This is a genomic window from Pseudomonas mediterranea CFBP 5447 (assembly GCF_000774145.1).
In the GTDB taxonomy this organism is placed as follows: domain Bacteria; phylum Pseudomonadota; class Gammaproteobacteria; order Pseudomonadales; family Pseudomonadaceae; genus Aquipseudomonas; species Aquipseudomonas mediterranea.
Map to the genome: position 1 here is coordinate 284,766 of NZ_KN322986.1, position 227,008 is coordinate 511,773.

At 61.1% G+C, this 227,008-nt stretch carries 209 protein-coding genes, 1 other RNA gene and 6 pseudogenes (2 of these 216 only partly in view); 95 read left to right on the plus strand and 121 right to left on the minus strand.

Going from position 1 to position 227,008, the window contains the following annotated elements:
* Positions 1-1,603 carry the 3' portion of a dihydroxy-acid dehydratase gene (ilvD, locus tag N005_RS18150; protein WP_047702476.1) on the plus strand. Its footprint begins 233 nt before the window's first position, so only the last 1,603 of its 1,836 coding nucleotides appear in the window; its start codon lies off the left edge, out of view; its stop codon occupies positions 1,601-1,603.
* A gap of 105 nt (positions 1,604-1,708) precedes the next feature.
* On the opposite strand, the gene N005_RS18155 is transcribed toward ilvD, so the two are convergent.
* Positions 1,709-2,764 carry an HAD family hydrolase gene (locus N005_RS18155; protein ID WP_047702477.1) on the minus strand — a complete coding sequence of 352 codons (1,056 nt, stop codon included), beginning with the start codon at positions 2,762-2,764 and terminating at the stop codon, positions 1,709-1,711.
* 242 nt (positions 2,765-3,006) lie between these two features.
* Between N005_RS18155 and N005_RS18160 the strand changes: the two genes are divergently transcribed.
* Positions 3,007-4,398 carry an L-cystine transporter gene (locus tag N005_RS18160; protein ID WP_047702478.1) on the plus strand — a complete coding sequence of 464 codons (1,392 nt, stop codon included), beginning with the start codon at positions 3,007-3,009 and terminating at the stop codon, positions 4,396-4,398.
* 99 nt (positions 4,399-4,497) lie between these two features.
* Here N005_RS18160 and N005_RS18165 read toward each other — a convergent pair whose 3' ends face one another.
* Entirely contained in the window at positions 4,498-5,010 is a 513-nt protein-coding gene (locus N005_RS18165) for a dihydrofolate reductase (RefSeq protein WP_047702479.1), read from the minus strand.
* A 95-nt stretch (positions 5,011-5,105) separates the two neighbouring features.
* Between N005_RS18165 and N005_RS18170 the strand changes: the two genes are divergently transcribed.
* Positions 5,106-6,473 (plus strand): DUF2868 domain-containing protein, encoded by a 1,368-nt coding sequence (locus N005_RS18170; protein ID WP_047702796.1) that lies wholly within the window; start codon positions 5,106-5,108, stop codon positions 6,471-6,473.
* Positions 6,466-7,839, plus strand: a complete 1,374-nt coding sequence (locus tag N005_RS18175) for a GTPase/DUF3482 domain-containing protein (RefSeq protein ID WP_047702480.1) — start codon at positions 6,466-6,468, stop codon at positions 7,837-7,839. Before N005_RS18170 ends, N005_RS18175 begins: the two co-directional genes overlap by 8 nt.
* Before the next feature lie 160 nt (positions 7,840-7,999).
* Here the strand turns inward: N005_RS18175 and N005_RS18180 are convergent, their stop codons facing one another.
* Both N005_RS18180 and N005_RS18185 read right to left on the minus strand, forming a co-directional pair.
* Positions 8,000-8,491 carry a 2-thiouracil desulfurase family protein gene (locus N005_RS18180; RefSeq protein WP_047702481.1) on the minus strand — a complete coding sequence of 164 codons (492 nt, stop codon included), beginning with the start codon at positions 8,489-8,491 and terminating at the stop codon, positions 8,000-8,002.
* Between the two features lie 2 nt (positions 8,492-8,493).
* On the minus strand, positions 8,494-9,126 hold the full coding sequence (locus N005_RS18185; RefSeq protein WP_047702482.1) for a 2OG-Fe(II) oxygenase: 633 nt from the start codon (positions 9,124-9,126) through the stop codon (positions 8,494-8,496).
* 140 nt (positions 9,127-9,266) lie between these two features.
* Between N005_RS18185 and N005_RS18190 the strand changes: the two genes are divergently transcribed.
* The gene (locus tag N005_RS18190) at positions 9,267-10,010 is read left to right on the plus strand and encodes a DUF2059 domain-containing protein (RefSeq protein WP_047702483.1); all 744 of its coding nucleotides are present in this window, start codon (positions 9,267-9,269) and stop codon (positions 10,008-10,010) included.
* A gap of 130 nt (positions 10,011-10,140) precedes the next feature.
* Here the strand turns inward: N005_RS18190 and bipL are convergent, their stop codons facing one another.
* On the minus strand, positions 10,141-11,088 hold the full coding sequence (gene bipL, locus N005_RS18195; RefSeq protein WP_047702484.1) for a phospholipase BipL: 948 nt from the start codon (positions 11,086-11,088) through the stop codon (positions 10,141-10,143).
* 107 nt (positions 11,089-11,195) lie between these two features.
* Here bipL and N005_RS18200 point away from each other — a divergent pair, with 107 nt between their 5' ends.
* The 3 genes from N005_RS18200 (at position 11,196) to N005_RS18210 (ending at position 14,643) form a co-directional block, all read left to right on the plus strand.
* Positions 11,196-11,780 (plus strand): DUF6436 domain-containing protein, encoded by a 585-nt coding sequence (locus N005_RS18200; protein ID WP_047702485.1) that lies wholly within the window; start codon positions 11,196-11,198, stop codon positions 11,778-11,780.
* A gap of 9 nt (positions 11,781-11,789) precedes the next feature.
* Complete coding sequence (locus N005_RS18205; protein WP_047702486.1) at positions 11,790-14,198, plus strand: penicillin acylase family protein; 2,409 nt, start codon at positions 11,790-11,792, stop codon at positions 14,196-14,198.
* A 103-nt stretch (positions 14,199-14,301) separates the two neighbouring features.
* The gene (locus tag N005_RS18210) at positions 14,302-14,643 is read left to right on the plus strand and encodes a carboxymuconolactone decarboxylase family protein (RefSeq protein ID WP_024780471.1); all 342 of its coding nucleotides are present in this window, start codon (positions 14,302-14,304) and stop codon (positions 14,641-14,643) included.
* 157 nt (positions 14,644-14,800) lie between these two features.
* Here the strand turns inward: N005_RS18210 and N005_RS18215 are convergent, their stop codons facing one another.
* Positions 14,801-15,766: a GlxA family transcriptional regulator gene (locus N005_RS18215; protein ID WP_047702487.1), complete on the minus strand. Its 966-nt coding sequence runs from the start codon at positions 15,764-15,766 to the stop codon at positions 14,801-14,803.
* A gap of 192 nt (positions 15,767-15,958) precedes the next feature.
* Here N005_RS18215 and N005_RS18220 point away from each other — a divergent pair, with 192 nt between their 5' ends.
* Positions 15,959-16,597, plus strand: coding sequence for an HD domain-containing protein (locus N005_RS18220; protein ID WP_047702797.1), 639 nt, complete (start codon positions 15,959-15,961; stop codon positions 16,595-16,597).
* A 213-nt stretch (positions 16,598-16,810) separates the two neighbouring features.
* Here N005_RS18220 and N005_RS18225 read toward each other — a convergent pair whose 3' ends face one another.
* The 7 genes from N005_RS18225 to N005_RS18255 all read right to left on the minus strand — a co-directional run bounded on the left by N005_RS18225 (position 16,811) and on the right by N005_RS18255 (position 25,158).
* Entirely contained in the window at positions 16,811-17,698 is an 888-nt protein-coding gene (locus N005_RS18225; RefSeq protein ID WP_047702488.1) for an ABC transporter permease subunit, read from the minus strand.
* Complete coding sequence (locus N005_RS18230; RefSeq protein WP_047702489.1) at positions 17,695-18,615, minus strand: ABC transporter permease subunit; 921 nt, start codon at positions 18,613-18,615, stop codon at positions 17,695-17,697. Before N005_RS18230 ends, N005_RS18225 begins: the two co-directional genes overlap by 4 nt.
* A complete protein-coding gene (locus N005_RS18235; RefSeq protein WP_047702490.1) occupies positions 18,612-19,754 on the minus strand; it encodes an ABC transporter ATP-binding protein in 1,143 nt (380 codons plus the stop codon). The genes N005_RS18230 and N005_RS18235 overlap by 4 nt, the downstream gene beginning before the upstream one ends.
* 60 nt (positions 19,755-19,814) lie before the next feature.
* Positions 19,815-20,912, minus strand: coding sequence for a polyamine ABC transporter substrate-binding protein (locus N005_RS18240; RefSeq protein WP_047702491.1), 1,098 nt, complete (start codon positions 20,910-20,912; stop codon positions 19,815-19,817).
* Positions 20,913-21,096: 184 nt separating this feature from the next.
* A complete protein-coding gene (locus N005_RS18245) occupies positions 21,097-22,194 on the minus strand; it encodes a polyamine ABC transporter substrate-binding protein (RefSeq protein ID WP_047702492.1) in 1,098 nt (365 codons plus the stop codon).
* A 181-nt stretch (positions 22,195-22,375) separates the two neighbouring features.
* Positions 22,376-23,740 carry an aspartate aminotransferase family protein gene (locus N005_RS18250; protein ID WP_047702493.1) on the minus strand — a complete coding sequence of 455 codons (1,365 nt, stop codon included), beginning with the start codon at positions 23,738-23,740 and terminating at the stop codon, positions 22,376-22,378.
* A gap of 59 nt (positions 23,741-23,799) precedes the next feature.
* A complete protein-coding gene (locus N005_RS18255) occupies positions 23,800-25,158 on the minus strand; it encodes a glutamine synthetase family protein (protein WP_024780478.1) in 1,359 nt (452 codons plus the stop codon).
* 616 nt (positions 25,159-25,774) lie between these two features.
* Between N005_RS18255 and N005_RS18260 the strand changes: the two genes are divergently transcribed.
* Positions 25,775-27,151 carry a glutamine synthetase family protein gene (locus N005_RS18260; RefSeq protein ID WP_024780479.1) on the plus strand — a complete coding sequence of 459 codons (1,377 nt, stop codon included), beginning with the start codon at positions 25,775-25,777 and terminating at the stop codon, positions 27,149-27,151.
* 229 nt (positions 27,152-27,380) lie between these two features.
* Entirely contained in the window at positions 27,381-28,016 is a 636-nt protein-coding gene (locus N005_RS18265) for a TetR/AcrR family transcriptional regulator (protein WP_047702494.1), read from the plus strand.
* Positions 28,017-28,079: 63 nt separating this feature from the next.
* Here the strand turns inward: N005_RS18265 and N005_RS18270 are convergent, their stop codons facing one another.
* From N005_RS18270 to N005_RS18300, 7 genes are all read right to left on the minus strand, one after another.
* A complete protein-coding gene (locus N005_RS18270) occupies positions 28,080-28,295 on the minus strand; it encodes a TOBE domain-containing protein (RefSeq protein ID WP_024780485.1) in 216 nt (71 codons plus the stop codon).
* 105 nt (positions 28,296-28,400) lie between these two features.
* Complete coding sequence (gene ssuB / locus N005_RS18275; RefSeq protein ID WP_047702495.1) at positions 28,401-29,207, minus strand: aliphatic sulfonates ABC transporter ATP-binding protein; 807 nt, start codon at positions 29,205-29,207, stop codon at positions 28,401-28,403.
* Positions 29,204-29,986 (minus strand): aliphatic sulfonate ABC transporter permease SsuC, encoded by a 783-nt coding sequence (gene ssuC, locus N005_RS18280; protein WP_047702496.1) that lies wholly within the window; start codon positions 29,984-29,986, stop codon positions 29,204-29,206. The genes ssuB and ssuC overlap by 4 nt, the downstream gene beginning before the upstream one ends.
* 7 nt (positions 29,987-29,993) lie before the next feature.
* Complete coding sequence (gene ssuD, locus N005_RS18285; protein WP_047702497.1) at positions 29,994-31,142, minus strand: FMNH2-dependent alkanesulfonate monooxygenase; 1,149 nt, start codon at positions 31,140-31,142, stop codon at positions 29,994-29,996.
* A 25-nt stretch (positions 31,143-31,167) separates the two neighbouring features.
* A complete protein-coding gene (locus tag N005_RS18290) occupies positions 31,168-32,133 on the minus strand; it encodes a sulfonate ABC transporter substrate-binding protein (RefSeq protein ID WP_047702498.1) in 966 nt (321 codons plus the stop codon).
* A 90-nt stretch (positions 32,134-32,223) separates the two neighbouring features.
* On the minus strand, positions 32,224-32,817 hold the full coding sequence (gene ssuE, locus N005_RS18295; RefSeq protein WP_047702499.1) for an NADPH-dependent FMN reductase: 594 nt from the start codon (positions 32,815-32,817) through the stop codon (positions 32,224-32,226).
* A gap of 296 nt (positions 32,818-33,113) precedes the next feature.
* Positions 33,114-33,752, minus strand: coding sequence for a peroxiredoxin (locus N005_RS18300; protein WP_047702500.1), 639 nt, complete (start codon positions 33,750-33,752; stop codon positions 33,114-33,116).
* 267 nt (positions 33,753-34,019) lie between these two features.
* Between N005_RS18300 and hepT the strand changes: the two genes are divergently transcribed.
* Positions 34,020-34,283, plus strand: a complete 264-nt coding sequence (hepT, locus tag N005_RS18305; RefSeq protein ID WP_081993286.1) for a type VII toxin-antitoxin system HepT family RNase toxin — start codon at positions 34,020-34,022, stop codon at positions 34,281-34,283.
* A gap of 63 nt (positions 34,284-34,346) precedes the next feature.
* On the opposite strand, the gene N005_RS18310 is transcribed toward hepT, so the two are convergent.
* The 3 genes from N005_RS18310 to argE all read right to left on the minus strand — a co-directional run bounded on the left by N005_RS18310 (position 34,347) and on the right by argE (position 38,747).
* The gene (locus N005_RS18310) at positions 34,347-35,669 is read right to left on the minus strand and encodes an OprD family porin (protein ID WP_047702502.1); all 1,323 of its coding nucleotides are present in this window, start codon (positions 35,667-35,669) and stop codon (positions 34,347-34,349) included.
* Between the two features lie 486 nt (positions 35,670-36,155).
* Positions 36,156-37,454 (minus strand): amino-acid N-acetyltransferase, encoded by a 1,299-nt coding sequence (gene argA, locus N005_RS18315; protein ID WP_041024457.1) that lies wholly within the window; start codon positions 37,452-37,454, stop codon positions 36,156-36,158.
* A gap of 132 nt (positions 37,455-37,586) precedes the next feature.
* On the minus strand, positions 37,587-38,747 hold the full coding sequence (gene argE / locus N005_RS18320; RefSeq protein ID WP_047702503.1) for an acetylornithine deacetylase: 1,161 nt from the start codon (positions 38,745-38,747) through the stop codon (positions 37,587-37,589).
* A gap of 318 nt (positions 38,748-39,065) precedes the next feature.
* Between argE and N005_RS18325 the strand changes: the two genes are divergently transcribed.
* Positions 39,066-40,433 carry a CYTH domain-containing protein gene (locus tag N005_RS18325; RefSeq protein WP_047702504.1) on the plus strand — a complete coding sequence of 456 codons (1,368 nt, stop codon included), beginning with the start codon at positions 39,066-39,068 and terminating at the stop codon, positions 40,431-40,433.
* An 88-nt stretch (positions 40,434-40,521) separates the two neighbouring features.
* Here the strand turns inward: N005_RS18325 and N005_RS18330 are convergent, their stop codons facing one another.
* Positions 40,522-40,992 carry an Lrp/AsnC family transcriptional regulator gene (locus tag N005_RS18330; protein WP_047702505.1) on the minus strand — a complete coding sequence of 157 codons (471 nt, stop codon included), beginning with the start codon at positions 40,990-40,992 and terminating at the stop codon, positions 40,522-40,524.
* 125 nt (positions 40,993-41,117) lie between these two features.
* Here N005_RS18330 and N005_RS18335 point away from each other — a divergent pair, with 125 nt between their 5' ends.
* From N005_RS18335 to N005_RS18345, 3 genes are all read left to right on the plus strand, one after another.
* Positions 41,118-41,447: a hypothetical protein gene (locus N005_RS18335; protein WP_047702506.1), complete on the plus strand. Its 330-nt coding sequence runs from the start codon at positions 41,118-41,120 to the stop codon at positions 41,445-41,447.
* Positions 41,448-41,591: 144 nt separating this feature from the next.
* Entirely contained in the window at positions 41,592-43,376 is a 1,785-nt protein-coding gene (gene tfpB / locus N005_RS18340) for a type IV pilus assembly ATPase TfpB (protein WP_047702507.1), read from the plus strand.
* Between the two features lie 84 nt (positions 43,377-43,460).
* Entirely contained in the window at positions 43,461-43,781 is a 321-nt protein-coding gene (locus N005_RS18345; RefSeq protein ID WP_173668678.1) for a DUF2388 domain-containing protein, read from the plus strand.
* A gap of 161 nt (positions 43,782-43,942) precedes the next feature.
* Here N005_RS18345 and gcvH read toward each other — a convergent pair whose 3' ends face one another.
* The 8 genes from gcvH to N005_RS18385 all read right to left on the minus strand — a co-directional run bounded on the left by gcvH (position 43,943) and on the right by N005_RS18385 (position 53,191).
* A complete protein-coding gene (gene gcvH / locus N005_RS18350; RefSeq protein WP_047702508.1) occupies positions 43,943-44,329 on the minus strand; it encodes a glycine cleavage system protein GcvH in 387 nt (128 codons plus the stop codon).
* A gap of 52 nt (positions 44,330-44,381) precedes the next feature.
* On the minus strand, positions 44,382-45,464 hold the full coding sequence (gene gcvT, locus N005_RS18355; RefSeq protein WP_047702509.1) for a glycine cleavage system aminomethyltransferase GcvT: 1,083 nt from the start codon (positions 45,462-45,464) through the stop codon (positions 44,382-44,384).
* A gap of 316 nt (positions 45,465-45,780) precedes the next feature.
* The gene (locus N005_RS18360; RefSeq protein ID WP_047702510.1) at positions 45,781-47,397 is read right to left on the minus strand and encodes an ABC transporter permease; all 1,617 of its coding nucleotides are present in this window, start codon (positions 47,395-47,397) and stop codon (positions 45,781-45,783) included.
* Between the two features lie 182 nt (positions 47,398-47,579).
* The gene (locus N005_RS18365; protein WP_047702511.1) at positions 47,580-48,584 is read right to left on the minus strand and encodes an extracellular solute-binding protein; all 1,005 of its coding nucleotides are present in this window, start codon (positions 48,582-48,584) and stop codon (positions 47,580-47,582) included.
* A 223-nt stretch (positions 48,585-48,807) separates the two neighbouring features.
* Positions 48,808-50,025, minus strand: coding sequence for a 2-octaprenyl-3-methyl-6-methoxy-1,4-benzoquinol hydroxylase (locus N005_RS18370; RefSeq protein ID WP_197678639.1), 1,218 nt, complete (start codon positions 50,023-50,025; stop codon positions 48,808-48,810).
* A 67-nt stretch (positions 50,026-50,092) separates the two neighbouring features.
* The gene (ubiH, locus tag N005_RS18375; RefSeq protein ID WP_047702513.1) at positions 50,093-51,280 is read right to left on the minus strand and encodes a 2-octaprenyl-6-methoxyphenyl hydroxylase; all 1,188 of its coding nucleotides are present in this window, start codon (positions 51,278-51,280) and stop codon (positions 50,093-50,095) included.
* Positions 51,277-52,611: a Xaa-Pro aminopeptidase gene (pepP, locus tag N005_RS18380; protein ID WP_047702514.1), complete on the minus strand. Its 1,335-nt coding sequence runs from the start codon at positions 52,609-52,611 to the stop codon at positions 51,277-51,279. The genes ubiH and pepP overlap by 4 nt, the downstream gene beginning before the upstream one ends.
* Positions 52,612-52,636: 25 nt before the next feature.
* The gene (locus N005_RS18385; protein WP_047702515.1) at positions 52,637-53,191 is read right to left on the minus strand and encodes a YecA/YgfB family protein; all 555 of its coding nucleotides are present in this window, start codon (positions 53,189-53,191) and stop codon (positions 52,637-52,639) included.
* Between the two features lie 128 nt (positions 53,192-53,319).
* Between N005_RS18385 and N005_RS18390 the strand changes: the two genes are divergently transcribed.
* The 4 genes from N005_RS18390 (at position 53,320) to N005_RS18400 (ending at position 54,774) form a co-directional block, all read left to right on the plus strand.
* Positions 53,320-53,529, plus strand: coding sequence for a TIGR02449 family protein (locus N005_RS18390; protein WP_003177365.1), 210 nt, complete (start codon positions 53,320-53,322; stop codon positions 53,527-53,529).
* Entirely contained in the window at positions 53,526-53,843 is a 318-nt protein-coding gene (locus N005_RS18395) for a cell division protein ZapA (RefSeq protein ID WP_024780504.1), read from the plus strand. Before N005_RS18390 ends, N005_RS18395 begins: the two co-directional genes overlap by 4 nt.
* A gap of 30 nt (positions 53,844-53,873) precedes the next feature.
* Positions 53,874-54,053: non-coding RNA, 6S RNA (gene ssrS / locus N005_RS28300), on the plus strand.
* 115 nt (positions 54,054-54,168) lie between these two features.
* Positions 54,169-54,774 (plus strand): 5-formyltetrahydrofolate cyclo-ligase, encoded by a 606-nt coding sequence (locus N005_RS18400; protein WP_047702516.1) that lies wholly within the window; start codon positions 54,169-54,171, stop codon positions 54,772-54,774.
* Positions 54,775-54,809: 35 nt separating this feature from the next.
* On the opposite strand, the gene N005_RS29475 is transcribed toward N005_RS18400, so the two are convergent.
* Positions 54,810-54,956 carry a hypothetical protein gene (locus N005_RS29475; protein WP_162843591.1) on the minus strand — a complete coding sequence of 49 codons (147 nt, stop codon included), beginning with the start codon at positions 54,954-54,956 and terminating at the stop codon, positions 54,810-54,812.
* 194 nt (positions 54,957-55,150) lie between these two features.
* Here N005_RS29475 and N005_RS18405 point away from each other — a divergent pair, with 194 nt between their 5' ends.
* Complete coding sequence (locus N005_RS18405) at positions 55,151-55,603, plus strand: EVE domain-containing protein (protein ID WP_047702517.1); 453 nt, start codon at positions 55,151-55,153, stop codon at positions 55,601-55,603.
* A gap of 123 nt (positions 55,604-55,726) precedes the next feature.
* Here the strand turns inward: N005_RS18405 and N005_RS18410 are convergent, their stop codons facing one another.
* Positions 55,727-56,146 carry a flagellar basal body-associated protein FliL gene (locus N005_RS18410; RefSeq protein ID WP_047702798.1) on the minus strand — a complete coding sequence of 140 codons (420 nt, stop codon included), beginning with the start codon at positions 56,144-56,146 and terminating at the stop codon, positions 55,727-55,729.
* Positions 56,147-56,296: 150 nt separating this feature from the next.
* Here N005_RS18410 and N005_RS18415 point away from each other — a divergent pair, with 150 nt between their 5' ends.
* Complete coding sequence (locus tag N005_RS18415; protein ID WP_047702518.1) at positions 56,297-57,274, plus strand: NADPH:quinone oxidoreductase family protein; 978 nt, start codon at positions 56,297-56,299, stop codon at positions 57,272-57,274.
* A 234-nt stretch (positions 57,275-57,508) separates the two neighbouring features.
* Entirely contained in the window at positions 57,509-58,858 is a 1,350-nt protein-coding gene (gene glpT, locus N005_RS18420) for a glycerol-3-phosphate transporter (RefSeq protein ID WP_047702519.1), read from the plus strand.
* On the opposite strand, the gene N005_RS18425 is transcribed toward glpT, so the two are convergent.
* The 6 genes from N005_RS18425 to trxA all read right to left on the minus strand — a co-directional run bounded on the left by N005_RS18425 (position 58,834) and on the right by trxA (position 66,242).
* Entirely contained in the window at positions 58,834-59,502 is a 669-nt protein-coding gene (locus N005_RS18425) for a gamma-glutamylcyclotransferase (RefSeq protein ID WP_047702520.1), read from the minus strand. The genes glpT and N005_RS18425 overlap by 25 nt on opposite strands.
* Positions 59,503-59,804: 302 nt before the next feature.
* The gene (locus N005_RS18430) at positions 59,805-60,773 is read right to left on the minus strand and encodes a CDP-6-deoxy-delta-3,4-glucoseen reductase (RefSeq protein WP_047702521.1); all 969 of its coding nucleotides are present in this window, start codon (positions 60,771-60,773) and stop codon (positions 59,805-59,807) included.
* On the minus strand, positions 60,773-62,239 hold the full coding sequence (gene ubiD / locus N005_RS18435) for a 4-hydroxy-3-polyprenylbenzoate decarboxylase (RefSeq protein ID WP_047702799.1): 1,467 nt from the start codon (positions 62,237-62,239) through the stop codon (positions 60,773-60,775). Before ubiD ends, N005_RS18430 begins: the two co-directional genes overlap by 1 nt.
* Positions 62,240-62,317: 78 nt before the next feature.
* Entirely contained in the window at positions 62,318-64,273 is a 1,956-nt protein-coding gene (locus N005_RS18440) for an acyltransferase family protein (RefSeq protein ID WP_047702522.1), read from the minus strand.
* Between the two features lie 140 nt (positions 64,274-64,413).
* Positions 64,414-65,673, minus strand: a complete 1,260-nt coding sequence (rho, locus tag N005_RS18445) for a transcription termination factor Rho (protein ID WP_003206716.1) — start codon at positions 65,671-65,673, stop codon at positions 64,414-64,416.
* Positions 65,674-65,912: 239 nt separating this feature from the next.
* Positions 65,913-66,242 (minus strand): thioredoxin TrxA, encoded by a 330-nt coding sequence (gene trxA / locus N005_RS18450; RefSeq protein WP_003206727.1) that lies wholly within the window; start codon positions 66,240-66,242, stop codon positions 65,913-65,915.
* A 332-nt stretch (positions 66,243-66,574) separates the two neighbouring features.
* Here trxA and N005_RS18455 point away from each other — a divergent pair, with 332 nt between their 5' ends.
* The 5 genes from N005_RS18455 to ppx all read left to right on the plus strand — a co-directional run bounded on the left by N005_RS18455 (position 66,575) and on the right by ppx (position 71,118).
* Positions 66,575-67,360, plus strand: coding sequence for a transporter substrate-binding domain-containing protein (locus tag N005_RS18455; protein ID WP_047702523.1), 786 nt, complete (start codon positions 66,575-66,577; stop codon positions 67,358-67,360).
* Positions 67,361-67,381: 21 nt separating this feature from the next.
* A complete protein-coding gene (locus N005_RS18460) occupies positions 67,382-68,062 on the plus strand; it encodes an amino acid ABC transporter permease (RefSeq protein WP_047702524.1) in 681 nt (226 codons plus the stop codon).
* On the plus strand, positions 68,059-68,709 hold the full coding sequence (locus N005_RS18465) for an amino acid ABC transporter permease (protein WP_047702525.1): 651 nt from the start codon (positions 68,059-68,061) through the stop codon (positions 68,707-68,709). Before N005_RS18460 ends, N005_RS18465 begins: the two co-directional genes overlap by 4 nt.
* Positions 68,696-69,433, plus strand: a complete 738-nt coding sequence (locus N005_RS18470; protein ID WP_047702526.1) for an amino acid ABC transporter ATP-binding protein — start codon at positions 68,696-68,698, stop codon at positions 69,431-69,433. Before N005_RS18465 ends, N005_RS18470 begins: the two co-directional genes overlap by 14 nt.
* Positions 69,434-69,615: 182 nt before the next feature.
* Positions 69,616-71,118: an exopolyphosphatase gene (ppx, locus tag N005_RS18475; protein ID WP_047702527.1), complete on the plus strand. Its 1,503-nt coding sequence runs from the start codon at positions 69,616-69,618 to the stop codon at positions 71,116-71,118.
* A gap of 201 nt (positions 71,119-71,319) precedes the next feature.
* Here ppx and ppk1 read toward each other — a convergent pair whose 3' ends face one another.
* Both ppk1 and hemB read right to left on the minus strand, forming a co-directional pair.
* On the minus strand, positions 71,320-73,539 hold the full coding sequence (gene ppk1 / locus N005_RS18480) for a polyphosphate kinase 1 (protein WP_047702528.1): 2,220 nt from the start codon (positions 73,537-73,539) through the stop codon (positions 71,320-71,322).
* A 17-nt stretch (positions 73,540-73,556) separates the two neighbouring features.
* Positions 73,557-74,570, minus strand: coding sequence for a porphobilinogen synthase (gene hemB, locus N005_RS18485; protein ID WP_047702529.1), 1,014 nt, complete (start codon positions 74,568-74,570; stop codon positions 73,557-73,559).
* 203 nt (positions 74,571-74,773) lie between these two features.
* On the opposite strand from hemB, the gene N005_RS18490 reads away from it, so the two are divergent.
* Positions 74,774-75,427, plus strand: a complete 654-nt coding sequence (locus tag N005_RS18490) for a DedA family protein (protein WP_047702530.1) — start codon at positions 74,774-74,776, stop codon at positions 75,425-75,427.
* Here N005_RS18490 and N005_RS18495 read toward each other — a convergent pair.
* Positions 75,378-76,613, minus strand: coding sequence for a sterol desaturase family protein (locus tag N005_RS18495; protein ID WP_047702531.1), 1,236 nt, complete (start codon positions 76,611-76,613; stop codon positions 75,378-75,380). The genes N005_RS18490 and N005_RS18495 overlap by 50 nt on opposite strands.
* A gap of 113 nt (positions 76,614-76,726) precedes the next feature.
* On the opposite strand from N005_RS18495, the gene elbB reads away from it, so the two are divergent.
* Complete coding sequence (gene elbB, locus N005_RS18500; protein WP_047702532.1) at positions 76,727-77,395, plus strand: isoprenoid biosynthesis glyoxalase ElbB; 669 nt, start codon at positions 76,727-76,729, stop codon at positions 77,393-77,395.
* Positions 77,396-77,521: 126 nt separating this feature from the next.
* On the opposite strand, the gene N005_RS18505 is transcribed toward elbB, so the two are convergent.
* The gene (locus N005_RS18505; RefSeq protein ID WP_047702533.1) at positions 77,522-77,977 is read right to left on the minus strand and encodes a YaiI/YqxD family protein; all 456 of its coding nucleotides are present in this window, start codon (positions 77,975-77,977) and stop codon (positions 77,522-77,524) included.
* The gene (locus N005_RS18510) at positions 77,977-79,875 is read right to left on the minus strand and encodes an FTR1 family protein (protein WP_047702534.1); all 1,899 of its coding nucleotides are present in this window, start codon (positions 79,873-79,875) and stop codon (positions 77,977-77,979) included. Before N005_RS18510 ends, N005_RS18505 begins: the two co-directional genes overlap by 1 nt.
* A 312-nt stretch (positions 79,876-80,187) precedes the next feature.
* On the opposite strand from N005_RS18510, the gene N005_RS18515 reads away from it, so the two are divergent.
* From N005_RS18515 to N005_RS18530, 4 genes are all read left to right on the plus strand, one after another.
* Positions 80,188-81,585: a COG3014 family protein gene (locus tag N005_RS18515; RefSeq protein WP_047702800.1), complete on the plus strand. Its 1,398-nt coding sequence runs from the start codon at positions 80,188-80,190 to the stop codon at positions 81,583-81,585.
* Positions 81,586-81,603: 18 nt separating this feature from the next.
* Complete coding sequence (locus N005_RS18520) at positions 81,604-81,975, plus strand: YcfL family putative periplasmic lipoprotein (protein ID WP_047702535.1); 372 nt, start codon at positions 81,604-81,606, stop codon at positions 81,973-81,975.
* A 171-nt stretch (positions 81,976-82,146) separates the two neighbouring features.
* The gene (gene lpoB, locus N005_RS18525) at positions 82,147-82,734 is read left to right on the plus strand and encodes a penicillin-binding protein activator LpoB (RefSeq protein WP_047702536.1); all 588 of its coding nucleotides are present in this window, start codon (positions 82,147-82,149) and stop codon (positions 82,732-82,734) included.
* A gap of 3 nt (positions 82,735-82,737) precedes the next feature.
* Entirely contained in the window at positions 82,738-83,481 is a 744-nt protein-coding gene (locus tag N005_RS18530; protein WP_047702537.1) for a hypothetical protein, read from the plus strand.
* Here the strand turns inward: N005_RS18530 and N005_RS18535 are convergent.
* The 7 genes from N005_RS18535 to N005_RS18565 all read right to left on the minus strand — a co-directional run bounded on the left by N005_RS18535 (position 83,478) and on the right by N005_RS18565 (position 92,945).
* Positions 83,478-86,003 (minus strand): T6SS phospholipase effector Tle1-like catalytic domain-containing protein, encoded by a 2,526-nt coding sequence (locus N005_RS18535; RefSeq protein WP_231983256.1) that lies wholly within the window; start codon positions 86,001-86,003, stop codon positions 83,478-83,480. The two genes, N005_RS18530 and N005_RS18535, sit on opposite strands and share 4 nt — an antisense overlap.
* Positions 85,988-86,458 (minus strand): Tli1a family immunity protein, encoded by a 471-nt coding sequence (gene tli1a / locus N005_RS18540; protein ID WP_230167086.1) that lies wholly within the window; start codon positions 86,456-86,458, stop codon positions 85,988-85,990. Before tli1a ends, N005_RS18535 begins: the two co-directional genes overlap by 16 nt.
* A gap of 50 nt (positions 86,459-86,508) precedes the next feature.
* Positions 86,509-87,321, minus strand: coding sequence for a toxin Tle1 chaperone Tla1 (gene tla1, locus N005_RS27815; protein ID WP_052126412.1), 813 nt, complete (start codon positions 87,319-87,321; stop codon positions 86,509-86,511).
* 24 nt (positions 87,322-87,345) lie between these two features.
* Complete coding sequence (gene tssI, locus N005_RS18550; RefSeq protein WP_081993288.1) at positions 87,346-89,442, minus strand: type VI secretion system tip protein TssI/VgrG; 2,097 nt, start codon at positions 89,440-89,442, stop codon at positions 87,346-87,348.
* A gap of 277 nt (positions 89,443-89,719) precedes the next feature.
* The gene (rhtB, locus tag N005_RS18555) at positions 89,720-90,352 is read right to left on the minus strand and encodes a homoserine/homoserine lactone efflux protein (protein WP_047702539.1); all 633 of its coding nucleotides are present in this window, start codon (positions 90,350-90,352) and stop codon (positions 89,720-89,722) included.
* A 101-nt stretch (positions 90,353-90,453) separates the two neighbouring features.
* Complete coding sequence (locus tag N005_RS18560) at positions 90,454-91,035, minus strand: mechanosensitive ion channel family protein (protein WP_047702540.1); 582 nt, start codon at positions 91,033-91,035, stop codon at positions 90,454-90,456.
* Positions 91,035-92,945 carry an ATP-binding cassette domain-containing protein gene (locus N005_RS18565; protein WP_047702541.1) on the minus strand — a complete coding sequence of 637 codons (1,911 nt, stop codon included), beginning with the start codon at positions 92,943-92,945 and terminating at the stop codon, positions 91,035-91,037. Before N005_RS18565 ends, N005_RS18560 begins: the two co-directional genes overlap by 1 nt.
* Positions 92,946-92,995: 50 nt before the next feature.
* On the opposite strand from N005_RS18565, the gene N005_RS18570 reads away from it, so the two are divergent.
* Positions 92,996-93,460, plus strand: a complete 465-nt coding sequence (locus tag N005_RS18570; protein WP_047702542.1) for a TIGR02444 family protein — start codon at positions 92,996-92,998, stop codon at positions 93,458-93,460.
* Here N005_RS18570 and N005_RS18575 read toward each other — a convergent pair.
* Positions 93,457-94,623 (minus strand): AlgP family protein, encoded by a 1,167-nt coding sequence (locus N005_RS18575; RefSeq protein ID WP_047702543.1) that lies wholly within the window; start codon positions 94,621-94,623, stop codon positions 93,457-93,459. The two genes, N005_RS18570 and N005_RS18575, sit on opposite strands and share 4 nt — an antisense overlap.
* 191 nt (positions 94,624-94,814) lie before the next feature.
* On the opposite strand from N005_RS18575, the gene N005_RS18580 reads away from it, so the two are divergent.
* Entirely contained in the window at positions 94,815-95,480 is a 666-nt protein-coding gene (locus N005_RS18580; RefSeq protein ID WP_047702544.1) for an FKBP-type peptidyl-prolyl cis-trans isomerase, read from the plus strand.
* Between the two features lie 57 nt (positions 95,481-95,537).
* On the opposite strand, the gene N005_RS18585 is transcribed toward N005_RS18580, so the two are convergent.
* The 8 genes and pseudogenes from N005_RS18585 to N005_RS30010 all read right to left on the minus strand — a co-directional run.
* Positions 95,538-95,996: an Rsd/AlgQ family anti-sigma factor gene (locus N005_RS18585; RefSeq protein ID WP_041022643.1), complete on the minus strand. Its 459-nt coding sequence runs from the start codon at positions 95,994-95,996 to the stop codon at positions 95,538-95,540.
* 175 nt (positions 95,997-96,171) lie between these two features.
* Positions 96,172-96,702: a disulfide bond formation protein B gene (locus N005_RS18590; RefSeq protein WP_047702545.1), complete on the minus strand. Its 531-nt coding sequence runs from the start codon at positions 96,700-96,702 to the stop codon at positions 96,172-96,174.
* A gap of 241 nt (positions 96,703-96,943) precedes the next feature.
* Positions 96,944-98,191 carry a heme biosynthesis protein HemY gene (locus tag N005_RS18595; RefSeq protein ID WP_047702546.1) on the minus strand — a complete coding sequence of 416 codons (1,248 nt, stop codon included), beginning with the start codon at positions 98,189-98,191 and terminating at the stop codon, positions 96,944-96,946.
* Positions 98,188-99,318, minus strand: a complete 1,131-nt coding sequence (locus N005_RS29715; RefSeq protein ID WP_047702804.1) for a uroporphyrinogen-III C-methyltransferase — start codon at positions 99,316-99,318, stop codon at positions 98,188-98,190. Before N005_RS29715 ends, N005_RS18595 begins: the two co-directional genes overlap by 4 nt.
* Positions 99,319-99,354: 36 nt before the next feature.
* Positions 99,355-100,098, minus strand: a pseudogene (locus N005_RS29720) (uroporphyrinogen-III synthase); the annotation flags it as partial.
* Positions 100,098-101,039, minus strand: coding sequence for a hydroxymethylbilane synthase (gene hemC, locus N005_RS18605; protein ID WP_047702547.1), 942 nt, complete (start codon positions 101,037-101,039; stop codon positions 100,098-100,100). The gene hemC and the pseudogene N005_RS29720, both read right to left, overlap by 1 nt.
* Positions 101,040-101,176: 137 nt before the next feature.
* On the minus strand, positions 101,177-101,923 hold the full coding sequence (locus N005_RS18610; protein ID WP_047702548.1) for a LytR/AlgR family response regulator transcription factor: 747 nt from the start codon (positions 101,921-101,923) through the stop codon (positions 101,177-101,179).
* Positions 101,920-102,069, minus strand: a pseudogene (locus N005_RS30010) (sensor histidine kinase); the annotation flags it as partial. The pseudogene N005_RS30010 and the gene N005_RS18610, both read right to left, overlap by 4 nt.
* Positions 102,070-102,384: 315 nt before the next feature.
* Here N005_RS30010 and argH point away from each other — a divergent pair.
* On the plus strand, positions 102,385-103,779 hold the full coding sequence (gene argH / locus N005_RS18615; RefSeq protein ID WP_047702549.1) for an argininosuccinate lyase: 1,395 nt from the start codon (positions 102,385-102,387) through the stop codon (positions 103,777-103,779).
* 143 nt (positions 103,780-103,922) lie between these two features.
* Here argH and N005_RS18620 read toward each other — a convergent pair whose 3' ends face one another.
* Positions 103,923-104,582 carry a glutathione S-transferase family protein gene (locus N005_RS18620; RefSeq protein ID WP_047702550.1) on the minus strand — a complete coding sequence of 220 codons (660 nt, stop codon included), beginning with the start codon at positions 104,580-104,582 and terminating at the stop codon, positions 103,923-103,925.
* Between the two features lie 124 nt (positions 104,583-104,706).
* Here N005_RS18620 and N005_RS18625 point away from each other — a divergent pair, with 124 nt between their 5' ends.
* The 3 genes from N005_RS18625 (at position 104,707) to N005_RS18635 (ending at position 108,488) form a co-directional block, all read left to right on the plus strand.
* Positions 104,707-104,991, plus strand: coding sequence for a hypothetical protein (locus N005_RS18625; protein ID WP_047702551.1), 285 nt, complete (start codon positions 104,707-104,709; stop codon positions 104,989-104,991).
* A gap of 233 nt (positions 104,992-105,224) precedes the next feature.
* Positions 105,225-105,470 (plus strand): TIGR02647 family protein, encoded by a 246-nt coding sequence (locus N005_RS18630; protein ID WP_024780550.1) that lies wholly within the window; start codon positions 105,225-105,227, stop codon positions 105,468-105,470.
* Positions 105,471-105,644: 174 nt separating this feature from the next.
* The gene (locus N005_RS18635) at positions 105,645-108,488 is read left to right on the plus strand and encodes a class I adenylate cyclase (RefSeq protein WP_047702552.1); all 2,844 of its coding nucleotides are present in this window, start codon (positions 105,645-105,647) and stop codon (positions 108,486-108,488) included.
* 5 nt (positions 108,489-108,493) lie between these two features.
* On the opposite strand, the gene rnk is transcribed toward N005_RS18635, so the two are convergent.
* The 3 genes from rnk to cyaY all read right to left on the minus strand — a co-directional run bounded on the left by rnk (position 108,494) and on the right by cyaY (position 109,721).
* A complete protein-coding gene (gene rnk / locus N005_RS18640) occupies positions 108,494-108,904 on the minus strand; it encodes a nucleoside diphosphate kinase regulator (protein ID WP_047702553.1) in 411 nt (136 codons plus the stop codon).
* A 267-nt stretch (positions 108,905-109,171) separates the two neighbouring features.
* Positions 109,172-109,390, minus strand: a complete 219-nt coding sequence (locus N005_RS18645) for a DUF1289 domain-containing protein (protein WP_047702554.1) — start codon at positions 109,388-109,390, stop codon at positions 109,172-109,174.
* 4 nt (positions 109,391-109,394) lie between these two features.
* A complete protein-coding gene (gene cyaY / locus N005_RS18650; RefSeq protein ID WP_408003358.1) occupies positions 109,395-109,721 on the minus strand; it encodes an iron donor protein CyaY in 327 nt (108 codons plus the stop codon).
* Positions 109,722-109,904: 183 nt separating this feature from the next.
* Between cyaY and lptM the strand changes: the two genes are divergently transcribed.
* The 6 genes from lptM to N005_RS18680 are packed head-to-tail and all read left to right on the plus strand — an operon-like array spanning position 109,905 to position 114,509.
* The gene (gene lptM / locus N005_RS28325) at positions 109,905-110,075 is read left to right on the plus strand and encodes an LPS translocon maturation chaperone LptM (RefSeq protein WP_047226132.1); all 171 of its coding nucleotides are present in this window, start codon (positions 109,905-109,907) and stop codon (positions 110,073-110,075) included.
* Positions 110,076-110,084: 9 nt separating this feature from the next.
* Complete coding sequence (gene lysA, locus N005_RS18660; RefSeq protein WP_047702556.1) at positions 110,085-111,332, plus strand: diaminopimelate decarboxylase; 1,248 nt, start codon at positions 110,085-110,087, stop codon at positions 111,330-111,332.
* Between the two features lie 4 nt (positions 111,333-111,336).
* Positions 111,337-112,167 (plus strand): diaminopimelate epimerase, encoded by an 831-nt coding sequence (gene dapF, locus N005_RS18665; protein ID WP_047702557.1) that lies wholly within the window; start codon positions 111,337-111,339, stop codon positions 112,165-112,167.
* A 13-nt stretch (positions 112,168-112,180) separates the two neighbouring features.
* Positions 112,181-112,906, plus strand: coding sequence for a DUF484 family protein (locus N005_RS18670; protein ID WP_047702558.1), 726 nt, complete (start codon positions 112,181-112,183; stop codon positions 112,904-112,906).
* A gap of 2 nt (positions 112,907-112,908) precedes the next feature.
* Positions 112,909-113,808 (plus strand): tyrosine recombinase XerC, encoded by a 900-nt coding sequence (gene xerC / locus N005_RS18675; protein WP_047702559.1) that lies wholly within the window; start codon positions 112,909-112,911, stop codon positions 113,806-113,808.
* A complete protein-coding gene (locus N005_RS18680; protein ID WP_047702560.1) occupies positions 113,805-114,509 on the plus strand; it encodes an HAD family hydrolase in 705 nt (234 codons plus the stop codon). The genes xerC and N005_RS18680 overlap by 4 nt, the downstream gene beginning before the upstream one ends.
* Before the next feature lie 196 nt (positions 114,510-114,705).
* Here the strand turns inward: N005_RS18680 and sutA are convergent, their stop codons facing one another.
* The 4 genes from sutA to glnK form a co-directional block, all read right to left on the minus strand.
* Positions 114,706-115,029 carry a transcriptional regulator SutA gene (sutA, locus tag N005_RS18685; protein WP_024780560.1) on the minus strand — a complete coding sequence of 108 codons (324 nt, stop codon included), beginning with the start codon at positions 115,027-115,029 and terminating at the stop codon, positions 114,706-114,708.
* 101 nt (positions 115,030-115,130) lie between these two features.
* Positions 115,131-115,556: a secondary thiamine-phosphate synthase enzyme YjbQ gene (locus N005_RS18690; protein ID WP_047702561.1), complete on the minus strand. Its 426-nt coding sequence runs from the start codon at positions 115,554-115,556 to the stop codon at positions 115,131-115,133.
* A gap of 212 nt (positions 115,557-115,768) precedes the next feature.
* Positions 115,769-117,103 (minus strand): ammonium transporter, encoded by a 1,335-nt coding sequence (locus N005_RS18695; RefSeq protein ID WP_047702562.1) that lies wholly within the window; start codon positions 117,101-117,103, stop codon positions 115,769-115,771.
* A 33-nt stretch (positions 117,104-117,136) separates the two neighbouring features.
* Positions 117,137-117,475 carry a P-II family nitrogen regulator gene (gene glnK, locus N005_RS18700; RefSeq protein ID WP_002555808.1) on the minus strand — a complete coding sequence of 113 codons (339 nt, stop codon included), beginning with the start codon at positions 117,473-117,475 and terminating at the stop codon, positions 117,137-117,139.
* A 414-nt stretch (positions 117,476-117,889) separates the two neighbouring features.
* On the opposite strand from glnK, the gene N005_RS18705 reads away from it, so the two are divergent.
* Entirely contained in the window at positions 117,890-118,150 is a 261-nt protein-coding gene (locus tag N005_RS18705; RefSeq protein WP_047702563.1) for an accessory factor UbiK family protein, read from the plus strand.
* A gap of 20 nt (positions 118,151-118,170) precedes the next feature.
* Here N005_RS18705 and N005_RS18710 read toward each other — a convergent pair whose 3' ends face one another.
* Entirely contained in the window at positions 118,171-119,445 is a 1,275-nt protein-coding gene (locus N005_RS18710) for a sensor histidine kinase (RefSeq protein WP_047702564.1), read from the minus strand.
* A gap of 200 nt (positions 119,446-119,645) precedes the next feature.
* Between N005_RS18710 and N005_RS30015 the strand changes: the two are divergent.
* The 4 genes and pseudogenes from N005_RS30015 to N005_RS18720 form a co-directional block, all read left to right on the plus strand.
* A pseudogene (locus tag N005_RS30015) lies at positions 119,646-119,771 on the plus strand (magnesium chelatase domain-containing protein); the annotation flags it as partial.
* 164 nt (positions 119,772-119,935) lie between these two features.
* Positions 119,936-120,109: a hypothetical protein gene (locus N005_RS29335; RefSeq protein ID WP_154673555.1), complete on the plus strand. Its 174-nt coding sequence runs from the start codon at positions 119,936-119,938 to the stop codon at positions 120,107-120,109.
* Positions 120,110-120,146: 37 nt separating this feature from the next.
* The gene (locus N005_RS28335) at positions 120,147-121,904 is read left to right on the plus strand and encodes an anti-phage dCTP deaminase (protein ID WP_081993291.1); all 1,758 of its coding nucleotides are present in this window, start codon (positions 120,147-120,149) and stop codon (positions 121,902-121,904) included.
* A gap of 271 nt (positions 121,905-122,175) precedes the next feature.
* The gene (locus tag N005_RS18720; RefSeq protein WP_047702565.1) at positions 122,176-123,669 is read left to right on the plus strand and encodes a YifB family Mg chelatase-like AAA ATPase; all 1,494 of its coding nucleotides are present in this window, start codon (positions 122,176-122,178) and stop codon (positions 123,667-123,669) included.
* Between the two features lie 6 nt (positions 123,670-123,675).
* On the opposite strand, the gene N005_RS18725 is transcribed toward N005_RS18720, so the two are convergent.
* From N005_RS18725 to N005_RS18735, 4 genes and pseudogenes are all read right to left on the minus strand, one after another.
* Positions 123,676-124,890, minus strand: coding sequence for an aldose 1-epimerase family protein (locus N005_RS18725; protein ID WP_047702566.1), 1,215 nt, complete (start codon positions 124,888-124,890; stop codon positions 123,676-123,678).
* 274 nt (positions 124,891-125,164) lie between these two features.
* Positions 125,165-126,025 carry a methyl-accepting chemotaxis protein gene (locus N005_RS30020; protein ID WP_406822794.1) on the minus strand — a complete coding sequence of 287 codons (861 nt, stop codon included), beginning with the start codon at positions 126,023-126,025 and terminating at the stop codon, positions 125,165-125,167.
* Positions 126,026-126,067: 42 nt separating this feature from the next.
* Positions 126,068-127,195: pseudogene (locus N005_RS30025) on the minus strand (Cache 3/Cache 2 fusion domain-containing protein); the annotation flags it as partial.
* 134 nt (positions 127,196-127,329) lie between these two features.
* A complete protein-coding gene (locus N005_RS18735; RefSeq protein ID WP_047702568.1) occupies positions 127,330-128,250 on the minus strand; it encodes a LysR substrate-binding domain-containing protein in 921 nt (306 codons plus the stop codon).
* Positions 128,251-128,404: 154 nt separating this feature from the next.
* Between N005_RS18735 and N005_RS18740 the strand changes: the two genes are divergently transcribed.
* The gene (locus N005_RS18740) at positions 128,405-129,805 is read left to right on the plus strand and encodes a NorM family multidrug efflux MATE transporter (RefSeq protein ID WP_081993292.1); all 1,401 of its coding nucleotides are present in this window, start codon (positions 128,405-128,407) and stop codon (positions 129,803-129,805) included.
* 125 nt (positions 129,806-129,930) lie between these two features.
* Here N005_RS18740 and N005_RS18745 read toward each other — a convergent pair whose 3' ends face one another.
* Positions 129,931-131,595: a putative bifunctional diguanylate cyclase/phosphodiesterase gene (locus tag N005_RS18745; RefSeq protein ID WP_047702569.1), complete on the minus strand. Its 1,665-nt coding sequence runs from the start codon at positions 131,593-131,595 to the stop codon at positions 129,931-129,933.
* Between the two features lie 252 nt (positions 131,596-131,847).
* Here N005_RS18745 and rep point away from each other — a divergent pair, with 252 nt between their 5' ends.
* Complete coding sequence (gene rep, locus N005_RS18750) at positions 131,848-133,857, plus strand: DNA helicase Rep (protein ID WP_047702570.1); 2,010 nt, start codon at positions 131,848-131,850, stop codon at positions 133,855-133,857.
* Positions 133,858-133,914: 57 nt separating this feature from the next.
* On the plus strand, positions 133,915-134,487 hold the full coding sequence (locus N005_RS18755) for a xanthine phosphoribosyltransferase (protein ID WP_041023330.1): 573 nt from the start codon (positions 133,915-133,917) through the stop codon (positions 134,485-134,487).
* 123 nt (positions 134,488-134,610) lie between these two features.
* Here N005_RS18755 and N005_RS18760 read toward each other — a convergent pair whose 3' ends face one another.
* The 6 genes from N005_RS18760 to dadA all read right to left on the minus strand — a co-directional run bounded on the left by N005_RS18760 (position 134,611) and on the right by dadA (position 140,741).
* Positions 134,611-136,533 (minus strand): acetyl-CoA hydrolase/transferase C-terminal domain-containing protein, encoded by a 1,923-nt coding sequence (locus tag N005_RS18760; protein ID WP_047702571.1) that lies wholly within the window; start codon positions 136,531-136,533, stop codon positions 134,611-134,613.
* A 135-nt stretch (positions 136,534-136,668) separates the two neighbouring features.
* On the minus strand, positions 136,669-137,082 hold the full coding sequence (locus N005_RS18765; RefSeq protein WP_047702807.1) for a c-type cytochrome: 414 nt from the start codon (positions 137,080-137,082) through the stop codon (positions 136,669-136,671).
* A gap of 181 nt (positions 137,083-137,263) precedes the next feature.
* Positions 137,264-137,812: a cupin domain-containing protein gene (locus N005_RS18770; protein ID WP_024780576.1), complete on the minus strand. Its 549-nt coding sequence runs from the start codon at positions 137,810-137,812 to the stop codon at positions 137,264-137,266.
* A 128-nt stretch (positions 137,813-137,940) separates the two neighbouring features.
* A complete protein-coding gene (gene alr, locus N005_RS18775; protein ID WP_047702572.1) occupies positions 137,941-139,014 on the minus strand; it encodes an alanine racemase in 1,074 nt (357 codons plus the stop codon).
* Positions 139,015-139,108: 94 nt separating this feature from the next.
* Entirely contained in the window at positions 139,109-139,462 is a 354-nt protein-coding gene (locus N005_RS18780) for a RidA family protein (protein ID WP_047702573.1), read from the minus strand.
* Entirely contained in the window at positions 139,434-140,741 is a 1,308-nt protein-coding gene (gene dadA / locus N005_RS18785; protein ID WP_047702574.1) for a D-amino acid dehydrogenase, read from the minus strand. The genes N005_RS18780 and dadA overlap by 29 nt, the downstream gene beginning before the upstream one ends.
* Positions 140,742-140,898: 157 nt before the next feature.
* Here dadA and N005_RS18790 point away from each other — a divergent pair, with 157 nt between their 5' ends.
* On the plus strand, positions 140,899-141,387 hold the full coding sequence (locus N005_RS18790; protein ID WP_003206849.1) for an Lrp/AsnC ligand binding domain-containing protein: 489 nt from the start codon (positions 140,899-140,901) through the stop codon (positions 141,385-141,387).
* A 24-nt stretch (positions 141,388-141,411) separates the two neighbouring features.
* Here the strand turns inward: N005_RS18790 and N005_RS18795 are convergent, their stop codons facing one another.
* Positions 141,412-141,765 (minus strand): YkgJ family cysteine cluster protein, encoded by a 354-nt coding sequence (locus N005_RS18795; RefSeq protein ID WP_041023335.1) that lies wholly within the window; start codon positions 141,763-141,765, stop codon positions 141,412-141,414.
* Between the two features lie 146 nt (positions 141,766-141,911).
* On the opposite strand from N005_RS18795, the gene N005_RS18800 reads away from it, so the two are divergent.
* Positions 141,912-143,225, plus strand: a complete 1,314-nt coding sequence (locus N005_RS18800; RefSeq protein WP_047702575.1) for an NAD(P)/FAD-dependent oxidoreductase — start codon at positions 141,912-141,914, stop codon at positions 143,223-143,225.
* 186 nt (positions 143,226-143,411) lie between these two features.
* Here N005_RS18800 and N005_RS18805 read toward each other — a convergent pair whose 3' ends face one another.
* A complete protein-coding gene (locus N005_RS18805; protein ID WP_047702576.1) occupies positions 143,412-143,657 on the minus strand; it encodes a DUF1127 domain-containing protein in 246 nt (81 codons plus the stop codon).
* Between the two features lie 181 nt (positions 143,658-143,838).
* On the opposite strand from N005_RS18805, the gene N005_RS18810 reads away from it, so the two are divergent.
* Both N005_RS18810 and N005_RS18815 read left to right on the plus strand, forming a co-directional pair.
* Entirely contained in the window at positions 143,839-145,272 is a 1,434-nt protein-coding gene (locus N005_RS18810) for an aminotransferase-like domain-containing protein (RefSeq protein WP_047702577.1), read from the plus strand.
* Between the two features lie 61 nt (positions 145,273-145,333).
* Entirely contained in the window at positions 145,334-146,902 is a 1,569-nt protein-coding gene (locus N005_RS18815) for a phospholipase D family protein (protein WP_047702578.1), read from the plus strand.
* A gap of 142 nt (positions 146,903-147,044) precedes the next feature.
* Here the strand turns inward: N005_RS18815 and N005_RS18820 are convergent, their stop codons facing one another.
* Positions 147,045-148,187 carry an MFS transporter gene (locus tag N005_RS18820; RefSeq protein ID WP_047702579.1) on the minus strand — a complete coding sequence of 381 codons (1,143 nt, stop codon included), beginning with the start codon at positions 148,185-148,187 and terminating at the stop codon, positions 147,045-147,047.
* Positions 148,188-148,345: 158 nt separating this feature from the next.
* Entirely contained in the window at positions 148,346-149,839 is a 1,494-nt protein-coding gene (locus N005_RS18825; RefSeq protein ID WP_047702580.1) for an aldehyde dehydrogenase, read from the minus strand.
* Between the two features lie 231 nt (positions 149,840-150,070).
* On the opposite strand from N005_RS18825, the gene N005_RS18830 reads away from it, so the two are divergent.
* Positions 150,071-150,433 carry a cupin domain-containing protein gene (locus tag N005_RS18830; protein ID WP_047702581.1) on the plus strand — a complete coding sequence of 121 codons (363 nt, stop codon included), beginning with the start codon at positions 150,071-150,073 and terminating at the stop codon, positions 150,431-150,433.
* A 133-nt stretch (positions 150,434-150,566) separates the two neighbouring features.
* On the opposite strand, the gene rpmG is transcribed toward N005_RS18830, so the two are convergent.
* Positions 150,567-150,722, minus strand: coding sequence for a 50S ribosomal protein L33 (gene rpmG / locus N005_RS18835; RefSeq protein WP_003177274.1), 156 nt, complete (start codon positions 150,720-150,722; stop codon positions 150,567-150,569).
* 11 nt (positions 150,723-150,733) lie between these two features.
* Complete coding sequence (gene rpmB / locus N005_RS18840) at positions 150,734-150,967, minus strand: 50S ribosomal protein L28 (protein ID WP_007921114.1); 234 nt, start codon at positions 150,965-150,967, stop codon at positions 150,734-150,736.
* Positions 150,968-151,403: 436 nt separating this feature from the next.
* Here rpmB and N005_RS18845 point away from each other — a divergent pair, with 436 nt between their 5' ends.
* Entirely contained in the window at positions 151,404-152,993 is a 1,590-nt protein-coding gene (locus tag N005_RS18845; RefSeq protein ID WP_047702582.1) for an ABC transporter substrate-binding protein, read from the plus strand.
* Between the two features lie 91 nt (positions 152,994-153,084).
* On the opposite strand, the gene radC is transcribed toward N005_RS18845, so the two are convergent.
* Complete coding sequence (gene radC, locus N005_RS18850) at positions 153,085-153,759, minus strand: RadC family protein (RefSeq protein WP_047702583.1); 675 nt, start codon at positions 153,757-153,759, stop codon at positions 153,085-153,087.
* Between the two features lie 145 nt (positions 153,760-153,904).
* On the opposite strand from radC, the gene coaBC reads away from it, so the two are divergent.
* The 4 genes and pseudogenes from coaBC (at position 153,905) to argB (ending at position 158,162) form a co-directional block, all read left to right on the plus strand.
* Positions 153,905-155,113 (plus strand): bifunctional phosphopantothenoylcysteine decarboxylase/phosphopantothenate--cysteine ligase CoaBC, encoded by a 1,209-nt coding sequence (coaBC, locus tag N005_RS18855; protein ID WP_041022862.1) that lies wholly within the window; start codon positions 153,905-153,907, stop codon positions 155,111-155,113.
* A gap of 6 nt (positions 155,114-155,119) precedes the next feature.
* Positions 155,120-155,575 carry a dUTP diphosphatase gene (dut, locus tag N005_RS18860; RefSeq protein WP_047702584.1) on the plus strand — a complete coding sequence of 152 codons (456 nt, stop codon included), beginning with the start codon at positions 155,120-155,122 and terminating at the stop codon, positions 155,573-155,575.
* A gap of 250 nt (positions 155,576-155,825) precedes the next feature.
* Positions 155,826-157,229 (plus strand): annotated as a pseudogene (locus N005_RS18865) (phosphomannomutase/phosphoglucomutase); the annotation flags it as partial.
* Positions 157,230-157,256: 27 nt separating this feature from the next.
* On the plus strand, positions 157,257-158,162 hold the full coding sequence (gene argB / locus N005_RS18870; protein ID WP_041021292.1) for an acetylglutamate kinase: 906 nt from the start codon (positions 157,257-157,259) through the stop codon (positions 158,160-158,162).
* A 187-nt stretch (positions 158,163-158,349) separates the two neighbouring features.
* Here the strand turns inward: argB and pyrE are convergent, their stop codons facing one another.
* Positions 158,350-158,994 carry an orotate phosphoribosyltransferase gene (gene pyrE, locus N005_RS18875; protein ID WP_047702586.1) on the minus strand — a complete coding sequence of 215 codons (645 nt, stop codon included), beginning with the start codon at positions 158,992-158,994 and terminating at the stop codon, positions 158,350-158,352.
* A gap of 83 nt (positions 158,995-159,077) precedes the next feature.
* Here pyrE and N005_RS18880 point away from each other — a divergent pair, with 83 nt between their 5' ends.
* On the plus strand, positions 159,078-159,857 hold the full coding sequence (locus N005_RS18880; protein WP_013694557.1) for an exodeoxyribonuclease III: 780 nt from the start codon (positions 159,078-159,080) through the stop codon (positions 159,855-159,857).
* Between the two features lie 175 nt (positions 159,858-160,032).
* Here the strand turns inward: N005_RS18880 and N005_RS18885 are convergent, their stop codons facing one another.
* Together N005_RS18885 and rph are read right to left on the minus strand one after the other, a co-directional pair.
* Positions 160,033-160,401, minus strand: a complete 369-nt coding sequence (locus N005_RS18885; RefSeq protein WP_047702587.1) for a DUF4870 domain-containing protein — start codon at positions 160,399-160,401, stop codon at positions 160,033-160,035.
* 29 nt (positions 160,402-160,430) lie between these two features.
* On the minus strand, positions 160,431-161,153 hold the full coding sequence (rph, locus tag N005_RS18890) for a ribonuclease PH (RefSeq protein WP_024780256.1): 723 nt from the start codon (positions 161,151-161,153) through the stop codon (positions 160,431-160,433).
* Positions 161,154-161,420: 267 nt separating this feature from the next.
* Between rph and N005_RS18895 the strand changes: the two genes are divergently transcribed.
* The 7 genes from N005_RS18895 (at position 161,421) to N005_RS28345 (ending at position 169,305) form a co-directional block, all read left to right on the plus strand.
* Positions 161,421-162,284, plus strand: a complete 864-nt coding sequence (locus N005_RS18895) for a YicC/YloC family endoribonuclease (RefSeq protein WP_047702588.1) — start codon at positions 161,421-161,423, stop codon at positions 162,282-162,284.
* Positions 162,285-162,296: 12 nt separating this feature from the next.
* A complete protein-coding gene (gmk, locus tag N005_RS18900; protein WP_047702589.1) occupies positions 162,297-162,917 on the plus strand; it encodes a guanylate kinase in 621 nt (206 codons plus the stop codon).
* A gap of 167 nt (positions 162,918-163,084) precedes the next feature.
* A complete protein-coding gene (gene rpoZ, locus N005_RS18905; protein ID WP_003177259.1) occupies positions 163,085-163,348 on the plus strand; it encodes a DNA-directed RNA polymerase subunit omega in 264 nt (87 codons plus the stop codon).
* A 60-nt stretch (positions 163,349-163,408) separates the two neighbouring features.
* On the plus strand, positions 163,409-165,514 hold the full coding sequence (spoT, locus tag N005_RS18910; protein WP_041023882.1) for a bifunctional GTP diphosphokinase/guanosine-3',5'-bis pyrophosphate 3'-pyrophosphohydrolase: 2,106 nt from the start codon (positions 163,409-163,411) through the stop codon (positions 165,512-165,514).
* Between the two features lie 34 nt (positions 165,515-165,548).
* Entirely contained in the window at positions 165,549-165,929 is a 381-nt protein-coding gene (locus tag N005_RS18915) for a RidA family protein (protein ID WP_024780260.1), read from the plus strand.
* A 56-nt stretch (positions 165,930-165,985) separates the two neighbouring features.
* On the plus strand, positions 165,986-166,726 hold the full coding sequence (locus N005_RS18920; RefSeq protein WP_047702590.1) for a hypothetical protein: 741 nt from the start codon (positions 165,986-165,988) through the stop codon (positions 166,724-166,726).
* An 809-nt stretch (positions 166,727-167,535) separates the two neighbouring features.
* Positions 167,536-169,305 carry a retron Ec67 family RNA-directed DNA polymerase/endonuclease gene (locus N005_RS28345; protein ID WP_055128796.1) on the plus strand — a complete coding sequence of 590 codons (1,770 nt, stop codon included), beginning with the start codon at positions 167,536-167,538 and terminating at the stop codon, positions 169,303-169,305.
* 55 nt (positions 169,306-169,360) lie between these two features.
* Here N005_RS28345 and N005_RS18930 read toward each other — a convergent pair whose 3' ends face one another.
* Together N005_RS18930 and N005_RS18935 are read right to left on the minus strand one after the other, a co-directional pair.
* A complete protein-coding gene (locus tag N005_RS18930; protein WP_144402699.1) occupies positions 169,361-170,977 on the minus strand; it encodes an ApeA N-terminal domain 1-containing protein in 1,617 nt (538 codons plus the stop codon).
* A gap of 332 nt (positions 170,978-171,309) precedes the next feature.
* The gene (locus N005_RS18935) at positions 171,310-171,672 is read right to left on the minus strand and encodes a DUF6124 family protein (RefSeq protein ID WP_041024070.1); all 363 of its coding nucleotides are present in this window, start codon (positions 171,670-171,672) and stop codon (positions 171,310-171,312) included.
* A 338-nt stretch (positions 171,673-172,010) separates the two neighbouring features.
* On the opposite strand from N005_RS18935, the pseudogene N005_RS29110 reads away from it, so the two are divergent.
* Positions 172,011-172,463, plus strand: a pseudogene (locus tag N005_RS29110) (protein kinase domain-containing protein); the annotation flags it as partial.
* Positions 172,464-172,614: 151 nt separating this feature from the next.
* Here N005_RS29110 and N005_RS18945 read toward each other — a convergent pair.
* The gene (locus N005_RS18945; RefSeq protein ID WP_047702593.1) at positions 172,615-173,472 is read right to left on the minus strand and encodes an SDR family oxidoreductase; all 858 of its coding nucleotides are present in this window, start codon (positions 173,470-173,472) and stop codon (positions 172,615-172,617) included.
* 186 nt (positions 173,473-173,658) lie between these two features.
* Here N005_RS18945 and exbB point away from each other — a divergent pair, with 186 nt between their 5' ends.
* The 6 genes from exbB to N005_RS18975 all read left to right on the plus strand — a co-directional run bounded on the left by exbB (position 173,659) and on the right by N005_RS18975 (position 180,547).
* A complete protein-coding gene (exbB, locus tag N005_RS18950) occupies positions 173,659-174,630 on the plus strand; it encodes a tonB-system energizer ExbB (RefSeq protein WP_047702594.1) in 972 nt (323 codons plus the stop codon).
* Positions 174,631-174,636: 6 nt separating this feature from the next.
* The gene (gene exbD, locus N005_RS18955; RefSeq protein WP_003206888.1) at positions 174,637-175,065 is read left to right on the plus strand and encodes a TonB system transport protein ExbD; all 429 of its coding nucleotides are present in this window, start codon (positions 174,637-174,639) and stop codon (positions 175,063-175,065) included.
* Positions 175,062-175,820: an energy transducer TonB gene (locus N005_RS18960; RefSeq protein WP_047702595.1), complete on the plus strand. Its 759-nt coding sequence runs from the start codon at positions 175,062-175,064 to the stop codon at positions 175,818-175,820. Before exbD ends, N005_RS18960 begins: the two co-directional genes overlap by 4 nt.
* Positions 175,821-176,064: 244 nt before the next feature.
* Entirely contained in the window at positions 176,065-176,985 is a 921-nt protein-coding gene (locus tag N005_RS18965) for a hydrogen peroxide-inducible genes activator (protein WP_041024076.1), read from the plus strand.
* Positions 176,986-176,994: 9 nt separating this feature from the next.
* Positions 176,995-179,070: an ATP-dependent DNA helicase RecG gene (recG, locus tag N005_RS18970; RefSeq protein ID WP_047702596.1), complete on the plus strand. Its 2,076-nt coding sequence runs from the start codon at positions 176,995-176,997 to the stop codon at positions 179,068-179,070.
* Positions 179,071-179,149: 79 nt separating this feature from the next.
* Entirely contained in the window at positions 179,150-180,547 is a 1,398-nt protein-coding gene (locus tag N005_RS18975) for an aminoacyl-tRNA deacylase and HDOD domain-containing protein (RefSeq protein WP_047702597.1), read from the plus strand.
* A 90-nt stretch (positions 180,548-180,637) separates the two neighbouring features.
* On the opposite strand, the gene N005_RS18980 is transcribed toward N005_RS18975, so the two are convergent.
* From N005_RS18980 to N005_RS18990, 3 genes are all read right to left on the minus strand, one after another.
* Complete coding sequence (locus tag N005_RS18980; protein WP_052126413.1) at positions 180,638-182,002, minus strand: NHL repeat-containing protein; 1,365 nt, start codon at positions 182,000-182,002, stop codon at positions 180,638-180,640.
* 127 nt (positions 182,003-182,129) lie between these two features.
* Complete coding sequence (locus N005_RS18985) at positions 182,130-183,464, minus strand: NHL repeat-containing protein (RefSeq protein WP_047702598.1); 1,335 nt, start codon at positions 183,462-183,464, stop codon at positions 182,130-182,132.
* A 122-nt stretch (positions 183,465-183,586) separates the two neighbouring features.
* Positions 183,587-183,970, minus strand: coding sequence for a helicase (locus tag N005_RS18990; protein WP_047702599.1), 384 nt, complete (start codon positions 183,968-183,970; stop codon positions 183,587-183,589).
* 467 nt (positions 183,971-184,437) lie between these two features.
* On the opposite strand from N005_RS18990, the gene N005_RS18995 reads away from it, so the two are divergent.
* A complete protein-coding gene (locus N005_RS18995) occupies positions 184,438-184,803 on the plus strand; it encodes a DUF6124 family protein (protein WP_047702600.1) in 366 nt (121 codons plus the stop codon).
* Between the two features lie 529 nt (positions 184,804-185,332).
* Here the strand turns inward: N005_RS18995 and thiO are convergent.
* From thiO to N005_RS19030, 7 genes are read right to left on the minus strand one after another with little or no spacing between them, the layout of a single operon-like run.
* Positions 185,333-186,433 carry a glycine oxidase ThiO gene (gene thiO / locus N005_RS19000; RefSeq protein WP_047702601.1) on the minus strand — a complete coding sequence of 367 codons (1,101 nt, stop codon included), beginning with the start codon at positions 186,431-186,433 and terminating at the stop codon, positions 185,333-185,335.
* A gap of 56 nt (positions 186,434-186,489) precedes the next feature.
* Positions 186,490-186,891: a type IV pilin protein gene (locus tag N005_RS19005; RefSeq protein WP_047702602.1), complete on the minus strand. Its 402-nt coding sequence runs from the start codon at positions 186,889-186,891 to the stop codon at positions 186,490-186,492.
* 11 nt (positions 186,892-186,902) lie between these two features.
* Positions 186,903-190,004, minus strand: coding sequence for a pilus assembly protein (locus N005_RS19010; protein WP_047702603.1), 3,102 nt, complete (start codon positions 190,002-190,004; stop codon positions 186,903-186,905).
* Positions 189,991-190,470 (minus strand): pilus assembly PilX family protein, encoded by a 480-nt coding sequence (locus N005_RS19015; protein ID WP_047702604.1) that lies wholly within the window; start codon positions 190,468-190,470, stop codon positions 189,991-189,993. The genes N005_RS19010 and N005_RS19015 overlap by 14 nt, the downstream gene beginning before the upstream one ends.
* A gap of 11 nt (positions 190,471-190,481) precedes the next feature.
* Positions 190,482-191,195, minus strand: coding sequence for a PilW family protein (locus tag N005_RS19020; protein WP_047702605.1), 714 nt, complete (start codon positions 191,193-191,195; stop codon positions 190,482-190,484).
* Positions 191,192-191,650: a type IV pilus modification protein PilV gene (pilV, locus tag N005_RS19025; RefSeq protein ID WP_047702606.1), complete on the minus strand. Its 459-nt coding sequence runs from the start codon at positions 191,648-191,650 to the stop codon at positions 191,192-191,194. The genes N005_RS19020 and pilV overlap by 4 nt, the downstream gene beginning before the upstream one ends.
* The gene (locus N005_RS19030; RefSeq protein ID WP_047702607.1) at positions 191,647-192,120 is read right to left on the minus strand and encodes a GspH/FimT family pseudopilin; all 474 of its coding nucleotides are present in this window, start codon (positions 192,118-192,120) and stop codon (positions 191,647-191,649) included. Before N005_RS19030 ends, pilV begins: the two co-directional genes overlap by 4 nt.
* 215 nt (positions 192,121-192,335) lie before the next feature.
* On the opposite strand from N005_RS19030, the gene N005_RS19035 reads away from it, so the two are divergent.
* Positions 192,336-192,851 (plus strand): GspH/FimT family pseudopilin, encoded by a 516-nt coding sequence (locus tag N005_RS19035; RefSeq protein ID WP_047702608.1) that lies wholly within the window; start codon positions 192,336-192,338, stop codon positions 192,849-192,851.
* On the opposite strand, the gene ispH is transcribed toward N005_RS19035, so the two are convergent.
* From ispH to murJ, 6 genes are all read right to left on the minus strand, one after another.
* Positions 192,828-193,775, minus strand: a complete 948-nt coding sequence (gene ispH, locus N005_RS19040; RefSeq protein WP_047702609.1) for a 4-hydroxy-3-methylbut-2-enyl diphosphate reductase — start codon at positions 193,773-193,775, stop codon at positions 192,828-192,830. The two genes, N005_RS19035 and ispH, sit on opposite strands and share 24 nt — an antisense overlap.
* A gap of 136 nt (positions 193,776-193,911) precedes the next feature.
* Positions 193,912-194,349, minus strand: a complete 438-nt coding sequence (gene fkpB / locus N005_RS19045; RefSeq protein WP_047702610.1) for an FKBP-type peptidyl-prolyl cis-trans isomerase — start codon at positions 194,347-194,349, stop codon at positions 193,912-193,914.
* Positions 194,342-194,854: a signal peptidase II gene (gene lspA, locus N005_RS19050; RefSeq protein ID WP_047702611.1), complete on the minus strand. Its 513-nt coding sequence runs from the start codon at positions 194,852-194,854 to the stop codon at positions 194,342-194,344. The genes fkpB and lspA overlap by 8 nt, the downstream gene beginning before the upstream one ends.
* On the minus strand, positions 194,847-197,678 hold the full coding sequence (gene ileS / locus N005_RS19055; RefSeq protein ID WP_047702612.1) for an isoleucine--tRNA ligase: 2,832 nt from the start codon (positions 197,676-197,678) through the stop codon (positions 194,847-194,849). The genes lspA and ileS overlap by 8 nt, the downstream gene beginning before the upstream one ends.
* 13 nt (positions 197,679-197,691) lie before the next feature.
* Entirely contained in the window at positions 197,692-198,630 is a 939-nt protein-coding gene (gene ribF / locus N005_RS19060) for a bifunctional riboflavin kinase/FAD synthetase (protein WP_047702613.1), read from the minus strand.
* Between the two features lie 129 nt (positions 198,631-198,759).
* The gene (gene murJ / locus N005_RS19065; RefSeq protein ID WP_047702614.1) at positions 198,760-200,298 is read right to left on the minus strand and encodes a murein biosynthesis integral membrane protein MurJ; all 1,539 of its coding nucleotides are present in this window, start codon (positions 200,296-200,298) and stop codon (positions 198,760-198,762) included.
* Positions 200,299-200,552: 254 nt separating this feature from the next.
* Here murJ and rpsT point away from each other — a divergent pair, with 254 nt between their 5' ends.
* Positions 200,553-200,831 (plus strand): 30S ribosomal protein S20, encoded by a 279-nt coding sequence (gene rpsT / locus N005_RS19070; protein WP_020798646.1) that lies wholly within the window; start codon positions 200,553-200,555, stop codon positions 200,829-200,831.
* A 179-nt stretch (positions 200,832-201,010) separates the two neighbouring features.
* Here the strand turns inward: rpsT and N005_RS19075 are convergent, their stop codons facing one another.
* From N005_RS19075 to rplU, 5 genes are all read right to left on the minus strand, one after another.
* On the minus strand, positions 201,011-201,475 hold the full coding sequence (locus N005_RS19075) for a CreA family protein (RefSeq protein ID WP_030140286.1): 465 nt from the start codon (positions 201,473-201,475) through the stop codon (positions 201,011-201,013).
* Between the two features lie 9 nt (positions 201,476-201,484).
* Positions 201,485-202,603, minus strand: a complete 1,119-nt coding sequence (proB, locus tag N005_RS19080) for a glutamate 5-kinase (RefSeq protein ID WP_047702809.1) — start codon at positions 202,601-202,603, stop codon at positions 201,485-201,487.
* A gap of 277 nt (positions 202,604-202,880) precedes the next feature.
* The gene (gene cgtA / locus N005_RS19085) at positions 202,881-204,104 is read right to left on the minus strand and encodes an Obg family GTPase CgtA (RefSeq protein ID WP_047702615.1); all 1,224 of its coding nucleotides are present in this window, start codon (positions 204,102-204,104) and stop codon (positions 202,881-202,883) included.
* 189 nt (positions 204,105-204,293) lie between these two features.
* Positions 204,294-204,551 (minus strand): 50S ribosomal protein L27, encoded by a 258-nt coding sequence (rpmA, locus tag N005_RS19090; protein ID WP_007950960.1) that lies wholly within the window; start codon positions 204,549-204,551, stop codon positions 204,294-204,296.
* A 35-nt stretch (positions 204,552-204,586) separates the two neighbouring features.
* Complete coding sequence (rplU, locus tag N005_RS19095) at positions 204,587-204,901, minus strand: 50S ribosomal protein L21 (RefSeq protein ID WP_007950961.1); 315 nt, start codon at positions 204,899-204,901, stop codon at positions 204,587-204,589.
* A 239-nt stretch (positions 204,902-205,140) separates the two neighbouring features.
* Here rplU and N005_RS19100 point away from each other — a divergent pair, with 239 nt between their 5' ends.
* The 3 genes from N005_RS19100 (at position 205,141) to N005_RS19110 (ending at position 207,108) form a co-directional block, all read left to right on the plus strand.
* On the plus strand, positions 205,141-206,109 hold the full coding sequence (locus tag N005_RS19100; RefSeq protein ID WP_047702616.1) for a polyprenyl synthetase family protein: 969 nt from the start codon (positions 205,141-205,143) through the stop codon (positions 206,107-206,109).
* A 194-nt stretch (positions 206,110-206,303) separates the two neighbouring features.
* A complete protein-coding gene (locus tag N005_RS19105) occupies positions 206,304-206,645 on the plus strand; it encodes a zinc ribbon domain-containing protein YjdM (RefSeq protein WP_047702617.1) in 342 nt (113 codons plus the stop codon).
* Positions 206,646-206,850: 205 nt separating this feature from the next.
* Positions 206,851-207,108, plus strand: a complete 258-nt coding sequence (locus N005_RS19110; protein WP_042731942.1) for a PA4570 family protein — start codon at positions 206,851-206,853, stop codon at positions 207,106-207,108.
* Between the two features lie 117 nt (positions 207,109-207,225).
* Here the strand turns inward: N005_RS19110 and bamJ are convergent, their stop codons facing one another.
* The 4 genes from bamJ to N005_RS19130 all read right to left on the minus strand — a co-directional run bounded on the left by bamJ (position 207,226) and on the right by N005_RS19130 (position 211,742).
* On the minus strand, positions 207,226-207,843 hold the full coding sequence (gene bamJ, locus N005_RS19115) for a BamJ family beta-barrel-assembly machinery protein (RefSeq protein ID WP_047702618.1): 618 nt from the start codon (positions 207,841-207,843) through the stop codon (positions 207,226-207,228).
* A gap of 196 nt (positions 207,844-208,039) precedes the next feature.
* Positions 208,040-208,528, minus strand: a complete 489-nt coding sequence (locus tag N005_RS19120) for a TIGR00645 family protein (RefSeq protein WP_047702619.1) — start codon at positions 208,526-208,528, stop codon at positions 208,040-208,042.
* Positions 208,529-208,651: 123 nt separating this feature from the next.
* Positions 208,652-208,993 carry a PA4575 family protein gene (locus N005_RS19125; RefSeq protein ID WP_047702810.1) on the minus strand — a complete coding sequence of 114 codons (342 nt, stop codon included), beginning with the start codon at positions 208,991-208,993 and terminating at the stop codon, positions 208,652-208,654.
* Between the two features lie 310 nt (positions 208,994-209,303).
* Complete coding sequence (locus tag N005_RS19130) at positions 209,304-211,742, minus strand: Lon protease family protein (protein ID WP_047702620.1); 2,439 nt, start codon at positions 211,740-211,742, stop codon at positions 209,304-209,306.
* Between the two features lie 294 nt (positions 211,743-212,036).
* On the opposite strand from N005_RS19130, the gene N005_RS19135 reads away from it, so the two are divergent.
* From N005_RS19135 to N005_RS19150, 4 genes are all read left to right on the plus strand, one after another.
* Complete coding sequence (locus N005_RS19135; RefSeq protein ID WP_024780764.1) at positions 212,037-212,525, plus strand: DUF3015 domain-containing protein; 489 nt, start codon at positions 212,037-212,039, stop codon at positions 212,523-212,525.
* An 89-nt stretch (positions 212,526-212,614) separates the two neighbouring features.
* Entirely contained in the window at positions 212,615-214,468 is a 1,854-nt protein-coding gene (locus N005_RS19140) for an Lnb N-terminal periplasmic domain-containing protein (protein ID WP_047702621.1), read from the plus strand.
* 274 nt (positions 214,469-214,742) lie between these two features.
* Positions 214,743-215,099 (plus strand): putative periplasmic lipoprotein, encoded by a 357-nt coding sequence (locus tag N005_RS19145; protein WP_047702622.1) that lies wholly within the window; start codon positions 214,743-214,745, stop codon positions 215,097-215,099.
* A 70-nt stretch (positions 215,100-215,169) separates the two neighbouring features.
* Positions 215,170-215,661: a GreA/GreB family elongation factor gene (locus N005_RS19150; RefSeq protein WP_047702623.1), complete on the plus strand. Its 492-nt coding sequence runs from the start codon at positions 215,170-215,172 to the stop codon at positions 215,659-215,661.
* 142 nt (positions 215,662-215,803) lie between these two features.
* Here the strand turns inward: N005_RS19150 and ettA are convergent, their stop codons facing one another.
* The gene (gene ettA / locus N005_RS19155) at positions 215,804-217,468 is read right to left on the minus strand and encodes an energy-dependent translational throttle protein EttA (protein ID WP_047702624.1); all 1,665 of its coding nucleotides are present in this window, start codon (positions 217,466-217,468) and stop codon (positions 215,804-215,806) included.
* Positions 217,469-217,740: 272 nt separating this feature from the next.
* Between ettA and N005_RS19160 the strand changes: the two genes are divergently transcribed.
* The 6 genes from N005_RS19160 to N005_RS19185 all read left to right on the plus strand — a co-directional run bounded on the left by N005_RS19160 (position 217,741) and on the right by N005_RS19185 (position 226,991).
* The gene (locus N005_RS19160; RefSeq protein ID WP_047702811.1) at positions 217,741-221,589 is read left to right on the plus strand and encodes a sensor domain-containing protein; all 3,849 of its coding nucleotides are present in this window, start codon (positions 217,741-217,743) and stop codon (positions 221,587-221,589) included.
* A 211-nt stretch (positions 221,590-221,800) separates the two neighbouring features.
* Positions 221,801-223,054, plus strand: a complete 1,254-nt coding sequence (gene glyA / locus N005_RS19165; protein WP_047702625.1) for a serine hydroxymethyltransferase — start codon at positions 221,801-221,803, stop codon at positions 223,052-223,054.
* Between the two features lie 226 nt (positions 223,055-223,280).
* Positions 223,281-223,805, plus strand: a complete 525-nt coding sequence (locus tag N005_RS19170) for a hypothetical protein (protein WP_047702626.1) — start codon at positions 223,281-223,283, stop codon at positions 223,803-223,805.
* 374 nt (positions 223,806-224,179) lie between these two features.
* Positions 224,180-225,493: a C4-dicarboxylate transporter DctA gene (locus N005_RS19175; RefSeq protein ID WP_047702627.1), complete on the plus strand. Its 1,314-nt coding sequence runs from the start codon at positions 224,180-224,182 to the stop codon at positions 225,491-225,493.
* A 60-nt stretch (positions 225,494-225,553) separates the two neighbouring features.
* Entirely contained in the window at positions 225,554-226,255 is a 702-nt protein-coding gene (locus N005_RS19180) for a FadR/GntR family transcriptional regulator (RefSeq protein WP_047702628.1), read from the plus strand.
* Between the two features lie 22 nt (positions 226,256-226,277).
* A complete protein-coding gene (locus N005_RS19185) occupies positions 226,278-226,991 on the plus strand; it encodes a GntR family transcriptional regulator (protein ID WP_052126414.1) in 714 nt (237 codons plus the stop codon).
* Here N005_RS19185 and yjiA read toward each other — a convergent pair.
* Positions 226,983-227,008: the 3' portion of a GTPase gene (yjiA, locus tag N005_RS19190; protein WP_047702629.1), read on the minus strand. It continues 943 nt past the right edge of the window; the window shows 26 of its 969 coding nt (coding positions 944-969); the start codon falls outside the window, past its right edge; it ends in the stop codon at positions 226,983-226,985. The two genes, N005_RS19185 and yjiA, sit on opposite strands and share 9 nt — an antisense overlap.

A 227,008-nucleotide genomic window follows, 5' to 3' on the forward strand; every position in this document is an offset into this window, starting at 1 on the left:
CGTGGACGACGGCATCGCCATGGGTCACGACGGCATGCTTTATTCGCTGCCGAGCCGGGAGATCATCGCCGACTCCGTCGAATACATGGTCAACGCCCATTGCGCCGACGCCATCGTGTGCATTTCCAACTGCGACAAGATCACCCCCGGCATGCTCATGGCGGCCCTGCGCCTCAACATCCCGGTGATCTTCGTGTCCGGCGGCCCGATGGAAGCCGGCAAGACCAAGCTCGCCAGCCACGGCCTGGACCTAGTGGATGCCATGGTCATCGCTGCCGACTCCAGCGCCTCCGACGAGAAGGTCGCCGAGTACGAACGCAGCGCTTGCCCGACCTGCGGTTCGTGCTCCGGCATGTTCACCGCCAACTCGATGAACTGCCTGACCGAAGCCCTGGGCCTGGCCCTGCCGGGCAACGGTTCGACCCTGGCCACCCACAGCGATCGCGAACAGCTGTTCCTGCAGGCCGGCCGGACCATCGTCGAACTGTGCAAGCGCTACTACGGCGAGAACGACGAGTCGGTGTTGCCGCGCAACATCGCCAACTTCAAGGCGTTCGAAAACGCCATGACCCTGGACATCGCCATGGGCGGTTCCACCAATACCATCCTGCACCTGCTGGCCGCCGCCCAGGAAGCCGAGATCGATTTCGACCTGCGCGACATCGACCGCCTGTCCCGGAACGTGCCACAGCTGTGCAAGGTTGCGCCGAACATCCAGAAGTACCACATGGAAGATGTGCACCGTGCCGGGGGGATCATCAGCATCCTCGGCTCCCTGGCCCGTGGCGGCCTGTTGCACACCGACCTGCCGACCGTGCACAGCAGGACCATGGCCGAAGCCATCGCCAAATGGGACATCACCCAGACCACCGACGAAGCCGTGCACCACTTCTTCAAGGCCGGCCCGGCGGGCATTCCGACGCAAACCGCGTTCAGCCAGTCGACGCGCTGGGAAACCCTGGACGACGACCGTGAAAATGGTTGCATCCGCAGCGTCGAGCACGCCTACTCCAAGGAGGGCGGCCTGGCCGTGCTCTACGGCAACATCGCCCTGGACGGCTGCGTGGTGAAAACCGCCGGCGTCGACGAGTCGATCCACGTGTTCGAAGGCAACGCCAAGATCTTCGAAAGCCAGGACAGCGCCGTGCGCGGGATCCTTGCCGACGAAGTGAAGGCCGGCGATATCGTGATCATCCGCTACGAAGGCCCGAAAGGTGGCCCGGGCATGCAGGAAATGCTCTACCCAACCTCCTACCTCAAGTCCAAGGGCCTGGGCAAAGCCTGCGCCCTGCTGACCGACGGCCGTTTCTCCGGTGGCACCTCGGGCCTGTCCATCGGCCACGCTTCGCCTGAAGCCGCCTCTGGCGGTGCCATCGGCCTGGTGCGCGACGGCGACAAAGTGCTGATCGACATTCCGAACCGCTCGATCAACCTGTTGATCAGCGACGAAGAACTGGCCGCGCGCCGCGTCGAACAGGACAAGAAAGGTTGGAAGCCGGCGGAAGTGCGTCCACGTAAAGTGACCACCGCCCTCAAGGCCTACGCGTTGCTCGCTACCAGCGCCGACAAGGGCGCGGTGCGTAACAAGGCGATGCTGGGTTAGGAGCAGCTATGAGCTGCAAGCTTCAAGCTGCAAGCGAAAGGCACACCTGCTCTCGCTTGTAGCTTGTAGCTTGTAGCTTGTAGCTTGTAGCTTGTAGCTCGCGACTTACTGAATATCCTCAGGCTTGACGATCACCCAATTCTTGTCCGCCGTAACCGGCAGCCCTTCCTTGGCCTGGGCGGCAGCATGCTTGGCCATCATGCCGTTGATCTGGGTCATGTACTTGTCCTTGCGGTTGACCCACAGGTGGATACCGCCCTTGGCCACGTCCACGTCGTGGAACAGCATGTAGCCGTCACTGCTCGGCGTATCGCCGCCCACCAGGACCGGTTTTTTCCACTCATCGATATAGGTCAGGATCGCTGCGTGCTTGCCGGCCATCCAGGTTGCCGGGGTCCACAGGTAAGGCGTGTATTCCAGGTCCAGGTTGGCCTTCTCGTCATACTTGCCGGCGGTGATCTGCTTGCGAGCGGTGGTCAGCTCGCCGGTCTTGCGATCCTTGAGCAGCGTGGTCACGCCGATGACGTTCTGCGGCTTGAGGTTGTAGCCGTACTTCGGATCGGCGGCGACCATGCGCACCAACTCTTCCGACGCCGCGGTCATGACATAGACCTCGATGCCGTTTTCCATCAGCTTGTTGTACAGCTCGGCCTGGCCGGTGAAGACTTTCGGTGGGTTGACGTTGTAGTTCACCACCTTGTCGCCGTCGTAATACGTGGTCGGTACAGGCTTGCCGGACGCCATCAGCTCGTCGACGTAGCCCTTGAGTTCCTTGAGCGTGAAGCCGGAGAACACCTGGGCCACCCATGGGTAGCAGACCATGTCGTCCACTTCGCAGAGGCGGTAGTAGTAACTGAACAGGCTTTCCTTGTGATCGGCCGTGTCCTTGAATGGAATCAGCTTCAGGGAGGGATCCAGGGTTTCCCGGGTGATGAGGCCCTTGTTCTCCATGAACGGCAACAACGACTCTTCCAGGTCGTAGCGGTAACTGGTGTTGTCCATGTCGAACACCGCGAAGTTACCTTTGTTGGCGTTGGCCGCGATCATCGCATCCAGTGCCTTGGCCTGTTCCGCCGGCCAGTGCTTGAGTTCGGTGGCAAGTGCCTGGCCGGCGAGACCAAGGCTCAGGGCGACAGCGAGAAAACGAGGTACGAGCTTCATCGGCATTTCTCCCAGGTTCAAAGAATTCGACGCTAACAAATGCGCGTGACAGTCCTCGCCTGTCCGCGACTGCTTGCATCTCGAAAACGCCAGCGACGTACCTGCAAACGCCAAGTCCTTATTCCATAAACGACATTCAACATGCCTTTTTAGTATTAATTCATTATTTTTCAGGCTGTTAGGCTTTCCTGCTCGCAGTCGCGGCTTCAGGCGACTGGCAAGTCGTAACGGAGCTTTTTTTGATGAATCTGCCGCTGATCCTCAATCTGCTGGTATTCCTCGCCTTGCTGTTCGGCCTGGCGCAAACCCGTCATCGCAACTGGAGCTTGGCGAAAAAAGTCCTGCTGGCGCTGGTGCTGGGCGTGGCATTCGGGATTGCCCTGCACACGGTCCATGGCGCCGGCAGTCCGGTGCTCAAAGCCTCCATCGGCTGGTTCGACCTGGTGGGCAACGGCTATGTGCAGTTGCTGCAAATGATCGTGATCCCGCTGGTCTTCGCCTCGATTCTCAGCGCCGTGGCCCGGCTGCATAACGCCTCGTCCCTGGGCAGGATCAGCTTCCTGACCATCGGCACACTGCTGTTCACCACGGCCATTGCGGCGCTGATCGGTATCGGCTTGACCAACCTGTTCGGCCTCACTGCCGAAGGGCTTGTGGCCGGCACCCAGGAGCTGGCGCGGCTGCAAGTGATCCAGAGCGATTACGCTGGCAAGGTCGCCGACCTGAACATTCCGCAATTGCTGCTCTCGTTCATTCCGCAGAATCCCTTCGCCGACCTGGCCCGGGCCAAGCCGACCTCGATCATCAGCGTTGTGATCTTCGCGGCCTTTCTGGGTGTCGCGGCGCTGCAACTGCTCAAGGATGACGTCGAGAGAGGTCAGAAAGTGATCGATGCCATCGACACCCTGCAAAGCTGGATCACGCGCCTGGTACGCCTGGTGATGAAGCTGACCCCGTATGGTGTATTGGCGTTGATGACCAAGGTGGTGGCCGGCTCCAACCTGCAGGACATCATCAAGCTGGGCAGTTTCGTGGTGGTTTCGTACCTGGGACTGGGCCTGATGTTCGTGGTCCACGGCCTGCTGGTGTCCGCCGCCGGGATCAACCCACTGCGCTTCTTCCGCAAGATCTGGCCGGTGCTGACCTTTGCCTTCACCAGCCGCTCCAGCGCCGCGACCATCCCCCTGAGCATCGAAGCCCAGACCCGGCGCCTTGGCATTCCGCGTTCCATTGCCAGTTTCAGTGCCTCGTTCGGCGCCACCATCGGCCAGAACGGTTGCGCCGGCCTTTACCCCGCCATGCTCGCTGTGATGGTTGCGCCAACGGTGGGCATCAACCCGTTGGATCCGGTGTGGATCGCCACCCTGGTTGCCATCGTGACCTTGAGCTCGGCCGGAGTGGCCGGCGTCGGTGGTGGTGCGACGTTCGCCGCGTTGATCGTGCTGCCGGCCATGGGTTTGCCGGTTTCACTGGTGGCGTTGCTGATTTCCGTCGAGCCGCTGATCGACATGGGGCGGACGGCATTGAACGTCAGCGGCTCGATCACCGCCGGGGCGATTACCAGCCAGGTGATGCAGCAAACCGACAAGGCCTTGCTGGGCGCGGAGGAGCAAGGGGAGTTGGTGCACGCCTGACACCGGCGCCTGGAAGATTGCATCGCGAGCAGGCTCGCTCCCACAGGAATAGCCGACCAACACAGATCCATTGTGGGAGCGAGCCTGCTCGCGATGCTTCTAGCGCTTCTCCCAAATCTCAAAGCTGTACGCCGGCTTATCCCCTTCCGCCGGGTTCGGCTGGTTCGAAACCAGTTCCCACCGGCTCGAATCAAACTCCGGAAACCATGCATCGCCTTCCGGGCTCAGTGCCACGCGGGTCAGGTACAGCCGATCCGCCTGCTCCAGGGCCTGGGCATACAGCTGGGCACCGCCGATCAGCATCAGCTCATCGACCCCCTGCTCCAGCGCCCACGCCTCGGCCCGCTCCACCGCGGCCTCCAGCGAGGAAAAGACTTCAGCGCCTTCGAGCACCAGCCCCGGCTGACGACTGACCACGATGTTCAAACGCCCCGGCAGCGGCCTACCGAGTGAGTCCCAGGTCTTGCGACCCATGATGATCGGCTTGCCCAGGGTGGTGGCCTTGAAATACTTGAAATCCCCCGGCAAGTGCCAGGGCATGCTGTTATCGACGCCGATCACACGGTTTTCACCGAGGGCTGCGATCAGGCTTAAGGGGAGAGTTTTTTTCATGGCGCCGAGGATAGCAGAGGCTCGGCGTACCCTGACAGGCGCCCAGCGGTTATCCTCAACGCTCATTTGCAACGGAAGCGCACGTGACTGTTCCCCTGACTGAACTGCAGAACCTCTGGCTGACCGAGACGGTACGCCTGCGAGAAGAACACGCAGGTCCACTCGAGGACCAGGAAGCCAATCGCCAGGCCCGCGCGGCGGGTGGCGATCTCGCGACCCGCATTCACCATCGCGCCCGTCGGCTGGCCGAGCGCGACGGCCTCGTCGAAGCCCTGCGCCATTGGCTGCAAGGGGCACGCCTGGCGTTGATCGTACTGGCCGTCTTCGCCATCTTCAGCGGTGCCGGCCTGGGGTTTGCCGCGCTCGGCGATGGTCGAACGCCCATCAACGTATTCTGGGCGCTCGGCAGCTTGTTGGGGCTGAACCTGATCCTGCTCATCGGCTGGACCCTGGGCCTGATATTCGCCGGGGAACAAGGCGCGACGCTGGGACGCCTGTGGCTGTGGCTCAGCGAAAAACTCGCCCGCGATGCCAAGGCCGCCCAACTGGCGCCGGCCTTGCTGCTCTTGCTGCAACGACACAAGCTCAATCGCTGGGCCCTCGGCATGCTGGTCAACGGCCTGTGGCTGCTGGCGATGCTCAGTGCGCTGGTCATCGTACTGCTGCTGATGGCGACCCGACGCTATGGCTTTGTCTGGGAAACCACCATTCTCGGCGGCGAAACCTTCGTCACCCTGACCCGCACCCTGGGCGCGTTGCCGGCGCTGTTGGGGTTCAGTGTTCCTACCGTCGAGATGATCCGCGCCAGCGGTGATGGCGCTCTGAGCATCGAAAGCGCCCGTCAGGCCTGGGCTGCATGGCTGGTGGGCGTGGTGCTGGTGTATGGCGTACTGCCGCGCCTGGGCCTGGCGCTGCTGTGCCTGTGGCGTTGGCGGCGCGGCCGCGCCAGCCTGCGCCTGGATTTGAACCTGCCGGGCTACGCGCAACTGCGCGAACACCTGATGCCCAGCAGTGAACGGCTGGGGGTCAACGACGCCGCGCCTGGGCAATTGCATCAGATCGAGCGGCCGGCTGGCACGATGGACAGCGCAGGGGCGCTGCTGGTGGCCATCGAGCTGGACGAACGGCCCTGGCCGCCGAAGCTGCCGGATTCAGTGAAAAGCGCCGGCGTCCTCGACAGCCGCGAGTCACGTCACAAGCTCCTCGAGCAGCTGTCGCGCTTTCCTCCGGCGCGCCTGGCGATTGCCTGCGATCCACGACGCTCACCGGACCGCGGCAGCCTGGCATTGATCGCCGAACTGGCCCGCAGCGCCAGTGCTACCCGCGTCTGGCTGTTGCAGGCGCCCCCCGGCGAGGCCCTGGATGCCGAGCGTCTGGGCGACTGGCACAACGCATTGCAACAGTTGCAGCTGCCGTTCGCCGACTGTGCGCCCTTGAACTGGCTGGAGAGCGGCCATGACTGAGCCCATGAAGCCGCTGAAACTGGCCGTGGTCGGCCACACCAATGTCGGCAAGACTTCGCTGCTGCGCACCCTGACCCGGGACGTCGGCTTTGGCGAAGTGTCCCATCGCCCGAGCACCACCCGGCACGTCGAGGGGGCGCGCCTGTCGGTGGACGGCGAAGCGCTGCTGGAGCTGTACGACACGCCGGGCCTGGAGGACGCCATTGCCTTGCTCGATTACCTCGAACGCCTGGAGCGTCCCGGTGAACGCCTGGACGGTCCGGCGCGCCTGGCCCGTTTCCTGGAGGGCAGCGAGGCGCGACAGCGCTTCGAGCAGGAAGCCAAAGTGCTGCGGCAACTGCTGGCCAGCGATGCCGGGCTCTACGTGATCGATGCCCGGGAGCCGGTACTGGCGAAGTACCGTGATGAACTGGAAGTCCTCGCCAGCTGCGGCAAACCGCTGCTGCCGGTGCTGAATTTCGTCAGCAGTGCCCAGCACCGCGAACCTGACTGGCGCGAGGCCCTGGCCCGCCTCGGGCTGCACGCCCTGGTGCGCTTCGACAGCGTGGCACCGCCCGAGGATGGCGAGCGGCGTCTGTATGAAAGCCTCGCGTTGTTGTTGGAAAACGCGCGCGGCCAGCTGGAACGACTGGTCGCCGATCAACAGGCCCAACGCCTGGCCCGCCAGCAGAGCGCAGCGCGCTTGATCGCCGAGTTGCTGATCGATTGCGCCGCCTGCCGACGCAGCGTGACCAGCGACGCCGAGCTGGAGCGCCAGGCCATCAGCGAGCTGCGCAACGCGGTGCGCCAACGGGAACAGCGCTGCGTCGAGGCCTTGCTCAAGCTCTACGCCTTCCGTCCCCAGGACGCCGCGGCCAGTGATCTACCGCTGCTCGATGGGCGCTGGGGCGATGACCTGTTCAACCCGGCAACCCTCAAGCAACTGGGCGTACGGGTCGGTGGCGGAATCGCGGCCGGGGCGGCAGCCGGGGCGGGTGTGGATTTGCTGGTGGGCGGCCTGACCCTCGGCGCCGCCGCCCTGGTCGGCGCCATTGCCGGCGGCGCGCTGCAAACCGCCCGCGGCTATGGCAACCGGTTGATGGGCAAGCTCAAGGGCCAGCGGGAACTGACGGTGGACGATAGCGTGCTGCGCCTGCTGGCCCTGCGCCAACGGCAACTGCTGCAGGCCCTGAACCAGCGCGGCCATGCGGCACTGGAGAGCATTCGGATCGACACGCCCCAGGACAAGGGCTGGCGCGAGGGCAAACTGCCCGAAGCGTTGAACAAGGCCCGGGCGTATCCGCAGTGGTCATCGCTCAACGCCCATCCAAGGTTGAGCCAGGCCGAGCGGCAGGAGCAGATCGAGCAGTTGGCTGGACAGCTCTGAACGACACAAACCCCTGTGGCGAGGGGATTTATCCCCGCTGGGGTGCGCAGCGCCCCTAAAACCTGACACCGCGGTGTGTCAGATGGGCCGCATCAATCCTTTTGGGGGCGCTTCGCACCCCAGCGGGGATAAATCCCCTCGCCACAGGAAAGCGGTTGTGTCAGGTGGAGATCAAGGCTTTGAGCGCCGCCGCAGCCTCAGCCAACTCCAACTCACTGAACACCCGTACTCCGTGACGCTTGAGCAACGCCGCCGTCACGCCTTCGCCAGGGACTTTCACGCCGCCGAACGTCCCATCATAAGTCAGCAGGTTGCCGCAGGACGGGCTGTTGGCCTTGAGCACGGCGATCCGTATACCGTGCTCACGGACCAGCTCCAGGGCCTGGTACGCACCCGACAGGAACTGCGCACTCACGTCCTCGCCCTCGGTGGTCATTACTGCCGCCTGGCCATCGAGCACCCGTGCGCCCTGCCCGCCGGGGATTTCCGCCGCCGCCCGAGGCGTGGGCAAGCCGCCGGCGACTTCCGGGCACAGCGGCACGACGCGGCCTTCGTCGACCCACTGCTGGAGTTGCTCGAATGGCCCGCTGGCAGCACCGTCATAACGCACACGATGTCCGAGCAGGCAACGACTGACCAGAATCTTTTCCATGCTCAGAACAACTCGTTGCCACGGCGCCGGAACCAGCCGGTCAAGGACAGGCGGTCCCGCGTGGCCGGCAGGACTTCATGGGGGATATTCCCCGACAGGAAGACCACCAGGCAGCCGCCGGTGGGCACCACGTCCTGCTCCCGTCCTTCATCCAGGTACATGCGTAGCTGGCCGCCATGCTCCGGCAACCAGCCGTCATTGAGGTAGAGCACCGCCGACACCATGCGCCGGTCGTCGTCACGGAAGCGGTCGACGTGCTTGAGGTAGAACGCACCGGGCGGGTATAGGGCGAAGTGGCTTTCGAAATCCTCCAGGCCCAGGAAGAGCCCACGGTTCAACGCCTCGCGCAGGCTGTCCATCAGCCCCAGGTAACGGTCACAGGCCTCGGCCTGGCCGGGCTCGATCCACTGGATGCGATCACCTCGTATGCCTTCGCGGATCTCCGAAGACAAGCCGCGCCCGACCGCAGCGGGAGCCAGTTCGCCTTCGGCGGCACGCTGGCGACACTCGGCCGCCAGGGCACGGGTCAGCGCATCCGGCAGGAAGATGTTCTGCTGCGACCAGCCGCGCTCGGCCAGGTCATCGACGATACGTAACAGCAACGGGTGATCAGATGGTATTTGCATGGCGCGCATAGTATGCCTGTACCCGCAAAACCGACAGCGCCACGCAGCGGGTTTGCAGCGTCAGGTGGCACCGTCGTACGAACTTGATACGAATTCTCGACAAGTTCCCGCACCCCACGGAGAATAGTCGGCTGCTGACAGGAGTCCCTATGCGCCGTTTGCTTTTCTCACTGTTGATGTTCTGCGTTTTGCCCGCCTGGGCAGACAGCTACGACCAGTTGTACAAGGTCGCCGGCTGGCCGGAACAGCGGGCGCATTTCAACGATGCCTTGAGCGCCGCGCAACAGCGTTACCAGAACAGCCTGCCGCCGGCGGTTTTCCAGGCCCTGGTGAACAACAGCAATCAGCGCTTCGCCCCCCAGGCCATGGACCAGCGGGCCGAGGCGCAGATGCGCCGCAATCTTCGTGATCCGAACCCGGCCCTGGCATTTTTCCAGTCGCCCCTGGGCCGCAAGGTGGTGGCTGCCGAGTTGCTGGCGACCCGGCGCGATCAATTGGCAAAGAACGCCAAGGGCCTGCCCAAGATGCAGGCCAGCGACAACCGCCTGCTGATCATCGGCCACCTGGCCCAGGCCCTGCCTGCCCGCGAGGCCGGCGCCGAAGTCAGCCTGGCCATCGCCGGCGTGGCGGCCGACAGCCTGAGCTCGATGATCCCCGGCCTGCTGGGCGGCGGCCAGGCCCAGGGCATGTTGAACGGGCAGCGCCAGCGGCTGATGGATCAGATCGGCGCCGACCTCAACAACACGCTGCTTTACGTCTACCGTGACCTGAGCGATACCGAACTGGAGGAGTTTTCCACGTTTGCCGAATCGGCCGAGGGCCAGGCCTATTACCAGGCGGCCCTGGCGGCGATCCGGGCGGGGTTGGCGGTGGGGCAGAACCTCGGGCAGTAGAAACTTCAGCGCCTGCGATTCCGCCATCGCGAGCAGGCTCGCTCCCACACTGGACCTTCGGCGTTCGCAGAATCCAGGTTCACTCGATACCCCTGTGGGAGCGGGCCTGCTCGCGATAGGGCCCTTGGAGTCACCGCCGGATCCGGCTCATCCGCTTGGTCAGAAACCCGAACATCTCCTGCCGCATCGCCAGCACTTCATTGGCCAGGTGATGCCGGCCCTCGGGCAGCATCAACACCTGGGGCCGGTCGAACTTGCCGTGCAGCACTTGCAGATTGTGTTTCCAATCCACCGTCATGTCCGCCTGCCCCTGCACGATCAAGGGCCGGCGCGGGCTGCTCGGGGCGGCTTCGATTCGCTTGATCCATCGCCCCAACGCGCCCACCCAGGCGGTAGGCAGGCGCAGCGGTTGCAGCGGGTCGGCCTGCAGGAATGGCAGGAACTGCGGATCGGTGGAGTTTTCGCTGAAGCGCCGGGCGATGCCGGTCACGAAGGGCTTGAGCAGGTAATAACTCAGCCGCGACCAGCCCCAGGCCCGAGGACGCACCAAGGGCGACAACAGGATGACCTGGCCCTGGGCCGGGCTGCTTGCGCCCTGGTTGAGCACATGATCGACCACGATTGCGCCACCGGTGCTTTGCCCACAGAGGTGCCAGGGCTGCGGCAGGTCCAGCTTCCCGGCCTCGGCCAGCAGCCCCTGCAACGTGGCCTGGTACTCGGCGAAATCGTCGATGCTGGCGCGCTCGCCGCTCGACAGTCCATGGCCCGGCAGGTCGCAGGCGATCACCACGAACTGCTGCTCCAAAGCCCATTCGATCAAGTGCCGGTAGAGTCCCATGTGATCGTAGTAACCGTGGAACACGAACAGTGTTGCCACGGCTTTTTCCGGCCACCAGACCTGACCGACCAACTCATACCCGTCGATTTCGAAACGCCCAAGGCCCTTGCGCAAGGTCCGCTGGGGAAAATCCAAGCCATAGAATCGTTGATAGGCCTGCGCCTGCGCAGACAGCGGTTGCCACTGGGCCAACGGTTGCAGGCTGGCACGCAGGTGATCGGGGTCGAAAGTGGCAGGCATCGATATTTCCAGGCAAATGCACAAGGCGCGAAACAGACTTTGTAGACCTGCGATATTCATCTGTCGCGACAGGCATGGCAAGCTACGCGGCTTCAGAGGATGAATCCATGCGCCCGTCCCACCGCACAACCCTGCTTGCCGGTCTGCTTGCCCTTGGCTGCGCGGCCGTGTTGTGGGTCGCCTATGACTGGTTCCAGGGACGTTTCCTGCGGGCTTTCAGCCAACACACGGCAGTATTTTCCGGCGACCCTCTGCGCCTGCCGCCCGAGCTGGCCGGACCCGGCCCGATCCGCCTGGTGCACTTCTGGGATCCGGCCTGCCCGTGCAACGTCGGCAATCAGCAGCACCTGTCCGAACTGGTCGATAAATATGCATCACAGGGTGTCGAGTTCTATGCGGTACAGAAAGGCGGCACTCAAGGCCAGCTACCGACCACACTGAGCAGCCTAAAGCCGCTTCCGGCGTTGCCCGGCTCGGAGCAGATTCCCGCCAGCCCGGCCGTGGCGATCTGGAATCGCACCGGCGAACTGGCCTACTTCGGCCCCTACAGCGAAGGCCTGACCTGCAATTCGAGCAACAGCTTCATCGAACCGATTCTCGAGGCCTTGAACGTGGGGCGCGCCGTCAATGCAACCCACACGATGGCGGTGGGCTGTTATTGTCCATGGGGCAAGGACGCATCATCCGAATAAGGGAACACCATGAAACGCAGCCTCATCGCACTTCTGTCGTTGGTCGTCACCGCCATCATCGCCACCGGCGGTTACCTCTACAGCAAGCAGCCCACCCGCCAGGGCACGGTGCAGTTGCAGGGGCTGCAAGGCTCGGCGACCGTGCGCTACGACGAGCGCGGCGTACCCCATATCCGCGCCGAGAACGAAGCCGACCTGTACCGCGCGCTCGGTTATGTGCATGCCCAGGATCGGCTGTTCCAGATGGAAGTCATGCGCCGCCTCGCCCGTGGCGAGCTCGCCGAGGTGCTGGGGCCGAAACTGCTCGACACCGATAAGCTGATGCGCAGCCTGCGTATCCGCGAGCGCGCCGCCCGCTACGTGGCGGAACAGGACCCTCAGTCCCCGGCCTGGATCGCGATGCAGGCGTATCTCGATGGTATCAACCGCTACCAGGAAAGCCACGCCCGGCCGGTGGAGTTCGATGTCCTGGGCATTCCCAAGCGCCCGTTCACCGCCGAAGATACGGTGAGCATCACCGGTTACATGGCCTACAGCTTCGCCGCCGCCTTTCGCACCGAACCGCTGCTGACCTATGTGCGCGATCAACTGGGCACCGACTACCTGAATATTTTCGATCTCGACTGGCAGCCCAAGGGCGTGTTGGGCGAGCACCGTAAATCTGCCCTACCCCTGGCCGACGCCGACTGGAAAGGCCTCGACGCCCTGGCTCGCTTGAGCGAACAGGCCCTGGTCGGAAGCGGCCTGCCGCAATTCGAAGGCAGCAATGCCTGGGCCGTCGCCGGCAGCCATACCCGCAGCGGCAAACCTGTGTTGGCGGGCGACCCGCACATCCGCTTTTCCGCTCCCTCGGTGTGGTACGAAGCCCATCTTTCGGCGCCGGGCTTCGAACTCTACGGGCACTACCAGGCATTGTTGCCGTTTGCGACCCTGGGTATGAACACGGATTTCGGCTGGAGCGTCACCATGTTCCAGAACGACGACCTGGACCTGATTGCCGAGAAGGTCAACCCGGACAACCCCGAACAGGTCTGGTATCGCGACCGGTGGGTCGACATAACCCGCAGCGAACAGCAGATCGCGGTAAAAGGCCAGGCGCCGGTGACGCTGGTGCTGCGCCAGTCGCCCCACGGCCCGATCGTCAACGATGTGCTCGGCGCCAATGCCGGCAATACGCCGATTGCCATGTGGTGGGGTTTTCTGGAAAGCCGCAATCCGATCCTCGAGGCCTTCTACCAGCTCAACCGCGCCGACACACTGGCCAAGGCCCGCGGAGCGTCGGCCAAGATCCATGCACCGGGGCTGAATATCGTCTGGGCCAATGCCAAGGGCGATATCGGCTGGTGGGCCGCAGCCCAGTTGCCCAAGCGCCCGGCGGGAGCGAAGCCCGGCTTCCTGCTCGATGGCAGCAGCCCGGAGGCGGAGAAGGAAGGCTTCTACCCTTTCAGCAATAATCCCCAGGAGGAGAACCCGGCCCGCGGCTATATCGTGTCGGCGAATTTCCAGCCGGTTTCACCCGGGGGTATCGAGATTCCGGGGTACTACAACCTCCCCGACCGTGGGCAGCAACTCAATCTCCAGCTCAGCGACAAACAGGCGAAGTGGGACATCGAAACCACCCGCAAGCTGCAACTGGGCACCACCACCGCCTATGGCCCGCGCTTGCTGGCGCCTTTGCTACCGGTGTTGAGGGAAGTGGTCAGCGATCCACAGGAGCGCAAATGGGTGGAACAACTGGCCCAGTGGCAGGGCGATTACCCGCTGGATTCCATCAGCGCCACGCTGTTCAACCAGTTCCTGTTCAATCTGGCGGATGCCGCCCTGCACGATGAACTGGGAGATGGCTTTTTCGACACCGCGCTGTCGACCCGAGTGATCGACGCCGCACTGCCGCGCCTGGCCGCCTCGGCGGACTCGCCCTGGTGGGATGACCGCACCACCCTGGGCAAGGAAACCCGTAGCGACATCGTCAAAACAGCCTGGAGCAAGAGCCTGGCGCACCTGAAGGCCACCTTCGGTGGCGATGCCACGCAATGGCAATGGGGCAATGCCCATACCCTCACGCACGGGCATCCACTGGGCATGCAGAAACCGTTGGACCGGATCTTCAACGTCGGCCCGTTCGCCGCGCCCGGTACCCATGAAGTACCCAACAACCTCTCCGCCAGGATCGGCCCGGCACCCTGGCCGGTCACGTACGGCCCGTCCACCCGGCGCATCATCGATTTCGCCGACCCGACCCACAGCGTCACCATCAACCCGGTCGGCCAGAGCGGCGTGCCGTTCGACAAGTATTACGCCGACCAGGCCGAAGCCTACATCGAGGGCTTGTATCACCAGGCGCACCTGGCCGAGGAAGAAGTGACCGCCAACACCCATGACACCCTGAAGCTGTTGCCGGCCAGGACAACGCCCTGAGTCGGCGGCATTCATTTTTTTCCGCCACCGACAGGCTTGATCGTCATTGTTGGTCAAGACTAAAGGGGTTTCTCTTCATCCACCCCCAAATGGAGTCATTGCGATGTTCAATAACTGGTCCGAACTGCTGCCCACCATCAAGAGCGCCTTTGGTGCCTTGGGCAAGAGCAACCCGAAAATGGTCAAGGCCTACATGGCTCTGGATGAAGCCGCGGCCGAGAACAATGTGCTCGATGCCAAGACCCGGGAACTGATCTCCATCGCCGTGGCGATCACCACCCGCTGTGACGGTTGCATCGGCGTACACACCGACGCTGCCATCAAGGCCGGTGCCACCCGCGAAGAAATCGCCGCGACCCTGGCCACTGCCGTTTCATTGAATGCCGGCGCGGCCTACATCTACTCGCTACGGGCGTTGGAGGCCCATGACACGCTGAAGAAATGACCTAGGCTCTGTACGAAAAGTCTTGAGACGCAGGTCAGGCAAGGCGAAAACAGCCGAGGAACGCCCGGGGTCGCGTCCGACTGTACTGGAGTACATGAGCATTCCGAGGCTGTTTTCAACGCAGCATGAACGAGTATCAAGGCTTTTCGTACAGAGCCTAGGCAATTGCTGCGAAATTGAGCCTGAACTGTTGCGGCGTTACGCCCAGCCTGCGATTGAAGACGTTGCGCATGTGCTGGGCATCGCGAAAGCCACATTGCCAGGCCACGGTCTTGAGCGGGGCCCGGGTGCTTTCCAGCATTATGCGGGCTGCGTCTACCCGGGCCCGCTCGACAAACTCCGCCGGGGTGACCTGGGCTTCCCGAGTGAACACCCGGGAAAAGTTGCGCTGGCTCATGTTCGCGGCATTGGCCAGATCGGCGAGACCCAAGTCACCGTTCAGGTTTGCCAGTACATAGGCCTGGACCCGGGCCACGGCTGATGTCGGCGTGGCATGGGGAACCAGAAAAGGGCTGAACTGCGATTGCCCGCCTGAACGCTGGGTAAATACCACCAGCCGCTTGGCTACGCTCAGAGCCACGTCCGCTCCATGATCCTGCGCCAACAGGAACAACGACAGGTCGATCCCTGCGGTGACCCCGGCCGAGGTATAGAGCGCGCCGTCCTGCACGTACAGGCGATCCGCTTCGACCCGGGTCGAGGGACACAGCTGCGCCAGCGCCCCGGCATCGCCCCAATGGGTGGTGACGGTCCGCCCCTCCAGCAACCCGGCCCTGGCGAGCATGAACGCGCCGTTGCAGATCGAGCCAAAGCGCCGCGCCCGCCCACAGGCCCCGCGCAACCAGGCATCGAACGTCGCGCCGAAATCCATGAACGGCAAATGCGGCCCGCCCGCCACCAACAGCAGGTCATACGCCTGTGTAGCTTCACTGAAGTGACGATGAGCGTTGAGGGACAGACCGTTGGAACAGGCAACTGCTCCCGGCTCGACCCCGATGACCTCAAGCCGATAATGCTCCTCTGGCGCCAGGAACCGATTGGCCTCGCAGAACGCATCCATGGGGCCGCTCACGTCCAGTGACTGGACGCCAGCGAACACCACGACCGCAACCGTTTTTTCCATGGATGCCTGCTTGCCTTCGAGTTGGACGGGATCACAGCCTACGCTAGCCAATCCATCAGCAGGACGCCACTTGGCACGAAACCGAGGCTCATTGGCATGGATCGCAGCCATGGAGAGATTGTTGCGTTGCATCCCCGCAACCAGACTTGTGCCCTCGGCGCCGCCCTGGCGCATCGTCAAGAGGAGAGCAGCATGAACAGCATCGCCGGCATCAAGATCCCCGACAGCGCGCTTGCCCGCGCCACCACCGAATACATCCGCGACGTCGAATCCGATCTGCTGTACCACCATTCCCGCCGGGTGTTTCTGTTCGGAGCCTTGAGCGGCCAGCGTCGGAAACTGGCCTACGACCCGGAGCTGCTGTACGTCGGTGCGATGTTCCATGACATAGGCCTGGTGGAAGACCATCGCAGCGACGATGAGCGCTTTGAAGTGGATGGTGCAAATGCCGCCGCAGCATTTCTCAAACCCCATGGGTTGAGCGATGACGATATCGAACAGGTGTGGCTGTCCATCGCCCTGCATACCACGCCGGGCATACCGAAACACCTGCGCCCCACCGTCGCCTTGGTGACAGCCGGGGTGGAGATGGATGTACTGGGCATGGACTACGCCGCCTTCCCGGCAGCGCAGCGTGAAGCGGTGGTGCATGCCCACCCACGTGGAGAGGCATTCAAGGAGTGCATCATCTGCGCATTCGCCAACGGCTTGCGGCATCGCCCGCAGACGACCTTCGGCAATGTGAAGACCGATGTCCTGGCGGATCAGGAGCCGGGGTTCAAGCCGATGAACTTCGTGGAAATCATCCGCACATCCCCCTGGAACTCATGACCCCTGTGGGAGCCAGCTCGCAATGACGGACTGACAGACCGCTACCGCGAGCAAGCCCGCGCCCACAACGGTTCGGGGTGGATCACGATGCAGCGGGCAACACAAAATCTGTGGGAGCGAGCCTGCTCGCGATGACGGATGGACAATCGACACTTTCGTCGACTGTCACACCGCCTTCGCGAGCAGGCTCGCTCCCACAGGGCCTGCTTGCGCTTAGACTGGCGCAGCCACCGACCGGCGGACTTCCGGCTGCTTCCAGGAGTCGGCCGCGCTTTCTTCAATGGCCTGCTGGATCGCCCGCTTGCGGTTTTCTTCGGCGCGACGGCTGAAGTACCAGACCAGGAAGGTGACCAGCGACACCGCCAGCAGGATCAGGCTCGCCACGGCATTGATCTCCGGCTTCACGCCCAGGCGCACCGCCGAGAACACTTCCATCGGCAAGGTCGTCGACCCCGGGCCCGACACGAAGCTCGCCAATACCAGGTCGTCCAGGGACAACGCGAACGACATCATGCCCCCCGCCGCCAGCGATGGCGCGATCATCGGGATGGTGATCAGGATGAAAACCTTCCACGGCCGCGCACCGAGGTCCATGGCCGCCTCTTCGATGGACAGGTCCAGCTCACGCAAGCGTGACGAAACCACCACTGCTACATAGGCCGCGCAGAACGTGGTGTGGGCAATCCAGATCGTGACGATGCCGCGTTCCTGGGGCCAGCCGATCATCTGTGCCATGGCCACGAACAGCAGCAACAACGACAGACCGGTGATCACTTCCGGCATCACCAGCGGCGCGGTGACCAGGCCGCCAAACAGCGTGCGCCCCTTGAAACGGGTGATGCGGGTCAGCACGAAGGCCGCCAGCGTACCCAGAGCAACCGCGGCGACCGCCGTGTAGCAGGCGATTTCCAGCGAGCGCACCACCGAACCCATCAGTTGGGTGTTGTCCAGCAGGCCGACGTACCACTTGATCGACCAACCGCCCCACACCGTCACCAGTTTCGAGGCGTTGAACGAATAGATCACCAGGATCACCATCGGCGCGTAGATGAACAGCAATCCCAGCACCAGCATCAGGCTTGAAAAACTGAAGCGCTTCATTCCTTGCCCTCCATTTCTTTGGCCTGACTGCGGTTGAACAGGATGATCGGCACGATCAGGATCGCCAGCATCACCACCGCCAGGGCGGACGCCACCGGCCAGTCACGGTTATTGAAGAATTCCTGCCACAGCACTTTACCGATCATCAGGGTTTCCGGGCCACCCAGCAGTTCCGGGATCACGAACTCGCCCACTACTGGAATGAAGACCAGCATGCAACCAGCGATGATGCCGTTCTTGGACAGCGGCACGGTGATTTTCCAGAAGCTGTTGAAGGTGCTCGAACCCAGGTCGGAGGCGGCCTCCAGCAGGCTGGGGTCATGTTTGACCAGGTTGGCGTACAGCGGCAGGATCATGAACGGCAGGTACGAGTAGACCACGCCGATATAGACCGCCAGGTTGGTGTTGAGGATCTGCAGCGGTTCGCTGATCCAGCCCATGCTCATCAGGAAGCCGTTGAGCAGGCCGTTGTTGCTGAGGATGCCCATCCACGCGTAGACGCGGATCAGGATCGCGGTCCAGGTGGGCATCATGATCAGCAGCACCAGCACCGTCTGCGTTTCCTTGCGGGCATTGGCAATGGCGTAGGCCATCGGGTAGCCGATCAGCAGGCACAGGGCGGTGCTGATCAGGGCCATCTTCAGCGAGCCCAGGTAGGCGGCGATGTACAGCTCGTCCTCGCTGAGCATCGTGTAGTTGGCGAGGTTGAGCAGGATTTGCAGTTTCTGGTCGACGTAGCTGTAGATCTCGGTGTACGGCGGAATGGCCACGTCGGCTTCGGCGAAGCTGATCTTCAGGACGATGAAGAACGGCAGCATGAAGAACAGGAACAGCCAGATGAAGGGCACCCCGATGACCAGCTGACGGCCACCGGGCGTTATACGATCCAGTCGGCGTTTGAATTTGCGCATGTTCATGATCGAAGCACCACGCCGCTGTCGTCTTCCCACCAGACGTACACCTGGTCGCCCCAGGTCGGACGCTGGCCACGGCGCTCGGCGTTGGCGACAAACGACTGCACCAGCTTGCCGCTCGGCAATTCGACGTAGAACACCGAATGGCCGCCCAGGTAGGCGATGTCATGGACCTTGCCGCTGGACCAGTTGTGCTCGCAGGTCGGCTGCTCGGCGGTCACCAGCAGTTTTTCCGGGCGAATGGCATAGGTCACCGACTTGTCCTGCACCGAGGTACTGATGCCGTGGCCGACGTATATGTTGCGGTCCAGGTCCTTGCAGGTCAGCACCGCGTGGCCTTCGGCGTCGTCCACCACTTCGGTCTCGAAGATGTTGACGTTGCCGATGAACTCGCAGACCAGGCGGCTGGTCGGGGTCTCGTAGATGTCGATCGGGCTGCCGATCTGGGCGATCCAGCCCAGGTGCATGATCGCGATACGCTCGGCCATGGTCATGGCCTCTTCCTGGTCGTGGGTCACCATGACGCAGGTCACGCCGACCCGCTCGATGATCTCGACAAGCTCAAGCTGCATTTGCGAGCGCAGCTTCTTGTCCAGAGCACCCATCGGCTCGTCGAGCAGCAACAGTTTCGGACGCTTGGCCAGGGAACGGGCCAGGGCCACGCGCTGACGCTGGCCGCCGGAGAGCTGGTGCGGCTTGCGCTTGGCGTACTGGCTCATCTGCACCAGCTTGAGCATCTCGGCCACGCGGGCGTCGATGTCGGCTTTCGGGATCTTGTCCTGTTGCAGGCCGAAGGCGATGTTCTGCGCCACGGTCATGTGCGGGAACAAGGCGTAGGATTGGAACATCATGTTGATCGGCCGCTCATAGGGCGGCATGTCGGTGATGTCCTCGCCGTCGAGGAAAATCCGCCCCTCCGTGGGCCGCTCGAAGCCGGCAAGCATGCGCAGCAAGGTGGATTTGCCCGAACCCGAACCGCCGAGCAAGGCGAAGATCTCGCCTTTCTTGATTTCCAGGGACACATCGTCCACGGCAATCGTCTCGTCGAACTTCTTCGTGACCCGGTCGATTTTGACCAGCACCTGCTTGGGTGTCTGGTCGCCCTCGAGGGCTTTCTTATAGGCGCCGGAGGCAACAGCCATTTACGAAACTCCCACAGAATTTACAGCTCGCCCCATACGGACGAACCTTGGTTAGAGCGGTTATTTACCCGACTTGACCTTGGTCCAGCTGCGGGTCATCAGTCGTTGGATCTTGGGCGGCAACTCAGAGTTGACGTAGAGCTTGTCGACGACTGCTTGCGGTGGGTAAACCGCTTCGTCGGTACGGACTTTCTGATCCATCAGCTCGCCAGCCTTTGGGTTCGGGTTGGCATAACCGACGGTGTCGCTGACCTGGGCGATAACCTCAGGCTTGAGCAGGTAGTTGATGAAAGCATGGGCTTGCTTGATGTTGGTGGCGTCGCGGGGGATCGCCAGCATGTCGAACCAGAGGTTGCCGCCTTCCTTGGGGATCACGTAGGCGATCTCGACGCCCTTGCCGGCCTCGCTGGCACGTGAACGGGCCTGGAAGATGTCGCCGGAGAAACCGGCCGCCACGCAGATCTCGCCGTTGGCCAGATCGGAGATGTACTTGGAGGAATTGAAGTAGGTCACGTAAGGCCGGATCTTGAGGAGCTGGGCCTCGGCCTTCTTGTAGTCCTCGGGGTCTTCGCTGTTGGGGTTCAGGCCCAGGTAATTGAGCATCGCCGGGATCATCTCGTCGCCTGAATCGAGGAACGAGACGCCGCAACTGGAGAGTTTCTTGATATTTTCCGGCTCGAACAACATGGCCCACGAATCGATCTTGTCGACTCCCAGGACCGCCTTGACCTTCTCGACGTTGTAGCCGATACCGTTGGTACCCCACAGGTACGGCACCGCGTACTGGTTGCCCGGATCGTTACGCTCCAGGCGCTTGAGCAGCGCGGGATCGAGATTGGCATAGTTGGGCAACTGGGCCTTGTCGAGCTTCTGGAAAGCCCCGGCCTTGATCTGTTTGCCCAGGAAGTGGTTGGACGGCACGACCACGTCATAACCGGTACGACCGGCCAGCAACTTGCCTTCCAGGGTTTCATTGGAATCGAACACGTCGTAGACCGGCTTGATTCCGGTGGCTTTTTCGAAATCCGACAGGGTGGTCTCGCCGATGTAGTCCGACCAGTTATAAATATGCACGGTGGAAGCAGCCTGGACGCTGACCGCGAGCGTCAGGCCTGCACCAACCAGCAAGGCATTGCGTAACAAAGAAAAGACTGGCACGTGGAGGTCCTCTTAAATAGTCGGGCCCAAGTTGCCCCCGCTGCCTGGCCGCGATGGACCCAGCAACAAAACCGGCGCGCAACTTACCCTCGATAAACCGATCCAGCAAAACTTTTAGTTATTTAATTGCTCCTGTTGCCGCCGCCGCGATGACAGCGACAACAGGAAGATGCCTCAGGCCGGTTTATTTACCGGATTTGATCTTGGTCCAGCTGCGGGTCAGCAGCCGCTGGGTGGCCGGCGGCAAGTCGCTGATCGCGTAGAGCTTGGCCTTCACTTCGTCAGACGGATAGATGTTCGGGTCACCGGAAATTTCCTTGTCCACCAACGCCGTAGCGGCCTTGTTGCCGTTCGGGAAGCGTACGTTGTCGGTGATCTCGGCCATGATTTCCGGCTTCATCAGGAAGTTCATGTACTTGTAGGCAGCCTCGACGTTCTCGGCATCCTTTGGAATGGCGACCATGTCGTAGAACGAGCCGGCGCCTTCTTTCGGAATGGCGTAGGCCACCTTGACCTTGCCGCCCGCTTCGGCGGCACGGGACTTGGACTGCTCGATATCGCCCGAGTAACCCACGGCTACGCAGATGTTGCCGTTGGCCAGGTCGGAGATGTACTTGGACGAATGGAAGTAGCTGATCGAAGGACGGATCTTGAGGAACAGCGCCTCGGCCTCAGCCAGTTGTTTCTTGTCCTGGCTGTCGGTCGGGTAGCCCAGGTAGTGCAACGCCACCGGGATCATTTCGGTCGGCGAATCGAGGAAGCTCACACCGCAGCCCTTGAGCTTGGCGATGTTTTCCGGCTTGAGCAGGGTGTCCCACGAATCGATCTTGTCGACGCCCAGTGCGGCCTTGACCTTCTCTGGGTTGTAGCCGATGCCGATGGTGCCCCACATATAAGGGAAGGCGTGCTGGTTGCCCTTGTCGCTGGCATCGCCCACGGCCTTGAGCAGGTCGGTGTCGAGGTTTTTCCAGTTCGGCAACTTGGACTTGTCCAGCGGTTGGTAGACGCCGGCCTTGATCTGTTTGGCCAGGAAGTTGTTCGACGGCACCACGATGTCGTAGCCCGACTTGCCAGCGAGCAACTTGGCCTCAAGGGTCTCGTTGCTGTCGAACACGTCGTAGACCACTTTGATCCCCGACTCTTTCTCGAACTTGGCGACCGTGTCCGGTGCGATGTAGTCGGACCAGTTGTAGACGTGCAGCACTTTATCGTCCGCCTGAACGGCACTCGCCATCACGCCCATCAGGGACATGGCGAGGAGGGTCTTGCCAGCTATCTTCATACCTATTGCCTTCATGGATGATGCTCCAGTTATTCTTTTTAGCCACAGTTCAGTAGCCGGCTCGCGGGCAACTTGAACGCCGGTAGTCTGGCAAGTTACAGGGCAGGCTTTCAACACAAGCCCAAACCTTTTGTTCAGACTGGGCGAGGCCCTTGAAAGCACCTCGCACAGAGCCTAGCACTTAGCCTTGCAACGCACTGAGGGTCAGGTCCAGGCACTGCCGCGCCTTGGTCACCAGTTCATCCACCTCGGCCTTGCTGATCACCAGCGGCGGCGCAATGATCATGGTGTCGCCCACGGCACGCATGATCAGCCCGTTGTCGAAGCAGAACTGCCGGCAGATCATGCCCACGCCCTTGCCTTCGTAGCGCTGGCGCGTGGCTTTGTCCCGGACCAGTTCGATCGCCCCCAGCAGACCGACACCGCGCACTTCACCCACCAGCGGATGGTCGTTCAGTTCCCTCAGGCGTTTCTGCAAATAGGGTGCCGTTTCGCTGTGGACCCGCTCGATAATCTTTTCTTCACGCAGGATACGGATGTTTTCCAGGGCCACCGCCGCCGCCACCGGGTGGCCGGAGTAGGTGAAGCCGTGGTTGAAGTCGCCGCCTTCGTTGAGCACCTCGACCACGTCGTCACGTACGATCAGGCCGCCCATGGGGATGTAACCGGAGGTCAGGCCCTTGGCGATGGTCATCAGGTGCGGCTTTAAACCGTAGAAGTCGGTACCGAACCACTCACCGGTGCGACCGAAACCGCAGATCACTTCGTCGGCCACGAACAGGATGTCGTACTTGGCGAGGATCTCCTTCATGCGTGGCCAGTAGCTGTCCGGCGGCACGATCACCCCGCCCGCGCCCTGGATCGGTTCGGCGATGAAGGCGCCGACGTTGTCCACGCCGATCTCCAGGATCTTCTCTTCCAGCTGGTTGGCCGCCCACACGCCGAATTCCTCGGAGCTCATGTTGCCGCCTTCGCCATACCAGTAAGGCTGGGCGATGTGGACGATGCCCGGAATCGGCAGGTCGCCCTGTTCATGCATATAAGTCATGCCACCCAGGCTCGCGCCGGCCACGGTGGAGCCGTGATAACCGTTCTTGCGGCTGATGATGACTTTCTTGTTCGGCTGGCCCTTGATCGCCCAGTAGTGGCGGACCATGCGCAGCATGGTGTCGTTGCCCTCGGAGCCGGAACCGGTGAAGAACACATGATTCATGCCTTCAGGGGCGATGTCGGCGATGGCCTTGGACAACTCCAGCGCCGGCGGGTGGGCGGTCTGGAAGAACAGGTTGTAGTACGGCAACTCGCGCATCTGCTGGCTGGCGGCGTCGGCCAGCTCATCGCGGCCGTAGCCAACGGCCACGCACCAGAGGCCGGCCATGCCATCGAGAATCTTGTTGCCTTCACTGTCCCAGAGATAGACGCCCTTGGCGCGGGTGATGATGCGCGGGCCTTTCTCTTTGAGCTGCTTGAAATCGCTGAACGGGGCCAGGTGATGATCGCTGCTCAGGGCCTGCCATTCACGGGTCTGCGGGTTGTTGCGGGTCATGCGAATTCTCCTTTATATCGGTGGGGGCGAGGCTGCCGGAGGCAACCTCGCCCGGCGCCTCAGACGGCGAAGAGCAGGAATTCCCGCTCCCACGAACTGATGACGCGCTTGAAGTTTTCATGCTCGGCCCGCTTGACTGCGACGTAGCCCGTGATGAATTTCTTGCCCAGGTACTTCTCGATGGTGCTGCTGTTTTCCATACGCTCCAGGGCGTCTTCGATGGTCAGCGGCAGCCGCAGATTGCGCCGTTCGTAGCCGCGACCCACCACCGGCGCACTGGGGTTGATGCCTTCGACCATGCCGATGAAGCCGCACAACAGGCTGGCGGCAATCGCCAGGTACGGGTTGGCGTCGGCGCCCGGCAAGCGGTTTTCCACCCGACGGTTCTGCGGCCCGGCATCCGGCACCCGCAGGCCCACGGTACGGTTCTCTTCACCCCATTCCACGTTCACCGGCGCCGACGTGTCCGGCAGGAAGCGGCGGAACGAGTTGACGTTGGGGGCGAACAGCGGCAGCAGCTCGGGAATGAATTTCTGCAGGCCACCGATGTGGTGCAGGAACAGCTCGCTCATGGTCCCGTCTTCATTGGAGAAAACGTTCTTGCCGGTCTCTTTGTCGATGATGCTCTGGTGCAGGTGCATCGCGCTGCCCGGCTCGCCGGTCATGGGCTTGGCCATGAAGGTGGCGGCGACGTTGTGCTTGAGCGCCGCCTCGCGCATGGTGCGCTTGAACACCAGGATCTGGTCGGCCAGGGACAGCGCATCGCCGTGACGGAAATTGATTTCCATCTGCGCCGTGCCGTCTTCGTGGATCAGGGTATCGAGGTCCAGCTCCTGCAATTCGCACCAGTCGTAGACGTCTTCGAACAGCGGGTCGAATTCGTTGGCTGCTTCGATGGAGAACGACTGGCGTCCGGTTTCCGGACGGCCGGAACGGCCTACGGGCGGTTGCAGCGGGAAGTCCGGGTCGTCGCTGCGCTTGGTCAGGTAGAACTCCATTTCCGGCGCGACGATCGGCTGCCAACCCTTGTCGGCATAGAGCTTGAGCACCTTCTTGAGCACGTTGCGCGGCGACAGCTCGATGGGGTTGCCCTGCTTGTCGTAGGAGTCGTGGATCACCTGGGCGGTGGGCTCGATGGCCCAGGGCACGAGGAACACTGCGTTTTCGTCCGGGCGGCACATCATGTCGATGTCGGCAGGGTCGAGCAGTTCGTAATAGATGTCGTCTTCGACATAGTCGCCCGTAACGGTCTGGAGCAGGACGCTCTCGGGCAGGCGCATGCCTTTTTCGGCAATGAACTTGTTGGTCGGCGAGATCTTGCCCCGGGTGATGCCGGTCAGGTCGCCAATCATGCATTCGACTTCTGTGATCTTATGGTTTTTCAACCAATCGGTGAGCTGGTCGAGGTTGTTACTCATAAATGCCTCTAGGCGTGAGTTTCCTGGCTGCTTTCAGTAGCCAGGCGTTGTTTGACGCATCGGCGTCGCGTTGTGTTGCCCTTGCCCGACAATCGGCCGGAAAAAAGTTCTAGAGTTGAAGGAGAGCCGCTAAAGGGAAATTCGTCCAGGGCGTCCAGAATATTGGACGATGATGACGACTGATCCGCCGGGAGCGACATCAGCATGGGCAAGTGCCTGGCGGCCCTCATGGTGGCCGGGGAGCGGGTGTCGCCGCTGATGCTATGAGCATTGCGACGAGCATGCCAACCGATCTGCTGGGACAGTTGGTGAGGCCGTTGGTACGGCAGGCGAGACATGAAGCACCCCGGTATTATTGCTGTTATGGGTTTGAATCGAGCTTAGCCTTGTTCATTTTTTTACACAACACCCCCGTAAAAAATACAACACGGCCCGCTCAAGCTTGCGGGCGGCAAGTCCCTCAAAGGGAAAAAAACGCCCCAAACTGCCTCAAAAAAGCCCCCCAGGTGCTTTTTTAGGGCAAAAAAGGCCCTGCTTGACTTCGGCATGCCGTTCGGGTTGACTGGCTTTCGAAGAGATCAATGATTGATATTTTTAACAACAAAGGTGTTGCATCATGTCGGTACCCCCGCGTGCCGTTCAGCTTAACGAAGCGAACGCGTTCCTTAAGGAACATCCTGAGGTTCTGTACGTTGACCTTCTGATTGCGGATATGAATGGTGTGGTGCGCGGCAAGCGCATCGAACGCACCAGCCTCCACAAGGTTTACGAGAAAGGCATCAACCTGCCGGCCTCCCTGTTTGCCCTGGATATCAATGGTTCGACGGTGGAAAGCACCGGCCTGGGCCTGGACATCGGCGACGCCGATCGGATCTGCTATCCAATCCCTGGCACCCTTTCCAACGAACCCTGGCAGAAGCGCCCTACCGCGCAACTGCTGATGACCATGCACGAACTGGAAGGCGAGCCTTTCTTCGCCGACCCTCGCGAAGTCCTGCGCCAGGTCGTGACCAAGTTCGACGAACTGGGCCTGACCATCTGCGCGGCATTCGAGCTGGAGTTCTACCTGATCGACCAGGAGAACGTGAATGGACGTCCACAACCGCCTCGCTCGCCGATCTCCGGTAAACGCCCACACTCGACTCAGGTCTACCTGATCGACGACCTGGACGAATACGTCGACTGCCTCCAGGACATCCTCGAAGGTGCCAAAGAGCAAGGCATTCCCGCCGACGCCATCGTCAAGGAAAGTGCCCCGGCGCAGTTCGAAGTGAACCTGCACCACGTCGCCGACCCGATCAAGGCTTGCGACTATGCGGTACTGCTCAAGCGCCTGATCAAGAACATCGCCTACGACCATGAAATGGACACCACCTTCATGGCCAAGCCGTATCCGGGCCAGGCAGGCAATGGTCTGCACGTCCACATTTCGATTCTGGACAAGGATGGCAAGAATATCTTTGCCAGCGAGGATCCCGAGCAGAACGCCGCGCTGCGTCACGCGATCGGCGGTGTGCTCGAGACCCTGCCCGCGCAGATGGCGTTCCTCTGCCCGAACGTGAACTCCTACCGTCGTTTCGGCGCACAGTTCTATGTGCCGAACTCGCCGACCTGGGGCCTGGACAACCGTACCGTGGCCCTGCGCGTACCCACCGGCTCCGCCGATGCCGTACGCCTGGAGCACCGCGTGGCCGGCGCCGATGCCAACCCGTACCTGCTGATGGCCGCCGTGCTGGCGGGCGTGCATCATGGCCTGGTCAACAAGATCGAGCCGGGCGCACCGGTGGAGGGCAACAGCTACGAGCAGAACGAGCAGAGCCTGCCGAACAACCTGCGCGATGCCCTGCGCGAGCTGGACGACAGCGAAGTCATGGCCAAGTACATCGATCCGAAGTACATCGATATCTTCGTGGCCTGCAAGGAAAGCGAGCTGGAGGAGTTCGAACACTCCATCTCCGACCTTGAGTACAACTGGTACCTGCATACCGTTTAAGCGGTTGCAGGAAAGAGAAACGCCGCCGCCCCCAGGGCCGCGGCGTTTTTTTATGGCCGTTGTGGCGAGGGGATTTAGCGAAACGTCGCACCGCCCCGCTGGGCTGCGCAGCAGCCCCAAAAAGAAGGGCCGCTTCGCGCCCCAGCGGGGATAAATCCCCTCGCCACAAAAGCATGTGGATCATCGGCTTGCTCTGCGTACAATGCGCGCAACCCTGCAGGAGAGCCCTATGACACGCACCGCCACCCCTCGCAAACCCCGCGCACGCAGCCAGGCCCGGATCGACTCGATCCTCGATGCCGCCCGCACGCTGCTGGCGGCTGAGGGCGTGGCCAGCCTGTCGATCTACAGCGTGGCCGAGCGCGCCGAGATCCCGCCCTCCTCCGTGTATCACTTCTTCGCCAGCGTGCCGGCCCTGCTCGAAGCGCTCACCGCCGATGTCCACGCCGCCTTCCGCGCCTGCCTCCAGGCACCGATCGATCATGACGCGCTGCACCATTGGCACGACCTGTCACGACTGGTGGAACAACGCATGCTGACGATCTACGACCAGGACGCCGCCGCTCGCCAGTTGATCCTGGCCCAGCATGGCCTGACCGAAGTCACCCAGGCCGACCGCCAGCACGATCTCGAGCTGAGCGACCTGATGCAAAAAGTCTTCGCCCGGCATTTCGAACTGCCGACACTGCCCAATGACGTCGACGTCTTCGCCCTCGCCATGGAACTGGGCGACCGGGTCTACGCCCGCTCGGTGCAACAACACGGCCAGATCACACCGCGCTTGGCTGAAGAAGGCATGCGGGTGTTCGATGCGTACCTGGGGTTGTACCTGCCGCCGTATCTGCCCAAGCGCGACGTGGTCTGATCTTCACTCTTTAAGGTGAGCCCCAAAAGGCCAGCGCCATTCGGGGCATCGGGTGCACACCGTTCACAATTTGGCGATAGACACCTCCGTGGATTTGACGAAAGCGATCACTTCGCTGCCGATCGCCAGCTCGAGCTCCTTGACCGAACGGGTGGTGATGACCGAGGTGACGATGCCGGAGGCGGTCTGGACGTCGATTTCCGAGAGTACGTCGCCTTCGACGATTTCCTTGATGATGCCTTTGAACTGGTTACGCACGTTGATGGCTTTGATGGTCATGCTATTTCTCCTGAGGTCGAAATGAGCTGCAAGTAGCGAGCTACAAGCTGCAAGTAAAAGCACGCGCCTCTTCTTGCAGCTTGTAGCTTGCCGCTTGAAGCTGCTTCATTGCGCCCAGCGCAACTGCGTGGGCAAGGGTGAAACGGGTTCGGGTTCCGGCGGTTGGCCGGGCAGGGACAGCACGCGGTTGAGGACTTCGGTCTCCAGGGTCGCCAGGCGATGGGAGCCGCGAATCCGCGGGCGTGGCAGATCGATGGGCAGGTCGAGGCCAATCCGGCCGTCTTCGATCAGGATCACCCGGTCGGCGATGGCTACCGCTTCGCTGACGTCGTGGGTTACCAACAGCACCGTAAAGCCGCGTTGCTGCCACAGGCGTTCGATCAGTTGCTGCATTTCGATGCGGGTCAGGGCGTCGAGCGCTCCCAGGGGTTCGTCGAGCAACAACAGGCGCGGTTGATGAATCAACGCGCGAGCCAGGGCCACCCGTTGTTTCTGCCCCCCGGACAACGCCGCCGGCCACTCATCGGCACGGTCGGCCAGGCCTACCGCATCCAGCGCCTGCACTGCCAGGGCTCGCCAGTTGCCTTTGAGCCCCAGGCCGACGTTGTCGATGATTCTCTTCCAGGGCAACAGACGCGCCTCCTGGAACATCAAGCGGGTGTCCTGTTGCACGGCGCTCAGCGGCGCCGAGCCTGCCAGCAGTTGACCATCCGAAGGTTGATCGAGGCCGGCCAACAAGCGCAGCAGGGTGCTTTTGCCGCAGCCGCTGCGACCGACCACCGCCACGAATTGTCCGGCCGGGATGTGCAGGTCGATGTCGCGCAGCACCTGGCGCGAACCGAAGGTTTTCTGCAGTTGGCGCACCGCCAGGGGAATGCCTCGCAACAGGCGCGGGGGGTGTTGGGCGGTCATGGGGCGTTCCCCTTGTTCACCTGATACGCCGGATGCCAGCGCAGCCAGACCCGCTCAAGTCCACGAGCCGCCAGGTCGGCCAGCTTGCCGAGCACGGCGTACAGCAGAATCGCCAGCACCACCACGTCGGTCTGCAGGAATTCCCGGGCATTCATCGCCAGGTAGCCGATGCCGGAGTTGGCGGAGATGGTTTCCGCAACGATGAGCGTCAGCCACATGAAACCCAGCGCAAACCGCACCCCCACCAGGATCGAAGGCAACGCGCCCGGCAGGATCACCTGGCGAAACAGGCTGAAGCCGGACAAACCGTAGCTGCGGGACATTTCCACCAGCGCCGGATCGACATTGCGGATGCCGTGGTAAGTGTTGAGGTAGATCGGAAACAGCGTGCCAAGCGCCACCAGGAAAATCTTCGCCGACTCGTCGATGCCGAACCACAGGATCACCAGCGGAATCAACGCCAGGTGCGGCACGTTTCGCACCATCTGCACCGAACTGTCCAGCAGGCGCTCGCCCCATTTCGACAGACCGGTGATGAAGCCCAGCAGTAGCCCGATACTCCCACCAAGCAGAAAACCGACCGTTGCCCGCCACCCGCTGATCGCCAGGTGGGTCCAGATTTCACCGCTGCGTACCAGGTTGAATCCGGCCTCGACTACTGCCACCGGGGCAGGCAGGATCCGCGTGGACAACCAGCCCGCCGAAACCGCCAGTTGCCATACCGCCAGCAACAGCAGCGGCAGAGCCCAGGGCGTCAGGTTGTGGATAAGTTTCTTCATGGCCGCCTCAGCTCTGGGATGCGGCTTTGGGGAGAATGTCATTGGCGACCATTTCCCCGAACGGACTGACATAGCCCTGGCCTTTCGGCAGCTCCGGACGCTCAATGTCCAAATGCGGGAACAGCAGCTCCGCCACGCGATACGACTCTTCGAGGTGTGGATAACCGGAGAAAATAAAGGTGTCGATCCCCAGGTCGGCGTATTCCTTGACCCGCGCTGCCACCGTCGGCCCATCGCCCACCAGCGCCGTGCCGGCACCGCCACGCACCAGTCCGACACCCGCCCAGAGGTTGGGGCTGACTTCCAGCTTGTCACGCCGCCCCCCATGCAGCGCAGCCATGCGTTGCTGGCCCACGGAGTCGAAACGCGCCAGGGAAGCCTGGGCGCGGGCGATGGTGTCGTCGTCCAGATGGGAGATCAGCCGGTTGGCGGCTTGCCAGGCTTCGGCATTGGTTTCACGCACAATCACATGCAAACGTATGCCGAAACGCACGGTACGCCCGAGCTTCGCGGCTTTGGCACGCACCTGTTGGATTTTTTCCGCCACGGCGGCGGGCGGCTCACCCCAAGTCAGCACCATTTCCACCTGCTCGGCGGCGAGGTCCTGGGCCGCCTCCGACGAACCGCCGAAATACAGCGGCGGACGCGGTTGCTGGATGGGCGGAAAGAGCAGCTTGGCCCCCTTCACACTGATGTGTTCGCCGTCGTAGTCCACGGTCTCGCCTTCCAGCACACGACGCCAGATGCGGGTGAATTCCACCGAGGCCTGATAACGTGCCTCGTGATCCAGGAACAGGCCATCACCGGCCAGCTCTTCCGGATCACCGCCGGTCACCAGGTTGAACAGCGCCCGGCCGCCGGACAGCCGGTCCAGGGTCGCCGCCTGACGCGCCGCCACCGTCGGGGAAATGATCCCGGGGCGCAGGGCAACGAGGAATTTCAGGCGTTGAGTCACTGGAATCAACGACGCGGCCACCAGCCAGGAGTCCTCGCAGGAACGTCCGGTGGGAATCAACACGCCGCCGAAACCCAGCCGATCCGCCGCCTGGGCAATCTGTTGCAGGTAACCGTGATCAACGGCACGGGCGCCTTCGACGGTGCCCAGGTAATGGCCGTCGCCGTGAGTAGGCAGGAACCAGAAAATATTGAGGCTCATGGAGTGGTCTCCTAAGGAAATCGGATTACTGCGCGTTCGCAACGGCCGCCGGTGGCGTCCAGATCACGTCCCGGATGCTCAGGGGCTTGGGAATCAGCTTGAGTTGGTAGAAGGTGTCGGCAATCTTCTGCTGCGCCGCGACCACTTCCGGCGTGAGGAACAGGGCCCCGAACCCCTGGCGCTTCATCGACGTCAGGGTGATCGGCTCAGGCAGGCCGAGCAGTGGCGACACCTGTCGGGTCACGTCTTCGGGATTGGCCTTGGACCATTCCCCCACCGCGCGAACTTCCTCCACCAGGGCGCTGATGACCTGGGGATTTTTCTGTGCATAGGTTCGGGTAGCGAGGTAGAACTGGTGGTTGTCGACGATACCTTTGCCATCGCGCAGAGTGCGTGCCTGCAATTGTTGTTCGGCGGCAGCCTGGTACGGATCCCAGATCACCCAGGCGTCGACACTGCCCCGCTCGAAGGCAGCACGGGCGTCGGCCTGTGGCAGGAGCACGGTCTGGATATCGGTATATGCGAGGCCGGCATCCTCCAGCGCCCGCACCAGCAGGTAATGGACATTGGAGCCTTTGTTCAACGCGACTTTCTTGCCCTTGAGATCCTGCACCGAATGGATCGGCGAGTCCTTGGGCACCAGGATGGCCTCACTGTCGGGGGCCGGCGGTTCATAAGCGACATAGAGCAGATCGGCCCCGGCCGCCTGGGCGAACACCGGTGGGGTTTCTCCCGTGACACCAAAATCGATGGAGCCGACGTTCAGGCCCTCAAGCAATTGCGGGCCGCCCGGGAACTCGGTCCATTGCACGTCCACGCCTTGGGCGGCGAGGCGTTTTTCCAGCGTGCCCTTGGCCTTGAGCAGGACCAGGGTGCCGTATTTCTGATAACCGATCCGCAAGGTCTCGGCTTGAGCCTGGGTAATGACGCCGAAGGACACAGCCGCAGCAAACAGAGCGACCAGCCCGCGACGCAAAATGACAGAGCGCATGGCGCTTCTCCTTTTTGCTGTGGGGTTTGGCTGCACCTGCTGGGCCGTTGGCGGCTGAGTAAGGTGAGTTGAATCAGGGTGTATCGGGGGTTAAATGCTCCAGCGAGCACTCAACAGGCGTTCGTTCAATAGGCTTGGCTCCAACGGCTTGGGGCGACGGGCCATGGCGCTGTAAAACTGCTCCAGCGCCTCATCCAGCCGTTGCTGCAGTGCCGGCACCAACTGTGCCTGGGCGCTGCCTTCGCCATAGGCGATCTGACTGTCTTCGGCAAAGATTCCCTGGAGCAATTCCTGGGCCTTGAGCGCCGACAGCACCGGCTTGAGGGCGTAATCCACCGCCAGCATATGAGCGATACTGCCGCCAGTCGCCATGGGCAACACCACCTTATGGCTCAAGGCACGCTCGGGCAGCAGATCCAGCACCGTTTTCAGCGCGCCGGAAAAAGATGCCTTGTAGACAGGCGTGGCGATCAGCAGCCCGTCGGCATTCTCGATCTGTTGGAGCAGGTCGATGATCTTCGGGCTGTCGAAGCGGGCATGGAGCAGATCTTCGGCCGGAAAATCGCGCACCCGATAGCTCACCACTTCCACACCGTGCTGTTGCAACCAGCGCTGCGAGCGTTCCAGCAGTACCTTGGAGCGGGAGCGCTGGCTGGGACTGCCACCGAGTGAGACGACCAACATGCCTGCCATTCCTTTAACGTTCTGTGCGATTCGCAGTGGGCGATTTCGCTGGATGGGTCAAACCATAGCAGGGCCTTTATATATCCATAAATCATATTTATTCATTTAGTTATTCAATATAGAAATATGCGTCCAGCTTTCTTCAAGGCATGAAAAAGGCCGTCGAAACGGCCGGAACCTTTGGTGCATGCAGAATCTGTGGGAGCGAGCCTGCTCGCGATAGCGGCGTGTCAGTCAACATGAATATTGCTGATCTACTGCCATCGCGAGCAGGCTCGCTCCCACAAGGTCTTGAATCAGCGATTGGGCTGCGGAGTCAGGCGCAAGTACGGCTTCACGGCGCGATAACCCCTGGGGAAACGCTGCTTGAGCTCTTCCTCATCCTTGAGCGACGGCACGATCACCACTTCATCACCGTCCTGCCAGTTGGCGGGCGTGGCGACCTTGTGGTTGTCGGTCAATTGCAAGGAGTCGATCACCCGCAGGATTTCGTTGAAATTGCGCCCGGTGCTGGCCGGATAGGTAATGGTCAGGCGAATCTTCTTGTTCGGGTCGATCACGAACAGTGAACGCACGGTCAACGTATCGCTGGCATTGGGGTGGATCAGGTCGTACAGGTCCGACACCTTGCGATCGGCGTCAGCCAGGATCGGAAAGTTGACGACGGTATTCTGGGTTTCGTTGATGTCCTCGATCCATTTGTGGTGCGAGTCCACCGGGTCGACCGAGAGGGCGATGGCCTTGACGCCGCGCTTGGCGAATTCATCCTTGAGCTTGGCGGTGAGGCCCAGCTCGGTGGTGCAGACCGGCGTAAAGTCCGCCGGGTGAGAAAACAGCACACCCCAGCTGTTGCCGAGCCACTCGTGGAAACGGATTTTGCCGGCGCTGGATTCCTGTTCGAAGTCGGGGGCGATGTCGCCCAGTCTGAGGCTCATGGTGTGACTCCTGGATGAGATCTTGTGGAGCCTGACTGTGCCTCGGTTCTGGCGGTTTTAAAAAGAATGAATATCGATCTCGCTAGATTTTTTGTGAATATAAAAAACTGTTCACTGGCCTGGACGTACTTAGAGGTCCAGGATTCTCGACGAGGTTTCGAGAAGGCCTCGAGTTGCTGTAAAGAGGAGAAGCTTCGAGGAGGGCTACAGGGGTGGGCCTGACTCGAAACGTAAAGCCCCGCCCGGCGTTATCGGGCGGGGCTTTTTTTGTTTTGTATTCACATTGCGGAAATTATTGCCGCGATTTCAGGACGAACGGCTGTGTTCGAGCTACTTTTTCAAGGTGGCTGGGTGGCGGAAAGCCTGGTGAAGCATCTGAAAAACATGGTGGGTTTCAGAAATATCGCCGTGCATGACTATCAAGCCCTGCAACTGCCGATCATGGTCGCCATCATTACCCGGCACCTGGATGACTTTCTGGAGTTCAGCGCATTCATCCTGCGTAAGGATTCGACAAGGTCCGCCACCTGAACCAAAAAACGCAAAAGCCCCGCCCGGCATGAGCCGGACGGGGCTTTTTTACGGCTCTACGTCTTACATGAAGTTGTAAGTGTAGTTGAAGATCAGACGGGTTTGATCCTGGCTGTCGCCAGCGCCGCTGCTGCGGTAGGTACCCTGACGCAGGGTCGTGCCGAAGCCTTTCAAGGCGCCTTGCTGGATCACGTAATCCACACGCATGTCGCGTTCCCACTCGGAGTAATCGCTACCACCAGCAGTGGCCGATTTGACATCGTCACCACGCAGGTAGGCAACCGAGGCTTTCAGGCCTGGAACGCCCAAGGAAGCGAAGTCGTAGGAGTATTGACCGAAGGTGGTGTTTTCACCGGCACGGACAAACCCGTTGATCATGCTGTCGGTGAACAGGTAGAAGCTCGCGCCACCGGCACCTTCAGGGCGACCGTTGCTGTTAACCACGCTGCCCTGGTTCAGGTAGACGAAGCCGCCGTCATCACCGACTTGTTGGTGACCCAACAGGAAAGCACTGCCACCCAGGGTGTAGGTGAACATGGCGCTCCAGGTCTTGTTATCGACCTCGCCAGCGTGCTTGGCATAGCCACCGTTGTTGTTGAAGCGGTAGCCGGCGTCGCCGTTACGACCATCGGAGCTGCTGTCGAAGTAGCGCAGGTCAGTCTTGAACGATTGGCCTTCGCTGATCGGGAAAACGTGTACCGCACCCAGGAAGTGCTGCTTGTAGTAATCCTGCAGATTGGCGTAGTAGTACTGCAGGGTCAGGTCTTTGGTGACCTTCCAATCAGCACCGCCGTAACGGAACTGATTGCTGTCCTCGGTACCGCCTGCGATCGCCAGCCCGGTGCTGTTGCTCGATGCGCGGCCAGTGGCGTGCTCCAGCTGACCGGCGTTGAAGGTCACATTGTCGATTTCCTTCGAGGTGATGGTGCCACCTTCGAAGGTCTGCGGCAGCAGACGGCTGTCGTTGGCCACCAGGATCGGCAGGTTCGGTGCCAGTGCGCCACCTACGTGAGCCTCGGTCTTGGAGAACAGTGCCTTGACGTTGCCCGACAAACGGCTCCAGTCATGTACCGCCGAACCATCAGTATCGCTTGGCATATAGGAACCGTTGTTACGGCCCCTGCCTCCATCGAGACGAATACCCACCAGCGCCTGAGCATCGATACCGAAACCCACGACACCTTGTGTGAAGCCAGACTTGTAGTCGAACTTGAGGCCGGTACCTGTTTCGCGCAGGTCCTCGCTGCCCGTTTCATGGTTATCGTTATTGAAGTAAAGCGTACGAGAACTGACCGACGCCTTGCTGTCTTCGATAAAACCCGCGGCGCCTGCCTGCTGCGCCAGAACCCCAACGGCCACGGCCAGGGCCAAGGTGGACTTGTTCATGCTTCGCTCCTCTCGTTTTCTAATTCTTGTGTTTCTTTGGTTCCGAATCGAACGTCCGGAATCCGCGGATGCGCGATTAGCGCCAGACCGTGACCGACAAGTCAATCGTAACCATTTATGACTACGACCAAGGTCTAACCCCACGACACCGGGCGGAAGAATAATGGATTATTTATAATTCCAAAAAGAATTGTTTCATAAGTTTTCAGTCGATTTGGACATATAGGTGCCGTCAACGCTTCTTCACGGCAGACCCGGCATATCGGCCAGCCTGCGAATTACTGAATGGGTATTTTTCATGCACTTCTTCAGGGCGAAAGGCTTGGACATCGAGGCGCGTCGTACACGCCTCGATGTCTCTATCTCAATGCGTCCGGAGCAGCATAGACCACAATCGTGAAGGTTTTGAGACAGACACTTCATTGTCTGAAATCAAAAAGAGTGCAACCCATTGCACAGCAATGGGGCGCGCAGGATTAGCGGGGCCTACAGGGCTTTCTCGAAGATCTTCGAGTTACGCTGATAGTTGTACAACGACGCCCGGGCAGCCGGCAGACGTTCAACGCTGCTGGGCTCGAAGCCGCGCTCACGGAACCAGTGGGCGGTACGGGTGGTGAGCACGAACAGGGTCTTGAGCCCTTTGGCGCGGGCACGGGTTTCGATCCGCTCCAACAGTTCGTCCCCCCGGCCACCGTGGCGGTATTCCGGGTTCACCGCCAGGCAGGCCAGCTCCCCGGCGTCCGAATCGGCAATCTGGTAGAGCGCCGCGCAAGCGATGATCATGCCCTCGCGCTCGACCACACTGAACTGCTCGATTTCCCGCTCCAGCACCTCACGGGAGCGACGCACCAGGATGCCCTGCTCTTCCAGCGGGCTGATCAGGTCCAGCAAGCCACCGACGTCTTCGATGGCCGCTTCGCGTACCACTTCGAATTGCTCCTGGGCAACCAGAGTGCCGCTGCCATCCCGGGTGAACAGCTCGGCCAGCAGCGCGCCGTCTTCGGCGTAGCTGACTATGTGACTGCGCGCCACGCCGCCCCGGCAGGCCTGGGCGGCAGCATCCAACAGTTCAGCCTGATAGTCGCTGCCCAGGCGCTGCATATGGGCCGGCACCTGCTGTGGACGCAACTCGCGCACCAGGCGTCCGTCCTCGCCGATCAGGCCCTGCTCGGCACCGAACAGCAGCAGCTTGTCGGCCGCCAGGTCGATGGCGGCCCGGGTGGCGACATCCTCACAGGCGAGGTTGAAGATCTCTCCGGTAGGCGAATAGCCCAGTGGCGACAGCAGGACAATGGAGCGCTCGTCCAGCAGGCGGTTGATACCCTTGCGGTCGACCCGACGCACTTCGCCGGTGTGGTGATAGTCCACGCCTTCCAGCACGCCGATGGGCCGTGCGGTAACCAGGTTGCCGCTGGCGACCCGCAACCGCGAGCCCTGCATCGGCGAGGAAGCCATGTCCATCGACAGTCGGGCCTCGATGGCAATGCGCAACTGGCCAACGGCATCGATCACGCATTCCAGGGTCGCCGCATCGGTGATGCGCATGCCGTGGTGATAATGCGGGGTCAGCCCCCGCGCGGCGAGACGGGTTTCGATCTGCGGGCGCGAACCATGGACCAGCACCAGCCGCACACCGAGACTGTGCAGCAGCACCAGATCATGGACGATGTTACCGAAATTGGGGTGTTCCACCCCGTCGCCGGGCAGCATGACGATGAAGGTGCAGTCGCGGTGAGCATTGATATAGGGCGAAGCGTGACGAAGCCAATTGACGTATTCGGGCATGAACCTGGACCTGTAATAAATAACAGCCGAAAAAAGACGAAACGGAACGCACAGCAGGCTGATGGTTATCGTCGGAACAGGCTTGGCGACACGCGCGCTCTCCTCTTGAACATGGGCCCGGATAGGGGCGATCTAGTAGCCGGCGGTGGCCGGTGTCAGGCAATAGTGTTCGATCAACTGCCGTAACAATTGCACGGTAGGTTGCAGACGTGACATTTCAAGGTGCTCGCCCGGCTGGTGGGCGCAAGCAATATCACCAGGGCCCAGTACCAGGGTTTCGCAACCAAGGCGCTGAAGATAAGGCGCTTCGGTGCCGAACGCCACTGCTTCGGCACGATGGCCGGTGAGTCGCTCGGCCACGCGGACCAGTTCGGCGTCCTCCGGCTGCTCGAACGGCGGCACCTCGGGGAACAGCGGCGCATAGTCGATCCTGACCTTGTGCCGCTCGGCGATGGGATTGAGCTTCTGCTGGATCGCCGCCCGCAACACCTGCGGATCCATGCCCGGCAAGGGACGCAGGTCGAACTCCATGGAGCATTGGCCGCAGATCCGGTTGGGGTTGTCGCCACCGTGGATACAACCGAAGTTCAGGGTCGGCTGCGGCACCGTGAACTGGGGGTTACGGAACTCACGCTGCCATTGCAGGCGCAGGCCGCGCAGTTCGCCCATGGCGTCGTGCATGGCTTCGAGCGCGCTGTGGCCCAGGCTCGGGTCGGAGGAATGGCCGCTGCGCCCGAGAATGTCGATGCGCTCCATCATCACGCCTTTGTGCAGGCGAATCGGCCGCAGGCCGGTGGGCTCACCGATGACGGCAGCGCGCCCCAGAGGCCGTCCGGCATCGGCCAGGGCACGAGCACCGGCCATGGAACTCTCTTCATCGCAGGTGGCGAGGATCAGCAACGGTTGTTTGAACGGCTGGTCCAGCAATGGCTTGAGTGCTTCGATGGCCAGGGCGAAAAAGCCTTTCATGTCGCAACTGCCCAGCCCGACCCAGCGCCCATCGACTTCGGTGAGCTTCAGCGGGTCGGTCTGCCACAGCGCACCGTCGAACGGCACCGTGTCGCTGTGCCCGGCCAGCACCAGGCCGCCGGGGCCGCTGCCGAAGCTCGCCAGCAGGTTGAATTTGCCGGGGCTGACCTGCTGGATATCACAGGAAAACCCGAGGTCGCCAAGCCAGCCCGCCAGCAGTTCGATCACGGTGCTGTTGGACTGGTCCAGCCCAGGCTGCGTGCAACTGACCGAAGGCGCGGCGATCAGGGCAGCGAACTGATCTTTCATGGACGGCAAAGGCATCGCTGGCTCCGGACTCACAAATTGGCATCCATCATAGAACCATCCGGTGCTGGTGTCCTGTGTCACAAATACTGTTCTTTTTTGACGGTGTCCGTTGCCGTCATGCCGCGTTGCCGCTCCTCGCCATAGCGGGCTATGACTCGTCGCGGCGCCTTGCCTGACGACAACAGCCTCTCGTCAAAAAAGGAACGTATTTGCGAAACAGGACACTAGGAATAAACCGTCGCGACGCGTAGGACGAATGACTCCTGTACACTGCACGGCCTTGGCAGCCACACCTTCCCCCGGCTGCGCACCCGATCCCTGGATTTTCCGGCCATGCAGAAAGAAACCGAAATCAAACTCCGCGTCAGCCGCGAGACCCTGGCAGCCTTGCGCGAGCATCCGCTGCTGAAAAAACGCAACAAAGGCGGCTGGGAACGCCGTGAGCTGATGAACCAGTATTTCGATACGCCCGAGCGTGACCTGGCCCGGGCCAAGGTCGCCCTGCGCCTGCGCCGCGACGGTGAAGAGGTGATCCAGACCCTCAAGACTCGCGGCCAGAGCATCGCCGGCCTGTCCGAGCGCAACGAATACGACTGGCACCTGCCCAAAGCCAAGCTCGACCTGAAGAAGCTCGACGGTGAATGCTGGCCCGAGGCCTTGGCCGAACTGGACAAGAAAACCCTCAAGGCCATCTTCACCACCGATTTCGTCCGCGAGCGCGCCGAAATCGCCTGGGGCCGTGGCAAAAGCAAAGTGGTCATCGAAGCCGCGCTGGACCTGGGCCATGTCGTGGTCGGCAAGCAGAAAGAAGAAATCTGCGAGCTGGAGCTGGAACTGCGCGAAGGCGAACCCGCCGCGTTGCTGGAACTGGCCGCCGAGCTGGCCGCGACCCTGCCCTTGATGCCCTGCGATATCAGCAAGGCCGAACGTGGCTACCGCCTGCACGATGCAAGCAGCTACGCCCTGAGCCTGCCCGCCCCGCCATTGACTGCCGAGATGCCGCTGGACGACGCCTTCGCCGCGCTGAGCTGGCATTTGCTGGGCAGCAGCCAGCGCCTGGCCGAGCAATATCGCTTCAATGGCCATTGGCGCCTGCTGTTGGATTGGGTGGAAAACCTCGCCGAACTGCGGGCCTTGCTCAGCAGCCTCGGCCAGGCGGCACCGCGCCAATCGACCCACGACTTGCGCGTTGCCCTGGACGCCCTGCTGGAAGACTGGCGCCCACTGGTCCAGGCCGGCCTGGGCGACGAAGATGTGCGCAAAGCCGCTCCGGAGCAGTTTCTTGAAGAACTGCAGGACCCACGCTGGGGTCTGTTTTCGCTGAACGCTTCGCGCTGGCTGCTGGCCCGCAGCTGGACGACCGAGCGCAACACCCGCGGCAACCGCCAGGGCGCGGCGCAACTCAATAGTTGGCTGCCACGGCTGCTAGGCGAGGAAGCCTCATCCCTGCAGTTGCAACGCTACCAGCAGCAACCGGAAGATCTGGCCGAACAGCTGCCGCGCATCGAGCGCATCCAGGTCTGGCTGCACCATGCCCGTGCGGTGCTGGATATACCGGAGATGGACCGTCTCTACGGCGAGCTGAACAAACTGGCGCAACTGGCCAACGAGCCCATTACCGACGAAGCCCTGGATGCGCGCAAGCATCAGGCGATTGCGGTGTACCAGAATCGGGCCTGGAAGATGCTCTTGCGTCTGTAATGCTGCCATCGCGAGCAATCTCGCTCCCACAGAGATCCATGTGGGAGCGAGCCTGCTCGCGATGGGGCCGGATCAGACACGGCAAAAATCAGCGCACCACAGGCAAACTCGTCGTGGACTTGATCTCCGAAAGCGCCACGATCGAGTTCACTTCCTGTATCCCCGGCACCAGCGACAACTTCTCGAAAAAGAATCGCTCATACGCTTCGATGTCCGCCGTGACGATGCGCAGCAGGAAATCCACCGACCCCATCAGCACATAACATTCCAGGACTTCGGGGAAGCCGCGAATCGCCTCGGTGAATTCGGTGAAGTTCGAACGACCATGGGCGTTGAGTTTGATTTCGGCGAAGATCTGCGTATTGAGTCCGATTTTCTTGCGGTCGAGCAGCGTCACCTGACCGCGAATGATGCCCTCCTCCTTCATCCGCTGGATCCGACGCCAGCACGGCGACTGGGACAGGCCCACCTGTTCGGCGATCTGTGCGCTGGACAATGAAGCGTCCTCTTGAAGCAATGCCAGTATCCTGCGGTCGTAGCCATCCAACTCGCTATGCATAAATAAACCCGTAAATTCTCAAATAAAGAATCGGACGATTCGCTAAACCGTTTGATACGTGCATCTTAGATAAGAAATTCCCGATCGTGCATGTAAACATTTCTCTCCATTCAAGGAGATCGTCCATGCCCCCATTCGAAGCCGTCGTCCCGCGCGCCGATGTCTGGCATACCGCCAACGCCCATTGTCGCGTGCAGTACCGGTTACTGGCCGAAGCCGAAGCCGATCTGCTCTGCCGGGCCCTTAACCTGTTCGCCCTGCAAGGCCTGACGCCGGAGCAGGTCCACGTCGAACGCCACCGTGACCTACTGACGATGGAGATCCTCATCGAAGGGCTGAGCTGGCACCGTGCCCAGGTGCTGGCGGAAAAATTACGCAACCTGATCAGCGTGTGCTCGGTGGATCTGCAACGTGCCGATATTGCGTGGCCTGCGCCGGTCCAGGCGACGGCTTGAGGGGTGCCAGGCAAGAATTCGAAACGCATTGGTCGGGTAGTGGCCCAACGGTTCATAGGGTCGGGACTATTCTTTTGCAGACCGACTCGGGACGCGCAAGCGTCTGTATCGCGGCTTTGCTGCAATTGTCCAATAGGAACCCGAATGTCCACCAAACACGCCACTCAGGACCGCTGGCTGGACCTCAATGATCTGCTGCGCCAACTGGTCACCCAGGGCTTCATCAGCCAGGATTCGGCCGAAACCGCGCTCAATGCCCGGCGACGCCACAGCACCAACAGCCAGTTGCACCCGCTGGAGTTCATCGCCAACCAGCATCTGGACGACCTCAGCCGTCCCGGCAAGCGCCTGGACCTGGAGAGCCTGACGCTGTGGTTGTCCCAGCAGGCGGGCCAACCGTACATGCGCATCGACCCGCTGAAGATCAACGTCGCAGCCGTTACGCCACTCATGTCCTACGCCTTTGCCCAGCGCCACAAGATCCTGGCCGTGGCCGTCGATCGCGATGCCGTCACCGTCGCGAGCGCCCAACCGTACGTCAGCAGCTGGGAGTCGGACCTGACCCATGTGCTCAAGCTGCCGATCAAGCGGGTGGTCGCCAACCCCGTGGACATCCAGCGCCTGAGCGTGGAGTTCTATCGCCTCGCCAAATCGGTCAGTGGCGCCACCACGACCGAACAGCAACCGAGCAACCTCAGCAACTTCGAACAGCTGCTCAACCTGGGCGCCAGCGACCAGGAGCCGGACGCCAACGACGCGCATATCGTCAATATCGTTGATTGGCTGTTCCAGTACGCCTTCCAGCAGCGCGCCAGCGATATTCACATCGAGCCACGTCGCGAGCAGGGTACCGTGCGGTTTCGCATCGACGGGGTGTTGCATACCGTCTATCAGTTCCCGCCCCAGGTGACGATGGCGATCATCAGCCGCCTGAAGAACCTGGGACGGATGAACGTCGCGGAAAAACGCAAACCCCAGGACGGCCGGGTCAAGACCAAGACCCCGGACGGCAACGAAGTGGAGTTGCGCCTGTCGACATTGCCCACGGCATTCGGCGAAAAAATGGTCATGCGGATCTTCGATCCCGAAGTCCTGCTCAAGGATTTCGACCAGTTGGGTTTCTCCGCCGACGACCTGCGTCGCTGGCAGGACATGACGCGCCAGCCCAACGGCATCATCCTGGTGACCGGCCCTACCGGCTCCGGCAAGACCACAACCCTCTACACCACCCTGAAGAAACTGGCGACGCCGGAGGTGAACCTCTGCACCATCGAGGACCCGATCGAGATGGTCGAGTCGTCCTTCAACCAGATGCAGGTACAGCACAACATCGACCTGAGTTTCGCCGCCGGCGTACGCGCGCTCATGCGGCAGGACCCGGACATCATCATGATCGGCGAAATCCGTGACCTGGAAACCGCCGAGATGGCGATCCAGGCGGCGCTTACCGGGCACCTGGTGCTCTCGACGCTGCACACCAACGATGCACCGAGCGCCATCAGTCGTCTGCTGGAGCTCGGCGTGCCTCACTATCTGATCAAGGCCACAGTGCTCGGGATCATGGCCCAGCGCCTGGTGCGCACGCTGTGCCCTCACTGCAAGGCGCCCCTGGCTTTGGACGAGGAGGACTGGCAGACCTTGACCCGGCCCTGGCAGGCCCCACTGCCGAGCAATGCCCAACAAGCCGTCGGTTGCCTGGAATGTCGTGATACCGGTTACCGCGGCCGCGCCGGGGTGTACGAAATACTTCAACTGAGCGACAGCATCAAGGGGCTGATCCATGCCGACACCGACCTGCTGGCAGTACGCCGCCAGGCCTTCAAGGAAGGCATGCGCAGCCTGCGGCTGTCCGGTGCGCAAAAAATCGCCGCCGGGCTGACCACTGTCGAGGAGGTGCTGCGGGTCACGCCACAAAGCGAGCACAAGTGAGCCCGGTGACGCTTGGGCGACAGGTCACGGAACTGAATCCAGGCGCAGGCAATCCAACGTCATAGTTAACCCAGTGGAGTCACCATCATGCGTCTCAAACTTGCTGTCGCTACCCTAGCCTTGCTGTCTCTTCCTGTTGGCTCGGCAATGGCCGACACGTTTTGGCGTAACGTCATCTCGTCCGGTGCAACCACCGGTTCCACCTACCTGACTTTCAAGGATCACAAACTGATCGTTGCCGCCCAGGACGACGCCGGCAGCTTTGTCGCCAGTGACGGCAACATCCGCGGCCCATACCTTGAAGCCGCGATGCAGAAGGTCCGGGCCGATAACCCAGGCTTGCAGGCCACCGACATGGAACTGGCCAACGCGATCCTGGCGAAAAACGCCGTCGCCCAGGACTGATCCAACCCCATGAAAAATGCCGCTCGATCGAGCGGCATTTTTTCGCCTGCAAGTAACCTTCTGTATGAGCGAGCCCGCTCGCGATACCGGTAGGTCAGCAATATTCATGCTGACTGACACGCCGCCATCGCGAGCAGGCTCGCTCCCACATCAGCTGTTCGTCACTCGCCGATGGCAGCCTTGTAGCCAGCCGCATCAAGCAACTTGCCGAGGTCAGCAGTGGCATCGGAAGGCTTGAGCTTGAAGATCCAGGCGTTGTATGGCTCGGAGTTCAGCAGTTCCGGCGAACCGGCCAGCTCTTCGTTGACTGCGATCACTTCACCGCCAACTGGCGCATAAATGTCAGAAGCGGCCTTCACCGACTCCACCACTCCTGCTGCATCAGTGGCTTTAAAAACCTTACCGATTTCCGGCAGCTCGACGAACACCACATCACCCAGCGCTTCCTGGGCATGGTCGGAGATGCCCACGATGACATTACCGTCAGTGTCCAGGCGCGCCCACTCATGACTTTCGGCAAAACGCAGTTCGGCAGGGATATCACTCATATTCTGTGTCCTCAAGAGAAAGTGTCAGCGGCCAGCGGCCCGCCGTGAACGGTTAAATCAGGGTCTTGCCATGGCGGACGAAGGTCGGTTTGACCACCCGTACCGGGTACCACTTACCGCGAATTTCCACCTCGGCACGATCGGCTGTAGCCGTCGGAACACGTGCCAGGGCGATTGACTTGCTAAGCGTAGGAGAAAAACTGCCACTGGTGATTTCACCTTCGCCCACATCGGCGATGCGAACCACCTGATGGGCGCGCAAGACGCCGCGCTCTTCCAGCACCAGGCCAACCAGCTTGTGTTGCACGCCCCCCGCCAACTCGGCTTCCAGCGCACTGCGACCGATGAACCGGCGGCTCGCCGGCTCCCAGGCAATGCTCCAGGCCATGTTCGAGGCCAACGGGGAAATATCCTGGTGGATATCCTGGCCATAGAGGTTCATGCCGGCCTCCAGGCGCAAGGTATCGCGAGCACCGAGGCCAATGGGCGAAATGCCCGCCCCCACCAGATCGTTGAAGAAACTTGGTGCCTCGTGGGCGGGCAGGACAATCTCCAGGCCGTCTTCACCGGTGTAGCCCGTGCGCGCGATGAACCAGTCACCGTCGGCACGGCCTTCGAAGGGCTTGAGCTGCTGGATCAACTGGCCGCGCGATTGCGAAACCAGCTCGGCAATCTTGTGCCGGGCCTGGGGCCCCTGAATGGCCAGCATCGCCAGTTCGGGACGTTCGCGCAGTTGCACGTCGCATTCCCCGAGCTGCGCCTGCATCCAGGCCAGATCCTGGTCCCGGGTGGAGGCGTTGAAGACCAGTCGGTAACCGTCGTCGACGCGGTAGACAATCATGTCGTCGACGATGCCGCCCCGCTCGTTGAGCATGGCACTGTAGAGGGCACTTCCCGTGTCCTGCAAGCGATCGACGTCGTTGGCGAGCAAGTGCTGCAGCCAGGCCTTGGCCTGGGTACCGGCGACATCGATCACCGTCATGTGGGATACATCGAACACACCGCAATCGCGACGCACCTGATGGTGCTCCTCGACTTGCGAGCCGTAATGCAGAGGCATATCCCAACCGCCAAAATCGACCATCTTCGCGCCGAGGGCGAGATGAAGGTCATACAGAGGCGTACGCTGTCCCATGGGTTTCTCCTTCCGGGCTTGGCGAAGGTGCGGATGGACACTGCGTAGCGCGAGCGTCAGGAAAAAGGAGTTTTCTGACGCTCTCAGTTGTCCGGTCCGACAGACGGACCGCACCGAATGCCGCGCATTGTAGCCGCATGAGGTAGGACTGGCACCTAGTGTTCTGTCTCGGAAATAAGCTGTTCACTGTTGGCGGCGTCTTGGGCGCCCGGCCGGCGTTGCCACTCCTCGCCATAGCCCTGCTATGACTCGTCGCGGCGCCTTGTCCAGACACCCAAGCACTCGCCAAAAGAGAACGTATTTCCGAGACAGGACATTAGCTGTTTCGATGGGCCGAACGTCGTATCAATCCGATGACCGGCAACAACCCCGCCAGCACCAACGTCAGCGCCGGCAGCGCGGCCCGGGCCCACTCCCCTTCGCTGGTCATTTCGAAAATCCGCACCGCCAGCGTGTCCCAACCGAACGGGCGCATCAGCAAGGTCGCGGGCATTTCCTTGAGCACGTCGACGAACACCAGCAACGCGGCGCTCAGGGTGCCGGGCAGCAGCAACGGTAGATACACCTTGAAAAACAGTCGCGGCCCGCTGACACCGAGACTGCGTGCAGCTTCAGGCAACGATGGGCGGATTCGTCCAAGGCTGCTTTCCAGGGGACCGTACGCCACGGCCAGGAAACGCACCAGGTAGGCCAGCAGCAGGGCCGACAGGCTGCCCAGCAGCAAGGGCTTGCCCGCGCCACCGAGCAAGGTCGACAGCGGGATAACCAGCTCACGGTCCAGATAGCTGAACGCAAGCATGATCGACACCGCCAGCACCGAGCCAGGCAAGGCATACCCCAGGTTTGCCAGCCCCACGCCGGCGCGAATGGCACGGGTCGGGGCCAGGCGTCGGGCGAAAGCCAGCAACAAGGCCACGCAAACGGTGATCAGCGCCGCCAGGCCTCCCAGGTAAAGGGTGTGGACGATCAACCCGGCATAGCGCTCGTCCAGGTCGAAACGGCCGCGCTGCCAGAACCACACCACCAACTGCAGGACCGGAATGACGAATGCGCAGGTGAATACCAGCAGGCACCAACCGCAGGCCGCTGCTGCCTTGAGGCCACGCAAGGCGTACAAGGCCTTGGCCCGGGGCCGTTCGTTACTGGCCCGCTGGGCACCCCGTGCCCGGCGTTCGCCATAGAGCACCAGCATGACCGCCAGCAACAACAGGCTGGCCAGTTGGGCTGCGCTGGAAAGACTGAAGAAGCCGTACCAGGTCTTGTAGATGGCAGTGGTGAACGTGTCGAAATTGAACACCGACACCGCCCCGAAATCCGCCAGGGTCTCCATCAATGCCAGCGCCACGCCCGCTCCAATGGCCGGCCGGGCCATCGGCAATGCCACGCGCCAGAATGCCTGCCACGGCGATTGCCCGAGGACCCGGGCCGCTTCCATCAAGCCCTTGCCCTGGGCCAGGAACGCACTGCGCGCCAGCAGGTACACGTAGGGATAAAAGACCAGCACCAGCACCAGGATCACTCCGCCGGTGGAACGGACCCGGGGCATGCGCAGGCCGCTGCCGAACCAGTCACGCAACAGGGTTTGCACCGGCCCGGCGAAGTCCAGCAGGCCAACGAAGACAAACGCCAGCACGTAGGCCGGGATCGCGAACGGCAGCATCAATGCCCAGTCGAGCCAACGCCGACCCGGGAACTCACACAGACTGGTGAGCCAGGCAAGACTGACGCCCAGCACCGTCACACCTAAACCCACACCCACGATCAGCGTCACGGTGTTGCCCAACAGGCGCGGCATCTGGGTGTCCCACAGGTGGGACCAGATCTGCGGGTCGATGCTTTGCCAGGACAGCAGCAGCACGCTCAAGGGCAACAGGACCAGCGCGGCGATGGCGAAGACCAGGGGGTACCAGCGGCGTTGGGCGGGATGAGTCAAGGAAAGCGCTCGTTCAGATAATTGCACCCACCTCCTGGCCGGCGCACAAAAAACCCGTGGAGAGGGAGCTTGCTCCCGCTTGAGTGCGCAGCGCTCACACAAAGGGCTGCTACGCAGCCCAGCCATTCCAATCATTGCAATGAGAACATTACCTCACCACAAGGATTTCTTTTACCGGAGGCTCAGTTCCAACCCGCCCGGTCCATCATCCGAATGGCTTCGGCCTGGCGCTTGCCCGCCACCTCCACCGGCAGCGTGTCGGCCTTGAACTTGCCCCAGGCTGCGACTTCCTTTGACGGCTCCACTTGGGGATTGGCCGGAAACTCCTGGTTCACGTCGGCAAAAATGCTTTGTGCTTCGGGCGTGGTCATCCACTCCACCAGTTTCTTCGCCGCTTCGGGGTGCGGCGCGTGCCGGGTCAGGCCGATGCCCGACAGGTTGATGTGCACGCCCCGGTCAGCCTGGTTCGGCCAGAACAGCTTCACTTTCAAGTCCGGCTTCTGCTGGTGCAGACGGCCGTAATAATAGGTGTTGACGATACCGACGTCGCACTGCCCGGCGTTGATCGCTTCGAGCAATGCGGTGTCGTCGGAAAACACGTCGGTGGACAGGTTCCGGACCCAGCCCTTGAGGATCTTCTCGGCTTTTTCCGCACCATGGGTTTCGATCAGGGTAGCGGTCAGGGACTGGTTGTAGACCTTCTTCGACGTTCGCAGGCACAGGCGACCTTCCCATTGGTCGTCCGCCAGGGCTTCGTAGGTGGTCAGTTCATCGGGTTTGACCCGCTCGGTGGAGTAGGCAATGGTCCGTGCCCGCAGACTCAAGCCGGTCCAGGCATGGGAAGAGGCACGGTATTGGGATGGGATGTTGGCGTCGATCACCGGGGAGGTGAATGGCTGGAGAATACCCATCTGCTCGGCCTGCCAGAGGTTGCCGGCGTCGACGGTGAGCAACAGGTCGGCGGTGGCATTTTCACCTTCGGCCTTGATGCGCTGCATCAACGGCGCTTCCTTGTCGGTGATGAACTTCACCGTTACACCGGTCTTTTGGGTGTAGGCATCGAAGACCGGCTTGATCAGCTCATCGATGCGCGAGGAGTAGACCACCACCTCATCGGCGGCCTGCACGGCAGTGGAGCCGATCAGGGTCAGGGCGAGGGCGGACAGCAGGCGCTTGGGTGCCGACATGGAAGCGGTCTCTCGGTGGATGAACGAGCGCAAATGATAAAGACTCACATTTGGCAGCTCAATCAAACAGTGGGTGGAGACATTTCCAAATGTTGCTGTCGTGGGGGGGGGATGGGGTGGTTGTTCCGACGCCATCGCGAGCAGGCTCGCTCCCACATTGGACTGCATGCCCTGTGGGGAGCGAGCCTGCTCGCGATAAGGTCATAAGCTCCAGGCCAAGATCTCAAGCCTTGGCCAGATCCGGCAGATCCCCTATCAACCCCAGCGCTTCGCGCACGAACAACGCCTTGGCCTCGGGCAGACGGTCCACCAGCTTCAACCCGGTATTGCGCAACCAGCGTACCGGCAATGGATCGGCCTGGAACAACCGCTCGAAACCTTCCATCGCCGCCATCAGCGCCAGGTTATGGGGCATACGCCGCCGCTCGTAGCGGCTCAGCACCTTGACGTCCGCCAGCCGTTCGCCTCGTCCGGCTGCCTGCAACAGCACCTCGGCCAGCACAGCCGCATCGAGGAAGCCCAGGTTCACGCCCTGCCCGGCCAGCGGGTGAATAGTGTGGGCCGCATCGCCGATCAAGGCCAGGCCTTCGGCCACGTAGCGCTTGGCGTGGCGCTGGCGCAGCGGTACGCACAGGCGCGGATCGGCGCTGAGGATCTGGCCGAGCCGGCCTTCAAAGGCCCGCTCCAGCTCGGTGCAGAAACCGCCGTCATCCAGTGCCATCAAGCGCTGTGCCTCGCCAGGGGTCGTGGACCAGACGATCGAACACCAATCGTGCCGGCCATCGCGCTCCAGGGGCAGGAAAGCCAGCGGACCATTGTCGGTGAAGCGCTGCCACGCCGTCATTCGATGGGGTTTGGTGCTGCGCACGCTGGTGACGATGGCATGGTGCAGGTAATCCCACTCGCGGGTAGCGACCCCCGTCAGGCGGCGCACGGCGGAATTCGCGCCATCGGCAGCGATGACCAGCGGTGCCCGCAGGGTGCGACCATCGGCCAGGCTCAGCAGCCAGTCATCGCCGGAACGGCGCATCTGTTCGAGTCGCGCGTTGGCGAGCAGGCCCAGGTCGCAATCATGCAGCCGGTCCAGCAATGCATCCTGCACCACACGGTTTTCAACGATATGCCCCAGGGTGTCGGCATGCAGGCTTTCGGCGGAAAAATGAATCTGTCCGGTGCCGCTGCCGTCCCAGACGTGCATGTCGGTGTAGGGACTGGCGCGGCGGGTGGCGATGCCATCCCAGACGCCAAGGCGTTCGAGGATCCGCTGGCTGGCCGTCGACAAGGCACTGACCCGGGGTTCGAATGCCGCCTGGGAATCGAAGGGTTTGACGCTCATCGGGCTGCCATCGAGCAACAGCACCTGCAAGCCGCTGCCCTGCAACGCCAGCGCAAGGGCGCTGCCGACCATACCGGCGCCGACAATCAGCAGATCTGCACGCAATTCCATGCTTTATGCCTGTTTTGCGGGCGACATGAGCCGCCCATGAAAAGAATATTCAATCCCATGCCTACACATCGGGCCGGGTCCCAAGGCCCATGGCCTGGCGGGCGAACCAGCGCTTGGCGGGGGGCAATGCGTCGAGACCGAGCAGGCCGAGGTTGCGGGCCACCGACACCAGCGGCAGGCGACTGCTGAACAACCGCGTGACCTGATCGGAGAAACCTACCGTCAGGGCCTGGTCCATCCGCTGGCGCTCGCGATAGGCCTGCAGCACGGCAAAATCCCCCGGAGCGCTTTCGCTGTCCAGCAAGGCATCGGCCAGAGCCTGGGCGTCGCGCAGCGACAGGTTGAAGCCCTGCCCGGCAATCGGATGCAAGCTGTGGGCGGCATTACCCAGGACCGCCAGATGCGGGCGCACCTGCTCCTCGGCCTCCACCAGCGCCAACGGGTACAAATGTCGCACGCCCACCTGTTTCAAGGCACCCAGGCGATAGCCGAACACACTCTGCAATTCGCTGAGGAAACTGCGCTCGTCAAGATCCGCCAGCCGCTGTGCATCCATGCCCTGACGGGTCCAGACCAGGGCGCAGCGATTCTCCGGCAGTGGCAGCAAGGCCATCGGGCCGTCATCGGTGAAGCGCTCGAAGGCCATGCCGTCGTGGGGTTCACCGGGGGTGATGTTGGCGATCAACGCGCTCTGGTCATACGGTCGATGGCGTACACCGATGCCCAACTGTTCCCGAAGACCGGAACGACCGCCGTCGGCCAGCACCGCCAGGTCGCATTCCAAGAGCGTTTCGTCATCCAGGGTCAGGCGATAACCGCCCTCCTGCGGCTCCATCCGGGTGACTTGCGCCGGACAACGCCAACTGACCACGTCCTTGTCCAGGCCTTGCCACAGGCACTGGCCAAGCCAGGCGTTTTCCACTACATAGCCCAGGGCCGGGACACCCTCCTCGCTGGCCGACAGCCGCGCCGTGGAAAACCGTCCCCGATCAGACACATGGATCTGCTTGATAGGTTCGGCACGCTGGGAAATTTCCTGCCAGCGTCCCAGGCGCTGATAGATCTGCCGGGAGCCAAAGGACAACGCCGAGGAACGGGCATCGTAGCTCGGTTGCCAGGCATGGCCAGGGGCGAAGGGCTCGATCAGGACGATCTTCCAGCCCCGGGCCTTGACACCCGCTTGCAGGGCCAGGGCCAGGCTCGCACCGACCAGGCCACCGCCAATGATCGCCAGGTTGACCCGACTCATGCCACTTGTTCCCGTGCGTCAGCCATCAGCGCCTCGATTTCGGCGACGGTCTTGGGCACGCCCCGGGTCAGGATCTCACAACCGTTTCTGGTCACCACCACGTCATCCTCGATACGCACGCCTATGCCGCGCCATTTTTTCGCTACGCTGCGGTTGTCCGGGGCAATGTAGATGCCTGGCTCCACGGTCAGCGTCATGCCGACTTCCAACACCCGCCATTCACCGCCGACGCGGTATTCGCCCACATCGTGCACATCCATGCCCAGCCAGTGGCCGGCGCGGTGCATGTAGAACGCCCGGTAGGCTTCGCTGGCGATCAACTCATCCACCTCACCCTCCAGCAGCCCAAGGCGCACCAGGCCCTCGGTAATGACCTGGACCGTCGCCTCATGGGCCTGGTTCCAGTGCTTGTCCGGCGCGATCTCGGCAAACGCCGCTTCCTGGGCCGCCAGCACCAACTCGTAGATCGCCTTCTGCTCAGGGGAAAACCGGCCATTGACCGGCCAGGTCCGCGTGATATCGCTGGCGTAGCAGTCGATTTCACAACCGGCGTCGATCAGCACCAGGTCGCCATCCTTGAGCAGCGCGTCGTTCTGCTGGTAATGCAGGATGCAGCTATTGCGGCCCGCCGCGACAATCGAGCCATAGGCCGGCATTTTCGCCCCGCCCTTGCGGAACTCGTAATCCAACTCGGCTTCCAGGCTGTATTCGTAGAGCCCGGGACGCGCCGCCTGCATCGCCCGGACGTGCGCCTGGGCGGAGATCCGCGCCGCTTCACGCATGACCTTCACTTCCGCCGCCGATTTATACAGGCGCATGTCGTGCAGCAAGTGATCCAGGGCAACGAATTCGTTCGGCGGCTGGGCGCCGAGGTTGGCCTTGGAGCGAATCACGTTGATCCACTCCATCAGGTGCCGGTCGAATTCCGGGTTGCTGCCCATGGCCGAATACACCCGGTCGCGGCCTTCGATCAGGCCCGGCAGGATGTCGTCGATATCGGTGATGGGAAATGCGTCGTCGGCGCCGTAATCCCGGATCGCGCCTTCCTGCCCGGCGCGCAGGCCATCCCACAACTCACGCTCGGCGTTGCGCTCGCGGCAGAACAGGATGTATTCGCCATGGGCCCGGCCTGGCATCAACACGATCACCGCCTGCGGCTCGGGAAAGCCGCTGAGGTATTGGAAGTCGCTGTCCTGGCGGTAGACATGCTCGACGTCGCGGTTGCGGATCGCAACGGCGGCGGCGGGCAGGATTGCGATACTGTTGGGTTCCATCTGCGCCATCAGGGCCTTGCGGCGACGGCTGTATTCCGATTTCGGGATATGAATCATGGGCAGACGGTGTTCCCTCTGAAATTCAATGCAAGGATGGCTTGGGGGCCGCTGCATCGGTTTTTTTGGTCTCGGTGAACAGCAGCAATGGCGCGACCCGCAGGTACTCCATCACTTCCATGTAGTCGCTTTCGCCGTCATCGGACTCTTCCAGTGCATCCTGGACTTGGGAGATTGCCGCCAGGTCCTGCAGCACCTCCTTCGCCTCCTCACTCAGCGCGTATTCGCGGCGGGTCAGGCCGAAGCCGGCGAGGAAGCCCTGGCACCACTGGCCCAGGGCAGCAGCGCGCTCGGCCAGCGGTGCGTCGTCGGTGGGCAGCAGCAGGACCACGGTCATGTCATCGCTGGTCAGCTCGCCCTTGACCATTTCCTGCAGGCCGATGAGGGCATTGCGGACGTTGTCCGCCGGCTCGCCTTCGAGCAGCTCGGCAGCGTCGGCCAGCCAGCCTTCGGCGTCGAAGCCGGCACCCGCGCAGCTACGACCGAGCAGCAGGCCATGCAGTTCGGCAGGCGATACGGGGTGGCCGCTGGTGCTCAGCAGGGTGGCGAAAGCTTGATACGGGGAATTCTGAATGGGCATGGGCAGCTAGGCGCCAGACGGCGCTATGTCTAGAATGGAGGCCTTGTATCCTACATCGACAGACTCGCCAAGACTATCAGAGGCTGTGCGACACACCTCCCCATCAGACACAATCTTCAGTGGACACAATGGAAGACACCGACCTGCAAGCGCTGATGGCCAGACTCGAATTGCTAATTGACCGGGTCGAGCAACTAAAGAGCCAGAACGGACTCTTATTAGCTCAGGAAAAAACCTGGCGCGAGGAACGCGCTCACCTCATTGAAAAAAACGAAATCGCCCGGCGTAAGGTCGAATCGATGATTTCGCGCCTCAAGGCCCTGGAGCAAGACTCATGAGTTCAAGCAATAGCGTTACCGTGCAGATCCTCGACAAAGAATATTCGATCATCTGCCCCCAGGAAGAGCGCAGCAACCTGGTGAGCGCCGCCCGTTACCTGGACGGCAAGATGCGCGAGATCCGCAGCAGCGGCAAAGTCATCGGCGCCGACCGTATCGCCGTGATGGCAGCCTTGAACATCACCCACGACCTGCTGCATCGCCAGGATACGCCGGACGTGCAGGTCAGCGGATCGACCCGTGAACAGGTGCGCGACCTGCTGGAACGGGTGGATCTGGTGCTGGCCACCGATCCGGACGTCAGCAAGGGCTGATTCGCGAAGCTGCCTGGGGTATACTTGCGTCACTCCCTGGGGTGCTTGCCAGTTGGTGATGTCCCTGAGCCGATACGCACAACCACGGGGGTTGCACGTTGGGGCCGGTGTGCATGTCCGCTTGACGGAAAGCCTTAACGCCTCCTGCAACTTCCACCTTGAACTCTCGGGTTCAAGGGCTAAGCCGGCAGCGGTTCATCCGGGGAGCCTGATTCCAGACAATGCCAGTCTTCAAGACTGGCATTGTCGTGTCTGGCGCAGGCATTTCTGGCGACCACGTTTGCGGTTACGCTGTGCCATCCAAGCCAGACTCGAAGCATCGACCATGTCCGAACCCGCGTTGCTGCCCCGCCCCCAACTTCGACGCCTGCTGCGCCAGGCCCGTCGCGCCCTGACGCCCGCCCAACAACGACAAGCCGCCCAGGGGCTCTACCGGCAATTGGCCCAACATCCGATGTTTCGCCGCGCCAGGCACATCGCTCTGTACCTGCCCAATGACGGCGAGATCGATCCACGCCTGCTGCTGCGCGCCGCCCAGCGCCGGGGCAAGGCCACTTACCTGCCCGTGCTCAGCCCATGGCCGCGGACCAAGATGGTTTTCCAACGCATCCGACCCGGGGAACAACTGTATCCCAATCGTTTTCGTATTCTCGAACCACGGATCGACCTCGCCCGGCAACGCAAGGTCTGGGCATTGGACCTGGTATTGCTGCCGCTGGTGGGCTTCGATGACGTGGGCGGCCGATTGGGCATGGGAGGTGGGTTCTATGACCGCAGCCTGGCGTACCTGGCGCGACGCAAGTTATGGCGCAAGCCAACGTTGCTGGGGCTGGCCCATGAATGCCAGAAAGTCGAAAGGCTGGCGCAGGCGAGCTGGGATGTACCGTTGCAAGGAACGGTCAGTGACAGGCATTGGTATATTGCAGGGTAGGCGCCGCGAAACTCAGCGGCGCCTGGAAGACGGTTTCAGCGTTTAAGCGGTGGCGCGGGTTGGGTGACATCCATCGGCGCCTCGGTCTTGCTGGCCCACAGGCTTTGGGCGTAACCCGTGGTCACGACACCCAGACCGAACAGAATGACCAGAATCCACAACAAATCCGGTTTGCGTTTCATCGATTGCCCCCCTCAAGGCATATCACACACGATGACAGCAGCGGTTTTCTTATTGGCCGTGCAGCAGCGTCAAGCTTGGAAGGCCGGCATTTTGCGACAACCTTGATCGTCACGCAAACGCTGGCGTCAACCGACCGTCGGTTTGTCATAAAATCGCTGAACTATTTTTAGCACACCGCCCAGGAGTAGAAGTCATGGCCTATTGGCTGATGAAATCCGAGCCCGACGAATTGTCCATCCAAGGCCTGGAAAAGCTCGGCCAGGCCCGCTGGGACGGGGTCCGCAACTACCAGGCGCGCAACTTCCTGCGGGCCATGGCGCAGGGCGACCACTTCTTTTTCTACCACTCCAGCTGTCCGGAGCCGGGCATCGCCGGGATCGGGCAAATCGTGCGGACGGCCTACCCGGACCCGACGGCACTCGAGCCCGACAGCCACTACTTCGACCCGAAGGCCAGCGCGGATAAAAACCCATGGACCGCGATCGATGTCGCCCATGTCGAAACCTTTCCCCGGGTACTGAAACTCGACTACCTCAAACAGCAAGCCGCCCTCGCCGAAATGCCCCTGGTGCAGAAAGGCTCACGGCTATCGGTGATGCCGGTGACGGCGGAGCAATGGGCAGCGGTGATGGCGTTGAAGTCGTAGCGCTATCGGCGCCCCTCAGTCCGCTGTCGCGAGCAGGCTCGCTCCCACAAGGGTCTTCATCGAGTGGAGATCCAGTGTGGGGCGAGCCTGCTCGCAATGAGGCCCGCCCAGACAGCACAAGACTTACTGGATAATCAGGTTGTTGAACAACAGATCATCCACCATCGGCTTGCCGGTCTCGTCGTTCATCACTTGCTGGGTCTGCTTCAACGCTTCCTGGCGCAACTTCTCCTTGGCTTCAAGGTTGTTCATGGTTTCGCTGGTCTGCTGGGCGAACAGCGCAACCAACTGGTTGCGAATCAGCGGTTCATTGGCCTTCACCGCCGCCGCAGCGGCATCGCCGGTCACCCGCAGGGCCACGTCGGCCTTGTACACCTTCAGTTTCGCCGTGCCATCCAGACCGTAATTGCCCACGAAGGGCGGGCTCAGGGTGATGTAGCTGACCTTCGGTGCCTCACCTTCTTTTGCTTCCTTGGCCTCTTCGTTGGCCATCACTGCCGCAGGCAACGACAGGGCCAGCATCAACACGATCCACGCTTTCACATTCAACTCCTCATCCGGTTTGCGGCCCAGCATACCGACCCGCCGTTCAAGCACAAGCTTATGGCCGGCTATCAGGGCGGGGCATGCTCGTTGACCCGTTGACTCTCACACCTACACTTATCGGCCATCACTCCCAAAGGAATAGCCCTGATGAAAGCCGTGCTGTGCAAAGAATTCGGCCCCGCCGAATCGCTGGTGCTGGAAGACGTCGCCAGCCCCGTCGCAAAGAAGAACGAAGTGCTGCTGGACGTGCATGCCGCCGGGGTGAACTTCCCTGACACGCTGATCATCGAGGGCAAGTATCAATTCAAACCACCCTTCCCGTTTTCTCCCGGCGGCGAAGCGGCGGGAGTCGTCAGGGAAGTGGGCGAAAAGGTCAGCCATCTCAAGGTCGGTGACCGCGTGATGGCACTGACCGGTTGGGGCAGCTTTGCCGAACAGGTCGCAGTACCTAGCTACAACGTGCTGCCGATTCCGGCGTCCATGGACTTCAACACCGCCGCAGCCTTCAGCATGACCTACGGCACCTCGATGCATGCCCTCAAGCAGCGGGCCAACCTGCAACCCGGTGAAACCCTGCTGGTGCTCGGCGCCTCCGGAGGCGTGGGCCTGGCGGCGGTGGAGATTGGCAAGGCCATGGGCGCGCGGGTGATCGCCGCCGCCAGCAGCGCGGAAAAACTCGCCGTAGCCAAGGCCGCCGGCGCCGACGAATTGATCAACTACAGCGAAACCAGCCTCAAGGACGAGATCAAGCGCCTCACCGACGGCCAGGGCGCCGATGTCATCTACGATCCGGTGGGTGGCGATCTGTTCGACCAGGCCATCCGCTCCATCGCCTGGAACGGCCGGCTGCTGGTGGTCGGTTTCGCCAGCGGACGCATCCCCGAACTGCCGGTGAACCTGGCCCTGCTCAAAGGCGCTGCCGTGGTGGGCGTGTTCTGGGGCTCCTTTGCCCAGCGCCAACCCCAGGACAACGCCGCCAACTTCCAGCAATTGTTCGGCTGGTTCGCCGAGGGCAAGCTCAAGCCGCTGGTCTCGCAGCTGTATCCACTGGTCAACGCCGCCCAGGCGATCAATGACCTGGCCCAGCGCAAGGCGGTTGGAAAAGTGGTCGTGCAAGTACGTTGACTGCATCGATGCGGCCCCGACGCCCACGGCGTCGGGGCCGCAACTTTCATGGCATCGAAGCACTTCCAGCGCCAGGCCCACAACGTCACCAGCTTATGCCTGGGCGACGAGTTCGTTTGTGAACATCCCTCCGGCAACATTTCCCCCGTGCAGAGCAAAACAAGCGATGCTATTTTCGGTAACGAAACTGTAATATTCGCATTCGCAGTCATAACAAGAATCCGGAGTCCTTGAATGTTTGCCTTCTTTCGCCCTGCCGCACACCAGGCACCCCTGCCTGACGAAAAAATAGACAGCACCTACCGACGCCTTCGTTGGCAGATTTTCGCCGGGATTTTCATTGGGTACGCGGGTTACTACCTGCTGCGCAAGAACTTCACCCTGGCATTTCCAGACCTGATCGCCCAAGGTTACACAAAGGGCCAGCTCGGCGTGGCGGTGTCGGCGATTGCGATCGCCTACGGCCTTTCCAAATTCCTGATGGGCATCGTGTCCGACCGTTCCAATCCTCGCTACTTCCTGCCCTTTGGCCTGGTGATGTCCGCCGCGGTGATGTTCGTTTTCGGTTTCGCGCCGTGGGCGACGTCCAGCGTGACCATCATGTTCATCCTGTTGTTCATCAACGGTTGGGCGCAAGGCATGGGTTGGCCGCCGAGTGGACGGACCATGGTGCATTGGTGGTCGCAGAAAGAACGCGGCGGTGTGGTTTCGGTATGGAACACCGCGCATAACGTCGGTGGCGGCCTGATCGGTCCGTTGGCGATCCTCGGCATGGGCTGGTTCAACGACTGGCACAGCAAGTTCTACGTGCCGGCCGCCGTGGCCCTGTTGGTGGCTGCATTTGCCTTCATTGTCATGCGTGATACTCCGCAATCAACGGGTTTGCCGCCCATCGAGAAGTACAAGAACGATTACCCGGAAGGCTACGACGCCAGCCACGAGAACGAATTCAGCGCCAAGGAAATCTTCGTCAAGTACGTGCTGCGCAACAAAATGCTCTGGTTCATCGCACTGGCCAACGTCTTCGTCTACTTGCTGCGCTACGGCATCCTGGACTGGGCGCCGACTTATCTTAAAGAGGTCAAGCACTTCGACTTCGACAAGACGTCCTGGGCTTACTTCCTGTACGAATGGGCAGGGATTCCCGGCACGCTGCTGTGCGGTTGGATGTCGGACAAGATCTTCCGTGGCAACCGTGGCCTGACGGGCATGGTGTTCATGGCGCTGGTGACGGTCGCGACCCTGGTGTATTGGCTGAATCCGCCGGGCAACCCGATGGTCGACATGATCTCGTTGTTCGCGATCGGCTTCCTGATCTATGGCCCGGTGATGCTGGTGGGTCTGCAGGCGCTGGAACTGGTGCCCAAGAAAGCGGCCGGTACGGCTGCCGGTTTTACCGGCCTGTTCGGTTACCTGGGCGGTTCAGTCGCGGCCAGTGCCATGATGGGTTACACAGTGGACTATTTCGGCTGGAATGGCGGTTTCATCCTGCTGATCGCCGCGTGCCTGCTGGCCATGGCGTTCCTGGCGCCAACCCTGGGACACAAGCAAGTCAGCAGTCAGAGCCGCGAAGCGGTGGCCTGATCGACGGTTGATCTGCAACGCTTGAGCCGCGCCTCCAGATTCCGATCCGGCATGGCGTGGCTGCGCAGGGCGTGAATGGTCTGCTCGACATAATCGCGAGTCGTGCCGAAACGCCCGCAGGCGCTTTCGAACACCTGGCTCAGCACATGATCCGGCAGGTTGCCGGCATAGCTGGGCAGGTGTCGCTCCAGCACAAAGCCCAAGGCCTGCACGCGGTTGCCGTTCTCGAGCCGGCAACTGAGCCAGTGCGGACGATAGGACGGAACCGGCATCTCCCGCTGCCACAAGGCAAACAATGAGTCCTCGAGATTCTCCTCCGGCAATCGGTAGGCGAAACCGCTGCATGAGCCGCCACGATCCAACCCGAACACCAGCCCCGGCAATTCCGGCGTACCGCGATGCTCGTGGGACCACAGGTACAAACCGCGATGATAACCGTGGACCCGCCCGCGCATCCGCTCCACTGCCGTGCATTCCGGCCGCCAGATCAATGAACCGTAGGCGAACAGCCAGACCGGGCCGCCTTGGTGAAGGCTCATGGTCGATTGCATCGAAGCGAGCAATTGTTCTCGGGTCAGTTGCGCGCCCAGGTCGAGCCGTGGCGGATACAGGGCGCAGCTGATGGCGGTTTCGATAGCGGTCATGGCCGGTAGCGGAAGGCTCCTCGCGTGGATCGGGAAACGGATTGGCGCGCGTCATGGGCCTGACGCTTGCCTGATCCCAGGCAAGTTGGATGCCAAGGACGCTATATACGTTATCGGTCTCTAGCCCAAAAGACTAAATACCGAAACGAAATATAGGGAGTGATAACTCTGTGGCGAGGGAACTTGCTCCCGCTAGGTTGCGCAGCAATCGCCGCTATTGGAGCTGCCACGCAGCCCGGCGGGAGCAAGCGCCCTCGCCACGACAGCGCAATGCAGGGACTACATGGGATCGGAGCGCAGGCTCAAGCGCGAGGTGCATAGGCAAACACGTCGGCGCGCATCTGGTGTGCATCCATTCCGGCCTCCACCAGTGCATCGAGGGTGGCATAGATCATCGCCGGCGAGCCGCTGGCGTAGACATGTACACCCGAAAGGTCGCTGATGTCTTCACACACCGCTTCGTGAAGCATTCCGCAACGCCCTTCCCAGCCGCACAGGTCGCTGACGACCTTGTGCAGGAACAGATTCGGCAGCTTTTTCCACTCGTCCCAATGCTCGATCTCATAGAAATCCTCCGGTCGCCGCACACCCCAATAGAGGTGCACCGGATGCTTGAAGCCTTCTGCCCGGCAGTGCTCGATCAGGCTGTGCATCTGTGCCATGCCGGTACCGGCGGCGATCAACACCAAGGGGCCGTCCGGCAATTCGGACAAGTGAGTATCGCCAAAAGGCATCTCGACATGAACGTTGGGATTGCGTTGCAGTTGCTCCAGCAGCGCCTTCGCACTGTTTTCGCGCACCAGCACGTGCAATTGCAGATCGCGCCCCGAATGCGGTGCCGAGGCCAGGGAGAACGCCGACTTGTCGCCATTCTCCCGCTCAATCATCAGATACTGCCCCGCATGGTAGCGCGGCGGCTTGCCCGCCGGCGCCCGCAGGCTGACCCGCCAGACATCGCCACCCACATCGACACAACCGGTGACCTGGCACGCCAGGCGGCGCACGGGCAATTCACCCGGCGCCAATACCCCGTCCCACAACACCACACAGTCCTCCAGGGGCTCGGCGATGCAGGTGAAGATCTCTCCGTGATCACGCACGTCGCCGGCCTGCTGCACGCGGCCTTCCACCAGCAACGCACCACAGACATGGCAGTTGCCGTTGCGGCAGCTTTGCGGGCATTCATAGCCCAGGCGCCGCGCACCATCGAGAATCCGCTCGGCGGGCCGTATTTCCAGCACCGCGCCGGACGGCTGCAAGGTCACACGCATCAATCTATTCCTAACTGATTCCAAATGGCATCGATCCGTTGGGTAACGGCTTCATCCTTGACGATAACCCGGCCCCACTCACGTGTGGTTTCTCCGGGCCATTTATGCGTGGCATCGAGCCCCATCTTCGAGCCCAGGCCGGAGACCGGCGAAGCGAAGTCGAGGTAATCGATCGGCGTGTTGTCGATCATCACCGTGTCGCGCTTGGGGTCCATGCGCGTGGTGATGGCCCAGATCACGTCGTTCCAGTCCCGTGCATTGATATCGTCGTCAGTGACGATAACGAACTTGGTGTACATGAACTGTCGCAGAAACGACCAGACCCCCAGCATCACCCGCTTGGCATGCCCTGGATACGACTTCTTCATGGTCACCACGGCCATGCGGTACGAGCAGCCCTCCGGCGGCAGGTAGAAATCGGTGATCTCCGGGAATTGCTTTTGCAGGATCGGCACGAAGACTTCGTTCAGCGCCACACCGAGAATGGCCGGCTCATCGGGCGGACGGCCGGTGTAGGTGCTGTGGTAGATCGGCTTCACCCGATGGGTGATACGTTCGACGGTGAACACCGGGAAGCTGTCGACTTCGTTGTAGTAACCGGTGTGGTCGCCGTACGGGCCTTCGTCGGCCATTTCGCCGGGGTGAATCACCCCTTCGAGGATGATCTCGGCGGTGGCCGGGACTTGCAGGTCGTTGCCGCGGCATTTCACCAGTTCGGTGCGGTTGCCGCGCAGCAGGCCGGCGAAGGCGTATTCGGAGAGGCTGTCGGGCACGGGCGTGACCGCCCCGAGAATGGTCGCCGGGTCCGCGCCCAGTGCCACCGATACGGGGAAAGGCTGGCCGGGGTGTTTTTCGCACCACTCGCGGTAGTCCAGCGCACCGCCACGGTGGCTCAGCCAGCGCATGATGACCTTGTTGCGGCCAATCACCTGCTGGCGATAGATACCGAGGTTCTGGCGATCCTTGTTCGGTCCCTTGGTGACGGTCAGGCCCCAGGTGATCAACGGCCCCACATCGCCCGGCCAGCAGGTCTGCACCGGGAGCATCGCGAGGTCGACATCATCACCCTCGATCACCACTTCCTGGCAGATCGCGTCCTTGACGACTTTCGGCGCCATGGAAATGATCTTGCGGAAAATCGGCAGTTTGGACCAGGCGTCCTTCAGGCCCTTGGGTGGCTCGGGCTCCTTGAGGAACGCCAGCAACTTGCCGATTTCGCGCAGCTCGTCGACCGACTCGGCGCCCATGCCCATGGCCACGCGCTCCGGCGTGCCGAACAGGTTACCCAGCACTGGTATGTCGTAGCCTGTTGGGTTCTCGAACATTAACGCCGGGCCTTTGGCCCGCAGCGTGCGGTCGCAGACTTCCGTCATCTCCAGCACCGGAGAGATGGGAACCTGGATGCGTTTCAACTCGCCGCGCTGCTCAAGCTGCTGCACGAAATCCCGAAGATCCTTGAATTTCATTGAGATGCCACCCCGAAAATAGGCGTACATCCTACCTGCTCCAGCGCCCGAACAGCAGCCCGCGCGTGCGCAGAACGGTCAATTATCGGCAGTACCCAGCAGCAGCGGAGCAAACAACGGTCCCAGGCGAGTGCTACCGAGGTCCGACAAATGATCCTCATCCCTGTACTGCGAGTAACCATTGGCCTCGATTGGGCAGACCCGATCCGAGCACATCAACGGCGTAGGATCGATGATATGTACTCCGGGGTCGGCAGCCTTCATCGAGTCGAACAAGGCACTCAGGAAGCGCTGGCGCGCCAGGTGTTCCGAGAGCGGACGACCCAGCCCCTCGGCTGAACGCCCTATCCGTGCCAGGCTTGTCAGTCGGCCGATGGCGCCCTTACGCTGCAATGGCACCTCCTTGAACAACCAGACCTGCGCCCCCGTCGCCCTGATCGCTGCAACACGCGCCTTGAGCGCTTCGGCCATGCGTACCTCGGCTTCAGCGGTATTGTCACGGGGATCGAGCAACACCTTCTTGTCGCCGTCCTCACGACCATAGACATATAGGCTCCAGTTCGACGCCAGTACCACGTCCTTGATCTTCAGGCGACGAACCTGCTCCATGGTCCGCTCGTTGAAATCCTTGCAACGCGGCCTCGGATCATCGCTGAGAATTGGCGGGCAGGCGCTCATGCTGTAAAGCCAGACCGGGCCACTACCGTTCGCGGCGCTGCTTTCGATCGCCGGCAACAGCGCCGCAGCGTGACTGTCGCCCCAGAACAGCCGGGTTGCCGGGGCATCCTTGTGCCCGCCCAGCAGGCATGCCTTGTCCAGACGCTTGTCTGAAGTCACCAGCATGCATTTCATCTGCCCCGCTCGCCATTCCCGCGCCTGGGCGTACTCCATTGCTTTACCGGTAAGGCGTTGGGGAAAGCCATCCGCCGACCGTACCACCGAACCCGATACAGCCAGGGCAACCATGGCCAGCAACCCTCCCACCAACACGGGTTTGCGCCCAGCCAGCAGGCGCTTTTCACGGAACGGAAGCTCAACGCAACGCCAACTCAGCCAGGCAAGAATCAGCGCCAACAGAATCCAGCCCGCCGCTTCCCAGGGTTGGATTCCGTCGATGGATATGGCGTTGGCATAGACGTACACCGGCCAATGCCACAGGTAAAAGGAATAGGAAAGCAAACCCACCCAGACCAGAGCCTTGGTACTTAACACCTGAGCGACCCAAGTCGAACACCGGGCGCCTGACCAGATCAATGCCGTGGTACCGAGCACAGGTAATAAAGCGGCCCAGCCCGGAAACACCGTCGTTTCGTCGAATGTGAGAACCGCCGCCAGCACCGCCACCAACCCAGCCGTGGCGGCGGACTGGCTGACCCACGGTCGAACTGCGTGCCTGGGCGCAGGCAGGACCGCGAGCATCGCCCCGCACAAAAGCTCCCAGGCCCGGGTCGGCAGCGAGAAGAAGGCGACGTCAGGCTTGCGGTCGATGCAAGCGATATTCAGCCCGAAAGAAATCAGCAGCAGGGCAAACAGCATCCAACGCCAATGGCGAACATGGCGCATCAACAGCACCATCAGCAGAGGAAAGAAAATGTAGTACTGCTCTTCAACAGCCAGGGACCAAGTGTGAAGCAGCGGCTTCAGATCCGAAGCAGGCGCGAAATAGCCATCTTCACGCATGAACAGGATGTTTGAGATAAACAGCGATTGATAACGAACCGCTCTGCCAAGCTCTGAAAAGTCCTTGGCCGTCAGCAGCAACCAGCCCACGGCCAACGAAGCCAGCAGTACCACGCTCAAGGCCGGGAGGATACGTCGCGCCCGACGCGCCCAGAAATCGACGAAGCTGAAACGCTGCGCACCGATCTCGCGGAACAGGATACTGGTGATCAGGAACCCGGAAATGACGAAAAAGACGTCGACGCCGACAAAACCGCCGCTGAATGTGCCGAAACCGAAGTGAAACAAAACAACCGGAATAACGGCCAGCGCCCTCAAGCCATCAATGTCCCGGCGGTTGCCAAACGTATGCATAACGCTCCTTGTCGCTTTGAAAACCCATGATGAACACGGACACAGCCGGCCTACGAAAGTTGTCCATTTTGATACAAAACTTCGCAAAAAAAAGAGCGCCTCATCCGAGGCGCCCTTTTTTCTACAAACCTGACTTCGTGTTACTTGCGCTTCATCGACAGGAAGAACTCATCGTTGGTCTTGGTCGTCTTCAACTTGTCGACCAGGAACTCGATGGCAGCCACTTCGTCCATCGGGTGCAGCAGCTTGCGCAGGATCCACATGCGCTGCAACTCGTCATCGGCCGTCAGCAGCTCTTCACGGCGAGTGCCGGAGCGGTTGATGTTGATGGCCGGGAACACGCGCTTCTCGGCAATGCGACGATCCAGGGGCAGCTCCATGTTACCGGTGCCCTTGAATTCCTCGTAGATCACTTCGTCCATCTTCGAACCGGTTTCAACCAGTGCGGTGGCGATGATGGTCAGCGAACCGCCTTCCTCGATGTTGCGCGCGGCGCCGAAGAAACGCTTCGGTTTCTCCAGGGCGTGGGCATCGACACCACCGGTCAGTACCTTGCCGGAGCTCGGGATCACGGTGTTGTAGGCACGGGCCAGACGGGTGATGGAGTCCAGCAGGATGACCACGTCCTTCTTGTGCTCGACCAGGCGCTTGGCCTTCTCGATCACCATTTCGGCAACCTGCACGTGGCGGGTCGGCGGCTCGTCGAACGTCGAGGCGACCACTTCGCCGCGCACGGTACGCTGCATCTCCGTCACTTCTTCCGGACGCTCGTCGATCAGCAGCACAATCAGATGAACTTCAGGGTTGTTACGGGCGATGTTGGCCGCGATGTTCTGCAGCATGATCGTCTTGCCCGCTTTCGGCGGCGCCACGATCAGACCGCGCTGGCCTTTGCCGATGGGCGCACACAGGTCGATGACACGACCGGTGAGGTCTTCGGTGGAGCCATTGCCGGCTTCCATCTTCATGCGCACAGTCGGGAACAGCGGGGTCAGGTTTTCGAAAAGAATCTTGTTCTTCGCGTTTTCCGGACGGTCGAAGTTGATCGTGTCGACCTTGAGCAGCGCGAAGTAACGCTCGCCTTCCTTCGGAGGGCGGATCTTGCCAACGATGGTGTCACCGGTGCGCAAGTTGAAGCGACGGATCTGGCTCGGCGAGACGTAGATATCGTCCGGGCCGGCGAGGTAGGAAGCGTCCGCGGAACGGAGGAAGCCGAAGCCGTCCTGGAGAATCTCCAGCACGCCATCACCGGAGATTTCCTCGCCGCTCTTCGCGTGCTTCTTGAGCAGGGAGAAAATCACGTCCTGCTTGCGCGAACGGGCCATATTTTCTATGCCCATCTGTTCGGCCAATTCGAGCAGTTCGGTAATCGGCTTTTGCTTGAGTTCAGTCAGATTCATATAGGAATGACGTAATCATTTATGGAGGGGAAATTAAGCTTTTGGCTTAATGAGGCCGCGCCGCAGAGAAGGCGACAGGATCGCGTACTTATTCGAAAGGAGTGCGTCGGCGACGGCTTGCAGGGGGCAATGGAGAAACCAGTGCGGGGCCGAATGTACCACCTGGATTTGCGAGCGTCTAGCCCCGAATAACGAAAAAGCCCCGCGATTGGCGGGGCTTTTTCAACGGCATTCGGCGCTTAGATGTTGGCGTCGAGGAAAGCAGCCAGTTGCGACTTCGACAGCGCACCGACCTTGGTGGCCTCGACGTTGCCGTTCTTGAACAGCATCAGCGTCGGGATACCACGCACGCCGTGCTTGGCCGGGGTTTCCTGGTTTTCGTCGATGTTCAGCTTGGCGACGGTCAGCTTGCCCTTGTAGGTCTCGGCAATTTCGTCCAGGACTGGAGCGATCATCTTGCACGGACCGCACCACTCAGCCCAATAGTCCACCAGTACAGCGCCTTCGGCCTTGAGTACGTCAGCCTCGAAGCTAGCGTCGCTAACGTGTTTGATCAGATCGCTGCTCATGGAAATCTCCGGGGTTGTCAGCAAAAAAACGTGGCCCATCATAGCTGCCCTTCCCAGGTTCAGGAAGTCACTGTTGATTGAGTCTCGCTATGGGCAAAGTCGTAATTGGGTATAACCCAGGCTCCTCCCAGCCGCATCAGACGAAGCGATTCGGCGGCACCGCTGCGCCGAAATCCCCCACCCTCAAGGGACGCTGCCCGATAAAGGTGCGAAACGCGACCACCGTCAGGATGGGAGGCTGCGTTGGGTCTGGTTCTGGTGGGTGAAACCGGTTTGGCATGGCCTGTGCTCTATCCGAGCGCAGAAATCACCATCCCATGCGGAGATTCGCCATGATCCAGCGTTGCAGCGCCCTGCTCACCGTCCTGTTTGCCAGCCTGATGCTTTGCCAGTTGCCCGCCCATGCCGACGGGCTGGAGGACGTGATCAAGCGCGGCACGCTCAAAGTCGCGGTGCCCCAGGACTTCCCGCCGTTCGGCTCGGTAGGCCCGGACATGAAACCCCGCGGCCTGGATATCGATACCGCGAAACTGCTGGCCGACCAGCTCCAGGTCAAGCTTGAGCTTACGCCGGTCAACAGCACCAATCGCATCCCGTTCCTGACCACCGGCAAGGTCGACCTGGTGATCTCCAGCCTGGGCAAGAACCCGGAACGTGAGAAGGTCATCGATTTTTCCAGCGCCTACGCCCCGTTCTACCTTGCCGTGTTCGGCCCACCCGAGGCCGCCATCAATGGCCTGGACGACCTCAAGGGCAAGACCATCAGCGTCACCCGGGGCGCCATCGAAGACATCGAGCTGACCAAGGTTGCCCCGGAAGGCACCACCATCAAGCGCTTCGAAGACAATAACTCGACCATCGCGGCCTACCTCACCGGCCAGGTGGACCTGATCGCCAGCGGCAACGTGGTGATGGTCGCCATCAGCGAGCGCAACCCCAAGCGTGTCCCGGCGCTGAAAGTGAAGCTCAAGGACTCGCCTGTTTACGTCGGCGTGAACAAAAACGAGCCCGCGCTGCTGGATAAGGTCAACCGGATCCTCGCCACGGCCAAGACCGATGGCAGCCTGGAGAAAAACGCCCAGACCTGGCTCAAGCAGCCGCTGCCGGCCGATCTCTGACCGCCACTTGAGAGGCTGAGCATGGCTTATCAGTTCGATTTCCTGCCGGTGATGCAAAACACCGAGCTGCTATTGCGCGGTGCGCTGTTCACCCTGGAATTGACGGCCATCGGCGCGTTGCTCGGGGTTGGCCTCGGCATCGTCGGCGCCGTGGTACGGGCGTGGCAGATCCGCCCGTTCGCGGCGATATTCGGGGTGTACGTGGAGCTGATCCGCAACACACCGTTCCTGGTGCAGCTGTTTTTCATCTTTTTCGGCCTGCCGTCCTTGGGCGTGCAGATTTCCGAATGGCAGGCGGCGGTCCTGGCCATGGTGATCAACCTCGGCGCCTACTCCACCGAAATCATTCGCGCCGGCATCCAGGCTATCCCCCACGGACAGCTGGAAGCCGCCGCGGCCCTGGCGATGAGTCGCTTCGAAGCCTTTCGCCACGTGGTGTTGCTGCCGGCGCTGGGCAAGGTATGGCCGGCCCTGAGCAGCCAGATCATCATCGTGATGCTCGGCTCGGCGGTCTGTTCACAGATCGCCACCGAAGAATTGAGCTTCGCCGCCAACTTCATTCAATCGCGCAATTTCCGCGCCTTTGAAACCTATGCACTGACCACGCTGATCTATCTGTGCATGGCACTGTTGATCCGCCAGTTACTGAACTGGGTGGGCCGTCGCTGCCTGTACAAGAACACCGCCAGGAGCGACCAATGAGCGACTTCACTTTCTGGGATGTGGTGCGCAACCTGCTCACGGGCCTGCAATGGACCCTCGCGCTGTCGCTGGTGGCGTTTATCGGTGGCGGCGTGATCGGTTTGCTGGTCATGGTGATGCGCACCGCCAGAGGCACCCTGCCCCGCCACGTCGCCCGCACTTATATCGAGCTGTTCCAGGGCACGCCGCTGTTGATGCAGTTGTTCCTGGTGTTCTTTGGCGTGGCACTGGCCGGCGTGGAGATCTCGCCGTGGATGGCCGCAGCCATTGCCCTGACCCTGTTTACCAGCGCCTATCTGGCGGAGATCTGGCGCGGTTGCGTCGAAGCGATCCCCAATGGCCAATGGGAGGCGTCCTCGAGCCTGGCGCTGAACCGGCTGGAGCAGTTGCGCTACGTGATCCTGCCCCAAGCCCTGCGCATCGCGGTGGCACCGACCGTGGGTTTCTCGGTGCAAGTGGTCAAGGGCACGGCTGTCACCTCGATCATCGGCTTCACCGAACTCACCAAGACCGGCGGCATGCTCGCCAACGCCACGTTCGAACCCTTCATGGTCTATGGCCTGGTTGCCCTCGGCTATTTCCTCCTCTGCTACCCCCTGTCCCTCAGCGCGCGCTACCTGGAAAGGAGACTGCATGCCTCTGCTTAGAATTTCCGCCCTGCACAAATACTACGGCGATCATCACGTACTCAAAGGCATCGACCTGACCGTCGAAGAAGGCCAGGTGGTCGCGATCATCGGCCGCAGCGGCTCGGGCAAATCCACTTTGCTGCGCACGCTCAATGGCCTGGAATCCATCAACGATGGCGTGATCGAAGTGGACGGCGAGTACCTCGATGCCGCTCGCGCCGATCTGCGCAGCCTGCGGCAGAAAGTCGGGATGGTGTTCCAGCAGTTCAACCTCTTCCCACACATGACCGTTGGCGAAAACGTGATGCTCGCGCCGCAGGTTGTACAAAAAACATCCAAGGCCAAGGCGACCGAGCTCGCCCGGCAGATGCTGGAGCGAGTCGGGCTTGGCGAAAAATTCGACGCGTTCCCGGACCGTTTGTCCGGCGGCCAACAGCAACGGGTGGCGATTGCCCGGGCCCTGGCGATGTCACCCAAGGTCTTGCTCTGCGACGAAATCACCTCGGCCCTGGACCCGGAACTGGTCAATGAAGTGCTCGGCGTGGTGCGGCAACTGGCCAAGGAAGGCATGACGCTGATCATGGTCACCCACGAAATGCGCTTCGCCCGCGAGGTGGGGGACAAGCTGGTGTTCATGCACCAGGGCAAGGTGCACGAGGTGGGGGATCCGAAGGTACTGTTTGCCGAGCCGCAGACGGTGGAGCTGGCGAACTTTATCGGGATGGTCGAGCCTGCTGCCTGAACATCCGCGCCGTCAGGTCTGGCCTCTTCGCGAGCAGGCTCGCTCCCACACTGATTCCAGGGTGTTCAAAATCCCTGTGGGAGCGAGCCTGCTCGCGAATGACCGCGAAGCGGTCGCCTTTGCGTTGGCGTAAACGGTTGATCGTGGCAGGATGGCAGGGTTATCGACCGAGACCTTCCAACATGCCGCCATCCCAAGCCAAGAATCTGTCCCTGATCGCTGCCATTGACCTGGGCTCCAACAGCTTCCACATGGTTGTCGCCAAGGCCCAGAACGGGGAAATCCGCATTCTTGAGCGACTCGGTGAAAAGGTCCAACTGGCCGCCGGCATCGATGAAGAGCGCAAACTGAGCGAAGAGTCCATCCAACGCGGGCTCGATTGCCTCAAGCGCTTTGCCCAACTGATCAACGGCATGCCTCTGGGCGCCGTGCGGATTGTCGGCACCAACGCCCTGCGCGAGGCGCGCAACCGTGGCGAGTTCATCCGCCGCGCCGAAGAGATCCTCGGCCATCCGGTGGAAGTCATCTCCGGCCGGGAAGAGGCCCGCCTGATCTATCTCGGTGTCTCCCACACCCTGGCCGATACACCCGGCAAGCGGCTGGTGGCGGACATTGGCGGCGGCAGTACCGAATTCATCATCGGCCAGCGCTTCGAGCCGCTGTTGCGCGAAAGCCTGCAGATGGGCTGCGTCAGCTACACCCAGCGCTATTTCCGCGACGGCAAGATCACGCCGGCCCGTTACGCCCAGGCCTATACCGCGGCGCGGCTGGAAATCATGAGCATCGAGCATGCCTTGCACCGCCTGACCTGGGATGAAGCCATCGGCTCCTCAGGAACCATTCGCGCCATCGGCCTGGCCCTCAAGGCCGGCGGCCATGGCAATGGCGAGGTCAACGCCGAGGGCCTGGCCTGGCTCAAGCGCAAGGTGTTCAAACTCGGCGAATCGGACAAGATCGATTTCGAAGGCATCAAACCTGACCGTCGGGCGATTTTCCCAGCGGGCCTGGCGATTCTCGAAGCCATTTTCGACGCTCTCGAGCTGCAACGCATGGATCACTGCGAAGGCGCCCTGCGCGAAGGTGTGCTGTACGACCTGCTGGGACGCCATCACCACGAAGACGTCCGCGAACGCACCCTGGGTTCGCTCATGGAGCGCTATCACGTTGACCAGGAACAGGCCGTGCGGGTCGAGCGCAAGGCGCTGCATGCCTTCGACCAGGTGGCCGACGACTGGGACCTCACCGACGGGGTCTGGCGCGAATTGCTGGGCTGGGCCGCCAAGGTCCATGAAGTCGGCCTGGACATCGCCCACTACCATTACCACAAGCACGGCGCCTACCTGATCGAGCACTCCGATCTGGCGGGTTTCTCCCGGGAAGACCAGCAGATGCTCGCCCTCCTGGTACGCGGCCATCGCCGCAACATCCCCAAGGATAAGTTTGCCGAATTCGGCGACGACGGCATCAAGCTGATTCGCCTGTGCGTGCTGCTACGGTTTGCGATCCTGTTCCACCACATCCGCGGCACCCAGGAAATGCCCCAAGTGGCCTTGCGGGCCGACGGTGATCAACTGGATGTGATGTTCCCCGAGGGCTGGCTGGAAGAAAACCAACTGACCCAGGCCGACTTCGCCCAGGAAGCGGAATGGCTGACCCGGGTCGGGATTGTGTTGAATATCCACTGATACCCAGGGTAGCGAGCCCCTCTGTGGCGAGGGAGCTTGCTCCCGCTCGGCTGCGCAGCAGTCGTAGGATCTGCTCACCGGCTTTGTCCGACTCACTGCAATAAAGGGCTTTGGAGCTGCTACGCCCGAACGCGGACCGGCTCAGCGGGAGCAAGCTCCCTCGCCACAAAAGCCAAGTTCGCCGCCCTCGCTCACCACTCCTTAATTGACCGCCAACACCGGACTGCTCAGACGATCCAGCAACGTCGCCTGGGCGCTGCGCGGGTTCTGGTTGCCGGTCGGCGTGTTGCGGATGTAACGACCATCCGACTGCAGGCTCCAGCTGTGGGTGTTGTCGGTGAGGTAGCTTTCCAGCTCCTTCTTGACCCGCAGGATCAACTTCTTGCCCTCCACCGGGAAGCAGGTCTCGACGCGTTTGTCGAGGTTGCGCTCCATCCAGTCGGCGCTGGACAGGAACATCTGCTCCTCGCCGCCGTTGAGGAAGTAGAACACCCGCGTGTGCTCCAGGAAGCGCCCGATGATCGAACGCACATGGATGTTATGGGAAACCCCCGGAATACCTGGCCGCAGGCAGCACATGCCGCGCACCACCAGGTCGATGCGCACGCCCGACTGGCTGGCCTTGTACAGCGCGCGGATGATCTTCGGATCAGTCAGCGAGTTGAACTTGGCAATGATGTGCGCCGGTTTACCGTCCAGGGCGAACTGGGTCTCCCGGGTGATCATGTCGAGCATGCCCTTTTTCAGGGTAAACGGCGCATGCAGCAGTTTCTTCATGCGCAGCGTCTTGCCCATGCCGATCAACTGGCTGAACAGCTTGCCGACGTCTTCACACAAGGCATCGTCGGACGTCAGCAGGCTGTAGTCGGTGTACAGGCGGGCGTTGGCGGCGTGGTAGTTACCCGTGCCCAGGTGGGCGTAACGCACGATCTCGCCGGCCTCGCGCCGCAGGATGAGCATCATCTTGGCGTGGGTCTTGAATCCGACCACGCCATAAATCACCACCGCACCGGCCGCTTGCAGACGGCTTGCCAGCTGCAGGTTGGACTCTTCGTCGAAGCGCGCACGCAATTCGATCACCGCCGTGACCTCCTTGCCGTTTCGCGCCGCATCCACCAGGGCGTCGACGATTTCCGAGTTGGCGCCGCTGCGGTACAGGGTCTGGCGCACCGCCAGGACGTGAGGGTCCTTGGCGGCCTGGCGCAGCAGGTCGACCACCGGCGTGAACGACTCGAACGGGTGCAGCAACAGGATGTCCTGCTTGCTGATCACGTTGAAAATATTCTCGCTGTTCTGCAGCAGCTTCGGGATCTGCGGCGTGAACGGCGAATATTGCAACTCCGGATGGCTGTCCAGGCCGGTGATGCTGAACAGCCGGGTCAGGTTGACCGGACCGTTGACCTGATACAGCTCGGTCTCATGCAGGTTGAATTGCTTGAGCAAGTAATCGGACAAGTGTTTCGGGCAAGTGTCGGCCACTTCCAGACGCACCGCATCGCCGTAGCGACGGGAGAACAGCTCGCCGCGAAGAGCACGGGCCAAATCTTCGACGTCCTCGGTGTCCACCGACAGGTCGGCGTTACGTGTCAGGCGGAACTGGTAGCAGCCCTTCACCTTCATGCCCTGGAACAGGTCATCGGCGTGGGCGTGGATCATCGACGACAGGAACACATAGTTGTCGCCAGGGCCGCCGACATCTTCCGGCACGCGGATGATGCGCGGCAGCAGGCGTGGCGCGGGAATGATCGCCAGGCCGGAATCGCGACCGAAGGCGTCGATGCCTTCCAGCTCGACGATGAAGTTCAGGCTCTTGTTGACCAGCAACGGGAACGGGTGCGTCGGGTCGAGGCCGATCGGCGTGATGATCGGCGCGATCTCATCGCGGAAATAGCGGCGTACCCAGGTCTTGAGCTTGGTGGTCCAGTGGCGACGACGGATGAAGCGGACCTGGTGCTTTTCCAGCTCCGGCAACAGGATGTCGTTGAGGATCGCGTACTGGCGGTCGACCTGACCGTGGACCAGCTCGCTGATGCGCGCCAGGGCCTGATGGGGTTGCAGGCCATCGGCACCGGCTTGCTCACGGGCGAAGGTGATCTGCTTCTTCAGGCCGGCAACGCGGATTTCGAAGAATTCATCCAGGTTGCTGGAGAAGATCAACAGGAACTTCAACCGCTCCAACAAGGGATAGGACTCGTCCAGCGCCTGCTCCAGCACGCGGATGTTGAACTGCAGTTGCGACAGCTCGCGATGGATGTACAGGCTGCTGTCATCCAGACTGGGGATCGCAATCGCCGGGGCCGGGGCGGGTTCGGCGACGACCACCGGGGGAGCGGGCTCCAGCTCCGGTGGTGTTTCGGCGATTTGCTCGACCACGGGTTGAGCGTCTTTTACGGCAACTTCAGAGAGTCCTTCGGTATTCATCGCAAGTTCCTGGGAGGCTATTTCTGCTCTCGTAGCAATTGGGCGGCGCGCACGGCGAAGTAAGTCAGGATCCCATCGGCACCAGCGCGCTTGAAAGCGGTGAGGGATTCGAGGATGACCCCTTCGCCCAACCAGCCGTTCTGGATCGCCGCCATGTGCATGGCGTACTCGCCGCTGACCTGATAAACGAAGGTCGGCACTTTGAATTCGTCTTTGACCCGGCAAAGGATGTCGAGGTAAGGCATGCCTGGCTTGACCATGACCATATCTGCCCCTTCTGACAAGTCGGCCGCCACTTCGTGCAAGGCTTCCTGACTGTTGGCCGGATCCATCTGATAAGAGGCCTTGTTGGCCTTGCCCAGGTTCAGGGCCGAGCCGACCGCATCGCGGAACGGGCCGTAATAGGCACTGGCGTACTTGGCCGAATAGGCCATGATCCGCACGTTGACGTGCCCGGCCACTTCGAGGGCTTCACGGATCGCCTGGATGCGACCGTCCATCATGTCCGACGGCGCCACCACCTGGGCACCGGCCTCGGCGTGAGACAGCGCCTGTTTGACCAAGGCGTCGACGGTGATGTCGTTCTGCACATAGCCGTCTTCGTCGAGGATGCCATCCTGCCCGTGGGTGGTGAATGGATCCAGCGCCACGTCGGTAATCACCCCCAACTCCGGAAAGCGTGCCCGCAGGGCACGGGTCGCACGCTGGGCAATGCCGTCCGGGTTCCAGGCTTCGGCGGCGTCCAGGGACTTGAGGCCCGGCGGCGTCACCGGGAAGAGCGCCAGCGCCGGAATGTCCAGTTCCACCCATTGGGCGGCTTCTTCGAGCAGCAGGTCGATGGTCAGGCGTTCCACCCCAGGCATCGATGCCACCGCTTCGCGCCGGTTCTCGCCGTCCAGCACGAACACCGGCAGGATCAAGTCATCGGTGGTCAGCACGTTCTCACGCACCAGCCGACGAGAGAACTCATCACGGCGATTGCGACGCAGACGGGTGGCAGGGAACAGACGATTGGCGGGGGTAAAGCTCACGGCAGACTCCTGAGCCCACTGACGGGCGAGCGTGACAGTTATAAGCGGCCATTATGACTAACGTATGACAGTTATGTGCACCTGTGACCTGTCGTCGCAGTTATTGTGGTTGTAGGAAATGTTCACGTCGAGACACATTTCGACACTTTCCTGAATGTGCCCGAAGGGTTAGGCTGCGCGTTCATTTCGCCAGCACCCAGACAATGCTCCAGCAATTTCTACACGACTTCGGCTATCTGGCCCTTTTCATCGGCACGTTCTTCGAAGGCGAAACCATCCTCGTGCTCGCAGGTTTCCTGGCGTTCCGTGGCTACATGGACATCAATCTTGTGGTCGTCGTGGCGTTCTGCGGCAGCTATGCGGGCGATCAGCTGTGGTATTTCCTGGGACGCAAGCATGGGCGCAAGTTGCTGGCGCGCAAACCTCGCTGGCAACTGATGGGCGACCGCGCCCTGGAGCACATTCGCAGGCATCCGGATATCTGGGTCCTGAGCTTTCGCTTCGTCTATGGCCTGCGTACGGTGATGCCGGTGGCTATCGGCTTGTCAGGCTATCCGCCAGGACGCTACCTGCTGCTCAACGGCATTGGCGCGGCGATCTGGGCGACCGCCCTGGCTGCCGCCGCCTATCACTTCGGCGCGGTGCTCGAAGGCATGCTGGGCAGCATCAAGAAATATGAGTTGTGGGTACTCGGTGCGTTGCTGGTGCTGGGCCTGTGCCTGTGGGTGCGTCGACGGATCAAGAATGCGCGGCTGGCGAAAAAAGTCCTCGAAGCCGAGCGGCTGGAGCGAACCAGGCCCGACGAACCTACGACGCCAACCGAGCAAGCCGGTTGCGACAGTAATAGAGCCCCGTGACACTGAGCAGGCTGTAGCTGAGCAAGCCGACCCAGGCCGCGGAGCCCGCCGGCCACAACCCGGCCAGCGGCGCCAGCCACACCAGTGGCAGGTTCGAGGCCAGTCGCAATGACTCCAGCTTCAGTGCCCACGGGCGACTCTCCAGAATCATGCCCAATACGAACAGACCGAACGCCACCGCCCCCCAACCCAATACCAGGGCGGCGACGGGCAGGCTGTTCTCCAGGTTCATCAAATAACTGCCCAGCGCGATGTAGAGGCAGAATTGCAGCGCCACGTAGCCCTGTTGACGTCCATCCAGTGGCACTTCGAATTTGCGGAACCGGCTCAGGTCCGGCTTGTTCAGCGGGTAACTTGCCGCCACGTCTGCGGGTCGCCATCCCGTGGGCATGAACCAGATCCGCAGCTTGTCCCACCAGCGTCCGGCCCGTCGGGCATCTGTCCATAACTGCGCATAGAACTGCAGGTTGGCCCACAACGGGTTCCAACTCGCCAGCGGCGTAGTCACGCCAAAAATCACCGGTTCACGGTCGTCTTCCTCCTGGAAGGTGCCAAACAGACGGTCCCAAATAATGAACACCCCGCCGTAGTTGCGATCCATGTAAAGAGGGTTCTGCGCATGGTGGGCACGATGATTGGACGGCGTGACGAAGTACCACTCCAACCAGCCAAGCTTGGGGATGTGCTGGGTGTGGACCCAGAACTGGTACAACAGGTTCAGCGCCGCGACACTGACGAACACCGTCAGCGGTACGCCCAGCACGGCCAGCGGCAGGTAGAACACCCAGCTCAACAGGAACCCGGTACTGGTCTGGCGCAGCGCCGTGGAAAGGTTGTAGTCCTCGCTCTGGTGATGCACCGAATGAGCCGCCCAGAGGATGTTGCGCTCATGGCCCATGCGATGCAGCCAGTAGTAGCAGAAGTCATAGAACACGAAGGCGAACACCCAGACCCAGGCCTGGTCGGCAGGCAGCCGGATAACAGCCAGATGTTCCAGGGCAAAGGCGTAAGTCACCAGCCCCACGCCCTTGGTCAGCAAACCGGTAGTGGTCGACAGCACGCCGGTGCTCAAGCTGTTGATCGCATCGGCCATGCGGTAATGACTCACGCCACGCCAACGGTCGGCCAGCAACTCGACGGCGATCAACACGAAGAAGAACGGCACGGCATACAGAATGAAATCCATGATGCGACCCGGACAGGAGGTAGTCGGCAGATTAGGTTTAGCCGCCGGATAACCCTATGGCAACGAGTGACAAATTAGTGGACATTTAACGCCATGAATCTGGAGAAAAACCCATGAGCAAAAAAGTTGCAGTGATCCTTTCCGGCTGTGGCGTGTACGACGGCGCCGAGATCCACGAAAGCGTGATCACCCTGCTGCGCCTGGACCAACGCGGTGCGCAGGTCCAGTGCTTCGCCCCCAACATCGCCCAACTGCATGTGATTAACCACCTGACCGGTGAAGAAATGCCCGAAAGCCGCAACGTGCTGGTGGAGTCGGCGCGGATCGCCCGCGGTAACGTGAAGGATTTGCGTGAAGCCAGGGTCGAGGATTTCGACGCCCTGATCGTACCTGGCGGTTTCGGTTCGGCGAAGAACCTCTCCAACTTTGCCGTCGAAGGCGCGGATTGCACCGTCCAGCCGGAGCTCCTGGCATTGACTGAGGCCTTCGCCGAGGCCGGCAAGCCGGTGGGGCTGATCTGCATTTCCCCGGCCCTGGCGGCGAAAATCTATGGCCCTGGCGTGACCTGCACCATCGGTACGGATGTCGACACCGCGGCTGCGGTGACCAAAATGGGTGGCACCCATGAAGACTGCGCCGTCACCGACATCGTCGAAGACCGCGCACGCAGGCTGGTCAGCACTCCAGCCTACATGTTGGCGCAGAACATCAGCGAAGCGGCGTCGGGAATCAACAAACTGGTGGACCGGATACTCGAGCTGACCCACGAAAACGATGCCTGACAACCCAATGTGGGAGCGAGCCTGCTCGCGATGGCGTCCATTCAGTCGGCATATCTATGGCTGACACGCCGCCATCGCGAGCAGGCTCGCTCCCACAAAGGAACAATGTCAGGCTCCGGGGCAGACTCAGGACATCCGGCTCAAACGCGTAAGGATCCGATCCAGCGCATTGGCAAACCCCTGCTTGTCCCGCTCGCTGTAAGCCGCAGGACCGCCGCCCATCTGCCCCTGCTCACGCAAATCGGTGAACAGGTTGCGCACCGCCAGTCGATCGCCCATGTTCTGCGGGTTGAACTCCTTGCCGCGCGGGTCCAGGGCTGCGACGCCCTTCTTCACCAACCGGTCGGCTAGGGGCACGTCGCTGCAGATCACCAGCTCACCCGGCCCCGCGTGCTCCACCAGATAATCATCCGCTGCATCGGGGCCGCTGGGGACCACGATCAACTTGACGCAGGCCAGGCTGGGCTTGATCTGCGGCTGCCCAGCCACCAGCACGACCTCGAACTGGCGTTTCAAGGCGAACTTGACCACCAGTTCCTTCGCCGCCTTGGGACAGGCGTCAGCGTCGATCCAGACACGCATCAGGAAACCTGGACCTTGCGCTTCTCCGCCATCCAACTACGGCCATACAACACGACAATGGCCAGGATCGCGATCACTTGAGCGGTCAGCGAATAGGCATCGGCGTGAATACCCAGCCAATCGAAATCGAAGAACGCCACTGGGCGGGTGCCGAAAATCCCGGCTTCCTGCAGGGCCTTTACGCCATGTCCGGCGAAGACCACCGACAGCGCACACAGCAATGCGGCGTTGATGCTGAAGAACAGCGCCAACGGCAGTCGTGCCGAACCGCGCAGGATCACCCAGGCCAGTCCGACCAGCAGCACCAGTGCCGTCGCGCCACCGGCCAGCACCGCGTCATGCCCGGCGGGACCGGCTTGCAGCCACAGGGTTTCGTAGAACAGGATCACTTCGAACAGTTCGCGATAGACCGAGAAGAACGCCAGTACGGCGAAGCCGAAACGGCCACCGCCGCCGACCAGGCTGCTCTTGATGTAATCCTGCCAGGCCGCCGCGTGACGGCGGTCGTGCATCCACACACCCAACCACAGCACCATCACACTGGCGAACAACGCCGTTGCACCTTCCAGCAATTCACGCTGGGAACCGCTGACGTCGATCACATAGGCTGCCAGACCCCAAGTCGCCAGGCCGGCCAGTAGCGCCAGGCCCCAACCCGCGTTGACGCTGCGAACCGCCGACTCCTGGCCGGTGTTGCGCAGGAACGCCAGGATCGCCGCCAGCACCAGGATCGCTTCCAGCCCTTCGCGCAACAGAATCAGCAAACCGGAGATGTAACTCAGCGACCAGCTCAGGCCATCCCCGCCCAACAGCCCCGCCGACGCCTTCAGCTTGGCCTTGGCCGCATCCAGGCGCTGTTCGGCCTGCTCCACCGGCAAGCCGTCCTGCAGCGACTGACGATAAGCCATCAGGGCCTTTTCGGTGTCCTTGCGCACAGTGGCATCGACGTTATCCAACGAGCTTTCCACCAGCTCGAAGCCTTCCAGATAGGCCGCTACCGACAGGTCATAGGCCTGGTCATGATCACCGGCACGATAGGCCGCGATGCTTTTATCCAGGGTGGCGGCGGTGTAGTCGAGCAACTGCGCCGGGCCACGCTGCACTTGTGGCGGCTGGGCACGCTGGGCGCGGAACGTGGCGGCCGCGGCGGGGCCTTGGGCCGCCAGCACTTCAGCCGGGGTCTGGCGGGCCAGGTCGGCGAGGTTGAAGGTCTGTTCGCTTTTGGCCGCCGCCGGGTCGGCACTGAAACCGGCGATGTAGGTAGCCAGGTCCCAGCGCTGACGCTCATCGAGCTGATCGGCGAAGGCCGGCATGTCGGTGCCTTCGATGCCCATGCCGAGGGTGTTGTAGATCGCGTAGAGGCTCAGGTGGTCGAGACGCTGGCCATCACGCAGGTTGGACGGTGCCGGCACCAGGCCGACGCCGGCAGGGCCGTCGCCGGCGCCGCTGTCACCGTGGCACACCGAGCAATTCTGGGCGTACAGCGGCGCACCGCGGGTCGGGTCCGGGGTAATGACCGGCGCCTGGCTGACTTCATAGGCCACCGCCAGCTTCGCCCCCAGTTGACGTGCCAGGCGGGCGACGTCGCCGCCGTCCTGATGCTGGGTGATCGCTTGACGCAAGGCGCTGATGCCCTGCGTGAGCTCCGCCTTTTCCGGCTTGGCCGGCAGAGCAACGACCAGCCCTTCCAACACCTGGGTAAATTCCAGCTGCTCGCGGTACTCGGACTCGTCTATGACCTTGCCCGCGTCGACGGTTTCCGGGTAATCCGCCCCGATGTAATCCAGCAAGTGCAACGCCTGGGGAGCGCCTTCGACGGTGTTGGCCAGCAATGGGTTGCTGCACAGGGCAAGCAACGGCAATGCAAGCCAGGCCAGAAAACGAAGCGGGGCAATCATGAATGACTCTCAATTGGAAATAAGAAGTAACACATTGTTCACTTACCCAGCCTTTGGCTCAAGAGCGAATGTGCTGCGGTGGCACATTTTCATCGGATTTTCATGCTTTGGAAGTGATGTCACAAAAACAGCATTTAGAGATTGAAAAGCCATTACACGGCCAGCAGCCATGGCTATAATCGCGCCGCCTTCTTATAAGAAGTCGGCATAAAAGCTCCTCTGGTTATGAGGAACCGATAGCGTCCCGACGCCATCCGTGGATCGACCCAGCCCGGCCCGCCCATCTGGCTGTTACTCAGGGAAGAAATGTTCATGGCCTCCCGTGCCGTTTTTTCGGTCGCCCTCGGTGCGATCACCTTGTTGTCCGGCTGCTCGGTTTTTCGTAACTACGACAGTGAACTGACCCAGACCAATCAACAGCTGGCGTCCGGCAATGTCGACGCCGCGTTGACCCTGCTGGAAAAGAACAACACCGGTCAAGACCGGGATCTGCTGTATTACTTTGAAAAAGGCGAGCTGCTGCGGGCCAAAGGCGATCTGTCCGGCAGCCAGACGGCCTGGACCAGCGCTGATCGGCAGGTCGGCCAGTGGGAAGACGCAGTCAAGCTCGACACCGCCAAGTACCTGGCACAGTTCGGCAGTTTCCTGGTCAACGATAAAGTCCGGCGCTACGAGGGCTACGATTACGAAAAGGTCATGCTGACCACGCAGATGGCCCTGAATCTGCTGGCCGTGAACGATTTCGGCGGTGCCCGGACCCAGATCAAGAAGACCCACGAACGCGAAGCGGTGATTGCCGATCTGCGCGACAAGGAATACCTCAAGCGCGAGGAAGAGGCCGAGCAACAAGGGGTCAAGACCGAGTACAAAGACCTTCAGGGTTACCCGGTGGCGAGCCTCGACGCTCCGGAAGTGGTGGGTCTGAAGAACAGCTACCAGAGCGCGTTCAGCCATTACCTGGCCGGTTTCGTCTACGAAGCCCTGGGGGAAAAAGACCTGGCTGCACCGGGCTATCGCAAGGCTGCCGAGCTGCGCCCGAACACTCCCTTGCTGGAACAGGCCCTGCTCAACCTGGACAAGCCTGCCGCCAAGAACGATGACAGCGATATCCTGATCGTAGTGCAAAGCGGCCTGGCGCCGTCCCGTGACTCGATCCGCATCCCCCTGCCGCTGCCCATCAGCGGCCATCTCGTCATCACGCCGCTGTCGTTCCCGGTGATCAAGCCTGACACCTCCACCGCGTCCTTCGCCCAGATCGGTGTCGACGGCCGCCAGATGGACCTGACCCAGCTCAACAGCACCACCGCCATGTCCCGCCGCGCCCTGCGCGACGACATGCCCGGCATCATCCTGCGCACCACCGTGCGAGCCGTCACCCGTGGCGTGGCGCAAAAGCAGATCAACGACACCAACCCGTTGGCCGGCCTGGCCGTGGGTCTCACCTCGGCGGTGCTCGAAGGCGCCGATACCCGGACCTGGCGCACCCTGCCGGACTACACCCAAGTGGTGCGCCTGCGCCTGAAGAAGGGTGAACACCAGGTCACCCTGCCCAACGCGGTAGGCGGTTCGGTGGTCAAGGTGCTCGTCGACCAGCGCTACCAGGTGGTCACCTTACGGGCCGTCGGCAATCAGGTCTTTACCGGTGGCCTGGCCGCCCAGGTGATGCCGAGTGCCAATCCGACCGCCGTCGCCAGCCTCAAACAACCTTAAGAACGGAGTCTTGTTCACATGCGTTTAATACTGATCGCCGTCGCTGCCCTGGCCTTGCTGGCCGGCTGCGCCACCCCGCCACCCCCGGAGCCGGGCAGCGCCGCCAGCAAGGTCGTGGCGATGGGCAAGACAAAGAACATCGTGGTTGGCGCCATGCGCGTGGCCCGGGAAAACGGCTACATGACTGTCAATGTGCAGCTGAGCAACACCAGCTACAACAACAAGACCATGTACTACCGCTTTGCCTGGCTGGGGCCTGAAGGCTTTCCGATTGCCGAAGAGGAAACCTGGAAGAGCCTGACGCTGTACGGCGAACAGACCAGCTTCCTGCCGGCCATCGCGCCGACACCCAAGGCCGTGGACTTCCGGTTGGAAATCAATACGCCTTGAGCCTGATTCCGATCAGTGATGGCTGTGACCTGCAGCCTGTGGCGAGGGAGCTTGCTCCCGCTCGGTTGCGCAGCGACCGCAAGTTCCCTCGCCACAGGGATATTCAATGCAGGCTCCGTTACCGATCGACATTGCGCCTGACCCTATTTCATTCCGTTTTCGAGAGCCCCCATGTTCCTACGCATTTCATCCCTTGCCCTCGCCGCCCTGCTGGTCAGCGGTTGCGCCAACAATTCCCCGATACTGGGCAACAAGAACATTACCTATGGCGACACCAAGGCCGTGGAAACCGTGACCAACGAGTTCGGCTCCACCGACCTGCAGATGATCGCCGAGGCCATGACCCGCTCCCTGGCCCAGTCCGGCGTCTTGCACGGTCGCCCGGTGGTCCAGGTCTATGACGTGAAGAACAAGACCAGCGAGTACATCGACACCCGCGAAATCACCACCAGCATCAAGACCCAGTTGATGAAGACCGGCGCGGCGCGCTTTGCCAGCGACAACAACGCCATGGACAGCCAGGTCGACCAGCTCAAGCTGCAGAACCAGAGCGGCCTGTACAAGAAGAGCACCGTGGCCAAGACCGGCAACATGATCGCCGCCAAGTACCGCATCGAGGGCTCCATCAGCTCGATCGTCAAGCGCAGCAGCGACTACAAGGACGTCTTCTACAAATTCAGCCTGCAATTGATCGACGTCGAAAGCGGTCTGGCCGAGTGGATGGACGAAAAAGAAATCCGCAAGACCACGGAGCGCTAAGCCATGCGCACATGGATAGGCATCATGGCCCTGGCCTGTGCGTTCGGCACGCAGGCGGCCCCCAAAGTCGCCGTTACCGACCTGGCGTACCAACAGCGGGTGGAGGAATACATCCATACCGTTTCGGCCCAGAGCAACTTCCAGGCGAACACCTACAGCGCCAGCGCGTCGTCGAGCTACGACGAAATGGAAGCCACCAGCAGTTACATCGAGCAGGGCGAACTGCGCAAGTTCACTGGAGACATCAAGGGTGAGATCCTGCGCAGCGGCATGTTCCAGCTGGTACAGGGCACCCCTCATACCGAGTCTTCCACCGGTGACGTCTACGATGTGATCAAGCGCATCAAGGCCGGACGTTTCAAGGGTGCCGACTACGTGCTGTTCGGCACGGTATCGGACATCGACTTCACCCGCGACATCAATGAACTGGCCAACACCGACAGCTACTCGGCGGTGCTTGGGCTGACCCTGGTGGCCGACTTCAGCCTGATCAACACCCGGACCTTCGAAATCACCTCGGCGTTCACCGCCATGGGCGAGGGCCAGGACACCAAATTGCTGAATCACCGGGACGCGCGCATCAGCCTCAACCGCCCCCGCGTGGTACGCGACGTGTCCAAGGCCTTGGGCGAAGACGTGGCACGACAACTGAGCGAACAGCTCGGCGGCCCAGGCCATGAGCTACCCGGAGAGCCGGTACCGCGCAACAATCTGCCACGGGACACCGCACCGGTGATCCTGCGCTAAGCACCGGAGCCCCTGCCTCCCGGACCCGGGACAGGGGCGCCTGTGGCGTCATCACGCGCCTGCCTGAGCCGTCCCAACCAGCCACCCTCCGGCTTCTTCACCGATTGAATCGCATCCATCAGCGGCTGCCACCCGCGGCCATCCGCCGTTTGTTCATTCAGCGGTGTCGGAGGCGGTAAGGCCTGTGCCAGCTTCAGGACATTGCCGATTTTCCGCGTGTAGACACGAACCTCATCGAGCCCCTCGACCAACGGCAGGACAATACCGGTGGCGCTATCAAAGGCCTCGATCGTCGGAACGACGCCAAGCTTGCCACGGAGCGCCGGGACGCCGAGCCCCGGCATCAGCAGGCCCACCAACAGCCGTGGATCGCGGCGGCTGACACTCAGGCCGACCCCGGCGAGCACCACGGCCACGCCAATGACCTGCCCGGCCGTTGCCAACAGCGACAGGCATTTATTGGATTCGTCATCGAAGAAAATCGCCCGATACCGAAAGTAGTCACTGAATACCTCCCGCTCGTCCAGGGCTGCATTCATGAACCAGGCACGAGAATCGTGGACATGCTCATCGAACAACCGCATCAGCTCCCACGCCTCATCATCGCGAGGCACAAGGTCCTCACCGAACCAACGCGCTACTTCCCGATTGCCGGCCCGGCGCAGGTCACGGTATTCCTCGGCCTCATCCTGCTCGTTGAGCAAGTACACCAGGCCGCCTACCGAGGCATTGATGAGCCGGCCTTGACTCAGGCCTGAACCGAAGGGATTCAGCTCCCACTCAGGCACGTAGTCGCGGCGGAAATCCAGCATGGCGCCCTGCAGCTGATGTTGATCCAGGCTCGGTTCGAATGTTTTGGCCGTATTGAGCGCGATCTCGCCCACTCCGGTTCGTTGTTCGTATGCACGCTTCAGGGCCAAGTGGCTTTCATGATCAGCGGGTACGGCGCAAGGCTCCTTGCCGGCACGCAGGGCAGTGTCTTCCTCTCGTTGTCGCCGGTGCAGCGCGGCAAAGGCCGAACGTTCCTCTTCACTCATGTCCTTGCCCTGCACATGGGCCCAGGCCGAGGTCGTACGAAAGAGAAAATTGGCATAGCGGTTGATTCGCCATCCAGTGATCAAGCCGGCTTCCCGGGCCATCACCTCCTCAAGCGGCCCATTGTCCTGGGCATCGAGCCAGATGTTGAAGCGACGGATCAGCGTTGGGGAGATGTCGAACGCGTCGTACGTCCCACCCTCCATGACCAACCACGGCCAGCGCTCTTTCTGTTCCTCGCTGAGGGCATCGGCCGGTGCCTGCAAGGGGGCGCCGACCTGATAGGCCTCATGAAACATGTGCTGCAGGGGCAACTGGGATAACAGCTCGTGATTGCCTCCCAATGCCTTGCCCTGGTCACCCGGCGGATACCCCCCGCCGACATCCGAATGCACACCCGGATAGAGGTATTCAAATGTGCCCGCGCGATAGGTGGAGGAACAATCGGGGTCGCCGGGGTCGGCTTTTCGACGGATCGAATCCAGGGGAAAACTGCCCCGCTGCTCATGGGCTGCGACCAGGTGCACACAGCGCTCCAGGAATACCTGCGACTCGGGCAGCCGCAACGAACCGTCAGCCCAGCCCATGTGTCCGCTGACAAAAGGCGCCAGGTAGGCCATGCCCACCGAGGCCACCGTGTCGAACAGGCCGAGGAATCCGATGCTGATGGGCACACCGGCGAACAGGTAGCAGGTTTCGCCGTTCACCTCGACTTCGGTCAGTTGATGCAACCACTGGGTAAATGCCCGGGCCTGGGCGGCGCCACGGGAGAAGCCATAGACATACAGGCGCAGGGCATTGATCCGAGGGATCGAGCGACTGGCGTGCAAACGCTCCACGGTCTCGCGCAAAGCTATCAATGGCCCTTCCAGGGCAGCACGCCTACGCGCTTGCCCGGTATTGAGTGCATCGCCGAAGCAGCTGCCCATCTGCCGGACCCAGGCAAAGGCCTGCGCCGGATCCAGGTGCGACTCGCCACAGTGGCGACGCAAGGCATCGATCAGCCGCGTCAGGCCCCAGTTGATGCGATTTTCTCCACCGCGAGCCGCCACCAGCCCCATGGCGTCAGGTTCAAACTCACCGACTTCGGGAAACTCGGTACCGACGCCCTGCATGTAATAGGCATAGAAACCCGCCTCATTGGCCCGGCTTTGCTCCGAACCGGCGCCGCCACCCAGGCTGGCGTGATACAGGCGCGCCACGTTGCTGGTGGTCGGCGGGGTGTTCCGCTTGTCTGTGGGTTCATGGTTATTGGTGCCGTCAAAACACAACGTGATATGCAATACGTCCATGCAGGGCGGGCCGGAATAGGGAACGTTCGCCGCCCTGCAAGCCGTCCTGGAAATTTCCGCGGCTTCAATCAGCGCTCTCTGCTGTTCAACCTGATTGCGCAGAACGTCTTCAGGCGTTCGCGGCAACATGCCCTCTTGGGTAAAGAATGGCGTGGCCGCCAGGGCCTGTGACGCGTTTTTCATGGTATCGGGCATGGCGACAGCGCCTCCTCCATCCTGCGGGGGAAACCGAAGGGATAACCGGGCTTGCCCGGCAAAATCGCCACTGCGGACACAGCCACTCGATCACAAGGCAGGAAATGCACGTCAACCACCCCAAGCCGCTCGTAGGGGGCCACCTCAGCCCAGACGCTGTGCCGGCTGTAGCCGACCCGATGGGCTTTCATCCGCGTCCGCCATTCATCGGTGTGCCGTCGCTCCGGCCAACCGCCATAAGCGTGGGGCGCCGGATCCTTCTCCCACTCCACCAACACCTTCAGTCCCGGACGCCATCGAGCGGGCATCCCGACGCAACAGTTCTGCTTGCCGCCACCGCCATAAGGCCCGATGCCCGGCCCACCGTTGCGGTTGACGCTGAAGTGATGGATGGCCGCCGAAGTGTGGTTATAGCCTTCGATGGGCGTACCGATCAGGCTGGTTTGCGCAGGCATACAACCGCAAAGAGCACTGACGAGCGACAACCTCCATGTCCCTGGACACGTCATTGGCTGATACCTCGCCCACCCTTCGCTTGGGCGGCGCACTTGACGAGCCACTCCTGGAGGAACTGCTCCCGCGCCACTCCCGTCAGCTGCTGACGGTCTGCATCGACATGAACACGAAAAGTCTGATAGATGAGCGTCTCGAACGAATCGAAACCGTAGGTGCCTGGAAGGATTTCCTGCCGGGTACACCATAGTTGCGCATCACCGAGGGCACCCACTCCGGTGACTTGCTCATCGCTCAACCGCAACACCGGCGCGTCCCGCCCCGCTTCCCTCTGTCGGACATCGAGCCCCGCCATCTGGCAGGCCTTGCCATCGCGATCGATCCATTGCCAATTGATGACGCCCTCATGGAGCATCTTGAGCTGGTCGGGATCGAGCAGTTCGCACAAGGATCTGAACAAGCGAGTGTCGTAGTAACGCAGTACACCGCTTCTGTGGCCTCGGGCCCACTCGGCCTGGGTGCATCGTCCCAGGCGTTCGCCGAGGGCATCGAACGACCAGCGGCTGAACAGCGCCAGCACCCGCGAATGGCGGTGGCACCTCTGGATGAAGCCCGTCAGCCAGAGCCGCTGCGCGGTATTGAAGAGCAGTACCCGCACCAGCACCGGCCCCTGGTCAGCGAAGGCTCGTTCGGGGGAGTCCTGGAGCAGAAGCCGGTAGCGCGGCGACGGCGAAAGCTCGTTCAACCGTCGCAACAGCGGATAGTCGAACAACGCGCAGTCGACCAGCAGGTCCACATGGGGGAGGCCGCAGGCCTTGGCCTGGGCGCATAGATGTTGCAGCCATTGCAGGGCAGTTGGAGACATGATCATCCTTGAGAATTGAACCGCTCAGAGGCGGATGGCCAAGCCTCTGGCCTGGGCTTGGGCCTGTAGAAAGCAGCGTTTGCACAGCACGCCGATCGGCAAGGGCGAGCTACCCGCCGGCGGACCGGTCGCGCCTTGGCTGATCGCGGCGACGTCAGTCAATGGGCCTGTGCGTCCGGCCACCGGCTCATCGGCTTCACCCGGCCGGCGGGCAGGTTTGTACCGCAGGGCCGCTCCGGGCCCCGGACCACCGCCTTGCTCGATGGGAATGCTGCTGAAAATGCCGTCGGCACCAATCCTCAGGAAATGCCCACCGCCCTCCAAAGTCAGCTGCGTTCCGGACTTGACTGTCAGCGCCCCCGCGCATTCGAGCTGCAGGACCTGCCCGGCGCGAATCACCAGGGTCTCGCCGACCTGCGCATGGAGGCTGCCGTTGATGGTGAGAAAATCGTCGGCATCGAGTTGCGTCACGCGATGCCCTCCAACGGTGTGGTGCTCCTCGCCCCGCACTTCGCTGTAGCGCTGCCCCGCCAGGGTAATGCGCTGGTCGCGGCCGATCTCCAGCACATGGTCATTGCGCACGTTGGCGAACAGGTCGCGTTCGGCCCGCAGATAGATCCGTTCAGCCCCCTTTCGGTCTTCGATGTGCAATTCGTTGCTGCCGCCCCCTCCCGGCGAACTCCGACTCTTGAAGACACTGCGGGTGTCGTTGACGGGTAACCCATGGGGAACCGGGTTGGCCTGGTTCGGCACGCAACCGGTGATCAGCGGTTGATCGGGATCACCCGCAAGAAAGGTGACCACGACCTCCATGCCGACCCGGGGGATCAACTGGGTGCCGAAGCCATCCCCGGCCCACCCCGTAGCGACCCGCACCCAGCAGCTGCTCCGCTCCGGGTTGCCTTCGGCACGGTCCCAATGGAAGCGGACCTTGACCCTGCCGTACTCGTCGCAATGAATCTCGCGGCCTTGCGGACCGCTGACCGTGGCCGTTTCACTGACCAGCAGCGGCCGACGATGTCTCACGGACGGGCGATAGAAGACGTCCCACGGAATCGCCTTGAACCGGTTGCCATAGCCCTGCTCCAGCGGCTGGTCTTCCACATTGCCAATGGCTTCTTCAAGGACCTGGGGTTGCGAGCCTTCATGCCTGAGCCAGGTGAGTAGCCAGCGCTGGTTCCAGCAACCCCGTCCATGGTTCTTCAGCCTCATGAAATGCCCGCTTACCAGGGCCGGCTGGTTGCTGCCACCTTCGGCGACGCAAGTGTCCCTTTGTCGGCGTTGCAGGGCCCGCTGGGCCGTCTGTCGGCCTTGGGCCAATGTCAGGAAACGCCCTTGTGCGTAGGCATAATCCTCGCGATCCGGCTGCGTCCCCTCTTCGCCAAAAGGGTAATGCCGGGCGGCACTTTCCAGGGTCAGGCGAGGCTTTTCGAAATCATGGTCACGCCGGGTTACCCGGCTGGTGGCACCTCGTACCCGAACGGAGAAGGTCCTGATCGTGGGCTCGTCGGCGACCATCGCACCGTCAGGCACGAACGGTGTGGGGGGCAGACTCCTGAACCTGGACTGGTCATCACCCACGACGAGGACATGCTGCTGCGGCCCATGCTCGAAGTGATAATGCCAACCCTCTTCTTCAAACAGGCGCTGGATAAAGGCCAGGTCGCTTTCTTCGTACTGGGTGCAATAGTCCCGCGGCGGATATTCCGTAGGCCCCAGTTGAAAACGAAAGGCATCTTCCAGCAGACCATGCAGCTTGAGCACCTCGGTGATGATCTGGCGAACGGTCCGCCGCTGGAAGATTCGTCGATTGAAAGCCAGGTCGAGACTGCTCAGGCGCGGCATCAGCGTGGCGTGATAATGAGTCAGCCGCTGTCCGGACTCCCCCACGGCGAAATCCGCGATCTGCCCGTGGATGCCGTTGCCTAGCGTATCGAAAGCCAGGAAGGCGGGACGATGCAGAAACCGCTCGAGCGCCAGCTCGGCGTGCTCGCTGACGAGCCTGATCCTGAATTCAAAAGGCCGACTGATGGCCTCGGTGCCCTCGAAGGCGAGAACATCGAACTCATCGGGCAAGCTATCGATCGTGAACCTGAACTGGGCTGCGGAGGGAGCGGGCATTTACGGTCACCGGATGAACGGAAGAGCCCCATGATCGAAAAATCGACGCGAGCCGTATGCCGCCCCAATCCGAACACCGCATAGGCAAATTCCCCGCTTGTCCCCGGTTCGGTCTGTCAGAAAAGTGGATTTGTAGGCTGATACCTACCTGCAAGACAAAAAAATGTGGGAGCGAGCCTGCTCGCGATAACGGTGAATCAATCAACAGCGAGGTTGAAGGATCAATCGCTATCGCGAGCAGGCTCGCTCCCACAGGGTTTCAAGCTGCCGCAGAACTTTACACGGCAGCTTTGCGAATCGTCGCCAGCAGGCCAGCCGCGCCAATGAACAACCCGGCAAAGGTCCGGTTCATCCGCCGTTGCTGCTTCGGCGTGCGCAACAGGCGCAGGACTTTGGCGGCCAGCCCGGTGTAGCCGGCCATGACGATGAGGTCGACGCAAATCATGGTCACGCCCAGGATCAGGTACTGCTTGACCAGCGGGGCATGGGGGTCGATGAATTGCGGCAGTACTGCCAGCATGAACACCAGTGCCTTGGGATTGCTGATGTTCACCAGGAAGCCACGGAACATCAGCGCCAAGGGCTTGCCGATGGGCCGCGGGGAGGCGTCATCGCTGATCTCGCCGGGAATGGCTCGCCACTGCTTGACGCCCAGATACACCAGGTAGGCGACCCCGAACCATTTGATCGCATAGAACGCCGTGGCTGAGGTGGAGAGGATCGCGCCGACGCCCGCGGCGACAATCACGATCTGCAATGCCAGGCCCAACTGCAGGCCCAAGGCATTCCAGTAACCACGCCAGAAACCGTACTGCAGACCGCTGGACATCGATGCGATGGCACCGGCGCCCGGCGAAAGACTGATTACCCAACAAGCGGCGAAAAACGCCAGCCATGTTTCCAGCACCATTGCACACCTCGGCCAAGATTCGTCCAGACGACTAAGCTAATGCGCCGCCGCGCGGCTGACCACCGTTATTTTTCAAGCAACCGTGACGGCCCAGGGACTGGCTATTCGACAAATCCACCCACCGGAAAAGCCTCGCTGCCGCGCCACCGCCGGACCGAGCGCTGGAAGAACAGGCTGTTGGGCACTTGCACCATGGAGCTGCCGGTGCCGAGTTCCTCGGGCTCGATCAAGGTGGTGTAAAGCAGGTTGATCGCGACCACCCGTCCTTTGATGCCGGGCTTGTCGGTCGCTTCCACCAGCTCGACCACATCGCCCAGGCGAAATGGCCCGACGGTGTAGATCAGGACGGCGCACAGCAGGTTCGACAACACGCTCCAGATGGCGAAAAACGCCACGGCCGCCACCGCGACGAAGCCGGAAATCGCAGTCCACAATACCGTGGCCGAGACCCCCAGGCGTTCGAGCACCACCAGCACCGCGCTGCCCATGATCAGCCAGCGCAGCACGCCCCGCAGGACGATCAGCAAGTGGGGCGGAAACGGGTAGCGCTCACCGAGCCCCGTGAGCGCACGCGCCACGATACGCTGCATCACATAACCGGCCAGCAGGATCAGCAGGACTTGCACACCGAGCCAGAGCGGCTCGATCCACATGACTGGGATGGGCAAGGTCAACGCTTCCATCAGGACAGCGCCTCCAGCTCCGCTTGCAGGGTTTCCAGCAATTCCAGGGCTTGCATCCACGCCTCCTCAAGCTCCGCTTCCCGAACCTTCAACCGGGCCTGTTCGGCCAGCAGGTCGCGCAGTTCATCCTTGCGCGCTGCCTCGTAGAGACCACTGTCCCCGAGACTGGTTTCGATTTGATGCAGTTTTTCATGCAGTTTGCCCAGCTCGGACTCGAGCTTGTCGGCCTCACGCTTGTGCGGCGCCAGTTGCTGTCGTAGCGCGGCGGCGGCCTGGCGCTGGGCTTTCTTGTCGGTCTTGTCCGGATTCACCGGCGTACTGCTGACCGGCGCATTGCGCTGACGGTAGTCCACCAGCCAGCGTGCGTAGTCTTCGAGGTCGCCGTCGAACTCTTCGACCTTGCCGTCGGCCACCAGGAAGAAATTGTCGGTGGTGCTCTTGAGCAGATGTCGATCGTGAGACACCACCAGCACCGCTCCACTGAACTCCTGCAAGGCCATGGTGAGGGCCAGGCGCATCTCCAGGTCCAGGTGATTGGTCGGTTCGTCGAGCAAGAGCAGGTTGGGCTTTTCCCACGCGATCAAGGCCAGCGCCAGGCGCGCCTTCTCGCCACCGGAGAAATTCAGCACCGGCTCGTCGATGCGCGCGCCACGGAAGTCAAAACCGCCGAGGAAGTCACGCAAGGTCTGTTCGCGCTCGGTCGGCGCCAGGCGCTGCAAGTGCAACAACGGGCTGGCCTTGGCATCGAGGGAGTCCAGCTGGTGCTGGGCGAAGTAGCCGACCACGGTGTTCTCGCCGCGGGTCAGGCGCCCGGCCAGGGGCTGGAGTTCACCGGAGAGGTTCTTGATCAGGGTCGATTTACCGGCACCGTTGGGGCCCAGCAGACCGATGCGCGCACCGGGCGTCAGCTGCAGCTTGACCTTCTCCAGCACGGTCTTGTCGCCATAACCCAGTCGCGCATCGGACAGGTCGATCAACGGGCTGGAGATCTTGGTCGACTCGCGGAAGACGAAATCGAACGGCGAATCGACGTGGGCCGCGGACAGCTCCTCCATCCGTTCCAGCGCCTTGATCCGACTCTGGGCCTGACGGGCCTTGGTGGCCTGGGCCTTGAAGCGGGCGATGTAGCTTTCCATGTGCGCGCGCTGCGCCTGCTGCTTCTCGTAGGCTTGCTGTTGCTGGGCCAGGCGCTCGGCACGGGCCCGTTCGAAAGCCGTATAGCCACCGCGATACAGGACGAGCTTGCGCTGATCGACATGGGCCACGTGGTCCACCACCGCGTCGAGGAAATCACGGTCGTGGGAAATCAGCAGCAGCGTGCCCGGGTAACTCTTGAGCCAGTCCTCGAGCCAGATGATGGCGTCAAGATCCAAGTGGTTGGTCGGCTCGTCGAGCAGCAGCAGATCCGAGGGGCACATCAAGGCTTGCGCCAGGTTCAGGCGCATCCGCCAACCGCCGGAGAAGTCCCCGACCTGGCGGTCCATCTGTTCGTTGGTAAAACCCAGGCCGGCGAGCAATTTGCGGGCGCGGGCATCGGCGGTATAACCGTCGGCGCTGTCGAGCTCCGAATGCAACCGGGCCAGGGCGGCGCCGTCGTGGGCCGCTTCGGCGACAGCCAGGTCACGTTGAACCTGACGCAGGCGTATATCGCCGTCGAGCACGTAGTCCACCGCCAGGCGTTCGAGGGTATCGACCTCCTGGCGCATATGGGCGATACGCCAGTCGGCGGGCAGCGAGCAATCACCGGAGTCCGGGTGAAGCTCACCCCGCAGCAAGGCGAACAGGCTCGATTTGCCGGCGCCGTTGGCACCGATGAGGCCGGCTTTGTGGCCGGCGTGCAGGGTCAGCTCGGCGTCTTCTAGCAGACGTTGCGGGCCACGCTGTAAAGTCAGGTTCTGAAGTCGGATCATAATGGCGGCGGAGTCTACCAGCTTCGCTCGCAACTGGCGCGAGTAGCACGATGTCCTCTGACCTGTGGAATTTCTCCCTCGACCTCTACGCCAGGCCCGGCGTGGAACAAAGCTGCCTGGCATTGCAGGGGGCCGGCGCGAGCGTCTGCCTGCTGCTTTGCGGTCTGTGGCTGGAACAGCGCGGCGTGACCTGCGATGAACAAAGACTGCAACAGCTTCGGCAGTTGGCCGAGCCTTGGGACAAACAGGTGGTAAAGCCGCTACGGACGCTTCGCAGCCAATGGAAAGCGGCTGCCGTTCAAGACCCTGCCCTCACGCACCTGCGCGAGCAGGTCAAGAAACTGGAGTTGGAAGCCGAGCGGTGTTTGTTGGAGCGACTGGAGGTCGTGGCTGCGGATTGGCCCGGGGGCCAACAGAACGCTTCAGCGCGATGGCTGCAAGAGTTGGCGGCGAGTACCGAACCAGCGAACCACGACGCGCTGCATCAGCTGCGCGTCGCGGTCTCCAGCACTTAGGAAGCGCTGGTTGGGGTGCTGGTGCTCGGCGTAACGGCAGCGGCTGGGCTGACCGTCGAAGCCGGAGTACTGGCGGCTGGAGCAGGGGTCGCTGTCGGGGCCGACGATGCAGGCTTGGCGGCTGGGGCAGTCGCGGGTTTGGCAGCGGCTGGCTTTTTCACAGCGGGTTTGGCTGCTGGCTTGGCAGCAGCTGGTTTCGCTGCCGGTTTTGCAGCGGCTGGCTTGGCGGCAGCGGGCTTGGCGGCGGATTTGGTCGCAGCGGGTTTGGCAGCAGCGGGTTTAGTCGCGGCCTTGGCGGGCGCTTTGGCAGCGGCTGGCTTGGCAGCTACAGCAGGTTTGGCGGCAGCGGTTTTCGTCGCTGCAGGCCTGGCAGCAGCCGTTTTTGTCGCCGCTGGTTTGGCCGCTGGCTTCGCTGCGACAGCTTTTGCAGGGGCTTTGACAGGGGCTTTGGCAGCAGGCTTGGCAGCCGCTGTTTTCGACGCGGCGGGTTTGGCGGCGACTGCTTTTTTAGCGGCCGGTTTCACAGCAGCTTTCGCGGCAGGCTTGGCGGCCGCTGTTTTTGCAACTGGCTTGGCGGCAGCTTTGACAGCCGGTTTTTTAGCTGCTGGTTTAGCTGCGCTGGCAGCGACCGGTTTAGCCGCAGGCTTGCTCGCTGCTTTGGCCGGTGCTTTCGCGGCAGGCTTGGCAGTTGCCTTGGCCGGTGCTTTTGCCACAACGGGTTTAGCTACCGGTTTCTTGGCCGATACAGCGACAGGCTTGGCAGCACGAAGCGTCAGCGCCTTGCCGGCAGCCTCCTGCACACGACCCACACCCTGGGCCAGCTTCAGGCTTTCCTGGGCATCACGCTTGAGTTGCAGGATGTAGGCGCGGGTTTCGGATTGACGATCCTTCAAGGCATCGAGCAGGTCTTCGAGTTCTTTCACGACGTCCTTGGCCTTGGCTTGTGCCTTGGCCTTGCCGGCGGTAGCTGCGTCTTGCAGTTTGGTACGCGACTTGTGCAGTTTTTCCTGCGCCTTGCCGCGTTGTTTTTCCAGTTTGGCGAGCAGTTTTTCAGCATCAGCCAGGGCTTGGGAGCAGGCGTTTTCCAAATGTTCGAGCAAGGCGCCCGAGAGTTGTTGGAGCAAGTGCAACGGAGTGTTTACAGGCTTCTTGGTGGCCGACATGGTTTACCTCCTGACTGACGTGAGTGCGGCTCATACTAGACCTCTGCTGCAACCGCCGCTAGGGCATGTTGACAGTACACAGGACGTTGCGTTGCAAGAGACAAAAAATCTTCTGCGCCATTGCCGAAGCAATCTCACTTCGCGGCAATCGGCGCTGGCATAATTCCTCCACTCGAGCCCGGAGAGCACACATGTCGCGTCACCTGTTTTTCTTCCTGTGCATGGTTTGCTCAACGGTCCAGGCCGTTGAAAAAACCAGCGCAAGCGATGCCCACGACCTGGCCTACAGCCTGGGCGCGAGCCTGGGCGAACGCTTGCGCCAGGACGTGCCCGACCTGCAGATCCAGGCATTGGTCGAAGGTCTGCAACAGGCCTACCTGGGCAAGCCGCTGGCGCTCAAGGATGAACGCATCGAACAGATCCTGGCCAAGCATCAGGCGCAGCTAGCCGCACAATCGACGACACCACAGATTGAGGTGGCACTGAAGACGGAGCAGAAATTTCTCGACGAGGAAAGAAACCGGCCAGGTGTGAAACAGCTGGAAGACGGCATCCTGTTGACTGAACTCAAGCCAGGCCACGGCGCGAAAGCCGGCCCCCACGGCAAGGTCCAGGTGCTGTACACCGGTCGACTGCCCGACGGCACCGTGTTCGACGCCAACCACCAGGCGCAGTGGTTCAGTCTCGACAGTGTGATCGATGGCTGGCGCAACGCGTTGCCGCAAATGCCCGTAGGCGCGAAATGGCGACTGGTGATTCCTTCGACCCAGGCCTATGGTGCCGAAGGGGCCGGGGATGTGATTCCCCCGTTCACGCCATTGGTGTTCGAGATCGAGCTGCTGGGGGCGACGAGCTGACATCGCCCAAACGAAAAACGGTGCGCAATGCGCACCGTTTTTTTTCCAGAGAAACCATCAAGCCTGAACCGCCGCCTCTTCCTTATGGGCGTTGTGCAACACTTCGATCAGGCAGTCCTCCAGCTCGAACCGCTCGTGCAACAGTCCACCCAGCTCCTTGAATTTTTCCGCTACGCATTTGCCTTCATCGCAGAGGTCGTTGAATGCCAGCAGCTTCTCGGTGATGACGTCGATGCGCGGGTAGATCTGTTCGGCGAGCTCCAGGCCACGCTTGTCGTTGAAGGCCTTGGCCTCGCCGGTGAGTTGCTCGTAGATCTCGAAATGCCCGGCAGAGACATAGTCCACCAGCACACCGCAGAATTCCTGCAACGGCTTACGGCTTTCACCCAACGCTTCAGGTTTGTCACCGAGAGCATCATAGGCCCGAACCAGTTCGTGACGCTCCTGCAACCAGCGGTCGATCAGCAGATGAACCCCACCCCATCGTTCCTGAGCATTCTGACAACTTTCGAGCATGGCGATTTCTTCCCTTGTGAGTCATGCCCCTCGCAGCCTGCATACACCTTGATGATTCATGGCAAGCCGGACACAACATGATCGAGCGGCATAATTCCAATGATACGTGCGGGCCAGATTATGCCCGCACGACAGCCGCTTCAAGGTACGCAGGCGACAAAGTTCATACAAGTGTTTAATCCGCTACCCGGACGAATTGCGACGTCTTGTCGCCCAGCGGTCGGATCAGAGCGGTCCAGACAAGGCGAAGCAACAGGTAGCTCATTGCAATGGATACGGCGAGAAAAAACAGCAGGCTCCATTCGGGGATGCTCAAGTCGAACAATGTCCAGGTGACACCTGCACAATCGACCGCGCCATCGAGGACCTGCTGCATGGCGCTCCACCATGAGCTCGCGCCCTTCATTTGGGCCAGGCAATCGGGCGAGTGGCTTTGCAACAGAACCTGACGCCAGGCCAGGGCCATTCCTCCCGACACGAAAACCAGTCCCGTCACACCGTAGAGGATGCTGCCCTTTCGACCCGGGCCATGCATGCAGGCTGCGAGACCGTTCACCAGGAACAGCACCAGGCACAAGCGCTGCAGGACGCACAGGCTGCAAGGCGTCAGTCCGACTGCGTACTCCAGATAGCTGGCGATGCCCAAAGCCAGGGCCGCGGCGGCGGAAGCCATGAAAAACAAGAAGCGAGAGCAAGCCAAAGACATGGCGGTTCCGTAACAGAAGAGACAAGCAGTTACGGTAGAGGAAAGCCCTCGGGCCTTTCAAGGCAGGCCCGCGCAGACACTTCACCAAGGGTGTAGGGAATTCCCGACAGAGGCGAGGGGATTTCGCGCAATCCCCTGTAGGACTTTCCCGAGTACATCATTTGGGCCTTGAACCGAGCAGCGATCAGCGACGGTCCACTTGGCAAGACCACCGCGAAACGCAGCGCTTTGTCAGGATTCCTTAACTGGATAACGCCTGGGCTGGAACCGGCAACGGCGCAGCGAGCAAGCGTTCATCCAGCAGTCCCAGGCCCTCCTGGAACAGCTGGTTGCTGCGCTCGGCATCACCCAGTTGTGCCAGGAGTCTCGCCAGTTCGGCGCAGGCTTCGGGATTGCGCTGGATCCGCAGGCTGCCTTCCAGATAATCCCGCGCCTTGCCCCAGAGGCTGTTCTGCAAACACAGGCGGCCCAACGTCAACAGCAGGCTGGAATCGGCCGGATGATCCTTGAGCCAGCCTTCGGCCGCTTGCAGCTGTCGAGCCGGATCATTGCCGCGGACCAGCCCGTACAGACGCGCCAAGTGGCTGTCGTAGTGACGCTTGAGTGCGGTGCGCAATACTTCCTCGGCCTCGCCCTGCGCGCCCAGCTGTCGCAGCTGTTCGGCATAGGCCAGCACCAGCGCCGGCTCCTGGCGTTGTGCAGAGGTCAGCTGTTGCCAGGCGCGATTGAGCGATTGCAAACCGACGCTGCCGTCTTCTTCACGATGGGCCGCCAGGGAGAGGTTTTCACCCCAGGCCCGGCGTTCCAGCTCAGCCAGCTGCGCCGCCGGCAGGACCTTGTCCTTGCGCAGTTCCGGCAACAGGCGAATCACCGCCGACCAATCGCCGCGCTGCTGATGCAGCCGTTGCAACTGGCGCAGCACCTGGACGTTATGGGGATGACGGTCATGCATGGCTTGCAGCGTGACCAAGGCGCCGTCGGTGTCGCCCCGGTCCATCTGCAACTGCGCGTGGCTCAGCGCAATGGCCAACTCGGCCTGGGGCTGGCGTTCCAGGGCGCGCTCCAGCAGATTGTCGCTCTGTTCGTAAAGACCTTGCTCGTTGGCCGCACGGGCCGCGCCGAGGTAATACAGCAATGGCTGGCGTTCGGCTTCCGCGGCACGATGCAAATGTCGTTGGGCACTGGCCCAGCGACCTTCGGCAAGGTCCAGTTGACCGTGTTCGATCGCCACTTGCACGCGCCGGCTGCGATTGCGCCGCGACCACGGGTTGACCACGCCGCCGGAAGTGGTCACCAGGCCGATCAGGGCGCGCACGGCCCGCCACAACAGCCAGAGTACCGCCACCAACGCCAGGGTGACCCACAGGCCCGCTTCGTAGCGGAAGTTCTTGTACGCCACCAGCACGTAACCCGAATGCTCGGAAATCGCCACGCCCAACAGGGCGGCGGCGGCAATGACCACGAACAGAATCACGTAGAGACGCTTCATGGCGTGGTCCCCTGCTCAGCAGGCTTGGCCAGCGGCTTGACCGACTCCTCGGCATTCAGGTTACGGCGCTCCAGATAAGCCTGGACGCTGCTCAGGGTCGCAGTCAGGTCCGGAGTGACCACCGTCACCGGCTGTTTGGCCAGTTCGGCCACTCGCTCGAGCATGACTTTGCTCTGCGGGTTGTCCTGGTTGAAGTTGTTCTTCAGTACATCACGGGCCTCGTCCAACGCCTGGGTATACACCGGCGCCTGCCCATTGAGAGCCGCCCATTGCGCCTGCTCCAGCGCCAGGCTCAAGGCCAGGCGCACCTGCATCAGGCTCTGCCCGGCCAGCAGCGGACGGACATTCTCGTCGGCATTGAAATCGATGCGGATATAGCGCGAGATCTGGTCCCACCACTGCGCCCAGCGGCTGGCCCCATCGCCATCGGCCGTCAGGCCCAGCAGGGATTCGCCGCGGTCCTTGTACTCAGGCGCCAGCTCCGAGAGTTGCAGCACTTGCTCACGCAGGGCTCCCAGTTGCAGGAACAGCCCGGTGCGATCCGGCTGCTCGGTGCTGCGCAGCGCCGCGAGGGTCCTGGCCAATTGCTCGCGGGCAGCGAACGAGCCCGGGTCATTCTGCTCCCGCAGGATTTCGTCGGCACCCTGGACCAGGGCCTGGGCACTGCTGATGTCTTGCAGGGCGGACAGGCGCAGGCTGGCGAGGCGCAACAGATGCTCGGCCTCGGCCAATCGCCAATCCTTGCGGCTGGCACCGAGCACAGTTTCCAGACGCTGACTCAGGTGTTGCTGGTCGCCTTGCAACTGGGCGACCTGACGGCGTCGCTCCTCCAGCTCTTCGGCCGCCGGCATCTGCGCGAGGCGCTCGCTGAGGCGTTGCTCATTGAGCTTGAGATTCTGGGCCTGATCATTCAGAGCCTGGACCTGGGCAGACTGTTGCTGGTTGTTGGCCTGCAGGTGACGCACCTGCCAGACACCCCAGCCGCCAACGGCCACGCCAGCGGCCCCCAGCAGCAATGCGACAATGGCCAACCCGTTACCGCGACGCGGCGCCACCGGTACCGGGGTTTCCACCGGTGCATCGATCACGGGTCGGTCTTGATCTTTTGGCAAGGCTGTTTCGCTCACGTATCCATCCTTTGCATTAGAAAACGGCACGGATTGTTCCCGTAACGCCGTCAGCAAAGCCGCGGCACTGGCGCCACGACAATCTATAACTGATCGGGCCCCGGCGGCCCGCGCCATCTCGGCCACCCTGGGGCTTGGAACAAACAACGGCAACCGCGCCAGATCGGGCCAGGCGGCCCCCGCCAGGCGGTGCAGATGCTCGAAACTCTGCCCACTGCTGACCATCAGCGCGTTCAAGCGTTCCGCTTCGACCTTCGCCAGCAGTTCGCCCTCGTGGTACTCGGGCAGGCCACGCCGGTACAATTCCAGATAATCGACACTAGCACCTTGCTCGCGCAAGCGCTCCGCCAGCAAGCCTCGGCCGCCCTCGCCACGCACGATCAGAACCTGGGGATCGGGGCGGGTCAATGCCTGGCGCAACGCCGGGAGTTCCAACAAGGCTTCGCTGTCGTCGCCCTCGTCCGGATAAGACACCGTGAGGCCCGCATCGGCCAGGATCTGTCCGGTGGCCGCCCCTACGCTGAACCAGGGTTGTTCCGGCGGCTCGGGCCAAAGTTCGCGCAGCTGCTCCAGGCACAACCGGGCAGCCGGCTTGCTGACGACGATCACGGCGCAGTACTGGTCGAGCCGCTGCAGCAGCGCTCGACCGGAATCGGACAAGGGAATCGGTTCGATAGCCAGCAACGGCAGACTGCTGCTGAATACACCAGCCTCGGCCAGGACAGCCGCCAGGGCCGACGACTCGTCCTCCGGCCGGGTCAGCAGCAACCGCCAGCCCATCACGCGTGGCCAGCCTCGCCGTAGACTTTCTTGAGGATGTCCCCAGCGCCCTGGCTCAGCAGGTCTTCGGCTACTCGCACTCCCAGTGCTTCGGCATCGCCCCGGGGCGCCCGGGCTTCGGAACTGAGCAGCCTGCCGCCGTCCGGATCGCCCACCAGGCCACGCAACCAGACCTGCTCGCCTTCCAGTACGGCATAGCAGGCAATCGGCACCTGGCAGCCGCCGTTGAGGTGCTTGTTGAGGGCACGCTCGGCGAAGACCCGGGTCGCGGTGTCTTCATGATGCAGGGGGGCCAGCAACGCGTGGATCTCGCTGTCGGCGCTGCGGCATTCGATGCCAACGGCGCCTTGCCCACCGGCCGGCAGGCTGTCGTCGACGCTGATAGCCGAAGTGATGCGGTCCTCGAAGCCCAGGCGGATCAGGCCGGCGGCGGCAAGGATGATGGCGTCGTATTCGCCGGCGTCGAGCTTGGCCAGGCGAGTGTTGACGTTGCCGCGCAGAAAGCGGATTTGCAGATCGGGACGGCGGGTCAGCAGCTGTGCCTGGCGACGCAGGCTGGACGTGCCAACGACGCTCCCGGCAGGCAGCGCTTCAAGGCTGGCAAAGGTGTTGGAGACGAACGCATCGCGCGGATCTTCCCGCTCGCAGATGCAAAACAGGCCCAGGCCTTCGGGGAAGTCCATGGGCACGTCTTTCATCGAATGCACGGCGATATCGGCTTCGTTGTCCAGCAGCGCGGTTTCCAGTTCCTTGACGAACAAACCCTTGCCGCCGATTTTCGACAGCGGCGAGTCCAGCAGCTTGTCACCGCGACTGACCATGGGCACCAGCGTCACGATCAGGCCGGGATGGGCGGCTTCCAGACGGGCTTTGACGTATTCGGCCTGCCACAGGGCCAGGGCACTTTTACGGGTGGCGATGCGGATCTCGCGAGGGGACATGGATCAATCCGTACTTAAAAGATACGACGGATAATAACAGCTCAGCCAAATCCGCTTTGACTTGAATCACGACCCCAAGGCCTCCCTGGCCGTCAATGTCCTGGAAATAAAACGTGCAATGCCGCCGAGGCGTTGCATTAGAGCTGCTGCATCATCTTGCGCACGCCCGCCACATGTCGCCGACTGACGATCAACGCGTCGCCATTGAGGCCTTTGAGAAACAGCTGAAAATGCCCGAGGGGCGTACGTTGCAGACGTTCGATGCGCTCGCGGGCCACCAGGGCATTGCGGTGGATGCGCACGAACCGCTCGCCGAACTCGTCTTCGAGGGCCTTGAGGGGCTCGTCCAGCAGCACCTCGCCACTCTCATGGCGCAAGGTCACGTACTTATGGTCGGCGATGAAATAGACCACCTGGTTCAACGGGATCAGCTCGATGCCCTTGCGGGTTCGCGCACTGATGTGGCTGCGCGGGCCGCTGCCACTTTCCGCTGCCGGGCGGGTCAGCGCCGCCAGTTGCACGCGGTTGGGTCGCTCGGCCTTGCGCAAGGCGTCGAGCAACGCCTCGGATGCCACCGGTTTGACCAGATAGCCCACGGCACCGGCCTGCAAGACCTCCGGCGGGAAGTCATCCCGGGTGGTGCAAAACACCACGGCGGGGGGCGACTCCCGTTCGCACAGCTTCGCCGCCACCTGCAGACCATCCAGGCCAGGCATGCGAATGTCGAGCAGCACGATATCCGGCTTGTGGCTGTCGATAAGGGCCAACGCCTCTTCGCCATTGGTGGCGCTCGGCTCCAGGACACTGTAACCCTCGAGCTCGCCAACCATTCGGCTCAGGCGCTCGCGGGCCAGTGGTTCGTCATCAACGATCAGGACATTCATATTGCGCTGGATTCCTGCGTGAGTCTCGCACAAGGATAGCGTAGACAGGGGAAGTGACATCCGTCACCGCGATCCACGCTAAGACTCGCCCGAGGGCCAAAAAGTGCCGCGAGGCGGTTGCCTATCTTTACCAGCGCTTGCCGACCGATGCTCGAGGCCCGTTGTCGCACGGCGTCGCCGTAGGGATTGTTCATTTTCAATCTGATCAATATTGAGCACCCCCCTGGTTGATTCGACCCGTGCCCCATGATGGAAAAGCAAAACTCCTATCGTCCACTGTAGACGGTTGCCAAGACGATATTGCTCAATCGGAAAATATCGTTGTGCGCAAAACCTGTCTGAACGCCCGGCTCATGCGCAAAAAACCTGCCGACCAGTGCCAGCGCCAGCCCCGGCAACCCTGTTATCATCCGCCGCAGCCTTAACCGCTACTTTTTCCACAGCCGATCACGAGCGAATTCATGAGCACTGACAAGACCAATCAGTCCTGGGGCGGCCGCTTCAGTGAACCCGTCGACGCCTTCGTCGCCCGCTTCACCGCCTCCGTCAATTTTGACCAGCGCCTGTATCGCCACGACATCATGGGTTCGATCGCCCACGCCACCATGCTGGCCAAGGTCGGCGTGCTGACCGATGCCGAGCGCGACAGCATCATCGATGGCCTGAAGACCATCCAGGGCGAAATCGAGGCCGGCCAGTTCGACTGGCGTGTCGACCTCGAAGACGTGCACATGAACATCGAAGCGCGCCTGACCGACCGCATCGGCGTGACCGGCAAGAAACTGCACACCGGCCGCAGCCGCAACGACCAGGTCGCCACCGATATCCGCCTGTGGCTGCGTGATGAAATCGACCTGATCCTGGCCGAGATCACCCGCCTGCAGAAAGGCCTGCTGGAACAGGCCGAGCGTGAGGCCGAAAGCATCATGCCCGGCTTCACGCACTTGCAGACCGCCCAACCTGTAACGTTTGGGCATCACATGCTGGCCTGGTTCGAAATGCTCAGCCGCGACTACGAGCGCCTGGTGGATTGCCGCAAGCGCACCAACCGCATGCCCCTGGGCAGCGCCGCGCTGGCCGGCACCACCTACCCGATCGATCGCGAATACACCGCCCAACTGCTGGGCTTCGACGCCGTGGGCGGCAACTCGCTGGATAACGTCTCGGACCGCGACTTCGCTATCGAATTCTGCGCCGCCGCGAGCATCGCGATGATGCACTTGTCGCGCTTCTCCGAAGAGCTGGTGCTGTGGACCAGCGCGCAGTTCCAGTTCATCGACCTGCCGGATCGCTTCTGCACCGGCAGCTCGATCATGCCGCAAAAGAAAAATCCCGATGTGCCGGAGCTGGTACGGGGCAAGAGCGGCCGGGTGTTCGGCGCGCTGATGGGCCTGCTGACCCTGATGAAAGGCCAACCGCTGGCCTACAACAAGGACAACCAGGAAGACAAGGAGCCGCTGTTCGACGCCGCCGACACCCTGCGCGACTCACTGCGCGCCTTCGCCGACATGATCCCGGCCATCAAGCCCAAGCATGCGGTGATGCGCGAAGCGGCCCTGCGTGGTTTCTCCACGGCAACAGACCTGGCCGATTACCTGGTGCGTCGCGGCCTGCCATTCCGCGATTGCCATGAAATCGTCGGGCATGCCGTGAAATACGGTGTGGACAACGGCAAGGATCTAGCGGAAATGAGCCTGGACGAACTGCGCCAGTTTAGCGACCAGATCGAGCAGGACGTGTTTGCTGTCCTGACCCTGGAGGGCTCGGTCAATGCCCGTGACCATGTCGGCGGTACGGCGCCGGCGCAGGTCAAGGCTGCCGTGGTACGTGGCCAGGCGCTCCTGGCCAGTCGCTAAGAGCTAAAAGCTAAAATCTAAAAGCATCGCGAGCAGGCTCGCTCCCACAGGGGATCTCCATATGTTCACAAGTTTGTGTTCGCTGAAGATCCACTGTGGGAGCGAGCCTGCTCGCGAAAGCAACCGCTAGAGCAATATAAAATTCACTTTTTGGCAGCGATCATCGCCAAAAACTCTGGCATCCCCGCTTCCCTGTCCGCCGCGATCCGCTGCACATTCGGATTCGCCCCCAACCGCTCCATCAGCGCCTTGGCCGCCGGCATGTCTGCGAAGAAATCGATATCGAACAACTTCTTGCCTACCTGTAAGGCTGGCGAAACACCGTAGAGAAAGTACAAGTCGGCAATGCTCAGGCTATCGCCCGCCACATAGGGTGAGAACTTGCCGTGCCTGCCCAGCGAGGCGAACCCCAGCAACAGTTCAGCCTTGCTCTTTTCCTTGATGGCATCCGGTACCGTCATGCCGAAAAATGCCTCGGCGTAGCAGGCACGCCCCGGCAGTTCGATGTACAACTCGATCTCCCGGCACATGGCCAGGACTTGGGCTCGTTCGTACGGATCGGCGGGCAGCAGGGCCTTGCCCGGCTGGGTTTGCTCAATGTATTCGAGGATCACGCTGGTTTCGTTGATGAAGCCCTGGTCGGTTTTCAGCACCGGCACTTTGCCCCGTGGGCTGATGGCGAGTATTTCCGGGGTCTGGCTGCCATAGAAGGACACTTCTTCGAAGGGCACGCCCTTCTCCAGCAACGCCAGCTTGACCATGTTGTAATAATTACTGGCGCAAAAACCATAAAGCTTGAGCATCGCAAATACCTCCGGTCCGTGTGGGGTGGGCAGCCTTGCGTTATAGACTGTCGGGAGGTTTCGCGCCAGGCGCATCACGCTGCTGAATGCAGGTAAACTGGCGCCTTTCCCACAGGAGCCTGCCATGAGCGAGCCAACCGACATCGACAACGACGAAGAAGAATTCGTCGAGTCGACCCTGATCGAAGCCATTGAGAACCAGATCGAAAGCGGCAACCCGCCAGCGGCCAAGGCCACCTTCAACAAACTGACCCTGGTCAATTACGAGCGCGAAGAAATTCTGAACCTCATGGCCCATGTGCTGGCCTTCGAAATCGACGCCATGCTCGATGAAGACCGCCCGTTCAATACCGAATGGTATGAAGATGCGTTGCGCAAGCTGCCCGAGCTGCCACCGGAAAAGAACTGAACCCGCTGCGGCGGGAGGGACTGCCTCAAACACTGTGGGAGCAAGGCTTGCCCGCGATGAAAGCGATGCGATCGCCCATGAATCGAGGCGCCTGCATCGCGAGCAAGCTTTGCTCTCACTAACGTTCCGTCGCACAAAAACGAAAAAGCCTGCCCCCGGCACTGGACAGCTCGGCCGAGTGCGCTCACCTTAGTGACGCTATCGACCATATTCCTAGAAAGTCTGGAGTCCTTATGTCGCTTACCCCTGAGCTGGTTGCCGAACTGGAAATCCTTGCACTCTTCAACCTGGACAGTTCCCAGGAAGGCCTGAAAATCCATCAGACCGCTGCCCCTAAAGCTATTGCCGCCGCCCAACGCCTGTACGACAAAGAACTGATCACCCAACCCGACGGTGGTTACCTGACCAGCCTGGGTCGTGACGCCGCGCAAAATGTACAAACCGTCCTGACGATACTCAGCGTCCAGGAAGCCGCCTGACTCCCCTGTCGCCCACGGAAATCTGCTTGCCGGATTTCCGCAGGCGCGGGTGTCCTGTGTGAAAAATCTGACGTCCATCCCCTACTTTCAGCTTAAGAATTCCTCAAGCCGGACGCTAAACTGCCATCACCTCTGATTTCCCACGTTCGACGCCGCGAGCCGGTTTGAGCCGACATGACCCGCAATCACGAAATACGCCCCGATCTGGACGAGGGAATCGACCGTAAGGTCCTCGGCCAATTGCGCGCACGTTTTCTCAAGCTCAACACCGTCCGGATGGATCGCGCCATGGAAGGCCTGTCGCCTCGCCAACAAGGCGTGCTGACGCTGCTTCCGCTGTTTTTCCACGTCAATCATCCGTTGCTGCCAGGCTACGTCTCCGGCAGTACACCGGCCGGGCTGTCGAACTACGAGCCCGATGCCAGCGTCCTCGCCGAAGCCCAGCGACTGACCCGTTCGTTTTCCTACAAGCCACGCCATGGCAGCAATCCGCCGCGACCGATCCTGGGCTTGTACCTGATGGGCAGCCTGGGCACGCTTGCCCAGGCGGATCAGAGCGACATGGATGTCTGGGTCTGCCATGGGCCGGACCTGAGCGACGACGAACTGGCCGAGCTGCGCAAGAAATGCCAGTTACTCGAAGCCTGGGCCGCGACCCAGGGCGCCGAAGCCCATTTCTTCCTGATCGACCCGGCCCGGTTCGTGCGGGGTGAACGGGACAATCAACTCAGTTCCGACGATTGCGGCACGACCCAGCACTACCTGTTGCTGGATGAGTTCTACCGCACGGCGATCTGGCTGGCCGGGCGCACACCGATCTGGTGGCTGGTGCCGGTGTACGAAGAAGACAACTATGAGGAATACACCCATACGTTGCTTTCCAAACGCTTCATCCGCGCCGATGAGACCCTCGACCTCGGACACCTGGCCTACATTCCACCGGGCGAGTTCATTGGCGCCGGGCTCTGGCAGTTGTTCAAGGGGATCGAGTCGCCCTACAAGTCCGTGCTCAAACTGTTGCTGACCGAGGTCTACGCCAGCGAACACCCCGATGTCCGCTGCCTGAGCCTGCGCTTCAAACAAGCCGTGTTCGCCAACCGCCTGGACCTCGAGGAGCTGGACCCGTACATGCTGGTGTACCGCCGTATCGAGGAATACCTCAACGCTCGCGGCGAACCCGAGCGCCTGGAGTTGATCCGACGCGCGCTGTACCTGAAGGTCAACCGCAAGCTCACCGGTCAAGGGCGCAGCAGCAGTTGGCAACGGACACTGCTCGAACGCCTGGCCGGAGAATGGGGCTGGGACCCGCGCCAGCTTGCGCTGCTGGACAGCCGCAGCCAGTGGAAGGTGCGCCAGGTCAGCAACGAGCGTCGCGCGCTGGTCAACGAACTGACCTACAGTTACCGCTTCCTGACCCAGTTCGCCCGCACCGAAAAAACCGTCAGCCTGATCAACAAGCGCGACCTCAACGTCCTTGGCCGCCGGCTGTATGCAGCTTTCGAGCGCAAGGCCGACAAGGTCGAGTTCATCAACCCCGGCATCGCCCCGGACCTGGCCGAGGACACCCTGACGCTGGTCCAGTCGCCCAACAAGAAAGAACCCGGACAGAACCAGTGGGGCCTCTACAACGGCAGCCTCAATGCCCTGGAATGGGAGAACTTCGCGCCGATCAAGCGCAGCCGCGAATTGCTGGAGCTGCTGACCTGGTGCCATCGCAACGGCGTGATCGACAGCAGCACACGCCTGGCGCTGCACCCAGGCGATAGCGACCTGAGCGAGTTCGAACTGTTCAACCTGCTGGGCAGCCTGCAACAGGCCATCGCCCTGCCCCTGGCCACGGTCGACGAAGAACAGTTGCTGCACGCCAGCGTCCCCAGTGAAGTGCTGATCCTGGTGAATGTCGGCGTCGACCCGCTCAAGCATCACCGCGATCTGAACATCCTCATGACCACCGAGCGCACCGACTCCCTGAGCTATGCCGGGGTCAGGGAAAACCTGGTGCTGACCCTCGACCAGGTCACGCTCAACAGCTGGAATGAAGTGCTGGTCAACCGGTTCGATGGCGAACACGCATTGCTGGACTGCCTGCGCGACTACCTCAACGACCTGCCCGCCGCTGCGCGCCAGCCGCGCTTGCAGGTGCGCTGTTTCTGCCACAACCGGGCACAGTTCATCGCGCGGCGGGTCGAAGAGGTCATCGAAACGGCCCAGGCTCTGTTGTTGAGCAGACTCAACCATCGCTACCTGCTGCAGGTGCAGCAGTATTATCACGTGCTGGAGCTGGTCCCGGGCCAGGTCAAGCACGTGGCGCTGGGCAGCCTGTCGGCGCTGCTGGATTACCTGGGCGAAGAACTGAATGCCTACAGCCCGCTGCACCTGGACCCGATGGCCCTGGAAGACCATGACCTGGCGCTGATCCTGCCGATGGGCCAGCCGGAATGCATCCAGGTGTTCTACCGGGTCAATGAGGACGACGCCGATGTGTATGTGCTCGATGAGCTCAACGCCTTGTGGCAACAGCGACTGCCCTATCACGACGAACAGAGCCTGCTGGTACCGCTGCAGCGCTTCCTGCAATCGGTGCTGTACCGTCGGGACGCCTTGCTGTCGATGGACACCGACCAGCCGTTGAACCTGGACACCCTGTACTACCAGCTCCTGCCCTCGGGCAACGGACGCGCACGCCGGGTCGAAATGCGCCCGGCGCCGCAGACACCCGAGAACAAGCCGTTCTACGACGTGCAGGCCATCATCGGCAAAGCGACCCATGGCCAGGTCCATGTCACGCTGTACTGCAACCAGCAGGAGTTTTCGGAACTGGAACATGGCGACCAACTGTTCCGTGTGGTCGCCAGTGAGATCGTCGAGCAGCGCCGCGAGGCCGAACGCTATCGCTGCTACATCACCGACCTGGACCTCTCGGGCCTGGTGGGCGATAGCGCTTGCTCAAGCAATCTGTACCTGCGCTACAAGGCCGATCTGGAACGCGCCCTGAACGAAGCACTGGCCCTGGTCTGAAATCCTCAGAGGTGGAAGTCGCCGCCCGCTTCGGGCTGGTATTCCACCGCCAGCAGCGTCATCTTCAACGTCTTGCCACCCGGTGCCGGCCAATCGATGTGCTGGCCGACCTTCAGCCCGAGCAAGGCGCTGCCCACCGGCGCAAGGATCGAGACCTTGCCTTCGTCGGCATTCGCGTCCTGTGGATAAACCAGGGTCAGATGGTAATCCTTGCCGCTGCCTTCCTCGCGGCAATGTACGCGCGCGTTCATGGTCACGACATCGGCGGGCACTTCTTCATGGCCCACCAGAGTTTCGGCGCGGTCCAGCTCGGTTTGCAACGCAATCACGCCCGGCAGCGTTTCGTCGAGACTGTCGATCAGTCGCTCCAGACGTTGGACGTCCAGGCGGGTAAGAGTGATGGAAGGTGCGGTCATGATCCAGGCAGACTCCTTTCTTCTGCACGAAAAAAGCAAAACCCCGCCACAAAAAGACGGGGTTTTTCACAGGCCTCGGCAAGTTGAGGCGTAGCCGGACACTATCACAGCTCAAAAAATATACAACCCGGGCCAGACAGATACACGAGTGCCAGGTCCAGACAGTTCCTGTGGGAGCGAGCCTGCTCGCGATGGCGTCCGATCAATCAGCATTGATGTGACTGACACGCCGCCATCGCGAGCAGGCTCGCTCCCACGAGTACGCATTCACTTCCGATTCTGGCGCTTGAGCGCCTCGGCACAGATCACCCGCCGGCGCGCATCATCAGCCGAGCGCCACTCGCGGATATCCTCCACATGGCGGAAACAGCCGAGGCAGACCTTCTGCTCATCCAGCTTGCACACACTGGTACACGGCGACGGCACGGCAGGGCTGACGTTGCTGTAGAGCGGCTTGGGTGGCCGGCCCGGAACGGTCTGGCTCACGTTGTCACAGGCCTTCGAACTCGAGTTCCAAACCGGCCTGCTGCTTGACGATACGCTCGAGCATCTCGCCCAACTGCTCTGCGTGCTTGTCGCATACCCAGCGTTCGCTTTCCTCGTCGTAGTCGAAGTGGAAACCACCGGACACCGCCGCCAGCCACAACTGCCGCAGTGGCTCCTGGCGACTGAAGATCAACTGGCTGCCGTTTTCGAACTTGACGGTGAGCACACCCGCAGAGCTTTCCAGATCGACGTCCAGTTCGCTCTCATCGAAGATATCCTCCAGTATTTGCTGGGTGGTATCGACCAGATCGTGGAAACGGGCTTCTTTCATTACGACAACCTCAAAATGTCTGCTCATGCTCAAGCGCCGCAAGATACGGGTGCGGCCAGATGATTGCAAAGAATAACCCATCGGCGACCACCAGCCCCGCCGGACGGGAGCCCCGTTGCATAGGCAAGCCGCCGGGTGGCCGGTATACTCCGGCGCAATTAATGCATTTTCAAGGATTTCGCCATGAAGCGCCTGATCTCTTCCCTTGCTGCGCTCGTCGCGGTTGCCTGCCTTGTGACAGCCTGTGGTCAAAAAGGTCCGCTGTACCTGCCTGATGACAGCAAGTCCCCTGAAGAGCAGGCCAAGTCGTCGCAATCCAAGTCCCACGCGCACGACACTCACACCACCTACTAAGGGAACGCCATGGACGCTTTTAACTACCGTGGCGGGGAGCTGTTCGCGGAGGGTGTTGCCCTGTCCGCCATTGCCGAACGTTTCGGCACGCCAACCTACGTCTACTCTCGTGCCCACATCGAAGCCCAATACCGGACCTTCGCCGACGCCCTCACCGGCATGCCACACCTGGTGTGCTTCGCCGTGAAGGCCAACTCCAACCTGGGTGTGCTCAATATCCTGGCGCGCCTGGGGGCCGGCTTCGACATCGTTTCCGGCGGAGAGCTCGAACGTGTACTGGCGGCTGGCGGCAGTCCGGACAAGATCGTCTTCTCCGGCGTCGGCAAGACCCGCGAAGACATGCGCCGCGCCCTGGAAGTCGGCGTGCATTGCTTCAACATCGAATCCACCGACGAACTGGAGCGCCTCCAGGTCGTCGCCGCCGAGCTGGGCGTGCGTGCGCCGGTTTCCCTGCGCGTGAACCCGGACGTCGATGCCGGCACCCACCCGTACATTTCCACCGGCCTGAAAGAAAACAAGTTCGGCATCGCCATCGCCGACGCCGAAGACGTCTATGTGCGTGCCGCCCAACTGCCGAACCTGGAAGTATTGGGCGTCGATTGTCACATCGGCTCGCAACTGACCACCCTGGAACCTTTCCTCGATGCCCTCGATCGCCTGCTGGCGCTGGTCGACCGTCTCGGCGATTGCGGCATCTACCTGCGCCATATCGACCTGGGTGGCGGTGTCGGCGTGCGTTACCGCGATGAAGAGCCGCCCCTGGTGGCCGATTACATCAAGGCCGTTCGCGAGCGTCTCGAAGGGCGCGACCTGGCGCTGATGTTCGAGCCGGGCCGCTACATCGTGGCCAATGCCGGCGTGCTGCTGACCCAGGTCGAGTACCTCAAGCACACCGAGCACAAGGACTTCGCCATCGTCGACGCGGCCATGAACGACCTGATCCGCCCGGCGCTGTACCAGGCATGGATGGATGTGACTGCCGTGCGTCCCCGCGATAGCGCCGCCCGCAGCTACGACATCGTCGGCCCGATCTGCGAAACCGGTGACTTCCTGGCCAAGGGCCGGGAGCTGGCGCTGGAAGAAGGCGACCTGCTGGCGGTGCATTCGGCCGGTGCCTATGGGTTTGTCATGAGTTCCAACTACAACACCCGCGGCCGCTGCGCCGAGGTGCTGGTGGACGGTGATCAAGCGTTCGAAGTGCGTCGCCGCGAGACGGTAGCCGAGTTGTTTGCCGGCGAAAGCCTGCTGCCGGAGTAAAACCATGCTGCTGCGTTTTACCAAGATGCACGGCCTGGGCAATGACTTCATGGTTCTCGACCTGGTCAGCCAGCACGCGCACATTCTGCCCAAGCATGCCAAGCAATGGGGTGACCGGCACACCGGCATCGGTTTCGACCAGTTGCTGATCGTCGAGGCGCCCAATAACCCGGACGTGGACTTTCGTTATCGGATCTTCAACGCCGACGGTTCGGAAGTGGAGCAATGCGGCAACGGCGCACGCTGCTTCGCCCGCTTCGTGCTGGACAAGCGCCTGACGGCCAAGCGCAGGATTCGCGTCGAGACCAAAAGCGGCATCATCGAGCTGGACGTGCGCAACGACGGCCAGATCGGCGTCAACATGGGTGCCCCGCGCCTGGTGCCGGCGGATATTCCGTTCGAAGCAGCGGCCCAGGCCCTGAGCTACCAACTGGACGTCGACGGCACCACGGTGGAGCTGGCGGCGGTGTCCATGGGCAATCCCCATGCCGTGCTGCGAGTCAGCGACATCAATAACGCGCCGGTGCATGAGCTGGGACCGAAGATCGAGAACCATCCGCGCTTTCCAGCACGGGTGAACGTAGGTTTCCTGCAGGTCATCGACCGTCACCGCGCGCAATTGCGGGTCTGGGAGCGCGGTGCCGGGGAAACCCAGGCTTGCGGCACCGGCGCCTGCGCCGCCGCAGTCGCTGCGATCAGCCAGGGATGGATGGATTCGCCCCTGCTGATCGACCTGCCCGGCGGGCGCCTGTCCATCGAATGGGCAGGCCCCGGCCAACCGGTGATGATGACCGGCCCGGCAGTGCGCGTATACGAAGGACAAGTCCGTCTTTGAATGAGCCAAACCCATGACCGACACGCCACAGGTTCCAGCGCCACAGCCCGATGAATCCTCGAGCCCGCTTCCGGAGGCCGCGGCGGTGGCCGCTTACCTGGAGGCTCATCCGGATTTCTTCGTCGAACGAGAAGACTTGCTTGCAGTGATGCGCATCCCCCACCGGCGCGGCGACACCGTATCGCTGGTGGAGCACCAGATGAAAATCCTGCGTGAGCGCAACATCGAGATGCGCCATCGCCTTTCGCACCTGATGGACGTCGCCCGGGACAACGATCGGCTCTTCGACAAGACCCGCCGCCTGATCCTCGCCCTGATGGACGCCAGCACCCTCGAAGACCTGGTCATGAGCGTCGAAGACAGCCTGCGCCAGGATTTCCAGGTGCCCTTTGTCAGCCTGATCCTGTTCGGCGACAACGCCATGCCGGTCGGTCGCTGGGTGACTCACGCCGAGGCACAGACCGCCATTGGCGGCCTGCTCACCGAGAACAAAAGCGTCAGTGGCAGCCTGCGCGAACATGAGCTGGACTTCCTCTTCGGCGAAGAACAGCGCAAGCAGATCGGCTCCACCGCCGTCGTCGCCATCGCCCACCAAGGCGTCCATGGCGTGCTGGCCATCGCCAGCCGTGACCCGCAGCACTACAAGAGCTCGGTGGGCACGCTGTTCCTGAGCTACATCGCCGAAGTCACCGGCCGGGTATTGCCACGGGTTGCCGGTTCGCTGCGCTCGGTACGCTGATGATGGAACGACAGCTGGACGCCTACTGCGAACACCTGCGCAGTGAGCGCCAGGTGTCCCCCCACACGCTGGCGGCCTATCGCCGCGACCTGGAAAAAGTGCTGGGCTGGTGCCAGAAGCAGAACGTCGGCAGTTGGCAGGCGCTGGACATCCAGCGCCTGCGCAGCCTGGTGGCGCGCCTGCATCAGCAGGGACAGTCTTCCCGCAGCCTGGCGCGCCTGCTTTCGGCGGTACGCGGGTTGTATCACTACCTCAACCGCGAAGGCCTGTGCGATCACGATCCGGCCACCGGCCTGGCACCGCCCAAGGGCGAGCGCCGCCTGCCGAAAACCCTCGACACCGACCGCGCCCTGCAATTACTTGAAGGCGCGGTCGAAGATGATTTCCTGGCGCGACGGGACCAGGCGATTCTCGAACTGTTCTATTCCTCCGGCCTGCGGCTGTCCGAACTGACAGGGTTGAACCTGGATCAACTGGACCTGGCCGACGGCATGGTCCAGGTACTCGGCAAGGGCAGCAAGACCCGCCTGCTGCCCATTGGCCGCAAGGCCCGGGAAGCCCTGGAGCTGTGGCTGCCGCTGCGCGCCCTGAGCAATCCCGTCGATGACGCGGTGTTCGTCAGCCAACAGGGCCGCCGCCTTGGTCCACGGGCGATCCAGGTGCGGGTCAAGGCTGCCGGCGAACGCGAGCTGGGACAGAACCTGCACCCGCACATGCTCAGGCACTCCTTCGCCAGCCATGTACTGGAATCCTCCCAGGACTTGCGCGCCGTGCAAGAGTTGCTGGGCCACTCGGACATCAAGACCACTCAGATCTATACCCATCTGGACTTCCAGCACCTGGCGACGGTCTATGACAGTGCCCATCCCAGGGCCAAACGCATCAAGGGCGACGAATCATGACCATCGAGCTCATCACTTTCGACCTCGACGACACCTTGTGGGATACCGCCCCGGTGATCGCCACGGCCGAAGCCGTTCTACGCCAATGGCTGACCGACAACGCACCGAACCTGGGCGGCTTGCCGGTCGAGCATCTTTTTTCGATTCGCGCGCAGGTGTTGCGCGAAGAACCCGATCTGAAGCATCGCATCAGCGCCTTGCGGCGGCGGGTGCTGTTCCGTGCGCTACAGGAGGCCGGTTATGACCAGTGGCAAGCGTCCGAGCTGGCGGACCAGGGCTTCGAGACGTTCCTGCATGCCCGCCATCAACTGGAGGTTTTCCCTGAGGTGCAGCCCACCCTGGAAATCCTCGCCAACCACTTCGCCCTCGGCGTGGTCACCAATGGCAACGCCGATGTGCGTCGCCTGGGGTTGGCGGACTACTTCAAGTTCGCACTGTGCGCCGAGGACATCGGCATCGCCAAACCCGATGCGCGGCTGTTCCACGAAGCCTTGCAACGCGGTGGCGCCACGGCGCAGACCGCCGTACACGTTGGCGATCATCCCGGCGATGATATCGCTGGCGCCCAACAGGCCGGCCTGCGGGCGGTGTGGTTTAACCCGGCAGGCAAGGCCTGGGATGCCGACCACTTGCCGGATGCAGAGATTCGCAGCCTGACCGAGTTGCCGGAGTTGTTGGCGGGATGGCATAGCCAGGGCTGAATCCAAGAGCACTACTTAACCCTGTGGGAGCGAGCCTGCTCGCGATGAGGGCGTGCCAGTGACCTTCATGTAACTGACATACCGCTATCGCGAGCAGGCTCGCTCCCACAAGGTTGCGCATAGCCTGAAAGCCAATCAGCGCCCATGAAAAAGCCCGCGACGACGGCGGGCTTTTTCAGCAAGCAGGAAGCAGAACTCAGATAGGGCGGCTGCCGTACTTGTTGTCAGGCTTCTTGGGCGGATCGGCAACCACATTGGCCTCCACTTCCTGCACCTTTCCACCCCTGGCCAGGAATTCTTCCATGGCCTTGGCGAGCGCATCACGCTCCTTGTTCTTGGCTTCTACGCTCGGCAATTCGTCGACCGACACCGCAGCCTTGGCCTTACCCTTGGCGGTCGGGGCCGGTATATCGGCGCCATCGTCGTCTGCAACGTCTTCAGCCGCCGCTTCCAAGCCGTCTTCGGCCTCGTCTTCTTCACCTACTTCGAGGTCGTCGTTTTCCAGATCATCGTCGCTCATGTTCTACCTCATGACTTGCGAAAAGCAGATTAGTTATAGCCCAGCTACGCCATCTGTCGAAGGCTGCCAGAAAAAATTCAACATCCACCGGCAATCGGCGGTCATGCCCCTTCACCGTACAAGGTGGCGAGGACTTTACGAGCACCGCCATGATCACGGTGCTCGCCCAGATAAACACCTTGCCAGGTACCCAGTGCCAGTCGCCCGTCCGTTATCGGCAGGCTGAGCTGACATCCCAGCACGCTGGCCTTGAAGTGCGCCGGGAGGTCGTCCAGGCCTTCGTCGTTGTGCTCATAGTCGGCAGTTCCTTGTGGGATCAGCCGATTGAAAAATCGTTCGAAGTCTCGACGTACCGCCGGATCGGCGTTCTCGTTGATGGTCAACGAGGCCGAGGTATGCTGCAGCCACAGATGCAACAGACCAACACGACACGCCCGGAGTTCAGGCAGGCCGGCGAGCAACTCGTCTGTCACCAGATGAAAGCCCCGGGGCCTTGCCCGCAGGGTAATCAGCGTCTGTTGCCACATACAGTTCTCCGCACGCTCGGCGCGCATTCTAGCGCGCTCAGGAAAAAAACAAAGAGCCTAATATTCCACCTTCGATGTAAGCCTTTGGCGCTGGAAAAACCCTGTCATTCGCAAGACAAAAAGGCCTTGGAAAAACCGGCGCTTCCTGTGAGCGTTGACAAATTCCAGGCAAAAAAATGCCCGGCGAACCGGGCATATTTTTTTGCGTGGGTTTACAGGTTGTAGCCACGCTCGTTGTGCTGGGCCAGGTCCAGGCCAACCGCTTCTTCTTCCTCGGAGACACGCAGCCCCATGACGGCGTCCAGGACCTTGAGGATGACGAAGGTGACGATCGCGGTGTAGATCACCGTGAAACCCACGCCTTTGACTTGAATCCACACTTGCGCGGCGATGTCAGTCACGGTGCCGAAGCCACCCAGGGCCGGTGCGGCGAACACGCCGGTGAGAATCGCGCCGAGAATACCGCCGATGCCGTGTACGCCGAAGGCATCCAGGGAGTCGTCATAGCCGAGCTTGCGTTTGAGGGTGGTTGCGCAGAAGAAGCACACCACGCCTGCGGCCAGACCGATGACCAGTGCACCCATCGGGCCCACGGTGCCAGCAGCCGGAGTGATCGCAACCAGACCTGCTACTACGCCCGAGGCGATGCCCAGCGCGCTTGGCTTGCCGTGGGTGATCCACTCGGCAAACATCCAGCCCAACGCGGCAGCAGCGGTAGCAATCTGGGTCACCAGCATCGCCATGCCGGCAGTGCCGTTGGCGGCGACGGCGGAACCGGCGTTGAAGCCGAACCAGCCGACCCACAGCATGGCCGCACCCATCAGGGTATAACCCAGGTTATGCGGTGCCATTGGCGTAGTCGGGAAGCCTTTGCGCTTGCCCAGTACCAGACACGCCACCAGGCCCGCGATCCCGGCGTTGATGTGCACCACGGTGCCACCGGCGAAGTCCAGCACGCCCCAGTCCCACAGCAGGCCACCGTTACCGGACCAGACCATGTGCGCAATCGGCGCATACACCAGGGTGAACCACACACCCATGAAGATGAGCATGGCGGAGAACTTCATCCGCTCGGCAAAGGCGCCGACGATCAGGGCCGGGGTGATGATGGCGAAGGTCATCTGGAAGGTGACGAACACCGCTTCAGGGAACAGCGCTGTCGGACCGGTGATGCTCGCCGGGGTCACGCCCGCCAGGAACGCCTTGCCCAGGCCACCGATGAAGGAATTGAAATTGACGACGCCTTGCTCCATGCCGGTGGTGTCGAACGCAATGCTGTAGCCATAGATGACCCACAGGACGCTGATCAGACCGGTAATGGCAAAGCATTGCATCATCACGGAAAGAAGGTTTTTCGACCGCACCATGCCGCCGTAGAACAGCGCCAGGCCGGGAATGGTCATGAACAGTACAAGAATCGTGGCAGTCAGCATCCAGGCGGTATCGCCGGAGTTGAGGACGGGGGCTGCCGCCTCTTCAGCCATGGCCAGGCCAGGCATTACGAAGGACAACAGGGCTCCTAGCCCTGCGAATTTACGCAGAGTCATATTGTTTTCTCCTGGGGCGTTGGGTTTGGCGGCTTAGATGGCGTCGGTATCGGTTTCGCCGGTACGGATGCGGATAGCCTGTTCCAGATTGACCACAAAGATCTTGCCGTCACCGATCTTGCCGGTGTTGGCGGCCTTGGTGATTGCCTCGATCACCCGGTCAAGATCCTTGTCGTCGATGGCGACGTCGATCTTCACCTTGGGCAGGAAATCGACCACGTATTCCGCGCCGCGATACAGCTCGGTGTGACCTTTCTGCCGGCCGAAGCCTTTGACCTCAGTGACGGTAATGCCCTGCACGCCGATTTCGGACAACGACTCGCGCACGTCGTCCAACTTGAACGGCTTGATGATGGCAGTGACTAGCTTCATGAAACTCTCTCCCGAATTGGTGGACTTGCCCCAGGAAAACAAACCCGACTCAAGTCTAAGCGCAGTGCCTGGCTTTGTAACGCATCGTCGGCCCAAGTTGCCCGACCAGCGCCAGTCAACCGTGCCTGGTGAAGCTCCCCGCTTCGCCTGGCTGCACTGCATTCGTCACAACGACTGCATCAGTGCATGGGTCATTAGCCGCTAAGCAGAAACCTTGCCATCTGTGCCCAAGTCCCCTGATTTCAGGGATTTACCAGCAGCATCCGCCTGCGTCGCCCCACGAACCGCAGCGATACGCACAACAACAGTGCGACACCGCTGGACCCTGTGCGCGAAAAGCGTGCATCCCGTGCATGCGGATTGACTATAGACACTGCGTGATACACTGCCGCCATCGTTTTCAGGATTGCTGCCATGCTCGCCCCCAAAGACCTGCTCGACGCCCTCAGCGGCCACGCCTCCCGCCTCTTGAGCGGCGACACTCCGTTGCCCAAGAGCGAAATCGAAAGCCAGTTCAAGGCGCTGCTGCAAAGCGGCTTCAGTAAGCTGGACCTGGTCAGCCGGGAAGAATTCGACAGTCAAATGGTCGTGCTGGCCCGCACCCGGGCGCGGCTGGAAAGCCTGGAGGTGAAGGTGGCGGAGTTGGAGGCGCGGCTGGCTCCAGCGCAGGAGTAAACAGCGGCGAGAAAGCCTGCTCAACCACCCGCTGCGTGCAGGGATTGCTCCTGATCGGCTATCGGCAGTTCCAACGCAAACAAGGCTCCCTGCCCAGGTCCGGCACTCTGTACGGTCAGTTCACCGCCCATTTCATGGGCCGCCAGGATGCAACTGTGCAGGCCGAAACCGTGGCCGTCGACGCGTGTCGTGAAGCCGTGTTCGAACAGGTGGGGGAGATTGTCCATGGAGATGCCCTCGCCGTTGTCCTCGACCTCGATACGTACGCGCTGGTCGTCAATAGCCTTCAGGCGCAGCGTGATCCGGGACGGACGGTCCGTGACCGGATCGAGGGCCTGCTTGGCGTTGTTGATCAGGTTGATCAGTATCTGCAGCACCTTGTGCTTATCCAGCGCCATGGTCGGGATGTCGTTGAGTTCCTTGACCACCGTTACCTGATGACGGGCCAGGGACACATCACAGATGCGCACGACATCCTCGATCAGTTCTCGTAACGAACCTGCCTCCAGCACGCTGGAGTTACCGGCATAGGACTGCTGGGTGGCGACGATTTCCTTGATATGGTCGATGCTCTTGGTCAACTGCGCCAACTCGTTGATCATGCCCTGCTGCTCGATGGCCAGCGATTCGGCCAGCTTGCCGAGATAGTCCGGCAAGGCGCGACCTTTCGGGTTGCTGCTGAAGAAGTCGCCGAGGTCATCGGAATGTTCCTTCATCAATTGAACGACCTTGGCGACCCCCTGCCCTTTGGATGTGTGCACCTTGTCGTACAGGACCTGGGCCGACACATTGACGCTATTGAGCACGTTGCCCACGTTATGCAGCACGTTCGTGGCAATTTCCGCCATGCCCGCCCGGCGAGCCGTAGTAACCAGTTCGGCCTGGGCCTCGCGCAATTCATCGTTGACCCGAGCCATTTGCTGCGGGCTGGGAATCTTCAAGGCCGCGGGCACCAACCGGACCAGCAGGATGGCGGTAATCACCGAAGCAATCGCGGTGATCACCTTAACCAGCGCCGACAGCCAGTAATAGGGCTGCCAGATGGTCAGGATTTCCATCACATGGCTGGTCCCGCAGGCCAGGATGAAGACGCCGAAGGCCGCCAGCATCCAGTCGAAAGGCACGTCCTTGCGCTTGTGGATAAAGTAGATGAGCGTAAAGGGAATGGTGACGTAGGAGAATGTGATCAGTCCGTCCGCAATCACGTTGGTCCAGAGCAGATCCGGGCGCCACATGTAGCAATGCCCGTGGGGCATGAAGCGGTTATCGGTCAACAGCGCCAGCAGATCGTTCATGGCCGCTTCCTCCCTGAGCCATTGAATTGCCACAGATCGCAGTCTAGCAGAGGCCTAATCCCCCACCTCCCAGGCCACCCTTTCACTTGCAACATCCTGCCAATATTTCGCTCATCATTCGCCGGGCCGAAGCACTTCCCCATGACTAACCTTCAAGCACCGCAGGATGCGGTCTTTATATCCCCCTCAAGGAACGATTCATGTCGCTCGCCATTGTCCATAGCCGCGCCCAAGTAGGGGTGGAGGCTCCCGCCGTTACCGTTGAGGTCCATCTCGCCAATGGCTTGCCGTCGCTGACGATGGTCGGTCTGCCGGAAGCGGCGCTCAGTAATAGATTTGGGAATCACAGCCGTTGCCGCAGACTTTTATACCGCTTGTCGTGTAGGCAAATAGAGCTATGCTAATCCCCAATCGGAGGTTTAACTTGGGCATACGCGCCTGTAGAATGCGGGCCTGTTTTTGACCGTCACCATATGGGGATGAAGCCGAGATGAAAAAAACTGAGGAGTCAAACGTGCAGCACCCCGCGAAGCTTGCTAAGGGCGCCACGGATCAGCGCTCGAATGTGATCGGCTTCGCTCAGTTCAAGGAACGCCAAGCTACTGAGGAGTACAGAAAGGCACTTGAGGTGATTGTCGCAAATGCCCAAAAGGCCGATTGGTAATTCCGAAATATTTTAATAAAGCTTCAAGGATCTGAAGATGGCCGCACCCGCCCCAAAGGAACGAGTCGCTAGAAGTGCGGATGCTAAATCCTTCACAATGAGCATGCGCCAACGAATCGAGGGTCGGCGTACCGATGAAATCGTCATCGCTTTTTGTGGCCCTGTTGGCTGCAATTTGGCAGACGTCATTCGCTCTATCCGTCTTCAGTTCGAGGAATACGGATATATCACTGAACATGTAAAAGTCAGCGATATCATCAGGGGGCACTTTAAAACTCACGGACTTCCGCCTGAGCTAAGGACCCTCTCTTTAGATGCTTGCTCAGGTAAAGAGCGCTATACAACGCTTCAAGATCTAGGTAACGAGCTTAGAAGAAAGTATGATCCACCGATCCTTGCAGCCTTGGCCATGCAGGAGATTGCAGTCAAGCGCACCATCGCAAAAGGTCCGAATAGCAAGACCCCTAAAACTGTTTACATCATTGATCAGCTCAAACATCCAGAAGAGGTCGAACTCTTCAAGCTTGTCTATGGAAACATTTTTTATCTAATAGGTGTCCTAAGCCCCGAAAAAATCAGGTTTAACTACCTAACGCGCTCAGAAAGAATTCCTAAGCACGAAGCGCAGTATCTGATTGATCGTGACCGAAACGAACTAAATGCAACCCACGGGCAAAAACTAGAGAAAACGCTACAACTTGCTGACTTCTTCATTCGCAACAACCAGGACTCGGTATCGAACCTTACCGATCCCTGTCAACGATTTGCGGCTCTGGTCCACGGAAAAAATGGTATTACACCGACTGCAGATGAATCGGGTATGTACGCCGCCTATTCCGCCTCATTGAAGTCCGCATGCCTTAGCAGACAGGTCGGTGCAGCCATCGTCAACAAAGAAGGAAATGTTATTTCCCTCGGCTGGAACGATGTGCCGAAATTTGGCGGAGGGCTGTACACATCAGACAGTACGAACGACCAGCGGTGCTTTTTTCACGGCGGCAAATGCTACAACGACATACATAAGTCTCATCTCATTGAAGATATTGTGGATATCGTCAGCAAAAAAGTGGCTGTTACTCAAGAGACCAAAAACGAGCTTGCTCGGCTGATCCAAAAAGAGACAAGAGCTGGGTCAATTATCGAATTTTCCCGAGCCATCCATGCGGAGATGGAAGCAATACTCGGCCTAGCGCGCTCTCATGGGAATTCAACCGATTCTTGTGTCTTGTACACAACAACATTCCCCTGTCATAACTGCGCTCGACATATCATCGCCGCAGGCATTAAACGGGTTGTCTACATTGAGCCGTATGAAAAAAGCCTTGCACTAGACCTCCATGAGGACGCCATAACCACTGACGCTGGGACGCCGGATAAAACTTTATTCGAAACGTTTTCTGGCGTGCCGCCTAGCAAATACGCAGCTTTCTTTATGTCTAGGGGCGATAAGAAAGACAGAACTGGCTTGGCCGTTGACATCATCAAGACGGATGCCCTACATATAGGAACTCAGTATCTAGATCCGTATCAGACTATCGAAGGAAAGGTTGTTCAGGACTTGCTGAGTAAGGTAGGTGCTTTCACACCGCCACCGCCATCAAATCCCGGAGCTTCTATGGCAACGCCGGCATGGCCAACCTCAAGCACTCCAAGCGGGCCATCTAATACTTTTCCTTCAGGACATCACTCGGCCAATGGACCCCAACCATTGCCACCAACAACTCCTTCCGCGCCTCGGCCCCCGCCCCCACTTCCGCCGATAGTTGAACCACCTGAACCAGAACCAGCGGCATAAAGAAAAACCCTGCTAATAGCGGGGTTTCATGGAGTCCACTGCCTAGGAGGATGGCAATAGTTTGCCCTGCGCTAATATTTGTGGGAACTCGCTCAATTCCGATAGCCCTTTATTGAGCCGACGACGCCTGGGCTGCTCGACGAGCGTTTCCCGCTATCTGCAACATCCTGCCAAAGTTTCATCCCTTAATCGCCTCACCTTAATTCTCTCCCATGACTAACCTTCAAGCACCGCAGGATGCGGTCTTTATATCCCTTTCAAGGAACGATGCATGTCGCTCGCCATTGTCCATAGCCGCGCCCAGGTGGGGGTGGAGGCTCCCGCCGTTACCGTTGAGGTCCATCTCGCCAATGGCTTGCCGTCACTGACGATGGTCGGTCTGCCGGAAGCGGCGGTAAAGGAAAGCAAGGACCGGGTGCGCAGCGCGATCATCAATTCGGGGCTGAACTTCCCGGCGCGGCGCATTACCTTGAACCTGGCACCGGCGGACCTGCCGAAGGACGGCGGGCGGTTCGACCTGGCCATTGCCCTGGGCATCCTGGCGGCCAGCGTGCAGGTGCCGACCCTGACGCTGGACGATGTGGAATGCCTCGGTGAACTGGCATTATCCGGCGCCGTGCGACCGGTGCGCGGGGTATTGCCCGCAGCGCTGGCGGCGCGCAAGGCCGGACGCATTCTGGTGGTGCCGCGGGCGAATGCCGAGGAAGCGTGCCTTGCCTCGGGCCTGAAAGTGATCGCCGTGGATCATCTGCTTGAAGTGGTGGCGCACTTCAACGGCCACGCTCCGGTCGAGCCTTTCGTTTCGAACGGGCTGCTCTCGGCCAGCAAGCCCTACCCTGACCTGAATGAAGTGCAAGGCCAGCTCGGGGCCAAGCGGGCCTTGCTGATCGCTGCCGCCGGCGCGCACAACCTGCTGTTCAGCGGGCCACCCGGTACCGGCAAGACATTGCTCGCCAGTCGTCTGCCGGGACTGCTGCCGCCACTGGCCGAGAGCGAAGCCCTGGAGGTCGCGGCGATCCAGTCGGTCGCCAGTTGCGTACCCTTGAGCCATTGGCCGCAACGCCCTTTTCGCCAGCCCCATCATTCGGCATCCGGTCCGGCGCTGGTGGGTGGAGGTTCCAAACCCCAGCCGGGCGAGATCACCCTGGCCCACCATGGCGTGTTATTCCTGGATGAATTGCCGGAGTTCGACCGCAAGGTCCTGGAAGTCCTGCGGGAGCCACTCGAATCGGGCCACATCGTCGTGTCTCGTGCCCGCGACCGCGTACGCTTTCCGGCGCGCTTCCAACTGGTGGCTGCGATGAATCCTTGTCCTTGTGGATATCTTGGCGAGCCCAGTGGCCGTTGCTCCTGCACACCCGACATGGTGCAGCGCTATCGCAACAAGCTCTCAGGCCCGTTGCTGGATCGCATCGACCTGCACCTGACGGTCGCACGGGAGGCCACGGCGTTGAATCCCAAATGCGAACCGGGTGAGGACACGGCTACCGTGGCCGAACAGGTGGCCGAAGCCCGAGAACGCCAGCAGACGCGCCAGGGCTGTGCCAACGCGTTTCTGGATCTGCCGGGTTTGCGTCGGCATTGCACGTTATCCACAGCCGATGAAACCTGGCTGGAAATGGCCTGCGAGCGACTGACTCTGTCGCTGCGGGCCGCCCATCGCCTGCTCAAGGTCGCGCGGACACTGGCGGACCTTGAGCAAGCGGGCCGTATCAGCCGGGAGCACCTGGCCGAAGCCTTGCAATACCGACCTGCTACGGCCTGAACCGTGTCACGGTTTGCTCAGGTCCACCAACGGCGTGTTTCGCACCTCGGTTTTGCGTTCGCCCTGGATCTCACCGATGCGTTTGAGCGCCTTGTCCACGGCGCCCTTGTCCGCCAGCAGGCTGTAATGGATCTGGAAGTGCTTCTGCTCTTTCGGCGCGATGGTCGGCACCAGGCCCAGTGGCCGCTGGTAATGGCGGTTATAGGAGAAGCTGGTGCCCGGTTCCAGCCCGGTCACGTAACCCTGGCCTTGGGTATCGGTGTTTTTCCACAGGGAGAACACGGGGAGCGTTGCGGTGTTGAAGCCCACCGACACACCGAGGCTACCGGCCTTGTTGTGCAGTACGGTGAGGGTGTCGCCCTTGGCATCGGCATAAGGCACGACGTTATAGACGGTTTCGTCGTAATCCTTGGTGGGCGCCCGGTAGGTTTGCCAGTCGGCCAGATCGCCCTTGGCCTTGTCATTGAATGGCGAGACCTGCTTGACCGGCGCGGCGAAGCGCGCGCCCTGCTCCAGGAACGGCGTACTGAAGTTGCTGTGATAGAGCGCCTGGTATTCCTTTGGATAGTCGCCGTTGTTGGTCAACGTGTCGTTGAGGGCAAAGGTTACGCTGCCAGGTTCGGTGACCAGCTCGGTCTGTACCGAGAAATCGACCTTCTTGAAAGCCTGCTCTTTCAACTCGCCCCTCAGGGTGATGGCATAAGGTGCTTTTTCATCGATGTGCAAGGTGACCTTGTTGGCCGGGATGTTGGCGGCACGACCGTGCAGCGTCAGCAGCTCGCCATTGTCCATGCCAGGATGCCCCACCCACTCGTAACCGCAACGGGTGACCAGCTCGTTGAAACCTTCGAGCCATCCCAGCCCGCCACGACCGTTGAGTTCGATGAAGGCCGGATTGACCACTTCCTTGACCGGCGAATCCCAACCCATCCGTGCATTTCCGACCGACGCTTGCAGTACGTTCATGCCCCGGGTCGGGACGACCGAAAGCTTCATGGTGCCGTTGTCGATATCGACGATGCTGACGCCTTCCTGACGACCACCATGCAGGGTGCGCATCGTCACGGAAAAGGGTTTGTCGGTTTTCACGCCAAGCTGCTGGCTGGTGATCTGCCAGGGCTGCGCGGCTTTATCGGTGTCGAGCAGGACATAGTCCCAGGCCATGGCATGGGAGGCAGCGCCCAGGGCGCCGAGAGTGACGAGGAGTTTGAGCGGAGTCATGGACTTGCCTTTTATTGGAGTTGTGCGGTTTTTATAGTCTTGAAGAAACGTTTCAGCAAGCATAAAAGCGGCAATAACTCTAAAAAAGCCAACTGGAGGAAATTAGTCAGGGAGGGTGAAGTCTTGGCGGTTGAAACCGGAAACCTGTGGGAGCGAGCCTGCTCGCGATTCCGGTAGCTCAGGTTGCACAAATGTCGCCTGTGCCGACGCCATCGCGAGCAGGCTCGCTCCCACAATGGTCTGGGGTGAGCCTGCTAGCGGTGGTCATAGGGACTTAGCGGAACCGATCAACTTCCTGGCGCAGGTCCTGCGCCAGCTTTTCCAGTTCCTTGGCAGTGACTGCCAGGTTCGAGACCACTTCGCGCTGTTCGCTGTTGGCCATGGCGATACTTTGCAGGTTGCTGCTGAGCAAGGTCGCCGTGCTGCTTTGTTCCTGGGTGGCGGTGGTGATCGCCGCGAACTGCTGGCCGGCCGAGCGGCTTTGCTCGTCGATACGGGCCAGGGCCGAGGCCACGTTGGCGTTACGCGACAGACCTTCCTGCATCAACAGGTTGCCCTGTTCCATCGTGCTGATGGCATTGCCGGTTTCCTGCTGGATGCTGGTGATCATGCTGGAAATCTCGTCAGTGGCCTGACGGGTACGGGAGGCCAGGCTACGGACCTCATCCGCCACCACGGCGAAACCACGCCCCTGCTCGCCTGCACGGGCGGCTTCGATGGCGGCGTTCAGGGCCAGCAGGTTGGTCTGCTCGGCGATCGAGGTGATCACGCCGACGATCCCGCCGATTTCCTGGGAACGCTGGCCCAAGGTGTTGATGACCGTGGCGGTGCTGTTCAACGCGCCGGCAATCTGTTCCAGGGACGAAGACGCTTCATCCATCGATGTCCGACCGATCCGCGTCTGCTGGGCGTTTTCCTGGGCCAGGCGCTCGGTATTGCCCATGTTGTCGGCAATGTTCAACGAGGTAGCACTGAACTCCTCCACTGCGCCGGCCATGCTGGTGATTTCGCCGGACTGCTGCTCCATCCCCTCATATGCACCGCTGGACAACCCCGACAGGGCCTGGGCACGGCTGTTGACCTCCTGGGAGGCCTTGCGGATGTGCTCGACCATGGTCGACAGTGCCTGGCTCATCTGGTTGAAAGCACGAGACAGTTGGCCGATTTCATCATGGCTCGACACGTTCAGGCGCACGCTCAGGTCGCCGGCGCCCAGCGCTTCGGCCTGGCGCACCAGATCACCCAGGGGTGCCAGCTTGCTGCGCAGCAGCCACATCGCCGCACCGACCGCCAACAGCATTGCCAACAGGCTGCCGATGGCCAACTGCATACCGACGCTCCAGGTCACCTCGCGGATCTCGGCCTTCGGCATGCTTGCCACCACCGCCCACGGTCCACCTTCGAACGGTACGGCGACGCTGTAGAAATCTTCGGCTGTGTCGCTCCAGAACGCGCCTTTGCCCGGCTCTTTCACCAGGCCAGCGACGGTGCTGACAGCGGCATCAAGGGCCTGGACGCCGGCCGGCGGTACCAGCCATTTGTTTTGCTCATCCAGCAGGGCCAGCGAGCCGGTCTTGCCGATACGGAAACGCTTGAGGTTTTCGAACTGCGCATTTTGCGCATCGGTGTAGTCGAAACCGACATACAGCGCAGCGATGATCTTGCCACTGCTGTCCTGCACCGGGCTGTACTGGGTCATGTAGTAACGGCCAAAGAGCAAGACGCGGCCAATATAGCTCTGCCCACTGGTCAAGCGGGCGTAAGCCGGGCTGGCATGGTCAAGCACGGTACCAATGGCTCGCGAACCGTCCTGCTTGGCCACCGAGGTACTGACGCGGATGAAATCGTCGCCACTGCGCACGAACACCGTGGCGGTCCCGGCGGTCATCTGTTTGAACTCGTCGACTTCCTTGAAGTTGTTGTTCAGTACTTCGCTGCCCAGGCTCAGGCTCGGCGTCTGCACGCCTGCCACTACAACCGGTTGGTCCGGGTGCACTTGCAGACCCGCGCTGAAGCGCTTTTCGAACAGGCCGGCCAAGCGTTGCGTGCTTTCGCGCAAGGTGCCGTGGAAGGTATTGAGCTGATCGGCCATCAGGCGCGCTTCGCTGGCCAGATGCTCTTCACGCGTGGCGAGGTTGGCGGCGTCCAGCGAACGCAAGGCGAAGACGGTACTGCCGGAGATCACGATCGCCAGTATCACAGCAAGGGCAAGGCCTAGCTGTGAGGCGATCCGGGCACGGGGTTGGGACATGACGGCTCCTGGCCGAGACACCGGATCATCCTGATCACGTCGCACGCTCGGCATGTAATTCCAAGGTAGGATAAATGTTTGCCCTTTCTGAACGAGGGTTCCATGTTCACGGGTTCGGCAGCAAAGCCAAATACTTGAGCGGTTTGGAGGGAATAATACTAGTCTGACATCAGTTGTACTACAACGCTTCAGCCAAGACGCTCTACTGCGGGCAACTGCATGGCCTTGACCTCGCCTTGCAGGAAGTCGCTGAGCCGACGCAAACGTTCACCTCCCGGACGGGTCTTCGGCCAGACCAGATAATAGTGCTCGCCACTGGCGACGGCGGTCGGCCACGGCAGGCTCAGGCGCCCTTGGGCCACGTCCTCGGCCACCATCAACAGGTCGCCCATGGAAACACCGTAACCGCGTGCCGCCGCAATCATGCCCAGCTCCAGCGTATCGAACACCTGCCCGCCCTTGAGCGAGACCTTGTCGGACAAGCCCATGCGTTCCAGCCAACTGCGCCAGTCGCGACGGTCCGGCGTGGGATGGAGCAGTTCGGCGTTGGCCAGCCGCTGCACATCCCACGGTTGATCGTTCAACAGGTTCGGCGCGCCCACCGGGATCAGTTCCTCGGGGAACAGGAAACTGGCTTCCCAATCCGCTGGAAAATGTCCGTTGCCCAGCAACACCGCACAGTCGAAAGGTTCGGTGTTGAAATCCACCGAATCGACGTCCATCCAGGCGCTGGTCAACTGCACCTCATTGCCCGGCTGCAGGTGTCGAAAGCGGCTCAGGCGCGCCAGCAGCCAACGCATGGTCAGGGTCGAGGGAGCCTTCATGCGCAGGATGCCATCCTCACCCGACAGCGTATGGCAGGCCCGCTCCAGCGCCATGAACCCATCGCGTATGCCCGGCAGCAACAGCCGCGCCGCTTCAGTCAATTGCAGATTGCGACCGCTACGCTGAAACAGCCGGCAGGCAAAATGCTCTTCGAGCGTGCGGATGTGGCGGCTGACCGCACTCTGGGTAATCGACAACTCTTCTGCGGCCCGGGTGAACGAGCTGTATCGCGCCGCTGCTTCGAATGCCCGCAGCGCATAAAGAGGTGGAAGACGACGCGACATCGGTAAACGCTCCAGTAACGGGGTTCACGCACCCTAGCAGAAAGAACTGACGCATGAGTTTTAATCATGCCTGCCATCGTTTTTATCCTTTTGTGCAAAGCCTCGCAAGCGCCGAGAATCGACGGTTTACAGCCTTGCCTGAACATGGAGCGTGATGATCATGCAGCATCCTGTGCGTACCGAACTCCGGGCCATCCTGCGGCTGGCGGGGCCGTTGATTGCCTCGCAGTTGGCGCACATGTTGATGGTCCTGACCGATACCTTGATGATGGCGCGCTTGAGCCCCGAAGCCCTGGCCGGCGGTGGGCTGGGGGCGGCGAGTTATTCGTTCGTGTCGATTTTCTGCATCGGCGTGATCGCGGCGGTGGGTACGCTGGTGGCGATCCGGCACGGCGCCGGCGACATCGAGAGGGCCACCCGGCTGACCCAGGCCGGGTTGTGGCTGGCCTGGTTGATGGCACTGGTCGCCGGACTGCTGCTGTGGAACCTCAAGCCAGTGCTGCTGATGTTCGGCCAGACCGAAACCAATGTGCAGTCCGCCGGACAATTCCTGCTGGTGTTGCCGTTTGCCTTGCCCGGCTATCTGAGCTTCATGGCCCTGCGCGGCTTCACCAGCGCCATCGGCCGGGCCACGCCCGTCATGGTGATCAGCCTCGGCGGCACGGTGGCCAACTTCCTGCTCAATTACGCGCTCATCACCGGCATGTTCGGGCTGCCGAAACTCGGCCTGATGGGCATCGGCCTGGTCACCGCCATCGTTGCCAGCTGCATGGCCCTGGCGCTGGCCTGGCATATCCACCGGCACCCGGCATACCGGGGGTACCCGCTGCTTGAGGGGCTGTTCCGACCGAATCGCCAGTACCTCAAGGAGCTGTGGCGCCTGGGCCTGCCGATTGGCGGTACTTATGCCGTGGAAGTCGGGTTGTTCGCGTTTGCCGCGTTGTGCATGGGCACCATGGGCAGCACGCCGTTGGCAGCCCATCAGATCGCCCTGCAGATTGTGTCAGTGGCGTTCATGGTTCCGGCTGGGATGTCGTACGCAATCACCATGCGCATCGGCCAGCACTATGGCGCCGGCCAACTGCTGATGGCGCGACTGGCCGGACGGGTCGGCATCGGCTTCGGCGCTGCGGTGATGCTGGCCTTCGCCATGGTGTTCTGGCTGTTGCCGAATCAGTTGATCGGTTTGTTCCTAGACCACAACGACCCGGCGTTCCGTCCGGTGATCGATCTGGCGGTGAGCCTGCTGGCCGTGGCAGCGTGGTTCGAACTGTTCGACGGCACGCAGACCATCGCCATGGGCTGCATCCGCGGGCTCAAGGACGCCAAGACCACGTTCCTGGTGGGCCTGGGTTGTTATTGGCTGATTGGTGCGCCGGCGGCCTGGTGGATGGCGTTCCACCTGAACTGGGGACCGACCGGCGTCTGGTGGGGGCTGGCCCTGGGGCTGGCCTGCGCGGCGGTGAGCCTGACATTGGCGTTCGAAGGAAAGATGAAGCGGATGATCAGGCGCGAGTCGGGACAACAGGGTTTCGAGATCGTCCAGACTGAATGAACATCCCGTGTGGGAGCGAGCCTGCTCGCGATAGCGGTGTGTCTGATGCATTGATTTCGTCTGATCGACCGCCATCGCGAGCGGGCTCGCTCCCACAGGGGTTGTGTCAGCCAGCAGGAATTGGGTCAGGCGGTGACTTCCGTCGACTTGTTGTCGAACGTCAGGTATTCCACCAACTCAGGCAACGGCAACGGTTTGCTGATCAGGAACCCTTGCACCTGGTCGCAACCGAAGCCGCGCAACAGATCCAGTTGTTCGCGGGTTTCCACACCCTCGGCCACCACCTCCAGATTGAGGTTGTGGGCCAGGTTGATCATCGCATGCACCAGTTTGCGGTTCTCTTCGCGTTGCTCCATGCCGCCGACGAAGCTCTTGTCGATCTTGAGCAGGGCGATGGGGAGGCTGTTGAGGTGCACGAACGAGGAAAAGCCGGTGCCGAAGTCGTCCAGGGAGAAGCGCACCCCCAGGCGGCCGAGGGCATCCATGGTCTGTTTGACCAGCTCACTGCGGCGCATGACCGCGGTTTCGGTGAGTTCGAATTCCAGCCATTGGGCTTCGACGCCTCGCTCGGCGATCAGCCGGCTCAATGTCGGCAGCAACTGGCTGTCCTGGAACTGCCGGAACGACAGGTTGACCGCCATGTGCAGCGGTGCCAGCCCGCGCTCGCGCAAGGCCTGCATATCCCGCAAGGCGCGGGAGATCACCCAGTAGCCCAGCGGGACGATCAGGCCGCTCTGCTCCGCCAGCGGGACGAATTCACTCGGTGGCAGCAACCCGCGCTCGCCGTGACGCCAGCGCACCAGGGCTTCGAGACCGACGATGTGGCCACCTTCGAGGTCCAGCCGCGGCTGGTAGTGCAGCTCCAGCTCGTCACGACGCAGCGCCCGGCGCAGTTCGCTTTCCAGGTCGGCGAGGCTGCGGGCGTTGCGGTTGATGCGCTCGTTGAAGACATGGAAGGTGCAACCCTGGGTGCTCTTGGCCTGTTGCATGGCAATGTGGGCATGCCACATCAGCGGATCGGCACCCGCCTGGGCCCGGGCGTGGGCGATGCCCAGGCTGCAGCCGATCAGCAGGCTTTCGCCGTCCACCCAGTAGGGTTCGGCCATGGCTTGGGTGATGCGCTCGGCCATCCACTCGGCCCGCTGAGGCGCCCGACGGGTATCGATCAGCAAGGCGAACTCGTCGCTGCCCAGCCGTGCCAGTTGGTCGCCGGCTTCGAGCGCCCCCTTGAGGCGCGAGACCACCTGCAGGATCAAGCGATCGCCGGCCTGATGTCCGAGGGCGTCGTTGGCGTGACGGAAGTTGTCCAGGTCCAGGTGGCCGAGCGCCAGGCCACGGCCTTCGCTTTCAGCCAGGCGCGCCGCCAGCAGGGTCTGGAACCCCTGGCGGTTCGCGATGCCGGTCAACGGATCCTGTTCGGCGAGACGCTGCAAGGTGCTTTCCAGTACGCCGCGCTCACGCACATGGCGCAGGCAACGGCGCAGGGTCGCGGTATCGAGCAGGTCACGCACCAGCCAGTCGCTGGCGCCATCGGGTAGCGTCGCGGGCTCGTGTTCCAGCAGCAGGATGGTCGGCAGAGGACAACGGCCGGGAGCCGGTTGCAAGGCTGCGACCGTCAACAGCACCGCGTTGCGATTGTCTTCGAACAGGCTGCAGACCGACTCCCAGGTCGGGGCAATGATCAACACGACCGAGCCCGCCATGGGCGCCAGGCACTCGCGTAATATCGCTGACCACTCAGGCTCTTCGGCCAATAACAGCAAACGCAAGGGTTCGACAGGCGTGGACAAGCTGACTCCGTAGACTCTGCAAGAGGTATGCGCTGGGCATTATGACCTGCCGAGCGACAATGACCAGTGCCAATAGTTCTCAAAAACGGGCTTCTGGCGATTTTTTCCACTCCAGCCCGGACATCAGCGCCAATTCACCTCAAATCCCGGCAGCAAGGCAGCGATACGGCCTGATGTCGGACAGAGCAGCACAATTCTCCAGGCCTGTTAAAATGCCGGCCCATTTTTCGCAAACGACTCCCTGACCCTGTCATGTCCCGACTCAATCCCCGGCAGCAAGAAGCCGTGAACTATGTCGGCGGCCCTCTTTTGGTGCTCGCCGGTGCAGGTTCCGGCAAGACCAGCGTGATCACCCGCAAGATCGCGCACCTGATCCAGAACTGTGGCATCCGCGCCCAGTACATCGTCGCCATGACCTTTACCAACAAAGCCGCCCGGGAAATGAAAGAACGGGTCGGCGGCCTGCTGCGCGCCGGCGAAGGCCGTGGCCTGACGGTCTGCACCTTCCACAACCTGGGCCTGAATATCATCCGCAAGGAACACGTGCGACTGGGCTACAAGCCGGGCTTCTCGATTTTCGACGAGACCGACGTCAAGGCCCTGATGACCGACATCATGCAGAAGGAGTACGCGGGCGACGACGGCGTCGACGAGATCAAAAACATGATCGGCGCCTGGAAAAACGACCTGGTGCTCCCTGCCGAAGCCCTGGAAAACGCCCGCAACCCCAAGGAACAGACGGCCGCCATCGTCTACACCCATTACCAGCGCACGCTCAAGGCGTTCAATGCGGTGGACTTCGACGACTTGATCCTGCTGCCGGTCAAGCTGTTCCAGGAACACGCCGACATCCTCGAGAAGTGGCAGAACAAGGTTCGCTACCTGCTGGTGGACGAATACCAGGACACCAACGCCAGCCAGTACCTGCTGGTGAAACTGCTCATCGGTTTACGCAACCAGTTCACCGTGGTGGGCGACGACGACCAGTCGATCTACGCCTGGCGTGGCGCGCGTCCGGAAAACCTGATGCTGCTCAAGGAAGACTATCCGTCGCTCAAAGTGGTGATGCTGGAGCAGAACTACCGCTCCACCAGCCGCATCCTGCGCTGCGCCAACGTGCTGATTTCCAACAACCCCCACGAGTTCGAAAAGCAGCTGTGGAGCGAGATGGGCCACGGCGACGAAATCCGCGTGATCCGCTGCCGCAACGAAGACGCCGAAGCCGAGCGCGTAGCGATGGAAATCCTCAGCCTGCACCTGCGCACCGACCGGCCGTACAGCGATTTTGCAATCCTCTACCGCGGCAACTACCAGGCCAAGCTGATCGAGTTGAAGTTGCAGCATCACCAGGTTCCCTATCGCCTGTCGGGGGGCAACAGCTTCTTCGGCCGTCAGGAAGTGAAGGACCTGATGGCCTATTTCCGCCTGATCGTCAACCCTGACGATGACAACGCCTTCCTGCGAGTGATCAACGTCCCGCGCCGGGAAATCGGCTCGACCACGCTGGAAAAACTCGGCAACTACGCCACCGAGCGCAAGATCTCGATGTACGCCGCCACCGACGAAATCGGCCTGGGCGAACACCTGGACAGCCGTTTCACCGACCGCCTGGCGCGCTTCAAGCGCTTCATGGACCGGGTCCGCGAGCAGTGCGCCGGGGAAGATCCGATCGCGGCACTGCGCAGCATGGTCATGGACATCGACTATGAGAACTGGCTGCGCACCAACAGCTCCAGCGACAAGGCCGCCGACTACCGTATGGGCAACGTCTGGTTCCTGATCGAGGCCTTGAAGAACACCCTGGAAAAAGACGAAGACGGCGAAATGACCGTCGAAGACGCCATCGGCAAGCTCGTGCTGCGGGACATGCTCGAGCGCCAGCAGGAAGAGGAAGACGGTGCCGAAGGCGTGCAGATGATGACGCTGCACGCGTCCAAGGGCCTGGAATTCCCCTACGTGTTCATCATGGGCATGGAAGAGGAAATCCTGCCACACCGCTCCAGCATCGAGGCCGACACCATCGAAGAGGAACGGCGCCTGGCCTACGTGGGTATCACCCGGGCCCGGCAAACGCTGGCCTTCACCTTCGCCGCCAAGCGCAAGCAATACGGCGAAGTGATCGACTGCGCGCCGAGCCGCTTTCTCGATGAGCTGCCGCCGGACGACCTGGCCTGGGAAGGCAACGACGACACCCCGACCGAAGTGAAAGCCGTTCGCGGCAACAGTGCCTTGGCCGATATACGAGCGATGCTAAAGCGCTAGAATCGACCGATTTAATTCCGACTTCAGCGCCCTTGAGGCGTTATCAGAGGAGGCTTCATGGAAGCCCTGCACCAGAAAATCCGTGAGCAAGGCATCGTCCTTTCCGACCAGGTCCTGAAAGTCGACGCGTTCCTGAACCATCAGATCGACCCGCAACTGATGAAACAGATCGGCGATGAATTCGCCGCGCTGTTCAAGGACTCGGGCATCACCAAGATCGTCACCATCGAAGCCTCGGGTATCGCCCCGGCCATCATGACCGGCCTGAACCTTGGCGTGCCGGTGATTTTCGCCCGTAAGCAACAGTCCCTGACCCTGACGGAAAACCTGCTGTCGGCGACCGTGTATTCGTTCACCAAGAAGACCGAGAGCACCGTGGCCATCAGCCCCCGTCACCTGACCAGCAGCGACCGGGTACTGATCATCGATGACTTCCTGGCCAACGGCAAAGCCTCCCAGGCGCTGATTTCCATCATCAAACAGGCTGGCGCCACCGTGGCCGGGCTGGGGATCGTGATCGAGAAGTCGTTCCAGGGTGGCCGTGCGGAACTGGACGCCCAAGGCTATCGCGTCGAGTCCCTGGCGCGGGTGAAATCCCTGGCGGGTGGGGTTGTGACCTTTATCGACTGACCGCCACAAATCTCCCTCTGTGGGAGCGAGCCTGCTCGCGATAGCGGTCTGTCAGACACATTGTATGTAGCAGGTACACCGCTATCGCGAGCAGGCTCGCTCCCACAAGGTTTCGGGTTGGCGCTATTGCGCAGTGGCCTCGAGCCCCGCCAACAACAAGCGCTGGAACAGATCTTCCTTCAGCCCATCAGTGCTCGCCAGTTGCATCCGCTCCAGATGCTCGGGGTACAACGAGGGCTCCGGAGCGTCCAGCGCGGCCTTGCCCAATTCGAGCATTTCGGTGAGCTTGAACTTGCTCTTGAGCCAGTTCAACGCCCGCAACAGGTCCCGCTCCACCCCATCGAAATCCGCGCCCAGCGGATACTCCGGGAACAGATTCGGATGTCGCGCCTGGATCGCCTGCAAGCGCTCCGATGTGTTGTCGGCAAACCGTGGATCGAGGCGGAAATCCTTCGGTAGTTTTCCGGCATTCTGCGCTTGCTCGATCAGCCCTGGTTGGAAGCGTGAATCGCTGATGTTCAGCAACGCCTCGATCACCGCGGCATCGGTCTTGCCCCGCAGGTCGGCGATGCCGTATTCGGTCACCACGATGTCCCGCAGGTGCCGGGGAATTGTGCAATGGCCGTATTCCCAGACAATGTTCGAACTGATCTCGCCCCCGGACTCCCGCCAACTGCGCAGCAGCAAAATGGAACGCGCGCCTTCCAGCGCATGCCCCTGGGCGACGAAGTTGTACTGCCCGCCCACACCGCTGAGCACCCGACCGTCTTCCAGTTGATCGGCCACCCCGGCACCCAGCAGGGTCATGGTGAACACGGTATTGATGAAGCGCGCATCGAGACGTTGCAAGCGCTTGAGGCGCTCCTGGCCATACAACTCGTTGATGTAGCTGATGCGGGTCATGTTGAATTCGAGCCGGCGGTTCTGCGGCAACTCGTGCAAGCGCTGGTAGAAGCTGCGCGGGCCGAGAAAGAAGCCACCGTGGACACAGACGCCGTCGGGTTGGGCCGCCTCGTCGAGCGTACCCGCGTTGGCCTGCTCCTGGGTCGGCTCATCGGGATAGACCTTGCGCCGGATGATCCCGGCCTCCGCCAGCACCAGCAAACCGTTGACGAACATTTCACTGCAACCGTATAGCCCCTTGGCAAACGGCTCGACCCCACCCTCACGCTCGATCAGTTGTGCCCACTGGCTGAGGTTCAGGTCCGCCAGCAACGCCCGATACCCGGTGTTATCCGCCTGGCGCGCCAGCAGCGCTGCCGTCAGCGCATCGCCCATGGAGCCGATACCGATCTGCAGCGTGCCGCCGTCACGCACCAGGCTGCTCGCGTGCAGGCCGATGAAATGGTCCTGGAACCCCACTGGCATGTTCGGCGTGGAGAACAGCGTGTGATTGTCCTTCTCGTCGATCAACAGATCGAAAGCGTCGATGCCGATTTCCGCATCCCCCGGCATGTAGGGCAGATCGCTATGAACCTGGCCGACCATGAGGATGGTTTCCCCCGCCGCCCGCCGCTTCTCGATCATCGGCAGCAGGTCGAGGGTGATGTCGGGGTTGCAACTCAAGCTCAGGCGATCCGGGTGCTGTGGATCGCTCGCGACCAGTTGCGCGATCAGGTTCAAGCCGGCGGCGTTGATGTCCCGGGCAGCATGACTGTAGTTGCTGCTGACGTAGTTCTGCTGGGCCGATGCGCTGTGGAGCAGGCTGCCTGGCTGCATGAAGAACTGCTCGACCCGGATGTTGGGTGGCAGGCTGTCGCGCTGCAGGTCGGCCAGGTAATCGAGTTCCGGATAGTCGCCGAAAACCCGTTCGATGAAGGGCTCGAGAAAACGCTTCTGCAAACCATCGCCCAGGTTCGGCCGGCCCAGGCTCAGGGCCGTGTAGATTGTCAGTTGTCGCTCAGGTAATTGGGCGACGCGCCGGTACAGCGCATTGGCAAACAGGTTGGGTTTGCCCAACCCCAGGGGCATGCCGAGGTGGATATGCGCCGGCAGGCGTTCCAGGACGTCATCCACCGCCTGCTCGATTGAACACAATTGCACCATCCTACCCTCCGGGCCATTCCGTGAATGTGGGTTGGACCGAGCTTGCCGGGTCTTGGTTGCGATGAATAGTCCTAGGTGGTCGTTTCCAAGGCGCAAAAAAGCCGCTCGAAAGCGGCTTTTTCGAAGGATGCTGGCTTATTTCAGGCCGGACATCTTTTGGATGGCGCCTTTGAGTTCTTCATCCGAGCAATCGGCGCAGGTACCTTTAGGCGGCATGGAATTAATACCAGTAATGGCTTTCGCAAGAATGCCATCCAAACCACCTTGATGATCAGCACGCTCTTTCCAGGCTGCTGTATCACCTATTTTTGGAGCGCCCAGCAGGCCGGTGCCATGGCAAGCGTTACAGTGTTTTGCAATCACGTCATCGGGCGTTTTCTTAGCGCCACCACCCGCCGCAACGGCAACTTCCATGCCCTTGCATTCCTTCCCCGCAACGCAAACCTGGCCCACCGGCTCGAGGCGCTTGGCGATTTCATCGTTGGTTGCCGCTTGGGCACTGACTGCCCAAAGGGCCAATACGGTTGCTGGTGCAGCCAGCATTTTCATAATTAGGTTCACACGTACACCCTCATGGTGGCTAGTCACGCCTGCGGCCACGGTTGCAGGCGGGCGCAAGTATAGCGGTAAGCCTGTCACACTGAAACAACCCTAAAGTCACAAGGGTCTTGTTCATTGCGACCGCTTTCCCCCTGGCCGCCGCTGCCCGTGCGGGCTTGGCGCCTCTTCCTTAGAAATTGGCCGGTGTGGCTGCGCTGATCAGTCGCGCCGGCACATCGAACGGATTACGAAAACGGTGTGGTTTGGTGCTCTCGAAATAGTAGCTGTCCCCGGCCTCGAGCACGAACGTTTCGGCGCCGACGACCAGCTCCAGACGTCCTTCCACCAGAATCCCGGTTTCCTCGCCTTCATGGGTGAGCATCTCGTCGCCGGTATCGGCACCAGGCGGGTAGATTTCATTCAGGAAGGCAATCGCCCGGCTCGGGTGTGCCCTGCCCACCAGCTTCATGGTCACGGCGCCGTCGGAGATATCGATCAGTTCGTTGGCTTTGTAGACGATCTGGGTCGGCTTCTCCTGGAGGATTTCTTCGGAAAAAAACTCGACCATGGACATGGGGATGCCGCCAAGGACCTTGCGCAGCGAGCTGATCGAGGGGCTCACGCTGTTTTTCTCGATCATCGAGATGGTGCTGTTGGTGACGCCCGCACGCTTGGCGAGTTCACGCTGGGAAAGGCCTTTGAGTTTACGAATGGCTTGCAGTCGTTCACCGACGTCCAATGCTGGAACCTCCAGGGGATCAGGTTGTGTGGAAAGTGAGCGTTATCATGGCGACAGCGTTCAGTATTTACAACACTTTGACCCGAATCCTGCGCGGTGAAGCGACCTTCGGTCGATCCTGCGCTGCGTCAGCCCGCGGAATAGAGCCGTGGCACGCGCCGCAGGTTGCAGAAAATCTGATAGGGAATGGTACCGGCAGCCTTCGCCACATCGCTGGCGAGCACATGTTTACCCCATAATTCCACGGTCGAACCGAGTCCGGCATGGGGGATGTTCGTCAGGTCGACGCACAGCATGTCCATCGACACACGCCCGACCAACTGGCTGCGCTGGCCGTCCACCACCACTGGAGTTCCGCTCGGGGCCTGGCGCGGGTAGCCGTCGGCATAGCCCATGGCGACCACCCCGACCCGGGTCGTCTGCGTGGTCACGTAATGGGCGCCATACCCCACCGGCTCGCCGGCCGGCAGTTCGCGCACGCAAATGATCTTCGACTCCAGGGTCATCACCGGCTGCAGGCGCGAGGCGGTAGCGTTGGCTTCATCGAAAGGCGTCGCGCCATACAGCATGATGCCCGGACGGACCCAGTCGCTCGGCATCTGCGGCCAGCCCAGTACCGCCGGAGAGTTGCGCAGGCTGGTCTCGGCCGTCAATCCCTGGCAGGCGGCTTCGAACACTTCCAATTGCCGGGTGCTGGAGGGGTCATGCAGCTCATCGGCACGGGCAAAGTGGCTCATCAGCACGACTTTCGCGACTTTGCCGCTGGCCTGTAGTCGACGATAGGCGGCCTGATAGTCCTGTGGATGCAGGCCAACCCGGTGCATCCCTGAATCCAGCTTGAGCCAGACCGTGATTGGCTTGCCCAGCGCCGCCTTTTCAATCGCTTCGAGCTGCCACAACGAATGCACGACACACCAGAAGTCGTGCTCGACGATCAACGACAGCTCATCGGCTTCGAAAAACCCTTCCAGCAACAACACCGGCCCACGAATTCCGCCGGCCCGCAGCTCCAGGGCCTCTTCGATGCAAGCCACCGCAAACCCGTCCGCGGTGTCCTGCAAAGCCTCGGCGCAACGTACCGCGCCGTGCCCGTAGGCATCGGCCTTGATCACTGCAAGGGCCTTGGCCCCCGTGACGTCGCGAGCCAGTTGGTAATTGTGGCGCAGGGCTTGAAGATCGATAAGGGCACGAGCAGGACGCATGACGGCAGGCTTCTAGGCAGACATGAAAAAAAACCGGCGCCGGCTGATGGCGTGAACCACCAACAGCGCCGGGAGAGGGATCGTTTCGACAGCTTTAAGGCAGCGCGGCCACGACTGACAGCTCTACCAGGATTTCCGGCTCGCACAGCTTGGCTTCGACCGTGGCGCGGGCCGGGGCAACGCCGTTGGGCAGCCATTTGTCCCAGACCGCGTTCATGCCCGCGAAGTCGGCTTCGATGTCCTTCAAGTAGATCGTGACCGACAGCAACCGGCTCTTGTCGGTCCCGGCCAGGTCCAGCAAACGCTCGATATTGGCCAGGGTTTCGCGGGTCTGCTGCTCGATACCGGCGTTCATGTCGTCGCCGACCTGCCCGGCCAGGTAAACGGTGCCGTTGTGCACGACTACCTGGCTCATGCGGTCATTGGTGAGCTGGCGCTGGATTGCCATGTTTTGCAGACTCCTGAAGTTTGCTGCTGCCATAACGGGAAATATCGAGACCTTCGGCGCTGATCTGCGGCTTCTTCTTCGCCATCAGGTCCGCCAGCAAGCGACCGGAACCACAGGCCATGGTCCAGCCGAGGGTGCCGTGGCCGGTGTTCAGGAACAGATTATTGAACGGGGTAGCGCCGACGATCGGCGTGCCATCCGGCGTGGTCGGACGCAAACCGGTCCAGAAACTGGCCTGGGCCAGATCGCCGCCCTGAGGATAAAGGTCGTTGACGATCATCTCCAGGGTTTCACGGCGACGCGGATTGAGCGACAGGTCAAAACCGGCGATTTCCGCCATGCCGCCCACCCGGATGCGGTTATCGAAACGGGTGATCGCGACCTTGTAGGTTTCGTCGAGGATGGTCGAAGTCGGTGCCATCGCCGGGTTGGTGATCGGCACGGTCAGGGAATAACCCTTGAGTGGATACACCGGAGCACGGATGCCCAGGGGCTTGAGCAGTTGCGGCGAATAGCTGCCCAGGGCCAGGACGTAGCGGTCGGCGGTTTCCAGTTTGCCATCGATCCAGACACCGTTGATGCGGTCACCGGCCTGGTCCAGGCGCTGGATATCCTGTCCGAAGCGGAACTCGACACCCAGCTTCACAGCCATTTCCGCCAAGCGCGTGGTGAACATCTGGCAGTCGCCGGTCTGGTCGTTGGGCAGACGCAAGGCGCCGGCCAGGATGTCGGTGACGTTCGCCAGGGCCGGCTCGACCCGTGCGATACCTTCGCGATCGAGCACTTCGAACGGCACGCCGGACTCCTTCAGCACGGCGATGTCCTTGGCCGCGCCATCGAGCTGTGCCTGGGTGCGGAACAATTGCGTAGTCCCCAGGCTACGGCCTTCGTAGGCAATGCCGGTTTCGGCGCGCAACTCGTCGAGGCAATCGCGGCTGTACTCCGACAGGCGCACCATGCGTTCCTTGTTGATGGCATAGCGGCTGGCAGTGCAGTTGCGCAGCATTTGTGCCATCCACAGGTATTGGTCGATATCGGCGGTCGCCTTGATGGCCAGCGGTGCGTGGCGCTGCAACAGCCATTTGATGGCCTTGAGCGGCACGCCCGGCGCGGCCCAAGGCGAGGCATAACCCGGCGACACCTGGCCGGCGTTGGCGAAACTGGTTTCCATGGCAGGCGCCGGCTGACGGTCGACCACCACTACTTCGAACCCGGCACGGGCCAGATAGTAAGCACTGACGGTACCGATGACGCCGCTACCCAAGACCAGAACACGCATGTTGTCGCCCTCATCGCGGAGACCCGCTGACGTTTGTGTTGTACAAAACTGTAATGAGCGCAGTGTAAGAAAGAACAGGCAGTGCTTTTCACTATATAAATGCCTATATTTGGCGAGAATTCTCGGCAAAAACCCTTTTCACGGAGGCGCATCCCCTGTGCGTACCAATACCCAGACCAAGCGCGAGCTGGACAAGATCGACCGCAACATCCTGCGTATCCTCCAGGCGGACGGCCGGATCTCCTTCACCGAGCTGGGGGAAAAGGTCGGTCTCTCCACGACGCCCTGCACCGAGCGGGTACGGCGCCTGGAGCGCGAAGGGATCATCATGGGCTACAACGCCCGGCTCAACCCGCAGCACCTGAAGGGCAGCCTGCTGGTGTTCGTCGAGATCAGCCTCGATTACAAATCCGGCGACACCTTTGAAGAATTCCGACGTGCCGTGCTGAAACTGCCTCACGTATTGGAATGCCACCTGGTGTCGGGGGATTTCGACTACTTGGTGAAGGCGCGTATTTCCGAGATGGCCTCGTATCGCAAACTGTTGGGCGACATCCTGCTCAAACTGCCCCATGTGCGGGAGTCCAAGAGCTATATCGTGATGGAAGAGGTGAAAGAGAGCCTGAATTTGCCGATTCCGGACTGATCGTTCCCGCGCGGAACGATCTCGCTAGACCAACACCTGCCGATTGGCAGCCATGTACTCATGGATCTGCTTCTCCACCCGGGGATGGATCAACTCCACCGGCCGCCGCCCATTGGGGCACGGCAGCGTCGCCGTGGTACCGAACAACCGGCAGATCAGCGGCCGCTCGTCATACACGGTGCAACCGTTCGGTCCCAGGTGCACGCAATCGAGTGCTTCCAGGGCGGCGTCCTGTTCGGCGCGGGTCTTGCGCGGCAGGCGGGCCATTTCCTCGGGTGAGGTGGTCACCGGCCCGCAGCAGTCGTGGCAACCGGGTACGCACTCGAACGAAGGAATCTGCTGGCGCAGCGTGCGGATTTTTTGACTGTTGCAACTCATCGAGGTGGTTACCGGATCGGGACTGATCCGGATTCTGCCCTAAAAGCCTTGTACCAGACAGGGCCAGCCGACCACTGTTGCCGACGGAGGAATCCACGGCTTATGCTCCGTAAAATTTCTCAAACACAATAATCAGGATTACGCACATGAACGCCCGTGTTCAGCAACCTGTCCCGAGCCACGCGCACGCCGCCTCTTACTACGCCGCTAGCAGCCTGCCGCAACCGGACCATCCGTTGCTGCAAGGCGAGCTGGTGGCGGATGTTTGCGTGGTCGGCGGCGGGTTCTCGGGGCTGAACACGGCCATCGAACTGGCCGATCGCGGCATGAGCGTCGTGTTGCTGGAAGCGCACAAGATCGGCTGGGGAGCCAGTGGGCGTAACGGCGGCCAGTTGATCCGCGGGGTCGGTCATGGCCTGGATCAGTTCACTCCGGTCATCGGTACCGAGGGCGTCCGCCAGATGAAACTCATGGGCCTCGAGGCAGTGGAAATCGTCCGGCAGCGCGTCGAGCGTTTCCAGATCGCTTGCGATCTCACCTGGGGTTACTGCGATCTCGCCAATAAACCCTCCGAACTGGATGGCTTCGCCGAGGACGCCGAAGAGCTGCGCAGCCTGGGCTATCGCCACCCGACCCGCCTGCTGCAAGCCCACGAAATGCACAGCGTGGTGGGCTCGGACCGCTATTTCGGCGGCCTGATCGACATGGGTTCCGGCCACCTGCACCCACTGAACCTGGCTCTGGGCGAAGCCGACGTCGCGCAGCGGCTGGGGGTCAGGCTGTTCGAGCAATCGGCGGTAACCCGGATCGACTACGGTCCTGAAGTGAAGGTGCATACCCAACACGGCTCGGTACGCGCCAAGACCCTGGTGCTCGGCTGCAATGCCTATCTCAATGGCCTCAACAAGGAATTGAGCGGCAAAGTACTGCCGGCCGGCAGCTACATCATCGCCACCGAGCCTCTGAGCCGGGCTCAGGCCCAGGCGCTGTTGCCACAGAACATGGCGGTCTGTGACCAGAGAGTGGCCGTGGATTACTACCGGCTCTCGGCAGATCGACGCTTGCTGTTCGGCGGGGCTTGTCATTATTCGGGACGCGACCCGCAGGACATCGCCGCTTATATGCGTCCGAAGATGCTCAAGGTCTTCCCGCAGCTGGCGGAGGTGAAGATCGACTATCAATGGGGCGGGATGATCGGTATCGGCGCCAACCGACTGCCGCAGATCGGCCGGCTCAAGGACCAGCCCAACGTGTACTTCGCCCAGGCTTATTCCGGCCACGGCGTGAACGCCACGCACCTGGCCGGCAAGCTGTTGGCCGAAGCCATCAGCGGCCAGCAAGGCGGTGGGTTCGATCTGTTCGCCCAGGTCCCGCACATCACCTTTCCCGGCGGCAAGCACCTGCGTTCGCCGCTGCTGGCGTTGGGGATGTTGTGGCACAAGTTGAAAGAGCTGGTTTGATTCGAATGACCCTATAAGTAAGCCCGGCGCTGCTTTTGTGGCGAGGGGATTCATCCCCGCTGGGCTGCGAAGCGGCCCCAAACAGATTGAATGCAGTCAAGCTGATGCACCGCAACGCCTGGTTTTAGGGCTGCTCCGCAGCCCAGCGGGGCGGTGCGACGTCTCGCTAAATCCCCTCGCCACGGATCAACCCCGCCAGAACGGCTTTAAGCCCTCCTCCCGCGCCTGCTGCCGACTTATCCCGATATCACGCAACTGTTCGGGTGTCAGCTCAAGCAAGACTCGGCGTGTATGCAGGCGATGCCAGAACAAGTCCCAGCGACTCAGGCAGGCTGGGGCAGTTTGAAAGCTTGCGCTTCGTAGCTCCTTTTCCTGTCCAGCCTCCAGTTCCTGACTGTGTAGCGTCAGCCGCACATCGCTCAAGCCGTTCATTTTCGTCGCTCCTGTTTACTTGGGTAGCCAGAGGTTTCATGATGCGCGGACGGCCAGAATCGATACAGATTCAACATCTGTATTTTATTTGCATACAGATAAGGCCTTTTTGCCACTGAATGCTGTTTTTAGCGGCCAACTGTATTGGTTACCTGTTGCCCCAACCTATCGAGAGCACGCCATGACCCTCTACGTGAACCTCGCCGAATTGCTCGGCACCCGCATCGAACAGGGTTTCTATCGCCCCGGCGACCGGCTGCCGTCGGTGCGGGCTTTGAGTACGGAACATGGCGTCAGCCTGAGTACGGTGCAGCAGGCCTATCGCGTGCTGGAGGACAACGGACTGGCAATGCCGAAGCCCAAGTCCGGCTATTTCGTCCCGGTCAGCCGCGAACTACCGGACTTGCCGGCGATAGGCCGTCCGGCCCAGCGTCCCGTGGACATTTCACAGTGGGACCAGGTGCTGGAACTGATTCGCGCCGTGCCACGCAAAGATGTGGTGCAACTGGGGCGCGGCATGCCGGACATTCATTCGCCGACCATGAAGCCGCTGCTGCGCAGCCTGGCGCAGATCAGCCGTCGGCAAGACATGCCCGGCCTGTATTACGACAACATCTACGGCAACCTCGCGTTGCGCGAACAGATTGCCCGGCTGTTGCTGGATTCAGGCTGTCAGTTGGGCGCCAACGACCTGATTGTCACCACCGGCTGCCATGAAGCGCTGTCGGTCAGCATTCGCGCCACCTGCGAACCAGGCGATATCGTCGCGGTAGATTCGCCCAGCTTCCACGGCGCCATGCAGACCCTCAAGGGCCTGGGCATGAAGGCCATGGAGATCCCCACCGACCCGCTTACCGGCATCAGCCTGGACGCACTGGAACTGGCGCTGGAGCAATGGCCGATCAAGGCCATACAGTTGACACCCAGTTGCAACAACCCGCTGGGCTACATCATGCCGGAAGCGAACAAACGCGCATTGTTGACCCTGGCACAGCGCTTCGACGTAGCGATCATCGAGGACGATGTGTATGGGGATCTGGCCTACACCTACCCACGCCCCCGCACGATCAAGTCCTTCGACGAGGATGGCCGCGTCCTGCTCTGCAGCTCCTTTTCCAAGACCTTGGCGCCGGGCCTGCGAGTGGGCTGGGTCGCACCGGGGCGGTATCTGGAACGGGTGCTGCACATGAAGTACATCAGCACCGGTTCTACCGCACCGCAGCCACAGATCGCCATCGCCGAGTTTCTCAAGAACGGGCATTTCGAACCTCATTTGCGCCGGATGCGCACGCAATACCAGCGTAATCGCGACGTGATGATCGACTGGGTCAGCCGCTATTTTCCCTCGGGCACCCGTGCCAGTCGTCCCCGGGGCAGCTTCATGCTGTGGGTCGAATTGCCCGAAGGCTTCGATACGTTGAAGCTCAACCGGGTCTTGCATGATCGAGGGGTGCAGGTTGCGGTCGGCAGCATTTTTTCGGCATCGGGCAAGTACCGCAATTGCCTGCGGATGAACTACGCTGCCAAGCCAACGGCACAGATCGAGGAGGCCGTGCGCAAGGTAGGGGCCGCCGCTATCGCACTGTTGAACGAAACCCACGGCGACGGCGTCTGAATTTTACTCAGGGAAGCAGCACCCGACAGTCAATCAACGCCAACAAGCGGAACGATCCGACGTGAGATCCAAACCGATCCTGCCTGCGCTACTGCTTGTCGCCTCACTGTTGGGAGGCTGTGCCAGCGTTGATATCACCCGCGAGCCTTCCCAGGCACTGCCGGCGTCCGAATCTTCATTCGGACGCTCCGTCCAGGCCCAGGCCGCACCCCACGAAGGACGCTCGGGGTTTCGCCTGCTCTCCAACAGCACCGATGCCTTTACCGCCCGGGCCGAGCTGATTCGCAACGCGCAAAGCAGCCTCGACCTGCAGTACTACATCGTTCACGACGGCATCAGCACCCGGATGCTGGTGGACGAGGTGCTCAAGGCCGCCGACCGTGGCGTGCGCGTGCGGATCCTGCTGGACGACACCACCAGCGATGGCCAGGAACAGATCATTTCGACCCTCGGCGCCCACCCGCAGATCCAGATCCGCCTGTTCAACCCGTTGCACCTGGGGCGCGCCACCGGCGTGACCCGCAGCCTAGGCCGACTGTTCAACCTGTCGCTGCAACATCGGCGGATGCACAACAAGCTTTGGCTGGCGGACAACAGCATGGCCATCGTCGGTGGGCGCAACCTGGGGGATGAATACTTTGATGCCGAGCCTCACCTGAACTTCACGGATATCGACCTGCTCGGCGTCGGTCCGGTGGCCGAACAGTTGGGGCACAGTTTCGATCAGTACTGGAACAGCGCCCTGAGCAAGCCCATCGAACAATTCCTGTCCCATCGGCCCACCGCCAAGGACCTGGCCAACAGCCGCCTGCGCCTGCAAGAGTCCCTGGAACAGACGCAAAAGGAGAACCACGCGCTGTACCAACAGTTGACCGCCTACCGGACCCAGCCGCGGCTGGATATCTGGCGCAACGAGTTGGTCTGGGCCTGGAACCAGGCGCTGTGGGATGCGCCCAGCAAAGTCCTGGCCAAGGACGAGCCGGATCCGCACCTGTTGCTGACCACGCAACTGAGCCCTGAACTGGCGGGGGTCAGCAAGGAACTGATCATGATCTCGGCTTATTTCGTGCCGGGACAGCCAGGACTGGTGTACCTGACCAGCCGCGCCGATGCCGGCGTGTCGGTCAGCCTGCTGACCAACTCCCTGGAGGCCACCGACGTGCCGGCAGTGCACGGCGGTTATGCGCCTTATCGCAAAGCACTGCTGCAGCATGGCGTGCGGCTGTTCGAGTTGCGACGCCAACCCGGGGATACGGGAGGCAGCAGCCCTCACCTGTTCTACAGCAAGTCCTACGGTGAATCGGACTCGAGCCTGCACAGCAAGGCGATCATTTTTGACCGGCAGAAATCGTTCATCGGCTCATTCAATTTCGACCCACGCTCAGTGCTGTGGAACACCGAGGTTGGCGTGCTGGTGGACAGCCCCGAGCTCGCCGGTCAGGTTCGTGACGCGGCCTTGCAGGGCATGGCCCCAGCCCTGAGCTACCAGGCGCGACTGGAGGACGGAGCGCTTGTCTGGACCACCGAAGACAACGGCAAGCTCCATGACCTGGATCGCGAACCCGGTAGCTGGTGGCGCCGGTTCAATGCCTGGTTTGCGACGACTGTGGGGTTGGAAAAAATGTTGTAGGGCTGCCCCGCTCCTGTGGCGAGGGGATTTAGCGAGACGTCGCACCGCCCCGCTGGGCTGCGTAGCAGCCCTGAAACCAGACGCCACGGTACATCAGGTTGATTGCATTCAATCTGCTTGGGGCTGCTTCGCAGCCAGTGTTTCAAGCCGGCTGCGTGGCCCCGAACGCACCTTGGCGCAACAACAGAATCACCAGCCCGAACGCCCCTGCCGCCATGAACAACGGCAGCGCATGCCCGCTGATCCATTGGCTGCCCGCTCCCGCCACCAGGGGCCCGATCAGGCAACCGATTCCCCACAGCTGGGCAATATGGGCATTGGCCCGCACCAGCGCATCGTCGCGGTAACGCTCGCCGATCAGGATCAACGACAAGGTGAACAAGCCACCCGCACTGGCACCGAACAGCACCCAAAGCGGCCAGATCAGTAGAGTATCGATCAGCAGTGGAACCGCCAGGCTCGATAAAGTCAGCGCCACCGCGCAGCCCGTGAGCAAGGCTCGTCGGGACAGATGATCGGCCAGGGCGCCAATAGGCAGTTGCAGCAAGGCATCACCGACCACCACGGTGCTGACCATTGCCAGCGCGATGTCGGCACTGAAGCCCTGGCGCAAGCAATACACCGGCAACAACGTCAGGATCATCGCTTCGAAAGCCGCGAACAACGAGACTGCCCAGGCGATTGCCGGCAGCCCCCGGCAAAAAGCCCACAAATCGCCAAAAGTGACGCTACCGGCTTCGCTGGAGGGCGCACCGCTGCGACCGAGCAACAGCAACGGCGCCACCAGCAGCAGGCCAACGCCTACCCAGAATCCGTAGTCGTGCACAGTACCCAGCGCACCGAGCAACAGCGGGCCGGACAGCTGGCTGAGGGCATAACTGGCGCCATACAGCGCTACCAGCCGCCCACGCCATTGCTCGACCACCAGCTGATTGATCCAGCTCTCGCCGAGAATGAATACCAGGGTCAGGACCACCCCGATCACCAGCCGCAGCACCAGCCAGACCGGGTAACTGGGCAACAGCGCCAGCAAGCCGATGGACACCGCCCCGCCCCACAGGCACAGGCGCATCAACGTCGCCGTCCCGAACCGCGCGGCCAGGCGGCTCGACACCTTGGCCCCGAGCAACACCCCGACGGCGGGCATGGCCGCCATCACACCAATGGCGAACGAACCATAACCCCAGCCCTCCAGGCGCAGCGACACCAGCGGCATGCTTACCCCCAGGGCAAGGCCGACGCTCAGGACAGAGGCCAACACGGCGAAATAAGTCGCCCAACGCATTTCCACACTCCTGTGGGTAGTCATCGATTCCGGGCATCCCTCAAAAACAATGTGGGAGCGAGCCTGCTCGCGAAGCGGCGCAACATTCAACAAAGCTGTCGACTGTCATACCGCTATCGCGAGCAGGCTCGCTCCCACAGGGGATCGGCGTTGTGCTGTTACAGCTTGATCCAGGTCGACTTCAGCTCGGTGTATTTGTCGAAAGCATGCAGCGACTTGTCGCGGCCGTTACCCGACTGCTTGAAGCCACCGAATGGCGCGGTCATGTCGCCGCCATCGTACTGGTTCACCCACACGCTGCCGGCGCGCAAGGCCTTGGCGGTCAGGTGGGCCTTGGAGATGTCCCGGGTCCATACCGCCGCTGCCAGGCCATAAGGCGTGTCGTTGGCAATCTGGATGGCTTCTTCGGCGGTATCGAAGGCGATCACCGACAAGACCGGACCGAAGATCTCTTCCTGGGCGATTTTCATGGCATTGCTCACACCGTCGAAAATCGTCGGCTCGACATACGTGCCACCGGTTTCCTCGAGGATCCGCTTGCCACCGGCGATCAGCTTGGCGCCGTCGCTGTGCCCGGCTTCGATATAGGACAGCACGGTATTCATCTGCTGGGTATCCACCAGGGCACCGACATTCGTCGCCGGATCCAGCGGGTTGCCCGGCTTCCAGCCCTTGAGGGCCTCGATCACCAGCGGCAGGAAGGTGTCCTTGATGGAGCGCTCCACCAGCAGGCGCGAGCCGGCGGTGCAGACTTCGCCCTGGTTGAAGGCAATGGCGCTGGCCGCGGCTTCGGCGGCGGCCTGCAGGTCCGGAGCGTCGGCGAACACGATATTCGGGCTCTTGCCGCCGGCTTCGAGCCAGATGCGCTTCATGTTGGATTCGCCGGAGTAGATCATCAGTTGCTTGGCGATCTTGGTAGAACCGGTGAACACCAGCGTGTCGACATCCATGTGCAGGGCCAGGGCCTTGCCGACGGTATGACCGTAGCCTGGCAGCACGTTGAGCACGCCTTTCGGAATCCCGGCTTCGACGGCCAGTGCAGCAATGCGGATGGCAGTCAGCGGGGATTTTTCCGACGGTTTGAGTACCACCGAGTTACCGGTGGACAGCGCCGGACCGAGCTTCCAGCAAGCCATCAACAGCGGAAAGTTCCACGGTACGATAGCGCCCACCACACCGACGGGCTCGCGGGTGACCAAGCCCAACTGGTCGTGCGGGGTCGACGCTACTTCGTCGTAGAGCTTGTCGATGGCCTCGCCGCTCCAGCTCAACGCTTGTGCCGCGCCGGGCACATCGATGTTCAGGGAATCGCTGATCGGCTTGCCCATGTCCAGGGTTTCGAGCAGGGCCAGCTCTTCGACGTGCTGCTTGAGCAGGCCGGCGAAACGAATCATGGTGGCTTTGCGTTTGCTCGGCGCCAGGCGTGACCAGACGCCGGAATTGAACACCGCACGAGCGTTTTCGACCGCGCGCTGGGCGTCGGCAGCATCGCAGCTGGCGACCTTGCCCAGCAGACGGCCATCGACCGGGCTGAGGCAATCGAAGGTTTCGCCGGACACCGCATCGGTGTATTCGCCGTTGATGAAGGCGCGGCCTTCGATGGTCAGATCGCGGGCGCGTTGTTCCCAGTCGGCACGAGTCAGGGTGGTCATGCGAGTGTCCTCCTCTTATTGGGTGTGAGCGTTACAAGGATGCAACCCTCAGGAATTCTGCCCGGCCAGCCTGTTCAGGCGCACACTTTCGGCACAGGGCACCCGCCACCCTAAACCAGCCGCCCCTCAAGTTTCAATATATTTGACACAAGGCCGGTAAACAGCCTTGCGATGTTCGTTTTAATAAACATAGACTCGACCTTCCAAGCAAACACCGGGGGGATTACGGAAATGAGCATCGAGGACATCGTCGACTTCAGCCAAACCAGCACCGTCGCCGATCGCTATCGCCCGGACCCGGCGAAGGTTCTCAAGGGCGATCCCGAACAAGCCGTGTTCAACCACTACAACAGTCCTTGCGGACAGATGAATGCCGGGGTCTGGGAAGGTGCGGTCGGACAGTGGATGGTCAACTACACCGAGCATGAATATTGCGAAATCGTCCAGGGGGTTTCCGTGCTGCGGGACAACGACGGCAATGCCAAGACACTGCGCGCAGGCGACCGCTTCGTGATTCCAGCGGGCTTCAAGGGCACCTGGGAGGTGCTGGAGCCGTGCCGCAAGATCTATGTGGTGTTTGAGCAGAAGGCTTGAGTGTTCGTTGGCCGGGCTGACCCCATCGCGAGCAGGCTCGCTCCCACAGGAATTGGGTCTGGGCTGGAAGCCAGCCACAAAAAAGGCCCGTATCTCGCGATACGGGCCTTTTTCGTAAAGAGGGAAAAATCAATTACTTGATTTTGCCTTCCTTGTAGATCACGTGCTTGCGAACAACCGGATCATATTTCTTGATCTCGATTTTGTCCGGGGTAGTACGCTTGTTCTTGTCGGTAGTGTAGAAGTGACCAGTACCGGCGCTCGAGATCAAACGAATCAATTCACGCATGATTAGCTCCCTTAAACCTTGCCATCGCGGCGAAGTTCGGCCAGCACGACATCAATGCCGCGCTTGTCGATGATACGCATGCCTTTGGCAGATACGCGCAGACGTACAAAACGTTTCTCGGACTCAACCCAGAAGCGGTGATGCTGCAGGTTCGGCAGGAAACGACGACGGGTTTTGTTGTTTGCGTGGGAAATGTTATTCCCAGTCACCGGACCCTTACCGGTAACTTGACAGACTCTAGACATGCCTCAGCCCTCTAAAACCACATGCCCAACCCGGCATGGGTTGGCCGCTTAATCTCTCAGTCATTTGGCGCCAGGCGCCGCGTTTCTTTAAGGGTCTTACCGGCTACACCTACAGTGAAGGAACCGGGCCCCTAGAAAAGAGCGCTGCTTTATACCAGAAAGACCTCGGTGCAACAACAGCCCGTGTGATTTGTCTTTGTCGGGAATCCTCGGGCGACCGTGCCGAACGGCTGCGGCAAAGGCTGGCGATGCTTGTGACCGCTCGTCGCGGCATCCGGTTTTTTTCAATGCCGACCGCTTCCAGCGCATCCATGCACTGGCGAAGCGTGCCGGAAAAAGCAAAAAGGGGATAGTCATTTGGCAACGAGCCCACTAGGGTAGGCCTTTTCCAGACTGCACTCGCAGATGGGCCTTCGACCTGACAAGGAAACCGATCATGCGCCTCGCTGCCGTATCACTGTTGCTCGCCCCTCTGCTGATCAGCCCATTGGCCCAGGCCGCCGCCCTGAGCGTCTGCACCGAGGCCAGTCCGGAGGGATTCGATGTCGTCCAATACAATTCGCTGACGACCACCAACGCCTCCGCCGACGTCCTGATGAACCGACTGGTGGATTTCGACACCGCCAGCGGCAAGGTGGTCCCCAGCCTGGCCGAGCACTGGGAAGTCTCTCCCGACGGCCTGACCTATGTGTTCAAGCTGCATCCAAAGGTCAGGTTCCATCAGACCGAATACTTCACGCCCCATCGCGACCTGAGCGCCGAAGACGTGAAGTTCAGCTTCGAGCGTATGCTGGACCCTGCCAATCCTTGGCATAAGGTCGCCCAGAGCGGCTTCCCGCATGCCCAGTCCATGCAACTGCCGGCGCTGATCAAGAAAATCGACGCCCTGGACCCGCTGACCGTGCGTTTTACCCTCGATCACGCGGATTCCACTTTCCTGGCCACCCTGAGCATGGGCTTCGCCTCGATCTATTCGGCTGAATACGCCGATCAGTTGATGAAGGCCGGCACCCCGGAAAAACTCAACAACCAGCCCATCGGCACCGGCCCGTTCATCTTCAACCGGTTCCAGAAGGACGCCTCGATTCGCTACAAGGCCAACAACGATTACTTCGCCGGCAAGCCCCAGGTCGACCCGCTGATCTTCGCCATTACGCCGGATGCAAACGTGCGCCTGCAGAAACTGCGGCGCAACGAATGCCAGATCGCCCTGTCGCCCAAGCCTTTGGACGTGCAGGCCGCTCGGCAGGAACCGACCCTGAAGGTTGAACAGACCGACGCCTTCATGACCGCTTTCGTGGCGATCAACAGCCAGCATCCGCCTCTGGACAAGCCGGAGGTACGCCAGGCCATCAACCTTGCCTTCGACAAGGCCAGCTACCTCAAGACCGTCTTCGAAGGCACCGCCGAAGCGGCCAACGGCCCCTACCCGCCGAACACCTGGAGCTACGCCAGGAACCTGCCCGGCTATGCCCATGACCCGGCCAAGGCCCGTGAACTGCTGGCCAAGGCCGGCTTGAAGGAAGGGTTCCAGACCACAATCTGGACCCGCCCTTCCGGCAGCCTGCTGAACCCCAACCCCAGCCTCGGCGCGCAACTGCTGCAATCCGACCTGGCGGAAGTCGGCATCCAGGCCGAGATCCGGGTGATCGAATGGGGCGAGCTGATCCGTCGCGCCAAGGCCGGCGAGCACGACCTGCTGTTCATGGGCTGGGCCGGCGACAACGGCGACCCGGACAACTTCCTGACGCCGCAGTTTTCCTGCGCGGCGGTCAAGTCCGGCACCAACTTCGCCCGTTATTGCAACCAGGACCTGGACAAGCTGATCAGCGCCGGCAAGACCACCGGCGAACAGGGCGTGCGCTCCAAGCTCTATGAACAGGCCCAGGCGCAGATCCAGCAACAGGCCCTGTGGCTACCGCTGGCGCACCCGACCGCCTTCGCCCTGGTCCGCAAGGACCTGCAGGGTTATGCGGTCAGCCCGTTTGGGCGCCAGGATTACTCGAAGGTCAGCCTCAAGCCGTAAGTTGCAAGCTGCAAGCTGCAAGCTGCAAGCCCAAGAGCAGATCACACCCAGCTCTGAACTTGCAGCTTGAAGCTGACAGCTTGCCGCTGCTTCACATCCACCCATATTCGGCCATCGACAGCGGCTCCCCATCACCGACGATGAAGTGATCGAGCACCCGCACATCAATCAGCTCCAGCGCTTCTTGAAGTCGTTCGGTGAGCACCCGGTCGGCGTGGCTGGGTTCGGTGTTACCGGAGGGATGGTTGTGGCACAGGATCAGCGCGGCGGCGTTGTGGGCCAGGGCGCGCTTGACCACTTGCCGGGGATGCACGCTGGCGTTGTCGATGGAGCCGCGAAACAGCGTCTCGAAGCCCAGCACCTGATGCCTGGAATTGAGAAACAGACAGCCAAACACTTCATGGGGCTCGTGGCGCAGCATCGACTTCAGGTATTCACGGACGATCCCCGGGCTTTCCAGCGTCGTTCTTTGCCGCGCCCGCTCGGCCAGGTGCCGCCGGCTCATTTCCTGGGCCGCCTGCAACTGCGCGAATTTCGCCGGCCCCAGCCCAATATGGCTGCTGAACGTGATCTGGTCGGCTTCAAGCAGCGCGCGCAGGCTGCCAAATTGAGTCAACAGTTGTCGCGCCAGGTCGACCGCGCTTTTGCCCGACACGCCGGTTCGCAAGAAAATCGCCAGTAATTCTGCGTCCGAAAGACTTCCCGCCCCCGATGCCAACAACCTCTCCCGCGGCCGCTCGGCCACGGGCCAATCCCGAATACTCATAGGCTCTCCCTGATGGTGGGCACCGCTGTTCCATAGCGGTCGCTGTGATATCGTAGCCCATCTTTTTTGCAGGCGATTTGCACCCTGGCAGGCTGCTGTCGAGAAGTTCGTCCTGTATTGACCACTGAAATCCAAAGGCAGGCTTATGCAGCGGCTGTATCGGAAACGCATCGTTCTGGGCGTCGGCGGCGGCATTGCCGCCTACAAGAGCGCCGAGCTGGTTCGCCGACTCATCGACCAGGGCGCGGAAGTGCGCGTCGTCATGACCCGTGGCGGCAGTGAATTCATCACCCCGCTGACCATGCAGGCCCTGTCCGGGCACCCGGTCCACCTGGATCTGCTCGACCCCGCGGCCGAAGCCGCCATGGGCCATATCGAACTGGCCAAGTGGGCCGACCTGGTGCTGATCGCCCCGGCGACGGCCGACCTCATTGCCCGCCTGGCCCAAGGCATTGCCAATGACCTGCTGACCACCCTGGTGCTCGCCACCGATGCCGTGGTCGCCGTCGCACCGGCCATGAACCAGGCCATGTGGCGCGATCCGGCCACCCAGGCCAACCTGCAACTGCTCGAAAGCCGCGACCTGAAAGTCTTCGGCCCGGCCTCCGGCAGCCAGGCCTGCGGCGATGTCGGCATGGGCCGCATGCTCGAAGCCACCGACCTGGCCCAATGTGCCGCCGACTGTTTCCAGCGCCACGCCCTGACCGGCAAGCACGTGCTGATCACCGCCGGACCCACCCAGGAAAACATCGACCCGGTGCGCTACATCACCAACCACAGCTCCGGCAAAATGGGCTTCGCCCTGGCCGAGGCCGCAGTGGAAGCCGGCGCCCGGGTGACATTGATCACCGGCCCCGTGCACCTGCCGACGCCGGATCGGGTGACCCGTATCGACGTAGTCAGCGCCCGGGACATGCTCGCGGCTTGCGAAGCAGCCATCCCCTGCGACCTGTTCATCGCCTCGGCCGCGGTAGCGGACTACCGTCCTGAAGTCATTGCCCCGCAAAAATTAAAGAAAGACCCTACGAGCGGCGACGGCCTGTTATTACAAATGGTCCGCAACCCGGACATCCTCGCCACCATCGCCACCCGCCCCGACCGTCCCTTCAGTGTCGGCTTCGCCGCCGAAACCGAAAACCTGCTCGATTACGCCGCGCGCAAGCTCAAGGACAAGAACCTGGACTTGATCGTCGCCAACGACGTCGCCAACCCGAGCATCGGCTTCAACAGCGAAGAAAACGCCTGCAGCGTGATCGACCGCCAGTTGCACGCCACCCTTTTCGCCCAGACCAGCAAGGGCAAGATTGCCCGCCAACTGATCACTTTCATCGCCGAACGACTGAACCAGGTTTAATTTTCCATGCACGCTCTACAAGCCAAGATCCTCGATCCTCGCATCGGCAACGAATTCCCGCTGCCGCAATACGCCACACCGGGCTCCGCCGGCCTCGACCTGCGGGCCATGCTCAAGCAGGACACCGTCCTGGAGCCGGGCCAGACCCTGCTGATTCCCACCGGCCTTTCGGTGTACATCGGCGATCCGGGCCTGGCCGCGCTGATCCTGCCGCGTTCGGGCCTGGGCCATAAGCATGGCATCGTGCTGGGCAACCTGGTGGGCTTGATCGACTCCGACTACCAGGGCGAGCTGATGGTGTCGTGCTGGAACCGCGGCCAAACGGCCTTCAACATCGCGGTGGGTGAACGCATCGCCCAACTGGTGCTGGTACCGGTGGTCCAGGCCCACTTCGAACTGGTCGAGGAATTCGACGAGAGCCAGCGCGGCGCAGGCGGTTTCGGGCATTCCGGCAGCCACTGACCGATGGGACAGGCCGGGCGCAACTGCCCGGCCGGTTATTAAGCTTCTGTTTCAGGGCAAAAAATGCGCAATGGCTTTCTGCTAGGTTTCCCATCCGGAATCAAGGTATTAGGCGAGCGAGGCCGGGGTAACGCTGTCTCATGGCATTTTCCCACCACGAACTCTCTGTCAAAAACGCCGTCATACCCTTCAGCTTGAGCCTGCCGGCGCTGACCGCCGGCCTGTCCAGTCACCTTCTGAATAGAGCGTCCCGCCCATGAACACCCCAGCCGCAATCGCACCGATCTTTCCTGACAGCATCTTCCGCGCCTACGACATCCGTGGCGTCGTGCCGGAAACCCTGACTGGCGAAACCGCCTATTGGATCGGCCGCGCCATTGGCTCCCAGAGCCTGGCCCAGGGCGAACCGAACGTGTGCGTCGGCCGCGATGGCCGCTTGTCCGGCCCCGAGCTGGTCGAGCAGTTGATCAAGGGCGTTGCCGACAGCGGTTGCCACGTCAGCGATGTCGGCCTGGTCCCGACCCCGGCGCTGTATTACGCCGCCAACGTACTGGCCGGCAAATCCGGCGTGATGCTCACCGGCAGCCACAACCCGTCGAACTACAACGGCTTCAAGATCGTCATCGCCGGCGACACCCTCGCCAACGAGCAGATCCAGGCCCTGCATACCCGCCTCAAGACCAATGACCTGAGCAGCGGTGAAGGCACCGTCACCAAAGTCGACATCCTCCAGCGCTACAGTGACGAAATCGTCAAGGACGTGAAGCTGGCGCGCCGCCTGAAAGTGGTGGTCGACTGCGGCAACGGCGCAGCCGGCGTGATCGCCCCGCAACTGATCGAAGCCCTGAACTGCGAGGTCATCCCGCTGTTTTGCGAGGTGGACGGCAACTTCCCCAACCACCACCCGGACCCGGGCAAGCTGGAAAACCTCGAAGACCTGATCGCCAAGGTCAAGGAAACCAACGCCGACCTGGGCCTGGCCTTCGACGGTGATGGTGACCGCGTGGGCGTGGTGACCAACACCGGCAGCGTCGTGTTCCCTGACCGCCTGCTGATGCTGTTCGCCAAGGACGTCGTGGCCCGCAACCCCGATGCGGAGATCATTTTCGACGTCAAATGCACCCGTCGCCTGGTACCGCTGATCAAGGAATACGGCGGCCGTCCGCTGATGTGGAAGACCGGTCATTCGTTGATCAAGAAAAAAATGAAGCAAAGCGGCGCCCTGCTGGCCGGCGAAATGAGCGGCCACATCTTCTTCAAGGAGCGCTGGTTCGGTTTCGACGACGGCATCTACAGCGCCGCGCGCCTGCTGGAGATCCTCAGCAAGGAGCAATCCAGCGCCGAGGACCTGTTCGCGACCTTCCCGAACGATATTTCTACGCCGGAAATCAATATCCATGTGACCGAAGAGAGCAAATTCAGCATCATTGATGCACTGCACGACGCTCAATGGGGCGAAGGGGCCGAACTGACCACCATCGATGGTGTGCGGGTCGACTATCCCCACGGCTGGGGCCTGGTTCGCGCGTCCAACACCACACCGGTGCTGGTCCTGCGTTTCGAGGCCGATAACGAAGCCGAGCTGCAGCGCATCAAGGATGTGTTCCACACCCAACTCAAACGTGTTGCACCCGATCTTCAACTACCGTTTTGATTTTTTGAAGCGCCACTGGAGCCCTGAATGACCCTCGAACGCGAAGCCGCCACCAACACCGCCAAGGTCTTGTCCGAAGCGTTGCCTTATATCCGACGCTACGTCGGCAAGACCCTGGTGATCAAATATGGCGGCAACGCGATGGAAAGCGAGGAGCTGAAGACCGGCTTCGCCCGCGACATCGTGCTGATGAAGGCCGTGGGCATCAACCCGGTGGTGGTGCATGGCGGTGGCCCGCAGATCGGCGACCTGCTCAAGCGCCTGGCGATCGAAAGCCACTTCATCGATGGCATGCGCGTCACCGACGCGCAGACCATGGACGTGGTGGAAATGGTCCTCGGCGGCCAGGTCAACAAGGACATCGTCAACCTGATCAACCGCCATGGCGGCAGCGCCATCGGCCTGACCGGCAAGGACGCCGAGCTGATCCGGGCGAAGAAACTCACCGTCACCCGCCAGACGCCGGAAATGACCCAGCCGGAAATCATCGACATCGGCCAGGTGGGCGAAGTGGTCGGGATCAACACCGACCTGCTGAACCTGCTGGTCAAGGGCGATTTCATCCCAGTGATCGCGCCTATCGGCGTGGGCGCCAACGGCGAGTCGTACAACATCAACGCCGACCTGGTGGCCGGCAAGGTCGCCGAAGCATTGAAAGCTGAAAAGCTGATGCTGCTGACCAACATCGCCGGCCTGATGGACAAGTCGGGCAAGGTCCTGACCGGTCTGTCGACCCAACAGGTCGACGATCTGATCGCGGACGGCACCATCTACGGCGGCATGTTGCCGAAGATCCGTTGCGCGCTGGAAGCGGTGCAGGGCGGTGTTGGGAGCTCGCTGATCATCGATGGCCGGGTACCGAATGCGATCCTGCTGGAGATCTTCACCGATACTGGCGTGGGTACGTTGATCAGCAATCGCAAGCGCGCTTAAGCAATACCCATGAAAAAGACCCCGCTCAGCCTGGCTGAGCGGGGTCTTTTTTTGTGCCAATCACCTGCGAAATATCCCATGTGGGAGCGAGCCTGCTCGCGATAGCGGTGGATCAGTCGACATCGATGTCGGATGATCAGTCGCTATCGCGAGCAGGCTCGCTCCCACAGGGGATTGTGCAAACCGTTCAGACGCCGAACTGCGCCCGATAAGCCTCGACCGCCGGCAAATGCTGCTTGAGCTGCGGGTCGTCGGCCAAAAACTCCAGGACCTGGGTCAGCGAAACGATGCTGATGACCGGAATGCCGAAGTCGCGCTCCACCTCCTGGATCGCCGACAGCTCGCCGTTGCCACGCTCCTGACGGTTCAGGGCAATCAGCACGCCGGCGGCCTTGGCGCCGTCCTGGGAAGCGATGATCTGCATCACTTCGCGGATGGCGGTGCCGGCGGTGATCACGTCGTCGATGATCAGCACGTCACCGGTCAGCGGCGCGCCCACCAGGCTGCCGCCTTCACCGTGGGCCTTGGCTTCCTTGCGGTTGAAGCACCAGGGCAGGTCGCGGTCGTGATGTTCGGCCAGGGCGACGGCGGTGGTGGCGGCCAGCGGGATGCCTTTGTAGGCCGGGCCGAACAGTACGTCGAACGGGATGCCGCTCTCGACGATGGCCGCCGCATAGAAGCGACCCAACTGGGCCAGGGCGGAACCGCTGTTGAACAGGCCGGCGTTGAAGAAGTACGGGCTCGTGCGCCCGGACTTGAGGGTGAACTCACCGAAGCGCAAAACCCCGCGATCGATGGCAAAGCGAATGAAATCGCGCTGATACGCCTGCATGAAAAAAAGCCTCAAATACCGCGGATTTAGCTAAATAGGTACACGGCGTGTATCATACACGCACGTGATTTTTGGGGCCATTTATGCGGATCATCAGTGTGAACGTCAATGGTATTCAGGCTGCAGTGGAGCGTGGTTTGCTCAGTTGGCTGCAAGCACAGAATGCCGACGTCATCTGCCTGCAGGACACCCGCGCCTCCGCCTTTGAACTGGACGATGCAGCCTTCCAACTGGATGGTTACTTCCTTTATGCCTGCGATGCCGAAGTCCCCGCCCAGGGTGGCGTGGCTCTGTACTCGCGGCTGCAACCGAAGGCTGTCATCAACGGTCTCGGTTTCGAGACGGCGGACCGCTACGGGCGCTACCTGCAAGCCGATTTCGACAAGGTCAGCATCGCGACCTTACTGCTCCCTTCGGGGCAGAACGGCGATGAAGATTTGAATCAGAAATTCAAGTTGATGGACGATTTCGCCCGTTACCTGGATAAGCAGCGGCGCAAACGTCGTGAGTACATCTATTGTGGCTCGCTGTACGTGGCGCAACAGAAGCTGGACATCAAGAACTGGCGCGACAGCCAGCAATCTCCGGGTTTCCTGGCGCCTGAACGGGCCTGGATGGACGAGATCATCGGCAACATGGGCTATGTCGACGCCCTGCGCGAAGTCAGCCGCGAAGGCGACCAGTACAGCTGGTGGCCGGACAACGAACAGGCCGAGATGCTCAACCTCGGTTGGCGCTTCGACTACCAGTTGCTGACGCCTGGCCTGCGCCGTTTCGTCCGCAGCGCCCGCTTGCCGCGCCAGCCACGGTTCTCGCAGCATGCGCCGCTGATCGTGGATTACGACTGGACGCTGACGATCTAAGGGTCGTTTCGCAGATACAAAAAAACCGACAGCACTGTCGGTTTTTTGTGGGCAATCACTTCCCCCTGTGGGAGCAAGCCTGCTCGCGATGAGGGCTCAACATTCAACATCGATGTTGACTGACCCACCGCTTTCGCGAGCAGGCTCGCTCCCACACAGGGTTATGCATTGATCGTTATTTGATCACCCGCCAGGTAAACGGGTACCGATACGGCTGCCCTTCGTTGGCCTTGATCCCGCCGATGATGGTCAGCACCAGCGCGCCGATGGCGATCAGCCCGAACAGGAAGAAGCCGATCACCACGATCATCAACAGGAAGCTGATGAGCGAGGCAATCGCCACGGTGATCTGGAAGTTCAGCGCTTCCTTGCCTTGGGCATCGATGAACGGATCGGATTCGCGCTTGATCTGCCAGAGCACCAGCGGCCCGATCAGCGTACCGAACGGAATCACCAGGCCCGACAAGGCGGACAGGTGGCAGAACATCGCCCACTGACGCGCCTCCCTATCCGGCTGGGGCAGTACCACTTGTTCATCACTCATGACGCTCTCCTTGTCTGAAGCGCTGTAGATCAATCGGCCAGGGCGGCCTTTTGCAGTTCGAAAATTTCGCTCATGCCTTTCTTTGCCAGTTCCAGCATAGCGTTCAGCTCTTCAGGCTGGAATGGCGCGCCTTCGGCGGTGCCCTGGACTTCGATGAAGCCGCCAGCGCTGGTCATGACCACGTTCAGGTCGGTCTCGGCAGCGGAGTCTTCCAAGTAATCCAGGTCCAGCACCGGCTCGCCCTGGTACATGCCCACGGAGACCGCGCCGATCATCTGCTTGAGTGGGTCGCCGCCCTTGAGGCCACCGCGCTTCTTGATCACTTTCAGGGCATCGACCAATGCAACCATGGCACCGGTGATGGACGCGGTGCGGGTGCCGCCATCGGCCTGGATCACATCGCAATCAACGTACAGCGTCACGTCACCCAGCTTGGACATGTCCAGGGCGGCGCGCAGCGAACGGCCGATCAGGCGCTGGATTTCCAGGGTTCGCCCGCCTTGCTTGCCACGGCTAGCCTCGCGCTGGTTCCGCTCACCGGTGGCGCGCGGCAGCATGCCGTACTCGGCCGTCAACCAGCCCTGGCCCTGGCCCTTGAGGAACCGAGGCACGCCGTTTTCGACGCTGACGGTGCAGATGACCTTGGTATCACCGAATTCGACCAGTACGGATCCCTCGGCGTGTTTGGTGTAGTTGCGGGTAATGCGGATCGAGCGGAGCTGATCGGCAGCGCGACCACTTGGACGTTTCATAGGGAACACCTGTACAGAGGACGGAAAACTGCCGGCATTATAAAGCCGCGAATCGTCCTAGGGCAGTTTAAAACGTCGCGCCGTTTTAAAAACCGCCGCCTCAAAGACCCGCCCGACGGGCTGCAGCGCTTTGTCACAGGCACGGTTTGGGGGCATGCGCCTCACTGCGCTACAATCCTGCGCCTTTGCTGCCCGTCGGCTTTTTATCCACAGACTCCAGGCGCCACGACCCCGGTCGTGCCCGGCCTGCATTGCGAGGAACCTCCCATGGTGCACAGCATGACCGCCTTCGCCCGCGTCGAAAAGGCCGGCGCCCAAGGCACGCTGAGCTGGGAACTGCGCTCGGTCAACAGCCGCTACCTGGAGCCGCACCTGCGCCTGCCCGAATCCTTCCGCGACCTGGAAGGCAGCGTGCGCGAAGCACTGCGCCAAGGCCTGTCCCGGGGCAAGCTGGAATGCACCCTGCGCTTTACCGAAGAAAGCACCGGCAAGCCATTGCAAGTGGACCGCGAACGCGCCGCGCAACTGGTGGCAGCGGCCGAAACCGTCGCCAGCCTGATCAAGCACCCCGCCGCCCTGAACCCGCTGGAAGTCCTGGCCTGGCCCGGCGTACTGGTGGGCGATGCCAGCGACCCCCAGGCCCTGAATGCCGAGGCGCTGGCGCTGTTCAACCAGGGGCTCAAGGAACTCAAGGCCGGCCGTGAGCGCGAAGGCGCGGAACTGGCCCGGCTGATCAACGAGCGCCTGACCTCCATCGAAGCAGACGTGACGACCCTGCGCGAACTGGTTCCGCAGATGCTCGCCACCCAACGCCAGAAAGTCCTGGACCGCTTCGCCGACATGAAGGCCGAGCTGGATCCGCAGCGCCTGGAACAGGAAATGGTCATGCTTGCGCAGAAAAGCGACGTGGCCGAAGAACTGGATCGCCTGAGCACCCACATCATCGAAGTCCGCCGGGTGCTCAAGTCCGGTGGTGCGGCCGGACGCCGCCTCGACTTCCTGATGCAGGAGCTCAACCGCGAAGCCAATACACTGGGCTCCAAAGCCTTCGACCCGCGCAGCACCCAGGCTGCGGTCAACCTCAAGGTGTTGATCGAGCAGATGCGCGAACAAGTGCAGAACATTGAGTAAGGCTAACCCGACATGACCCACAGCACCGGCACTCTCTACATCATTTCCGCGCCCTCGGGCGCCGGCAAGACCAGCCTGGTCAAGGCCCTGATCGACGCCGAGCCGCAGATCCGCGTCTCGGTTTCCCACACCACCCGCGCCATGCGCCCGGGTGAAGTGAACGGCGTGAACTACCACTTCGTCGACCGCGAAGAATTCGTCAGGATGGCCGAGCACGGCGACTTCCTGGAGCGCGCCGAAGTCTTCGGCAACCTCTACGGCACTTCGCAAAGCTACTTGCAGCAGACCCTGGACGAAGGCCACGACCTGATCCTGGAGATCGACTGGCAAGGCGCCGAACAGGTGCGCAAGCTGATGCCCCAGGCCCGTTCGATCTTCATCCTGCCACCCAGCCAGCAGGCCTTGCGCCAGCGCCTGACCAACCGTGGCCAGGACAGCGACGAGATCATCGAAGGCCGGATGCGTGAAGCGGTCAGCGAAATGAGCCACTACGTGGACTACGACTACCTGATCATCAACGACGATTTCGCCCAGGCGCTGGACGACCTGAAGGCGGTTTTCCGCGCCAATCAGCTGCAACAGAAACGCCAGCAGCAACGTTTCGGTAAATTATTGGCCGAACTGCTGGGCTGACCCGCCCTTCCCAAAACCGCTGCAACGGCTTTACATTGGCACTTGCAGCGCGCCGAGGGGGTTGGTCAAAAAATCAGCGCTTCCCTAAACGCTGGTGTTTTTTTAAACTGTCGAGTCCGCTCGCCCAACCGGGCAGCGCGCATATTGCATTCGCTCCGAGGAATACCATGGCCCGCGTAACCGTTGAAGACTGCCTAGAACACGTGGAAAACCGCTTTGAGCTGGTCATGCTCTCTACCAAGCGTGCCCGTCAACTGGCCACCGGCGGCAAAGAGCCATTGGTCCAGTGGGAAAACGACAAGCCTACCGTGGTAGCGCTGCGTGAAATCGCCGAAGGCCTGATGAGCTACGAGTTCATCGCCAACGCTGAAATCGTTGAAGACGAACCGCTGTTCGCAGCGTTCGAGGACGAGTCCAACGAGGCGGTCTAAATCTATGCCTGGTCGACGTAGCACGGCGCGGGGTCACAGCAAACGGCAGGAGTCATCATCATGCCGAGCATAGACGCCCTCGCCGATCGCTTATCGGCCTACCTCGGCACGGACCAGGTCAATCTGGTCCGCCGAGCCTACTTCTACGCCGAACAAGCCCACGACGGCCAACGCCGCCGCAGTGGCGAAGCGTACGTCACACACCCGCTTGCTGTAGCGGGCATCCTTGCCGACATGCACATGGACCATCAGAGCCTGATGGCGGCCATGCTCCATGACGTGATCGAAGACACCGGCATTGCCAAGGAAGCGCTGCAAGCGCAGTTCGGCGAAACCGTGGCCGAACTGGTCGACGGGGTCAGCAAACTGACCCAGATGAACTTCGAGACCAAGGCCGAGGCCCAGGCCGAGAACTTCCAGAAAATGGCCATGGCCATGGCTCGGGACATTCGCGTGATCCTGGTCAAGCTTGCCGACCGCCTGCACAACATGCGCACCCTGGAAGTGCTGTCCGGTGAAAAACGCCGACGCATCGCCAAGGAAACCCTGGAAATCTACGCGCCCATTGCCAACCGCCTGGGCATGCATGCGATCCGCATCGAATTCGAAGACCTCGGCTTCAAGGCCATGCACCCGATGCGTTCGGCGCGCATCAACCAGGCCGTCAAGCGCGCCCGGGGCAACCGCAAGGAAATCGTCAACAAGATCGAAGAGTCGTTGAGCCACTGCCTGGCCATCGACGGCATCGAAGGCGAAGTCAGCGGGCGACAGAAACACCTCTACGGCATCTACAAGAAAATGCGCGGCAAGCGTCGGGCCTTCAACGAGATCATGGACGTCTACGCGTTCCGGATCATCGTCGACAAGGTCGACACCTGCTACCGCGTGCTGGGTGCTGTGCATAATTTGTACAAACCGCTGCCGGGACGCTTCAAGGACTACATCGCGATTCCCAAGGCCAACGGCTACCAGTCGCTGCACACCACGCTGTTCGGCATGCACGGCGTACCGATCGAGATCCAGATCCGTACCCGTGAAATGGAAGAAATGGCCAACAACGGCATCGCCGCCCATTGGCTGTACAAATCCAGCGGTGACGAACAACCCAAGAGCACCCACGCTCGGGCCCGACAGTGGGTCAAGGGTGTGCTGGAAATGCAGCAGCGGGCCGGCAACTCCCTGGAGTTCATCGAGAGCGTCAAGATCGACCTGTTCCCGGACGAGGTCTACGTCTTCACGCCCAAGGGCCGGATCATGGAGCTGCCCAAAGGCTCCACGGCGGTGGACTTCGCCTATGCGGTGCACACCGACGTCGGCAACAGCTGCATCGCCTGCCGGATCAACCGTCGCCTGGCGCCGTTGTCCGAACCGCTGCAAAGCGGCTCCACGGTGGAAATCGTCAGCGCCCCCGGCGCACGGCCGAACCCGGCGTGGCTCAACTTCGTGGTCACCGGCAAGGCCCGTACCCACATCCGCCACGCCCTGAAGCTGCAACGCCGCTCCGAATCCATCAGCCTCGGCGAACGCCTTCTGAACAAGGTGCTAAACGGCTTCGACAGCTCGCTGGAAAAAGTCCCGACCGAGCGCGTGCAGGCGATGCTCCAGGAATACCGCCTCGAACTGGTGGAAGACCTGCTCGAAGACATCGGCCTGGGCAATCGCATGGCCTACGTCGTCGCCCGCCGCCTGCTCGGCGAAGGCGAACAACTGCCAAGCCCCGAAGGCCCGCTGGCGATCCGCGGTACCGAAGGCCTGGTGCTCAGCTACGCCAAGTGCTGCACGCCGATCCCGGGCGACCCGATTGTCGGCCACCTGTCCGCCGGCAAAGGGATGGTGGTGCACCTGGACAACTGCCGCAACATCAGCGAAATCCGCCACAATCCGGAAAAATGCATCCAGCTCTCCTGGGCCAAGGATGTCACCGGCGAATTCAATGTCGAGCTGCGGGTCGAACTGGAACACCAGCGCGGCCTGATCGCCCTGCTGGCCAGCAGCGTCAACGCCGCCGACGGCAACATCGAGAAAATCAGCATGGACGAGCGCGACGGCCGCATCAGCGTCGTCCAACTGGTGGTCAGCGTGCACGACCGCGTACACCTGGCCCGCGTGATCAAGAAACTGCGAGCCCTGACCGGCGTTATCCGCATCACCCGCATGCGCGCATAACCCCCAATAGCCCAGCCATTACAAGGAGTCATACATGACCAAAACCGTCATCACCAGCGACAAGGCCCCAGCCGCCATCGGTACTTATTCCCAGGCGATCAAGGCGGGCAACACCGTGTACATGTCGGGCCAGATCCCCCTGGACCCGAAAACCATGGAGCTGGTGGAAGGCTTCGAAGCCCAGACCGTACAGGTCTTCGAAAACCTTAAAGCAGTAGCCGAAGCCGCCGGCGGGTCGTTCAAGGACATCGTCAAGCTCAACATCTTCCTCACCGACCTGAGCCACTTCGCCAAGGTCAACGAGATCATGGGCAAGTACTTCGAGCAGCCCTACCCTGCCCGCGCCGCCATCGGCGTAGCAGCCCTGCCAAAGGGCGCGCAGGTCGAGATGGATGCCATCCTGGTCATCGAGTAACAAGGCCGGCGCAGCGTCCCCCGCTGCGCCGTTTTCGTTTTGAAAGGATTCCACCCATGCGCAAAGCGCTTGCTCTCCCGCTGCTCGCCCTCCTCCTGGCCGGCTGCGCCAGCGACCCTGCCGACCGTGACATCAGCGGCACCTGGATCAACCAGGCCGCCATCGACGCTGCCGCCAAGGGTGGCCCCCTGCGCGAAGCGCTGCAGGCCTACGGCCCGAACCTGGAATGGGACATCAACACCCGGGCTGGCCAGGCGCGCTACACCAACGGTTTTGAAAACGTCGAAGGCAAGTTGCTGGCCGAAGACGACGGCGTGTGGAAAGTCGACATCTACGGCAGCGCCGCCAGCGAACTCAAGCGCGACGGCAACCAACTGAGCCAGGCCGCCACCGAGAACGAGCCGCAACAGCTCTTCGACCGCGCACAAGTCCAGGTCCCGGAAGGCGCCCCCATCGGCGCGAGTTTCGAGCGAGCGCTCTACGCCGCCTACCTGAGCGGCACCTGGAACATCGTCAACGGCCCCGGCCAAGGCGCCACCGTCCAGTTCCAACCCGACGGCCAAGTCAGCGGCCTGCCGGGCACCGACCGCTACGCCCTGTGCCTGGCAGGCGACTGCGCCACCATGAGCAACGGCAATGACACCATCTGGCTGCAAAAGAACGGCGTTGGGAATACCTGGATCTTTGCTCGGGATGGCAAGCGACTGGAGATATTCCAGACGGTGAATGCGTCGTTGGCGGATGAGATTCCGTCGTATACGGCGGGGCCTCGGCAGTGGGTGTTGGAAAAGCAGTAATCCGCTCCCCCTGCACTAGCCCGCCCGATCCAGCGGCGGGCGCCTCCATCACCACAAGTAAGCTCAGTGCCTACCAATTTGCCCTTTCTGCCCACAAGCCTCGGAATGCCACAGATCTAATTTGTAAGAGGCGCGCCCAACACCATGACGTCGGCTAACTTGTTCAACGCAAGGGTAGTGATGTCCATACCCAGCTTGATGCCAACAGCTTTTGACCGATATCAAAATGGAAGTCGTCATTCGCAATCTCTTCTCAGCGTTTCCTGCCCGCGAGCAGGTCAGTTTAGGGGGGTGATCGTTGAGCCTCCTGAGACCGCTCTTGTGCTTTTCCTTCAGGCAAAAAAAAGCCCAGGACCGCCGAGCAGGTTCTAAAAATTACCTGCGAGCTGTACTGAGCTGTTGATCAATCTTGGGTCAACGTTGTCACCTCCGTCAACCCCGAATAACTGGAATAACCAGATCATAGGAAACCAGAGATGGCCGAACGGATTCGACCCGAAGCAGCCCTTCGCGGAAGGGGCTATCGGCCAGAAGCGAACGTACAGCCATCTCTCTAGAGTCCACATAGATGGGTGATGAAAATCCTGGTTATCAGACTACATCGGACCTTTTTCAAAAGATTGATTTCGGATTCCACGGTTTGTTAACCTCGCTCTCGGCTTACGGGCAGATTTTGGATCGCGCATCGCGATCAGTGAAAAAATTGTCCGAAAGGATTGCCCTTGTAGTGACTTGTCGATTCTTGACGGTCCTGGCACAGTGCGTAGGAGTGCCCGTAAGCCCCTTTCCTTTATCAAAAAAGTCAATACATGAAAAAGATCAGTGCCTTGCGCCTAGCAAAGACTAAGCCAGACCTTGCATTGCTGATGGGTATTGATGCTTCGTTTCTGACAAATATTCTTTACAGACTAAAACCAACAACTCAATATACGAGTTTTACCATCCCGAAGAAAAGTGGTGGGGTACGTACTATTTATGCTCCGTCCGATGAGCTGAAGTCGATTCAGAGCGCTCTCTCCAATTTACTGCAAGACTGCATTCAGGAAATAAATACTTCAAAGGGACCAAAATTTAAATCAACTCTTTCCCATGGATTTGTGCGTGACCGCTCAATTTTAACAAATGCAATAATGCATCTTAATAAAAGAAACGTCTTAAACATTGACTTAAAGGATTTTTTTGACCAGTTTAATTTTGGTAGAGTTCGAGGCTATTTCATATCAAATAAAATTTTTCAGCTTGATCCGGCCGTAGCGACAGTAATTGCTCAAATTGCTTGCTACGACAACAAGCTGCCCCAAGGAAGCCCGTGCTCTCCAGTTATAACAAATTTGATAACCCATTCGCTTGACATTAGGCTAGCATCGTTGGCACGGGATAACTCATGCACCTACACTAGATATGCTGACGACATTACTATATCAACGCGAAAAAAAGATTTTCCAAGTAATCTAACGTCTGACCGAGCATCTGGATATGTTATTGGAAGTAGGCTCGCAGCGGAAATCAAACGTGCAGGATTTAGTGTCAACTCTACAAAAACTAGAATTCAATACGAAGACTCTCGTCAAGATGTCACAGGGTTAATTGTTAACAAAAAACTCGGAACCAAATCTGAATATTGGCGTACTGTTAAGTCGCAGTGTCATGCACTATTTCAAACTGGAAAATTTTTAGAGAACAGTTCAAATCCACCGCAAGCCGGTAGTATTTTCGTATTGGAGGGAAAGTTAAGCTTCATAGACCAGGTAGATTTCTTTAATCGAAAGCGAAGCAAGCCGCTCTTGAATCCGGAGTATGAACTCTCGAAACATGGATCGAAAACTAGAAAGCTTCTTAATGGGAGAGAACGTACATTCAGCAGGTTTCTCTTCTATAAGCATTTTTATGGTAATACTAAGCCCACAATTGTATGCGAGGGGAAGACGGACAACGTCTACCTGAAAGCTGCTATTAATAAGCGCGCAGCTGCGTTCCCAAGCCTGGCCAAGGCTAAGTCCGGTAACGCCCCATACGAGCTCCTTGTTCATTTCATTAATTATACTAACCGAACGAGATTTCTCCTTGAACTCTACGGTGGAACGCCATATTTAAAAGAGTTTATGCTGGACTATGATGAGCAATTTAAATTTTATAAAGCGCCCATGCCGACCCATCCCGTTATTATTATCCTAGATAATGACGATGGATTTGGGAAAATTGAAGGTGTTTTAAAAGGCAACAAATATAGCCCAACAGTCTTTCCTGTTACTTTACCAGTCACCGACTTTCGGAATGCTGAATTCATACATGTAGTACATAATCTTTATATTGTGCTTACACCACTGAAAGGCAAGGGCAACAAGAGTTCAATTGAAGACTTATTCACAAAAAAAACCAGAGCAACAAAACTTGGAGGAAAGGTATTTAATAAACAAAATAAGACTGATAGTGACACTGAGTACGGCAAGGAGTATTTTGCCAGCAAGGTTGTGGCCCCTAACAAACATAAAATAAATTTTTCCGGATTCAACCCTCTTTTAGGACGCATCGATCAATGCATTCAACATTTCGCTACAGTGAAGCTGGTAAAGCCATGAAGGGAGCCATATTACGCCCCTCCCCTGACTACAGCCCCCAAATTGCTTCCTGAAATCATACATCCTTAATAATGTATGCCATATGTAGTCGTATTGTTTTTTCTCCGCACTCCAAATACAAGCGATTGACCGCTGTCACTCGCTCAGATTCAGATCCAAAAGCTTCAATAACGTAATTGCTCGTTTTAGCCTGATTATTAATCCATGCATTGTACATGTCTTTGTGCCTTTCAGAGTACGCCAATTTTCCTTCCGGGCTTTGAATAAAGCAGGCGTTAACTATCGAGACTTGACCAGAGGCAAATCGATTAAAAAGGTTTTCTGAAACTTTAATAAATTCCGCTGAATTGGTTATGCGATCGAGATGGATTTTGTCGAGCCCCGGGTTAAATTGAAGGCGGTTGTGTGTGTACTTCAAAGCAATTGCAAAATCAGAGGGTGAAAATCCGAGATCGGAATGCGCCCAATAAGTCATCAGGAGCGTAATCTTTTCAACTATAACATGCAGCTCTTGATATGATGTATCAGATAGGTCTGGCGCAGACCCATGGGCAATTTTATCCCTAATTCGTTTTATTAGCGAAAAGTCATCGTCCGTCAAATTTATGACTTTGCAGATATTTTCGTCTGTCAAGCTTTTTGCATAATCATATTTCTCTCTGAATGTCAGCTCTCGCGATGTCACGAAAATCGACTCAACAAGAGATTCCATATCTTTAATTTGAGCTTTATCCAGAGGTGTTTTTAAAAGCTTAATCTGCTCTTTGAATTTTTTAACTTTTTTATTCTCGGCTTTTGTCACTTTTTGATTTGCGATTTCTGCATAGGTGCTAACGTACTCGTCAAGCAAACTCACATACCCCAGAACTTTGAACTCCCAAAACCCCTCATAACGTTGCATGCCTGCAAGACGAACCCACGAAGTTTTCCGGTAGTGGGAGGTATAAAACCGCTCGAATATTGACTGCCATTTATCATCCAGCGAATGTCTTTGGGTTAAACAGCTTATCCAATAAGCTCCATTCGACGAGTCTCTGTCGATTTTCTTAAAGGCTGGAAAGTAGGTTGGGATAGGATGACCCACACCAAAACCAACCCACACATTTGCAATAGATACAGGAGTTGCAGTCAGCAGAGATAGCAAGGTAGAGAGTTCAAAAATTTTCTCCCTGAGCTCATCAACTGAAAACACGCCCTCAGCTCGCTCAAAAATAAAGCGTGTATGCTCGTGTATTACATGATCTTCGCCACGCTTTGTTAAGCTGCTAAATGTTTCAGTTTTTAAGGAAAAATCTTCGTCAGCCATTTTTATAGTTATAGAAAGCTGGGGCGATGGGTTTTTCCAGCTTACACTCTTGCCCAGCTCGCCAACAATGTTTTGACCATGTAAAAACCAATTAGATAATTCTGCATACTTAACATGAAATGCACTTATTTCAGCTTTGACATTGCCACAAACAATAAAGCCTGCATATAGTAATCGGTCGTCAATTTCGCAATTGAAAAGGGTAAAATGTCGCCCCTCTTTTGTTTTCGCCTTGAGGGTCGGAAGCTTTCTTTGTGGTGCTCTGAAATTAGCGTTAAGGTCTAGCTGTATGCAGATAAAGCTGCCACCGCCAAATGTCAATTGCCCCTCACCTAGGATGCTGTAGTCGTCATGATAGACTTCCACGTAACACTCAATTTCGTTAGAGAAGTCGAAATCCTTTACCATTTACTAGCCCTTTCCTAAAGAATTTGGATCCAGCATATCTATATGCAAGTGAGCTGTTCGTTTATCTGTAATAGTGGAGCAATAGCGGCATATCCAAGGTTTGCTTCTGTGCAATTTTTTCCAATCACCACTGGCTGCAAAAGGTCGTAAAAATCCACCCGCAAAAGGCTACTTTTGGCCGACAGCAGTCGCTAAAGAACGTCTATATGAATCAGAAATTCAACAATAATATAGCTGTGGATTATGTGAACCCGACGCAATGCGCCGGGTTTTTATTTAGAAGCTAACCTCTACCGCGGTTCAACATTATCTAGCGCCCGGTTCGCCAGCAACGAACTCAGTTCGATCAGTTGCTGAATGCCGAGAGCAACGTGACGGCGCGAGCCATCCAGTTCGAATGCCAAATCACTGACCATTGCATCAGCCGAGGCCAAAGTCTCACTGAGGTTAGCGAGCAGGCATTCGGTATCGACGTCTTCTACAACGGTGAATAGCTGGCCCGGCTGGGTGGTGGACTCAGCCTTCCCCGGTTTCGGTAGCAAATAGAAATCCAGGGCACGTTTAGCGGCGGCGTCCAGTTTTTGAACATTGATGCCGTCGGCAGAGGGCGAGGTAGGGTCTGCTTCTGGAGGATTCGGAGTTATTTTGAACATCGACTTTCCTTTAGTAGTAGGGCTGCAACCTTCTCGCTACTAAACGAATGAGGGTGGCAGCTGTGCGCAAGTTAGTAGACCGGTAAAGTCAACGGAAACCCGGCGCGCCCAAAGGCGCCATGCGCACAGCCACCATAAGTGCAGGCAATGCCTGACAGATGAGACTCATGCAGCCGATGTTAACTACCGGGCTACTAAACCCGACCACTGATGGGCAGTGGCAGGAAAACGATAAAGCCCAGGAACAAGGCGCACAAGCGGGCGAATTCTGGCGTAGTTGTAGGCAAAGGCGCAAGGATGTGTGGCTCGGCGGAAGCACGGTAGTCAGGCACTGAGTCGCGCCCAGGCGGGACGGTCTGCACGGCGATGTGAAACCAAGCAATGTGATGCTGAGCGAAGACGGCGTGCGCCTGTTCGATTTCGGCTTGGGCCTGGCAACGGAGGGCCCCTTGAAAGACCTGCCCCACCTGAATCGCAACCGCCTCAACGCCTGGACCCCAGGCTATGCCGCGCCTGAGTTGTTGGACGGCTTGCCGCTGTCGGCGGGGGCCGATGTCTATGGTGTGGCGTGCGTGTTGTATGAGCTGGCGAGCGGCAAACACCCTTTCCGCCGTTTGCCTTCGAACCAGGCCCGCAATGACGGACTGGAAGGCGAACTCAAGGCCCCACCCAACCTGCCCAGGCGCTGCTGGCCGGCGTTGCGCATGGCGCTAGCGCTGGATCCGGGACGTCGCAATATCGGGGCGGCGCAGTTGCGTGATGCTCTGGGGAGTGTTTCGTCCTGGTGGTGAGGGGCTTTGGGCTTGTCAGCCAAGCCAAAAACCTGTGGGAGCGAGCCTGCTCGCGATGAGGCCGGAACAGTCAATGTTGATGTCGACTGACAGACCGCTATCGCGAGCAGGCTCGCTCCCACAGGGGATCTGCGTTTGGCTCACGGGCCTTTTAGCAACGCCCTTCCAGAATCGCCGCATAGCCTTCGCGAAAGCTCGGGTAACGTGGGGTCCAGCCTAGGGCTTTGGCTCGGGCGTTGCTGCAGCGCTTGCTGCCGGCGCGGCGCACGCTGGCGTCTTCGGCCCAGTCGGTGACGCCCATGTAGTCGCGCAGCCAGCCCACCACCTCGGCCAGTGCGGCGGGGGCATCGTCGACGCCGATGTAGCAGTCGTCGAGGGGTTTGCCCTGGCGATCCGCTTTCAGCAGGAACGCCAACAAGCCTGCGGCGTCGTCGGCGTGGATGCGGTTGGCGTACAGCGGCGGGTCGACCACCACGCGATAGCCTTGGCGCACCTGGCTCAGCAGCCATTCGCGGCCCGGGCCGTAGATGCCGGTCAGGCGCACGCGGCTGGCCGGGATGCCGCTGTCGAGGGCCAGTTGCTCGGCTTCGAGCATCAACCGGCCGGAATAGCCGCCGGCCTCGGTGGGCGAGGTTTCATCGACCCACTCCCCCGCCTTCTGCCCGTACACGCTGCTGCTGGACACGAACAGCAGCCGTTTGGGCTGTTGGCCGTGCTGCTTCAGCCAGCCCAACACATGTTGTAACCCTTCTATATAGGCCGCCCGATAGCCCGCTTCGTCATGGTCGGTGGCGGCGGCGCTGTACACCAGGTAATCCAGCGACCCGGTCGGCCAGGCGGCTGGGCATTGCGCGCTGAACAGATCCCCCGCCACCCCGATAACCCCAGCCGGCAGGCTCGAAACCGAGCGCCGCAAGCCATAGACCTGCCAATGTTCGGCCAGCAATTGGCTGGCGAGGCGGCCGCCGATATCACCGCAACCGGCGATCAAAACAGAAGAAACGGACATCGAGCTCTCCTCGGGTAAAGCCGCAGACTAGCGTGCGGAAGAGACGGGCGGCTAGGAATGCAGGAAAAAAAGATACTGTATTACTTTTGTTAACAAGAATTACTTGCAATAATGCACCCCACTTTTGTTCTCGGCCTCACGAGGCCTGGAAGAACATCGACTTTTTACTTCTCAGGTCCGGCCAGCATGAAACGCTCTCTATCCTCCGCTTCGCCAACCAACCGACCTCGCGCCTGGGGCGCCGTGGCCGCCCTGCTGTGCAGCCTGCTGCTGGCACCGGCCGCCGCATTCGCCGACGCACAGACGCCGGCCACGACCCCAGCCACCGCGCCGGCCGCCACCCAGGCGCCAGCCGAAGCCGCCGCCCCCGTGGCAACGCCAGCGGCCGGCGAACCGGTCCAGGCCGTGGCAACCGACGCCCCTGAGGTGCTCGAAGCCGACAACTCCCTGGGCATGGCCCACGACCTGTCCCCATGGGGCATGTACCAGAACGCCGACATCATCGTGAAACTGGTGATGATTGGCCTGGCGATCGCTTCGATCATCACCTGGACCATCTGGATCGCCAAAGGCTTCGAGCTGATGGGCGCCAAGCGTCGCTTGCGCGGTGAAATCGCGGCCCTGAAGAAAGCCACCACCCTCAAGGAAGCCAGCGCTACGGCGGCGAAGGAAGGCACCCTCGCCAACCTGCTGGTGCACGACGCGCTCGAAGAAATGCGCCTGTCGGCCAACAGCCGCGAGAAAGAAGGCATCAAGGAACGCGTGAGCTTCCGCCTCGAGCGCCTGGTGGCGGCCTGCGGTCGCAACATGAGCAGCGGCACCGGCGTCCTCGCCACCATCGGCTCCACGGCGCCGTTCGTGGGCCTGTTCGGCACCGTGTGGGGCATCATGAACAGCTTCATCGGCATCGCCAAGACCCAGACCACCAACCTCGCCGTCGTCGCCCCCGGCATCGCCGAAGCCTTGCTGGCAACCGCCCTCGGGCTGGTGGCGGCGATTCCTGCCGTGGTCATCTACAACGTGTTCGCCCGCTCCATCGCCGGCTACAAGGCCCAGGTGTCCGACGCTTCGGCCGAGGTGCTGCTGCTGGTGAGCCGCGACCTTGACCACCAGCCGACCGAGCGCAACTCGCAACCGCACATGGTGAAAGTGGGGTAATCAGCCATGGGCTTGCATTTGAAGGAAGGCGCAGACGACGATCTGGCCGAGAACCACGAAATCAACGTCACGCCGTTCATCGACGTGATGTTGGTGCTGTTGATCATCTTCATGGTGGCCGCCCCGCTGGCGACCGTGGACATCAAGGTTGACCTCCCGGCGTCGACGGCCAAGCCATCGCCGCGGCCCGAGAAACCGGTGTTCCTCAGCGTCAAGGCCGACCAGCGCCTGTTCCTGGGGGAAGACGAGGTCAAGGCCGAAACCCTCGGTGCCACCCTCGACGCCAAGACCCAGGGCAAGAAGGACACGACGATCTTCTTCCAGGCCGATAAGGGCGTAGACTACGGCGACCTGATGAGTGTGATGGACGCCCTGCGCGGCGCCGGCTACTTGAAGGTTGGCCTGGTCGGACTCGAGACGGCGCCGAAAAAATGATCACGACGCACCAAAAGCTGACGCGGTACGGCGCCAGTCTGGCCGTGGTGCTGGGCGTGCATGCGCTCGCCATTGCGCTGGCGCTGAACTGGACGTCGCACCCGCCGATCGAATTGCCGCCCCAGGCCATGATGGTCGAGCTGGCACCGCTGCCGGCACCGCCACCGCCGGCGCCGCCGAAAGTCGTCACGCCGCCGCGGCCGCCGGAGCCGGTTGAAGAACTGCCGTTGCCGAAACTCGCCGAAGCACCGAAGCCGGAAATCTCCGTGCCCAAGCCGGTCAAGCCCAAGCCGAAGCCTCAACCGCCCAAGCCCAAGCCCGTGGAAGAGAAAAAGCCCGAGCCGCCGAAGGAAGAGCCGTCGGAGAAGAAGCCGAGCGACACCCAGCCGACCCAGGCCCCGAGCGAGAAATCCGCGCAACCGGCCCCTGGCCCGTCGCCGGCGCAAATGGCGGCCAAGGCCAACTGGCAAGGCACGCTGCTGGCGCATCTGGCCAAGTACAAGAAGTACCCGATGCGGGCCCGGCAGATGAACAAGGAAGGCACCAACCGCCTGCGCTTCGTGGTGGATGCCGAAGGTAACGTGCTGTCGTTCAAGTTGGTGGACAGCGCCGGCACCGAGTCCCTGGACAAGGCCACCCTGGACATGATCCGCGACGCCCAGCCGCTGCCCAAGCCACCGGTCGACATGCTGACCAACGGCTCTGTCGAAATCGTGGCGCCGTTTGTGTACTCCATCGAGAAACGTCGGCGCTGATCGTTCCCACGCTCCGCGTGGGAATGCCTCAAGGGACGCTCCGCGTTCCAGCCTTGGCGCGCCGCAAGCAGGTGTGACGCAGAGCGTCACGGGCTGCGTTCCCACGCGGGAGCGTGGGAACGATCAGTTATCCAGCAACGACCGGACAGACATTAGGCAGTGTCACACCGCGCCCCCACTCTGATAACGTGCGTCTATCGATTGCAGCCGGTATGCTTGGCTCGCAACTTCACGGACGCTCGCCATGACCCTCACAGAATTACGCTACATCGTGACCCTCGCCCAAGAGCAGCACTTTGGCCATGCGGCCGAGCGTTGCCATGTCAGCCAGCCGACGCTGTCGGTGGGGGTGAAAAAGCTGGAAGATGAACTCGGCGTGCTGATTTTCGAGCGCAGTAAGAGCGCCGTGCGCCTGACGCCAGTGGGTGAAGGCATCGTGGCCCAGGCGCAGAAAGTGCTTGAGCAGGCCCAGGGCATCCGCGAACTGGCCCAGGCCGGCAAGAACCAGCTGACCGCTCCGTTGAAAGTCGGCGCCATCTACACCGTCGGCCCGTACCTGTTCCCGCACCTGATCCCGCAACTGCACCGGGTCGCCCCGCAGATGCCGTTGTACATCGAAGAAAACTTCACCCACGTGCTGCGGGACAAGCTGCGCAACGGCGAGCTGGACGCGATCATCATCGCCCTGCCCTTCAACGAAGCCGACGTGCTGACCCTGCCGCTCTATGACGAGCCGTTCTACGTGTTGATGCCGGCCCAGCATCCCTGGACCCAGAAAAAGACCATCGACGCCGGCCTGCTCAACGACAAGAGCTTGCTGCTGCTCGGCGAGGGCCACTGTTTCCGTGACCAGGTGCTCGAAGCCTGCCCGACCCTGACCAAGGGCAGCGAAGGCGCCAAGCACACCACGGTGGAGTCCAGCTCCCTGGAAACCATCCGCCACATGGTCGCGTCGGGCCTGGGCATTTCGATCCTGCCGTTGTCCGCGGTGGACAGCCATCACTATGCCCCTGGGGTGATCGAAGTCCGTCCGATGACGGCGCCCGTGCCGTTCCGCACCGTTGCCATTGCCTGGCGCGCCAGCTTCCCGCGGCCCAAGGCCATCGAGATCCTCGCCGACTCGATCCGCCTGTGTTCCGTGGCCAAGCCGCCTTCGGCCAAGTAAGCCTCGGCCATGACTGAGCTGTCCAAGGTACCGGTCACGACCCTCAAGGGTGTCGGTGAAGCCATGGCCGAGAAACTGGCCAAGGTCGGTCTGGAAAACCTCCAGGACGTGTTGTTCCACCTGCCGTTGCGTTACCAGGACCGCACCCGCGTGGTGCCCATCGGCCATTTGCGGCCGGGGCAGGACGCGGTGATCGAAGGCACCGTCAGTGGCGCCGACGTGGTCATGGGCCGCCGGCGCAGCCTGGTGGTGCGCCTGCAGGACGGCACCGGCGGGCTCAGCCTGCGCTTCTATCACTTCAGCAATGCGCAGAAGGAAGGCCTCAAGCGCGGCACCCGCGTGCGCTGCTACGGCGAGGCGCGGCCCGGTGCGTCGGGGCTGGAGATCTATCACCCGGAATACCGCGCCATCACTGGCGACGAACCGCCGCCGGTGGACGAAACCCTGACCCCGGTCTATCCGCTCACCGAAGGCCTGACCCAGCAACGCCTGCGCCAGCTCTGCCAGCAGACCCTGACCCTGTTGGGCCCCAGCAGCCTGCCCGACTGGCTGCCCAAGGAACTGGCCCGGGACTATCAACTGGCGCCGCTGGCCGATGCGATCCGCTACCTGCACCATCCGCCGGCCGATGCCGATGTCGAGGAGCTGGCCCTCGGTCATCACTGGGCCCAGCACCGGCTGGCCTTCGAAGAACTGCTGACCCATCAACTGTCGCAACAACGCCTGCGTGAAAGCCTGCGTTCGCTGCGCGCTCCGGCCATGCCCAAGGCCCGGGATTTGCCGGCGCGCTACCTGGCCAACCTGGGCTTCACGCCCACTGGTGCCCAGCAACGGGTCGGCAACGAAATCGCCTACGACCTGAGCCAACCCGAGCCGATGCTGCGGCTGATCCAGGGCGACGTAGGCGCCGGCAAGACCGTGGTCGCCGCCCTCGCCGCGCTCCAGGCCCTGGAGGCCGGTTACCAGGTGGCGCTGATGGCGCCTACCGAGATCCTCGCCGAACAGCATTTCATCACCTTCCAGCGCTGGCTCGAACCCTTGGGCATCGAGGTCGCCTGGCTGGCCGGCAAGCTCAAGGGCAAGAACCGCACCGCCGCCCTGGCGCAGATCGCCGAAGGCGCGCCGATGGTGGTGGGCACCCATGCGCTGTTCCAGGACGAAGTGCAGTTCAAGAACCTGGCCCTGGTGATCATCGACGAACAGCACCGCTTCGGCGTGCAACAACGCCTGGCCCTGCGCCAGAAAGGCGTGGGCGGGCGCATGTGCCCGCATCAACTGATCATGACCGCCACGCCGATTCCGCGGACCCTGGCCATGAGCGCCTACGCCGACCTCGACACGTCGATTCTCGACGAACTGCCCCCCGGACGTACCCCGGTCAATACCGTGCTGGTCACCGACACCCGGCGGGTCGAAGTGATCGAACGGGTGCGCAGCGCCTGCGCCGAGGGGCGGCAGGCCTACTGGGTGTGCACGTTGATCGAGGAATCCGAAGAGCTGACCTGTCAGGCCGCGCAGAGCACCTATGAAGACCTCACCGCCGCCCTCGGTGAGTTGAAGGTCGGGTTGATCCACGGGCGCATGAAACCCGCCGAGAAGGCCGCCGTCATGGCTGAGTTCAAGGCCGGCGCCCTGCAATTGCTGGTCGCCACCACGGTGATCGAAGTCGGTGTGGACGTGCCCAATGCCAGCCTGATGATCATCGAAAACCCCGAGCGCCTGGGCCTCGCGCAGCTGCACCAGCTACGCGGTCGGGTTGGCCGGGGCAGCGCCGCCAGTCATTGCGTGCTGCTGTATCACCCGCCGCTGTCGCAGATCGGCCGTCAGCGCCTGGGCATCATGCGTGAAACCAATGACGGCTTCGTCATCGCCGAAAAAGACCTCGAATTGCGCGGCCCCGGTGAAATGCTCGGCACGCGCCAGACGGGTCTGCTTCAATTCAAGGTAGCCGACCTGATGCGCGACGCCGATCTGCTTCCTGCGGTACGCGACGCCGCCCAGGCTCTGCTGGAACGCTGGCCCGACCACGTCAGCCCACTGCTGGACCGCTGGCTGCGCCACGGGCAGCAATACGGCCAAGTGTGAGCACGCTCGCAGTTTCCGGGCGCACCTGCGTCAGCAAGCTGGTTATACTGCTGCACTTGTAGGAAAACGGATACAGACCATGACTGAAGCTGCCCTCGCCCCCGAAATTCCGCACGCTCCGTCAGTGATTCGGCAGTTGCTCGAGAAATTAGGCATCGGCTTTGACGAAGTGATCGAGCGACCGAGCCTGAACCCCGCCCGCAAGGTGCAGGCGGTTCTGCTGCACGACGCCGTCGGCGCGCTCATGGTGCTGTTTCCACAAAGCCAGCTGCTGGACCTCAACCGCCTGGCCGAACTCACCGGCCGCAAACTCACGGCGGTACCGACCGAACGCCTGGAGCGCATGCTCGGCAAACACAATCTGAGCCTGCTGCCCGGCCTGCCGGCACTGACCAGTTCGCCGTGCCTGTACGAAGAAAGCCTGCTGCGCGAGCCGAAGCTGCTGCTCCATTCGGGCGAGCCGGGGGTGCTGCTGGAAGTCACCAGCGAGGCCTTCAAGAGCATGCTCACCAAGGCCAGCGCCGCGACATTTGGCGAGCCCATCAGCAATATCACCCCCAACCTGGACCGCCCGCACGACGACCGCGCGGAAATCACCCAGGCTGTGCAGGCCTTCACCGCGCGCCGGATCCAGCAACGGCTGGAAGAAACCATCGAGATCCCGCCACTGGCGGAAACCGCGCAGAAAATCATCAAGCTGCGGGTCGACCCCGACGCCACCATCGATGACATCACCGGTGTCGTCGAAACCGACCCGGCCCTGGCCGCGCAGGTGGTGAGCTGGGCCGCGTCGCCCTACTACGCCTCGCCGGGCAAGATCCGTTCGGTGGAAGATGCCATCGTCCGGGTGCTGGGCTTCGACCTGGTGATCAACCTGGCGCTGGGCCTGGCCCTGGGCAAGACCCTGAGCCTGCCCAAGGACCACCCGCAACACGCCACACCGTACTGGCAGCAATCGATCTACACCGCCGCCGTCATCGAAGGCCTGACCCGGGCCATGCCCCGTGCCCAGCGCCCGGAAGGTGGCCTGACGTACCTGTCCGGCCTGCTGCACAATTTCGGCTACTTGCTGCTGGCCCACGTGTTCCCACCGCACTTTTCGTTGATCTGCCGCCACCTGGAGGTCAACCCGCACCTGTGTCACAGCTACGTGGAACAGCACCTGCTGGGCATCAGCCGCGAACAGATCGGCGCCTGGCTGATGCGCTACTGGGACATGCCCGACGAACTGGCCACCGCCCTGCGCTTCCAGCACGACCCGCACTACGACGGCGAATACGCCGCCTACCCGAACCTGGTCTGCCTGGCCGTGCGCCTGCTGCGGGCCCGTAGCGTCGGCTCCGGCCCGGACGAAGAAATCCCCGATGCGCTGCTCGAGCGTGTGGGCTTGACGCGGGAGAAGGCCAACGACGTGGTGAGTAAGGTGCTGGAGGCTGAAGTGTTGTTGCGGGAGTTGGCTTCGCAGTTTCATGGTTGAAGACTACGCCGGGTCACTGCGTCACCAAGCTTTTGTGGCGAGGGAGCTTGTTCCCTCGCCACAAATATTGACCTGCTTTTTCCTCGTGGCTCAAGCCAGATAGCGAATCACCCAACCACCCGCTATGCCAGGCGCGAAATCCGTTTCTACCCAATTTAATCCGCACTCAATGATCCGCCCGTCTGCCATCATGGTCATGTCCTGCATACTTTCAAACGTCACTTCTTCGTCGAAAACAGTAAAACCGTTGCCGTTGAACGTCGGATCCAGGGAGCCGTCAGGAAGAAGGCGCGCAGTCAGCACCTTCGCGTCTTCGGTGGCGAACCCGTTGCCGGTAGTTCCGGAGGCGATGATCGAACCATCCGCCAGCAATACACAACGCCACCATTCCATGCCTTGAGGCACTAACCTGGAGAACAATGGCTGTCCGCGGTTGAAGTTGAAATCGAAGAAACCACCCTCGGTTAGAACGAACATCATTCCATTGCGAGCACCATCGCGCATCGCGTCGCCTGCCGCAACAATGCTGCCGTCAGCCTCTCTTATTTCAATAGTCCTCAAGTGACTACCGATAGCGTTGCGAACGGTCACTGTCCCGCCATTGAAGCTTCTATCGAGGCGCCCCATGGCGTCGAAACGCGTCACATACACCCCTCCGCCATTCTGATCGCCTAAATAAAAAAGACCACCGACCAGCACCTTGCCATCCATCTGGACGGCTACAGATTCGGTAAAGTTGTGCCGATAATCAATGCCTTCGAGTTCGATAATCGCAAAGCCTAGCTCGTTGAACGTGTAGTCGTTTGAACCATCGGAGTTAAGACGCAGCACAATCCCTTTTATCTGGCCAGATTTGGTTGTAACTACGTGGGTTAAAAAGATCTTTCCATTCAATTGCTGTAGCGCCGTGGCTCCTTTATTACCCGAGGCTCGTGGCGCCCCCGTGGAGGAATCTTCGTCACTCGATTCAAGTGCCTCCCCGTCTAGCCCGACATAGCGGGGATTACCCATGGTGGCGTAAGGAACCAGGCGCACGCCTTTTTCCCCGAAGGATTCATCCAACTGCCAATCCTCACGATAGCGCACGAGATAGAGGCCCGAATTGGGGGACTTGCTGTACGAGCCCATGACCAGCCAGCCGCCATCGCTCAGTCTGTAGATGTTCCTGACATCCTGCCTGGCATCTTCCATGCCTATACGAATCTCAACGAGACCAGATCCGTTTCCACCAAAGTCAGTGTCGAGCGAACCATTCTCATTCAGTCTCGCTATCACGGTAGGGCTGCCAAGTCCTCCTGACAACTCCAGGCTGAGGAGTATTTGTTTATTGGGTAACGTCAGAATGGCTTGCGTATAGAAGCCAGATATTTCGGGTATCGGGAACTTCAATACCCCCTCATCGGCAAAACTCGGATCCAGAGTGCCTGCTGTTGCGGTGTGCGTTGGTTGAGTCATGGCTCGCGCTCCTGAGATGTTTACCTCTTCATGGAGCGCTCAAACAGACCTGTTCGCACCTGTCAGGAATGACAGTTCAGATGACTGTTTGGCAATAAAGCACAGGCCTGTTAGGCCACGCGATCACTCAAGCCAGATAGCGAATGATCCAGCTTCCACCGATCATGGGCGAACCTGGGTGGTCCAGCCAGGCAAAACCGCCAACGACGATGCGTCCATCCGGCATCAGCGCCATATCCTCGACAGTCTCATGCCGGCCGTCTTCGTCAAAAAGCACAAAGCCACCGCCACCGAAGGTGGGGTCCAGCGAACCATCAGCGCGCAAACGCGCCGTCAGCGCCGACGCCCCTGCTTCAACCACCCCTCTGCCGGTCGTGCCCGCGACAAGGATGGAACCGTCTGCCTGCCATGCGCAGCGATGCCAGTCATGCCCCTGAGGCACTAACCTGGAGAACAATGGCTGGCCGCTATTGAACGAGAAATCGAAGAACCCACCGCTGGTTAATACGAACATCAGTCCATGGCGGTGTTGGTCGCGCCAAATATCCCCTGCAACGACAATCGCGCCGTCACTTCCTCTGAGCGCCATTGCATTGGCATGAATGGCATTGGAATCCGGGAGTGTGACAACGCCGACGCCACCGTTGAAACTGCTGTCGAGACGCCCCGTTGCATCCAAGCGCAGCACATAAACACCTCGGGAAGCCGCGGTGTCTTGGATATATTCCCCGGAAACCAGCACCTTGCCATCTGCTTGAATGACCACATTTCTGACACTGATAGGGGTACGGACAACACCCGGGAGTTCGATCACTGCGAATCCACTCCCGTTGAACGTGTCGTCATTCGTGCCATCCGGGTTAAGACGAAACACCGCCCATTGCCCTTGTGACGGGTCATCCTCTACCCAACTGGGCAGGACGATCTTTCCATCCGTCTGCACAACCACAGAGACGCCATTGTTGTTCGAAGATTGCGCAGCCCCCGTGGAAATCACCGGCCCATCGACCATCTCTCCACCCGCTGGCTCATTACGATACGGAAGCAAGCGCACACCGCCCTCACCAAAGAGGGTATCCAGGCGCCCATCCTGCAAGTACCGCAATACATAAGCGCCGCCATGATCGATCGATGAAAACTGACCGATCACCAGCCATCCACCATCGCTCAGGCCGCGGAGTTGGTAGACATCCAGATCCGAGCCTTTTTTGGAGAACTCCACCAAGCCTGTTCCGGCTCCACCAAACCCCATATCGATGGTCCCATCCTCGTTCACTTTCCCCAGGCCAATAGCGGCGGGTAATCTCGGTAGGTGCATGGCGATCAGCAGTTTGTTTTCGGCCAGCGGCAAGATGGCTTTCGTGTAATACCCGGTGAATTCGGCGGTCGGCAGCGTCAGCACGCCACCGTTGGCAAAGGTCGGGTCCAAGGTACCCGCGCTTATAGGAATGGATCGAGCCATGATTGTTGCTCCATCAAGTATCAAGCTTGATGAAGCGCCTAAACGGGCCGCCCTGCACCTGTAGGAAATAACAGGCAAACAGTCATCGGAAGCCAGATTTCTGGCCTATCAAGCCAAAGCATTCAAGCCCCGGGCTTGGCCTTCTTCGGCTTCAGATACCGCATCAGCCCCTGGAACCAGATCACCAGCGCCGGGTTGCCCTTGATCTGGATCGACTTGTCCTGAATCCCGTTCATGAACGCCAATTGCTTGTTCTTGGCCTGCATCGTGGCGAAGCCGTAGGCGGCGTCCTTGAAGGCAATGGCAAAGGCCGGGGTTGGGTAAGTGCCGGAGTGGCTGGTGATGCGCTGATTTTTCACGGTGAAATGCCGGGCGACCTTGCCATCCAGGGTTTGCAGCTGGAACACCAGTTCCTTGTCGCCCAATTGTTGCTGGAACGCCGGGTTGGTCCGACTGGCCTTGCCCATCAGCAAGCCCAGCATCCACAGCAGGAAACGAAATTTCATGGGCAACGTCTCGAAGAAAGATGAATGGCTGGCGCAGTTTAGCGATTCTTCGGCCAAACGCCATCATCGGGTCGCTTTAATGGAAGATGAATAGTTTTTCCTGCAAGATGACTACTAAGTCACGTCTGACAGATAGATGCCTAGGCTTTCATTTTCGTCAGCCGTTTCGGATATTTCCTGCAAAACGCCGGGCTGTTCATGAACTAGGCAGTGGGCCGAGGCACCGATAACCTTTGTTCGTCATCGCAAAAAAACGGTGACACGGACGTGCAAGTCCGTCTCAGGGCGCATTCGTTTATGGCTATTCGTCGAGCATTTTTCTATGCTCGCAGGCTTTTATGGCGGCTGCGCGTGGGAGACCTTCGGGTCTGCCGGGTTCCTGAGACCGGTCTTGCACACCTACGCACAGCCGCCACCCCTTCGAGTGCAAACGAAGGGTGTCGGCTCCACCTCTCAGGATATTCACTATGTTCAAAGTAACTCCGAATCCGCCGAACCCGGCAAAGTCCCGCATCGAAGCCCTCGAAGCCAAAAAACACGAAGACGCCGCCACCCGCGCCCTCGATTACTACCTCAACCCACCACCCTCCCCGCCTGAAGCCGACAAGCACCAGCTCTTCATCGTCGCCCCCCACATCGACACCGAAACCCTGCTGGCCAACGCCTCCGAAGACCTGCAATCAATCAGCACCATCGCCGCCGACCTGGCCGATGACGTCGACGACTCACGCCGCTGCATCGCCCTGGCGATCAGTCGCATGGCCGATGGGGTTCAGTTGCTGGTGGAGCGGGCGCTGGATCGTCTGGAAGCGCAGGAGACGGCGGCGGGGTAATCTCGGCAGGACTGGCGCCATCGCGAGCAGGCTCGCTCCCACAGGGGATTGAGGTTGTCGCGGATATTGCGGTCGACACAGGCCCAAAATGTGGGAGCGGGCAAGCCCGCTCCCACAGTGGATCGGCGTACAGCCGAAAGAGACAAGTCGGCTATAAGGCCGACTCGCTTTTGCTTTTGCTTTTCGGGCCCCGTTAGCCACGACGGCCGAACGCAGGCATTGTGTAGTGGGCAACCCGGCATGGATGCCGGGTTAGTCGCGCTGGGCCATGGATGGCCCTTCGCGGCGGGCCCACGGAGCAATGCCGGAGTGAGGGAACACCTCGCCTTGGCGAGGTGCCGAGTGGTGGGGCCAAGCGTTCTTTGCTTACTTTCTTTGGCGTTTGAAAGAAAGTAAGCCGCCGTAAGGGCGGAACCATAAGCAGCCGTTACCGCAGCAATGGATATGTACTCGACCAAAAACCGTGACCAACCGCGAGCCCGCCATCGCGAGCAGGCTCGCTCCCACAATGGATTGCATCCGGAAGACTCTACATCCGCCCCGCCGGCGCATAAGGCGCAGGATCAATCACCGGCTCACGCCCCAACATCACATCCGTAAACAACTGACACGAAGCCGGCGCCAACACCAACCCATTGCGATAATGCCCACAATTCAACCAAAGCCCCGCAAACCCCGGCACCTCGCCGATATAAGGAATACCCGCCGGCGACCCAGGCCGCAGCCCGGCCCAATGCCCGACCAACTCAGCCTCCGCCAGCGCCGGAATCAGTTGCTGCGCGGAAGCCTTCAGGCTCTCCAACGCCGCATCGGTCGGGGTCTTGTCGAAGCCTTCGCGCTCCAGGGTGCTGCCCACCAGGATATGCCCGTCACGCCGCGGAATCGCATAACGGCCCTTGGCCAGGACCATGCTCGACAGGAAGTCCGAAGCACACTTGTACAGGATCATCTGGCCCTTGACCGGCTCGACCGGCAACTTCAGGCCCAGGGTCTTGAGCAACTCTCCGCTCCAGGCCCCGGCAGCCAGCACCACCTGATCGCCACGAATCGCCCCGGCCGAGCTGTCCACCCCCACGACACGCCCGCCGTCGAGAATGAAGCCACTGACCTCGCATTGCTCATGCAGCGTGACCCCGGGCAGCGCCAGCAACGCAGCCTTGAGGGACTTCACCAACCGGGGATTGCGCACGTTCGCCACGTCAGCCATGTGGATCGCCCGGGAGAAGCCGGCGCCCAACACCGGCACCGCATCGTGGACCGCCGAAATATCCACAGGCCGCAACGGCCGCCCTTCCCGAGCCGCCCAGGCCAGCGCTTCGTCCTGATCGTCCAGGTCCAGCCAATACAGCCCGGTGACATGCACCTGCGGATCGATACCCGTGGCCGCGAACAAACGCTGGCCCAACTGTGGATAGAAATCCTGCGACCAATGCGCCAGCGCCGTGACCGCCGGGCTGTAGCGCCATGGGTACAACGGCGAAACGATGCCGCCACCGGCCCAGGACGACTCCTGGCCGACACTGGCACGCTCCAGCAGCACCACACGTTGCCCTTCGGACGCCAGATTGAACGCCGTCAGCAGGCCAATGACTCCGCCGCCGACAATCACCACTTGCTGTTGCCTGGTCATGTATTGATTCGACTCATAAGACTGAAAGGCGCGACACAGCGCCCGGAAAAGGAGACTCAGCGCCCCCAGCAATCCTTGGTGGTCAGCCCGGAAGCGGCGTTGATCATGCTACGCACGCCAGTGTTGTTGATGGTGAAATCACCGCACTTGTCCGTCGCCATGGATGAGCCACTTCTGCGTACCGCGGTCAGGGTAAAGCTCTGGTCCGCCAGCGTCCGGTTGATGGTATAGAAATCGTTCCCATTGCTCAGCCCGGTCGCGTTGGTATAGACGTTGTTCTTCGAATAGTAACGCTCAAGGATCTGCGCCTGTTCCGACAACAACCCGGCAATTTCAGCACGTCGGCCTTTTTTCATGTATTCGGTCAGGCTCGGATAGCCGACGGTGATCACGATACCGATGATCGCGATCACGATCATGATTTCGATCAAGGTGAAGCCCCGGTTGGTTCTGTGCATGTCCTTGCCTCTCACTGTATTTGTCGCCACATGACGCGACGACTGCCGCCAACGGATTTGCTCAGCAGGTCGGTGATACCGCCACCGGAATCGTTCACAACCATGTTGGTGGCTCCGTTGGCACTGACGACGGCACTCAAGGTCGGGATACCGCCGGTGAACACCACCCCGGCGGAGATCGTGTCGAGGCTGTTGAGCTTGCCGTCACCGTTGGTGTCGAGCACTGCATAGTTGAGCATCTTACCGCTGAACGCATCCACTTCGATCAGCTTGCCGGTCCCGAAACTGGCGCATGGGTCGGTGGTGTCCACGGCGGCCGTGGTAAAGACAACGCGCCCAAGCACCAGGTTGGCCGGGTTGATCACCCGCTCCCCGTTCAGTGCGTTGTTGTACACCAGGGGCAGGTACCAGCCCTTTTTCGCAGGGTAAGTCACGTCGGTCTGGCTGGTGGTCACGAATTGCCCCGTGCTGCCCGAGAATACGCCGGTGATCGACTGGGCCTGCAGGCTCGACACCGTGATCTGCCCAGCGCCACCGGTGGCGTCCCAGACCGAATAGAACCCCTGCAGGTCCTTGTTGAGCTTGTCCGTTGCCTCGTTGAATTTACCGGTACCGAAAAAGACCTGGACCCCACCTTGGGGATTGTCCGCCAGCAGCGGTTGAACGGTGATGGGCTGGGTCGCTCCGCCGGACGCGGTGAACAATGGCTGGCCGGCAAACGCCAGGCCCCAGGTAGTCGGGGACGTGCCGCTGAGATCGAATTTCCACATCCGTCCTTTCAAGTCGCCACCGTAGGCCGCTTGCACCACATTCTGGGAATTGACCCGAAGCTTGACCGACGACAAGCCATTGTCGGTCTCGCTGCTGTTGATGACGATCTTGCGGATCAGCGAACCGTCACGGATATCCACCACATACAATGCTGCCACGCCGCTGTTGCTGCCGTAGCCATTGGAGATGAACGCCGCCCAACGACCGTCCGCCAGCCGGGCGACTTCAGGACGGGCATAGGCATAGCCCAGGTCATTGAAGGTATTGGCCGTATTGGCAACGGTCGGCGCACTGATTTCCCACAACGCCCGAAGCGTATTGCCGGCCGCCGCATCGAACAGTTGCACCGCAAAGAACGTCCTGCCCCCGGCCCCGGTCCCGCCTACGGCCACGGTTTTCCAGGCACTGCCCGATTGCGTATCGAATACACCAATCTGACCATCCACCAGGAATTTGTGGCTCACCCCGTTGATGTAATTGGTACTCGCGATGTCATCCAGCCCTGGCAACACGCTCGAAGGCATATAGGCGTAACGCCGCGTGCCGTTGGCAGCGTTGATGACGCTGAAGAAGCCATCGTTGGCGTTCACCACGAGGCTGGTGTTCATGGCCGTCGCCTTGGTCGCCAGGTACGTGCTGTAGCTGGTGTCGTTCAGCAGGTCCGCGGCGGTCTGGTCATTGGGCGAGGCCAGCACCAGCGGCGAGTTGATGATGTCCCCCAACAGCGCACTGCGCACCTTCAAGCCGGTTTTGTTGGTGCCCTTGCTCCATTCCACCAGATCGTTCCCGGTAATTCCCGTGGGCAGGTTCTGGTTGAGGGTGGTTTGCTGTGCCGTTGAAAAGTTGCCGTAGGCCAGGGTCACCGGCGCATTGGTCGCGGTGTTCCACGATTGATAAAGCGGCGCCGTGGCGCCGGGGACAATGGCGGTGTCGGTGGTCCATTGCACCGCAGCCCTGTTGACCGTGCCTGCCGAGGTGAAGCCGAACGCCCGGATAGTGCCGCGCCAGTCCTTGGGGTCGTAGGTGGTCTGGTAGAAGCTGGAGGTGCTGGACAGCGTCGCACCGTTGGTGGTGCCGCCGCCCCCCGACCCGGCCTTGGAGGTGATGTCGCTCAGGGCCGATGTCAGGGCCGAGCTCAAGCCCTCGCTGTCGGTGGCCTGGTAATACTTGCCTGCGCCATAGCGAGCGGCGTCGGACAGCATTTGATTGGTCGCAGTAAAGCCAACGGTGTAGGTATTGAGGTACTGCCGGGGGAAATCCGTGGTGTCCCAGCTCTTGCCGGTGGCATCGGTGCCGGTGGAGCGCATGTCGATGTCGAAGGCGAATTTGGCGATGTCATCCAGGTACAGCGTGTCGCCCTCGCCGTCACCATTGGGGTTGTCGCCGTCGTTGGTGCTGATGCCATCCCAGTTGGGCAAGCGGGATCCGCCCAGCGGGTCGTTGGAGGGGAATGTCCGGTCAAAGGTGGGCAAGCCATCGGTGATCACCACGCCGAAGTTTTTCTGGCAGCGGTACTGGATCGGGCTGGTATAGGTACTGGGCGTGCCGTTGTAGTACGGCGCCATGCCCCGGAAGTAGCGGGTTACCTCGTAGTAACTCTCGGCCAGCGGTGTATTCGCGACGGCACCCAGGGCGTTGATGGCGGAGATCAGGGCGCTGTAGTTGGCGTTGGCCTGGGTCTGGGTGACGCTGCCGCTGACGGGCGAGAGGTCGCTGATGGCCCGGGCGATGTAACCGCCTGGCCCTGAGTTGCTGCTGTTGGGTGGATTGAACGTGGCAAGACCGATGCGCAAGGCGCGGTTATTGGCGACCAGGTCGTTGGAAACGTCACGCGCCACGTTTATCCGGTAGTCGGTGGGAATCGTGCCCGTGGTGAAGTCCCGGCTCGAACCGTTGGCCAATGTCACCAGATAGGCCAGGTACCTGGCGGTGTAACGGGTATTGCCACCGCCCACAGGATCTGGAAGACGAAGACAGACCCTGCCAATGCTCGAACGATAAAAACCGTACCAGCCAGACGAGCAACCACCGCGCAGCAGGCTCAATAACAGAATATTCGAGTCGTCCAGGTCCAGTTCATACCTGTCGTTACAGTTGCTACTGGAACTGCATGCAAACGTACGCGCTTGCGTCGCCGCAGGATCAAACCCAGCCGCCCAGATGATGTTGTTCATACTCCCCGAATCATCGATCAGCAGCATCACGTTCGGTGTCACCGCCGCCGCGCTCAACAACGGCGAATCCGAAGGCGTGAACCCATAGACCGGGGCCGTCAGATAAAGGCTGAGCAATACCCCCCACAGCGCCTGCCTCCAGCCACGGCGAGCCTCAATATTTCGCATAGATGCTCTCCACTACGCTGCGCTGGTTGTTCCCCACCACCGCCACCGCCGTGATCCGGTACAGCGTCGCCGAGGTACCGTTCGGCACATTGACCGCCGCGAGTGTGGTACCAATATTCTGCACACCATAAAACCCGCCAGCGGCGGCGACCCAGGTGACCCCTGACGACGAATTTCGTCCAGCCCCCGTCAACGTAGCGGATTCCGCCGGTGGCGCACATTGGGTCGCAGTGGTACAGACCGCCAGCGTGTAGGTTTCGACTTGCACGGCGTTCTCGCCCATTCTCAGCGCCGCCTCGGCCATCTGGAACGACTGGTTACGCAGCATGATGCTGCTGGTCATCTTTTCCTGGAGGGTGGCGCTTTGCATCGACGACAGACCGATCAGCGTGAGCAGCAGCAGGAAAACCAGGCTGACCAGCAATGCCATGCCGCGCTGACGCTGCCCGAAGGATCTCGATCTCATCAATCGTCCCCTCACAAGAGCCGGTTGCGCAAAGCGGCAACCACGTTGAAGGTCTGGTCGCGCACGTTGTTCTTCGGATCGAAGAGCGTCAGTGTCAGGCGCACGCTGCGGATCAGTGCCGGATCAGGCGGGTTGCTGCTGTAGCTCGAAGCCGCGACGTCCGTCGAGCTGCCAGCCACGCCGAAGGTCACGTTGAACGTGCGGACGTTGTCCACCAGCACCGCCAGGGTCGGATTGCCGGCCCCGGTGCCCATCGACAACTGGTTGTTGCTGAAGCTGTAGATCAACCGACGCACCGGAAACGCCAACTGCCCGGCCGCGGGAGCCCGCGCACCGGTATAGGCCGTGGCCGTGGTGCGGCAGTCGGACAGGACGGTCCAGGTCGGCACGCCGCCACTGTTGCCCACATCCGTCGTCACCAGGGTCATTTTCTGGTTGGCGTTGTCCCAGCGGATCGGCGTGATCTGGCTGGCATTGAAGTCCCCTGCCGAGGACGCGTCGGTGATGCTGCCCAAGCAACCGAACATCCCCACCATGCGAATCTCCTGGACCATCTTGCTCAGGGCAAAGCGCGCGTCCTCCTGCATCACCGCCGCCGCACTCTGGCTGATGTAGGTGTTCTTGGCGGCGATGAAGATCTGCACCACGCCCAGGACCACGATGAGACTGATGACCAGCGCGATCATCAACTCGATCAGGCCGAAGCCCCGGCAGCGCTTGTTCATGGCGTCGCCACCGGATCGACAGCGGCGCGGCTGGTCAGCACGAAACTGCGCCGGGCATCGGCCGCATTGCTGGTGTTGGCAGCCCGGGCATCGTCCCAGGATATGGTGATGGTGTAGACCCGCTGGTTCAGCGCGATGGTGCCGGTGGCCGTGGCGCCGCCGAAACTGGTGATGTTGGTCTTGAAGTCGTAGAGGTCCTGGTCCCGGGTCACGTTGAGGTTGGGTGAACTGGGTGGCGCCACGGTGTAGTCCGCGCCGGAATTGGCGCGGATACGGTCCAGCATGTCGTAGGCGATGAAGCTGGCCTGGCTGGTCATGCGCGAGCTGTCGGTGTACTTCAAGGCATTGAGCTGGATCATCGCCGCCCCCAGCAGACCCACGCCGAGAATCAGCACCGCCACCAGCACTTCAATCAGTGTCATGCCCTCCTGTGGCCTTCTACCGCAACCCTTCATCCGCAACTTCCACCCAATACGATTCGTCCATTGAGGCAAACGCTCAGCGTCCGGCTCTGCGTTCCCCGCACATAATTGAAGCTCACCGGGGTGGCCGGTGCCGATAACCCACCCAGGTTGTTGAAATCAATGTTGGTCACCTCTGAGGTTAGCGTCAGAGTCGCACCACTGCTCATCGCGGGAACAACCCGCAATACATTGGCCGGATTGCCAGTACTGTCGTACACCGTCAATTCGCCGCTCCAGACGCTGCCCTGGGCGGTGGGACGAATGCGCGTGGTGACACCCCGGTCGATCGCTTCCATGCGGGCAAAGTTCAAGGCCCGGCGCAGATCGCCGATCTCGGTATCCGCCTTGGTGCCCTGCATCGAGCCGGTGAACGCTGGCACCGCCATCGTGATGAGGATCAGCAGTACGCCAAGGGCTACCAGCACCTCGATCAGCGTGAAACCTTTTGTACGAAGATCCATCGATGCCCTCCGTTGCCGTCGGCTATACCTGCTTCTGTAACGCTAGAACAAACCATTGGCACTTGCCTTGTGGCGAGGGAGCTTGCTCCCGCTGGGCTGCGCAGCGGCCCCAAAAATAACGGCCGCTACGCGCCCGAGCGGGAGCAAGCTCCCTCGCCACAATGAGATCCTCAAGTCCTTAAGGACCACTCCACACTCTCCAGGGAGGAGACACCATGCCCCAACAGGGATTCAGCCTGATCGAACTGCTCATGGGACTGGCGATTGTCGCAATTGTTCTGCCGTGGGCGAGCTCAAGCTTCAAGGTGCTGGCGGAATCCACTGAACGCCATGACACCGCGCAACGGTTGGCCAGCGGTTTGCGCAGCGCCCGCAGCGAAGCCATCACCCGCAACCGGACAGTGACCATTCAAGGGATAGACAACGATTGGAGCCAAGGGTGGCAGATCAGGTTGGACGACGATGACCGGACATTGCTGGAACAGCGCAGCAATCGCACCCGGGTGGTGGGTAACTGGCCGGTGAAGCACCGGGTAACGTTCGCCGGCCATGGCGCGGCACTGCTACCCAGTGGCGCCTTTCAGGCGGGTACCTTGCACGTGTGTGCCCGGCACCAACCTATCAGTCATCACCAGGTGGTGCTGTCACCCACCGGTCGCGTCAGCCTGCGCAGCGAGGAAAGTGCGCAGGCCCTGTGCGAAAGGCGCTTAAAGCAGGGAACGGACGCGTAGTTCCTTGGGCATGGAGAACGTGATGTTTTCCTCCCGGCCGGCCAGCTCATCGGCACCGATGGCACCCCAGGTCTGCAACTGCTGGATCACACCACGCACCAGGACTTCCGGCGCGGAAGCACCCGCGGTAATGCCAATGTGCTCGACGCCGTCGAACCAGCCGCGCTGCATGTCCTCGGCACCGTCGATCAGGTAGGCCGGCGTTCCCATGCGTTCGGCCAGTTCACGCAGGCGATTGGAGTTGGAGCTGTTCGGGCTGCCGACCACCAACACGACATCGCACTCGTCGGCCAGTTGCTTGACCGCGTCCTGGCGATTCTGGGTGGCGTAGCAGATATCGTCCTTGCGCGGGCCGCCAATGGCTGGGAAGCGCGTACGCAACGCATCGATCACCCGGCTGGTATCGTCCATGGACAGGGTGGTCTGGGTGACGAAGGCGAGTTTTTCCGGATTGCGCACCTGCAAGGCAGCCACGTCCTCCTCGTCCTCCACCAGGTAGATCGCGCCGCCATTGCTGGCGTCGTACTGGCCCATGGTGCCTTCGACTTCCGGGTGCCCTTCGTGGCCGATCAGGATGCATTCACGTCCGTCGCGGCTGTAGCGCGCCACTTCGATGTGTACCTTGGTCACCAAGGGGCAGGTCGCGTCGAACACCTTGAGACCACGCCCCGCCGCTTCGGTGCGCACCGCCTGGGAAACCCCGTGGGCACTGAAGATCACGATGACGTCGTCCGGCACCTGGTCCAGTTCCTCGACGAAAATGGCCCCGCGGCTGCGCAGGTCTTCGACGACGAATTTATTGTGGACCACTTCGTGACGCACATAGATCGGCGGCCCGAAGACTTCCAGGGCGCGGTTGACGATTTCGATCGCCCGGTCCACACCGGCGCAGAAGCCACGGGGGTTGGCGAGTTTGATTTGCATGCTGTGCCTCGTGTCTGTGGGAGCGAGCCTGCTCGCGATGCAGTGGATCAGTCACCTCGGTAGCGATTGTGACTCAGCCATCGCGAGCAGGCTCGCTCCCACAGGTAGTGTGAGAGCAGTAATTGCCCGTTAAACCTTAAACCGCCTTGACCTCGAGGATTTCCACTTCGAAGTTCAAGGTCTTGCCCGCCAGCGGGTGATTGAAGTCCACGGTCACCTGGGCGTCGTCAAAAGCCTTCACCACACCCGGCAACTCGGTATTGGCCGCGTCGTTGAAGATCACCAGCAAGCCCTCGGACAGCTCCATGTCCTGGAACTGCGAGCGTGGCATGGTCTGCACGTTTTGCGGGTTGGGCTGACCAAAGGCGTTTTCCGGTGTCACGACCACGGTGCGCTTGTCGCCGGCCTTGAACCCGAAGATCGCCGCCTCGAAGCCTGGCAACAGGTTACCGTCGCCCACCTTGAACACGGCCGGCGCCTTGTCGAAGGTGCTGTCGACGGTGTCGCCGTTTTCCAGGTGCAGGGCGAAGTGCAGCTTCACTTCGGTGTTTTGAGCGATACGCTGCTCAGTCATGGACGGCTTCTCCGGTTTTCTTGCTCTTGAACATGTCCAGGGCGAGCATGATGGCGCCCACGGTAATGGCGCTGTCAGCGAAGTTGAACGCCGGGAAATACCAGCGGTTCTGCCAATGCACCAGGATGAAATCGATCACGTGGCCCAGGGCAATGCGGTCATAGAGATTGCCCAGGGCGCCGCCGAGCACCAGCGCCAGCGCCACGGCCAGCCAGGTTTCGTCGCGGCCCAGGCGCTTGAGCCAGACCACCAGCACTGCGCTGACCACCACGGCGATCAGGGCGAACAGCCAGCGCTGCCAGCCCGAGCTATCGGCCAGGAAGCTGAATGCCGCACCGGTGTTGTAGGCCAGGGTCCAGCTGAAGTAATCGGGGATGACCACGATCTGCTGGTACAGGGTCAGCGAGCCTTCGAAGTAGAACTTGCTGGTCTGGTCGATGACCAGGACCAGCACGCTCAACCAGAGCCAGCCCAGCCGTCCGAAACGGCCCGCTGCGTTAGGCATAGTGGCGAACCTCACCGGTGCCGCTGATGTTGTCGACACAACGCCCGCAGATTTCCGGATGTTCCGGGTTCACGCCGACGTCTTCGCGGCAGTGCCAGCAACGGGCGCACTTGACGAAGCTCGACTTGACCACCTTGAGCTTCAGCCCGGCGACTTCGGTCACCACGGCATCGGCCGGGGCCTGCGCCAACGGCGCGACACTGGCGGTGGAGGTGATCAGCACGAAGCGCAGTTCGTTGCCCAGCTTGGCCAGGTCGCCGCTCAGGGCCTCCTCGGCGTAGAGGGTCACTTCGGCCTGCAGGTTGCCACCGACGGCCTTGGCCGCGCGCTGGATTTCCATTTCCTTGTTGACCGCAGCCTTGACCGCCATGATCCGGTCCCAGTAGGCACGGTCCAGCTCGAAGCCTTGCGGCAATTCGGTCAGGCCCTCGTACCAGGTGTTGAGCATCACCGATTCGTTGCGCTCGCCCGGCAGGTATTCCCACAGCTCGTCGGCGGTGAACGCCAGGATCGGCGCGATCCAGCGCACCAGCGCCTCGCTGATATGGAACAGCGCGGTCTGGCACGAGCGGCGTGCCTTGCTGTTGGCGCCGGTGGTGTACTGGCGATCCTTGATGATGTCGAGGTAGAAACCACCCAGCTCCTGCACGCAGAAGTTGTGGATCTTCGAGTAGACGTTCCAGAAGCGGTATTCGCCGTAGTGTTCCTGCAGCTCGCGTTGCAGCAGCAGGGTACGGTCCACGGCCCAGCGGTCCAGGGCCAGCATGTCTTCGGCCGGCAGCAGGTCGGTGGCCGGGTTGAAGCCGGTCAGGTTCGACAGCAGGAAGCGCGCGGTATTACGGATACGCCGGTAGGCGTCCGCGCTGCGCTGCAGGATCTGCTCGGAAACCGCCATCTCGCCCGAGTAGTCGGTGGAGGCGACCCACAGGCGCATGATGTCGGCGCCCAGGGTATCGTTGACTTTCTGCGGCGCGATCACGTTGCCCAGGGACTTGGACATCTTGCGGCCGGCCTCGTCGACGGTGAAACCGTGGGTCAGCAATTCGCGGTACGGCGCGTGGTTGTCGATGGCGCAACCGGTCAGCAGCGACGAGTGGAACCAACCACGGTGCTGGTCCGAACCTTCCAGGTACAGGTCGGCGCGCGGGCCGTTCTCATGGCCCATCGGGTGCGAACCGCGCAGCACGTGCCAATGGGTGGTGCCGGAGTCGAACCAGACGTCCAGGGTGTCGCTGATCTTGTCGTACAGCGGCGCTTCGTCGCCCAGCAGCTCGGCGGCGTCCATCTTGAACCAGGCTTCGATACCTTCGACTTCGACGCGCTTGGCAACGGCTTCCATCAGTTCGACGGTACGCGGGTGCAGCTCGCCGCTCTCCTTGTTCAGGAAGAACGGGATCGGCACGCCCCAGTTGCGCTGGCGGGAGATGCACCAGTCCGGACGGTTGGCGATCATCGAGTGCAGGCGCGCCTGGCCCCAGGCCGGGACGAACTGGGTGTCCTCGATGGCCTTGAGCGAACGCTGACGCAGGGTGTCGCCGCTGGCAGGCTGCTTGTCCATGCCGATGAACCACTGCGCGGTGGCGCGGTAGATCAGCGGCGTCTTGTGGCGCCAGCAGTGCATGTAGCTGTGTTCGATGACAGTGGTGTGCAGCAGTGCACCGACTTCGGTCAGCTTGTCGACGATGGCCGGGTTGGCTTTCCAGATGAACTGGCCGCCAAAGAACTCCAGGGACGGTACATAGACGCCGTTGCTCTGGACCGGGTTGAGGATGTCATCGTTGACCATGCCGTATTTCTTGCAGGTCACGAAGTCGTCGACGCCATAGGCTGGCGCGGAGTGAACCACGCCGGTGCCTGCGCCCAGCTCCACGTAGTCGGCCAGGTACACCGGCGACAGGCGGTCATAGAACGGGTGACGGAAGTTGATCAGTTCCAGCGCCGAGCCTGGCGCGGTCGCCAGCACCGAGCCTTCGAGGCCGTAGCGGGACAGGCAGGACTCGACCAGTTCTTCGGCCAGTACCAGCAGCTTGTCGCCCACATCGACCAGCGCGTAGTTGAACTCCGGGTGGACGTTCAGCGCCTGGTTGGCCGGGATGGTCCACGGGGTGGTGGTCCAGATCACGATGGCGGCCGGCTTGGCCAGCTTGCCCAGGCCGAAAGCGGCGGCGAGCTTGTCTTCATCGGCAATCGGGAACGCCACGTCGATGGTCGACGACTTCTTGTTCTCGTACTCGACTTCCGCCTCGGCCAGGGCCGAACCGCAATCGAAGCACCAGTTCACCGGCTTGAGCCCCTTGAACACGAAGCCACCCTCGACGATTTTCGCCAGGGCACGGATTTCGCCGGCTTCGTTCTTGAAGTCCATGGTCTTGTAGGGGTTGGCGAAGTCGCCCAGCACGCCGAGGCGGATGAATTCGGACTTCTGCCCTTCGATCTGCTCGGTGGCGTAGGCACGGCACAGCTCGCGGGTCTTGTCCGCGCCCAGGTTCTTGCCGTGGGTCACTTCCACCTTGTGCTCGATCGGCAGGCCGTGGCAATCCCAGCCCGGGACATACGGCGCGTCAAAACCCGACAGGGTCTTGGAGCGGATGATCATGTCCTTGAGAATCTTGTTCAGCGCGTGACCGATGTGAATGGTGCCGTTGGCGTAGGGAGGGCCGTCGTGCAGGACGAACTTCGGACGATCCTTGCCAATTTCGCGCAACTTTCCGTACAGGCCAATGCTGTCCCAACGCTGCAGAATCTGTGGTTCGCGCTGAGGCAGGCCGGCCTTCATCGGGAAGGCGGTGTCCGGAAGGTTTAGCGTGGCTTTATAGTCGGTCATTTAAGGCTCTTCATTAGCGATTGGCGCTGGTTGCGACAAGGGCACGGGCGGCGGCGATATCTGCATGGATCGCCGTCTTGAGCGCCTCCAGGGAGGCAAAACGCTGCTCTTCACGCAGCTTCTGGTGGAAAACCACCGTCAAACGCCGGTCATACAGATCGCCGGCAAAATCCAGAACATGTACTTCGAGATGGGCCTTGCCATCCCCCTGGACCGTGGGCCGTACGCCAATATTGGCGACGCCGGGCCAGGCCTTGCCGTCGATCTCGACGCTCACCAGGAACACCCCGGTCAGCGGCACACGACGGCGCTTGAGTTGCACGTTGGCGGTCGGCGTACCCAATTGGCGCGCCAGCTTCTGTCCATGCAGGATCCGTCCGGCAATCCGGTACGGGCGGCCGAGCAAGCGCTCGGCCAATTCGAAGTCGGCAGCGGCCAGGGCATTGCGGACCTGGGTGCTGCTGACACGCAAGCCGTCCATCTCGACGGTCTGCGCCGCTTCAACAGTAAAGCCACGGGCGAGGCCAACCTGCTGCAGGTAGGCGAAATCCCCTGCCCGGTCGCAGCCGAAACGGAAATCGTCGCCGACCTCCAGGTGCTTCACGTCGAGACCGCCCACCAGGATGGTCTCGACGAACTCGGCGGCGCTGAGCTTGCTCAAGCGCTCGTTGAAAGCCAGGCACAGGACCCGGTCGACGCCTTCGGCGGCCAGCAGTTGCAGTTTGTCCCGCAAGCGGGCCAGACGGGCCGGCGCGGTGTCCGGGGCAAAGAATTCCCGGGGCTGCGGCTCGAAGATGACCACGCAACTGGGCAGGCCCAACTCCAGCGCACGCTCGCGCAGCCGCGCCAGGATAGCCTGGTGGCCACGGTGGACACCGTCGAAGTTGCCAATGGTGGCGACACAGCCCCGATGCCGGGGACGCAGGTTGTGGAGGCCTCGAACCAGCTGCATAACGCGCTTCTTGCTCATAAAGTGGCCGATTATAACCACACCCGGCGGCCAACGACAGGCAACACCGTAACCCAAAGTGATCGAACCGACAAAACCGCTGCCCGAGCCGCCCTTATCGACGGCAATCCCTCAGCTCAAGGCCTTGCGATTGAAGTCCCGCAGACGGAATCCCATCAGCAGCAACATGCCGAAATACGCCGCCACACCCGCGACGACCAGCATCCCCAGGCGCAGGAAACGCTCGAGCATCTGCCCGCCGCCCCAGGCTGGCATGAAGTGCATCGCCGCCAGCAGTACCGCCGACATCACCCCCACGGCCACCAGCAGCTTGAGGCCGAACTTGCCCCAGCCCGGCTGCGGTTGATACATCTTCTGCTTGCGCAACTGGTAGAACAGCAGCCCGGCATTGAGGCACGCGCCAATACTGATCGCCAGGGCCAGGCCGGCGTGGGCCAGGGGACCGATCAGCAAAAGGTTGAACAATTGCGTCATCACCAGGGTGAAAATGGCGATCTTTACCGGTGTGCGGATGTTCTGCTGCGCATAGAAACCTGGCGCCAGCACCTTGATCAGGATGATTCCCAACAACCCCACCGAGTAAGCGATCAAGGCCCGCTGGGTCATCAGGGCATCGTACGCCTTGAACTGGCCGTACTGGAACAGCGAGACGGTCAGGGGTTCCGCCAGGATCCCCAACGCTACCGCGCAGGGCAACACCAACACAAAACACAGGCGCAGGCCCCAGTCGAGAATGCGCGAGTACTCCTGGCGATCCTGGCTGGCATAGGTCTTGGCCAGGGTCGGCAACAGGATCGTGCCCAACGCCACGCCCAGCACGCCGGACGGCAATTCCATCAGACGGTCGGCGTAGTACATCCACGACACCGAGCCGGCCACCAGGAACGAGGCAAAGATGGTGTTGATGATCAGGGAAATCTGGCTGACCGATACCCCGAGGATTGCCGGCAACATCTGCTTGAGCACCCGCCAGACGCCGCTGTCGCGCAGATTCAGGCGCGGCAGTACCAGCATGCCGATCTTCTTCAGGTAGGGCAGTTGATACAGCAGTTGCGCCAGGCCGCCCGCCAGTACGGCCCAACCGAGGGCCATCACCGGAGGGTTGAAGTACGGCGTCAGGAACACCGCAAACACGATCATGCTGACATTGAGCAGCGTCGGCACGAAGGCCGGCACCGAAAACCGGTTCCAGGTATTGAGGATCGCCCCGGCCAGCGACGACAGGGAAATCAGCAATATATAAGGAAAGGTCACCCGCAAGAGATCCGTGGTGAGCTGGTATTTTTCCGGGGTATCGGTGAAACCCGGTGCCGTGGCCCAGATCACCCAGGGCGCGGCGAGCATGCCAGCCGTCGTGACGAGCGCCAGCACCAGTGTCAGAAGACCAGTGACATAGGCGATGAACGTGCGGGTCGCCTCGTCGCCCTTCTGGCTTTTATATTCCGCCAGGATCGGCACGAAGGCTTGGGAAAACGCCCCTTCGGCGAAGATCCGACGCAGCAGGTTGGGCAATTTGAAGGCGATGAAGAAGGCGTCGGTGGCCATTCCGGCGCCGAATATCCGTGCGATGAGCGTGTCGCGAACAAACCCCAGGACGCGGGAAAGCATCGTGATAGAGCTGACGGCAGCCAACGATTTGAGCAGATTCATGAAAAGAGTTTCAGCCTGTCGATAAACAGCAGGCGAACAACGCGCCCACTTGTGCGATACTCCGCGCCGCTAAACAGCACAGCGCCAAAGCCCGCGAGTTTACAGGTCACACGCCGGAAAGAAATCATCCGGTGCGTTGTACCTGCCATTCAGCGGAACGCGTCACCCGCCCTTGACAAGACCTCAACTCATCGGCATGATTCGCGGCCTATTTTGTTTGCTATTTCCCAAAAAGTCTTTCGAGGAGCTCGACGGTGGCCAACTCACCTTCCGCCAAAAAACGTGCAAAACAGGCTGAGAAGCGTCGCAGCCACAACGCCAGCCTGCGTTCCATGGTTCGTACCTACATCAAAAACGTAGTCAAGGCCATCGACGCAAAAGACGCTGAAAAAGCTCAAGCTGCTTACGTTCTGGCTGTGCCTGTTATCGACCGCATGGCCGATAAAGGCATCATCCACAAGAACAAGGCTGCTCGTCATAAGAGCCGCCTGAATGGCCACGTAAAGGCCCTGAACGTTGCCGCTGCTGCCTAAGCGACGCGCTCGTTAAAAAACCGACCTCAGGGTCGGTTTTTTATTGCCTGTGATTTTTCGCACTACACAAATTCAGGTGGGAGCAAGGCTTGCCCGCGACAGCATCGCCTCGACATCAAGACGAACCGAGGCGCCTGCATCGCGGGCAAGCCTTGCTCCCACAGGAGTAGCGCGCGAATTTATTGCGCGCGAGCCCACGGCAAAATCGGAATTGCCGTCACCGCATTCTGCGGGCTGCCCTCGATCACGCGATCGCTGTAGACCAGGTACACCAGCGTATTACGCTTCTTGTCGAGGAACCGCACCACCTGCATGGTCTTGAACACCAGCGAAGTGCGCTCACGGAATACTTCCTCACCATCCTTGAGCTCACCCTTGAAGCTGATCGGCCCTACCTGGCGACAGGCAATGGAGGCCTCGGCACGATCCTCGGCCAGACCCAGGCCACCTTTCACCCCACCGGTCTTGGCCCGGGACAGGTAGCAGGTCACGCCATCCACCTTGGGATCGTCGAACGCCTCGACCACGATCCGGTCGTTCGGCCCGACGAACTTGAACACCGTCGATACCTGGCCAATCTCCTCGGCCGAAGCCAGTAGCGGCACCGCCAGCAGCAGACCGATCAATCCTTTTGCCAAACCCATGTAATTTCCTTAGACAAGAATCAGGTTGTCGCGGTGAACCAGCTCAGGCTCAGCCATGTAACCCAGCAGGCCGACAATCGCATCAGACGATTGCCCGATGATTTTCTGTGCCTCCAGCGCACTGTAGTTAGCCAGGCCACGGGCGATCTCGCGACCATCCGGCGCCACGCACACGACCATTTCGCCACGCCGGAAACTGCCCTGGACCAGCTTCACGCCCACCGGCAGCAGGCTTTTGTTGCCCTGGGACAGCGCCGTCACGGCCCCCGCATCCAGCACCAGCGTGCCGCGGGTTTGCAGGTGCCCGGCCAGCCACTGCTTGCGCGCCGCCAGCATGCCGCGCTCAGGCGAGAGCAACGTACCGATGTGCTCACCCGCCTTCAGGCGATCCAACACCCGCTCCAGCCGACCACCGATGATGATGGTGTGAGCACCGGAGCGCGCCGCCAGACGCGCAGCACGCAGCTTGGTCTGCATGCCACCGCGCCCCAGCGCGCCGCCGGTGCCGCCCGCCACCGCATCCAGGGCCGGATCATCGGCACGGGCTTCATAAATCAGCTTGGCGTCGGGGTTGGTGCGCGGATCGGCGTCGAACATGCCGTCGCGATCCGTGAGAATCACCAGCAGATCGGCTTCCACCAGGTTTGCCACCAGCGCGGCCAGGGTGTCGTTGTCACCGAAGCGGATCTCATCGGTGACCACGGTATCGTTCTCGTTGATCACCGGAATGACCTTCAGCTCTACCAGCGCCCGCAAGGTGCTGCGGGCATTGAGGTAGCGCTTGCGGTCGGAGAGGTCATCGTGGGTCAGGAGAATCTGCGCCGTATGACGGCCATGCTCGGCAAAGCTGGATTCCCAGGCCTGCACAAGGCCCATCTGGCCAATGGCGGCGGCCGCCTGCAATTCGTGCATCGCGCTGGGTCGCGACGTCCAGCCCAGACGGCTCATGCCGGCTGCCACAGCCCCCGAAGAGACCAGCACCAGCTCGACGCCAGCCTCATGCAAGGCCACCATCTGCTCGACCCACACCGCCATTGCCTTGCGATCCAGGCCCTTGCCATCCGCCGTCAGCAGTGCGCTACCGATCTTCACGACCCAGCGCCGCGCACCCGTCACCTTGCTCCGCATCATCTTCAACCTTTGCCAGCGGACGACGCGACCCAGCGCCATCCATGGGATTATTCGTATTTGCGTTTTGCAGACACCAAAACGCCGCTCGAATGAGCGGCGCCCTGGAAACCGGCTGGCTGCGATGATAACACCGCGCCGAGCCACTTAAACCCTGTGGGAGCGAGCCTGCTCGCGAAAGCGCTGGATCAGCAACATGGATATTGGCTGATATAACGCATTCGCGAGCAGGCTCGCTCCCACAGGTTTCGCAGCTTAACTGACGAACATCTCAGGATCAGTCGCGAACGTAGATGATCTCCGGACCATCTTCATCATCCACATCTTCCTCATCCCAGTCATCTTCGCCGATGTCATGGACCGACCTCACACCACTGCGACGCAAGGCACGCTGGTCATCCAGCGCCTGCAGTTGCGCACGGGCTTCGTCTTCGATGCGCTGGTCGAGCTCGGCCAGTTCTTCCTTGTAGACAGGGTCATTGGCCAGGCGATCGGCGCGATCTTCCAGGTAGCGCATGATGTCATGGCACAGGCGCTCGGTACCTTCTTTGGCAATGGCGGAGATCACGTAGACCGGACCGTCCCACTCCAGGCGGTCGACGATTTCCTTGACCCGCTCCTCGTGCTCTTCTTCAAGGATCTGGTCGCACTTGTTCAGCACCAGCCAGCGATCACGCTCGACCAGGGCCGGACTGAACTTGGCCAACTCGCTGACGATGACCTCGGCGGCATCGGCGGGACTGCTTTCATCCAACGGCGCCATGTCCACGAGATGCAGCAACAGGCGGGTACGGGACAAGTGCTTGAGGAAGCGAATCCCCAGGCCGGCGCCATCGGAAGCACCCTCGATCAGGCCCGGGATGTCCGCGATCACGAAGCTCTTCCAACGGTCGACACTGACCACACCCAGGTTCGGCACCAGGGTAGTGAACGGGTAGTCCGCCACTTTCGGCTTGGCGGCCGACACCGAACGAATGAAGGTACTTTTACCCGCGTTCGGCAAGCCCAGCAGGCCTACGTCGGCCAGCACCTTCATTTCCAGCTTCAGGTCACGCTGCTCGCCCGGCTTGCCTGGCGTGGTCTGGCGCGGCGCGCGGTTGGTGCTGGACTTGAAGCGGGTGTTGCCTAGGCCGTGCCAACCACCGTGAGCCACCAGCAGGCGCTGCCCCGGCTTGGTCAGGTCGCCAATGACTTCCTGGGTCGCGGAGTCGATCACCGTGGTACCGACAGGAACACGCAGAACCAGATCCTCGCCCTTTTTACCGGTGCAATCGGTGCTGCCACCATTGGAGCCACGCTCGGCATCGAAGTGGCGGGTGTAACGATAGTCCACCAGGGTGTTGAGGTTTTCGTCGGCGAGCATGAAGATCGAGCCGCCGTCGCCGCCGTCACCACCGTTCGGACCACCGTTTTCAATGAACTTTTCCCGACGGAAACTCATGCAACCATTGCCGCCGTCGCCGGCTTTTACTCGAATCGATACTTCATCAACAAACTTCATGACATACGCCTCTCGTCATACGGACGAGTCGAAAAAACAAGACATAAGACTCTTGCAAAAATGAACGCAGCGACCAGATCAAGCGCCCGATGGCAGCGCCGGCAGCCCATACAAACAGCTTTGCAAGAGACTCACCCCACAAACGAAAAAGCCCCGTCGCAAGACAGGGCTTCTCCAGCATCCTCGCGATTAAGCCGCGACAACGCTCACGTAACGGCGGTTGAACGCGCCCTTTACTTCGAACTTGATCACGCCTTCGATTTTAGCGAAGAGGGTGTGATCCTTACCCATGCCCACACCGTAACCGGCGTGGAATTGGGTGCCGCGCTGACGCACGATGATGTTGCCAGCCTTGATGACCTGGCCGCCATACATCTTCACGCCAAGGCGTTTGGCTTCTGAGTCGCGACCGTTACGGGTACTACCACCAGCTTTTTTGTGTGCCATGAGTTCAATTCTCCTAGTGAGGAATTAGGCTGAAATTAAGCCTGAATACCGGTGATTTTGATCTCGGTGTACCACTGGCGGTGGCCCATACGCTTCATGTGGTGCTTACGACGACGGAACTTGATGATGCGGACTTTATCGTGACGACCTTGGGAGATCACTTCAGCCACAACGGTAGCGCCAGCAACGACTGGAGCGCCGATATTCACGTCATCGCCATTGGCGACCAACAGAACGCGATCAAAAGTCACGGATTCGCCGGTAGCGACTTCCAGTTTTTCGATCTTCAGGTATTCACCTGGGGCGACCTTGTATTGCTTGCCACCAGTAACGATTACTGCATAAGACATGGTATTTCTCCGATAATCCTGCTCACCCAGCGCTTTAGAAGAAGAGGTATTGGCTGGCATGGCTGCATGGGCTGGAAGGCCCGGATGCAATTGCGTAAGGCAGGTGCTGCCCAGGAAGTTCAGGGTGCGCGATTGTACGCAAGCTGTCCTGGCGATGCAAGTAGCCGTCCATCGTGCCTTGACAGCCCCGGACGTGGGTCCTAGCATGCCGCGCAACCCTTCTGGAGCGCCTGTCGCTGATGCAACCCCAAGCTTTCTACCGCGCAGTGGCGGACGATTTTAGTGCCGTCGACGGCATCATCAAGAAGCAGCTGACTTCCCGAGTGCCGCTGGTGTCGAAAATCGGCGACTACATCACCTCGGCCGGCGGCAAGCGCCTGCGTCCTTTATTGGTGCTCCTGTGTGGCAAGGCCCTGGGTCGCGAAGGCGACGACCTGCGCCTGCTGGCTGCCACTATCGAATTCCTGCACACCGCCACCCTGCTGCATGACGACGTGGTCGACATGTCCGGCATGCGCCGTGGTCGCTCGACCGCCAATGCCATGTGGGGCAACGCCCCGAGCGTACTGGTGGGCGACTTCCTGTATTCGCGCTCGTTCGAGATGATGGTCGAACTGGGCTCGATGCCGGTGATGAAGATCCTGTCCCAGGCCACCCGCATCATCGCCGAAGGCGAAGTACTGCAGCTGTCCAAGGTACGGGATGCCAGCACCACGGAAGAAACCTATATGGAGGTCATCCGCGGCAAGACCGCAATGCTCTTCGAAGCCTCGACCCACAGCGCCGCCGCGCTGGCCGGTGCTTCCGCGGAGCAGAGCGAAGCGCTGCGCACCTTCGGCGACCACCTGGGCGTGGCCTTTCAGTTGGTGGACGACCTGCTCGACTACAAGGGCGACGCCGAGACCCTGGGCAAGAACGTCGGTGACGACCTCGCCGAAGGCAAGCCGACCCTGCCGTTGATCTACACCATGCGCGAAGGTACGCCAGAACAGGCGGCCCTGGTACGTCAGGCCATCCAGAAAGGCGGGATCGAAGACCTGGAAAGCATTCGCGCAGCGGTCGAAGCTTCCGGCTCGCTGGACTACACCGCAAAACTGGCCCGGGACTACGTCGCCCGCGCAATCAAATGCCTCGACGCCCTGCCGGCCAGCGAATATCGCGATGCCCTGGTGGAACTGAGCGAGTTTGCGGTCGCCCGTACCCACTGATCCAAGCCGATCATAGCGAGCTTTTGTGGCGAGGGAGCTTGCTCCCGCTGGGCTGCGCAGCGGCCCCGTTTTTTTGCGGCTGCTGCGCAACCGAGCGGGAGCAAGCTCCCTCGCCACAATGACCACTCCCCTACCCAGTTTAAAACCCTATACAATGTGCGCCCTTTTGTCCTCCTGATACCCAAGGAACCTTAGTGAGCACGTTGCCACCCTGCCCGAAATGCAATTCCGAATACACCTACGAAGACGGCACCCAGCTGGTCTGCCCGGAGTGCGCCCACGAATGGTCTGCCGGCGGCGAAGTCGAAGCGGCGTCCGATGACACCGTGAAGAAAGACTCGGTCGGCAATGTCTTGCAGAACGGCGACACCATCACCGTGATCAAGGACCTCAAGGTCAAGGGCACGTCGCTGGTGGTCAAGGTGGGCACCAAGGTCAAGAACATCCGCCTGTGCGATGGCGATCATGACATCGACTGCAAGATCGATGGCATCGGCCCGATGAAACTCAAATCCGAGTTCGTCAGAAAAGTCTGAGTCCGCTGTATCCCATCCCGCGCCCCCGCGTGGGATGGTGCCTCGCCCTCCTCCGCTTCGACCCCGCTTTGCGCCTGCCAGCCAAACGCCAGCCATCGTGAGCTGCGACAACCCATCGTCAGAAAAAAAACCGCAATACAAATTGAGTCTTGCTATTTAGATAATAAGAATTATTCTCATCAAATCCATCAAGGAGATGAGAACCATGACTTATTTGATCGATGCCTGGCTGGACCGCCCACATCCCTACCTCAGGATCCTGCATCGGGAAACCGGGGAAGTCTGCGCGGTGCTTGAAGAAGAAGCCTTGAGCGAACTACAGGATCAGGGAGACCTGGACCTCAACAGCCTGAACTCCAGCGAACCGCTGGTGCTCAAGGAACTGGTGCGAAATCTGTTCCTGTTCTGCTATGCCCGGGCGTTGCGCCCGACGGGTGATTTCAATGGCAGGTTTCACGGATGAGCACACAAGCCCCGTGGGAGCGAGCCTGCTCGCGATGACGTCGTGTCAGTCACATTACTCTCGACTGACCGACCGCCATCGCGAGCAGGCTCGCTCCCACAAAGGCCTGTTACTGCCTTACAGAACGTCCAGCAGCTCGACGTCGAACACCAGAACGCTGTGCGGCGGGATGCTGCCAACGCCCTGGGCGCCGTAAGCCAGTTCGCTCGGCACGTACAGGCGCCATTTGCTGCCGGTATTCATCAGTTGCAGCGCTTCGGTCCAGCCCGGGATCACGCCGCCTACCGGGAATTCGGCTGGCTGGCCACGATCGTAGGAGCTGTCGAACACGGTGCCGTCGATCAGGGTGCCGTGGTAGTGGGTACGTACCTGGTCTTCGCGGGTTGGCTTGGCGCCTTCACCCTGGGTCAGCACTTCAAATTGCAGGCCCGATGCCAGGGTGGTGATGCCGTCGCGCTTGGCATTTTCAGCCAGGAACGCACGACCTTCGCCAGCAGCGGCTTCGGCTTTGGCGGCGGCTTCGGCCTGCATGATTTCGCGGATGACCTTGAAGCTGGCGGACATTTCTTCCTGGCCCACACGGCTTGGCTTACCGGCGAAAGCGTCGGTCAGGCCGGTCAGGATCGCGTCCAGGCTGACACCTGGTGGCGGGTTGTCGCGCAATTGGTCGCCCAACTGACGACCAATGCCGTAGCTGACGCGGGTTTCGTCGGTGGACAGGTTTACTTCGGACATGCTGCTGCTCCGCTGTGCGGACGGCTCGGGAATGGCCGTGAGTGACACAGCGCCTCCCGGAGCGCCCGGAACCAAAAGGGCGAGCAGACTAGCACAGATGCCATGACGGATGACGAGCACCGACGTCAAAGTGCCTCGCCGGAAACGACAACGCCCGCCTGCCTTTCGACAGACGGGCGCTGCGCCAATAGAGATCTCAGTGCTTGGTCAGCTTGTCCAGATAGCCCATGGCGAACGCCGACACCACGAAGGTCATGTGGATGATCACGTACCACTTCAGGTGTTCGGGATCGACATTCTTGGCGTCCATGAAAATGCGCAGCAGGTGGATCGAGGAAATGGCCACGATGGAGGCGGCGACTTTCATCTTCAGCGATGAAGAGTCCATGGTGCCCAGCCAGTTGAGCTTTTCCTTGTCGGAATCGATATCGAGTTGCGAGACGAAGTTCTCGTAGCCGGAAATCATCACCATCACCAGCAGGCCACCCACCAGGGCCATATCGATCAGCGACAGCAGCACCAGGATCAGGTCGGATTCGGCCATGGTGAACACGTTGGGGATGACGTGAAAGACTTCCTGGAAGAATTTCAACGCCAGGGCCAGCAAGCCCAGGGACAGGCCGAAGTAGATCGGCGCCAGCAGCCAACGGGAGGCGTACATTGCATTTTCGATAAAGCGTTCCATTGAATCTCACACCAGAGCCAGAAAATGGCGGCGAGTATATCAGCCACGACGGGCCTCACAAACGCCAGGGCCGTCCCTGGCCGCAGCCACTGGTGTCAGGTTGCAAGTGCCGGGTTCCGGCCCTCAATGGGGCGGGCGGAACTCGAAGCCGCCGACATTGCGGCAGCGGCCGCCATTGATCTCGCGTAGCTGGGCCTGCATGTGCAGGCACCAGATCTGCGGGTCGTCGGCCAGTTCATAACCATGCAGCGTCAACGCCTGGACGATGGTGTCGAGGATCGATTCGGCGGCGTTCGGGCCGGGAAACGGGCCTTGGGCCTTGAGGGCGGAAGGTTGTTCGCCGGCCATTCCGGCGGCAAAAAGCAGCGTCCACATGCCGGTATCCCCCGCCAGCGGACGGATGGCGCATTCGATACGAGTGACAAGACCCAGGCATTGACGGGTGAGACAAAGGTTGCGCGACATGGCGGCGCCCCTCAGTGATACGGTATTCAGCCCCGGGGAGGCTGTTTCGATCCGATGATGACTCTCGTTATCCTTGAACTGAGGATAGAAGAAAAGTTCCTCTTGCAAGCCAAGCGAGACCAGAATGCGCCGAATGGTCATAGTGTGAATATTGACGCCAAATCGGCGGCGCTCTGAAGCATTTTTGAATCTGTGCGAACCAATGTGGGAGCGAGCCTGCTCGCGAAGGCGTTGGGTCAGTCAACATCAATGATGCTGATCCACCGCTTTCGCGAGCAGGCTCGCTCCCACATTCAGGTCTTCACTTCCATCAAGCCGGCTTGGCTTCCGCCAAGGCTGCTTGCGCAAGCTCCTTTTCCGCTTCCTTGATGTCGTCTTCGCTGATCATCTCGGCAATCACCCTCAGCCGCTCCACAACGCGGGCGTTAACGCTACCCTCGGGGAACTCGCCGTTCTCATCCGGCTCACCGGCAGGCTCCCCCACCAACAGGCTCAGGGCTTCGTCGGCCTGGCGCACGGCATAGACGTGGAACTGCCCCGCCCGGACGGCGGCCAGCACCTTCTCATCGAGCATCAGGGTGGCGACGTTGGCCTGGGGAATGATTGCCCCCTGCTCGCCGGTCAGCCCACGGGCTTCACAGAGTCGGAAGAAGCCTTCGATTTTCTCGTTGACTCCGCCCACCGCCTGAACTTCACCGAACTGGTTGATCGAGCCGGTGATGGCGAAGCACTGCTTCAACGGCGTCTTCGACAACGCCGAAATCAGCGTGCAAGCCTCGCCCAGGGAGGCGCTGTCGCCGTCGACATAACCGTAGGATTGCTCAAGGGCGATACTGGCCGAAATCGCCAACGGGAATTCCTGGGCGTAGCGGCTTCCCAGGTATCCGGTGAGGATCATCACGCCCTTGGAGTGAATCGGCTGGCCAAGGTTGACCTCCCGCTCGATGTCGACGATACCGCTGCCGCCCGGGTACACCGTGGCGGAGATCCGTGCCGGTACACCGAACGCCGAATCGCCCACCTCCAGCACCGTCAACCCGTTGCACTTGCCCACGGCCGCGCCGTCGGTGTCGATCAGGATGATCCCCGCCAGCATGTCGTCAAGGATCCGTGCCGAAACCCGCCCGGTGCGGGTGGCCTTGGCCTTGAGGGCGCGCTCGATGTGGCCGGCGTCGGTCATCTCGTCACCGGCCAGCTGACGGATGAAATCCGCCTCGCTGACCAGTTGGAACAGGTCGCCGATACGGGCCGACAAGCGTCCCTGGTGTTCGGCCAGGCGTGCACTGTAGGTGGCCAGGCGCGCCACCGCATCGGCGGTCAGCGGCGCCATGCCTTCTTCCGAGGTGCGGGTCTTGAGCAACTGGGCGAACTGCTCCAGGCTCTCGTCGCCCATCGGGATGTCTTCGTCGAAGTCCACCAGCACGCGAAACATTTCCTGGAAGTCCGAATCCAGGTCCTGCAAGGCGTAGTAGAGCTGGCGAGCGCCGATGATCACGACCTTGACCTGCAACGGGATGTGCTGCGGCGTCAGGGTCACCGTGGCCAGGCGGCCCAGTTCGCCCAACGGCGATTCCATCTTCAGCTTGCGCGATTGCAGCGCACGCTTGAGCGCGTCCCACACGAACGGCTCGCCGAGCATCTTCTCCGCTTCAAGGATCAGGAAGCCGCCGTTGGCCCGATGCAAGGCACCGGGACGCAGCTGCCGATACGTGGTGTAGAGCGCACCCTGGTCAGTGCTGTACTCGATGCGTCCGAACAGGTTGTCGTAGGTCGGGTGCGGTTCGAACACCACCGGCGCGCCGCCACTCGCCGGATGCCCCACTACCAGGCTCGGCGCATATTGCTCCTCCAGCATCTTGCGGGCGATGGCATCGGTCTTGCTGTCGTCCACCAGTTGCTCGACCACCGTCCGGAGCAGGTTGACCTGCATCGCCTGCAGGTAACCGCAGACCGCCGCGTTCTCCGCGTATTTTTCCGACAGCGGCGCCAACAGCGGCTGCAGGGCCAGGGTGATGGTTTCTTCGTTGAGCTGGCGCAACTGGTTGCTGGATTCGCGCTTCCATTGCGGCAGGCTGGCAAGTTCTTCGTTCAGGCGTTCTTCCAGGCCGGAGATATCGTCATGGAAACGCTCGCGTTCGGATTCCGGCAACTGGGCGAATTCCGCTTCATCCAGGGCCTTGCCGTCGCTCATCGGTGTGAAGGCGATATTGCTGCTGTCGCGGTACAGCGCGACATCCTTCTCCAGGGCCAGGCGCTCGATGACATCCAGGGCGCGGTCGTAGCGCTGGTTGAAAGCCCGGTCGATGGCGCTTTTTTTCTGCTGGTAGGACGGGTGCTCGAAGACTGCCGGAAAGGTCGACAGCAGGTTGTCGATCAAGCCGTTGATATCGTTGATGAACGCACCGGCGGTGCCCGATGGCAGCTCCAGGGCCCGGGGTTCGCGAGGCTCGTCGAAATTGTTGACGTAGACCCAGTCTGCCGGGGTCTGCAGGCGCTTGCCTTCGGCCTTGAGGTAGCGTTTTACGAATGAAAACCGGCCGGTACCGGGCTCGCCCATGACAAATACGTTGTAACCGGGGCGCGGCATGGCCACGCCGAACTGCAATGCTTCGACCGCACGTTCCTGGCCAAGCACACCGCGGAAGGGCTCCAGATCATTGGTGGTAGAGAAGCTGAACTGTTCAGCGGAAAACGGACGGGTCAGCGCTTCGGGCACTAGACGCAAGCTGGCAGCAACAGGATCAGGCATCGGGCTTCCTTACATCAGGCGGGGCAGATAACGGCATTCTGGCGCCGCCCGTACCTGACTGGCAAGGAGCGCCTCAGGTCAAAGCATAGTCAACCGACCGGCCCCGAACCGAAGTAGAAGCCCGTAACCGCATGACTTGCAGGATAGTTTTTGCAAAATGTCACGGAACCCTTGGATCGTGCCTAAACTCCAAACTGCGCGGCTGGAACAATAACCGGCCCACTGGCACGAGTGGTTGAGGCCACGAAGGCGCCAGACCCTGTCCATTGGTATGCACATAAAGAGAACATAGCTATGAAACGGATTCTTCTCGGTACTCTCTTCACCGCTGTATCCCTCAACGCCATGGCTCAGGCGCCGGGCGGGCCGGATTGCGGCTGGGGCAACATGCTGTTCGAAGGTCAGCGTGGCACCCCGGCTCACTTCCTCGCTTCCACCACCAACGGCACCTCCGGCAACGCCACCTTCGGCATGACCTCCGGCACCAACGGCTGCTCGACCAACGCGGCACTGACCTACGGTGGCAAGTCCTGGCTGGCCATGAATGGAATGATGAACGAGCTGTCCGAAGACATGGCCAAGGGTCAGGGCGAAGCGCTGACCACCTATGCCGTGGTACTGGGTGTGGCGCCAGAAGACCGCGCCCACTTCTCCGCTGTCACCCACGAGCACTTCCAGCAGATCTTCAGCAAGGCTGACGTGACCGCAGAAGACGTGCATACCAATACCCTGGCCGTACTGAAAAACGATCCTCGTCTGGCCAAGTACGCCACTCAAGCTTAAGCTCGACCCCACTCGCTCCCTCCGGGGAGCGGGTTTTCTTTTTTTGGGCCCATCCGGTCTTTATTTTTCGACTTTCCAAGTAGCCGACTATGCTCAAACGCCTTGCCTGGCTGGCGCTCTGTGTGTGCGCCCCATTGTCCGCCGCACCTCATGTCGACCCTCAACGTTTGCAGCAATTGGCCAATGACCGCTTCTGGATTTCCCTGGGCCACTATGAAACCGCCAAGCTCGGTGGCTGGCGCAGCTATATCAGCGACAGGAAATTCTTCCTGGCACCCGACGGCAACGAACACCCCGACCATGAACTGACCGCCACGCTGCAAGCCCTCTACGGCCCGGCCAGCGCCGGCCAGCAACATGCCCAGTGCGTGTACCCGGCGCGCACGCGCTGGCTCAAGGCGCAGCTCAACCTGACCGATCTGCCAGCAGTCGATTGCAGCGAATTCACCCAATGGTTCAAGGACGTCGCCCCCCACAGCGCGGTGATGATTTTCCCGGCCGCCTACCTGAACAGCCCGTCGTCTATGTTCGGCCATACCCTGTTGCGCATCGACCAGGCCGACGTGCAACGGGACAAGACCGCCCTGCTGAGCTATGCGATCAATTTCGGCGCCTACATCGAAGGGTCGGACAACAGCATCATCTACGCCTGGAAAGGCTTGATGGGCGGCTATCCCGGCCTGTTCGCCCTGGTGCCCTACCAGGAGAAACTGTCCGAGTACCGTAGCCTGGAGAACCGCGACCTGTGGGAATACCGCCTCAACCTGAGCCAGGTGGAAACCGAGCGCATGGTCGAGCACGTCTGGGAACTCAAGCAGATCCAGTTCGATTATTTCTTCTTCGACGAAAACTGCTCCTACCGCCTGTTGGAATTGCTGCAAGTGGCCCGTCCCAGCCTGCGCCTGACCGAACAATTCCCGCTGACGGCGATCCCCACCGACACCGTCAAGGCCGTGAAGGAAGCCGGGTTGGTGGAGAGCATCGAATATCGACCGTCCCGCGAGCGAGAACTGCTCAGCCGCGCCGAGCCGCTCAGCGCTGACGAACAACAATGGGTCCTGAAGGTCAGCGCCGACCAAAAGCAAATGCAGGCTGCCGAATTCAAGGCACTGCCCCGCGAACGCCAGGCGCTGATCGTCGATGCGGCCTATCGCCTGGAGCGTTACCGCGCCAACGGCCAGGAGCGCGATCCGCAACGGGCCCAGCGCAGCTTCGAACTGTTGCGGGCAATCAATCAGAATCCCGCGCCGGAACTCGACATTCCCCAACCGGGCCTGCCCGAGGACGGTCATGAATCGCGCACCTGGCAGGCCGGCCTCGGCACCCGGGGCGACCGGGCGTTCGGCGAATACGGCCTGCGCATGGCTTATCACGACCTCAACGACAACGCCGAAAGCTTCCCGCTGGGGGCGCAGATCGAGATCCTGCAATTGAAGCTGCGCCAGTACGAAGGCAACGAGTGGCAGGTGCAGCGCCTGGACCTGGCGACCATCCGCTCCCTGACGCCGCGCAATGAATTGCTGCAACCGCTGTCCTGGCAGGTCACCGGGGGCCTGGAGCGGGTCCCGGGCAAGCACGACGATGAAACCCTGGTCAGCCACGTCAATGGTGGTGCCGGCGGCACCTGGGCGCTGGGCGAGGACGTGCTGGGATTTGCCCTGGGCACGGTGCGGGTGGAACACAACAACGACTTCGCCCAATTCATCGCCCCGGCCACCGGGTTCAACAGTGGCGTGCTGTGGAAAAACCCGCTGGGCAACCTGAGCCTGGAAGCCAAGGGTGACTACTTCGTCAACGGCGAGGTACGCCGGCGCCTGAGCCTGAACCAACAGTGGGAACTGTCCCGCAACCTCGGCCTGCGCCTGAGCGCCCAGCGGGAATTCAGCCACCTGGCCTCGCCGGAGAACGAGGTGATGCTTGAGGTGAAGTGGTATCACTACTGAACCCATGCCGGTCAGCTGATCGGATACCACCGTGGCGAGGGAGCTTGCTCCCGCTGGGGCGCGAAGCGGCCCTCGATTTGGGGCTGCTACGCAGCCCAGCGGGAGCAAGCTCCCTCGCCACAATGGTGTTCGGCTTGGCATCTCTTGACCAACGGGTGCCAAGACTGGCCCCACCCGCAACCCCACGAACAGATTAATCACAACCGTTTCACACCGGCCTGACGAATCCGCTTCTAGACTTCTTGTATATGTGGATGCGGCAGGAAGGCAGGAAATGAGGCGCGCGGTAGCGGTACTGGCGGTAGTAATGTTGCTTGGCGGCTGTGAAACCACCCATGAAGACCTGATCGCCCGAGGCTATCCACCGGCATTCGCCGACGGCTTCGATGACGGCTGCAGCAGCGGCCGGCAAGCCGCCGGCGCGATCACCGGCCAGTTCAGGAAAGACGTTCCGCGCTATCTCAAGGATGCACGCTACGCCGAAGGCTGGAGCGACGGTTTCCGCCAGTGCCAGGCCATGCGCGAAAGTGAGGATCGAGACGCCTACCGTAATCGTCACTGGGATGAGCGCGAACGTGCCTGGCAACAGGAAAAGGATCGCGACGCCGCCCGGGCCTATCGCTCGCAGTGAGTCGCGTACAGACATCCGTCGAAACCAAAAGCCTGCGACCATGGCCCAAACTCCAATAGAGGAGAACACCATGAGTCGTGCCTTCGTCAACGAAGACAGCGCCGCGGCCCAGGCCGATCAACCGGTCGAACGCCAGGTCAGCGCGCAACCCAACTACGTCACACCCGCCGGGTTCGCCCAGTTGCAGGCCCGGGTCGCCGAGTTGCAGACGCTGCACAGCCAGCAGGCTGCCCGCAAAGAGCTGGCGGACAAACAGCGCATCGCAGACCTGGAACGGGATCTGCGCTATTTCAACCAGCGCCTGCAAAGCGCCCAGGTCGTTACGGCCACCTCAGCGGACCAGGTGCGGATCGGACATTGGGTGACCTTTGTCGATGAACAGGACCATGAGCAGCGTGTGCAGCTGGTGGGGGAAGACCAGGCCGATGCGACCAGTGGGCTGATCAATTGGGGCTCACCGCTGGGGCGGGCGTTGCTGGGGAGCAAGGTCGGGGATGAGGTGGTCTGGAAGCGACCGGTGGGGGATATGGCGATTGAGGTGGTGGCGATAGAGTCGGAGTGACTCCTGCCCTGCCCATAAACCACTGTGGGAGCGAGCCCCGCTCGCGATGGCGGTGGGTCAGGCAACATGAGCGTTGACCGATCCGACGCTATCGCGAGCAGGGCTCGCTCCCACAGGTTCTGTAACTTACCGGCCGATGGAATCAGGCCAGTTTCTTGTGCCGTACCCGATGTGGCTGGGCAGCGGCTTCGCCGAGGCGTTTCTTGCGATCGGCTTCGTACTCGGTGTAGTTGCCTTCGAAGAACACCGCCTGGGAATCGTCTTCGTACGCCAGGATGTGGGTCGCCACGCGGTCGAGGAACCACCGATCGTGGGAGATCACAATGGCCGCGCCCGGGAAGTCCAGCAGGGCTTCCTCCAGGGAACGCAGGGTTTCGACGTCGAGGTCGTTGGACGGTTCGTCGAGCAGCAGGACGTTGCCACCCTCCTTCAAGGTCAGCGCCAGGTGCAGGCGACCGCGCTCACCACCGGACAGGTCCTTGACGAACTTCTGCTGGTCGCCGCCTTTGAAGTTGAAGCGACCCACGTAGGTGCGCGACGGGATCTCGTAGTTGCCGATGCGGATCTGGTCGGAACCGTCGGAGATCTGCTGGAACACCGTCTTGCTGCCGTCCAGGTCTTCGCGGCTCTGGTCGACGCAGGCCAGTTGCACGGTTTCGCCGACTTCAATGGTGCCCGAATCCGGGGTTTCCTTGCCCATCAGCATGCGGAACAGCGTGGACTTACCCGCACCGTTACCACCGATCACACCAACGATGGCGCCTTTGGGCATGGAGAACGACAGGTTGTCGATCAACACGCGATCGCCGTAGCCCTTGGTGACGTTCTTGAATTCGATGACCTTGTCACCCAGGCGCGGACCGGCCGGAATGTAGATCTCGTTGGTTTCGCTGCGCTTCTGGAATTCCTGGGACTGCATTTCCTCGAAGCGTTGCAGACGGGCCTTGGATTTGGACTGGCGGGCCTTGGCGCCTTTGCGCACCCACTCCAGCTCTTCCTTCATGGCCTTTTCATGGGCCGACTGCTGCTTGGATTCCTGGGCCAGACGTTCGGACTTGGCTTCCAGCCAGCCCGAATAGTTGCCCTCGTACGGAATGCCCGCGCCGCGGTCGAGTTCCAGGATCCAGCCGGCGACGTTGTCCAGGAAGTAACGGTCGTGGGTAATCGCCACGACGGTGCCCGGAAAATCGTGCAGGAAGTGTTCGAGCCAGGCGACGGAATCGGCGTCCAGGTGGTTGGTCGGTTCGTCGAGCAGCAGCATGTCCGGGGCGGACAGCAACAGGCGGCACAGGGCCACACGGCGCTTCTCACCGCCGGACAGGTGTTCGACCTTCGCTTCCCAGGCCGGCAGGCGCAGGGCGTCGGCGGCGACTTCCAGCTGGCGCTCCAGGTTATGGCCATCGCTGGCCTGCAGGATCGCTTCGAGCTTGGCCTGTTCGGCGGCCAGCTTGTCGAAGTCGGCATCCGGGTCAGCGTAGGCGGCGTAGACCTCGTCCAGGCGCGTTTGGGCGTCCTTGATCACGCTGACCGCTTCCTCGACCACTTCACGCACGGTCTTGGTCGGGTCCAGCTGAGGCTCCTGGGGCAGGTAGCCGATGTTCAGGTCCGGCATCGGGCGGGCTTCGCCGTCGAATTCGGTATCGACGCCGGCCATGATCTTCAGCAGCGTGGACTTACCCGAACCGTTGAGGCCCAGCACGCCGATCTTGGCGCCGGGGAAGAATGAGAGCGAAATGTTTTTCAGGATTTCCCGCTTCGGCGGAACAACTTTGCTCAGCCGATGCATGGTGAAGACGTATTGAGCCATGGTGAACCTAGCGTCTGTGACAGGTGAAAAGAACGAACCAGGCCATGCACGGCGCCGGCAGTTGACGGTCATCAATGCCAGCGGGGCAGATAAAGCCTGGGGATCTGGAGCTGGAACGCTCTTGTTTGACCGGCAAAGCTACCTCAACCGTCCGTCAAGGTCCAGCCACCAGGGACTGGCACTTTGCCACAAGGCAAGGCATGCTAGCCGCCCTTCGGGCGTCCGGCTTATAGTGCGTGTCGCGCCAGTCCAGCAAACCGCAGGATTACAGCTTGTCCAACGTCACGCCGACCCTGTCCCCACGCGCACCGGATACCGTGCCCGGCTCGCCCCTGCGCGGGACATTGAAGGGCGCCCTGGCCACGCTGGTGCTGTTGTTGCTCGGATTGCTCTTCTGGCAGCTGCTCGACCAACTGCGCGTCACCCAGCAGCAACAGCGCCAGTACACCATCGACTACACCGCCGACCTGGCCGCGCAAGTCAGCCTGAACATGGCCCTGAACGCGCAAATCGCCCTTAATCTGCTACCGATCGTCGAACAACCGCAGACAGCCGACGAACAGCAGGCCTTGTTGCACAAAATCCAGCAATCGCTGCCCCAGCTACGCAGCCTGGCATTGCTGAGTCCATCCGGCATGGTGCTCAGCGACACCGACCCGGACAGCCACGACGCCGGCTACCTCAGTGAGCTGGTGCACCGCAGTCACAACCAGGCACATTACTTCAGTAACGCCGACGACGGCTCCGTGGTGCATCTGTTGTTGCATCAGGCCAGCGGCAGTACCCGCGGCTACTGGGCCTTGCGTCTGACCCCGAACTTCTTCTCCACGCTGATCAAACAGGTCGATACCGGGTTGCGCCCACTGTGGGTGGTGGAAAACCGTCTCAACCAGCAAATCGTCAGCCGTGACGAGAGCCTGCCATCAATCAACCCCTCGCACCTGTCGCCGGACGATCTGGACAACACCGTGCTGACCGTGCCGCTGAGCAGCAGCGATTGGCAACTGCGGGGGCTGTTCGACCGCCGGCAAGTGCTCGAACAACTGCTGCCGGCCTTCATCGGCAAATGCCTGCTGGGCCTGGCGTTTTCGATGCTGCCGGTCATCGCCCTGCTGAACATGCGTCGCCGCCAGCGGCAACTGCACGAAGGTCGCCGCCGCTACCAGGACATTTTCGAAGGCACCGGTGTGGCCTTGTGCGTACTCGACCTCTCCAGCCTCAAGTCATTTTTTGTCCGGTCCGGCCTGCACAATGGCGATCAACTGCGGGCGTGGATGAAAGTCCCGCACCAACTCGAGCAACTGCAACAGGAAGTGCGCATCACCGAAGTCAACCAGATGGCGTTGCGGCTGCTCAACGTCGACTCCTGTGAACAGGCCTGGCAATTGCTGGTGGGCAAGGGCCCGCAGGACAACAATCCGGTCGGGCCGCAATTGCTCGAAACCCTGCTCGACCAGCACAAGCAGTTGGAATTGGAGATCAAGCTCCAGGACGCCCACGGCCGTGACCAGCATCTCTGGCTGGTACTGCGCCTGCCGGAAAAGCAGGACGACTACAACGCCGTAATCCTGAGCATCAACGACATCACCAGCCGCAAGCTGATCGAACTGTCGTTGCTCGAGCGCGAAGGCTTCTGGTCCGACGTGGTGCGTACCGTGCCGGATCATCTCTACGTGCAGGACGTCATCAGCCAGCGGATGATCTTCAGCAACCACCACCTGGGCCAGACCCTGGGGTATGACCGCACCGAACTGCACCAGATGGGTGAGTACTTCTGGGAAATCCTGCTGCACAGCGACGATGCCGACCACTACCACACGTTGCGCCAGGAACAGCGGCGCGGCGGCTATGCGCACCTGTTGCAATGCCAACTGCGCTTCCGCCATCGCGACGGCAAATGGCGACGCTTCGACATCCGCGAACAGGCCCTGGCCCGGGACCGGCATGACCAGGTGACGCGGATCATCGGTGTGGCGAAGGACATCACCGAGCAGATCGAGGCCAGCGAGTCGCTGCGTGACAGCGAACAGCGCTACCGGATGCTCGCCGAGAGCATCAGCGATGTGATTTTCTCCACCGACAGCAAGCTTTCGCTCAACTACGTCAGCCCGTCGGTGCAAGCGGTGCTGGGCTACAACGCCGACTGGATCTTCCAGAACGGCTGGCAGTCGACCATCGCCAACCCGCAGCAACTGACCGGTATCTATACCCTGATGGACCGGGTCAGCAAGGCCCTCGACAAGCCCGGGCAACTGGCCGAGCTGCGCAATCAGATGCAGACCCAGTTGTTCCTGTTCGACTGCCTGCGTGCCGACGGACGCAAGATTCCTATCGAATTGCGGCTGGTACTGGTCTGGGACGATGCCGGTGGCTTCGAAGGCGTGCTTGGCGTCGGCCGCGACATCAGCCAGCAACGGCGCGCCGAAAAAGACCTGCGCATGGCCGCCACGGTATTCGAGCATTCGACCTCGGCGATCCTGATCACCGATCCGGCCGGTTACATTGTCCAGGCCAACGAAGCCTTCAGCCGGGTCAGTGGCTACGCGGTGTCCCAGGTGCTGGACCAGTTGCCGAGCATGCTGACCGTGGACGATCAGCAGGAGGCCCACCTGCGCTACGTGCTCAAGCAGTTGCAGCAGCACAGCTCCTGGGAAGGCGAGGTCTGGCTCAAGCGCCGTAACGGCGAACATTACCCGGCCTGGGTCGGCATCACGGCGGTGCTGGATGATGAAGGCGACCTGGCCAGCTACGTGTGCTTTTTCAGCGACATCAGCGAACGCAAGGCCAGCGAACAGCGCATCCATCGCTTGGCCTATTACGACGCCCTCACCCACCTGCCCAACCGCACGCTGTTCCAGGACCGCCTGCATACCGCGCTGCAATCGGCCGAGCGGCAGAAGAACTGGGTCGTGCTGATGTTCCTCGACCTGGACCGGTTCAAACCGATCAACGACTCCCTGGGGCACGCCGCCGGCGACCGGATGCTCAAGGACATGGCGACACGCCTGCTCGGCTGCGTCACCGACGACGACACCGTGGCGCGCATGGGCGGCGACGAGTTCACCCTGCTGCTGGAGCCGCGCTCCAGCCGGGAAACGGCGCTGAACCGGGCCATCAACGTAGCGGAGCAGATCCTCGCCAGCCTGGTCCGGCCATTCGTGCTCGAAGGCAGGGAGTTCTTCGTCACGGCCAGTATCGGTATCGCCTTGAGTCCCCAGGACGGCAACGAACTGAGCCAGTTGATGAAGAACGCCGACACGGCGATGTATCACGCCAAGGAGCGCGGCAAGAACAACTTCCAGTTCTATCAGGCCGACATGAACGCCAGTGCCCTGGAACGACTGGAACTGGAAAGCGACCTGCGCCACGCCCTCGAGCAGAACGAATTCGTGCTGTATTACCAGCCGCAGTTCAGCGGCGACGGCAAACGCTTGACCGGCGCCGAGGCCCTGCTGCGCTGGCGTCATCCGCGCCGCGGGCTGGTGCCGCCAGGGGACTTCATCCCGGTGCTGGAAGAACTCGGGTTGGTGGTGGACGTCGGCGACTGGGTCATCGACGAGGCCTGCCGGCAGCTCAAGACCTGGCACCAGGCCAAGGTCCGGGTGCCGAAAGTCTCGGTCAACATCTCGGCCCGGCAGTTCTCCGATGGTCAGTTGGGTACGCGAATCGCCAATATCCTGCGCAGCACCGGCCTGTCACCGGCCTGCCTGGAGCTGGAACTGACGGAAAGCATCCTGATGCGCGAAGTCAGCGAGGCGATGCAGATCCTGGCCGGGTTGAAAAACCTCGGCCTGAGCATCGCCGTGGATGACTTCGGCACCGGTTATTCGTCGCTCAACTACCTCAAGCAGTTCCCCATCGACGTGCTGAAGATCGACCGCACCTTCGTCGACGGCCTGCCATCCGGTGAACAGGACGCGCAGATCGCCCGGGCGATCATCGCCATGGCCCACAGCCTCAACCTGGCGGTGATCGCCGAAGGCGTCGAGACCCACGAACAACTCGACTTCCTGCGCGAACACGGCTGCGACGAGGTCCAGGGCTACCTGTTCGGCCGCCCGATGCCAGCCCACCGGTTCGAAGCGCAGTTCAGCAATGATGCGCTGTTCATGCTCGACTGAAGGCCTTTAGCGCCTGGGCGGCCCTCATCGCGAGCAGGCTCGCTCCCACATCTGGAATGCATTCCCCTGTGGGAGCGAGCCTGCTCGCGATGAGGCCGCCGGGTCCTGGGTGAATCCCATTCGTCCACCACATGACGTCCTTTCATACCCCTTCCAAAAGCGGTTGGGTTAGAATGCCTCCCTTTTCTGCCCCCGATCCTTGAGGACCGCCATGTTCAGCCGTGATTTGACTATTGCCAAGTACGACGCCGATCTCTTTGCCGCCATGGAGCAAGAAGCTCAGCGCCAGGAAGAGCACATTGAGCTGATCGCTTCGGAAAACTACACCAGCCCCGCGGTGATGGAAGCTCAAGGCTCGGTACTGACCAACAAGTACGCCGAAGGCTACCCGGGCAAGCGCTACTACGGTGGTTGCGAGTACGTCGACGTGGTCGAGCAACTGGCCATCGACCGCGCCAAGGAGCTGTTCGGCGCCGATTACGCCAACGTCCAGCCCCACGCCGGTTCCCAGGCCAACGCCGCCGTCTACCTGGCGCTGCTGTCGGCTGGCGATACCATCCTGGGCATGAGCCTGGCCCACGGCGGTCACCTGACCCACGGTGCCAGCGTTTCGTCCTCCGGCAAGCTGTACAACGCCGTCCAGTACGGCATCGACGGCAACGGCCTGATCGACTACGACGAAGTCGAGCGCCTGGCCCTCGAGCACAAGCCGAAAATGATCGTGGCCGGTTTCTCCGCCTACTCCCAGGTCCTCGATTTCCCACGTTTCCGCGCCATCGCCGACAAGGTCGGTGCCTACCTGTTCGTGGACATGGCCCACGTTGCCGGCCTGGTCGCCGCCGGCGTCTACCCGAACCCGGTGCCATTCGCCGACGTGGTCACCACCACCACCCACAAGACCCTGCGCGGTCCACGTGGCGGCCTGATCCTGGCGCGTGCCAACGCCGACATCGAGAAGAAGCTGAACGGCGCTGTATTCCCGGGCGCCCAGGGCGGCCCGCTGGAGCACGTCATCGCCGCCAAGGCGATCTGCTTCAAGGAAGCCCTACAACCTGAGTTCAAGGCTTACCAGCAGCAAGTCGTGAAGAACGCCAAGGCCATGGCCGGCGTGTTCATCGAGCGCGGCTTCGACGTGGTGTCCGGCGGTACCGAGAACCACCTGTTCCTGCTGTCGCTGATCAAGCAGGACATCTCCGGCAAAGACGCCGATGCCGCACTGGGCAAGGCGTTCATCACCGTGAACAAGAACTCGGTGCCAAACGACCCACGTTCCCCGTTCGTCACCTCCGGTCTGCGCTTCGGCACCCCGGCCGTGACCACTCGTGGTTTCAAGGAAGCCGAGTGCAAGGAACTGGCCGGCTGGATCTGCGACATCCTGGCTGACCTGAACAACGAAGCGGTCATCGACGCCGTTCGTGAGAAGGTCAAGGCGATCTGCAAGAAGCTGCCGGTGTACGGCGCTTGATATAACGCCAGGCGTTACAAAAAAGCCCACATCGAAGGATGTGGGCTTTTTATTTATATCCCCCAAAATAAACCCGCCTGACAAATCAATAACTCCAGCCCACCTCCTTTTCTTCACATCTCAACCCTTGAAACACACCCCTCCACACAAACAGCCGAGAAACCCATAACATCGAATCTCATCATTCACGACCACTTAGGTCGTCCATATAGGATGTGATCATTACATGGACAGTAAACTATCTTTCTCCGCAACACTCAGCCTGCCCGACATGAATATCCACTTGCTTGAAACGCTGCATGGGAAACCGGCACTGGCGACTCTTACTTCATTCAGCGGTGGTTTTTTCAGCGGCAGACCACAAACCGTCGACCACTCAAACCTGCTGGGCATGCACGCCAAAGCCGAGGGAGGGGTTATCCAGCCGCTGATGTTGCACTTTCGTCATACGGCCGGCGGCTATACCCTGTCCATCAAAAACACAGGGGAGCACCACCACAAATTCATTGGCAAAAGTTGGTTCGACGCAATAGGCGTAAAAGACTCGGGCAAACCAACCAGTTTTAAACTTGTCGACCAGAAAAACCGAGTCATCACACTGGAAAACATAAAGGCCAAACACTCTCCCCTGTCGCTCATGACGGAAAACAAAAAATATATAGGCGGATTAAGAATGCGCGGGTCGCCTTATCGTTATCTGGCGGAAACCGAGGAACATTCAAAGTTGACATTCGTCCTCAGCGTCATTTGAGTCGGGATCACCACGCCACTTCAATGAGACCCACACTGTGGGAGCAGAGCATGCTCCCGATAGCGGCGGCCCCGCCCAATCGGCTTTGAACTGACTTGCCTCCATCACGAGCATGCTTTGCTCCCATGGGCCTGGTTTGACTGACGAAAATCTGTGCCTCAGTTTTTTTTTGCGGAACAAAAAGGCTCAGGCACAAGGGTTTTAGCCCAACTGGTAAGACCGGCAAGGCCTAGATGCGAAAATTCACCTTGCCTCAACCCCAAACCCGCACCTAGACTGCCCCTGCACTGGACAAACCGGTAAGACCACAATAATGAAGTCCCGACGCCCGCCCTCACGCAGGCGACAAGGACACCGAACCAGGAATCCCTCCCATGCTCAGATGGTGCTCGCGTTCGATCTTCCTCCAAGTTGTCCTCGGATTGGTGCTCGGCATCGTCTGCGGGCTGACCCTTCCCGAATACTCCGCACAGCTCAAACCCCTTGGCGACGGCTTTATCAAGCTGATCAAAATGCTCATCGGCCTGATCGTGTTCTGCGTGGTGGTCAGTGGTATTTCCGGTGCTGGCGATCTCAAGAAGGTCGGGCGCATCGGCCTCAAGTCAGTCATCTACTTTGAAGTGCTGACCACCATCGCCTTGGTGATCGGCCTGGTTCTGGCCTTCAGCACCGGCATCGGCAGTGGCGCGAATATCCACCTGGAGCAGTTTGCCAGCGCTGACGTAGGCGAGATCGCCCAACGTGGCCAACACATGGTCACCACCACGCAATTCCTGATGAACCTGATCCCGACCTCGGTGCTCGGTGCCTTCGCGGATAACAACATCCTGCAAGTACTGCTGTTCTCGGTACTGTTCGGCAGTGCGCTGAACCTGGTGGGCGACGCAGCCTCGGGCATCTCCCGGCTGATCAACGAACTCAGCCACGTGATCTTCCGCATCATGGGCATGATCGTGCGCCTGGCCCCCATCGGCGTCTTCGGCGCCATTGCCTTCACCACCAGCAAATATGGGTTGGACTCGCTGCAACACCTGGGCAGCCTGGTCGGCCTGTTCTACCTGACCTGCATCGCCTTCGTCGCCCTGGTCCTGGGCCTGGTGATGCGGTCGTCAGGCCTGCCGATGTTGCCGTTCCTCAAATACCTGCGCGAAGAACTGCTCATCGTCCTCGGCACTGCTTCTTCCGACGCCGTGCTGCCACAAGTCATGCGTAAGCTCGAACACCTCGGGATCGGCAGTTCCACCGTAGGGCTGGTCATCCCGACCGGTTACTCGTTCAACCTGGACGGTTTCTCGATCTACCTGACCCTGGCCATCGTCTTCATCGCCAATGCCACCGGTACGCCCCTGGCCCTGACCGACCTGCTGACCATCCTGCTGGTGTCGCTGATCACCTCCAAGGGAGCCCACGGGATTCCCGGCTCGGCACTGGTAATCCTGGCCGCCACGCTGACGGCGATCCCGGCGATTCCAGTGGTCGGCCTGGTGCTGGTGCTGGCGGTCGATTGGTTCATGGGCATCGGTCGCGCCCTGACCAACCTGATCGGCAACTGCGTGGCCACCGTGGCAATCGCCCGTTGGGAAAAAGACATCGATGTCCCGCGTGCGCGCAAGGTGCTGTCCGGCCAACAGGGCTATACCTTCCAACCGAGAAAACCGGCGGGCAGCGCCCATCAGCAGCAATTCTGAAAGACCGCGATACCGGCTCCCGAGCCGGCATCGCCTGATTGATTTTTGAAGGAGTACCGCGTGATCAGTTCATCAACCGTCGTCAATTCCGTGGTGGAAAAACTACGCGCCGCCCTGGCCCGGGGGCAATGGCGTTCGGGCGACATGCTGCCGGGCCAGCGGGAGCTGGCCGAACAGCTGGGCATCAGCCGGCCAAGCCTGCGCGAAGCGGTCATCGTGCTGGAAACCCTCGGGCTTGTACGCTCGATGCCCGGCAAAGGCGTGGTGGTGCTGGAAGCCAGCGCCGGCGATGTCCATGAAAGCAGCACGGTAGCCGGTGCGAGCCTGGAAGACGTGCTGCAACTGCGCTACACCCTGGAACCCTTCATCGTCGGCCTGGTCGCCCAGTCCATCAGCAGCAAGGAAGTCGGACAGTTGCGCCTGACCCTCATGGACATGCGCGAAGCCCTGGAAGCCAATGACAACGATGCCTGCGCCAACGCCTACATCGCGTTCCACGAGGAACTGTTTGCCCTGACGTCCAACCCGATCTTCCACAGCGTGGTGCAGCAGACCAGCAATGCCCTCAAGCAAAGCGCCGATGTATTGCGCAATTCGCCCGAGCACCTGGCCGAACGGCTGGAAGAGAACGAAGCCGTGGTACGCGCCATTCGTGGCAAGAACAGCGCCCAGGCCAGTGCGCAAATGCGCCGGCATATCCTCAGGGAGGGCCAGCGCATGGGCATCGAACTGAATATTCCGGACGACAACCTCGCTACCTGAGCCACGCCTTGCGGAGACCGTCATGAACAACGTCATGTCCCATCAACAACAACGCAATGTGCTTGCCGCCCTGCCGCTGCCCGGCGCTGTCGGCAAGCCGTCGGTGGACGATATCTACCCGCGGATCTTCGACGCCATCCTCGAACAACGCATCGCGCCCGCCAGCCGTTTCACCGAAGAAGGCCTCGGGGATGTGTTCGGCGTCAGCCGCAGCATCATTCGTCGGGTATTGGCGCGCCTGTCCCACCAGCAAGTGGTGATCCTGCGTCCCAACCATCGGCCGCAAGTCGCGGCACCGGACCTGGAGCAGACCCGACAGATCCTGCACGCACGCCGGCTGACCGAGCGGACATTGGTGCACCTGGCCTGCAACGCTCCGCAACCGAAGGACCTGCAGCATCTGCGCGATTTGGTGGCGCGGGAGCAACAATGCCTGGAATGTGGCGAGCGCGGCCCGGCGATACGTCTTTCCGGCGAGTTTCACCTGCACCTCGCTTCCATGGCCGGCAACGCACCGTTGGCGCAGTTTCTCGGCAGCCTGGTGCCCTTGACCTCGCTGGCCTTGGCCCGGCACGAGGTCAAGTCGCGCCGGCATTGCGCCTGGCAGGAGCACCTGGCGATCGTGGACGCCGTGGAAAACGGCAAAAGAGATGAAGCCATGCGCCTGATGGATGAGCACCTGGACCATCTCGAGCAACGGCTGCTGATGGTCGCAGGTACGCCATCGTCAAGCTAAAGCAGCTTCGAATCCGG

What these genes read in the sequence shown, in the direction of transcription:
- N005_RS18250 (WP_047702493.1), bottom strand. Translation starts at nt 23,740, where the DNA reads ATGACCCGCAACAACCCGCAGACCCGTGAATGGCAGGCCCTGAGCAGC.
- lysA (WP_047702556.1), top strand. Translation starts at nt 110,085, where the DNA reads ATGGACGCTTTTAACTACCGTGGCGGGGAGCTGTTCGCGGAGGGTGTT.
- N005_RS18765 (WP_047702807.1), bottom strand. Translation starts at nt 137,082, where the DNA reads ATGAAAATGCTGGCTGCACCAGCAACCGTATTGGCCCTTTGGGCAGTC.
- rpmA (WP_007950960.1), bottom strand. Translation starts at nt 204,551, where the DNA reads ATGGCACACAAAAAAGCTGGTGGTAGTACCCGTAACGGTCGCGACTCA.
- dut (WP_047702584.1), top strand. Translation starts at nt 155,120, where the DNA reads ATGCACGCTCTACAAGCCAAGATCCTCGATCCTCGCATCGGCAACGAA.
- N005_RS18205 (WP_047702486.1), top strand. Translation starts at nt 11,790, where the DNA reads ATGAAACGCAGCCTCATCGCACTTCTGTCGTTGGTCGTCACCGCCATC.
- N005_RS18325 (WP_047702504.1), top strand. Translation starts at nt 39,066, where the DNA reads ATGCAGAAAGAAACCGAAATCAAACTCCGCGTCAGCCGCGAGACCCTG.
- N005_RS18495 (WP_047702531.1), bottom strand. Translation starts at nt 76,613, where the DNA reads ATGGATTTCATTCTGTATGCCGTGCCGTTCTTCTTCGTGTTGATCGCC.
- proB (WP_047702809.1), bottom strand. Translation starts at nt 202,603, where the DNA reads ATGCGGAGCAAGGTGACGGGTGCGCGGCGCTGGGTCGTGAAGATCGGT.
- N005_RS18935 (WP_041024070.1), bottom strand. Translation starts at nt 171,672, where the DNA reads ATGTTCAAAATAACTCCGAATCCTCCAGAAGCAGACCCTACCTCGCCC.
- N005_RS18455 (WP_047702523.1), top strand. Translation starts at nt 66,575, where the DNA reads ATGATCCAGCGTTGCAGCGCCCTGCTCACCGTCCTGTTTGCCAGCCTG.
- N005_RS18265 (WP_047702494.1), top strand. Translation starts at nt 27,381, where the DNA reads ATGACACGCACCGCCACCCCTCGCAAACCCCGCGCACGCAGCCAGGCC.
- N005_RS18400 (WP_047702516.1), top strand. Translation starts at nt 54,169, where the DNA reads ATGTCCGAACCCGCGTTGCTGCCCCGCCCCCAACTTCGACGCCTGCTG.
- elbB (WP_047702532.1), top strand. Translation starts at nt 76,727, where the DNA reads ATGAGCAAAAAAGTTGCAGTGATCCTTTCCGGCTGTGGCGTGTACGAC.
- glyA (WP_047702625.1), top strand. Translation starts at nt 221,801, where the DNA reads ATGTTCAGCCGTGATTTGACTATTGCCAAGTACGACGCCGATCTCTTT.
- N005_RS18505 (WP_047702533.1), bottom strand. Translation starts at nt 77,977, where the DNA reads ATGCGTGTCTGGATCGACGCTGACGCCTGTCCCAAGGCGGCGAAGGAA.
- fkpB (WP_047702610.1), bottom strand. Translation starts at nt 194,349, where the DNA reads ATGACTGAGCAGCGTATCGCTCAAAACACCGAAGTGAAGCTGCACTTC.
- N005_RS18735 (WP_047702568.1), bottom strand. Translation starts at nt 128,250, where the DNA reads ATGTCGCGTCGTCTTCCACCTCTTTATGCGCTGCGGGCATTCGAAGCA.
- N005_RS18390 (WP_003177365.1), top strand. Translation starts at nt 53,320, where the DNA reads ATGGAAGACACCGACCTGCAAGCGCTGATGGCCAGACTCGAATTGCTA.
- N005_RS18635 (WP_047702552.1), top strand. Translation starts at nt 105,645, where the DNA reads ATGACCCGCAATCACGAAATACGCCCCGATCTGGACGAGGGAATCGAC.
- N005_RS18670 (WP_047702558.1), top strand. Translation starts at nt 112,181, where the DNA reads ATGACCGACACGCCACAGGTTCCAGCGCCACAGCCCGATGAATCCTCG.
- N005_RS18175 (WP_047702480.1), top strand. Translation starts at nt 6,466, where the DNA reads ATGACTGAGCCCATGAAGCCGCTGAAACTGGCCGTGGTCGGCCACACC.
- rpoZ (WP_003177259.1), top strand. Translation starts at nt 163,085, where the DNA reads ATGGCCCGCGTAACCGTTGAAGACTGCCTAGAACACGTGGAAAACCGC.
- gmk (WP_047702589.1), top strand. Translation starts at nt 162,297, where the DNA reads ATGACCCACAGCACCGGCACTCTCTACATCATTTCCGCGCCCTCGGGC.
- N005_RS18915 (WP_024780260.1), top strand. Translation starts at nt 165,549, where the DNA reads ATGACCAAAACCGTCATCACCAGCGACAAGGCCCCAGCCGCCATCGGT.
- rho (WP_003206716.1), bottom strand. Translation starts at nt 65,673, where the DNA reads ATGAATCTGACTGAACTCAAGCAAAAGCCGATTACCGAACTGCTCGAA.
- N005_RS18560 (WP_047702540.1), bottom strand. Translation starts at nt 91,035, where the DNA reads ATGGAAGCGTTGACCTTGCCCATCCCAGTCATGTGGATCGAGCCGCTC.
- N005_RS29335 (WP_154673555.1), top strand. Translation starts at nt 119,936, where the DNA reads ATGAAAAAAACTGAGGAGTCAAACGTGCAGCACCCCGCGAAGCTTGCT.
- ubiD (WP_047702799.1), bottom strand. Translation starts at nt 62,239, where the DNA reads ATGAAATTCAAGGATCTTCGGGATTTCGTGCAGCAGCTTGAGCAGCGC.
- N005_RS18470 (WP_047702526.1), top strand. Translation starts at nt 68,696, where the DNA reads ATGCCTCTGCTTAGAATTTCCGCCCTGCACAAATACTACGGCGATCAT.
- N005_RS18810 (WP_047702577.1), top strand. Translation starts at nt 143,839, where the DNA reads ATGACCCTCTACGTGAACCTCGCCGAATTGCTCGGCACCCGCATCGAA.
- rph (WP_024780256.1), bottom strand. Translation starts at nt 161,153, where the DNA reads ATGAAACGTCCAAGTGGTCGCGCTGCCGATCAGCTCCGCTCGATCCGC.
- N005_RS18885 (WP_047702587.1), bottom strand. Translation starts at nt 160,401, where the DNA reads ATGAGTGATGAACAAGTGGTACTGCCCCAGCCGGATAGGGAGGCGCGT.
- N005_RS18570 (WP_047702542.1), top strand. Translation starts at nt 92,996, where the DNA reads ATGTCCTCTGACCTGTGGAATTTCTCCCTCGACCTCTACGCCAGGCCC.
- N005_RS19170 (WP_047702626.1), top strand. Translation starts at nt 223,281, where the DNA reads ATGGACAGTAAACTATCTTTCTCCGCAACACTCAGCCTGCCCGACATG.
- radC (WP_047702583.1), bottom strand. Translation starts at nt 153,759, where the DNA reads ATGAGTATTCGGGATTGGCCCGTGGCCGAGCGGCCGCGGGAGAGGTTG.
- ppx (WP_047702527.1), top strand. Translation starts at nt 69,616, where the DNA reads ATGCCGCCATCCCAAGCCAAGAATCTGTCCCTGATCGCTGCCATTGAC.
- N005_RS18710 (WP_047702564.1), bottom strand. Translation starts at nt 119,445, where the DNA reads ATGAACGATCTGCTGGCGCTGTTGACCGATAACCGCTTCATGCCCCAC.
- N005_RS18805 (WP_047702576.1), bottom strand. Translation starts at nt 143,657, where the DNA reads ATGAACGGCTTGAGCGATGTGCGGCTGACGCTACACAGTCAGGAACTG.
- rplU (WP_007950961.1), bottom strand. Translation starts at nt 204,901, where the DNA reads ATGTCTTATGCAGTAATCGTTACTGGTGGCAAGCAATACAAGGTCGCC.
- cgtA (WP_047702615.1), bottom strand. Translation starts at nt 204,104, where the DNA reads ATGAAGTTTGTTGATGAAGTATCGATTCGAGTAAAAGCCGGCGACGGC.
- N005_RS18310 (WP_047702502.1), bottom strand. Translation starts at nt 35,669, where the DNA reads ATGAACAAGTCCACCTTGGCCCTGGCCGTGGCCGTTGGGGTTCTGGCG.
- N005_RS18330 (WP_047702505.1), bottom strand. Translation starts at nt 40,992, where the DNA reads ATGCATAGCGAGTTGGATGGCTACGACCGCAGGATACTGGCATTGCTT.
- N005_RS18425 (WP_047702520.1), bottom strand. Translation starts at nt 59,502, where the DNA reads ATGACCGCTATCGAAACCGCCATCAGCTGCGCCCTGTATCCGCCACGG.
- N005_RS30020 (WP_406822794.1), bottom strand. Translation starts at nt 126,025, where the DNA reads ATGAGCCAGGCACTGTCGACCATGGTCGAGCACATCCGCAAGGCCTCC.
- argE (WP_047702503.1), bottom strand. Translation starts at nt 38,747, where the DNA reads ATGCCTTTGCCGTCCATGAAAGATCAGTTCGCTGCCCTGATCGCCGCG.
- N005_RS18220 (WP_047702797.1), top strand. Translation starts at nt 15,959, where the DNA reads ATGAACAGCATCGCCGGCATCAAGATCCCCGACAGCGCGCTTGCCCGC.
- N005_RS18800 (WP_047702575.1), top strand. Translation starts at nt 141,912, where the DNA reads ATGAACGCCCGTGTTCAGCAACCTGTCCCGAGCCACGCGCACGCCGCC.
- ssuC (WP_047702496.1), bottom strand. Translation starts at nt 29,986, where the DNA reads ATGAAGAAACTTATCCACAACCTGACGCCCTGGGCTCTGCCGCTGCTG.
- N005_RS18965 (WP_041024076.1), top strand. Translation starts at nt 176,065, where the DNA reads ATGACCCTCACAGAATTACGCTACATCGTGACCCTCGCCCAAGAGCAG.
- N005_RS18780 (WP_047702573.1), bottom strand. Translation starts at nt 139,462, where the DNA reads ATGGCAATCCAGCGCCAGCTCACCAATGACCGCATGAGCCAGGTAGTC.
- rep (WP_047702570.1), top strand. Translation starts at nt 131,848, where the DNA reads ATGTCCCGACTCAATCCCCGGCAGCAAGAAGCCGTGAACTATGTCGGC.
- N005_RS18210 (WP_024780471.1), top strand. Translation starts at nt 14,302, where the DNA reads ATGTTCAATAACTGGTCCGAACTGCTGCCCACCATCAAGAGCGCCTTT.
- N005_RS18590 (WP_047702545.1), bottom strand. Translation starts at nt 96,702, where the DNA reads ATGTCTTTGGCTTGCTCTCGCTTCTTGTTTTTCATGGCTTCCGCCGCC.
- exbB (WP_047702594.1), top strand. Translation starts at nt 173,659, where the DNA reads ATGAAACGCTCTCTATCCTCCGCTTCGCCAACCAACCGACCTCGCGCC.
- N005_RS18690 (WP_047702561.1), bottom strand. Translation starts at nt 115,556, where the DNA reads ATGTGGCAACAGACGCTGATTACCCTGCGGGCAAGGCCCCGGGGCTTT.
- N005_RS19185 (WP_052126414.1), top strand. Translation starts at nt 226,278, where the DNA reads ATGAACAACGTCATGTCCCATCAACAACAACGCAATGTGCTTGCCGCC.
- ssuE (WP_047702499.1), bottom strand. Translation starts at nt 32,817, where the DNA reads ATGTTGGTCGTCTCACTCGGTGGCAGTCCCAGCCAGCGCTCCCGCTCC.
- dapF (WP_047702557.1), top strand. Translation starts at nt 111,337, where the DNA reads ATGCTGCTGCGTTTTACCAAGATGCACGGCCTGGGCAATGACTTCATG.
- N005_RS18920 (WP_047702590.1), top strand. Translation starts at nt 165,986, where the DNA reads ATGCGCAAAGCGCTTGCTCTCCCGCTGCTCGCCCTCCTCCTGGCCGGC.
- N005_RS18270 (WP_024780485.1), bottom strand. Translation starts at nt 28,295, where the DNA reads ATGACCATCAAAGCCATCAACGTGCGTAACCAGTTCAAAGGCATCATC.
- N005_RS18740 (WP_081993292.1), top strand. Translation starts at nt 128,405, where the DNA reads ATGATCATGCAGCATCCTGTGCGTACCGAACTCCGGGCCATCCTGCGG.
- bamJ (WP_047702618.1), bottom strand. Translation starts at nt 207,843, where the DNA reads ATGTCCGAAGTAAACCTGTCCACCGACGAAACCCGCGTCAGCTACGGC.
- N005_RS18215 (WP_047702487.1), bottom strand. Translation starts at nt 15,766, where the DNA reads ATGGAAAAAACGGTTGCGGTCGTGGTGTTCGCTGGCGTCCAGTCACTG.
- N005_RS18795 (WP_041023335.1), bottom strand. Translation starts at nt 141,765, where the DNA reads ATGAGTTGCAACAGTCAAAAAATCCGCACGCTGCGCCAGCAGATTCCT.
- ispH (WP_047702609.1), bottom strand. Translation starts at nt 193,775, where the DNA reads ATGCAAATCAAACTCGCCAACCCCCGTGGCTTCTGCGCCGGTGTGGAC.
- N005_RS19135 (WP_024780764.1), top strand. Translation starts at nt 212,037, where the DNA reads ATGAAACGGATTCTTCTCGGTACTCTCTTCACCGCTGTATCCCTCAAC.
- N005_RS18415 (WP_047702518.1), top strand. Translation starts at nt 56,297, where the DNA reads ATGAAAGCCGTGCTGTGCAAAGAATTCGGCCCCGCCGAATCGCTGGTG.
- N005_RS19110 (WP_042731942.1), top strand. Translation starts at nt 206,851, where the DNA reads ATGACTTATTTGATCGATGCCTGGCTGGACCGCCCACATCCCTACCTC.
- N005_RS28335 (WP_081993291.1), top strand. Translation starts at nt 120,147, where the DNA reads ATGGCCGCACCCGCCCCAAAGGAACGAGTCGCTAGAAGTGCGGATGCT.
- N005_RS18980 (WP_052126413.1), bottom strand. Translation starts at nt 182,002, where the DNA reads ATGACTCAACCAACGCACACCGCAACAGCAGGCACTCTGGATCCGAGT.
- N005_RS18155 (WP_047702477.1), bottom strand. Translation starts at nt 2,764, where the DNA reads ATGAAGCTCGTACCTCGTTTTCTCGCTGTCGCCCTGAGCCTTGGTCTC.
- lspA (WP_047702611.1), bottom strand. Translation starts at nt 194,854, where the DNA reads ATGCCTAACGCAGCGGGCCGTTTCGGACGGCTGGGCTGGCTCTGGTTG.
- N005_RS18165 (WP_047702479.1), bottom strand. Translation starts at nt 5,010, where the DNA reads ATGAAAAAAACTCTCCCCTTAAGCCTGATCGCAGCCCTCGGTGAAAAC.
- N005_RS18430 (WP_047702521.1), bottom strand. Translation starts at nt 60,773, where the DNA reads ATGCGTGTGACCTTGCAGCCGTCCGGCGCGGTGCTGGAAATACGGCCC.
- N005_RS18490 (WP_047702530.1), top strand. Translation starts at nt 74,774, where the DNA reads ATGCTCCAGCAATTTCTACACGACTTCGGCTATCTGGCCCTTTTCATC.
- N005_RS18580 (WP_047702544.1), top strand. Translation starts at nt 94,815, where the DNA reads ATGTCGCGTCACCTGTTTTTCTTCCTGTGCATGGTTTGCTCAACGGTC.
- pyrE (WP_047702586.1), bottom strand. Translation starts at nt 158,994, where the DNA reads ATGCAGGCGTATCAGCGCGATTTCATTCGCTTTGCCATCGATCGCGGG.
- rpmG (WP_003177274.1), bottom strand. Translation starts at nt 150,722, where the DNA reads ATGCGTGAATTGATTCGTTTGATCTCGAGCGCCGGTACTGGTCACTTC.
- glnK (WP_002555808.1), bottom strand. Translation starts at nt 117,475, where the DNA reads ATGAAGCTAGTCACTGCCATCATCAAGCCGTTCAAGTTGGACGACGTG.
- sutA (WP_024780560.1), bottom strand. Translation starts at nt 115,029, where the DNA reads ATGAGCGACGATGATCTGGAAAACGACGACCTCGAAGTAGGTGAAGAA.
- dadA (WP_047702574.1), bottom strand. Translation starts at nt 140,741, where the DNA reads ATGCGTGTTCTGGTCTTGGGTAGCGGCGTCATCGGTACCGTCAGTGCT.
- tla1 (WP_052126412.1), bottom strand. Translation starts at nt 87,321, where the DNA reads ATGTCTCCAACTGCCCTGCAATGGCTGCAACATCTATGCGCCCAGGCC.
- N005_RS19010 (WP_047702603.1), bottom strand. Translation starts at nt 190,004, where the DNA reads ATGCGAAATATTGAGGCTCGCCGTGGCTGGAGGCAGGCGCTGTGGGGG.
- glpT (WP_047702519.1), top strand. Translation starts at nt 57,509, where the DNA reads ATGTTTGCCTTCTTTCGCCCTGCCGCACACCAGGCACCCCTGCCTGAC.
- tssI (WP_081993288.1), bottom strand. Translation starts at nt 89,442, where the DNA reads ATGCCCGCTCCCTCCGCAGCCCAGTTCAGGTTCACGATCGATAGCTTG.
- N005_RS18535 (WP_231983256.1), bottom strand. Translation starts at nt 86,003, where the DNA reads ATGCCCGATACCATGAAAAACGCGTCACAGGCCCTGGCGGCCACGCCA.
- N005_RS18575 (WP_047702543.1), bottom strand. Translation starts at nt 94,623, where the DNA reads ATGTCGGCCACCAAGAAGCCTGTAAACACTCCGTTGCACTTGCTCCAA.
- N005_RS19035 (WP_047702608.1), top strand. Translation starts at nt 192,336, where the DNA reads ATGCCCCAACAGGGATTCAGCCTGATCGAACTGCTCATGGGACTGGCG.
- N005_RS18725 (WP_047702566.1), bottom strand. Translation starts at nt 124,890, where the DNA reads ATGACTCCGCTCAAACTCCTCGTCACTCTCGGCGCCCTGGGCGCTGCC.
- N005_RS18720 (WP_047702565.1), top strand. Translation starts at nt 122,176, where the DNA reads ATGTCGCTCGCCATTGTCCATAGCCGCGCCCAGGTGGGGGTGGAGGCT.
- tfpB (WP_047702507.1), top strand. Translation starts at nt 41,592, where the DNA reads ATGTCCACCAAACACGCCACTCAGGACCGCTGGCTGGACCTCAATGAT.
- N005_RS18945 (WP_047702593.1), bottom strand. Translation starts at nt 173,472, where the DNA reads ATGTCCGTTTCTTCTGTTTTGATCGCCGGTTGCGGTGATATCGGCGGC.
- coaBC (WP_041022862.1), top strand. Translation starts at nt 153,905, where the DNA reads ATGCAGCGGCTGTATCGGAAACGCATCGTTCTGGGCGTCGGCGGCGGC.
- spoT (WP_041023882.1), top strand. Translation starts at nt 163,409, where the DNA reads ATGCCGAGCATAGACGCCCTCGCCGATCGCTTATCGGCCTACCTCGGC.
- N005_RS19120 (WP_047702619.1), bottom strand. Translation starts at nt 208,528, where the DNA reads ATGGAACGCTTTATCGAAAATGCAATGTACGCCTCCCGTTGGCTGCTG.
- argB (WP_041021292.1), top strand. Translation starts at nt 157,257, where the DNA reads ATGACCCTCGAACGCGAAGCCGCCACCAACACCGCCAAGGTCTTGTCC.
- alr (WP_047702572.1), bottom strand. Translation starts at nt 139,014, where the DNA reads ATGCGTCCTGCTCGTGCCCTTATCGATCTTCAAGCCCTGCGCCACAAT.
- N005_RS18565 (WP_047702541.1), bottom strand. Translation starts at nt 92,945, where the DNA reads ATGATCCGACTTCAGAACCTGACTTTACAGCGTGGCCCGCAACGTCTG.
- N005_RS18405 (WP_047702517.1), top strand. Translation starts at nt 55,151, where the DNA reads ATGGCCTATTGGCTGATGAAATCCGAGCCCGACGAATTGTCCATCCAA.
- N005_RS18695 (WP_047702562.1), bottom strand. Translation starts at nt 117,103, where the DNA reads ATGACTCTGCGTAAATTCGCAGGGCTAGGAGCCCTGTTGTCCTTCGTA.
- N005_RS18365 (WP_047702511.1), bottom strand. Translation starts at nt 48,584, where the DNA reads ATGTCGGCACCCAAGCGCCTGCTGTCCGCCCTCGCCCTGACCCTGATC.
- N005_RS18235 (WP_047702490.1), bottom strand. Translation starts at nt 19,754, where the DNA reads ATGGCTGTTGCCTCCGGCGCCTATAAGAAAGCCCTCGAGGGCGACCAG.
- N005_RS18595 (WP_047702546.1), bottom strand. Translation starts at nt 98,191, where the DNA reads ATGAAGCGTCTCTACGTGATTCTGTTCGTGGTCATTGCCGCCGCCGCC.
- N005_RS18895 (WP_047702588.1), top strand. Translation starts at nt 161,421, where the DNA reads ATGGTGCACAGCATGACCGCCTTCGCCCGCGTCGAAAAGGCCGGCGCC.
- pilV (WP_047702606.1), bottom strand. Translation starts at nt 191,650, where the DNA reads ATGAAGGGTTGCGGTAGAAGGCCACAGGAGGGCATGACACTGATTGAA.
- N005_RS18845 (WP_047702582.1), top strand. Translation starts at nt 151,404, where the DNA reads ATGCGCCTCGCTGCCGTATCACTGTTGCTCGCCCCTCTGCTGATCAGC.
- N005_RS18395 (WP_024780504.1), top strand. Translation starts at nt 53,526, where the DNA reads ATGAGTTCAAGCAATAGCGTTACCGTGCAGATCCTCGACAAAGAATAT.
- N005_RS19075 (WP_030140286.1), bottom strand. Translation starts at nt 201,475, where the DNA reads ATGGGTTTGGCAAAAGGATTGATCGGTCTGCTGCTGGCGGTGCCGCTA.
- N005_RS18530 (WP_047702537.1), top strand. Translation starts at nt 82,738, where the DNA reads ATGCGCACATGGATAGGCATCATGGCCCTGGCCTGTGCGTTCGGCACG.
- N005_RS18520 (WP_047702535.1), top strand. Translation starts at nt 81,604, where the DNA reads ATGCGTTTAATACTGATCGCCGTCGCTGCCCTGGCCTTGCTGGCCGGC.
- cyaY (WP_408003358.1), bottom strand. Translation starts at nt 109,721, where the DNA reads ATGAAAGAAGCCCGTTTCCACGATCTGGTCGATACCACCCAGCAAATA.
- N005_RS18680 (WP_047702560.1), top strand. Translation starts at nt 113,805, where the DNA reads ATGACCATCGAGCTCATCACTTTCGACCTCGACGACACCTTGTGGGAT.
- pepP (WP_047702514.1), bottom strand. Translation starts at nt 52,611, where the DNA reads ATGATTCATATCCCGAAATCGGAATACAGCCGTCGCCGCAAGGCCCTG.
- N005_RS18975 (WP_047702597.1), top strand. Translation starts at nt 179,150, where the DNA reads ATGACTGAAGCTGCCCTCGCCCCCGAAATTCCGCACGCTCCGTCAGTG.
- argH (WP_047702549.1), top strand. Translation starts at nt 102,385, where the DNA reads ATGAGCACTGACAAGACCAATCAGTCCTGGGGCGGCCGCTTCAGTGAA.
- N005_RS18300 (WP_047702500.1), bottom strand. Translation starts at nt 33,752, where the DNA reads ATGAGCCTCAGACTGGGCGACATCGCCCCCGACTTCGAACAGGAATCC.
- N005_RS18190 (WP_047702483.1), top strand. Translation starts at nt 9,267, where the DNA reads ATGCGCCGTTTGCTTTTCTCACTGTTGATGTTCTGCGTTTTGCCCGCC.
- N005_RS19140 (WP_047702621.1), top strand. Translation starts at nt 212,615, where the DNA reads ATGCTCAAACGCCTTGCCTGGCTGGCGCTCTGTGTGTGCGCCCCATTG.
- N005_RS19100 (WP_047702616.1), top strand. Translation starts at nt 205,141, where the DNA reads ATGCAACCCCAAGCTTTCTACCGCGCAGTGGCGGACGATTTTAGTGCC.
- N005_RS18290 (WP_047702498.1), bottom strand. Translation starts at nt 32,133, where the DNA reads ATGCGCTCTGTCATTTTGCGTCGCGGGCTGGTCGCTCTGTTTGCTGCG.
- N005_RS18465 (WP_047702525.1), top strand. Translation starts at nt 68,059, where the DNA reads ATGAGCGACTTCACTTTCTGGGATGTGGTGCGCAACCTGCTCACGGGC.
- N005_RS18620 (WP_047702550.1), bottom strand. Translation starts at nt 104,582, where the DNA reads ATGCTCAAGCTTTATGGTTTTTGCGCCAGTAATTATTACAACATGGTC.
- N005_RS18705 (WP_047702563.1), top strand. Translation starts at nt 117,890, where the DNA reads ATGCTCGCCCCCAAAGACCTGCTCGACGCCCTCAGCGGCCACGCCTCC.
- N005_RS19005 (WP_047702602.1), bottom strand. Translation starts at nt 186,891, where the DNA reads ATGCACAGAACCAACCGGGGCTTCACCTTGATCGAAATCATGATCGTG.
- N005_RS18335 (WP_047702506.1), top strand. Translation starts at nt 41,118, where the DNA reads ATGCCCCCATTCGAAGCCGTCGTCCCGCGCGCCGATGTCTGGCATACC.
- N005_RS18245 (WP_047702492.1), bottom strand. Translation starts at nt 22,194, where the DNA reads ATGAAGATAGCTGGCAAGACCCTCCTCGCCATGTCCCTGATGGGCGTG.
- N005_RS18180 (WP_047702481.1), bottom strand. Translation starts at nt 8,491, where the DNA reads ATGGAAAAGATTCTGGTCAGTCGTTGCCTGCTCGGACATCGTGTGCGT.
- N005_RS19145 (WP_047702622.1), top strand. Translation starts at nt 214,743, where the DNA reads ATGAGGCGCGCGGTAGCGGTACTGGCGGTAGTAATGTTGCTTGGCGGC.
- ettA (WP_047702624.1), bottom strand. Translation starts at nt 217,468, where the DNA reads ATGGCTCAATACGTCTTCACCATGCATCGGCTGAGCAAAGTTGTTCCG.
- thiO (WP_047702601.1), bottom strand. Translation starts at nt 186,433, where the DNA reads ATGACCAGGCAACAGCAAGTGGTGATTGTCGGCGGCGGAGTCATTGGC.
- N005_RS19030 (WP_047702607.1), bottom strand. Translation starts at nt 192,120, where the DNA reads ATGGATCTTCGTACAAAAGGTTTCACGCTGATCGAGGTGCTGGTAGCC.
- N005_RS18820 (WP_047702579.1), bottom strand. Translation starts at nt 148,187, where the DNA reads ATGCGTTGGGCGACTTATTTCGCCGTGTTGGCCTCTGTCCTGAGCGTC.
- N005_RS28345 (WP_055128796.1), top strand. Translation starts at nt 167,536, where the DNA reads ATGAAAAAGATCAGTGCCTTGCGCCTAGCAAAGACTAAGCCAGACCTT.
- N005_RS18825 (WP_047702580.1), bottom strand. Translation starts at nt 149,839, where the DNA reads ATGACCACCCTGACTCGTGCCGACTGGGAACAACGCGCCCGCGATCTG.
- murJ (WP_047702614.1), bottom strand. Translation starts at nt 200,298, where the DNA reads ATGAATCTGCTCAAATCGTTGGCTGCCGTCAGCTCTATCACGATGCTT.
- ribF (WP_047702613.1), bottom strand. Translation starts at nt 198,630, where the DNA reads ATGCAGCTGGTTCGAGGCCTCCACAACCTGCGTCCCCGGCATCGGGGC.
- bipL (WP_047702484.1), bottom strand. Translation starts at nt 11,088, where the DNA reads ATGCCTGCCACTTTCGACCCCGATCACCTGCGTGCCAGCCTGCAACCG.
- N005_RS18510 (WP_047702534.1), bottom strand. Translation starts at nt 79,875, where the DNA reads ATGATTGCCCCGCTTCGTTTTCTGGCCTGGCTTGCATTGCCGTTGCTT.
- exbD (WP_003206888.1), top strand. Translation starts at nt 174,637, where the DNA reads ATGGGCTTGCATTTGAAGGAAGGCGCAGACGACGATCTGGCCGAGAAC.
- N005_RS18880 (WP_013694557.1), top strand. Translation starts at nt 159,078, where the DNA reads ATGCGGATCATCAGTGTGAACGTCAATGGTATTCAGGCTGCAGTGGAG.
- lptM (WP_047226132.1), top strand. Translation starts at nt 109,905, where the DNA reads ATGAAGCGCCTGATCTCTTCCCTTGCTGCGCTCGTCGCGGTTGCCTGC.
- N005_RS19125 (WP_047702810.1), bottom strand. Translation starts at nt 208,993, where the DNA reads ATGTCGCGCAACCTTTGTCTCACCCGTCAATGCCTGGGTCTTGTCACT.
- hemC (WP_047702547.1), bottom strand. Translation starts at nt 101,039, where the DNA reads ATGTCCCCTCGCGAGATCCGCATCGCCACCCGTAAAAGTGCCCTGGCC.
- N005_RS18440 (WP_047702522.1), bottom strand. Translation starts at nt 64,273, where the DNA reads ATGCATACGTTTGGCAACCGCCGGGACATTGATGGCTTGAGGGCGCTG.
- lpoB (WP_047702536.1), top strand. Translation starts at nt 82,147, where the DNA reads ATGTTCCTACGCATTTCATCCCTTGCCCTCGCCGCCCTGCTGGTCAGC.
- gcvT (WP_047702509.1), bottom strand. Translation starts at nt 45,464, where the DNA reads ATGGGACAGCGTACGCCTCTGTATGACCTTCATCTCGCCCTCGGCGCG.
- N005_RS18630 (WP_024780550.1), top strand. Translation starts at nt 105,225, where the DNA reads ATGTCGCTTACCCCTGAGCTGGTTGCCGAACTGGAAATCCTTGCACTC.
- recG (WP_047702596.1), top strand. Translation starts at nt 176,995, where the DNA reads ATGACTGAGCTGTCCAAGGTACCGGTCACGACCCTCAAGGGTGTCGGT.
- argA (WP_041024457.1), bottom strand. Translation starts at nt 37,454, where the DNA reads ATGCCCGAATACGTCAATTGGCTTCGTCACGCTTCGCCCTATATCAAT.
- N005_RS18230 (WP_047702489.1), bottom strand. Translation starts at nt 18,615, where the DNA reads ATGAACATGCGCAAATTCAAACGCCGACTGGATCGTATAACGCCCGGT.
- tli1a (WP_230167086.1), bottom strand. Translation starts at nt 86,458, where the DNA reads ATGCCTGCGCAAACCAGCCTGATCGGTACGCCCATCGAAGGCTATAAC.
- N005_RS18995 (WP_047702600.1), top strand. Translation starts at nt 184,438, where the DNA reads ATGTTCAAAGTAACTCCGAATCCGCCGAACCCGGCAAAGTCCCGCATC.
- N005_RS29475 (WP_162843591.1), bottom strand. Translation starts at nt 54,956, where the DNA reads ATGAAACGCAAACCGGATTTGTTGTGGATTCTGGTCATTCTGTTCGGT.
- ubiH (WP_047702513.1), bottom strand. Translation starts at nt 51,280, where the DNA reads ATGAGTCGGGTCAACCTGGCGATCATTGGCGGTGGCCTGGTCGGTGCG.
- ppk1 (WP_047702528.1), bottom strand. Translation starts at nt 73,539, where the DNA reads ATGAATACCGAAGGACTCTCTGAAGTTGCCGTAAAAGACGCTCAACCC.
- N005_RS19130 (WP_047702620.1), bottom strand. Translation starts at nt 211,742, where the DNA reads ATGCCTGATCCTGTTGCTGCCAGCTTGCGTCTAGTGCCCGAAGCGCTG.
- gcvH (WP_047702508.1), bottom strand. Translation starts at nt 44,329, where the DNA reads ATGAGTGATATCCCTGCCGAACTGCGTTTTGCCGAAAGTCATGAGTGG.
- N005_RS18610 (WP_047702548.1), bottom strand. Translation starts at nt 101,923, where the DNA reads ATGAATGTCCTGATCGTTGATGACGAACCACTGGCCCGCGAGCGCCTG.
- N005_RS18515 (WP_047702800.1), top strand. Translation starts at nt 80,188, where the DNA reads ATGGCCTCCCGTGCCGTTTTTTCGGTCGCCCTCGGTGCGATCACCTTG.
- N005_RS18960 (WP_047702595.1), top strand. Translation starts at nt 175,062, where the DNA reads ATGATCACGACGCACCAAAAGCTGACGCGGTACGGCGCCAGTCTGGCC.
- N005_RS19015 (WP_047702604.1), bottom strand. Translation starts at nt 190,470, where the DNA reads ATGAGATCGAGATCCTTCGGGCAGCGTCAGCGCGGCATGGCATTGCTG.
- N005_RS18830 (WP_047702581.1), top strand. Translation starts at nt 150,071, where the DNA reads ATGAGCATCGAGGACATCGTCGACTTCAGCCAAACCAGCACCGTCGCC.
- rhtB (WP_047702539.1), bottom strand. Translation starts at nt 90,352, where the DNA reads ATGGTGCTGGAAACATGGCTGGCGTTTTTCGCCGCTTGTTGGGTAATC.
- ileS (WP_047702612.1), bottom strand. Translation starts at nt 197,678, where the DNA reads ATGACCGACTATAAAGCCACGCTAAACCTTCCGGACACCGCCTTCCCG.
- N005_RS18385 (WP_047702515.1), bottom strand. Translation starts at nt 53,191, where the DNA reads ATGCCCATTCAGAATTCCCCGTATCAAGCTTTCGCCACCCTGCTGAGC.
- rpmB (WP_007921114.1), bottom strand. Translation starts at nt 150,967, where the DNA reads ATGTCTAGAGTCTGTCAAGTTACCGGTAAGGGTCCGGTGACTGGGAAT.
- N005_RS18985 (WP_047702598.1), bottom strand. Translation starts at nt 183,464, where the DNA reads ATGGCTCGATCCATTCCTATAAGCGCGGGTACCTTGGACCCGACCTTT.
- N005_RS18585 (WP_041022643.1), bottom strand. Translation starts at nt 95,996, where the DNA reads ATGCTCGAAAGTTGTCAGAATGCTCAGGAACGATGGGGTGGGGTTCAT.
- N005_RS18625 (WP_047702551.1), top strand. Translation starts at nt 104,707, where the DNA reads ATGAGCGAGCCAACCGACATCGACAACGACGAAGAAGAATTCGTCGAG.
- xerC (WP_047702559.1), top strand. Translation starts at nt 112,909, where the DNA reads ATGGAACGACAGCTGGACGCCTACTGCGAACACCTGCGCAGTGAGCGC.
- N005_RS19175 (WP_047702627.1), top strand. Translation starts at nt 224,180, where the DNA reads ATGCTCAGATGGTGCTCGCGTTCGATCTTCCTCCAAGTTGTCCTCGGA.
- trxA (WP_003206727.1), bottom strand. Translation starts at nt 66,242, where the DNA reads ATGAGCAGCGATCTGATCAAACACGTTAGCGACGCTAGCTTCGAGGCT.
- ssuB (WP_047702495.1), bottom strand. Translation starts at nt 29,207, where the DNA reads ATGACCGCCCAACACCCCCCGCGCCTGTTGCGAGGCATTCCCCTGGCG.
- N005_RS18260 (WP_024780479.1), top strand. Translation starts at nt 25,775, where the DNA reads ATGTCGGTACCCCCGCGTGCCGTTCAGCTTAACGAAGCGAACGCGTTC.
- N005_RS19150 (WP_047702623.1), top strand. Translation starts at nt 215,170, where the DNA reads ATGAGTCGTGCCTTCGTCAACGAAGACAGCGCCGCGGCCCAGGCCGAT.
- N005_RS18255 (WP_024780478.1), bottom strand. Translation starts at nt 25,158, where the DNA reads ATGAGTAACAACCTCGACCAGCTCACCGATTGGTTGAAAAACCATAAG.
- N005_RS18185 (WP_047702482.1), bottom strand. Translation starts at nt 9,126, where the DNA reads ATGCGCGCCATGCAAATACCATCTGATCACCCGTTGCTGTTACGTATC.
- N005_RS18760 (WP_047702571.1), bottom strand. Translation starts at nt 136,533, where the DNA reads ATGGTGCAATTGTGTTCAATCGAGCAGGCGGTGGATGACGTCCTGGAA.
- ssuD (WP_047702497.1), bottom strand. Translation starts at nt 31,142, where the DNA reads ATGAGCCTCAATATTTTCTGGTTCCTGCCTACTCACGGCGACGGCCAT.
- N005_RS18200 (WP_047702485.1), top strand. Translation starts at nt 11,196, where the DNA reads ATGCGCCCGTCCCACCGCACAACCCTGCTTGCCGGTCTGCTTGCCCTT.
- N005_RS18160 (WP_047702478.1), top strand. Translation starts at nt 3,007, where the DNA reads ATGAATCTGCCGCTGATCCTCAATCTGCTGGTATTCCTCGCCTTGCTG.
- N005_RS18755 (WP_041023330.1), top strand. Translation starts at nt 133,915, where the DNA reads ATGGAAGCCCTGCACCAGAAAATCCGTGAGCAAGGCATCGTCCTTTCC.
- N005_RS18225 (WP_047702488.1), bottom strand. Translation starts at nt 17,698, where the DNA reads ATGAAGCGCTTCAGTTTTTCAAGCCTGATGCTGGTGCTGGGATTGCTG.
- N005_RS19020 (WP_047702605.1), bottom strand. Translation starts at nt 191,195, where the DNA reads ATGAACAAGCGCTGCCGGGGCTTCGGCCTGATCGAGTTGATGATCGCG.
- N005_RS18990 (WP_047702599.1), bottom strand. Translation starts at nt 183,970, where the DNA reads ATGAAATTTCGTTTCCTGCTGTGGATGCTGGGCTTGCTGATGGGCAAG.
- N005_RS18460 (WP_047702524.1), top strand. Translation starts at nt 67,382, where the DNA reads ATGGCTTATCAGTTCGATTTCCTGCCGGTGATGCAAAACACCGAGCTG.
- rnk (WP_047702553.1), bottom strand. Translation starts at nt 108,904, where the DNA reads ATGACCGCACCTTCCATCACTCTTACCCGCCTGGACGTCCAACGTCTG.